General features: G+C 43.4%; 243 protein-coding genes, 1 tRNA gene and 1 pseudogene (1 of these 245 only partly in view). 144 read left to right on the forward strand and 101 right to left on the reverse strand.

The window, feature by feature from the left end; all coding sequences use genetic code 11:
* Positions 1–352: the end of a molecular chaperone DnaK gene (gene dnaK / locus LKX84_RS04045; protein WP_228235828.1), read on the forward strand. It extends 1,565 nt beyond the left edge of the window; only the last 352 of its 1,917 coding nucleotides appear in the window; its start codon lies beyond the left edge, outside the window; it ends in the stop codon at positions 350–352.
* Positions 353–425: 73 nt separating this feature from the next.
* Here dnaK and LKX84_RS04050 read toward each other — a convergent pair whose 3' ends face one another.
* A complete protein-coding gene (locus LKX84_RS04050; RefSeq protein WP_228235829.1) occupies positions 426–1,070 on the reverse strand; it encodes a response regulator transcription factor in 645 nt (214 codons plus the stop codon).
* Between the two features lie 688 nt (positions 1,071–1,758).
* Positions 1,759–2,598: a TolB family protein gene (locus LKX84_RS04055; protein ID WP_228235830.1), complete on the reverse strand. Its 840-nt coding sequence runs from the start codon at positions 2,596–2,598 to the stop codon at positions 1,759–1,761.
* Between the two features lie 377 nt (positions 2,599–2,975).
* On the opposite strand from LKX84_RS04055, the gene LKX84_RS04060 reads away from it, so the two are divergent.
* From LKX84_RS04060 to LKX84_RS04070, 3 genes are all read left to right on the forward strand, one after another.
* Positions 2,976–4,460 carry a potassium/proton antiporter gene (locus LKX84_RS04060; RefSeq protein ID WP_228235831.1) on the forward strand — a complete coding sequence of 495 codons (1,485 nt, stop codon included), beginning with the start codon at positions 2,976–2,978 and terminating at the stop codon, positions 4,458–4,460.
* 35 nt (positions 4,461–4,495) lie between these two features.
* Complete coding sequence (locus tag LKX84_RS04065) at positions 4,496–4,858, forward strand: hypothetical protein (protein WP_228235832.1); 363 nt, start codon at positions 4,496–4,498, stop codon at positions 4,856–4,858.
* Between the two features lie 97 nt (positions 4,859–4,955).
* Positions 4,956–5,441 (forward strand): hypothetical protein, encoded by a 486-nt coding sequence (locus LKX84_RS04070; protein WP_228235833.1) that lies wholly within the window; start codon positions 4,956–4,958, stop codon positions 5,439–5,441.
* Positions 5,442–5,503: 62 nt separating this feature from the next.
* On the opposite strand, the gene LKX84_RS04075 is transcribed toward LKX84_RS04070, so the two are convergent.
* A complete protein-coding gene (locus tag LKX84_RS04075) occupies positions 5,504–6,517 on the reverse strand; it encodes a DUF4421 family protein (protein ID WP_228235834.1) in 1,014 nt (337 codons plus the stop codon).
* Positions 6,518–6,583: 66 nt separating this feature from the next.
* Positions 6,584–6,967 (reverse strand): DoxX family protein, encoded by a 384-nt coding sequence (locus tag LKX84_RS04080; protein WP_228235835.1) that lies wholly within the window; start codon positions 6,965–6,967, stop codon positions 6,584–6,586.
* Positions 6,968–7,187: 220 nt separating this feature from the next.
* Between LKX84_RS04080 and LKX84_RS04085 the strand changes: the two genes are divergently transcribed.
* Positions 7,188–8,492 carry an OmpP1/FadL family transporter gene (locus LKX84_RS04085; RefSeq protein WP_228235836.1) on the forward strand — a complete coding sequence of 435 codons (1,305 nt, stop codon included), beginning with the start codon at positions 7,188–7,190 and terminating at the stop codon, positions 8,490–8,492.
* 60 nt (positions 8,493–8,552) lie between these two features.
* Here the strand turns inward: LKX84_RS04085 and LKX84_RS04090 are convergent, their stop codons facing one another.
* Entirely contained in the window at positions 8,553–9,317 is a 765-nt protein-coding gene (locus LKX84_RS04090) for an exodeoxyribonuclease III (RefSeq protein ID WP_228235837.1), read from the reverse strand.
* 162 nt (positions 9,318–9,479) lie between these two features.
* Between LKX84_RS04090 and LKX84_RS04095 the strand changes: the two genes are divergently transcribed.
* Positions 9,480–11,192: an adenosylcobalamin-dependent ribonucleoside-diphosphate reductase gene (locus LKX84_RS04095; RefSeq protein ID WP_228235838.1), complete on the forward strand. Its 1,713-nt coding sequence runs from the start codon at positions 9,480–9,482 to the stop codon at positions 11,190–11,192.
* A gap of 4 nt (positions 11,193–11,196) precedes the next feature.
* On the opposite strand, the gene deoD is transcribed toward LKX84_RS04095, so the two are convergent.
* The 4 genes from deoD to LKX84_RS04115 form a co-directional block, all read right to left on the reverse strand.
* A complete protein-coding gene (gene deoD, locus LKX84_RS04100; protein ID WP_228235839.1) occupies positions 11,197–11,901 on the reverse strand; it encodes a purine-nucleoside phosphorylase in 705 nt (234 codons plus the stop codon).
* Positions 11,902–11,910: 9 nt separating this feature from the next.
* Positions 11,911–12,549 carry a deoxyribose-phosphate aldolase gene (gene deoC / locus LKX84_RS04105; RefSeq protein WP_228235840.1) on the reverse strand — a complete coding sequence of 213 codons (639 nt, stop codon included), beginning with the start codon at positions 12,547–12,549 and terminating at the stop codon, positions 11,911–11,913.
* Position 12,550: 1 nt separating this feature from the next.
* Positions 12,551–12,955, reverse strand: a complete 405-nt coding sequence (locus LKX84_RS04110; protein ID WP_228235841.1) for a TerB family tellurite resistance protein — start codon at positions 12,953–12,955, stop codon at positions 12,551–12,553.
* Between the two features lie 88 nt (positions 12,956–13,043).
* The gene (locus LKX84_RS04115) at positions 13,044–13,424 is read right to left on the reverse strand and encodes a hypothetical protein (RefSeq protein WP_228235842.1); all 381 of its coding nucleotides are present in this window, start codon (positions 13,422–13,424) and stop codon (positions 13,044–13,046) included.
* A gap of 135 nt (positions 13,425–13,559) precedes the next feature.
* Here LKX84_RS04115 and LKX84_RS04120 point away from each other — a divergent pair, with 135 nt between their 5' ends.
* Genes LKX84_RS04120 through LKX84_RS04130 form a run of 3 tightly spaced genes read left to right on the forward strand, consistent with a single transcriptional unit; the run spans position 13,560 to position 16,110 of the window.
* Positions 13,560–14,342 carry an MlaE family ABC transporter permease gene (locus LKX84_RS04120; protein WP_228235843.1) on the forward strand — a complete coding sequence of 261 codons (783 nt, stop codon included), beginning with the start codon at positions 13,560–13,562 and terminating at the stop codon, positions 14,340–14,342.
* Between the two features lie 27 nt (positions 14,343–14,369).
* Positions 14,370–15,125 carry an ABC transporter ATP-binding protein gene (locus LKX84_RS04125; protein ID WP_228235844.1) on the forward strand — a complete coding sequence of 252 codons (756 nt, stop codon included), beginning with the start codon at positions 14,370–14,372 and terminating at the stop codon, positions 15,123–15,125.
* A gap of 1 nt (position 15,126) precedes the next feature.
* Positions 15,127–16,110, forward strand: a complete 984-nt coding sequence (locus LKX84_RS04130) for an MlaD family protein (RefSeq protein WP_228235845.1) — start codon at positions 15,127–15,129, stop codon at positions 16,108–16,110.
* Between the two features lie 13 nt (positions 16,111–16,123).
* On the opposite strand, the gene LKX84_RS04135 is transcribed toward LKX84_RS04130, so the two are convergent.
* From LKX84_RS04135 to LKX84_RS04145, 3 genes are read right to left on the reverse strand one after another with little or no spacing between them, the layout of a single operon-like run.
* Complete coding sequence (locus LKX84_RS04135) at positions 16,124–16,801, reverse strand: ABC transporter ATP-binding protein (RefSeq protein WP_228235846.1); 678 nt, start codon at positions 16,799–16,801, stop codon at positions 16,124–16,126.
* 7 nt (positions 16,802–16,808) lie between these two features.
* Positions 16,809–18,071: an ABC transporter permease gene (locus tag LKX84_RS04140; protein WP_228235847.1), complete on the reverse strand. Its 1,263-nt coding sequence runs from the start codon at positions 18,069–18,071 to the stop codon at positions 16,809–16,811.
* Complete coding sequence (locus tag LKX84_RS04145; protein ID WP_228235848.1) at positions 18,068–19,153, reverse strand: efflux RND transporter periplasmic adaptor subunit; 1,086 nt, start codon at positions 19,151–19,153, stop codon at positions 18,068–18,070. The genes LKX84_RS04140 and LKX84_RS04145 overlap by 4 nt, the downstream gene beginning before the upstream one ends.
* Before the next feature lie 185 nt (positions 19,154–19,338).
* Here LKX84_RS04145 and LKX84_RS04150 point away from each other — a divergent pair, with 185 nt between their 5' ends.
* From LKX84_RS04150 to LKX84_RS04165, 4 genes are all read left to right on the forward strand, one after another.
* Positions 19,339–19,830 carry a hypothetical protein gene (locus LKX84_RS04150; RefSeq protein WP_228235849.1) on the forward strand — a complete coding sequence of 164 codons (492 nt, stop codon included), beginning with the start codon at positions 19,339–19,341 and terminating at the stop codon, positions 19,828–19,830.
* Between the two features lie 16 nt (positions 19,831–19,846).
* A complete protein-coding gene (locus LKX84_RS04155; protein ID WP_228235850.1) occupies positions 19,847–20,218 on the forward strand; it encodes a GerW family sporulation protein in 372 nt (123 codons plus the stop codon).
* Positions 20,219–20,307: 89 nt separating this feature from the next.
* Positions 20,308–21,162, forward strand: coding sequence for a universal stress protein (locus LKX84_RS04160; RefSeq protein WP_228235851.1), 855 nt, complete (start codon positions 20,308–20,310; stop codon positions 21,160–21,162).
* Between the two features lie 62 nt (positions 21,163–21,224).
* Complete coding sequence (locus LKX84_RS04165) at positions 21,225–22,406, forward strand: TlpA family protein disulfide reductase (RefSeq protein ID WP_228235852.1); 1,182 nt, start codon at positions 21,225–21,227, stop codon at positions 22,404–22,406.
* Between the two features lie 35 nt (positions 22,407–22,441).
* Here LKX84_RS04165 and LKX84_RS04170 read toward each other — a convergent pair whose 3' ends face one another.
* The 5 genes from LKX84_RS04170 to LKX84_RS04190 all read right to left on the reverse strand — a co-directional run bounded on the left by LKX84_RS04170 (position 22,442) and on the right by LKX84_RS04190 (position 24,992).
* Positions 22,442–22,801, reverse strand: coding sequence for a cupin domain-containing protein (locus LKX84_RS04170; RefSeq protein WP_228235853.1), 360 nt, complete (start codon positions 22,799–22,801; stop codon positions 22,442–22,444).
* A gap of 85 nt (positions 22,802–22,886) precedes the next feature.
* Positions 22,887–23,675: an AraC family transcriptional regulator gene (locus tag LKX84_RS04175; RefSeq protein WP_228235854.1), complete on the reverse strand. Its 789-nt coding sequence runs from the start codon at positions 23,673–23,675 to the stop codon at positions 22,887–22,889.
* A gap of 110 nt (positions 23,676–23,785) precedes the next feature.
* Positions 23,786–24,175, reverse strand: a complete 390-nt coding sequence (locus tag LKX84_RS04180) for a VOC family protein (RefSeq protein WP_228235855.1) — start codon at positions 24,173–24,175, stop codon at positions 23,786–23,788.
* 65 nt (positions 24,176–24,240) lie between these two features.
* A complete protein-coding gene (locus LKX84_RS04185; RefSeq protein ID WP_228235856.1) occupies positions 24,241–24,615 on the reverse strand; it encodes a DoxX family protein in 375 nt (124 codons plus the stop codon).
* A 53-nt stretch (positions 24,616–24,668) separates the two neighbouring features.
* Complete coding sequence (locus LKX84_RS04190) at positions 24,669–24,992, reverse strand: hypothetical protein (protein ID WP_228235857.1); 324 nt, start codon at positions 24,990–24,992, stop codon at positions 24,669–24,671.
* A 60-nt stretch (positions 24,993–25,052) separates the two neighbouring features.
* Between LKX84_RS04190 and LKX84_RS04195 the strand changes: the two genes are divergently transcribed.
* The 8 genes from LKX84_RS04195 to LKX84_RS04230 all read left to right on the forward strand — a co-directional run bounded on the left by LKX84_RS04195 (position 25,053) and on the right by LKX84_RS04230 (position 35,281).
* The gene (locus LKX84_RS04195) at positions 25,053–26,036 is read left to right on the forward strand and encodes a GlxA family transcriptional regulator (protein ID WP_228235858.1); all 984 of its coding nucleotides are present in this window, start codon (positions 25,053–25,055) and stop codon (positions 26,034–26,036) included.
* A 239-nt stretch (positions 26,037–26,275) separates the two neighbouring features.
* Entirely contained in the window at positions 26,276–29,281 is a 3,006-nt protein-coding gene (locus LKX84_RS04200) for a two-component regulator propeller domain-containing protein (RefSeq protein ID WP_228235859.1), read from the forward strand.
* A gap of 70 nt (positions 29,282–29,351) precedes the next feature.
* Complete coding sequence (locus tag LKX84_RS04205) at positions 29,352–30,095, forward strand: LytR/AlgR family response regulator transcription factor (RefSeq protein ID WP_228235860.1); 744 nt, start codon at positions 29,352–29,354, stop codon at positions 30,093–30,095.
* A 194-nt stretch (positions 30,096–30,289) separates the two neighbouring features.
* Positions 30,290–30,919: a hypothetical protein gene (locus tag LKX84_RS04210; RefSeq protein WP_228235861.1), complete on the forward strand. Its 630-nt coding sequence runs from the start codon at positions 30,290–30,292 to the stop codon at positions 30,917–30,919.
* 5 nt (positions 30,920–30,924) lie between these two features.
* Positions 30,925–32,316, forward strand: a complete 1,392-nt coding sequence (locus LKX84_RS04215; protein WP_228235862.1) for a hypothetical protein — start codon at positions 30,925–30,927, stop codon at positions 32,314–32,316.
* On the forward strand, positions 32,313–32,768 hold the full coding sequence (locus tag LKX84_RS04220) for a hypothetical protein (protein WP_228235863.1): 456 nt from the start codon (positions 32,313–32,315) through the stop codon (positions 32,766–32,768). Before LKX84_RS04215 ends, LKX84_RS04220 begins: the two co-directional genes overlap by 4 nt.
* A gap of 9 nt (positions 32,769–32,777) precedes the next feature.
* Positions 32,778–34,601 carry an OmpA family protein gene (locus tag LKX84_RS04225; protein ID WP_228235864.1) on the forward strand — a complete coding sequence of 608 codons (1,824 nt, stop codon included), beginning with the start codon at positions 32,778–32,780 and terminating at the stop codon, positions 34,599–34,601.
* A gap of 47 nt (positions 34,602–34,648) precedes the next feature.
* Entirely contained in the window at positions 34,649–35,281 is a 633-nt protein-coding gene (locus LKX84_RS04230; protein ID WP_228235865.1) for a hypothetical protein, read from the forward strand.
* A 93-nt stretch (positions 35,282–35,374) separates the two neighbouring features.
* Here the strand turns inward: LKX84_RS04230 and LKX84_RS04235 are convergent, their stop codons facing one another.
* From LKX84_RS04235 to LKX84_RS04260, 6 genes are all read right to left on the reverse strand, one after another.
* Positions 35,375–36,496, reverse strand: a complete 1,122-nt coding sequence (locus LKX84_RS04235) for a DUF4932 domain-containing protein (protein WP_228235866.1) — start codon at positions 36,494–36,496, stop codon at positions 35,375–35,377.
* A gap of 87 nt (positions 36,497–36,583) precedes the next feature.
* Positions 36,584–37,660 (reverse strand): helix-turn-helix domain-containing protein, encoded by a 1,077-nt coding sequence (locus LKX84_RS04240; RefSeq protein ID WP_228235867.1) that lies wholly within the window; start codon positions 37,658–37,660, stop codon positions 36,584–36,586.
* A gap of 459 nt (positions 37,661–38,119) precedes the next feature.
* The gene (locus LKX84_RS04245; RefSeq protein ID WP_228235868.1) at positions 38,120–38,725 is read right to left on the reverse strand and encodes a DapH/DapD/GlmU-related protein; all 606 of its coding nucleotides are present in this window, start codon (positions 38,723–38,725) and stop codon (positions 38,120–38,122) included.
* The gene (locus LKX84_RS04250) at positions 38,722–39,108 is read right to left on the reverse strand and encodes a VOC family protein (protein WP_228235869.1); all 387 of its coding nucleotides are present in this window, start codon (positions 39,106–39,108) and stop codon (positions 38,722–38,724) included. Before LKX84_RS04250 ends, LKX84_RS04245 begins: the two co-directional genes overlap by 4 nt.
* Before the next feature lie 172 nt (positions 39,109–39,280).
* On the reverse strand, positions 39,281–40,339 hold the full coding sequence (locus LKX84_RS04255) for a YebY family protein (RefSeq protein ID WP_228235870.1): 1,059 nt from the start codon (positions 40,337–40,339) through the stop codon (positions 39,281–39,283).
* A 389-nt stretch (positions 40,340–40,728) separates the two neighbouring features.
* A tRNA-Ser gene (locus LKX84_RS04260) sits at positions 40,729–40,813 on the reverse strand.
* 175 nt (positions 40,814–40,988) lie between these two features.
* Here LKX84_RS04260 and LKX84_RS04265 point away from each other — a divergent pair.
* Positions 40,989–41,741: a sulfite exporter TauE/SafE family protein gene (locus LKX84_RS04265; protein ID WP_228235871.1), complete on the forward strand. Its 753-nt coding sequence runs from the start codon at positions 40,989–40,991 to the stop codon at positions 41,739–41,741.
* 25 nt (positions 41,742–41,766) lie between these two features.
* On the forward strand, positions 41,767–42,966 hold the full coding sequence (locus LKX84_RS04270; RefSeq protein WP_228235872.1) for a DegT/DnrJ/EryC1/StrS family aminotransferase: 1,200 nt from the start codon (positions 41,767–41,769) through the stop codon (positions 42,964–42,966).
* A gap of 165 nt (positions 42,967–43,131) precedes the next feature.
* On the opposite strand, the gene ribB is transcribed toward LKX84_RS04270, so the two are convergent.
* From ribB to LKX84_RS04310, 8 genes are all read right to left on the reverse strand, one after another.
* Complete coding sequence (gene ribB, locus LKX84_RS04275; RefSeq protein WP_410548867.1) at positions 43,132–44,271, reverse strand: 3,4-dihydroxy-2-butanone-4-phosphate synthase; 1,140 nt, start codon at positions 44,269–44,271, stop codon at positions 43,132–43,134.
* Positions 44,271–45,773, reverse strand: a complete 1,503-nt coding sequence (locus tag LKX84_RS04280) for an LptF/LptG family permease (protein ID WP_228235874.1) — start codon at positions 45,771–45,773, stop codon at positions 44,271–44,273. Before LKX84_RS04280 ends, ribB begins: the two co-directional genes overlap by 1 nt.
* A gap of 3 nt (positions 45,774–45,776) precedes the next feature.
* A complete protein-coding gene (locus LKX84_RS04285) occupies positions 45,777–46,421 on the reverse strand; it encodes a LolA family protein (protein WP_410548868.1) in 645 nt (214 codons plus the stop codon).
* A gap of 7 nt (positions 46,422–46,428) precedes the next feature.
* Complete coding sequence (locus tag LKX84_RS04290; protein WP_228235876.1) at positions 46,429–48,813, reverse strand: DNA translocase FtsK; 2,385 nt, start codon at positions 48,811–48,813, stop codon at positions 46,429–46,431.
* A 63-nt stretch (positions 48,814–48,876) separates the two neighbouring features.
* Entirely contained in the window at positions 48,877–49,242 is a 366-nt protein-coding gene (locus LKX84_RS04295) for a diacylglycerol kinase family protein (protein ID WP_228235877.1), read from the reverse strand.
* On the reverse strand, positions 49,235–49,741 hold the full coding sequence (gene tpx, locus LKX84_RS04300; RefSeq protein WP_228235878.1) for a thiol peroxidase: 507 nt from the start codon (positions 49,739–49,741) through the stop codon (positions 49,235–49,237). Before tpx ends, LKX84_RS04295 begins: the two co-directional genes overlap by 8 nt.
* A 95-nt stretch (positions 49,742–49,836) precedes the next feature.
* Positions 49,837–51,327, reverse strand: coding sequence for a Na+/H+ antiporter NhaC (gene nhaC, locus LKX84_RS04305; RefSeq protein ID WP_228235879.1), 1,491 nt, complete (start codon positions 51,325–51,327; stop codon positions 49,837–49,839).
* 70 nt (positions 51,328–51,397) lie between these two features.
* On the reverse strand, positions 51,398–52,618 hold the full coding sequence (locus LKX84_RS04310) for an aminotransferase class I/II-fold pyridoxal phosphate-dependent enzyme (protein ID WP_228235880.1): 1,221 nt from the start codon (positions 52,616–52,618) through the stop codon (positions 51,398–51,400).
* Between the two features lie 149 nt (positions 52,619–52,767).
* Here LKX84_RS04310 and LKX84_RS04315 point away from each other — a divergent pair, with 149 nt between their 5' ends.
* Complete coding sequence (locus LKX84_RS04315) at positions 52,768–53,226, forward strand: Lrp/AsnC family transcriptional regulator (RefSeq protein ID WP_228236084.1); 459 nt, start codon at positions 52,768–52,770, stop codon at positions 53,224–53,226.
* 143 nt (positions 53,227–53,369) lie between these two features.
* Positions 53,370–54,773 carry a dihydrolipoyl dehydrogenase gene (gene lpdA, locus LKX84_RS04320; RefSeq protein ID WP_228235881.1) on the forward strand — a complete coding sequence of 468 codons (1,404 nt, stop codon included), beginning with the start codon at positions 53,370–53,372 and terminating at the stop codon, positions 54,771–54,773.
* A 66-nt stretch (positions 54,774–54,839) separates the two neighbouring features.
* Here the strand turns inward: lpdA and LKX84_RS04325 are convergent, their stop codons facing one another.
* Complete coding sequence (locus tag LKX84_RS04325; protein ID WP_228235882.1) at positions 54,840–56,036, reverse strand: heparan-alpha-glucosaminide N-acetyltransferase domain-containing protein; 1,197 nt, start codon at positions 56,034–56,036, stop codon at positions 54,840–54,842.
* A gap of 130 nt (positions 56,037–56,166) precedes the next feature.
* Between LKX84_RS04325 and LKX84_RS04330 the strand changes: the two genes are divergently transcribed.
* From LKX84_RS04330 to LKX84_RS04360, 7 genes and pseudogenes are all read left to right on the forward strand, one after another.
* Entirely contained in the window at positions 56,167–56,700 is a 534-nt protein-coding gene (locus LKX84_RS04330) for an NADPH-dependent FMN reductase (protein WP_228235883.1), read from the forward strand.
* 6 nt (positions 56,701–56,706) lie between these two features.
* Complete coding sequence (locus LKX84_RS04335; RefSeq protein ID WP_228235884.1) at positions 56,707–57,993, forward strand: anthranilate synthase component I family protein; 1,287 nt, start codon at positions 56,707–56,709, stop codon at positions 57,991–57,993.
* 22 nt (positions 57,994–58,015) lie between these two features.
* The gene (gene tilS / locus LKX84_RS04340; RefSeq protein WP_228235885.1) at positions 58,016–59,320 is read left to right on the forward strand and encodes a tRNA lysidine(34) synthetase TilS; all 1,305 of its coding nucleotides are present in this window, start codon (positions 58,016–58,018) and stop codon (positions 59,318–59,320) included.
* Positions 59,317–61,296 carry a protein-disulfide reductase DsbD family protein gene (locus LKX84_RS04345; RefSeq protein WP_228235886.1) on the forward strand — a complete coding sequence of 660 codons (1,980 nt, stop codon included), beginning with the start codon at positions 59,317–59,319 and terminating at the stop codon, positions 61,294–61,296. Before tilS ends, LKX84_RS04345 begins: the two co-directional genes overlap by 4 nt.
* 69 nt (positions 61,297–61,365) lie before the next feature.
* The gene (locus LKX84_RS04350) at positions 61,366–63,759 is read left to right on the forward strand and encodes a penicillin acylase family protein (RefSeq protein ID WP_228235887.1); all 2,394 of its coding nucleotides are present in this window, start codon (positions 61,366–61,368) and stop codon (positions 63,757–63,759) included.
* A 120-nt stretch (positions 63,760–63,879) separates the two neighbouring features.
* Positions 63,880–64,713, forward strand: a pseudogene (locus LKX84_RS04355) (YifB family Mg chelatase-like AAA ATPase); the annotation flags it as partial.
* A 56-nt stretch (positions 64,714–64,769) separates the two neighbouring features.
* Positions 64,770–66,368, forward strand: coding sequence for a recombinase family protein (locus LKX84_RS04360; RefSeq protein WP_228235888.1), 1,599 nt, complete (start codon positions 64,770–64,772; stop codon positions 66,366–66,368).
* Between the two features lie 475 nt (positions 66,369–66,843).
* Here LKX84_RS04360 and LKX84_RS04365 read toward each other — a convergent pair whose 3' ends face one another.
* The 3 genes from LKX84_RS04365 to LKX84_RS04375 form a co-directional block, all read right to left on the reverse strand.
* Positions 66,844–67,632: a hypothetical protein gene (locus tag LKX84_RS04365; RefSeq protein WP_228235889.1), complete on the reverse strand. Its 789-nt coding sequence runs from the start codon at positions 67,630–67,632 to the stop codon at positions 66,844–66,846.
* Positions 67,633–67,708: 76 nt separating this feature from the next.
* Positions 67,709–67,963, reverse strand: coding sequence for a hypothetical protein (locus tag LKX84_RS04370; RefSeq protein ID WP_228235890.1), 255 nt, complete (start codon positions 67,961–67,963; stop codon positions 67,709–67,711).
* Complete coding sequence (locus tag LKX84_RS04375) at positions 67,960–68,490, reverse strand: hypothetical protein (RefSeq protein WP_228235891.1); 531 nt, start codon at positions 68,488–68,490, stop codon at positions 67,960–67,962. Before LKX84_RS04375 ends, LKX84_RS04370 begins: the two co-directional genes overlap by 4 nt.
* A gap of 217 nt (positions 68,491–68,707) precedes the next feature.
* On the opposite strand from LKX84_RS04375, the gene LKX84_RS04380 reads away from it, so the two are divergent.
* From LKX84_RS04380 to LKX84_RS04390, 3 genes are read left to right on the forward strand one after another with little or no spacing between them, the layout of a single operon-like run.
* Complete coding sequence (locus tag LKX84_RS04380) at positions 68,708–69,814, forward strand: AbiH family protein (protein ID WP_228235892.1); 1,107 nt, start codon at positions 68,708–68,710, stop codon at positions 69,812–69,814.
* Positions 69,811–70,413, forward strand: a complete 603-nt coding sequence (locus LKX84_RS04385; protein ID WP_228235893.1) for a hypothetical protein — start codon at positions 69,811–69,813, stop codon at positions 70,411–70,413. Before LKX84_RS04380 ends, LKX84_RS04385 begins: the two co-directional genes overlap by 4 nt.
* Positions 70,414–70,415: 2 nt before the next feature.
* Positions 70,416–70,763 carry a hypothetical protein gene (locus LKX84_RS04390; protein WP_228235894.1) on the forward strand — a complete coding sequence of 116 codons (348 nt, stop codon included), beginning with the start codon at positions 70,416–70,418 and terminating at the stop codon, positions 70,761–70,763.
* On the opposite strand, the gene LKX84_RS04395 is transcribed toward LKX84_RS04390, so the two are convergent.
* The 3 genes from LKX84_RS04395 to LKX84_RS04405 all read right to left on the reverse strand — a co-directional run bounded on the left by LKX84_RS04395 (position 70,747) and on the right by LKX84_RS04405 (position 73,422).
* Positions 70,747–71,124 carry a LexA family protein gene (locus LKX84_RS04395; RefSeq protein ID WP_228235895.1) on the reverse strand — a complete coding sequence of 126 codons (378 nt, stop codon included), beginning with the start codon at positions 71,122–71,124 and terminating at the stop codon, positions 70,747–70,749. The two genes, LKX84_RS04390 and LKX84_RS04395, sit on opposite strands and share 17 nt — an antisense overlap.
* Entirely contained in the window at positions 71,096–72,361 is a 1,266-nt protein-coding gene (locus LKX84_RS04400; protein WP_317206457.1) for a Y-family DNA polymerase, read from the reverse strand. The genes LKX84_RS04395 and LKX84_RS04400 overlap by 29 nt, the downstream gene beginning before the upstream one ends.
* A 545-nt stretch (positions 72,362–72,906) precedes the next feature.
* Positions 72,907–73,422 (reverse strand): helix-turn-helix transcriptional regulator, encoded by a 516-nt coding sequence (locus tag LKX84_RS04405; protein WP_228235896.1) that lies wholly within the window; start codon positions 73,420–73,422, stop codon positions 72,907–72,909.
* A 262-nt stretch (positions 73,423–73,684) separates the two neighbouring features.
* Between LKX84_RS04405 and LKX84_RS04410 the strand changes: the two genes are divergently transcribed.
* From LKX84_RS04410 to LKX84_RS04515, 24 genes are all read left to right on the forward strand, one after another.
* Complete coding sequence (locus tag LKX84_RS04410) at positions 73,685–73,882, forward strand: hypothetical protein (RefSeq protein WP_228235897.1); 198 nt, start codon at positions 73,685–73,687, stop codon at positions 73,880–73,882.
* 1 nt (position 73,883) lies between these two features.
* Complete coding sequence (locus LKX84_RS04415; protein WP_228235898.1) at positions 73,884–75,875, forward strand: hypothetical protein; 1,992 nt, start codon at positions 73,884–73,886, stop codon at positions 75,873–75,875.
* A gap of 12 nt (positions 75,876–75,887) precedes the next feature.
* The gene (locus LKX84_RS04420; RefSeq protein WP_228235899.1) at positions 75,888–76,769 is read left to right on the forward strand and encodes an AAA family ATPase; all 882 of its coding nucleotides are present in this window, start codon (positions 75,888–75,890) and stop codon (positions 76,767–76,769) included.
* Positions 76,770–76,826: 57 nt separating this feature from the next.
* Positions 76,827–77,426: an ATP-binding protein gene (locus tag LKX84_RS04425; RefSeq protein ID WP_228235900.1), complete on the forward strand. Its 600-nt coding sequence runs from the start codon at positions 76,827–76,829 to the stop codon at positions 77,424–77,426.
* Positions 77,427–77,437: 11 nt separating this feature from the next.
* Positions 77,438–77,641 (forward strand): hypothetical protein, encoded by a 204-nt coding sequence (locus LKX84_RS04430; protein WP_228235901.1) that lies wholly within the window; start codon positions 77,438–77,440, stop codon positions 77,639–77,641.
* Positions 77,642–77,643: 2 nt separating this feature from the next.
* Positions 77,644–78,045, forward strand: a complete 402-nt coding sequence (locus LKX84_RS04435; protein ID WP_228235902.1) for a hypothetical protein — start codon at positions 77,644–77,646, stop codon at positions 78,043–78,045.
* A 217-nt stretch (positions 78,046–78,262) separates the two neighbouring features.
* Complete coding sequence (locus tag LKX84_RS04440; protein WP_228235903.1) at positions 78,263–78,922, forward strand: DUF3164 family protein; 660 nt, start codon at positions 78,263–78,265, stop codon at positions 78,920–78,922.
* Position 78,923: 1 nt separating this feature from the next.
* Positions 78,924–79,211 carry a hypothetical protein gene (locus LKX84_RS04445; protein WP_228235904.1) on the forward strand — a complete coding sequence of 96 codons (288 nt, stop codon included), beginning with the start codon at positions 78,924–78,926 and terminating at the stop codon, positions 79,209–79,211.
* A complete protein-coding gene (locus LKX84_RS04450; RefSeq protein WP_228235905.1) occupies positions 79,201–79,365 on the forward strand; it encodes a hypothetical protein in 165 nt (54 codons plus the stop codon). Before LKX84_RS04445 ends, LKX84_RS04450 begins: the two co-directional genes overlap by 11 nt.
* Positions 79,358–79,519: a hypothetical protein gene (locus LKX84_RS04455; RefSeq protein ID WP_228235906.1), complete on the forward strand. Its 162-nt coding sequence runs from the start codon at positions 79,358–79,360 to the stop codon at positions 79,517–79,519. The genes LKX84_RS04450 and LKX84_RS04455 overlap by 8 nt, the downstream gene beginning before the upstream one ends.
* Positions 79,520–79,656: 137 nt before the next feature.
* Positions 79,657–79,794 (forward strand): hypothetical protein, encoded by a 138-nt coding sequence (locus LKX84_RS04460; protein ID WP_228235907.1) that lies wholly within the window; start codon positions 79,657–79,659, stop codon positions 79,792–79,794.
* Positions 79,795–79,976: 182 nt separating this feature from the next.
* The gene (locus LKX84_RS04465; protein WP_228235908.1) at positions 79,977–80,426 is read left to right on the forward strand and encodes a hypothetical protein; all 450 of its coding nucleotides are present in this window, start codon (positions 79,977–79,979) and stop codon (positions 80,424–80,426) included.
* A 7-nt stretch (positions 80,427–80,433) separates the two neighbouring features.
* On the forward strand, positions 80,434–80,577 hold the full coding sequence (locus LKX84_RS04470; protein ID WP_228235909.1) for a hypothetical protein: 144 nt from the start codon (positions 80,434–80,436) through the stop codon (positions 80,575–80,577).
* Positions 80,578–80,580: 3 nt separating this feature from the next.
* Positions 80,581–81,024 carry a hypothetical protein gene (locus tag LKX84_RS04475; RefSeq protein ID WP_228235910.1) on the forward strand — a complete coding sequence of 148 codons (444 nt, stop codon included), beginning with the start codon at positions 80,581–80,583 and terminating at the stop codon, positions 81,022–81,024.
* Complete coding sequence (locus LKX84_RS17935; protein WP_262909062.1) at positions 81,021–81,155, forward strand: hypothetical protein; 135 nt, start codon at positions 81,021–81,023, stop codon at positions 81,153–81,155. The genes LKX84_RS04475 and LKX84_RS17935 overlap by 4 nt, the downstream gene beginning before the upstream one ends.
* A complete protein-coding gene (locus LKX84_RS17940; protein WP_262909063.1) occupies positions 81,152–81,286 on the forward strand; it encodes a hypothetical protein in 135 nt (44 codons plus the stop codon). Before LKX84_RS17935 ends, LKX84_RS17940 begins: the two co-directional genes overlap by 4 nt.
* Positions 81,286–81,465, forward strand: a complete 180-nt coding sequence (locus LKX84_RS04480; RefSeq protein ID WP_228235911.1) for a hypothetical protein — start codon at positions 81,286–81,288, stop codon at positions 81,463–81,465. The genes LKX84_RS17940 and LKX84_RS04480 overlap by 1 nt, the downstream gene beginning before the upstream one ends.
* Positions 81,462–81,791 (forward strand): hypothetical protein, encoded by a 330-nt coding sequence (locus LKX84_RS04485; protein ID WP_228235912.1) that lies wholly within the window; start codon positions 81,462–81,464, stop codon positions 81,789–81,791. Before LKX84_RS04480 ends, LKX84_RS04485 begins: the two co-directional genes overlap by 4 nt.
* Positions 81,773–82,096 (forward strand): hypothetical protein, encoded by a 324-nt coding sequence (locus LKX84_RS04490; protein ID WP_228235913.1) that lies wholly within the window; start codon positions 81,773–81,775, stop codon positions 82,094–82,096. The genes LKX84_RS04485 and LKX84_RS04490 overlap by 19 nt, the downstream gene beginning before the upstream one ends.
* Before the next feature lie 204 nt (positions 82,097–82,300).
* Positions 82,301–82,816 carry a hypothetical protein gene (locus LKX84_RS04495; protein ID WP_228235914.1) on the forward strand — a complete coding sequence of 172 codons (516 nt, stop codon included), beginning with the start codon at positions 82,301–82,303 and terminating at the stop codon, positions 82,814–82,816.
* Between the two features lie 173 nt (positions 82,817–82,989).
* Positions 82,990–83,349 (forward strand): hypothetical protein, encoded by a 360-nt coding sequence (locus LKX84_RS04500; protein ID WP_228235915.1) that lies wholly within the window; start codon positions 82,990–82,992, stop codon positions 83,347–83,349.
* A gap of 191 nt (positions 83,350–83,540) precedes the next feature.
* Complete coding sequence (locus LKX84_RS04505; protein ID WP_228235916.1) at positions 83,541–83,732, forward strand: hypothetical protein; 192 nt, start codon at positions 83,541–83,543, stop codon at positions 83,730–83,732.
* A gap of 73 nt (positions 83,733–83,805) precedes the next feature.
* Entirely contained in the window at positions 83,806–84,240 is a 435-nt protein-coding gene (locus LKX84_RS04510; protein WP_228235917.1) for a tetratricopeptide repeat protein, read from the forward strand.
* Positions 84,241–84,249: 9 nt separating this feature from the next.
* Complete coding sequence (locus LKX84_RS04515; RefSeq protein ID WP_228235918.1) at positions 84,250–84,636, forward strand: hypothetical protein; 387 nt, start codon at positions 84,250–84,252, stop codon at positions 84,634–84,636.
* Between the two features lie 257 nt (positions 84,637–84,893).
* Here LKX84_RS04515 and LKX84_RS04520 read toward each other — a convergent pair whose 3' ends face one another.
* The 8 genes from LKX84_RS04520 to LKX84_RS04555 are packed head-to-tail and all read right to left on the reverse strand — an operon-like array spanning position 84,894 to position 90,792.
* Positions 84,894–85,448 carry a hypothetical protein gene (locus tag LKX84_RS04520; RefSeq protein ID WP_228235919.1) on the reverse strand — a complete coding sequence of 185 codons (555 nt, stop codon included), beginning with the start codon at positions 85,446–85,448 and terminating at the stop codon, positions 84,894–84,896.
* Positions 85,448–85,966, reverse strand: a complete 519-nt coding sequence (locus tag LKX84_RS04525; protein WP_228235920.1) for a phage virion morphogenesis protein — start codon at positions 85,964–85,966, stop codon at positions 85,448–85,450. Before LKX84_RS04525 ends, LKX84_RS04520 begins: the two co-directional genes overlap by 1 nt.
* Positions 85,950–86,756, reverse strand: coding sequence for a phage minor head protein (locus tag LKX84_RS04530; RefSeq protein WP_228235921.1), 807 nt, complete (start codon positions 86,754–86,756; stop codon positions 85,950–85,952). Before LKX84_RS04530 ends, LKX84_RS04525 begins: the two co-directional genes overlap by 17 nt.
* 8 nt (positions 86,757–86,764) lie before the next feature.
* Positions 86,765–88,048, reverse strand: a complete 1,284-nt coding sequence (locus LKX84_RS04535; protein ID WP_228235922.1) for a DUF935 family protein — start codon at positions 88,046–88,048, stop codon at positions 86,765–86,767.
* Positions 88,049–88,058: 10 nt separating this feature from the next.
* Positions 88,059–88,496 (reverse strand): phage protein Gp36 family protein, encoded by a 438-nt coding sequence (locus LKX84_RS04540; RefSeq protein WP_228235923.1) that lies wholly within the window; start codon positions 88,494–88,496, stop codon positions 88,059–88,061.
* Positions 88,496–90,013 carry a hypothetical protein gene (locus LKX84_RS04545; RefSeq protein ID WP_228235924.1) on the reverse strand — a complete coding sequence of 506 codons (1,518 nt, stop codon included), beginning with the start codon at positions 90,011–90,013 and terminating at the stop codon, positions 88,496–88,498. Before LKX84_RS04545 ends, LKX84_RS04540 begins: the two co-directional genes overlap by 1 nt.
* Entirely contained in the window at positions 90,010–90,297 is a 288-nt protein-coding gene (locus tag LKX84_RS04550) for a hypothetical protein (RefSeq protein ID WP_228235925.1), read from the reverse strand. Before LKX84_RS04550 ends, LKX84_RS04545 begins: the two co-directional genes overlap by 4 nt.
* The gene (locus LKX84_RS04555; RefSeq protein ID WP_228235926.1) at positions 90,298–90,792 is read right to left on the reverse strand and encodes a DUF1804 family protein; all 495 of its coding nucleotides are present in this window, start codon (positions 90,790–90,792) and stop codon (positions 90,298–90,300) included.
* Positions 90,793–90,939: 147 nt separating this feature from the next.
* Between LKX84_RS04555 and LKX84_RS04560 the strand changes: the two genes are divergently transcribed.
* The 27 genes from LKX84_RS04560 to LKX84_RS04690 all read left to right on the forward strand — a co-directional run bounded on the left by LKX84_RS04560 (position 90,940) and on the right by LKX84_RS04690 (position 110,416).
* Complete coding sequence (locus tag LKX84_RS04560) at positions 90,940–92,121, forward strand: Clp protease ClpP (RefSeq protein WP_228235927.1); 1,182 nt, start codon at positions 90,940–90,942, stop codon at positions 92,119–92,121.
* Positions 92,122–92,203: 82 nt separating this feature from the next.
* The gene (locus LKX84_RS04565) at positions 92,204–93,181 is read left to right on the forward strand and encodes a hypothetical protein (protein ID WP_228235928.1); all 978 of its coding nucleotides are present in this window, start codon (positions 92,204–92,206) and stop codon (positions 93,179–93,181) included.
* A gap of 66 nt (positions 93,182–93,247) precedes the next feature.
* The gene (locus LKX84_RS04570) at positions 93,248–93,673 is read left to right on the forward strand and encodes a TIGR02594 family protein (RefSeq protein ID WP_228235929.1); all 426 of its coding nucleotides are present in this window, start codon (positions 93,248–93,250) and stop codon (positions 93,671–93,673) included.
* Positions 93,667–93,978, forward strand: coding sequence for a hypothetical protein (locus tag LKX84_RS04575; protein WP_228235930.1), 312 nt, complete (start codon positions 93,667–93,669; stop codon positions 93,976–93,978). Before LKX84_RS04570 ends, LKX84_RS04575 begins: the two co-directional genes overlap by 7 nt.
* A gap of 13 nt (positions 93,979–93,991) precedes the next feature.
* On the forward strand, positions 93,992–94,366 hold the full coding sequence (locus LKX84_RS04580) for a hypothetical protein (protein ID WP_228235931.1): 375 nt from the start codon (positions 93,992–93,994) through the stop codon (positions 94,364–94,366).
* A gap of 11 nt (positions 94,367–94,377) precedes the next feature.
* On the forward strand, positions 94,378–95,595 hold the full coding sequence (locus LKX84_RS04585; protein WP_228235932.1) for a DUF2586 family protein: 1,218 nt from the start codon (positions 94,378–94,380) through the stop codon (positions 95,593–95,595).
* Positions 95,596–96,027 (forward strand): hypothetical protein, encoded by a 432-nt coding sequence (locus LKX84_RS04590; protein WP_228235933.1) that lies wholly within the window; start codon positions 95,596–95,598, stop codon positions 96,025–96,027. It abuts the gene before it with no gap.
* Positions 96,028–96,044: 17 nt separating this feature from the next.
* Positions 96,045–96,392: a hypothetical protein gene (locus tag LKX84_RS04595; protein WP_228235934.1), complete on the forward strand. Its 348-nt coding sequence runs from the start codon at positions 96,045–96,047 to the stop codon at positions 96,390–96,392.
* 50 nt (positions 96,393–96,442) lie between these two features.
* Entirely contained in the window at positions 96,443–96,622 is a 180-nt protein-coding gene (locus LKX84_RS04600; RefSeq protein ID WP_228235935.1) for a hypothetical protein, read from the forward strand.
* Positions 96,623–98,713 (forward strand): phage tail tape measure protein, encoded by a 2,091-nt coding sequence (locus LKX84_RS04605; protein ID WP_228235936.1) that lies wholly within the window; start codon positions 96,623–96,625, stop codon positions 98,711–98,713.
* A complete protein-coding gene (locus LKX84_RS04610; protein WP_228235937.1) occupies positions 98,713–99,351 on the forward strand; it encodes a DUF6046 domain-containing protein in 639 nt (212 codons plus the stop codon). Before LKX84_RS04605 ends, LKX84_RS04610 begins: the two co-directional genes overlap by 1 nt.
* Positions 99,352–99,362: 11 nt before the next feature.
* A complete protein-coding gene (locus LKX84_RS04615; protein ID WP_228235938.1) occupies positions 99,363–100,322 on the forward strand; it encodes a hypothetical protein in 960 nt (319 codons plus the stop codon).
* Complete coding sequence (locus LKX84_RS04620; RefSeq protein ID WP_228235939.1) at positions 100,322–100,792, forward strand: hypothetical protein; 471 nt, start codon at positions 100,322–100,324, stop codon at positions 100,790–100,792. The genes LKX84_RS04615 and LKX84_RS04620 overlap by 1 nt, the downstream gene beginning before the upstream one ends.
* 5 nt (positions 100,793–100,797) lie before the next feature.
* Positions 100,798–101,001, forward strand: coding sequence for a hypothetical protein (locus LKX84_RS04625; RefSeq protein WP_228235940.1), 204 nt, complete (start codon positions 100,798–100,800; stop codon positions 100,999–101,001).
* Positions 101,002–101,003: 2 nt separating this feature from the next.
* Positions 101,004–101,282 carry a hypothetical protein gene (locus tag LKX84_RS04630; protein ID WP_228235941.1) on the forward strand — a complete coding sequence of 93 codons (279 nt, stop codon included), beginning with the start codon at positions 101,004–101,006 and terminating at the stop codon, positions 101,280–101,282.
* On the forward strand, positions 101,275–101,562 hold the full coding sequence (locus LKX84_RS04635; protein WP_228235942.1) for a hypothetical protein: 288 nt from the start codon (positions 101,275–101,277) through the stop codon (positions 101,560–101,562). The genes LKX84_RS04630 and LKX84_RS04635 overlap by 8 nt, the downstream gene beginning before the upstream one ends.
* Positions 101,563–102,234, forward strand: a complete 672-nt coding sequence (locus tag LKX84_RS04640) for a hypothetical protein (RefSeq protein WP_228235943.1) — start codon at positions 101,563–101,565, stop codon at positions 102,232–102,234. It begins immediately after the preceding gene.
* Positions 102,234–102,506, forward strand: a complete 273-nt coding sequence (locus LKX84_RS04645; RefSeq protein WP_228235944.1) for a hypothetical protein — start codon at positions 102,234–102,236, stop codon at positions 102,504–102,506. Before LKX84_RS04640 ends, LKX84_RS04645 begins: the two co-directional genes overlap by 1 nt.
* Positions 102,503–103,936 (forward strand): hypothetical protein, encoded by a 1,434-nt coding sequence (locus LKX84_RS04650; protein WP_228235945.1) that lies wholly within the window; start codon positions 102,503–102,505, stop codon positions 103,934–103,936. The genes LKX84_RS04645 and LKX84_RS04650 overlap by 4 nt, the downstream gene beginning before the upstream one ends.
* Before the next feature lies 1 nt (position 103,937).
* The gene (locus LKX84_RS04655; protein WP_228235946.1) at positions 103,938–104,726 is read left to right on the forward strand and encodes a hypothetical protein; all 789 of its coding nucleotides are present in this window, start codon (positions 103,938–103,940) and stop codon (positions 104,724–104,726) included.
* Complete coding sequence (locus tag LKX84_RS04660) at positions 104,723–105,337, forward strand: hypothetical protein (RefSeq protein WP_228235947.1); 615 nt, start codon at positions 104,723–104,725, stop codon at positions 105,335–105,337. Before LKX84_RS04655 ends, LKX84_RS04660 begins: the two co-directional genes overlap by 4 nt.
* Positions 105,337–107,643 (forward strand): hypothetical protein, encoded by a 2,307-nt coding sequence (locus LKX84_RS04665; RefSeq protein ID WP_228235948.1) that lies wholly within the window; start codon positions 105,337–105,339, stop codon positions 107,641–107,643. The genes LKX84_RS04660 and LKX84_RS04665 overlap by 1 nt, the downstream gene beginning before the upstream one ends.
* Before the next feature lie 10 nt (positions 107,644–107,653).
* Complete coding sequence (locus LKX84_RS04670) at positions 107,654–107,944, forward strand: hypothetical protein (protein WP_228235949.1); 291 nt, start codon at positions 107,654–107,656, stop codon at positions 107,942–107,944.
* Positions 107,944–108,177, forward strand: a complete 234-nt coding sequence (locus tag LKX84_RS04675; protein WP_228235950.1) for a hypothetical protein — start codon at positions 107,944–107,946, stop codon at positions 108,175–108,177. The genes LKX84_RS04670 and LKX84_RS04675 overlap by 1 nt, the downstream gene beginning before the upstream one ends.
* A 10-nt stretch (positions 108,178–108,187) precedes the next feature.
* Positions 108,188–109,057, forward strand: a complete 870-nt coding sequence (locus LKX84_RS04680) for a hypothetical protein (protein ID WP_228235951.1) — start codon at positions 108,188–108,190, stop codon at positions 109,055–109,057.
* Positions 109,057–109,554, forward strand: coding sequence for a hypothetical protein (locus tag LKX84_RS04685; protein ID WP_228235952.1), 498 nt, complete (start codon positions 109,057–109,059; stop codon positions 109,552–109,554). Before LKX84_RS04680 ends, LKX84_RS04685 begins: the two co-directional genes overlap by 1 nt.
* A complete protein-coding gene (locus tag LKX84_RS04690) occupies positions 109,547–110,416 on the forward strand; it encodes a phage baseplate protein (RefSeq protein WP_228235953.1) in 870 nt (289 codons plus the stop codon). Before LKX84_RS04685 ends, LKX84_RS04690 begins: the two co-directional genes overlap by 8 nt.
* A gap of 242 nt (positions 110,417–110,658) precedes the next feature.
* On the opposite strand, the gene LKX84_RS04695 is transcribed toward LKX84_RS04690, so the two are convergent.
* On the reverse strand, positions 110,659–111,372 hold the full coding sequence (locus tag LKX84_RS04695) for an SOS response-associated peptidase (protein ID WP_228235954.1): 714 nt from the start codon (positions 111,370–111,372) through the stop codon (positions 110,659–110,661).
* Between the two features lie 123 nt (positions 111,373–111,495).
* Positions 111,496–111,744, reverse strand: coding sequence for a hypothetical protein (locus LKX84_RS04700; protein ID WP_228235955.1), 249 nt, complete (start codon positions 111,742–111,744; stop codon positions 111,496–111,498).
* Positions 111,745–111,923: 179 nt separating this feature from the next.
* Here LKX84_RS04700 and LKX84_RS04705 point away from each other — a divergent pair, with 179 nt between their 5' ends.
* The 23 genes from LKX84_RS04705 (at position 111,924) to LKX84_RS04815 (ending at position 130,423) form a co-directional block, all read left to right on the forward strand.
* The gene (locus LKX84_RS04705; RefSeq protein WP_228235956.1) at positions 111,924–112,145 is read left to right on the forward strand and encodes a hypothetical protein; all 222 of its coding nucleotides are present in this window, start codon (positions 111,924–111,926) and stop codon (positions 112,143–112,145) included.
* Positions 112,142–112,333: a hypothetical protein gene (locus LKX84_RS04710; protein ID WP_228235957.1), complete on the forward strand. Its 192-nt coding sequence runs from the start codon at positions 112,142–112,144 to the stop codon at positions 112,331–112,333. Before LKX84_RS04705 ends, LKX84_RS04710 begins: the two co-directional genes overlap by 4 nt.
* A 135-nt stretch (positions 112,334–112,468) precedes the next feature.
* Positions 112,469–113,350, forward strand: a complete 882-nt coding sequence (locus LKX84_RS04715; protein WP_228235958.1) for a hypothetical protein — start codon at positions 112,469–112,471, stop codon at positions 113,348–113,350.
* A 213-nt stretch (positions 113,351–113,563) separates the two neighbouring features.
* A complete protein-coding gene (locus tag LKX84_RS04720; RefSeq protein ID WP_228235959.1) occupies positions 113,564–114,073 on the forward strand; it encodes a YraN family protein in 510 nt (169 codons plus the stop codon).
* A gap of 3 nt (positions 114,074–114,076) precedes the next feature.
* Positions 114,077–114,511 carry a hypothetical protein gene (locus LKX84_RS04725; RefSeq protein ID WP_228235960.1) on the forward strand — a complete coding sequence of 145 codons (435 nt, stop codon included), beginning with the start codon at positions 114,077–114,079 and terminating at the stop codon, positions 114,509–114,511.
* Entirely contained in the window at positions 114,508–114,651 is a 144-nt protein-coding gene (locus LKX84_RS04730) for a hypothetical protein (RefSeq protein ID WP_228235961.1), read from the forward strand. The genes LKX84_RS04725 and LKX84_RS04730 overlap by 4 nt, the downstream gene beginning before the upstream one ends.
* Positions 114,652–114,757: 106 nt before the next feature.
* Positions 114,758–115,954 carry a Clp protease ClpP gene (locus LKX84_RS04735; RefSeq protein ID WP_228235962.1) on the forward strand — a complete coding sequence of 399 codons (1,197 nt, stop codon included), beginning with the start codon at positions 114,758–114,760 and terminating at the stop codon, positions 115,952–115,954.
* Positions 115,955–115,956: 2 nt separating this feature from the next.
* Positions 115,957–116,874, forward strand: a complete 918-nt coding sequence (locus LKX84_RS04740) for a hypothetical protein (RefSeq protein ID WP_228235963.1) — start codon at positions 115,957–115,959, stop codon at positions 116,872–116,874.
* 19 nt (positions 116,875–116,893) lie between these two features.
* On the forward strand, positions 116,894–117,466 hold the full coding sequence (locus LKX84_RS04745) for a hypothetical protein (protein ID WP_228235964.1): 573 nt from the start codon (positions 116,894–116,896) through the stop codon (positions 117,464–117,466).
* 63 nt (positions 117,467–117,529) lie between these two features.
* Positions 117,530–117,991, forward strand: a complete 462-nt coding sequence (locus tag LKX84_RS04750; RefSeq protein WP_228235965.1) for a hypothetical protein — start codon at positions 117,530–117,532, stop codon at positions 117,989–117,991.
* Entirely contained in the window at positions 117,988–119,076 is a 1,089-nt protein-coding gene (locus LKX84_RS04755) for a hypothetical protein (RefSeq protein ID WP_228235966.1), read from the forward strand. The genes LKX84_RS04750 and LKX84_RS04755 overlap by 4 nt, the downstream gene beginning before the upstream one ends.
* Positions 119,060–119,581, forward strand: a complete 522-nt coding sequence (locus tag LKX84_RS04760) for a hypothetical protein (RefSeq protein ID WP_228235967.1) — start codon at positions 119,060–119,062, stop codon at positions 119,579–119,581. Before LKX84_RS04755 ends, LKX84_RS04760 begins: the two co-directional genes overlap by 17 nt.
* A 3-nt stretch (positions 119,582–119,584) precedes the next feature.
* Positions 119,585–120,067 carry a phage holin family protein gene (locus LKX84_RS04765; protein WP_228235968.1) on the forward strand — a complete coding sequence of 161 codons (483 nt, stop codon included), beginning with the start codon at positions 119,585–119,587 and terminating at the stop codon, positions 120,065–120,067.
* Positions 120,051–121,295, forward strand: a complete 1,245-nt coding sequence (locus tag LKX84_RS04770) for a tail fiber domain-containing protein (protein WP_228235969.1) — start codon at positions 120,051–120,053, stop codon at positions 121,293–121,295. The genes LKX84_RS04765 and LKX84_RS04770 overlap by 17 nt, the downstream gene beginning before the upstream one ends.
* Positions 121,288–122,013, forward strand: a complete 726-nt coding sequence (locus LKX84_RS04775) for a BACON domain-containing protein (RefSeq protein ID WP_228235970.1) — start codon at positions 121,288–121,290, stop codon at positions 122,011–122,013. The genes LKX84_RS04770 and LKX84_RS04775 overlap by 8 nt, the downstream gene beginning before the upstream one ends.
* The gene (locus LKX84_RS04780) at positions 122,010–122,600 is read left to right on the forward strand and encodes a hypothetical protein (RefSeq protein WP_228235971.1); all 591 of its coding nucleotides are present in this window, start codon (positions 122,010–122,012) and stop codon (positions 122,598–122,600) included. Before LKX84_RS04775 ends, LKX84_RS04780 begins: the two co-directional genes overlap by 4 nt.
* Positions 122,601–122,607: 7 nt before the next feature.
* Complete coding sequence (locus LKX84_RS04785) at positions 122,608–123,690, forward strand: terminase large subunit (protein ID WP_262909067.1); 1,083 nt, start codon at positions 122,608–122,610, stop codon at positions 123,688–123,690.
* Positions 123,678–124,208 carry a hypothetical protein gene (locus tag LKX84_RS04790; protein ID WP_228235973.1) on the forward strand — a complete coding sequence of 177 codons (531 nt, stop codon included), beginning with the start codon at positions 123,678–123,680 and terminating at the stop codon, positions 124,206–124,208. The genes LKX84_RS04785 and LKX84_RS04790 overlap by 13 nt, the downstream gene beginning before the upstream one ends.
* A gap of 25 nt (positions 124,209–124,233) precedes the next feature.
* On the forward strand, positions 124,234–124,650 hold the full coding sequence (locus tag LKX84_RS04795; RefSeq protein ID WP_228235974.1) for a hypothetical protein: 417 nt from the start codon (positions 124,234–124,236) through the stop codon (positions 124,648–124,650).
* Positions 124,640–125,107: a hypothetical protein gene (locus LKX84_RS04800; protein ID WP_228235975.1), complete on the forward strand. Its 468-nt coding sequence runs from the start codon at positions 124,640–124,642 to the stop codon at positions 125,105–125,107. Before LKX84_RS04795 ends, LKX84_RS04800 begins: the two co-directional genes overlap by 11 nt.
* Positions 125,108–125,113: 6 nt before the next feature.
* The gene (locus LKX84_RS04805; RefSeq protein WP_228235976.1) at positions 125,114–126,226 is read left to right on the forward strand and encodes a hypothetical protein; all 1,113 of its coding nucleotides are present in this window, start codon (positions 125,114–125,116) and stop codon (positions 126,224–126,226) included.
* A gap of 4 nt (positions 126,227–126,230) precedes the next feature.
* Positions 126,231–128,084 (forward strand): hypothetical protein, encoded by a 1,854-nt coding sequence (locus tag LKX84_RS04810; RefSeq protein WP_228235977.1) that lies wholly within the window; start codon positions 126,231–126,233, stop codon positions 128,082–128,084.
* A 2-nt stretch (positions 128,085–128,086) separates the two neighbouring features.
* A complete protein-coding gene (locus tag LKX84_RS04815) occupies positions 128,087–130,423 on the forward strand; it encodes a hypothetical protein (protein ID WP_228235978.1) in 2,337 nt (778 codons plus the stop codon).
* Between the two features lies 1 nt (position 130,424).
* Here LKX84_RS04815 and LKX84_RS04820 read toward each other — a convergent pair whose 3' ends face one another.
* Positions 130,425–130,958 carry a hypothetical protein gene (locus LKX84_RS04820; RefSeq protein WP_228235979.1) on the reverse strand — a complete coding sequence of 178 codons (534 nt, stop codon included), beginning with the start codon at positions 130,956–130,958 and terminating at the stop codon, positions 130,425–130,427.
* Between the two features lie 43 nt (positions 130,959–131,001).
* Positions 131,002–131,355 (reverse strand): aspartyl protease family protein, encoded by a 354-nt coding sequence (locus LKX84_RS04825; protein WP_228235980.1) that lies wholly within the window; start codon positions 131,353–131,355, stop codon positions 131,002–131,004.
* 58 nt (positions 131,356–131,413) lie between these two features.
* Between LKX84_RS04825 and LKX84_RS04830 the strand changes: the two genes are divergently transcribed.
* Positions 131,414–132,160 carry a YifB family Mg chelatase-like AAA ATPase gene (locus LKX84_RS04830; RefSeq protein WP_317206458.1) on the forward strand — a complete coding sequence of 249 codons (747 nt, stop codon included), beginning with the start codon at positions 131,414–131,416 and terminating at the stop codon, positions 132,158–132,160.
* Between the two features lie 4 nt (positions 132,161–132,164).
* Here the strand turns inward: LKX84_RS04830 and LKX84_RS04835 are convergent, their stop codons facing one another.
* A complete protein-coding gene (locus LKX84_RS04835; protein ID WP_228235981.1) occupies positions 132,165–133,592 on the reverse strand; it encodes a M20 family peptidase in 1,428 nt (475 codons plus the stop codon).
* A gap of 272 nt (positions 133,593–133,864) precedes the next feature.
* Here LKX84_RS04835 and LKX84_RS04840 point away from each other — a divergent pair, with 272 nt between their 5' ends.
* Positions 133,865–134,275 (forward strand): hypothetical protein, encoded by a 411-nt coding sequence (locus tag LKX84_RS04840; RefSeq protein ID WP_228235982.1) that lies wholly within the window; start codon positions 133,865–133,867, stop codon positions 134,273–134,275.
* On the opposite strand, the gene LKX84_RS04845 is transcribed toward LKX84_RS04840, so the two are convergent.
* The gene (locus tag LKX84_RS04845) at positions 134,272–134,715 is read right to left on the reverse strand and encodes a hypothetical protein (RefSeq protein ID WP_228235983.1); all 444 of its coding nucleotides are present in this window, start codon (positions 134,713–134,715) and stop codon (positions 134,272–134,274) included. The two genes, LKX84_RS04840 and LKX84_RS04845, sit on opposite strands and share 4 nt — an antisense overlap.
* A gap of 181 nt (positions 134,716–134,896) precedes the next feature.
* Here LKX84_RS04845 and LKX84_RS04850 point away from each other — a divergent pair, with 181 nt between their 5' ends.
* The 10 genes from LKX84_RS04850 to LKX84_RS04895 all read left to right on the forward strand — a co-directional run bounded on the left by LKX84_RS04850 (position 134,897) and on the right by LKX84_RS04895 (position 147,375).
* The gene (locus tag LKX84_RS04850) at positions 134,897–136,093 is read left to right on the forward strand and encodes an Nramp family divalent metal transporter (protein ID WP_228235984.1); all 1,197 of its coding nucleotides are present in this window, start codon (positions 134,897–134,899) and stop codon (positions 136,091–136,093) included.
* A complete protein-coding gene (pxpA, locus tag LKX84_RS04855; protein ID WP_228235985.1) occupies positions 136,094–136,837 on the forward strand; it encodes a 5-oxoprolinase subunit PxpA in 744 nt (247 codons plus the stop codon). It abuts the gene before it with no gap.
* Positions 136,834–137,568, forward strand: a complete 735-nt coding sequence (gene pxpB / locus LKX84_RS04860; RefSeq protein WP_228235986.1) for a 5-oxoprolinase subunit PxpB — start codon at positions 136,834–136,836, stop codon at positions 137,566–137,568. The genes pxpA and pxpB overlap by 4 nt, the downstream gene beginning before the upstream one ends.
* Entirely contained in the window at positions 137,561–138,400 is an 840-nt protein-coding gene (locus tag LKX84_RS04865) for a biotin-dependent carboxyltransferase family protein (protein WP_228235987.1), read from the forward strand. Before pxpB ends, LKX84_RS04865 begins: the two co-directional genes overlap by 8 nt.
* Before the next feature lie 354 nt (positions 138,401–138,754).
* Positions 138,755–140,431, forward strand: a complete 1,677-nt coding sequence (gene ilvD, locus LKX84_RS04870) for a dihydroxy-acid dehydratase (RefSeq protein ID WP_228235988.1) — start codon at positions 138,755–138,757, stop codon at positions 140,429–140,431.
* Between the two features lie 52 nt (positions 140,432–140,483).
* Complete coding sequence (gene ilvB, locus LKX84_RS04875) at positions 140,484–142,217, forward strand: biosynthetic-type acetolactate synthase large subunit (protein ID WP_228235989.1); 1,734 nt, start codon at positions 140,484–140,486, stop codon at positions 142,215–142,217.
* A 95-nt stretch (positions 142,218–142,312) separates the two neighbouring features.
* Complete coding sequence (gene ilvN / locus LKX84_RS04880) at positions 142,313–142,840, forward strand: acetolactate synthase small subunit (protein WP_228235990.1); 528 nt, start codon at positions 142,313–142,315, stop codon at positions 142,838–142,840.
* A 24-nt stretch (positions 142,841–142,864) separates the two neighbouring features.
* Positions 142,865–144,337 (forward strand): ketol-acid reductoisomerase, encoded by a 1,473-nt coding sequence (gene ilvC, locus LKX84_RS04885; RefSeq protein ID WP_228235991.1) that lies wholly within the window; start codon positions 142,865–142,867, stop codon positions 144,335–144,337.
* A gap of 18 nt (positions 144,338–144,355) precedes the next feature.
* Complete coding sequence (gene ilvA, locus LKX84_RS04890) at positions 144,356–145,624, forward strand: threonine ammonia-lyase IlvA (protein ID WP_228235992.1); 1,269 nt, start codon at positions 144,356–144,358, stop codon at positions 145,622–145,624.
* A 158-nt stretch (positions 145,625–145,782) separates the two neighbouring features.
* Positions 145,783–147,375 carry an NADP-dependent glyceraldehyde-3-phosphate dehydrogenase gene (locus tag LKX84_RS04895; protein WP_228235993.1) on the forward strand — a complete coding sequence of 531 codons (1,593 nt, stop codon included), beginning with the start codon at positions 145,783–145,785 and terminating at the stop codon, positions 147,373–147,375.
* Positions 147,376–147,676: 301 nt separating this feature from the next.
* Here LKX84_RS04895 and leuB read toward each other — a convergent pair whose 3' ends face one another.
* From leuB to recG, 5 genes are all read right to left on the reverse strand, one after another.
* Positions 147,677–148,735 carry a 3-isopropylmalate dehydrogenase gene (gene leuB / locus LKX84_RS04900; protein ID WP_228235994.1) on the reverse strand — a complete coding sequence of 353 codons (1,059 nt, stop codon included), beginning with the start codon at positions 148,733–148,735 and terminating at the stop codon, positions 147,677–147,679.
* Between the two features lie 58 nt (positions 148,736–148,793).
* Entirely contained in the window at positions 148,794–150,311 is a 1,518-nt protein-coding gene (locus tag LKX84_RS04905; protein ID WP_228235995.1) for an alpha-isopropylmalate synthase regulatory domain-containing protein, read from the reverse strand.
* Positions 150,312–150,337: 26 nt separating this feature from the next.
* Positions 150,338–150,934, reverse strand: a complete 597-nt coding sequence (gene leuD, locus LKX84_RS04910) for a 3-isopropylmalate dehydratase small subunit (RefSeq protein ID WP_228235996.1) — start codon at positions 150,932–150,934, stop codon at positions 150,338–150,340.
* A 120-nt stretch (positions 150,935–151,054) separates the two neighbouring features.
* Positions 151,055–152,464, reverse strand: a complete 1,410-nt coding sequence (gene leuC / locus LKX84_RS04915; RefSeq protein WP_228235997.1) for a 3-isopropylmalate dehydratase large subunit — start codon at positions 152,462–152,464, stop codon at positions 151,055–151,057.
* 203 nt (positions 152,465–152,667) lie between these two features.
* Entirely contained in the window at positions 152,668–154,773 is a 2,106-nt protein-coding gene (gene recG, locus LKX84_RS04920; protein ID WP_228235998.1) for an ATP-dependent DNA helicase RecG, read from the reverse strand.
* A gap of 46 nt (positions 154,774–154,819) precedes the next feature.
* On the opposite strand from recG, the gene LKX84_RS04925 reads away from it, so the two are divergent.
* Positions 154,820–156,907: a M1 family metallopeptidase gene (locus LKX84_RS04925; RefSeq protein ID WP_228235999.1), complete on the forward strand. Its 2,088-nt coding sequence runs from the start codon at positions 154,820–154,822 to the stop codon at positions 156,905–156,907.
* Entirely contained in the window at positions 156,904–157,818 is a 915-nt protein-coding gene (locus LKX84_RS04930) for a patatin family protein (protein ID WP_228236000.1), read from the forward strand. The genes LKX84_RS04925 and LKX84_RS04930 overlap by 4 nt, the downstream gene beginning before the upstream one ends.
* 1 nt (position 157,819) lies before the next feature.
* Here LKX84_RS04930 and LKX84_RS04935 read toward each other — a convergent pair whose 3' ends face one another.
* From LKX84_RS04935 to LKX84_RS04955, 5 genes are all read right to left on the reverse strand, one after another.
* Positions 157,820–158,341, reverse strand: a complete 522-nt coding sequence (locus tag LKX84_RS04935) for a hypothetical protein (protein WP_228236001.1) — start codon at positions 158,339–158,341, stop codon at positions 157,820–157,822.
* A gap of 78 nt (positions 158,342–158,419) precedes the next feature.
* Positions 158,420–159,193, reverse strand: coding sequence for a hypothetical protein (locus LKX84_RS04940; protein ID WP_228236002.1), 774 nt, complete (start codon positions 159,191–159,193; stop codon positions 158,420–158,422).
* Positions 159,194–159,230: 37 nt separating this feature from the next.
* Positions 159,231–160,805 carry an FMN-binding glutamate synthase family protein gene (locus LKX84_RS04945; RefSeq protein ID WP_228236003.1) on the reverse strand — a complete coding sequence of 525 codons (1,575 nt, stop codon included), beginning with the start codon at positions 160,803–160,805 and terminating at the stop codon, positions 159,231–159,233.
* A gap of 97 nt (positions 160,806–160,902) precedes the next feature.
* Positions 160,903–162,186 (reverse strand): amidohydrolase, encoded by a 1,284-nt coding sequence (locus LKX84_RS04950; protein WP_228236086.1) that lies wholly within the window; start codon positions 162,184–162,186, stop codon positions 160,903–160,905.
* Positions 162,187–162,195: 9 nt separating this feature from the next.
* A complete protein-coding gene (locus LKX84_RS04955; RefSeq protein ID WP_228236004.1) occupies positions 162,196–162,735 on the reverse strand; it encodes a DsrE family protein in 540 nt (179 codons plus the stop codon).
* A gap of 140 nt (positions 162,736–162,875) precedes the next feature.
* On the opposite strand from LKX84_RS04955, the gene LKX84_RS04960 reads away from it, so the two are divergent.
* Both LKX84_RS04960 and LKX84_RS04965 read left to right on the forward strand, forming a co-directional pair.
* Positions 162,876–165,209 (forward strand): ATP-dependent helicase, encoded by a 2,334-nt coding sequence (locus LKX84_RS04960; protein ID WP_228236005.1) that lies wholly within the window; start codon positions 162,876–162,878, stop codon positions 165,207–165,209.
* 100 nt (positions 165,210–165,309) lie between these two features.
* Positions 165,310–167,577, forward strand: a complete 2,268-nt coding sequence (locus LKX84_RS04965; RefSeq protein ID WP_228236006.1) for a hypothetical protein — start codon at positions 165,310–165,312, stop codon at positions 167,575–167,577.
* A gap of 14 nt (positions 167,578–167,591) precedes the next feature.
* Here the strand turns inward: LKX84_RS04965 and LKX84_RS04970 are convergent, their stop codons facing one another.
* Positions 167,592–168,347, reverse strand: coding sequence for a hypothetical protein (locus LKX84_RS04970; protein ID WP_228236007.1), 756 nt, complete (start codon positions 168,345–168,347; stop codon positions 167,592–167,594).
* Between the two features lie 258 nt (positions 168,348–168,605).
* Between LKX84_RS04970 and LKX84_RS04975 the strand changes: the two genes are divergently transcribed.
* A complete protein-coding gene (locus LKX84_RS04975; protein WP_228236087.1) occupies positions 168,606–169,226 on the forward strand; it encodes an L-threonylcarbamoyladenylate synthase in 621 nt (206 codons plus the stop codon).
* A 51-nt stretch (positions 169,227–169,277) separates the two neighbouring features.
* On the opposite strand, the gene LKX84_RS04980 is transcribed toward LKX84_RS04975, so the two are convergent.
* From LKX84_RS04980 to LKX84_RS04990, 3 genes are all read right to left on the reverse strand, one after another.
* On the reverse strand, positions 169,278–170,150 hold the full coding sequence (locus LKX84_RS04980; RefSeq protein WP_228236008.1) for an OmpA family protein: 873 nt from the start codon (positions 170,148–170,150) through the stop codon (positions 169,278–169,280).
* 96 nt (positions 170,151–170,246) lie between these two features.
* On the reverse strand, positions 170,247–171,248 hold the full coding sequence (locus tag LKX84_RS04985; RefSeq protein ID WP_228236009.1) for a glycosyltransferase family 2 protein: 1,002 nt from the start codon (positions 171,246–171,248) through the stop codon (positions 170,247–170,249).
* A 12-nt stretch (positions 171,249–171,260) separates the two neighbouring features.
* Entirely contained in the window at positions 171,261–171,707 is a 447-nt protein-coding gene (locus LKX84_RS04990) for a type I restriction enzyme HsdR N-terminal domain-containing protein (protein WP_228236010.1), read from the reverse strand.
* 27 nt (positions 171,708–171,734) lie between these two features.
* Between LKX84_RS04990 and holA the strand changes: the two genes are divergently transcribed.
* Positions 171,735–172,736: a DNA polymerase III subunit delta gene (gene holA / locus LKX84_RS04995; protein WP_228236088.1), complete on the forward strand. Its 1,002-nt coding sequence runs from the start codon at positions 171,735–171,737 to the stop codon at positions 172,734–172,736.
* A 1-nt stretch (position 172,737) separates the two neighbouring features.
* Here the strand turns inward: holA and LKX84_RS05000 are convergent, their stop codons facing one another.
* The 5 genes from LKX84_RS05000 to uvrA form a co-directional block, all read right to left on the reverse strand.
* Positions 172,738–173,115 (reverse strand): DoxX family protein, encoded by a 378-nt coding sequence (locus LKX84_RS05000; protein ID WP_228236011.1) that lies wholly within the window; start codon positions 173,113–173,115, stop codon positions 172,738–172,740.
* A 98-nt stretch (positions 173,116–173,213) separates the two neighbouring features.
* Entirely contained in the window at positions 173,214–175,625 is a 2,412-nt protein-coding gene (locus tag LKX84_RS05005; protein WP_228236012.1) for a thiamine pyrophosphate-dependent enzyme, read from the reverse strand.
* 158 nt (positions 175,626–175,783) lie between these two features.
* Positions 175,784–178,585 (reverse strand): metalloprotease, encoded by a 2,802-nt coding sequence (locus LKX84_RS05010; protein WP_317206455.1) that lies wholly within the window; start codon positions 178,583–178,585, stop codon positions 175,784–175,786.
* 44 nt (positions 178,586–178,629) lie between these two features.
* The gene (locus tag LKX84_RS05015) at positions 178,630–179,316 is read right to left on the reverse strand and encodes a TIGR00730 family Rossman fold protein (RefSeq protein WP_228236089.1); all 687 of its coding nucleotides are present in this window, start codon (positions 179,314–179,316) and stop codon (positions 178,630–178,632) included.
* Between the two features lie 18 nt (positions 179,317–179,334).
* Complete coding sequence (gene uvrA, locus LKX84_RS05020; RefSeq protein ID WP_228236014.1) at positions 179,335–182,196, reverse strand: excinuclease ABC subunit UvrA; 2,862 nt, start codon at positions 182,194–182,196, stop codon at positions 179,335–179,337.
* 182 nt (positions 182,197–182,378) lie between these two features.
* Between uvrA and LKX84_RS05025 the strand changes: the two genes are divergently transcribed.
* Positions 182,379–182,900 carry a hypothetical protein gene (locus tag LKX84_RS05025; RefSeq protein WP_228236015.1) on the forward strand — a complete coding sequence of 174 codons (522 nt, stop codon included), beginning with the start codon at positions 182,379–182,381 and terminating at the stop codon, positions 182,898–182,900.
* A gap of 52 nt (positions 182,901–182,952) precedes the next feature.
* Here LKX84_RS05025 and LKX84_RS05030 read toward each other — a convergent pair whose 3' ends face one another.
* The 5 genes from LKX84_RS05030 to LKX84_RS05045 form a co-directional block, all read right to left on the reverse strand.
* Positions 182,953–183,255, reverse strand: coding sequence for a hypothetical protein (locus LKX84_RS05030; RefSeq protein ID WP_228236016.1), 303 nt, complete (start codon positions 183,253–183,255; stop codon positions 182,953–182,955).
* Positions 183,236–183,583, reverse strand: a complete 348-nt coding sequence (locus LKX84_RS18015; RefSeq protein WP_410548869.1) for an HNH endonuclease — start codon at positions 183,581–183,583, stop codon at positions 183,236–183,238. Before LKX84_RS18015 ends, LKX84_RS05030 begins: the two co-directional genes overlap by 20 nt.
* 6 nt (positions 183,584–183,589) lie before the next feature.
* On the reverse strand, positions 183,590–184,009 hold the full coding sequence (locus LKX84_RS05035) for a hypothetical protein (RefSeq protein WP_228236017.1): 420 nt from the start codon (positions 184,007–184,009) through the stop codon (positions 183,590–183,592).
* A gap of 309 nt (positions 184,010–184,318) precedes the next feature.
* The gene (locus LKX84_RS05040) at positions 184,319–185,092 is read right to left on the reverse strand and encodes a TIGR03915 family putative DNA repair protein (protein ID WP_228236018.1); all 774 of its coding nucleotides are present in this window, start codon (positions 185,090–185,092) and stop codon (positions 184,319–184,321) included.
* Between the two features lie 117 nt (positions 185,093–185,209).
* Entirely contained in the window at positions 185,210–186,472 is a 1,263-nt protein-coding gene (locus LKX84_RS05045) for a putative DNA modification/repair radical SAM protein (protein WP_228236019.1), read from the reverse strand.
* 190 nt (positions 186,473–186,662) lie between these two features.
* On the opposite strand from LKX84_RS05045, the gene LKX84_RS05050 reads away from it, so the two are divergent.
* Complete coding sequence (locus tag LKX84_RS05050; protein ID WP_228236020.1) at positions 186,663–187,415, forward strand: XRE family transcriptional regulator; 753 nt, start codon at positions 186,663–186,665, stop codon at positions 187,413–187,415.
* 4 nt (positions 187,416–187,419) lie between these two features.
* Here the strand turns inward: LKX84_RS05050 and LKX84_RS05055 are convergent, their stop codons facing one another.
* The 4 genes from LKX84_RS05055 to LKX84_RS05070 are packed head-to-tail and all read right to left on the reverse strand — an operon-like array spanning position 187,420 to position 191,652.
* Positions 187,420–188,415 (reverse strand): SMP-30/gluconolactonase/LRE family protein, encoded by a 996-nt coding sequence (locus LKX84_RS05055; RefSeq protein WP_228236021.1) that lies wholly within the window; start codon positions 188,413–188,415, stop codon positions 187,420–187,422.
* Between the two features lie 36 nt (positions 188,416–188,451).
* The gene (locus tag LKX84_RS05060) at positions 188,452–189,378 is read right to left on the reverse strand and encodes a RimK family alpha-L-glutamate ligase (protein WP_228236022.1); all 927 of its coding nucleotides are present in this window, start codon (positions 189,376–189,378) and stop codon (positions 188,452–188,454) included.
* 10 nt (positions 189,379–189,388) lie between these two features.
* Entirely contained in the window at positions 189,389–191,071 is a 1,683-nt protein-coding gene (gene ggt / locus LKX84_RS05065) for a gamma-glutamyltransferase (protein WP_228236023.1), read from the reverse strand.
* Positions 191,059–191,652: an ACP phosphodiesterase gene (locus LKX84_RS05070; protein ID WP_228236024.1), complete on the reverse strand. Its 594-nt coding sequence runs from the start codon at positions 191,650–191,652 to the stop codon at positions 191,059–191,061. Before LKX84_RS05070 ends, ggt begins: the two co-directional genes overlap by 13 nt.
* Positions 191,653–191,743: 91 nt before the next feature.
* Here LKX84_RS05070 and glmM point away from each other — a divergent pair, with 91 nt between their 5' ends.
* Entirely contained in the window at positions 191,744–193,135 is a 1,392-nt protein-coding gene (glmM, locus tag LKX84_RS05075; RefSeq protein WP_228236025.1) for a phosphoglucosamine mutase, read from the forward strand.
* Here glmM and LKX84_RS05080 read toward each other — a convergent pair.
* Together LKX84_RS05080 and LKX84_RS05085 are read right to left on the reverse strand one after the other, a co-directional pair.
* On the reverse strand, positions 193,132–193,662 hold the full coding sequence (locus LKX84_RS05080; RefSeq protein WP_228236026.1) for a nuclear transport factor 2 family protein: 531 nt from the start codon (positions 193,660–193,662) through the stop codon (positions 193,132–193,134). The genes glmM and LKX84_RS05080 overlap by 4 nt on opposite strands.
* A gap of 77 nt (positions 193,663–193,739) precedes the next feature.
* Positions 193,740–194,657 carry a lysophospholipid acyltransferase family protein gene (locus LKX84_RS05085; protein WP_228236027.1) on the reverse strand — a complete coding sequence of 306 codons (918 nt, stop codon included), beginning with the start codon at positions 194,655–194,657 and terminating at the stop codon, positions 193,740–193,742.
* 52 nt (positions 194,658–194,709) lie between these two features.
* Between LKX84_RS05085 and LKX84_RS05090 the strand changes: the two genes are divergently transcribed.
* Complete coding sequence (locus tag LKX84_RS05090) at positions 194,710–195,360, forward strand: rhomboid family intramembrane serine protease (protein WP_228236028.1); 651 nt, start codon at positions 194,710–194,712, stop codon at positions 195,358–195,360.
* A gap of 52 nt (positions 195,361–195,412) precedes the next feature.
* Here LKX84_RS05090 and LKX84_RS05095 read toward each other — a convergent pair whose 3' ends face one another.
* Both LKX84_RS05095 and LKX84_RS05100 read right to left on the reverse strand, forming a co-directional pair.
* On the reverse strand, positions 195,413–196,528 hold the full coding sequence (locus tag LKX84_RS05095) for a TlpA disulfide reductase family protein (protein WP_228236029.1): 1,116 nt from the start codon (positions 196,526–196,528) through the stop codon (positions 195,413–195,415).
* Between the two features lie 97 nt (positions 196,529–196,625).
* Positions 196,626–197,123: a hypothetical protein gene (locus tag LKX84_RS05100; protein ID WP_228236030.1), complete on the reverse strand. Its 498-nt coding sequence runs from the start codon at positions 197,121–197,123 to the stop codon at positions 196,626–196,628.
* An 89-nt stretch (positions 197,124–197,212) separates the two neighbouring features.
* On the opposite strand from LKX84_RS05100, the gene LKX84_RS05105 reads away from it, so the two are divergent.
* Positions 197,213–200,128 (forward strand): FAD-binding and (Fe-S)-binding domain-containing protein, encoded by a 2,916-nt coding sequence (locus LKX84_RS05105; RefSeq protein ID WP_228236031.1) that lies wholly within the window; start codon positions 197,213–197,215, stop codon positions 200,126–200,128.
* Here the strand turns inward: LKX84_RS05105 and LKX84_RS05110 are convergent.
* Positions 200,099–201,016 carry a UDP-2,3-diacylglucosamine diphosphatase gene (locus LKX84_RS05110; RefSeq protein ID WP_228236032.1) on the reverse strand — a complete coding sequence of 306 codons (918 nt, stop codon included), beginning with the start codon at positions 201,014–201,016 and terminating at the stop codon, positions 200,099–200,101. The two genes, LKX84_RS05105 and LKX84_RS05110, sit on opposite strands and share 30 nt — an antisense overlap.
* 196 nt (positions 201,017–201,212) lie before the next feature.
* Here LKX84_RS05110 and aroC point away from each other — a divergent pair, with 196 nt between their 5' ends.
* From aroC to LKX84_RS05125, 3 genes are all read left to right on the forward strand, one after another.
* Positions 201,213–202,277, forward strand: a complete 1,065-nt coding sequence (gene aroC, locus LKX84_RS05115; protein WP_228236033.1) for a chorismate synthase — start codon at positions 201,213–201,215, stop codon at positions 202,275–202,277.
* Positions 202,278–202,334: 57 nt separating this feature from the next.
* Entirely contained in the window at positions 202,335–203,642 is a 1,308-nt protein-coding gene (locus LKX84_RS05120; RefSeq protein ID WP_228236034.1) for a dicarboxylate/amino acid:cation symporter, read from the forward strand.
* A gap of 78 nt (positions 203,643–203,720) precedes the next feature.
* Positions 203,721–204,893 carry a flavohemoglobin expression-modulating QEGLA motif protein gene (locus LKX84_RS05125; protein WP_228236035.1) on the forward strand — a complete coding sequence of 391 codons (1,173 nt, stop codon included), beginning with the start codon at positions 203,721–203,723 and terminating at the stop codon, positions 204,891–204,893.
* On the opposite strand, the gene LKX84_RS05130 is transcribed toward LKX84_RS05125, so the two are convergent.
* The 3 genes from LKX84_RS05130 to LKX84_RS05140 form a co-directional block, all read right to left on the reverse strand.
* Positions 204,894–205,301: a thiol-disulfide oxidoreductase DCC family protein gene (locus LKX84_RS05130; protein WP_228236036.1), complete on the reverse strand. Its 408-nt coding sequence runs from the start codon at positions 205,299–205,301 to the stop codon at positions 204,894–204,896.
* Between the two features lie 87 nt (positions 205,302–205,388).
* Complete coding sequence (locus LKX84_RS05135) at positions 205,389–206,129, reverse strand: DUF2268 domain-containing putative Zn-dependent protease (RefSeq protein WP_228236037.1); 741 nt, start codon at positions 206,127–206,129, stop codon at positions 205,389–205,391.
* Between the two features lie 123 nt (positions 206,130–206,252).
* Positions 206,253–206,996: an SDR family oxidoreductase gene (locus LKX84_RS05140; RefSeq protein WP_228236038.1), complete on the reverse strand. Its 744-nt coding sequence runs from the start codon at positions 206,994–206,996 to the stop codon at positions 206,253–206,255.
* A gap of 122 nt (positions 206,997–207,118) precedes the next feature.
* On the opposite strand from LKX84_RS05140, the gene LKX84_RS05145 reads away from it, so the two are divergent.
* Positions 207,119–207,472, forward strand: coding sequence for a winged helix-turn-helix transcriptional regulator (locus LKX84_RS05145; RefSeq protein WP_228236039.1), 354 nt, complete (start codon positions 207,119–207,121; stop codon positions 207,470–207,472).
* Positions 207,473–207,571: 99 nt separating this feature from the next.
* On the opposite strand, the gene LKX84_RS05150 is transcribed toward LKX84_RS05145, so the two are convergent.
* The 7 genes from LKX84_RS05150 to LKX84_RS05180 all read right to left on the reverse strand — a co-directional run bounded on the left by LKX84_RS05150 (position 207,572) and on the right by LKX84_RS05180 (position 217,382).
* Positions 207,572–208,759: an NAD(P)-dependent alcohol dehydrogenase gene (locus LKX84_RS05150; RefSeq protein ID WP_228236040.1), complete on the reverse strand. Its 1,188-nt coding sequence runs from the start codon at positions 208,757–208,759 to the stop codon at positions 207,572–207,574.
* A 2-nt stretch (positions 208,760–208,761) separates the two neighbouring features.
* Positions 208,762–209,280, reverse strand: a complete 519-nt coding sequence (locus LKX84_RS05155; protein WP_228236041.1) for a cupin domain-containing protein — start codon at positions 209,278–209,280, stop codon at positions 208,762–208,764.
* 24 nt (positions 209,281–209,304) lie between these two features.
* Complete coding sequence (locus tag LKX84_RS05160) at positions 209,305–209,874, reverse strand: sugar O-acetyltransferase (RefSeq protein WP_228236042.1); 570 nt, start codon at positions 209,872–209,874, stop codon at positions 209,305–209,307.
* Positions 209,875–209,964: 90 nt separating this feature from the next.
* Positions 209,965–210,819, reverse strand: a complete 855-nt coding sequence (locus tag LKX84_RS05165) for a helix-turn-helix domain-containing protein (protein ID WP_228236043.1) — start codon at positions 210,817–210,819, stop codon at positions 209,965–209,967.
* Positions 210,820–211,515: 696 nt separating this feature from the next.
* The gene (locus LKX84_RS05170) at positions 211,516–212,973 is read right to left on the reverse strand and encodes a Gfo/Idh/MocA family protein (protein ID WP_228236044.1); all 1,458 of its coding nucleotides are present in this window, start codon (positions 212,971–212,973) and stop codon (positions 211,516–211,518) included.
* A 236-nt stretch (positions 212,974–213,209) separates the two neighbouring features.
* Positions 213,210–214,703 (reverse strand): alpha/beta fold hydrolase, encoded by a 1,494-nt coding sequence (locus LKX84_RS05175; protein ID WP_228236045.1) that lies wholly within the window; start codon positions 214,701–214,703, stop codon positions 213,210–213,212.
* 507 nt (positions 214,704–215,210) lie between these two features.
* Positions 215,211–217,382: an endonuclease MutS2 gene (locus LKX84_RS05180; protein ID WP_228236046.1), complete on the reverse strand. Its 2,172-nt coding sequence runs from the start codon at positions 217,380–217,382 to the stop codon at positions 215,211–215,213.
* A gap of 221 nt (positions 217,383–217,603) precedes the next feature.
* On the opposite strand from LKX84_RS05180, the gene LKX84_RS05185 reads away from it, so the two are divergent.
* The gene (locus tag LKX84_RS05185; RefSeq protein ID WP_228236047.1) at positions 217,604–218,269 is read left to right on the forward strand and encodes a uracil-DNA glycosylase; all 666 of its coding nucleotides are present in this window, start codon (positions 217,604–217,606) and stop codon (positions 218,267–218,269) included.
* Positions 218,270–218,419: 150 nt separating this feature from the next.
* Here the strand turns inward: LKX84_RS05185 and LKX84_RS05190 are convergent, their stop codons facing one another.
* The 5 genes from LKX84_RS05190 to LKX84_RS05210 form a co-directional block, all read right to left on the reverse strand.
* A complete protein-coding gene (locus LKX84_RS05190) occupies positions 218,420–219,268 on the reverse strand; it encodes a substrate-binding domain-containing protein (RefSeq protein WP_228236048.1) in 849 nt (282 codons plus the stop codon).
* Positions 219,269–219,339: 71 nt separating this feature from the next.
* Positions 219,340–220,224 (reverse strand): nucleoside phosphorylase, encoded by an 885-nt coding sequence (locus LKX84_RS05195; protein WP_228236049.1) that lies wholly within the window; start codon positions 220,222–220,224, stop codon positions 219,340–219,342.
* 3 nt (positions 220,225–220,227) lie between these two features.
* The gene (locus LKX84_RS05200; protein WP_228236050.1) at positions 220,228–221,160 is read right to left on the reverse strand and encodes a DUF1835 domain-containing protein; all 933 of its coding nucleotides are present in this window, start codon (positions 221,158–221,160) and stop codon (positions 220,228–220,230) included.
* Between the two features lie 143 nt (positions 221,161–221,303).
* Positions 221,304–221,633 (reverse strand): translation initiation factor, encoded by a 330-nt coding sequence (locus LKX84_RS05205; RefSeq protein WP_228236051.1) that lies wholly within the window; start codon positions 221,631–221,633, stop codon positions 221,304–221,306.
* A gap of 4 nt (positions 221,634–221,637) precedes the next feature.
* Entirely contained in the window at positions 221,638–222,588 is a 951-nt protein-coding gene (locus LKX84_RS05210) for an isopenicillin N synthase family dioxygenase (protein WP_228236052.1), read from the reverse strand.
* Positions 222,589–222,698: 110 nt separating this feature from the next.
* On the opposite strand from LKX84_RS05210, the gene LKX84_RS05215 reads away from it, so the two are divergent.
* From LKX84_RS05215 to LKX84_RS05245, 7 genes are all read left to right on the forward strand, one after another.
* A complete protein-coding gene (locus tag LKX84_RS05215) occupies positions 222,699–224,675 on the forward strand; it encodes a thiamine pyrophosphate-dependent enzyme (protein WP_228236053.1) in 1,977 nt (658 codons plus the stop codon).
* Between the two features lie 89 nt (positions 224,676–224,764).
* A complete protein-coding gene (locus LKX84_RS05220) occupies positions 224,765–225,250 on the forward strand; it encodes a lipocalin family protein (RefSeq protein ID WP_228236054.1) in 486 nt (161 codons plus the stop codon).
* A gap of 4 nt (positions 225,251–225,254) precedes the next feature.
* On the forward strand, positions 225,255–225,947 hold the full coding sequence (locus LKX84_RS05225) for an OmpA family protein (protein WP_228236055.1): 693 nt from the start codon (positions 225,255–225,257) through the stop codon (positions 225,945–225,947).
* Positions 225,948–226,114: 167 nt separating this feature from the next.
* Positions 226,115–226,447, forward strand: coding sequence for a hypothetical protein (locus LKX84_RS05230; protein WP_228236056.1), 333 nt, complete (start codon positions 226,115–226,117; stop codon positions 226,445–226,447).
* A 111-nt stretch (positions 226,448–226,558) separates the two neighbouring features.
* Complete coding sequence (locus LKX84_RS05235) at positions 226,559–227,476, forward strand: EamA family transporter (protein ID WP_228236057.1); 918 nt, start codon at positions 226,559–226,561, stop codon at positions 227,474–227,476.
* A 65-nt stretch (positions 227,477–227,541) separates the two neighbouring features.
* The gene (locus LKX84_RS05240; RefSeq protein WP_228236058.1) at positions 227,542–228,096 is read left to right on the forward strand and encodes a DUF4251 domain-containing protein; all 555 of its coding nucleotides are present in this window, start codon (positions 227,542–227,544) and stop codon (positions 228,094–228,096) included.
* A gap of 94 nt (positions 228,097–228,190) precedes the next feature.
* Positions 228,191–229,366, forward strand: a complete 1,176-nt coding sequence (locus LKX84_RS05245; protein WP_228236059.1) for a PQQ-dependent sugar dehydrogenase — start codon at positions 228,191–228,193, stop codon at positions 229,364–229,366.
* Between the two features lie 7 nt (positions 229,367–229,373).
* Here LKX84_RS05245 and LKX84_RS05250 read toward each other — a convergent pair whose 3' ends face one another.
* Positions 229,374–229,610, reverse strand: coding sequence for a hypothetical protein (locus tag LKX84_RS05250; RefSeq protein WP_228236060.1), 237 nt, complete (start codon positions 229,608–229,610; stop codon positions 229,374–229,376).
* Between the last annotated feature and the right edge of the window lie 746 nt (positions 229,611–230,356).

The following is a 230,356-nucleotide window of genomic DNA, read 5'->3' on the forward strand; positions in this document are numbered from 1 at the left end:
AGCCAAGGATACTGCCGATAAGTTGAACGAGGCCGATGGAATGATCTTCCAGACCGAAAAGCAGTTGAAGGAGTTTGGGGATAAATTGTCCGCAGACAAGAAAAAGCCAATTGAAGATGCTTTGGAAGAATTGAAAAAGGCTTATGAAAGCAAGGATGTGGCAGTAATTGAACCTGCTTTGAACAAAATCAACGAAGCTTGGAAAGTAGCTTCCGAGGAAATGTACAAAGCCCAGGCCGATGCCGCACAGGCCAACGGAGCCGATACTTCTGCTGGTGCTGATAGCGCCGCAGGTGGTTCAAAAGCCGAAGGTGACAATGTAGAAGATGTGGATTTCGAAGAAGTGAAATAATCCATATTTAGTATAATCAACAACAAAAAACCCTGACGCGAGTCAGGGTTTTTTCATTGGAGTTAATTAGTCATCAAGCCGCATTCAATTGCCGTATTTCCATTTCCTTCAACTTTTTTAAAGCCTCGGATTTGGAGTTCACGTTCAGTTTTACATAAATGTTCTGAATGTGGAAATTCACCGCACTGGCCGAAACACAGAGTTTATCCGCGATCATTTTGTAGGTAAAGCCTTGGGTGAACAGTTCAATGATCTCATTTTCCTTTCGTGAAAAAGAGTCGTAACCCTTCGTTTGGAACGAACTGATGATTTTTTTGGCCACATCCAGTTCCAAGGCCACACCATGTTGACCCAAAGCATCCAATGCGCTGAACAATCTTTCCTTGGTCAAAGGTTTGATCAGGAATCCGTTGGCTCCCTTCCGGAAAGCTTCCTTGATAAGCTTGAAATCGTTCTTTTGACTCATCATCAGTACTTTAAGGTCTTCATTCTTTTTGTAAAAATAGTCGAGACCATCAATACCTGAAATGCCGTTCAACTGGGCCTCGCAAAGGATAACGTCGGGAGTGCAACGTCCAAAATTGGACAACAGTTCGTGTACCGATTTGTAAACACCGTGCAGTTCGTAGGTTGCTTCATCATTAAAATAAAGTCGGTAAATGGGATCGAGTGCCTCATCATTATCGATGATGGCAATTTTTAATGTGTTAGTTTTCATGATAAGAAAGATTTGGGGGATGAATTCTTTTACATTATTAAAATTTAAAAGGTTAGCATTGGGCAAAACATGCCCATTCCACGGCTTTGGAAGGTTAAGTTTGGACAAAACCAATAGATTGCAAAGTGCTGATTAACAACAAAATACAAAAATTGAATTACCAAGGCTTAACCAAGTAAAACCAGGTACGATCCCAAAGGGATCTAATCAAAAATTGGGTGTAGTTGAGGTGTAGGTTTACCTCTTTGGAAAGCTATTCCAAATGGGACTTTGGAACGCCTTTTTTCCGAGTGTTGTAACTTTTTTTCATGACTAATAGATTTGGGATTGTATTATTTCATGAGTCAAATTAGAATTTTTTCCTCTATTATGGAATTTTTTGTAGTGTTTTTCGTTCAACTGCACTTTTGGAATATCGGTATAACGTGCATTTTATCCGATAAGTTACACATAACTTATTGATATGTAATGGTGTAAATAAAAAAATAGGGTGCCGTCCCATCAGCACCCTATTCTTAGTAAAATCGGTCAGATTGAAATAATACAACCCGCGTTCTATGATAGACTTTCAGTTCCCCCTGTCTTTCTTATCATGGTCATGAGTGTTTCGATACTCGGCTATGTGAAACAGCACCATTTTGACACTTCAGGTAGTTGACCGATTCCGTGTATTCCTATTATTTTATTCTTATTGGTCTTCGTAAGAGTTGGCCACATAATTGGAACCAGCGTTCAATACTGTTTGAAGACCTGCATCGCTATCCGCAACGTCGTTGTAATCAGCTTGCTTATTGGAACGTCCGTATGCTACGGTGTATTGTGATATAGTGTTATTAAATCCACGGTTAGACACTACGAATCCCATTTTCTTTTCAGGGCTCAATTGAATGGCGTACTCATCGCTTTTGCCATTAATGTGGCTTCCAAGGTTTACGGAAGTAGTTAATGTATTCTGAACCACTTGGGTGGCATACAGGTCAAGTCCACCGAATCCTTCCCTTCCTTCTGATGCAAAGAACAACAGGGTTCCATTATAGATGCTTGGATATAGCTCATCTTCTTTGGTATTTACCTTGGGACCTAAGTTTTTGGAGACACCTAAGCTTCCATCGGCTTTGATATCGGCAACATAAATGTCATATTTACCATAGCTGCCTTTCATGTTGGAAGCAAAGAACAATCTTTTTCCATCTTCGGAAACAGTAGGGTGTTTGGCTGAGTAATGCTCAGGACAAACGGCCATCTTGGTAATATTGGTCCATTCACCGTTGACTAATTTGGCACGGTAAATTTCATGGATCAATTCTTTTTTGGAGAAAACCCCATAAAGTGGTTTTTGGTAAGTGGCTTTGCTGAAGTAGGCAGTTTGGCCATCTTTGGTTATCGACATGGATGGAACGTATCCTTCTTCTGCGGATACCCCACCTTCGATGGTATAGAGCATTTCTTTTGCCATTTGGCCAAAAGTGTTTTGGCTTGCAAAAACTGTAACTGAAACTAGTAGGCTGTAAAAGATTGAACGTGTCATGGTGTACTGATTTGGGGGTTAATACATGACAAAGATCAAAAAGATTTTAAGGGAATACTTATGAATTTTTCATAGGTTTTTGATTTTAACGATAAAAAAGTGCAGTTTATCGAATATTTTTTACCGTTTTTTGATTTAAAAACACCTAATATGCTGATTAACGGGATTATTGAACGGATAAACGAACACATTAGCACGATTTTCCTTGTGACAGTATTATGCCGACAGCCCCGAATTGGAACGATGAATAGGGCATTTTGGTGTACCTTCGCTATCGCAGAATTCGGTAGATTTTTAAGTGATACTTTTAGCATTATGCTTATCAGAAGTCTTCAATTAATAAAATTGTCCCGTAATAAAAAGCACGGAAAAGAAGAATGGATATCACCATAGAAAACATCATCTTGATCGGTTCGGTTTTGTTGCTCATCAGCATTATTGCCGGTAAGACCAGCTACCGTTTTGGTGTCCCTACTTTATTATTGTTCTTGGTCATAGGAATGTTGGCCGGGTCGGATGGTATCGGAGGCATTTACTTTGATAACCCTAAGATTGCTCAGTTTGTTGGAGTGGTATCCCTTAATTTCATTTTGTTCTCTGGTGGATTGGATACGAGTTGGCAATCTGTAAAGCCGGTATTGAAGGAAGGTGTTGCTCTTTCCACCTTGGGAGTTTTGCTCACGGCGATCGGCTTGGGATATTTTGTTTATTGGATAACCGATTTTGGTCTATATGAAAGTTTATTGTTAGGTGCAATTGTATCTTCAACAGATGCAGCAGCAGTATTTTCCATATTAAGGGGCAAGAATTTGGCCCTTAAAAAGAACCTGAGACCCACTTTGGAGTTGGAGAGTGGGAGTAATGACCCCATGGCCTATGTGCTCACCATCGCTTTTTTGTCGTTGGTGCAACATCCTGAAAAAGGAATATGGTCTGTTCTACCTTTATTTTTCCTTCAAATGGCAATAGGTGGTATTTCCGGTTTTCTATTTGGTAAATTGAGTAAGATTGTCATCAATAGGATAAAATTGGACTTTGAAGGTCTATATCCCGTGCTAACTATTGCTTTAATGTTTATGACATTTTCGGCAACGGATAGGATAGGAGGGAACGGATTCCTAGCCATTTACATCTGTTCAGTCTATCTGGGGAACCAAAACCTGATCCATAAAAAGACCATCATGCGGATGTTCGATGGTTTGGCGTGGCTTATGCAAATCGTTTTGTTCCTTACGCTTGGTCTATTGGTGTTTCCTTCCCAAATAGTTCCATTTATTGGAATTGGGCTGTTGATTTCATTGTTTTTGATTTTTGTGGCCAGACCTATTGCGGTATTCCTTTCGTTGTTGCCGTTCAGGATGAAACTCCGAAGACGATTCTACATTTCATGGGTAGGATTGAGGGGAGCCGTGCCTATAGTGTTTGCGACCTATCCGCTTTTGGCGGGAATTGATAAGGCTGATACTATTTTCAATATTGTATTCTTCGTGTCGCTTACTTCGGTACTCATTCAAGGAAGTACGTTGCCCATTGTTGCAAAATGGCTGCGTGTTGGGCTACCGGAAAAGGCCAAACCTTTATCCCCAACAGATGAACTCCTTATCGAACATCCAAAGGCGGTTATGAGAGAAATCAAAATTAAGGATGATGCTCCATCTGTGGGGCTTAAAATAGTAAACCTTGACTTTCCAAAGAATGCCATTATCGCCATGATCGAACGCGAAGGCAATTATTTGACCCCTAATGGTTCAACGGTGATAGAGGCCAATGACAAGTTGGTAGTCCTTACAGATAAACCAGAGGTGCTTGATAAAGTGTACACCTCTCTTTCCTTGCCAAAGGATGAACAGCCAATTGATTAAATAAGTACTTTTGTGCTTGCTTAGAAAGATATGCATTGAAGGCAATCAAAAACATACTATCCGTTTTTTTGTTACTGGCCATAAATGTGTCAACTTCAGTGGGTTACCAACCTAAGGAAACGGGTTCTTTTAGCATCAAGGAAAACTCACAAGATTGGTTTCGACCCGATAATTCTAACAACCACTTTGATCATGGTCTGCCTTCGGACCACACGATTAGTGTTGAGGCCATTACCTTCCAACCTTCCAACGGGGATACCGATCATGTATGGGCCATTCAAGTGGCACATGTACTTCATTTTAAAAATCTACTCACCAATCAAGTTGATAGGAATCTCCATTTTTCCATTGCACAACGGAAAATAGACCTATTATATCCCTTTCATTTTTTTTGGTGACATTTCCATGGACAGGTATTTAAAATACCGCCCCACCTTTTAACGTGGTTATAGGTGGATTTTACCTATATCAATTATTTATTAAATATACGTTTCCATGGAATTAGGAACATCGATCATGGGGTTGTTTGCAATAGCCCTGTTCGTATTGCCAGTGGTAATATTGAGCAAAAGCAGAAAAAATAAAGAGAAAGAATTGTTGGTTGGATTGAACGCAATGGCGTCTTCAAGCAATAACGACATTGGAATAGCGGATTATGGGATGGAATTTGCCATTGGCCTTTCCAAATCAAAAACCCATGTGTTCTTTTATAAAAAAAGCAAAACACAAGAGATCAGAACAACCATCCTTTTGGATCAGGTTCAAAAATGTGTGCCGGAACTTACCAAGCGCAAGATCAGGACCAAAAATGGCACTGAATCCGTAATCGATAAAATAGAGCTGTTGTTCTTTTTCAAGGACAAAAGTTTGAATGTAAAACGATTGGAGCTTTTCAATTCAGATGAATACTCGCAGATCAATGGCGAAATAGAGCTTATTGAAAAATGGACTCCCTTAATAAATGGATCTTTGGCTGCGTAAGGCGGTAACGTCTAAATAATATAGGCCCTGGGGAATAGCCCGGGGCCTTATATAATTACACGTCAAGGATGGAATAGCTTTTTGACTGCTTTGGGCGGTTCTAGACGATACCCAACATAAAGCAAACCATAAAATTGGTCGGTCTCTACACTGGTTGAAGCATCTTCATTGTACCAATCTGCGCTTACATTTACATTGATGCCGAATATGACTTTTTCCGAACTGAACCCCAAGTTGATGCCTCCAGACAGTTGCTTGGTAAAATAGGTATTCCTTTCTGTTTCTGTAGCCGTGTCCGTTGGTGATTCATATTTTGAGGTTTTAATGCCTAACGACGGAGAGACATTACCGGACAGAAACCAGTTCTGGTGCAAAACCCATGTATAATAATAAGCAGGGGCCAAGCGCACATTGAAGAACTTTTCTTTGGCTTCCACACTTTCTTCATTCAATGTAAGAATGGAGTAATCATAAAATAGGGAAGCTACCAAACTACCACTACTTTTTCTTTGCCATTCATTTTGATACACAATGTTTCGGTATGAAAAATTGGGGTTGAACACATAGGAAGTAGACATGCCATAAATGGAATTGCTCAGGTCATTGAACTGAAGATAGGGGTCAATTCCCTGGGACCAGCCCGGGACAAAATCCGAAGTATTCCGAACATAATACCCATTGGTCCTGCTATAGGATATGCCTTGAACCCACTTGCCAAAAAAGAACCGGAAATTGTAATCGGTAAAACTAGTGGAACCTTTTAGGTCTTCATCGGCATTGGCACCTAAAAATTTCGGAACCAAACCTACACTCACCCCGATAAACTCATAATCCAAGGAAAGGAACATCCGATAACGACTATTGGGAACCAAATGGAGTTGGGACCCGTCTTCTCTGTTTTTGTACTTAAATGCATCCGTTCGGGTGTCCAAATTGGCTTTTAGAATAATTTTATCCGCATAATTGATGATGTATGTGGTGTCATTCTGAGCCTGTATGGAACCTATCCACAGACACATACCCCAAGTCCAACCCAAGAAAAGAGATTTTTTCCAAAAATTGATTACGGTTCTCATCGAACCACAAGATACACAGCAAATTCCAATCCCCGTGCTATTTCTTTTTATCGGGATTACATTTATTTACAACTTAAGAAAAGGAATTTCTTTTCTGTTTTTCCAAAGTAGAATCACACAGAACACAAAGGTAATCAAGGCCAGAATGAAAAGGGTGCCGCCATCATTTTGTACCACAATGCCTAATTTGGTAAGATGTGAAAATAGGGCACCGCTCATGATGCCAACACCTAATAGTGCACCCATCCAAGTAGTTTTAGGAATAAGGAGGAGTATGGCCACGATTAATTCCAATACGCCAAGTCCAATCCTCCCATAAGGCTCCAAACCCAAGGTGGAAAAAATATAAACGGACTCGGGTGCTGCTGAAAATTTGAAGTATAAGGTTTGTAACAGGATGACTGCGGGCACCGCACGCAAGGCCAAATTAAGGATGGATTTAAAATTCATGACGAAGGTTTTTACTTGATATGCTGTTTTAGTCGGAAGATTTTGGAAATGTTAACGCTTTCATCTTGAAGTCTTGTACCATTGTTAAGAGTGACATTTATCATACAATTTTGAGCCTTTTGTGCGTAGGTTTGTGACCAGTATCAACTTTACAGCAATTGGTGCTTGTTCACATTGGCAAAACAGGTGAAAAAGTCATTTACTGTCTAAATCTGTTCAAATGAAAAATTTCTTCTTTTTATTGTGCGCCTACTTCTTTTCAACAGCAATGTTCTCCCAGGCGGGGCACATTATGCAAGGGGTGGGTTCGGTGAATATGTCCATGGGTGGAGCGGCTACCGCTCAGCCCCTAGATATTTCGGGAGCATTACATTGGAACCCGGCCACCATTTCGACCTTTGACGACACGATCCTAAAATTGGATCTTGGCTTGTTCTTCTCCTCTCCGGAGTTGAGTTCCACTGTTCCTGAATTTGATGGTGAGGGACAACCCACCGGAAATTTTTATAGTGGCACTACTGAAGATGATCGAGGTGTTTCCCCAATGCCCGCATTGGCCATGGTTTGGGGCAAGCCAGAGAGTAAACATACCTTTGGCGCTTCCATTTTTGGAATTAGTGGATTTGGTGTGACATTCCCTGAAAGTATGACCAACCCTATCAACATGCCACAGAGCATGGGAGGTTTTGGCAGGGTGGAATCTGATTATATGTTGCTACAAATTGGATTGGCATGGGCCTACGAGTTGACCGATGAACTCTCTATCGGTATTCAGCCGACCCTTGATTATGCCGCATTGGAATTGATGCCCAACCCAACGGCAAATCCAACCCAAGCAGGATATCCTTCAACAGATAAAGCTTCTGCAATTGGGTTCGGTGGACAAGTAGGTATTTTCTATAATTCTTCATCAGGCATAAAAGCTGGGGTGTCCTATAAAACTACCCAGAGTTTTGGGGATTTTGAATTGGACAACACCTACTTGGATGGCACCACTAGCACCAACACCTTTAATATGGATTATCCTGCCATTTTATCATTTGGTTTGGGCTATTCGTTGGGTACCATTGATGTGGCCGTGGATTATAGGATCGTGGATTACGAGAACACTGATGGTTTTTCAACCGTGGGCTGGACCCAAACCGCTTCCGTTCAAGGTTTTGGATGGAAGAACATCAACATTGTTTCAGCAGGATTGCAATACAAAGGAATCAACAAGATGCCGATCAGGGTGGGCTATACCTATAGTTCCAACCCAATTGATAGTGATGTGGCCTTTTTCAACATTCCTGCCACTGCGATTATCAAAAACGCCTTTCAAGTGGGATTGAGTTATCAGTTCAGTGAAAAATTCACTTTGGATGCCCTTTATCATTATGGTACCAGCGGTGGTTCCACATCCGGACCTTTGTTGAATCCTCAATTCGCACAAGCGTATCCTCCTTATGGAGCCATTCCCGGTAGCGAGGTTTCCTATGATATGACCACTTCCATGATCGGAATTGGTGCCTCAATCAAATTATGAGATAACGGAAAATAACCGACCAACACAAGAAAGCCCCCAAATTTGGGGGCTTTTCATTTTTTATAGTTCAATGTCCAAAGCAATGGGGCAGTGGTCCGAACCCATTACATCCGGATAAATTTCTACGGATTTTACTTTTTCCATTAAAGAGGGACTGACCAGAAAATAATCGATACGCCAACCCACATTGCGCTCCCTTGATTTAAAACGGTAGCTCCAGTACGTGTAGGCCTCCTTGCCTGGATGCAATTGTCGGAACGAATCCACAAAACCGGAGTTCAAAAAATTATCCATTCCATCAATTTCGATTTGGGTATACCCCGCAGTCTTGTTGTAATTTGATTTATCATTTTTGAGGTCAATAGGGCGATGCGCTACATTGAAATCCCCACAAACGATTACCGGCTTGGTGGCTTCTAGATTTTTCAAATAGGCCAAAAAGTCGGCATCCCATATTTTTCTGTAATCCAAACGGTCCAATTGCTGCCCTGAGTTGGGCACATAAACGTTCACCAAATAAAAATGATCATACTCCGCACATTGGATCCTGCCTTCGGAGTCATGTTCGGACACACCCATGTCATTTTTAATGGAAAGAGGTTTTGCCTTACTGAGAATGGCGGTGCCGGAATATCCTTTTTTTTCAGCCGAGTTGAAATAGGAAGTATAGCTGTTCATGGTGGAAAGCTCATTTTCTACTTCATGGTCCTGTGCTTTCGTTTCTTGCAGACAAAGGATATCAGGGTTTAGACTCTTGATGTTTTCAAAAAAATCTTTTTTGACAACGGCCCTGATACCGTTCACGTTCCAAGTGATGATGCGCATGGTCTTCGTTTTAAACTTTCAGGATAAAGATAGCCAAATAGGATGTGATCGGAAAGTGCGGAACAGTTTCAAAAGTGAATAAAATAAGATATTGTACTGACTACGATCATAGCGTTAAAATGAAATACAGGGTACATTTAATTGGTTTTAGTTTGAAATAAAATGAAACTTTCCCAAAATGCTGTTCAATTGCTTGAAGCTCGGTATTTGTATCGAAATTCAGATGGGCAGATTGTGGAATCTCCCGAACAACTTTTTCAACGGGTAGCCAGTCACATTGCCAGTGTTGAAGAAGATCAAGGCAAATGGTCGAAGGTATTTTATGAGCTACTGACCAGACTTCATTTTTTGCCCAATTCGCCCACCTTGATGAATGCCGGCCTACCAAACGGACAGTTGAGCGCCTGTTTTGTGTTACCTGTGGAAGATAGTCTGGATAGCATTTTTTCAACCTTAAAGAATATGGCCTTGATCCATCAAAGTGGAGGGGGAACCGGTTATAACTTTTCAAAACTCCGGCCACAAGGAGATACGGTTTCTTCCTCAGGTGGAATTTCCCCTGGGCCTTTGGCCTTTATCAAAGTGTATGATGCGGCCACCGAGCAAGTGAGGCAAGGAGGAAAAAGACGGGGTGCAAACATGGGTATCTTGAATGTGGACCATCCGGATATTGAGGAATTCATTACCGCAAAAACGGAAGGGGATGAACTCCGAAATTTTAATCTTTCCGTTGGAATCTCGGATGCTTTTATGGAAGCAGTACAGGATGATGGTTTGTGGAATTTGATCAATCCACGGACACAAAAAGTGATGAAATCCATAAAGGCTCAGGAACTTTGGGATTTGATCGTATCCAGGGCGTGGGCCACGGGGGACCCGGGACTGATATTTTTAGATATCATCAACAAACACAACCCATTATTGAAGAAAGGGCCCATCTTGAGTACAAACCCTTGTGGGGAGGTTCCATTGTTCGAATATGAAAGTTGCAACCTTGGTTCCTTGAACTTTTCCAAAATGGTCAAGTTGGAAAACAACAAATGGCGAATGGATTGGGATACTTTGGAGCATGACTGTAACTTGGCCGTCCGATTTTTGGACAATGTCATTTCTGCTAACCATTATTTACTTCCTCAAATTGAAACTGAGACCAAAAACAACCGAAAAATTGGATTGGGCATAATGGGCTGGGCGGAATTATTGATTCTTTTGGATATTCCTTATGCATCCGATGAAGCTGTGGAACTGGCAGGGCGAATGATGCAGTTTATACAGACCAAAAGTTATCAGGCATCCCGAACATTGGCTTTAGAGAGAGGCAATTTTCCAAATTGGAAAGAGAGTAGTTTTTATCCTGATTCTCCCATGAGAAATGCCACCTGCAACAGTATAGCGCCCACTGGAAGTATCTCCGTGATTGCCGATACGTCCTATTCCATTGAACCGCTATATGCCTTGGCGTATCGTCGGGTAGGAATTTTGGATGACCAAACGCAAATGGAAGTGAACCCTATATTTGTAATGAAGATGAGGCAACTGGGTCTTTGGAATGAAAAATTGCAAACCGAAGTATTGACCACTGGTAGTATTCAACATTTAGATGCCATTCCAAAGGAAATGAGAAAATGCTTCAAGACCAGTTTGGAGATTCCATGGAAATATCATTTGCTGCATCAACAGGCATTTCAAAAGTATACGGACAATGCCGTGTCCAAAACTATCAATTTGCCCAATGATGTAGATACTTTGACCATTTCTGAAATTTACCGCACCGCTTGGGAATTCGGGTTAAAGGGAATCACGGTGTATCGTGATGGAAGTAAGACCAACCAAGTACTTCAGGCTTGCCACTTGAACAAAAGTGCCAATTGTTGACTTTTTAAGAAATGGCGGCAGCCAAGGCAATTTCCACCATATCCGTAAAAGAGGTCTCCCGTTCCTTTGGAGTCAATTTGTCTCCGGTGACCAACGAATCTGAAATGGTCAGAATGGTCAATGCCTTGATATTGTATTTGGCCGCGATGGTATAGAGTCCCGCAGTTTCCATTTCCACACAGAGAATGCCATATTGTGCCCAAAGCTTGTATTCCTCGGGATCGTCGCCATAGAATTCATCGGAAGAAAGAATGTTGCCCGCTTTTATGGGAATGTTGTTTTCCTCAGCATAGTTCACCGCTTTTTGGAACAGCTCAAAATCTGCTGTTGGGGAATAATCCGAATTAAGGAACCTAGAATTGTTCATGCCCGAAGTAGTGGAGGCCGCCATGGCCAAGACCACATCGTTCACTTTTACATCTGCCTGATATGAACCTGCCGAACCAACCCGAATGATGTTTTTTACCCCATAATCTTTGATGAGCTCATGAAAATAGATCATGGAGGAAGGCATGCCCATTCCGCTGCCCTGCACGGAAACAAGATGTCCTTTGTAGGTGCCTGTGTATCCCAACATTCCCCTGATCCGATTGTAACAGACGGGATTCTCCAAAAAGGTTTCGGCGATCCATTTGGCTCGAAGGGGATCGCCCGGCATCAGTACAGTTTCTGCAATTTCACCTTTTTCTGCTTCTATATGTATGCTCATCGTTTTGGTTTATTGCATTAATGTGGGGCCGGATGAGGTTCCTATCCTGGAAACACCCAATTCAATATATTGTAATGCAGTCTGCTTATCCTTGATGCCGCCAGACGCTTTTATTTTTGCATTGTTCCCGACTATTTTTTTCATCAAAATGACATCTTCCACCGTAGCACCACCACTGCCAAAACCTGTGGAGGTTTTTACAAAGTCGGCACCAGCTTTAACGGATAGGGTGCAGGCAATTTCCTTCTCAGCTTCCGTGAGGTAGCAGGTTTCCAGGATTACTTTTAGAACTTTGTCGCCAATGGCCATTTTAATGGCTTTGATCTCGTCTCGTACTGCATCCAACCTTCCTGATTTTAACCAACCCACATTTAGGACCATATCAATTTCATCCGCACCGTTTTTCACACAATCCTTGGCTTCAAAGACTTTGGATTGTGTGGACATGGCTCCCAAGGGAAATCCGATAACCGCGGCCAATTTTACGTTCGAGTTTTTCAAGGCTGATGTTGCCAATGGCACATGGCAACCATTGATGCAAACAGCATAAAAGCCATACATTTTGGCCTCTTCGCACAACTTTTGAATATCCTCGGTTGTGGCTGTCGGCTTTAGGTTGGTATGATCGATATAGTCAGCTACATTCATTTTAATGGGCGAACAACTTTTCAAGCTCTACCAGCATCAACATTTCAGAGCTGTTTTTACCCGCAAAGGAGCTAGCAATGGATTCAGCCGTTTCCATGATCAATTTTTTTAATGCTGGCGTAAATTTTTCAGGATGGTCCTTGTAAAATTCCTTGAACTGGTCAAAATATTCATTCCCGTCCATTTCCTCTTCTTCCAACCAATCAAAAACTGTTTCAATCTGGTAGGCAGCATCGGATTGAAATTCATCCTCCACTTGATCCACATCCAACCAATATTGTCTCACATATTTTCGGACCCTTTCGGTTTCAACGGCCCTTACCTGATTGTCGGCCATGGCCACAGCATAAAATAACTTACCAAGGTTCTGGTAAAATTCATTTCCTATTCTCTCTGAATTGAGCATCTTTTAAAATTTTGTATCCCATAAAAGTACAATCAATGCCGTATTTATGAATAGGACATTGGTCATTTTTTTGATTTAGGTTGCATTTCTAATTACTTCTTCGCGTTACTGTTTTGTTGCTACGCCCCCTGTTGGCGTTGTTTTCTTGGTGGTAACGTTGGATGTCATCCTCTGTATAATTGCGTACTCTTTCGTAGCGATAGCGGTTCAGGTCTTGACTGCGATATCGGCTGGGCAATTCCCGATGCCTTACCCAAATACCTCCATCCAAATAGATATAGGTTCTGGAGGACAGATCATAATATATACTGATATCTGGAAAGAAAACATAACGAACGGTTTCCACGCGATGTGGATAAAACCATGGAGGTGGTGGATCTCCCAAACGTGCGGAGACGAGGACAGGGCCACAAGCTTGCACAACTAGAAGAACAAACAAGACCAGCGGAAATAAAATGAACTTTTTCATGGCGAAACTATTTAACACAACAAGGTAGGGCAGCGGGGCTATTCGAGTAAATGATCTAGGTCATTCCAAGAAGTTTTGGTTTGGATTAGTTTTAATATCCTAATATGGGCCAGAGGATTCATATTAATGGCGATTATGGATGTCAAGTTCAACATGGTCCAAAAGACCAAGCATTTTTTTGAAGAGATCGGAGATCTTTCCTTTTTTGCGGCACGATTTTTTAAACAGGCCGTAAACCCACCGTTTGAGTTCAAAGAACTGTTGAGACAATGTTATCAGGTAGGAAACAGATCCTTATTATTGGTAATGACCACGGGATTTATCATCGGTTTGGTACTGACCTTGCAAACCCGGCCCACCTTGATCGAGTTCGGGGCGGTTTCTTGGATGCCGAATATGGTGGGTATCTCCATAGTCAGGGAAGTGGGACCCGTGATCACGGCCTTGATCTGTTCCGGTAAAATCGCTTCTGGTTTTGGAGCCGAATTGGGTTCCATGAAAGTAACCGAACAGATTGATGCCATGGAAGTATCCGGTACCAATCCCTTTAAATATTTGGTGGTCACCAGAATTCTGGCCGCAACGCTCATGTTGCCTTTATTGGTCATTTTTGGGGATTTGATTGCCTTGTATGGTTCTTCCTTGGTTGAATTCTTCAAGGGAAATGTTTCGTTCCGATTGTATTTCAACAAAGTTTTTGAAGCCCTGTCCTTTGGGGATTTGATCCCTGCCACTATCAAATCTTTCTTTTTTGGCTTTGTGATTGGTCTCACAGGCTGTTATAAAGGGTATAAAACGGGTAGGGGAACCGCAGGGGTTGGCATTGCCGCCAATACAGCGGTGGTCATGGCTTCGTTGTTGCTTTTTGTGGTGGATTTTGTAGCCGTATTCGTTTCTGATATTTTTTACGAACTGTAAATGGAGACTCAAAATAAAATAGCACAAATGAAAGAGGCCATGGCCTCGGAAGAAATCGTCATCAAGATTGAAAATCTTTGTAAACGCTTTGGAAACAATGAAGTTTTGAAGGGGTTCAATATGGTTTTGAAGAAAGGCGAAAATCTGGTGGTCATGGGAAAATCGGGTTCAGGAAAGTCGGTGATGATCAAATGTTTGGTAGGACTTATAGGGCCTGATAGTGGTATAATTGAGGTATTGGGGAAGGAAATTGACCAACTTGACCAAATGGAACTGGACGAGCTCCGTTCCGATATCGGTTTTCTATTTCAGGGAAGTGCCTTGTATGATTCCATGACGGTGCGTGAAAATCTGGAATTTCCCATGCGCAGGCATCGCAAAAAGTTTGAAGGCACCACAGATACCCTTCCTTTGGTTAGGGAAGCTTTGGAGAATGTTGGATTGGCCCATACCATGGATTTGATGCCCGCAGAACTTTCGGGAGGGATGAAAAGGAGAGTGGCCCTGGCACGTGCCATTATCCTAAAACCGAAATTGATCTTGTACGATGAACCCACCAGTGGTTTGGATCCCATTACGGCAAAGGAAATTATTGAGCTCATGCGGAGCATTCAAAAGAAATATGGCACTTCGGCATTGATCATTACCCACGATGTGGATTGTGCCAGGGTCATTTCTGAACGGATGATCTTATTGGTAGAAGGGGTCAATTATGCGGAAGGAACCTATGAAGAGCTGATTCGTTCCCAGGACCCAAAGGTAAATGCATTTTTTAAAAAGTGATATGGCAAACAAGACTTCCATACAGAACATGAAACTGGGCCTCTTTGTGGTGTTGGGCACCCTTTTGGTCTTAGTGGCGTCCTATCTCATCGGAAATAGGCAAAATATGTTCGTGCAAAACTTTTCGGTGAATGCCGTCTTCAAGAATGTGAACGGATTGCAAGTAGGGAACAATGTTCGGTTTTCAGGAATCAACATCGGAACAGTAGATAAAATTGATATGCTCAACGATACGACCATCGTGGTCCAAATGAAAGTGGAGAAAAAAATGAGGGAACATATCAGAAAAAATGCCATTGCCACCATTGGTTCCGACGGTTTGGTGGGCAGTATGCTCGTCAACATTGTGCCAGGGGTAGGGGAAGCGGTTTCAGTTGAGGATGGTGATCGATTGGAATCGTACAGTAGGATTTCATCCCAGAACATGTTGAACACCCTAAGTGTGACCAACGAGAATGCCGCTTTGCTCACTTCCGATCTATTGAGGGTTACCCAATCTTTGACCGAAGGTAAGGGAACTTTGGGTAAATTGTTGAATGATACCAAAATGGCAGATGATCTGGAGCAGACTATCATCAATCTGAAATACAGCAGTGAAAAGGTCAGTCAAACGTTGGATGATTTACAAATATTGATGAAAGGAGCACAATCCGATCAAACCATTACAGGCATGCTGCTTTCGGATAGTATATCGGCACAAAAACTCAAAAATATCCTCATCAACCTTGACAGTTCAAGTATTGAAATCAATAGAACGGCCCAAAACCTGAACCAATGGGTGGGTGAAATCAAGAATGGGCAAGGTGCCCTTCAACTGGTGACCCAGGATACCGTTTTGGCCAATCAACTCATGAGAACCATGCAGAACATTGAAGAAGGGACCGAAAAATTCAATGAAAACATGGAGGCCCTAAAACATAATTTTTTGACCCGAGGTTATTTTCGAAAATTGGAAAAAGAACAGAAAAAAGCCAACGAAAATTGAGATTGATCTTGATCTAGGGATTCAGGATCATCCCATCTTCCATTTGGATGATACGATCGGTACGTTTGGCAAAATCCTCGTCATGGGTCACCACCAAAAGGGATAATCCCTGTTGTTCCTTCAGATTTTTAAAAATATTGAATACGTTTTCCGAGTTGTGACTGTCCAGATTCCCCGTGGGTTCATCGCCCATCAAAATGGTGGGATTGTTGATCAATGCGCGTGCAATGGCTACTCGCTGTTTTTCTCCACCTGATATTCTGGATGCTCTTTGGTCCGCTAGATGTCCAATATGCAACATCTCCAACTTTTCATGCGCATCCTTTTCAATTTGTGCATTCGTTTTTTCTGCCAGTTTTTTGGCAGGAAGCATCACGTTTTCCAACACACTGAATTCGGAAAGTAAATAGTGGAACTGAAATACAAAACCGATATTTTTATTACGGATTCGCGATAACTGTTGCTGGGTCTTCCCGGTAATCAGTTCATTATTGAGGTACAACTCGCCCGAATAATCGGTATCCATAGTGGATAAAATGTAGAGCAAGGTAGATTTTCCCGAACCGGACTTTCCCATAATGGTGGCAAATTCCCCTTTCTTCACCCCAAACGTGATATCCCTTAGCACATGGAAATCCTTGGGCTTGTGAAAATGCTTGTCAATATTTCTCGCTTCGAGTACGTAGTCCATGACGTTTTTAGGTTCCCCTAATGATTTTTACCGGATCTATTTTTCTGGCCCTATTGGAGGGCAGGTATCCGGCAATAAAGGTTGATAAAAGGGCAAAGGTGATTCCGATCACATAGTATGCAGGGTTGTAATTTACAGGATATGTGGTGATGGTGGGCAAGGCTTCCGTTTCAAAAGGGGCATGGTCAATGGCACGGGAAAGTGCAAACCCGATCAACAATCCAAGTAATCCGCCTAGGAACCCGATAATCATGGCCTGCGCCATAAAGATGAGTTGTACATCCCTTCCAGAAAACCCGGTTGCCTTTAAAATGGCAATGTCCTTCATTTTTTCATAGATGAGCATGTTCAAAATGTTGTAAATGCCAAACCCGGCGACGATCAAAAGGGTAATGGAAACGGCATAGGTGATGAGGTTCCGGATGTTGGAGCCGGTTTCGAACTGTGCATTGGCTTCGTTTATGTCGATGGCCTTGGTTTTGAATTGGGTTTCCAACTGCCTTGCCATCGGTTCTGCCTGGACAATGTCCACCAATTTGATATTGATGTCCGTGACATAATTTTCGGCTTCGCCTAAAATCCGTTGTACGGTCTTTAAATTGGCAAAACTCTGTGAATCATCAATTTCCGCAATACCACTTTGATAAATACCTACAATCTTCAAGGGGAAAATGTTTCCGGACACGGTACTGATCTGAACCCGATCGCCTACGTGTAGCGACATTTTTTTGGCCAATCCGGCTCCCAATAAAATGCCATTGTCGTTATTTTTCAGTGCTTCGGGAGTACCTTCCACAATATTGTCCTGGATGTTGGAGAGACGGACTTCCTCCATAATGTCCACGCCCACCAAATTGCCGCCCAATTCAATGGAACCTGACAAATAGAATATCTGTGCCCGAAGTTGCGGCGTGGCCCCTCTTACATTGGGATGTTTTTTGAGGTAATCCAAGATGGGCAGGGCATTGTGAATCTTCTTTTGGTTCTGTTTAGGTTTTATGGAATGCACCATGTTGAATGCATCCTTGAATTCGCCATAAAGGGAAATGGGTTGATGGTCCGATGGACGTATTTCATTATAAACATGGATATGGGGCGTTTGGTTGAGCACCAGATCGTCAAGCATCCCGTTGAGTCCGGTCATGAAACTCACCAAAGTGATGTAGGCACCAATACCAAAGGTAACGCCCAAAGTTGCGGTGGCCGTAGACTTCATTTTGGTCAGCAAATGGGTCTTGGCAATCCCTAATATGACGCTCCAATTGGTCATGGTTCAGGTTTGTAGATGGCTGTTTTTTCGGTGATACCGCTCAGGATTTCAACCTTATCCAAGTTTTGCAATCCGAGGGTGACTTCGATTTCACCTTCATCGGTGATCACTTTGGAGCCATCAATGAGAAATTCTTTCGGGATGGTGAGCGTTTTTGCTTTCTCGGCGATGATGATGTTGCCTTCACCCGAAAGCCCGGGATATAAAGTGGTGGGCGGATCCACGAACCATGCTTCAACCTTAAAGGTTTGGGAACGTTCATCCTTTCGTGGATAGATTTTGTGCAAGGTGGCTTCAAACACTCTCGAATTATAGGAATCCAAGGTGATGAACACCCGTTGCCCCAATTTCAACTTTACAATATCCACCTCGTCCACCAACAGTTCCACAATAAAGGTATCGCTGCGGCCAACGGCAGCAACGGGCTCCACAGTGTTCACTATTTCACCAGGATTTTTGTAAATGGCATAGACCTTCCCATCTATTTTGCTGGTAATCGTAAAATCCTCGGTTGTGGTCAAAGAGGTTTGATAATTGTTCTGGGCCTGACGCAATTGGGTTTCCAACTCATTTTTGGATTGTTGGTATTTCTTTTTGAGCAGTTTTAAATTGTTTTGGGAAAGTTCAAAGGCCAACTTCCGGTTGTCGAACTCCACCTTGGAACCGATATTTTGGTCCCATAGATTTTTTTGACGGTAATAGTTGACGGAATCGTTTTGGAGTTTTAGTTCCGCTGCTTGGATTTCATCTGCAATACTGTGGAGCACAGCGGCATTCCCATTATAATTTTCCTTGGCCAATTGCAGGGCCAACTTGGCATTTTCAAGATTGAGTTCCGGGGAGGTGTTCGTGATTTGCAGTATTCGGTCCCCTTTGTGGACTTCATCACCTTCTTCTACCCAAACACGGTCCAAAATACCCATAACGATTGAGTAGGCTTGGTACAGGCTATCCGGCTGAACGGTGGCCGAGGCATAGACCGATTCGGTCAACGGCATGGATTGGGGATAGGTTTTTTCCCTTTTCTTGCCACAGGAGAACAAAACGGGGAAAATGAGCAAAAGCAGTATCGAATGTTTCATGATGAACATCGTGATTGAACCTTCAAATTACTAATAAAAAACACAACTAAAACATGAGATGGGTCAGGTTGCTTCTATCCTTTTCAAATAGCTTATTTACAAGGATTTTTTCATAAAAGGGACTGCCATGACGCAGATCATTGCATTTGGAAGCCTTTCCTTTTTCCTTTGCAACAAAAAAGCGAATGATACTATATGCTCTGATATTGTTCGTTGTGCTGCTCATCCTCGGGTTGCTCTTTGTGCCGATCCAAATTTATATCGATACGGATACTGCACGGTACTTTTTTAGGTTGAAAGGACTCTTAAAATTTAGTCTGGAACCTGACGAAAAGGAAATTATAAGGGCTCGTATGAGGTTTTTGTGGATAGACCGCAGTTTTTATCCTCTGACCAAACCTTTTAAAACAAAAAAGGACCCAACTAAGGAGAAAAAAAGAAGTGCAGGAAGAAGGTTGGGGTTCCGGAAAATATTCCGAGTCCTAAAATCTTTTGAGGTACGGGAATTTATCTGGGATTTGGATACAGGGGATTATATCACCAATGCCAAAATGTATCCCGCTTTTGCATTTCTGAATCGGTACCGAGGGCATTTCAACATCAACTTTCAGGACAGGAACCATTTACGGGTGGACTTGCGCAACAGGCCCATCTGGATCATAAAAGCAATTGTATAACAGTAAATTAAAGGTCATGGATTTACATTTTGAAGAATTATTGAACAAGGTCACGGACTTTATTAAAACAGAGGCCAAGACCGAAACTATTATCGGGGAGCCCTTCCAATTGGGAGAATTTAAGTGTGTTCCCGTAATCAAGGTAGGTATGGGATTTGGCTCCGGAGGAGGCGAGGGGGTCGAAGGTAAGATGAAAAAAGGCGAAGGAGTCGGGGCAGGAGCCGGTATCGGTATCCAGCCCATCGGGTTTTTGGTAACCAAGGGAGATGAGATTTCATTCTTGGAAGCAGGTAAAACACATGGTTTGGCCGCAGCATTTGAAAAAGTGCCCGATTTGATCGAACGCATTGTCAAGGAACGCAACAGAAAAGAAGAAGTTGTAGCATAATATTGGCGTTCTTGACACACCGGGTTGTTCTGTTGGGGGATAGGACAACCCGGCTTCCCATTGCTACAAACAACTAAAAGAACCTAATCATGAAAACGATTCTATTGCCCACTGATTTCTCAAGAAACGCATGGAATGCCATTGAGTATGCGCTTCATTTTTTTAAGGATGAAAAATGCAAATTTTATGTATTGAATACCTATACACCAGCCTTTTATAGGTTGGACTATCTTTTGGGTGGACCTGCCATGAGTGCCATTCCCGATTTTGGGTTGGATATTTCGTTGGAAGGATTGGAAAACACCCTAAAACGTATCGAAAAGGAATATAGCAACCCCAAGCACACCTTCGAAACAGTTTCATCGTTCAATACCCTATCCGAAGAAATAAAAGAATGCCCTGAACGTAAAAAAGTGGACATGGTGGTCATGGGAACCCAGGGAGCTTCAGGGGCAAAGGAGTTTTTTTTAGGATCGAATACCGTTCACGCGCTGCGCAAAAGTAAGGTGCCAATTTTGGTAGTACCCAATGTGTACAAGTTTGTGCCGATAAAGGATATTCTTTTATCAACAGGATATGAATCCAAATACAAACCTGAAGAATTGGAACCGTTGCTAGCCATCGTGGCAAGGTTCAAGGCAAAACTACATGTCTTGCACGCCTTGGAAGACTTTGAACTTACTCCATCACAAAAGGATAACAAGACTTATTTAAAACAAATATTCAATGTCTTAAAAGACATAATTTTTGTGGACAGTACCGAAGAATACATGCCCAATATTGTGCATGCATACATCGAAAAAAACCAAATCGGACTCGTTGTTATGATGAACAGGAAACATCATTTTTTAGATCAACTTTTGTTACGGCATCATGTGGATATGGTGGGATATCACTCTGATATTCCTTTTTTGGTCTTGCCAGACACCTCTGAAATTTCCTAATAATTTTTTATGACCATTTAGTTTTGCCAATTCAAGCCACTACAGTTACTTATTTTTGTGGAATGAAATACTTTTTTGGATTACTACTGATTCCATTTTTACTGTTCTCATGTTCAGAACAACCAATGATTTCTGGGGATTTAGATTTATCCCACGGCGAAGAATGGAAACCGATGGTGTATTTGATCCGGCCTGAAAATTTTACCCAATTGGGGCAAAGTTTTGTTGGAAAAATCTTGGATTCCTCTGAGGTTGATGACCAAGGCCATTTTCAATTTGCAACAGTTACCAATGTCGAAGGTCCCAATTTGCTGGAAGTGGTTGTTCAGAAAAAGGGTGAACAGTACGCCAATCGGTTGGAGAATGAAAATCCAGAAACGGACAATTATTTTCCAGTAGTCTGGAATCCGGGAGAAACCTTAAAATTGAATGCGGCTATAGATCGCTTCCAATCTTCAGTAATAATAGAAAATCCAACAACAGTCAATGCAACACTTCTTAAACTTCGAGATCTAAAAAAGAACGCTTTTTTAAAATATCAGACTACCCTTGGACAACTCCAAGGAGATGAACAATTGTTGGAACGCGAAAAAGCATTATACGAATACCAATCCGCTTTGATGCGTTTTGCAGATGCCACGAAAGAACTTTTCCCTGCCTTAATGACAATAAAATGGGTAAGCCCCGAAGGAAATTATGAGCGCATTCCTGAATTTTTGGTCGGCCAAAGTCGAAAATGGTCGGCAATATTTCCAAATGAATCTTGGGTTCAAGAATTGGCGGTACTAGCAGATAAAGAAAATCTTCCCATTTTGATCGGGGACCATATTCCTAATCTACAATTTCCGATGCTAGATGGTTCTGAATCCAATTTGAAAACCATATTGGAAGGACAAAAACTCCTTGTGCTGGATGTTTGGGCTTCTTGGTGCGCCCCTTGTAGGCTCGAAAACCGAAATGTGCTGTTGCCCCTTTGGAAAAGGTACCATGATCTAGGCTTTCAGGTGATTGCATATGGCCTGGAAAGTAACCGGGCAGCTTGGGAAAATGCCATCGAAAAAGATGGCGCAAGTCCATGGCTCCATACTTCCCATTTGGAAGGCGACCAAAACCCCGTCATGGATTCCTTGCGAATACACACCATTCCTGCCAATTTCATTTTGGATGGAAGCGGCAAAGTGCTGGCGAAAAATCTTCATGGAGAGGCTTTGGTCGACTTTGTGGCAAATTACTTGGGCAGCTAGCCATTCATAAGATCTCAATTTTAAAACTAAAGGCCTTATTCCCCATCATGTATCAGTATCACTTCTTCAGGTATAGAAAGAAACAAGACACATCCACTTTCTGACCTTACACTGTGTTTACCAGATGGGGGCGTGTACAGATAATCCCCTTGGGATAAGGTCTCATGGTGAATAATGCAACTGCCTTCCAAAACCAAAATTTCTTCCCCGGCCGGGTGTACATGGTACGGATAGGAAGCTCCTTCTTCAAACTTCAATAAAATGGCCTTGGACCGATTTGTGGTTTTGTCAAAATGCAGTGATTTTACAAACACACCGTTGTAATGGATTCCTTTTTCAATCAACGGTAGCCAAGCTAACTGCCCACTATTGGTAATATAGTTCCTAATGTTCATAGTTTTTGATTTTTACATTATGGAACAAAATTCAGCAAGACAACGTCGTTAGAAAATGGAAAATATTGGGTTTAAGATGGAAAATTTAGGATGAGATGCTTGCCACATAGGCCTTTGGCGACATGCCCACGTGATTTTTGAAGAATTTGGAAAAATAGTAGGGGTCTTGAAAACCCAAGGAAAAGGCAACTTCCTTCATATTCAAATTCTCATATTGTAAAATTCGCTTGGCTTCGGAAACTACAAGTCCATAGATGACATTTTGGGCAGTTTTGCCTGCGTGTTGTTTGGCCAACTCGTTCAGCTTTAACTCGGTGGTCTTCAGTTGTGGTGCAATTTCTTTCAAAGATAGATTTTGGTTGAAGTTGTTTCGGACGAACTCCAAAAACTGTAAAAACAACGCATCCGGCTTCCAGATTTCACCGCCGTTGGCAATTTTGGAGCGGTTGGTCTCGAACAGGATTAATTCGATACGGGAATGAACGGATTCTAAATATTGATACGGTTTATCCTGAAGTTCTTGCTCAATTTTTTGAAGCTCACGTGCCAAATCTTCAGTGTGGACAATGGGAATGACCTCGTTGTAATCAAAATGGCAAAAAAGGCTGTTCTGAAAAATCAGTTCAATGTCCTTTTCCGTTTTGCACATATAATCCAAGGTAAAGCTCAACAAATAGCCTTGGGCATTATCCATCTTTTTGAAACAATGGTATTGTCCAGAGGTAATGGTGAGTACCTGGCTTTTGTTTACTGTGATGGTTTTATGGTCAACCTCAATATCAATTTTTCCCTGTTTACACCAAATGAAGAGGTATTTTTTGATGCGTTTTGAGGTAAAATCAACAATGGTTTCAATTCGTTGTATATCAACCATATTAAAAACCTTAAATGGAAATCCCCCAAACTTATCAAATCAAAACTATGATAAGATGCATTTGGGGAATTAATTCATTATGGTGTGCTAAAGACAGCCTGATTAAAAAATTAATTCATGGAATGGATACCGAACATATTGCCTTCGGTATCCATGGCCAAAACGATAAAACCATATTGGCCGATAGATGTTTTGGGTCTAGAAATGGAACCACCTGCAGCTTCGATTTTAGCTTCTTGAATGCTACAATCTTTACTATAGAAATAGACCAAAGTACTGTTGTTTCCGGGTGATACTCCGTCCATTTTCACCAATGCCCCTGAAGCGCGGTTTTCAGAATGCATATCGCTCGGAAAAAAGTACATTTCCATATCGGAGGCTGAATCCGGCATGGGCAATTCTTGGAACTCGTAATCAAAAACGGATTCGTAGAATTTTTTGGCCCGATTGATATTGTCTACATAGATTTCAAACCAAATAACGGGATTTTCATTTTTCATGGATAAAGAATTTATTGGATTTATAGATTATGATGAATAACTGAGAACTAAACGGATGCAATGGATCAAACCAATTGCTTGTATTTGTCCTTGTTCTCGAAAAGAATCCAAAGCAATATGGCCCAAATGACCAAGGAAATAACAAGTCCGCTTGTATCAACCAAGGTGTTCGTTAAAAGTATGCCGACCATGACCGGAAAGATGACCACTGCGCCCAAGGCCCTTGTTTTTGGAATGATGATCAAAATGCCACCTACAATTTCGGCGATTCCGATCAGGGGCATCAACCACGATATTTCCATCAGGGCACCGAAATCCTTTATGATGGCTTCCGACAGGTTTTCCGGTTGTGGCATGTAGTTGAAAAATTTGCTAAATCCGCCGTTGAGCAATAATAATCCGAATAAGATGGATACTACATTGTAAACTTTATTTTTCATGGGTTTTATGGTTTTTAGTGGTTATAAATTAGTTGTAAGCAATCAGATAAGGGTTAATCCATAATGAGTTCAACCTTAAGGTTGAGATTGTTCAGGAATTGTTGTATTTCATGTAGCAAGAAGTTGCCGTCCAAACTCTCTACTCGAAGGATCCGATCGCAATCTTCCAAATCAAAGTTGGCACTCACATTTTTAAAATTTTCATGCAATGCGTTCACGGTCCTTACTGCCGTAGATTCATCTTCTACATTCGTCTTAAAGATTTCTATTGGGTTTGGCCTGTGCATGGTCAGTGTTTGAAAATAATGGTTGTAATTAAAGAACTGATAAGCAAGGTATTGGAGTTTGTTAAAAATCCAACTGTGTCTTTGCGACATTCCGAGGGGTTGATTGCGACAATCTGATTTCATATCTTTTCATCATCAAAAAATGATGTCATGAAACATGTTTCAATCTTGGTTCCGCAAGGGACCATCAGTGTGGTAAATGTGGCGGGGAGCTACCAAATGCTGTCTTGGGTCAATGAATTCTTGCAGCAATCTGGTGGTAAACCATTGTTCGATATTCACCTTGTAGGAATGGATGATAGGAAGGGCTCGCATAAAGGCTTATTCTCCGTACATCATAACCTTACTATCGAGAAAGTCCAAAAAACAGATCTCATCATTATTCCGGCCATTCATGAAAGTTATATGAAATCCTTGGAAGACAACCAGCCATTTATTCCCTGGTTACTCGATAGGTATGGGGAAGGCTCGGAAATTGCGAGCCTTTGTATTTCTTCCTTTTTTTTGGCCTCCACCGGACTTTTGGATGGAAAACCTTGCTCTACCCATTGGCAATCCGCACCCATGTTTCGGGAACTTTTTCCAAATGTGATAATGACGGATGAATGCATAGTGACAGATTCAGGAGGAATTTATACCAGTGGTGGTGCGTATGCGTTCACCAATCTCATTATTTACTTGATCGAAAAATTTGCGGGTAGGGAACTGGCCATTTTGGCCGCCAAAGGATTTATGATAGACATAGACCGGAATAGCCAGACACCGTTCATGATCTTCAAAGGTCAGAAAACTCATCAAGATACCTGCATTTTGAAGGCCCAGGAATTGATCGAACAAAATTATGCTGATAAGATATCGGTAGAAGAGTTGAGCAATGCCGTAGCCTTGAACAGAAGGACTTTTGAACGCAGGTTCAAGAAGGCAACTTCAAATACAGTGCTGGAATACCATCAACGGGTAAAAATTGAAGCCGCCAAAAAAGAATTTGAAAAAGGATATAAAACGGTGAACGAGGTCATGTTCGATGCTGGGTATACAGATCCCAAGGCTTTCAGGGAGGTCTTCAAAAAATACACTGAAATGACTCCCTTTGATTATATGGTCAAATACAAAAGAGAGGCGTTTAGTGCCTAAATCACCATATTTTTACGGTTTGCATGTCACAGCACAGAGACGCACAATTAGTATAGGCAGGGGAGTGGCATGATTATACTACGAATTACTTGCAAGCCACTTGGTCATTATTTCCAACTAACCATTGAATCATGCCAATTACTCATTGTTATGTGGTAAGGCTGGAAAAACCAATACCTTAGTGCCATTGTCTATAGGTAAATGGACAACTTCTGCCATAACTTTCTTATTTTGGATATATGCCAAAACCATCGGAACAACGTATTATTCCACTTCGGGCGCTTTTGATGTGCGTCCTGTTCTTGGGCATTCCCCGTTTATCGGCACAGAGGGTTTTAATGGAAAATTATACCATGGAAAATGGATTGGCTACCAATGTGGTATATGACATTTATCAAGACTCCAAAGGCTTTATGTGGTTTATGACCCGTTTTGGTCTAAGCAGATATGACGGTGCTCGATTCACCAATTTTACCACCAAGGATGGATTGCATTCCAATTTTGTTTCAGCAATGTTCGAGGACTCTAATGGTATACTTCACGTGGCATCAGGTGATAAGTTGCAAACCATCAAAAATGGGAAGGTCGGTCCTAATATATTAACGGAACCTTTGGCCATTGAGGCATTTTTTAAACAACCTGACGGCACCAATATCCTGACTACAGACAATTCTGGGTTGGTTAAATATTCAGAAGGAAAAATCAGTCCGATTACTTCACCCTACCCGGGGCCGAACAGTTCATTGGTGGTGACGCAAAGCGGAAAACTATTGACAGGGGGACATTTTGTGGATAGTGCCCAATATGTATCATCGCTTAAACTTTTCAATTCCAGTGGCAAATTATTGGATTTTGCCCCACCCGGAGCGCCAAACGATGTACAGCAACTATTTTTGGACATACAGGGCAATATTTGGGTTTGTGCCGTTAATGGGTTGAACATACTTTCCCTTGATGATGTAGATGAAGGCCATATTCGGTTTTGCAACCTGCCCATACCCTTTGACCATGCCATTTTAAAAGGAAACGTACAGGATATGCTACAAGATCGGTATGGCAACTATTGGATTGCCACCAATGAAGGGTTGGTGCGTATCGGTGCAAGTGGCCAACTTACCGTTTTTACGGAAACGGATGGCTTGGCCTCCAATAAGGTGCTGAAATTATATGAAGATCAAGGCAACAACCTTTGGGTAGGTACCTTAAAAGGCGTTACTAAAATTTCGTTAGGAGGTCAGTTACAATATTTTACTACTCAAGATGGTTTGGCGGACAATGAGATCCAAAGTGTTTTGGTTTTGAGTGAGGAAGAAATCTTTTTAACGACGACCAATGGCCATCTTCAAAAGTTCAATCCACTGACCATGGCGGTCACCACTTTGGCAACCGTGGCACCTAATAGTTTTTTTAAAATATTGACTACTAACACTGGAGAGCATTTTGTTGCCTTGAACGAGGACTACAGATGGACAGCCAAAAAGCTTTTCAAATTTGACCCAAAAAAGGGTTTCAAGGATGAAGGAATTGCCTTTGACCATGCTTTTTTTAATATGGAAACCGATGGAAGGGGACATTATTTGTTGGCAGGTAATAACGGTCTATTTTCCTATAATCCCAATACGAACGAACAGAAAAATATAGCAGGGATTACCGATAGGGTCAACCAAATTGTATTTGACAAGGAGGGTAACCTATGGGCAGGAATGTGGGATGGCAAGCTGTATCGCGTGGAACTTTTTTATGAGGGAGATGCCATCGAGGCCAAAAAAGACGATTTGACCCATTTGATGAACGGTGCCCGGACCAGTTTGGTGTATGTGGATGCAAAAGGCGATGTTTGGGCGGGATCACGGGATCGGGGTGTGGCCAAGATTTTTAAGAACGTTAAGGGAGAATATCAAAGCTTGCACATGACCCCGGAAGATGGCATAATGGCCCCGTCATGTTATGTTACCGCAGAAGACGGTCAGGGTAGTATTTTTATTGCTTCTCAATTGGGTCTTGATAAACTCTTGCCTGTAGGGGATTCCTATAAAGTATTGAATTTCAGCAAAGAAAATAACTTTTATGATGAGATATGGGATGTAAAGAGAACTGATGACGGTATCTTTTGGGTAGCCACAGCTTCTGGATTGGTACGTTTTGTAGATCAGTTTACAGAGACATTGCCACCTCCTAAGGTACACATCACCCAAATCATCAATAAAGCCGAAAGCGAATCCATCAACCTAAACCCAACCAGTTCAGAAACAGTTATTTTGTCGCACGACCGGGGCAATCTTCAATTCTATTTTGCGGCACTGTATTTTGTGAACGAGAGTGCTGTCAGGTATAGTTATCGGTTGTTGGGAGCTTCGGACGAGAACTGGAACAACCTTACCAATGGTACCACGGTTTCCTACGCTGGTTTACGTCCAGGAAAATATCGATTTGAAGTACGGACTCTTAACTGGAACGATATTCCAGGAACATCGGATGTTTTTGATTTTGAGATCACACACCCATGGTGGACCACTTGGTGGTTTCTAGCCATATCATTTTTGATCATTGTGGGAGTGGTCTATTATTTCATGAAACGGCGGATAGACCATATCAGGTTCAAGGCCCAAATGGAGCAAAGGATCACAGAAACGGAAATGAAGGCATTGCGGGCACAAATGAACCCCCACTTTATCTTTAATTGCATCAACAATATTGATGCTTTGGTTCAAAGCAACGATCGCCACAATGCCACCGTATATTTGAACAAATTTGCCAAATTGCTTCGCAATGTATTGGACAGTTCACAGCAGCGGACTGTTTCGTTGAGCAAGGATATGGAGACTTTGGAACTCTATGTTTCCCTTGAACAATTACGCGACAAAGGCAAGTATGAAGTTTCCATCCATGTGGATAAGAACCTGTTAAACGGTGATTTTCAAGTACCACCATTGATTATACAGCCACTGGTGGAGAATGCCATTGTACATGGCCTTAGGAAAAAAAGGGAATCTGACGGAAAACTGGAAATTTTGGTATCAGGACAGCATCCTTTTGTAAAGTATGTAATCGAGGATAATGGTGTGGGCCGAAATGCCCCAATTGTAAATCAGAACAAAGGCCATAGATCCTATGGCACCCAAATGAGCAGTGATAGAATACGCTTTTTCAATGATGAGGACAATGCTTCCATTGTCATAATAGACAAAGAGGAAAACGGCATTGCTACAGGCACAAAGGTTGAAGTATTATTGAAAGTGGAATAGGTTATTTAAAACAGAATCAATTTATTGTAATGATTTTTAATGTTGTTTATGAAAATTAAATTGAAGGAGAATGCTTAAGGCTGTAATTATTGATGACGAGGAAATGGGACGCATTGCCCTAAGGGAGAAATTGACCCATTATTGTCCTGGTGTGGAGATTGTTGGTTACGCCGAAGATGGCACAACAGGATTACAATTGATTGAAAACAGCAATCCGGAAATCGTATTCCTTGATATTGAAATGCCCATTATGGGCGGATTTGAAATGCTATCGCAATTAAAGGATCAATCGTTTCATTTGATCTTTACAACGGCCTATGACCAATATGCTATAAAGGCCATTCGGTTCGCCGCATTTGATTATTTGTTGAAACCAATAGACATTGAAGAACTGAAACAGGCAGTAAGCCGCATACAAAAGGAAACGATCAAGGATACCCGTAAAAAACTGGAAGTCCTTCAGCATAATCTGCAATCGGAAAGTATAACGGATAAAATTGCCGTTCCAACCTTGGAGGGTTTGTTATTCCTGACCATTGAAAATATGGTTCACTTGGAGGCCGATAGCAACTACACCACCATATACCTATCCAATGGCACAAAGGAAGTGACCAGTCGCACCTTGAAGGATTATGAGGATCTTTTGCCCAAATCCTTGTTTTTTAGGTGTCACCATTCGCATTTGGTCAACTTGAAAACCATAAAACGCTACATTAAGGGAGATGGCGGTCAAATCGAACTTGAAAACGGTCGCTATGTTGCCGTTTCCCGAAGGAAAAAGGACGATTTCCTATCCAAATTCAAATCCTTATAGCCCTTTTTATTGTCATCGGTCAGTATTGAATTTGGCCAATTTACCTAAAAGTTGAATTTCCTTCGGCCCATTTTGTACGCCAATTACAGGATCAAATCAACCAACCGCTCATTCCTATATACATACAATAGGTTTCCATTTTAGATTTGGAGGTGTTCCCTAAAAATTGACCATTAACACCATAAAATTTATACATGATGAAACCATTCTTTTTAACTTTTTTGATCATGGCCATCCTGATTTTTACAGGTTGCGGCGAATCGAAGAAAACAGAAAACACCGAACAGGAACCTGTTGAAGAGGTTGCGGTTACTACACCAACCCAAGACGGCATCGACCTAAAGCAAAATGGAGATTATTCCGCCTTGTTCAACGCCACACAAGAAAATTGTCCTTTAATGACCCCGGCGGAGTTGGAAGCAGCTCTTTCGCTTGCATCAGGTAGCGTTGAAACTGAAGGCTTCGCTTGTTCTAGCAGTATAACTCAAGCCGATGGAAGCAAAGGCCGTTTGGTCATCAATACCGGCAAATTGACGAGTTTGCAAGATGTTAAAAATGAAATTTCCAATTATTTAAAGGACAACTCAGGACTCCTTTCGGCACAAATCAGTGAATCGGGCGATACTTATCTGTGTATCCAAAAGGCAAGGGGTTCGCTATTTATGTTCAATCCCACCAATGAACGGTACGTAAGTATTGGCTATGGATCTAGAGCTGCTGCCATAGTGAACAAAAAGAAGGGCATTGAAACCACACCCGAGGCAACCATGAGAGATCAAGCGATCATCATTGCGAATAAACTTCTGGAAAAATATAAAAAGTAGGCTTTATGGGATCATTCAGACATTTAATACTAGTGGTTATAGGCGTAATGGTCAGTCATGGAGCCTTGGCCCAACCCTATACTTTGGATAAAAAACTCACCCCAATAGAGTTAAAACTGCAAAAAGATACCCGCAAAGGGCACGAAGAAGAAAAGGGCATAGTGTTCTATAACAAGATGGACAGCCTTGTCACGTATCATTATGTAACGGGACATGGCATGTTCCAGATGGTGGACGTACTGGTTTCTAGCATTGATGGGGAGCCTTTAAAGGTAACCTTGGTAAAAGACAATTGGGAAGATGTTCAAGAGCAGCAAAGCACTTCATCGTCTTCTGATGACATCGTCAATTTTAAAGTGAGGTCCTATGGGTCGTTCGGGGTAAAGGTTGAGGCAAAAGAGGAGGGAGCCCTTTATAATATTACCGTTTTGGCCAGTAAACCCATCAAAGCCTATCTAGGAAGTCCTTTCAGAAAAATAAAGGACAGTGAAATGGAGGCTGGCAAAACCACTGAAGTAAGTGGTAGCTCAACTGAAGGTAGTGATAATAAATGGTTGTATATCGCCTTGGGTGTCGCTTTGTTGGTCATTGGCCTTCTGGCTGGAAAATTACTGGGGAAAAATAAAGGCTCAGCAACTTTGATTTTGGTGTTGCTTGGATTTTCATCCATGTCGTTCGTTCAGTCGGGTCCAGAAGGGGCATTCATGACCGTAAAGGAATTTGAGGAATATGTAAAGGACACTAATGCCCAAATGAAAAATTTTGAGGCCTTGCTCAAAATCATAAACGAAAAGGTTCCGGCCAACTGGGATGCCGCCAAGTTTAAGAAAACCACGGAAAGCATCAATAAAAATATTTCAGGAATCATGAAGGCCTGGAGTTCTGCGGCCAAGGTTTTTGATCTCTACCATGGTTTAGGGGAATGTATGAGTGCTACGCCGATACCAGGAGAGCCTAATATTCCATCATTCTGTGATGATGAGCTGGTTGAAGGAGCTGCTGGTTTTGGAGATAACTTGGGAAGTTGCTCCGAATGCTATTATCAGGCACGAACCGAATTCAACAATGTTCGGTATAACCTGGAAGAGTTGGCCACCATATACAGCTGTACCAAGAAATTTACCGATGCAGCCCTGGCTTTTGGTGACAATGCGTCGGGCCTGCATGCCGTAACGGGTTTGGCTTGGCAGAACGAAAGGCGCGGAATTGAAAAATCCATTACCGATTTGGAAAGTGCCTATGATAAAAAATATGCCGAATTCATGCAACGGTTGGCCGATGCCATGCAGCAACTCAATATATGCGAGGCCAAATTTGGTGTAGAGGATTGGTATGACCGTTTTGGATTTATCTATTATGAATTCATGAAGGATAAATACAAGCGGAAAAAATCATGATAAAACCCTTTTTCCTGTTTGGTGGATGCTTTGTAGCGTTGCTTGGTTGTGTTGGAAGAGGAGATTCCCAATTTGCTACTAACCTTACATTTGATGAGGTACAGGGCATTGTTTTTATCGAAAGGCAAGATGGCAATTTGGACAGTCTCCATAATCCTGCTCCTGACGAAGGGGAATTGGATTTAGTGGAACTTTCCCCGGATAACCGCATGGTCCTGCTCACCGTTACCACCGGAGACGGAGGTAGGGCATGGGTTTATCAGGTTGGGAACTCGGAATGGCACGAAATTGAAGGTGGCTTTGGACTTGGTGAAATGGGTTGGCTAAATGACGGCCGAATTGTATTGCACCAAGGATGTGTTTTGGCAACCCAATGCAAAAAGCTGGAGTCAAAAAGTGCCGATGCTCCATGGGTCATGGAGGTAGTGGAAGATTTAGGAAAAAACGAATAAAAAATAACCATGTCAAAATCCCTATCCAAACTTCTTGTACCATGCTTATGCTGTCTGGTATTCAGTTGCTCCCAAGGGAAAAAGGAAGAAAATAAAGAAGAGGTTACAACGGTATCCCCCAACAAGGAAACGGTCCCAAAACCACAAAGTGATATTTTGGATTCCAAACCACCTGGAGATGGCGTCCTTGATGTGAACCTTAGTGACCCAAACCAAATGGAGGTATTTTTCAGGGCACTTCAAACCGATGATGCCGTACTCGGTCTTTTTGAGGAGAAACTTAAAAAAGGAGGGTTTTCCGAGGTGGAACTTCTCGAATTGAAGCATCGAATATCAACCTCCGATGTGGTAGTGGAATCAAAACAGATATCGGGTAATAATTCTGGGGATGCCGTAAAAAGAACGGCGCAAAACCTGTTCAAGACCGTTGCCAAAGGTACCGACCAGGTAATGCAGCGGGCCAACCCGAATGCCAGAAAGGTGGAAGATCTGATCAATGAACGGCTGGCACTCATCAACCAGAAAACTGTTTACAATGCCAATGCCACGGAAGACTTGGCAAAAGCCAAAATGCTTGATTTGATGGGCAGCGATGAAAGCCTTCTCTATGAAAAGATGACCCAAGCGGGAATTTATAACGCTTATGGGTTAAGGGAAGCTCAGGAAATCATTGCTAGGACAGAGAATCCAGATAGTATGGCAACGGCGATGGCCAGTTATTTGAAAATGACGGAAAAGGAAATTCAATTGCTGGAAAAGGTGCCTTCCTTTGAGCGCTATTTGAACGAACGGGAAGCACGGGATAACCAAGCTGCAAAGTTGGACTCAGAAGTTGAAAACCATCTTAAAAGTGGCAAAGCATCGGAAGCCTTCACCAAAATGTTGAATCATCATACCAAAATAGCAAGCTTGAATGCCAAATCCGTATTGAATAAATCAAAAAAGGCCCGTGCAGAGTTCCAAAAGCTCAATCCAACCTGGGATAGCAAGGATGAAGCCGTGGGCAATACCTATTTGGACGAAAAGGGAAATGTAGTGTTTCTCCCTTTGGGAAAAATCTCGTTTGCCGACCGCGTGGTGAGTCATAATCCCGGATTTCCAAAAGGGGGATTTTCCCAGGGATCTCTTGGTGAACCCGATCTCCCCAAGGATTTGGGCAAGTTCGATGCTCGATTTTGCAGTATAGGTATTGGCGGGGTACTGGTACTTGAATTTACCGATAATGCCCTGACCGATGTTAATGGTCCCGATCTTTTCATTTTTGAAATTGGCAAGGTGGAACCCACAGTATTGGAAATTTCCAAAGATGGTACCGAGTGGATCCATGTTGGGGAGATTGAAGGAGGAACGGCCATGGTGGATATCCATGAATTTGTAAAACAAGGTGAGACCTTCACCTTTGTTCGGTTGACCGATTTAATGACCGAAAGTGGTATTCCTGGTGCCGATGTGGATGCCGTTGCCGCAATAGGGGGTGCCATTCGTTTGCAATTGGACAGTTCGGTTTTGTTCGAGTTTGGAAAATTTGAGCTGAAACCTGAAGCCGAAGCATTGCTATCGGAGCTTATCCCTCAAATTGAACAACTGGGAAAAGGGACTATAGTGGTGGAAGGGCACACTGACAATATTGGTAATGCAGCTTCGAACAAAAAACTGTCGGAACAAAGGGCCCAAAGTGTCAGCAACGTACTAAAATCCTTAATGAAGGAATCAGCGAGTAACTTTTCCTGGCAAACCAAAGGTTTTGGGGATTCACAGCCCGTTGCCCCAAACAATACGGAGGAAAATCGGCAAAGAAACCGAAGAGTGGAACTGTTGATTTTGCCTAAATAACGAGAAGATTGATTAAAATGTAAACAATTGATAATTAATAGGATAAAATGAAAAAATCAAACCTCATAATTTGTTTGGCCTCACTTCTGATTTGGATATCCTGTAAGAACAATCCTGAAGCTCAAAATATTGAAAAGGATAATCCGAAGGCGGAAAGTGCAACCAAAACATCCATTCCAACAGAAACCATGATGGGGACGGTTAATGATATAAAGGTAAATGCAGAGGCCCTAAGAAATACAAAACCGATTTCCAAGGAAGTGTTTAAGGCATGGCTGCCGGATGAATTATTGGGTATGCGGCGCACTGGCTATACCTTGGGGGCCATGGTGATGGGTGAAATAGCTTCAGTGGAAGCAAATTATGTATCGGCGGACAATGTTCGTAAACTGAAAGTGGAAGTGATGGATTGTGCAGGGGAGATGGGAGCATCAGTAGCTATGGCGGCCCAAGTAACCTTGGCTTCGGATTACGAGGAGGAAAGCGAGACCAAAAGGAAACGTACCCTTACCAAAAATGGAGTACGTGCCGTTGAGGAATACCAAAAAAAGAAAGGGAATACCATTTTGGAATGCCTTGTAGAAAGTCGTTTTTATGTAAAAATTACAGGTGAAAAAATGGAGCCTGATGATGTTTGGGAAGCCCTTGCGGCCCTAAAGGCAGAAAGTCTGATTGAATAAGGTGACCAAAAATTTATTAAAGCATCAATAAGAAAATCCAAACAGATTGTATGCTTCGTGAAAACCATTAAACTGGCTCGGCTCCGGATGCATTTACATTTTTGAAAGAATCAACAATACATTTGCAACAACGTCATCGTATTTTTCGTATTCGCCACGATCGTATCGGTATAATTCATCCAGAATAACAGGAATGTATTTAAAATTCCTTTTGGTGATGTATTCAATTTTTAATCGTTCGGCACTTTCCGGATTGCTAATTTTTTCCGCGATGAAGATTTCTCCCGCCCGTACAAAATGTTCATATAAGCAAACTCTCCAGGTATTATAGCCTTGATCATTCATTGCCTGTTTTAAGGTGGGAAACAAGTGTTCCGACGCTTGGAACAAAGCCTCAGGTTGTTTTGCGACAATAGGGTTTATGAAGGAATGGCCAAATTCATGTATGGTCAACTCGTTTAGTTTTTCCTTGTGGGTGAAACCCATGTTGAGATTACTCTCATTCTCAAAATCTTGAAAATCCACTGCGCCGAACACACTATAAATGTTATCCTTTATTTTGATGCCAAATCCCATGCCCTTCGGAATGGTCAAACTGGGCACCAAGTGGTAGGATGAAAAAGCGTGTTTATAGAATTTTTCCATCGTTTCCACAAATCCTTTGTTGGATACATTGATAAAGACCTCCTCCTTTGCCCTTTCATAAAAGGGATTGGACGTTTTCATGTACAAATCCAAATTGATTTCCTCCGAAAAAGCATTTAATCCATCAAGAAAAATCCGGGCATTTCTTAAAGCTTCTTCCTTGTTTTTTTCCTTTGAGAAATTGATATAGTATCCCACATCAAGGGAATCGGTGATCTTGGCATTGGGCACATCAGCCAGTTGCAATAAAAAGGCGGATAGATAATCCAACCATAAATGGTCCGCCACCCCGAACGCTTTGTTCAAATGTTCACTTTGGGCAAAATGCCCAAATTTCTTGTAGATATCATAACCGTAGCTGTGCCATTCCATTTTTGGTATGGTCCTGCCATCTACCACCACCGTTTTGTTTTCAATATCTACACCTTCAAACCCGATAAAGTACCCTATTCCGAGTAGTTCTATGTTTTTGTTTATTTCAATTTGTATTTCATGGTCATTGCCTGATTGTGCCATCGAGGCAAGAGGTAATAGGAAAACTGTAAAAAGGATTGCGAATCGTTTCATCATTTTTTTTTTGACAAATCAAAGGCGATTTTAGGACAATATCGCCTACATGAATGTTTTAGGACGTCCAGAAACGTGTTTTCGCACGCATTATTTTTTAAGAAAGTCCGAAGGATTTTTCCCGGTTTGGGCCTTAAAGGATTGGTTAAAAGTTGATTTGGAACTGAAACCCACATCCATCGCTATCCCCAATAGGCTCTTATGTGCTTGTTTCGGGTCCTGGATCTGATCAATGGCCTCCTTTACCCTGAATTGGTTCACAAAATGTCTAAAAGTTGTTTTGTGATAGGAGTTGATCAGTTCTGAAAGATATCGTTCAGGAAGATGCAATTGTTCCGCTACTTGCTCCAAGGTCAATTTCGGTTGAAGGAATAACTTATCCACTTCGAACAAGTGGTTCAGTCGTTCCAGTTCCTTTGCATCATCAAGGTTTGGATAGCTGTTTCTCTTATTTTGAGATTTCACAAATTCCGGAACATCAAAAAATTTGGGCTGAAAGTACCCTAAGTATCCTAAAATGAAAATGAATAAAAGTATCAAGGTTTTGATGACTTCAAACACTTCTATCTTGAAAAAGGATTGAAGGATCCATAACAGCGTCAGTAAAGAAAAAACTCCAAAGAACAGATACAATTTAATGAGCGGACGGGAGCCAGTTCTTCCCGGATGACCCTTTAATTGAAGGGTCAGGCCAAATAGAGTCAAGGCGAAATACACCAACACTGAGACCATCCCGATTACGGGAAGAATTTCCGTCAAGAAGAACCAAAAGGGGTTTTTGATCAAATGAATGTCGGTTCCCCAAATCTTATTGGAGTAAAAGGCGAAGGCGGCCAGCAAAATCTCTACGCATGCGGGCACAAAATACAGCACATGCTTCTTGCTGAACCGAAAAGATGCCTTTGTGCTGGCCTTCAGAAAAAAGAGAATGGCAGGTGGCAAGATCAAATAGGAACCCAAGATCCAAAAGGGAAACAGATGTTTTGTGCCATGGTAACCAATGGTCATGGCCCAGGCGTTCAACATTTCCAAAGTCAAAACCAGGATTATCCATCCCAAAAAGAAATTGGACCATCTTTTTTTGACAATGGTAGAAATTAAGCCCAAACTTAAAAGGATTCCCTGGCCTGAAATCAACAAAAGGACGATCTGTTCAAAATTTTTCAACGAAGGGCTTGTTTATGATTGACTTAGGTTGCCTTTTAAAATGTCAATGTTTTTATGTAATGGTGAGGTTCCATGGAGCATTTATGGTAATTTAAACATATTTCCATGCAATCACTAATGTTAATGGGGCTTTTACCTACCAAAGATTTCAGATTGGTAAAATGTGATGACCGGAGAGTGTTTAAGGGTTATGAATTGTCATCTTCATTACAGGGGCTATATTGGAAAACAATATTAATACCAATTTGTACTAACCATTTTCCGGAAATTTAAGGACTTACACCCTTAAGCGGACATGAAAAGAAGATTTTTTTGGCGCTAACGGTACAGCTATGAGTAGTGCGGGATTTTAAGCCCTAACTATTCGGTTTGGTACCGACCTTTGTTTTTGTGTTTATACTTTCATTTTATCACTTTCGCACCAATTGTTCATGGCCATTGTTGTGCGTTTAGCTTTTGTCATTGTATTTGTTCAATTAATTCAAGTCGTTTTACAATGCTGTTTTTTTCTAAAATTGTTCCTGGTGATAAAACTGCATTTGCTCCAATTTTGGAATTGTCGCCAACCAACGAACCAAATTTTTCAGTTTTGGTGTCAATGAGTCGATTGTTGTGTTTTATAAAAATTCGCTTGTTATGTCTTTCGTTGTAGTGATTTGCACACAATGAACCTGCCTCAAAATTTATGTTTTGTCCAAGAATGCTGTTTCCAATGTAGTTGAAATGGGCAACAGCCGTTCGGTCAAAAAGCATGGACTGTTTTATTTCAGAACCTGGTCCAATCGTTACGGAGTTGCTCAAAAAAATCGGTCCTCGCAAATAGGCGTGAGCACCGATAAAACAGTTTTCGGAAATGATGATTGTTCCCTTTAATGTTACACCTTGTTCAATGGTTGCTGTCTTGTGAATAGCAATGTTGTTTTCTATTTTGTAGTCACTGTCTAATGTTTTTATGTATTGTAGCAATATGTTGTCTAAGTTGTCAATGATTTGCCAAGGTTGCAAATTGTTGCCTTGTAATAATGCAAGTTTCGGATTTTCTATGTATTGTTTTAAGTCTATCATAGTTCGTAAAACTCAACTGGTAAATTGTCTGGGTCGGAAAAAAACGTGAATTTTTTGTTTGTGTATTCGTCTATGCGAATTGGCTCTGTTATGATGTTTTTTGATGTCAAAAATAAAATTGCTTTTTCAATGTCTTTCACTCCAAAAGCAATATGTCTTAATCCTGTTGCTTCGGGTCTTGTCGGTCTTTGTGGTGGATTAGGAAAAGAAAAAAGTTCAATTATGTATTGTCCGTTAAGCGAAAGGTCAAGTTTATAAGATTGTCTTTCTTGTCTGTAAACTTCATTGTCAATTTTAAAACCTAAAATGTCCGTATAAAACTGTTTTGATTTTTGGTAGTCAGTACAGATTATTGCGATATGATGTAATTTTTCTATTTGCATTTTGTCAGTGTAGCGATACCTTTTTAAGCTGACGTACAACGGTCTTGTATAACCGTCAGTTACGCGTTTGTATGCGTTAATTTTCGGTTTGGCACAGACTTTAACAATTCCGAGTGGATTCTAGCCTGCCCTGAGCGCAGTCGAAGGGTGGTCGAATCCGCCGTAATTGCGGTTATATATTGTTGTGCTTAGTGCTTTTTTCATTTCCTAATTCCAGAGCCATTTGTATAAAATCAGAGATGCTTTTTCCTAAAATAGCCATTCCTGCATCGTGAGGGTTTTCTAATTTATACCGTCCTTTTGCTGAACCATTTAGTGCATAGTCAAATCCGTCTATTGTAACAATACACCAATGATTTTGTCTACACTCTATAATAACTTCGTCAACATAAAAAGGCCAATCTCCATTATATTCTGATTTTAAGATTTTCTTTGATATGTATTCAGGATTCACATTCCGTTGAATCTCGTCTAACATTGTTCTTTTGTGAACTTTTTTTGGTGCTTCCTTATATTTTGTGGTTTGACTTCGATAATCCTTCTTTCCAAAATCTTTTTCATATAACATTCCAAAATCGAAAAACGTAGAAGCCGATAGTTGCAAGCCTTGTTGCCCTAAACATTTAAAAATAAATTGTCTTGAAATTGCAGAAATGAACTTTTCAAATACAATGATTATATAGGTAGATATTTTTTGATAAACTTCGTGACTCAAATTAAAATCCATTAATTTTTCATAATCTTTTAAGTCAAGTACTTTGTTTTCAAACTCTTCCCATAACTTTTTCGTATTTACTCCAATTTGTGCATTATCGGTAATCAAATCGAAATTATGATATCTTGCTAATTTACCGAACTCGGAAAGTATAAAAAGAAGCTCTTTTAAATCCGAGTTCGCTTGTATAAATTCATTGTCTAAATCAAACTGAGGTCTATTGAAATCAAAATAATAATTGTCGATAATTTCCTTTAGCAGTTTTTCTAAATCGTGTCCTAAGTTTTTGAGATACCTAAAGTTTGGAAGTTCTTGGTGTTTATGGAAATAACCCAAGCAAATGTAGGCTTTCATGAATCTCTCAAACCCTTGTGATAAAAGTTGAAAAGGAAGAAAGTAAAAATCGTTATTGAGATTGATATTCTGAAGTTCACCAAAACCTAATTTAATCAACTTGTCAGAGGTTTCAAATTCCTCCAAAAGTGCAAAATATTTTATGTTCTCAATTTCTGACATTCTGTTTTTTCTGCATTAAGCACAACTTGTTTATAGAAACGTAAAATACATCTCTATACACCCAAAATAGAAATAAAACCGATGATTTGGGTTGTTTTCTATATTAAATCTCAAACTCATCAAATGGATTTTTTATTTTGTCTAGACTTGTGGTGCTAACATGAGTCGCGGGCCATGTATTTATTCAGTAAATCAATCATCCGAATTGGAACATACCTGTCCTTGGGGCCTTCGGTGGATTTATGTGCATAAACAGTTGGCTGGGAAAGTAAAATAGGGAAGAATTTTAAATAACAATTTCTAGCTTGAAATAAAATGACCAGTTCTGTCAACTAGATTGTCAACCAAAAAATAAAAGCCCCTAAAAAGGGGCTTTTCACGTCATTAAGCGGAGAAAGAGGGATTCGAACCCCCGGAGGTGTGACCCTCAACAGTTTTCAAGACTGCCGCATTCGACCACTCTGCCATTTCTCCAGTAAAAAAGAAGGTCTGTTTTCAAGATTGCCGCTCCCGATAGCTATCGAGACGACCACTCTGCCAATCCTCCTAAGCGGGTGCAAATATATAAAGCTTTTTCCTTCTGTGAAAAACCAAAGCATTTTATTTTTTATGGACCACAAAATTCAACTATTGCCTGTACTTTTGCGCCATGTTGGAATGGTACCATTATTTGCTCCTCGTTGCAGTCGGTTTTGCGGTTGGTTTTATCAACACAGTTGCAGGAGGTGGCTCGCTCCTTTCATTGCCAACCCTTATTTTTTTGGGACTCCCGGCCGCCGTAGCCAATGGTACCAATAGGGTGGCCATAGTGATCCAAACTGCCATGGCCACAGCAGGATTCAAAAGCAAGGGCATCTCCACTTTTCCTTTTAATGTGTATTTGGGTATTGCCGCCTTTTTAGGTTCCTTGATCGGGGCATGGATTGCAGTGGACATCAATGGGGAGACATTTAATCGGATTTTGGCCATGGTGATGGTGGCGGTGGTGCTCATCATCATTTTTAAGCCCAAAATGCGGTTGGAGGACATGCAGGAACGCCTCACTGGTAAATATCTGTGGATAAGCCTGATCGTTTTTTTTGGTTTTGGCATCTATGGAGGATTCATCAACGCCGGACTTGGCTTTCTGATGATGCTGTTCACACATTACATCAACCGGATGAATCTAGTACGGTCCAATGCCACCAAGGTAACGGTGGTATTTATCTATATGTTGGCAGCATTGGCAGTATTTGCCTTTCATGATAAGGTCAATTGGAAAATCGGGTTAATTTTGGCCATAGGCAACGGATCGGGCGCTTGGGTGGCAAGTCGGTTTTCAGTGCAAAGAGGCGATGGGTTCATCAAGACTTTTCTGGTTGTCGCTGTGGTAATCATGGCCATAAAACTTTGGTTTTTTTAAGTCGAATTAAAATTGAATAACAAGAATGCCGGGATTTGAACTGTTTGGGGATAAGGAACGAAAAGAAGTGCAGGATGTATTGGATTCGGGAGTGCTCATGCGCTACGGATTTGATGGTATGCGAAATGGTCATTGGAAAGCCAAGGAATTGGAAGCGGCCCTTGCCAAACGCATGCAGACCCAACACGTACATTTGGTGAGCAGTGGAACCGCGGCCTTGACCGTGGCCTTGGCCAGTGCAGGAGTTGGAGCAGGGGATGAGGTCATCATGCCCACCTTTACTTTTGTGGCCAGTTTCGAGTCCATTTTGGCATTGGGAGCCATTCCTGTCCTTGTTGATATTGATGACACCCTTACCCTGGATCCTTCGGCAGTTGTAAAGGCCATCGGCCCGAAAACCAAAGTGGTAATGCCCGTGCATATGTGCGGTTCCATGGCCAATTTACAGGCGTTGAAAGCCATTTGCGACAAACACAACTTATTGCTTTTGGAAGATGCTTGTCAGGCTATCGGGGGAACCTACCAAGGCAAGCCGTTGGGAAGTTATGGCGACCTTGGCTGTTTTTCCTTCGATTATGTGAAAACGATTACTTGTGGGGAAGGTGGCGCCATCATTACCAATAACGAAGCATATTACGAAAATGCCCATCAATATTCCGATCACGGTCATGACCACATTGGGAACGACCGCGGAGCGGAGCAGCATCCTTTTTTGGGATACAATTTTAGGATCTCCGAATTGAATGCCGCTGTTGGTTTGGCGCAACTTTCCCGATTGGATGAATTTCTTTCTATCCAAAAAAGAAACTATACCCTTTTAAGGGAGGCGTTGTCCCAAATTCCAGAAGTGTCTTTTAGAAGAGTACCAGAAGGTGGAGAGGAAAACTATTCCTTTCTGAGTTTCTTCCTTCCTTCGGAAGAGCTAACACAAAAAGTCCATAAAGCTTTGGGAACAAATGGAGTGGATGGTTGTTTTTATTGGTATTCCAACAATTGGCATTATTATAAAAAATGGGAGCATCTAACCCAATTGAAATCACTGGGGAATTTACCGCAAGAAGTTAAAAATGCACTTCCGGATTATTCAAAAGCAGATTTTTCGGCTTCTGATCATTGGATGGGCCGAACGATTTCTTGTCTTATCAAATTAAGTTGGTCCGAAAAGGAAATGGAGGAGCGAGCCTCGAAAATGGTTTCTGTTATCCAAGAGTCACTTTTCAATTGACAATAACCAATAAACAATTTTCAATTGTCATGCTGAACGCAGTGAAGCATCCCAATGAATCCCTGTTTTTAATCAAACGGATTTACCTGTCATGCTGAACGCAGTGAAGCATCCCAATGGTTTCATTGCATTTTGCTGTCATGCTGAACGCAGCAAAGCATCTCATCAATAATTCACATACTCCACAATCTCCAGACCATATCCCACCATCCCAACACGGCGGGTGTGGGCAGAATTGCTCAAAAGTCGGATTTTGGAAATATTGATGTCATGGAGAATTTGGGCACCAATGCCAAAATCCTTACTGTCCATATCAATTTTAGGGGCACTGGTCACCCCTTGAGCCTGCAGTTTTTTGAATTCGGACAATCGGTTCAGCAGGTTCATGGATTGGTTACCTTGGTTGATAAAGATGATGGCACTGTTTTCTTCAGCATTCAAGACTTTGAACATGCGCTGAAGGGCTTCATCAGGGTTATTGGTCAAGGTTCCCAACATATCGTTGTTCACCAAGGTAGAATTGATGCGGGTCAACACGGGTTCACCGGTTTTCCAATTTCCTTTTAAAAGGGCAATATGCACTTGATCATTGGTGGTTTGTTGATAGGCCCTCAAACGAAATTCCCCAAAACGGGTTTTAATGGTAAAGGCTTCCTTAAGTTCAATGAGGCTATCATGTTCCATTCGATAGGCAATCAAATCCTCAATGGAAACAATTTTCAGGTCAAATTTTTTGGCAACCTCCATCAATTGGGGCAATCGTGCCATGGTGCCATCTTCGTTCATGATCTCTACAATGACCCCGGCGGGTTCCAAACCGGCCAATCGAGCAAAATCTATGGCAGCTTCGGTATGCCCAGTCCTTCTCAACACGCCACCTTCTTTCGCAATTAAAGGAAAAATGTGTCCAGGTCTACCCAAATCATGTGCTTTGGTAATAGGATCGGTCAATGCCAACACAGTCTTGGCCCTATCAGCAGCGGAAATACCCGTGGTAACACCATTACCCCTTAAATCCACAGAAACGGTAAAGGCCGTTTCCAATGGATCGGAATTGTGGGCAACCATTTTATGAAGACCGAGTTCCTTGCATCTTCCTTCCGTTAAAGGGGCACAGATAAGACCACGCCCATGGGTAGCCATAAAATTGATGGTCTCTGGGGTGATCAACTCAGCAGCGGCGAGAAAATCACCTTCATTTTCCCGATTTTCATCATCCACCACAATGATCACCTTGCCCTGACGGATGTCTGCTATGGCTTCTTCTATGGCATTCAGTTGAATTTTTTTGTCTTTGGTGGCCATCATTCCTCTGAATCTTTTTTCTTTCTTTTAAAAATGGATTTTATTCCATCCAATATATTTCCGAACCCGAACAATCCTTTATCCGCAGTGGCCCTTTTGGTCAAAGAAACACCCAAGGGTAACATGATCAAAGTGGAAAGCCAGGCTCCCAGAGCTGGGTGAATATTGCCTTCCTTGGCATAATTACCGGCAAATACCCCAATAAAATAATAGGTCAAAAATAAGACAATGGCTATTACCATGGGCAAACCAAGTCCACCCTTACGGATTATGGCCCCTAATGGCGCCCCAACGAAGAACAGAATGATACACGAAAGTGCCAGGGCATATTTTTGGTGCAGGGATAGGATGTGGCTGTTGTAGAACTTAAATCTGGTCTGTAGCTCGTCCTTTTTTGCGATTACAGTGCTGAGAATACCGGCAACATCGTTCTGCGCTTTTTTCATGACCTGCAATTGTTCCCACACCTCGAGGTTTTTCACCAAATCCTCAGTACTTTTTATGGAATCCTTATTGATTTTTTTTTCTTTTTCTGAAACGATTAGCTCTGGACCATTCTTTTGTTCCGTGCTGTCCGCCTTGGCAAGAATTGGGAAGGCACCCATTCGGTTTACGATATTTTTAGAAAAAGCTTCCACTTTTTCCAGGTTGTTTTCACGAAGCGAGTCGATATCCTTGATCAATCGGCTCACATTCTTCATCTTATTGGTGGTGATGTTCTGATCTTCTTCCAGATCTTGGTCGTTGAGTTCAGATATATCGATATTGATGGTATAGGTTTCAAAATCCGATTTGGCAAAAGGTTGCTTTCTGCGTTCTTTGGCATCTTTTGGGACCAATTCTTCGTAATAATTTCCATCCTTAAGAACGAGTTGGATAATGTCCGAAGTCTCGCTACTGATAAGTTCCCCGGATTTCGCCTTGATCACCGTGGTGTTGATGCCTTGGTTCGATTTTTTATGAATGATCACATTTTCCAAAAAACGATCCTGTTCCCCATGTTTTCGGTCCACTTTAATGTTCATCCCCTGTGCGGTGCCTTCAAAATCACTGAAAACCCCTTCGGTAATGGCGGCTGCGGGTTTTACCTTGGCAATGTTCCGCCTGAGGTTGAACATTTTTTGCTCCGATTTCGGTATGACATTATTGGCGAAGAAAAAGGTGACCACGCCCAAAAAGAGCACGAATACGATCAAACTTCGCATACCTCGTTGCAATGAAATACCCGAAGCCTTCATGGCAGCAAACTCGTAGTTTTCTGCAAAGGTTCCAAAAGTCAGAATCGACGAAAGCAGTACCGTGAGGGGTAAAACCTTGTCGATCAGGGTGGGGATAAAATAAAAGATGAATTTGGCAATGATCACTATACCCAGACCTTTCCCGGCCAAATCATCAATGAACAGCCATATTCCTTGAAAAATGAATATGACGATCAAGATGAAAAAGGAACTGAAGAAATTATAAAGGAACCTCCTTAATATATACTGGTCTAGTATTTTCAATGCCTAGTTCGTTGTAATGTAATACCCTTTGTCCTCGTATTTTTTCTTGTTAAAGGTAAAAAGAGTGCTGGAAAGGGGTTGATTGGTTTTGAAAGAATTAACGGTAATGGTGGTCTTGGTGCCATTGTTACCGGTTTGGATCAATTTGTAGATGTGCTTGGTTTCCGTATCGATACCTAACAACACGGATTTGATCTCCGAATTGGAATCGATAGGGGTGAGCTTCACATATTGAATTTTTCTTCCCCCAACATTTTGAAGGATATCCCATTTGTAATTATGACCCGTTTTGTAGAATGTCAACATTTTAGATGGGCTTACATTGTCCTCTTCCTCGTTAACATCCTCAATGGTTACTTCCTCGTTTTCGGGCACAATGGTATACACCTTTTTACCATCGAACAATTGTTCGGCTCCGAGGTAGTTCAATACATATTTTTCACCTTTTAAGGTCACATTGCCATTGGTTTCCTGCTTCAGGTTGGCCTCTGTGTTTTCCAATGAAGACTGAAATTCAATATAAATATTGTCATAGGACTTTACCTTGTTGTAGACATCATCCAAAAGGGCTTTTGCCTTAGCGGCATCCTGTCCGTAGGTTAAAAGTCCGACTGTGGATAAAGCGATAAAAAGAATATATTTTTTAATCATGGTATTATTTTGTTTCGTTTTCCAAATGTTGTTCCAAAGAATAAATATCGGGGATCAGTACCTGTCTGGCCTTGCTCCCTTCAAATGGGCCAACGATTCCGGCGGCTTCCAATTGATCAATGATCCTTCCGGCCCTGTTGTAACCCAATTTCAATTTACGTTGGATCAAGGAAGCAGAACCTTGTTGTGCCGTTACAATAACTTCGGCGGCTTCACGGAACATGCTATCCCTTTCCGAGATATCATAATCAATACTTGTGCCAGAATCCTCACCAATATATTCTGGAAGCAAATGGGCTTCTGGATAGGCTCTTTGAGAGCCAATATAGTCTACTATCTTGCCTACTTCGGGGGTATCCACAAAAGCACACTGCAAACGTGTCATATCATTGCCTTGCGTATAAAGCATATCTCCACGACCAATGAGTTGATCTGCACCTTGTGCGTCCAAAATGGTACGGGAATCGATTTTTGAAGTAACCCTAAAAGCAATACGCGCCGGGAAGTTGGCTTTGATGATACCCGTGATCACATTCACCGAAGGTCTTTGGGTGGCGATGATCAGGTGGATTCCAATCGCCCTAGCCAGCTGTGCCAACCTAGCAATAGGCGTTTCCACTTCCTTACCTGCGGTCATGATCAGATCCGCAAACTCATCGATGACCAAAACGATATAAGGCAAAAATTTATGTCCGTCGTTAGGATTCAGTTTTCTGGCCTTGAACTTGGCATTGTATTCCTTTATGTTCCGCACCATGGCCACTTTTAATAGCTCATAGCGGTTATCCATTTCAATACAAAGGGAATTCAAGGTGTTGATTACCTTGGTAGTATCGGTGATGATGGCCTCGTCCGAATCCGGAAGTTTGGCCAAGAAATGGCGTTCAATTTTATTGTAAAGGGTCAGTTCCACCTTTTTGGGATCCACAAAGATGAACTTCACCTCAGCAGGGTGTTTTTTATAAAGTAGGGAGGTGATGACCGCATTAAGCCCTACCGATTTACCTTGACCTGTTGCACCTGCCATGAGCAAGTGGGGCATTTTGGCCAGATCCACTACAAAAGTTTCGTTGCTGATGGTCTTCCCAAATGCTATTGGAAGCTCCATTTCCGCCTTTTGGAATTTGTTGGAGGCAATTACGGAGCGCATGGAAACCACTGTGGCATTTTTGTTCGGCACCTCAATACCTACAGTCCCTTTGCCGGGAATAGGGGCAATGATCCTGATTCCCAATGCAGCCAATGATAAAGCAATATCGTCCTCTAGGTTTTTGATTTTGGAAATTCGAATACCTGCTTCAGGAACTATTTCATAAAGGGTCACTGTTGGACCGATCGTTGCCTTGATCTGGGCAATACCAATCTTATAATTTTTGAGGGTACTTACGATTCGGTTTTTGTTTTCCTCCAGTTCTTCCTGGTTAATCGTAATACCTCCGGAAGCCCCATGGGCATCCAAAAGGTCCAATTGAGGGAACTTGTAATTGCCCAATTCCAATTTTGGATTGAACTCCCCAAAATCCTTCACTAATCGGGCAGCTTTAACATCGCTTTCCTCTTCTTCCTTGGTTTCTTCCACCGTCAAGTCAATATCAGATTCTTCTTCCTCAGGTAGGTTTACATCCAATCCTGCCTCATTAACAAGTGGGGGAATGTCCTTTTTATGGGTATAGGTGTCTATTTTTTCTTGGACCTTGTCGTCCATTTTGAGTTCAATGCTACTCTCATCATCATCTTCAGCTTCATTCACCGCAACAATTTGTTCATCGGTGTCATTGAAATCCGATTTGATCTTTGCTTTTTGCGAACGGAAGAAATTGGCAAATCCTTCCGGAGTAAAGTTGAACAATCGAACCAAAATGACCATCAATACAAAGACCAAAATGAGGAACACCCCAATTTTACCGGCGTAATCCTGAAGGAAATCATTCACTTCGTACCCGATCAAGCCACCCAAAAGAGGAAGGTCAGCAGCAAAAAAGCCCAAGGCAACAGAAACCCAAATGATTCCGGTCAGCCCCCAAACCCATTTACCGATGAGACCTTTTCCGTCCAAACCTAAAAAGAGATACAATCCGGTGATGGCCAGCAAAAAGGGAAAGGCAAACGATGCCAATCCGAAGCCTTTGTACATAAAAAAATGGCTAACAGCGGCACCAAACTTGTTTAAAAGGTTGCTTGCCTCAGCATTCCGATTGGCAAATTCCGTAAGCATGCTCTGATCTTCCTGCCATGTAAAATAATAGGACATGAAGGAGAAAAATAGTGCGATGCTGAGAACGATCAAAAGACTTCCGAAAATAATCTTGTTCTGCTTTGAAGGTTTAAGCGAAAACTTCTTTTTGGAGGTCGTAGGTTGAGATTTTGATTTTGTCCTTTTTTTTGCCATTAATCGTGTTTAATGCGGGGCTAAGTTACAAATTTACGAGGCTACAATTGTCCTTGGATGCCGTTACATGAATTTGGGTATGTAAATGATCAGTCCAATAATACTGGCAATAATGGACACTATCATTACGGCACCAGCGGAAATATCTTTAATGAACCCGATTTTGGGGTCGATGTCGGGTTGAATATAGTCACAAACCTTTTCTATGGCCGTGTTCAATCCTTCAATACCCATCACCATACCGATGGCGAACAATTGAAGGATCCATTCCGTTTTGGAAATTTCAAAATAGAACCCTGCTACCGTCATTACAAGAGCGATACCAAACTGAATCTGTATGCTACTTTCTGTGCGCAATAGAAGGAACATGCCCTTTAGGGCATATCCCACTCCGCGAATTCTATTGGTTATGAAAGATTCCTTAGGCATTTTTCAGTGCGTCCAACGCTGCCTCATAATTAGGCTCGTCGGCGGTTTCGGCCACTTGTTCCGTATAGACTACTTTTCCATTTCCATCCAAAACCACTACACTTCTGGATAAAAGACTTTTCAATGCACTGTCGGCAAATGTCAGACCATAATCCGCCCCAAACTTCCCTGTTTTGAAATCCGATAGCATAATCACATTTTCAATGCCTTCGGCACCACAAAATCTTTTTTGGGCAAAGGGCAAGTCCTTGGAAATGCAAAGCACCTTGGTGTTTTTCAATTCTGATGCATCCTTGTTAAAATGACGAACCGATTGTGCACAAGTGCCCGTGTCGATGCTTGGGAAGATGTTCAAAACCAGTTTTTGTCCTTTGAAATCGGAAAGGGATGCTTCGGAAAGATCCAATTTTGTCAATGTAAAATCAGGTGCAATTGAGCCAACTTTAGGGAGTTCCCCAACTGTATTGACAGGGCTTCCGCCCAATGTGATTGATGCCATGTTTGACGAGTTTTTATTTTGGTGTGAAGGTAAAAAGATTAATGCTGAAAGGCACACATCCTTCCAGTGATTTTAGAAAAAATTACAGAACTGCCCTATTCTGAAATGCTGGTGGTGAGCTGCTTGATCTTAATTTTGAAGGCAGCGAACATCAGTGTCATGATGGGGCTCAACCAATTGAAAACAGCAAAAATGCCATATTCGGCAACACTGACACCCAAAACCCCGCTATGATAAGCACCACAGGTGTTCCAAGGCACCAAAACAGAAGTTACGGTACCGGAATCCTCCAAAGAGCGACTTAAATTTTCAGGGGCCAATCCACGGTCCTTGTATGCTTTGGAAAACATTTTACCGGGCACCACAATGGCCAGATATTGGTCGGATGCCGTTACGTTGAGGGCCAAACAACTTCCAACGGTGCTAGCAAAGAGTCCAAAAGTGGTTTTGGCCATTTTCAACAGGGATTCGGTGATACGCTCCAAAGCTCCAATGCCGTCCATGATGCCTCCAAAAACCATGGCGCATACAATGAGCCAAATAGTTCCGAGCATTCCCGACATACCACCAGAGGAGAACAGGTCGTTCAATGCGGGATCATCTGTTGCAATATTGGTGTCTACAGTGATGGCGTTCAAAATGCCTTTATAAGCAGCTTCAAAAGTCAGTTGGGTACCACCGCCTATTTGGGCCACAATGTCCGGTTGAAAAATCAAGGCGAACACTCCGCCCAAAAGTGTGCCGATCAACAAGGCCATCAGAGGAGGTGCTTTTTTTACGATCAATACGATTACCGCAATCGGCACCAAAAACAGCCATCCATTAATATTGAAGGTTTTACTGATATTCGTTAAAATGGAACCCGTATCTGCAACCCCTGAAGTATCAATGGTGAAGCCCATGATAATGAAAAATATTAAGGTAATGATGATGGTCGGGGTAGTGGTCAAGGCCATATACCGAATATGGGAGAACAAATCCCCTCCAGCCATGGCAGGTGCTAAATTGGTGGTATCGCTTAAGGGAGACATTTTATCCCCAAAATAGGCACCTGAAAGCACAGCGCCAGCGGTCATTCCTAAAGGAATGCCCAAAGCATCACCAATACCTACCAAGGCAATACCCACGGTGGCAGAGGTGGTCCAGCTACTACCGGTGGCCACCGAAATGATGGAACAAATGATCACACAGGCCGCTAAAAATATGGTCGGGTTCAAAATCTGAAGCCCATAATAGATCATGGCAGGAATGATACCGCTCACCAACCAGGTTCCGGAAAGCGCACCCACCATGAGTAGGATAAGCAAGGCTCCTGTAGTGGAGCGAACATTTTCGGCCACCTCATCAATCATTTGTTGATACGAAACCTTGTTGAAAAAACCAACAATCGCGGCTACGGCACCGCCCAACAAAAGAATAAACTGGTTGGAACCGCTCAGCGCATCATCACCAAAGACAAAAACGTTGTAAGCCAACATGCCTACCAAAGCAATCACGGGGATGAGCGCTTCGGCAATGCTTAGATTTTTGTTCTCAACAATATGTTCGTCTTCCCTAAAATGTGGTTTTTCCTCTGGATTAGCCATGTGGTCTGAGTTTGTTAAGAGGTAATATTACAACTTTGCCCCTTGTTCTGCAAACAGGATTGCGATACGATCACACCAAAGCGGTATCCGGTGAAAGGATTCCCAAAGTTTCCATACAGCTACGCATGGAAAGATAAGTTTTGTGGATATCATTGTCCAAACCGATGGAAAAACGGATAAGTCCCTGGGAAAGACCCAATTGCTTTTGTTCCTCTTCGGGGATTTCAGAAGAGGTGGAGGTTCCGGAAGCGCTGAACAAAGTTTTGTAAAAGCCTAAACTTACTGCCAGGTACCCCAGTTTTTCTTTTTGCATGAGTTCCATCAAAGCATTGGCTTGATCCAAAGAACCAACATCCAAAGTCAACATACCGCCGAAGCCATATTCTGGATTCATCTGTTTTTTCATCAATTCATGGCCGGGATGACTTTCCAAGCCGGGATACACCACTTTTAATCCGTCCTTCTCAAATTGCTTGGCCAAATAGTGGGCATTTTCACTATGCTTTTTGATGCGGATATGCAGCGTACGCATATTTTTTAGGATGGATGCCGCCCGAAGACTGTCCAAGGTACTTCCGAACAACATACCGGCACCATTATTCACATCCTTTAAACCAAGACAAAAATCTTTGGTACCACAAACGGCCCCTGCTACACAGTCGCTACTGCCGTTGATGAACTTGGTTAGACTGTGCACCACGATATCCGCTCCCAATTGGGCCGCGCCAATGTTCAAAGGGGAAAAGGTATTGTCCACTACTAAAGGAATATTGTTCTTTTTGGCAATTTTGGACAAGGAAGCGATGTCGGCAACTTCCAGTAGAGGATTGCTGATGGCTTCACAATAGATCATTTTGGTCTTTGGGGTGATGGCGTTTGCAACGGCATCCAAATCCGTAATGTCCAAAAATGAGGTGGTTATGTTGAACTTTTTCAAGAAATTCTTTAAGAAGGCATAAGTGCCTCCGTAAATGGTTCTGCTGCATACAATATGATCACCACTATCGCACAATTGCATGATCACGGCACTGATAGCACCCATGCCACTCGCAAATACGTTGGCGGACTCGGTGCCTTCCAATTGGGCCATGGCCTCTCCCAAATATAGATTGGAAGGGGAGGAGTGCCTGCTGTACAAGTAACAACCTTCTGTGTTGCCCTCGAAAGTATCGAACATCGTCTTCGCAGTCAAGAAGGTGTAGGTAGATGAATCTGATATGGAAGGGTTTACACCACCAAATTCGCCAAAATATTGAAGGTCTTGAATGCGATCTGCAGCTTTGTTATCCATGATTATGATTTTTTGTAAATCTACTTATATATAGATTTAAAGTCAATAAATATTATTTTATATAGGAAATAGAACTAATATTTAATAAATAATAGAATATTGTTCTAATTTTGATGCTATATATTGGTTTCAATAGAAAAATCTTCACCATGGAATTGGATGCTTTGGACAAACAATTGGTTGCACTTCTTCAGGATGACTGTAAAAAGACCACAAAACAATATGCGGATGCCCTGCAATTGTCCAAAACTGCGGTGTACGAACGCATTCGTCGATTGGAACGGACCGGAGTTATTACTGGATATACTGCTTTGCTCAATAAATCCAAGATCAAGCGTGACTTTACCGTATTGTGTCACATCCGTCTTGTGCAGCATACCAAAGAAAATGTCTTACGTTTTGAACGCGAGATTCTCAAATTGGAAGAAGTGTCGGAATGTTTCCATGTCGGGGGTGATTACGACTATATTCTAAAAATCAACGTGGAGGACATGAAAAGTTATCGGGAGTTCATGATCACCAAGCTCACGGCCATCAACAATATTGGCAACACCCAGAGTTCCTTTGTGATCAATGAAGTGAAGAACAGTCCTTCCGTTCATATTTAACAGGGGACATTGGATTTGTCATATCTTCGAAATTGATGTATTTCAGAATCAATTGATGGGACGATCCCGAAAAACATTCGTATTTTTACAGCTGTTTTTTATGAACAGATCAGTTACAAAAATATCCTTACAAATAATTCCATATGAATCAATATGATGTAGCTATCATCGGCTCCGGACCTGGAGGCTATGTAGCGGCCATTCGATGTGCCCAATTGGGAATGAAAACTGCCTTAATTGAAAAATATGCCACCTTGGGCGGAACCTGTCTCAATGTGGGTTGTATTCCATCCAAAGCCCTTTTGGACTCGTCCCACCATTACGAGGATGCCGTAAAACACTTTGAAGAGCATGGGATCGATATTCCTGGTGAGATCAAGGTGAATTTGGAACAAATGATTGCCCGCAAACAAGGGGTGGTGGACCAAACTACCAAGGGTATCGAATTTTTGATGGATAAGAACAAAATTGATGTGTACCATGGTGTAGGTAGCTTTAAGGATGCCACACACATCAACATTGCCAAGGAAGATGGGCAAGAAACCATTGAGGCCAAGAATATCATCATTGCCACGGGATCAAAACCATCTACCCTTCCTTTTATCAAAATTGATAAGGAAAGGGTGATAACTTCTACTGAAGCTTTAAAACTAAAAGAAGTACCCAAACACTTGATTGTAATCGGAGGTGGGGTAATTGGTCTGGAATTGGGCCAAGTGTACAAACGTCTTGGCGCCGAAGTTACCGTGGTGGAATTTATGGACCGAATCATTCCAGGAATGGACGGAGCACTTTCCAAAGAGCTTACCAAGGTGATGAAGAAGCAAAAAGTACAGTTCAACCTTTCGCACAAAGTAAAATCAGTCGAGCGTAAAGGGGATGAAGTCATTGTGAAGGCTGATGATAAAAAAGGACAGGAAGTAGTCATGACCGGCGATTACTGCTTGGTGTGTGTGGGCCGTAGACCTTATACCGATGGATTGAACCTTGAAGCCGCCGGCGTGAAAATGGATGATAGGGGCAGAGTGGAAGTAAACGCTCACTTGCAGACCAACGTTTCCAACATTTATGCTATTGGCGATGTGATCAAGGGAGCCATGTTGGCGCATAAAGCGGAAGAAGAAGGTACTTTGGTGGCCGAATTATTGGCAGGCCAAAAACCACATATCGATTATAACCTGATTCCTGGAGTGGTCTATACTTGGCCAGAAGTTGCGGCTGTTGGTAAGACCGAAGAGCAATTGAAGGAAGAAGGGGTAGAGTACAAAGTGGGACAATTCCCGATGCGTGCCTTGGGTAGATCCCGTGCAAGCATGGATTTGGATGGCTTCGTTAAGATTTTGGCTGACAAAAAAACCGATGAAGTTTTAGGCGTTCACATGATCGGTGCCCGTTGTGCCGATTTGATCACGGAAGGGGTCACTGCCATGGAATTTAGGGCATCCGCAGAAGATATTTCACGCATGAGCCATGCACATCCAACATTTGCCGAAGCCGTAAAAGAAGCGGCGTTGGCAGCAACTGCGGATAGAGCTTTGCACATTTAAGAAATACAAAAACTAAAAGGATTACAAAGCATTCAGTTTTCGGACTGGATGCTTTTTTTGTGGATGTTAACTGCGTACGGTGCGTAAAAATCGTCTAAGGAAAAGTCTAGCCCTCATAGAAAGTTCACGGATTACTGGAATGGAGGCTTCTTTCAAATCCATAAGTTGAGAAACAACCGTGGCATAGCCCAAACTGATTTGGAATTTGATGCGTTCTTCGTACTGGTTGTATTTCAAAGCCAAAAAAGTACAGGCAACCATAAAGGCGAACGCCCCTGGAATGGCCACTTGTGGGGCCAAGGCGTGGTTGAAGAATCGGTATAGTCCCAATCCCGTAAAACTTCCGTACAGGATGATGAAATGAATCACATAGATGGAAAGCGTACTGGCTCCAATACTCAAAACCGTTTTGTTGGTCATAAACTGACGAAGCACCATGAATACCGCAAAAACGATAAAAACATTGCCCAATCGGATGAAAAGGTAGTTGTTGGCCAAAATCATTTTGAACAAATCCAATCCGGTTACATCATAAAGCCCATCGAACATCCGGGAGGATTGATAGATCAATAGGTAGCCGACTGTTATGGCGATGGAAATAGCAACAGGAAACAAATATTTGGCATCTCGATATCTAGTGAACAAAACGGAGATAAAAGCGCCCAAGCTCGCATATCCAAACCAAGGAATAATGGTAAAAACCGATCCATTGGTTTTGGTGAAATAGTTGGCGATCAAATCTGGCAGGAACGAAAACGTCCATTGCTTGTACACCGGTTCAAAAAGAAATAGGAGCAATGTAATTCCGACCAGAACCGATGGAAAAACATATTTTTTCTTGTTGGCGGTTAGCAAATACAGACCGATGATTCCCAAAATGGAAAGACCGATACAATGAAGCACATCAACCAAATAAAAGGAATTGTACAACTGACCCTTAAAAAGTCCTAAAAGGTTCAATCGCAACAAATAGCCGATCAACATCAATTGAAGTCCTCGGCGAATTCCTTTGACAACCCTAGGGTTTTCCATTCCCATTTGGGGCACCCTGATAAGCAAATACGTAAATATAAATCCGGAGACCGTAAAGAAAACAGGGGCGGTAATCCCTCTAAAATACAGCCAAACATTGTAAACAGGATTTGTGGTATCCCTAAAAACAGGGTCAAGCAAACCATCGATGAAATGCCCTTGCAGCATCATCAAAATGGCCCATGCTCGCATGGCATCGATAAAAAATAACCTGTTATTCTTGGCTGTCATTCGGTTAACTGTTACCCTATATACTTGTTTAGCAGTAGGTTTGGATGCTTTGCAGGGCAAAAATATGCAAAATACTCGCTACTGATCTTCAATTAGGGTATTTTAGCGAAACAATCAATGAATCTTGGCTATGGCTGCAATATTGGCATTCGCTGGAAGCAATTCTTCCACTTCTATTAATTTCAGATTGGTAAAACTAACGGTTTCCTTAGTGCAAGACCATGAGGTTCAGGTGATAGACATGGCCAAATGCCCTTTCCCAATGTTCAGTGAAGATGAGGAAAAGCAGAAAGGGTACTCCAATTCGTTGGTAGAATTGCGTGACGATATCCAAAAAAGTGAAGGCCTCATTTTGTCCGTGAATGAACACAATGGAAATCCCTCCGCATATTTTAAAAATGTATTGGATTGGCTATCCCGTTTGGACCGTAATTTTCTGGAAAATACCAAAATCTTGCTGATGTCGACTTCCGGAGGAAAAAGAGGGGCCAAGGGATCTTTGTCGGTCATTGAAAACATGCTCCCTCGATTTGGTGGTGAGGTGGTCACTACCTTTTCCTTGCCTTCTTTTTATGAAACGTTTTCGGATGAAGGAATTCTCGACGCCGACCTAAAAATGGCTCATGAAGCTGCTTTGCAAACCTTTCTGGATTCTTTAAAATAATCAACGTTGCGGACCTGTTGCTCCTTTAAGGTCAAATCGATTCCGAAGGCCAAAAAAGCCTTGCTTCAATGGTCCAAAGCCTTTGAAAAGGTGATTTGGTTGGATAGCAATAACCATCAAGATCCTTACAGTTCGTTTGAAGCCTGTCTCGCAATTGGCGAAGCACAGCGATTAATTTCCTTGGATGAAATTGAATCTTTCATAAATAGGCAACCCGATTGGCTTTTTGGATATTTTTCCTATGATTTGAAGAATGAATTGGAAGATTTGGTGTCCAATAATGTGGATGAATTGAAATTTCCCTTGATGTATTTCTTTCAGCCCAAAAAAGTCATTGTGTTGAAAGGGGCTGAACTACATTTCCAATATTTAAATGCTTATCAAGATGAGATTGAGGAGGATTTTGTGCATGTATCTGAATTGGAGGACATTGAAGAGATTTCACTGCTAAGATCAAATCCTATAAAAATCAAGATGCGTATCCACAAGGACGCCTATTTTGAAAAAGCAAACCGATTTTTGGGGCACATTCATCGCGGTGATATTTACGAGGCCAATTTTTGTCAAGAATTTTATGCCGAAGGGATTCAACTTGACCCTTTGGAGATCTACAAAAAACTCAACGCTATTTCCGAGCCGCCCTTCGCAACTTTTATGCGTTTGGATGACCACTATTTGATGTGTGCCTCACCCGAAAGGTTCCTGAAAAAAGTAGGGAGGAAAATCATATCCCAGCCCATCAAGGGTACTGCTCCCCGTGGAAAGAACAAATCAGAGGACCTGAAATTCAAAACCGAATTGGAACATGACGAAAAGGAAAGGGCCGAAAACATTATGATCGTCGATTTGGTCCGCAATGATTTGTCCAAGAGTGCATTACAAGGAAGTGTTGTAGTTGAGGATTTATGCAAAGTGCACAGCTACAAGCAAGTACATCAAATGATCTCGACAGTTATTTCAACGGTTTCTAAAAAGAAAAATCCGGTTGAATTGATCAAAGAAACCTTTCCCATGGGCAGTATGACAGGTGCTCCAAAGCTTTCTGCCATGCAGATTATTGAAAATTTGGAAGAAACCAAACGAGGACTATATAGTGGTGCCGTGGGCTATTTTGATCCAAACGGGGATTTCGATTTTAATGTGGTCATTCGCAGTATTCTGTACAACGTATCAAGTAGGTATGTCTCCTTTTCTGTGGGCAGTGCCATCACTTCAAAATCGGACCCTGAGAAAGAATATCGGGAATGTTTACTAAAGGCAAAGGCCATGCGTAAAGTATTGGAAAAAGGCTGATGTTTATTCGTAATTTTGTGACATGTTGTCCAAATTCAAAAACCACATCAATACCAAACTTCCTTTCCTAAAAGGAAAAAAACTATTGCTGGCCTGCAGCGGAGGATTGGACAGTGTGGTGCTTACCCATCTTTGCAAGGCAATCGAGTTGGATATTACCTTGGCGCATTGCAATTTTAAGTTGCGTGGAGCTGAAAGTGATGGTGATGAGTCATTTGTTAGGGATCTGGCCAATGCATTGGATTTGAAGATCTTGGTAAAGGAATTCAATACCATGGACTACGCTCAAAACCATCGAGGTTCAGTGCAAATGGCTGCCAGGGAGTTACGCTATGAATGGTTCAATGAACTTTTGGAGAACGACTTCGATTACTTGCTCACGGCCCATCACTTGGATGATGATTTGGAGACGTTTCTCATCAACTTTTCCCGAGGCACTGGTTTGGAGGGACTTTTGGGCATTCCGGAACAAAACGACAAAATCATTCGACCGTTGTTGCTCTTCACCAGGGAAGAGATTGCTGCTTATGCCGAAGAACAAAGCATTCAATGGCGGGAGGATAGCAGCAATTCAGAAACCAAATACCTTCGGAACAAGATTAGGCATGAAATTGTTCCCAAACTGAAGGAACTGCATCCAACATTTGTGCAGAATTTTGTGCAGACACAAGTCCATTTGCATCAAAGTAGTGTTTTGGTCAACAACCATCTTCAAGAAATCAAAAACAGATTATTTCAATTTGAAGATGATTCAATCAAAATTGAAATGTCAGATTTACAAAAATTGGAGCCCTTGGACGCCTATCTCTATGGCCTTTTTCACGAATTTGGTTTTTCGGATTGGGAAGCGATACATGCACTATTAAAGGCAATGAGCGGTAAGGAAGTGTTTTCAAAAACCCATCGCTTATTGAAAGATCGCGATCAATTGATTCTTTCCGAATTAAAAACTAGGGTAAATGCCCATTATCCTGTCTTTGATAAGGACACGCTGTTGGAACATCCTATCCTGTTGACTATGGAAAATGTAGATGCCGTAACAAAACCCTTAACCAACGCCATATTTTTGGATAAGGAAAAGTTAAACTTCCCGATGGTGTTAAGAAATTGGGAGAAAGGCGACTATTTTTATCCCTTCGGGATGAAAGGCAAAAAAAAGTTGTCCAAGTTTTTCAAGGATGAGAGGATAGATGTCGTTTCCAAGGAAAACCAATGGTTGCTGTGCTCAGACGATGAGATTGTCTGGGTAGTGGGCAAAAGGGCCGATGAACGATTTCGGGTTGATGATACCACCCGGCAAATAGTAAAGATTACATGGATTTCATGAGAGTATTGAAAGTTTTTTTAGGTTTTTTCCTTTTTAGTTGGGTCATTTCGGCCCAAACAGATGCCAATCCCGCAGTTTGGAGTCATGAAGTACACAAATTATCCGACACGGAATATGAGCTGGTCTTTACCGGAAAAATCATGGATGGCTGGCACGTATATTCCCAATTTACGGCCGAAGGGGGTTCTTTGCCCAGCGAATTCACTTTTGAAAAGGCGGGAGAGGACTACGAATTGATAGGTTCTACTGCCGAAAGTGAAACCATCAAGGAATATAGCGATGTGTTTGAAGTGGAGGAGACTTTCTTTAAAAAAGAAGCCATCTTCACCCAAAAAATAAAACTCCTGAAACCGGATGTTCGCCAGATTTCCGTCAACCTTTTTTATCAGATCTGTAAGGAAGTCTGTATCCCAAAAGATGAAGTTTTTGAGATTTCTTTGGATGGAAGTGCCTTTGTTGGCGACACCAAAACCTTGGACGACCGTAGTGTGGCCCTTGGGGAATCGCTTAAGCTCGATTTAAAGAACAAAGAACTGCTCAATCAAGGTGGATTGGTGGATTCCGAAGGTAAATCCAATCTCTGGATGATTTTTGGTCTTGGCTTTTTGGGAGGATTGATTGCGTTATTGACACCTTGTGTCTTCCCGATGATCCCGTTGACCGTCTCGTTCTTTACCAAGCAATCCCAGAATAAATCCAAGGGAATTGCCAATGCGGTACTCTATGGGTTCTTTATTGTTTTGATCTATTTCTTGCTGAGTTTACCTTTCCATTTGTTCAATTCGGTGGACTCCCAGATTTTGAACACCATTGCCACCAACATCTGGCTCAACGTGTTCTTCTTTGTCATTTTTGTCTTTTTTGCCTTTTCGTTCTTTGGGTATTACGAACTCACGTTGCCAAGTTCTTGGGCCAATAGGATGGATTCAGCTTCATCCAAAGTAGGAGGGGGCTTGGGCATCTTTTTTATGGCGTTGACCTTGGCTATTGTATCGTTTTCCTGTACTGGGCCCATTTTGGGTGGACTTTTGGGAAGTACCACCTTGGCTGAAGGAAATGTAGCCACCAACCTGACCATGGGTATGGTAGGTTTTGGCTTGGCTCTGGCTTTGCCTTTTGCGCTGTTTGCCATGTTCCCAGCTTGGTTACACTCCTTGCCAAAATCTGGCGGTTGGATGACCACCGTGAAAGTGGTGTTGGGCTTCTTGGAGTTGGCATTAGCATTCAAATTTTTGTCCAATGCGGATTTGGTCGGGAATTGGGGATTGTTCAAACGGGAAATCTTCATCGGTATCTGGGTGATATTGTTTGTGTTGATGACGCTCTACCTTTTTGGGGTGTTCCGTTTTCCACATGATGGTCCAAAGAAAAAATTGTCCCCGACCAGATTGATCGTGGGAGTTGTGAGCATGGCTTTCTCCATTTATTTGATACTTGGCATGTTCCAGGTTTCTAACTTAAAATTGTTGAGCGGATTCCCGCCGCCGAGTTTCTACAGCGTTGTTGAAGCCGAAAGCGATTGTCCGTTGGGATTGGATTGTTTCAAGGATTTTGAAGAAGGGGTGGCCTACGCCAAAGAGAAGAACAAACCTATTCTGTTGGACTTTACAGGTTGGGCCTGCGTGAATTGCAGAAAGATGGAAGAGCAAGTTTGGAGCGATGCCAGTGTCTATCCTATCCTTAAGGATGAATACGTGTTGATCTCGCTTTATGTGGATGATAGAAAAGAACTGCCCGAAGAAGAAAAATTCGATTTTAAGTTCGATTCAGGAAGAATAAAATCCATCGAAAATGTCGGACAAAAATGGGGTACGTTCCAGACCGTAAATTTCAATGCGGCATCCCAACCGTATTATGTTTTAATGACGCCTGATATGGAAATCCTGAACGATGCCGTCCAGTATGTGGATGTGGAAACCTATCAAAAATGGTTGAAATCCGGTCTGGAAAAGCATCAGCTCTCCATGAACAAATAACGATTATTTTTCATGGGAGTTGGAAATTAGTTATACCTTAGAGTGACTAATTGACTTAACCATAACTTCGTGAAAAAGTTAAAAAAGGTACTTCTGATACTTGGGGGACTACTTCTGCTTTTGGCTATTGCCATTGCCATTTTCATCAATTCATTAAAACCGGATTATAGCGGTAAAAAATTATTGGAAGGCCTTCAAAGTGAGGTCAATGTGTATTTTGACGCCTATGGAATCCCCCATATTTATGCCGACAATGAAAAAGACGCCCTCAAAGCTTTGGGTTACGTGCATGCACAGGACAGGCTATGGCAAATGGAGTTGTTGCGAAGGGTTGCCAAGGGCAGAATAGCGGAAGTTTTCGGCAAGGATTTTATCAAGACGGATAAGTTCTTTCTTTCCATGGGTATTGATGACCAATCGGCACAAACGGTGGCCAACCTCGACAAGAATAGTGAGACAGCCATGATGGCCCGGGCCTATTTGGATGGCATCAACGAATTCATCAAAAATGGTCCCACACCCATAGAATTTTATTTGACCGGAATTGACAAGGAACCTTTCTCCATAGAGGATGTGTACAATGCTGTGGGGTATATGGCATTTAGTTTTGCCATGGCCCATAAAACGGACCCACTGCTAACCAGTATGCGGGATAAGTTGGGTGAGGAATACATGAGGGAGCTTGCCATCAATTCCGATACTTCAACCGTTTGGATCAAAAATTATCACGGCATTAGGACAGATTCTTTGGGAACCGATATAACCGCTAGTGTTACTGCGGCCCTTAAAAATTTACCTGTCCCACTTTTTGAGGGCAGTAATAGTTGGGTCGTTTCCCCCGAAAAGACTAAAAATGGTAAAGTCATTTTTGCGAATGACCCCCATATTGGGTTTGCCCAACCTTCGGTTTGGTATGAGGCGCATGTAGTAACACCCACCTATGAAAAATACGGTTACCATTTGGCGGGCGTTCCCTTTCCTTTGTTGGGACACGATAGAAATCTGGCGTATGGACTGACCATGTTCGAGAACGATGATATCGATTTCTATTATGAGGAAACCAATCCTTCGGATTCAACCCAATACAAAACAGTGGACGGTTGGAAAACCTATGAATACGTCACGAAGAACATCAAGGTAAAAGATGGTGAAGACGTCTCTTTTACCTTTAAAAAATCGCAACACGGTCCGATAATGAACGATATTGCCGATCAAATTTCAGGTGAAAGACCTGTTGCCATGTCGTGGATCTATACAAAACCTAAAAATGAAGTCTTGGATGCCTTGTACGGGTTGAGCCATGCCACTAATTTGGAAGAATTCAAGAGTGCCCTTCCCAAAATCCATGCACCAGGGCTTAACGTTATGTACGGTGATGCCAAGGGCAATGTAGGGTGGTGGGCCACGGCCAAATTGTATCAAATGCCGGATAGTGTCTCCACCAAATTTATTTTGGACGGTACTTCGGGCAAGGAGGAGCCATTGCGTTACCTCGACTTTTCAGAAAACCCGAGTGCGGTGAATCCGCCTTGGCATTACGTCTATTCCGCGAACAACCAACCGGATTCCATCTCTGGCATGTTGTATCCCGGTTATTATCTACCAGAGAACAGGGCGAAACGAATCGAGCAGTTGCTGGATGCCAAGGATGATTGGGACAAGGAATCGTTCTCCGAAATGATTTTGGATGTGACCTCTCCAGTGAACACCGATTTGGTAACCGAGTTGATCAAGTTGTTCGATGTGTCTCATTTGACCAAGGAACAATTGGTTTTGGTGGATTCCCTTAAAAATTGGAACGGGGAATACACATTGAACAGCACCAGCCCCACTTTGTACCACCGTAGCGAGTATTTTATGGTGAAAAATACCATGGAAGACGAATTGGGCACGGAAATGTTCAATGCGTTTTTGGATACCCACGTCTTCAAAAGACAGATTGCCTGGGGAGCCAAAATGGATGCTGGGAAATGGTGGGATAACGTGAACACCAAAGATGTGGTGGAAACCCGCAAGGACATCGTCATGAAGTCCTTTGCCGATGCATGGCAATCCTTGGTAGAAGATTTGGGTCCGGATCCAAGCCAGTGGACCTGGGACAAAGTACATACCTTGGAGCATCAGCATCCCTTTGGACAAGTGGAATCCTTGAGAAAATATTTCAATGTGGGGCCATTTCCGGTGGAAGGCACCCGTGAAGTCATCAACAACCTTTCCTTTCCCTACGACAGTACAGGATATTACAAAGTAAGTTCTGGCCCATCCACACGCCGAATCGTGGATTTTTCGGATGTGGAAAACAGCATTAGTATTTTGCCCACAGGTCAATCTGGGAACCCCTTCAGCAAGCATTACAAAGACCAAGCGGAAATGTACGTTCAGGGCAAATTCCGCAAGATGATGATGAACAAACAGGAAATTCAGGAAACTGCGGAATCGGTGCTCACCTTTACCAAAAAGTGAGCTATCCGCTAATTCAAAAAGTACCTGTATCAATCCAAAATAGGGCATTCGTCAATCTGCCCTCTCTTGCCAATTTGTAAAAGTTAATTTTTGGGGACACAAATCTTCAAGAATTTCTGAATGCTCATAAAAGTATATGGCAGTGCCGTTTTTGGCATTGAGGCTACTACCATCGTTGTAGAGGTCAATATTGATAAAGGTGTAGGGTATCATTTGGTCGGACTGCCGGATAACGCCATCAAAGAGAGTAACTTCCGAATAGCGGCAGCCCTCCAAAACAATGGGTATCGCATTCCCGGCAAAAAAATCACCATCAACATGGCCCCTGCCGATTTACGGAAGGAAGGCTCTGCCTATGACCTTACCTTGGCTTTGGGCATCTTGGCTGCTTCGGAACAGATCAGATCCGAAGACATCCACAACTATTTGATTATGGGGGAACTTTCTCTGGACGGCAGCTTGCAGCCCATAAAAGGAGCATTGCCCATCGCCATAAAAGCAAACCATGAAGGGTTTAAAGGATTCATACTTCCGAAGGAAAATGCCAACGAAGCTGCCATTGTGGATGGACTTAAAGTATATGGAGTGGAAAACATCAAAGAAGTAATCGACTTTTTCGATCAAGGAATTCCTTTGGAAGAAACCATTGTGAATACGCGTCAAGAATTCTACGACCATTTGGATCTGCCTGAATTTGATTTTGCCGATGTGAAGGGGCAGGAAAGTATTAAACGCTGTATGGAGATTGCAGCCGCGGGAGGACACAACATTATTTTGATCGGACCGCCTGGAGCGGGGAAGACCATGTTGGCCAAACGATTGCCTTCCATCTTACCACCTATGACCCTGCATGAAGCCTTGGAAACTACCAAAATCCATAGTGTGGTGGGCAAGGTAAAGAATAAGGGTTTGATGAGCCAGCGACCGTTCCGTAGTCCACACCATACAATTAGCAGTTTTATAGTTTATAATGTGCAATATTACTATATTTGGGGCAAATAAACAATTCTATGTTAGGGATTTATTGCCGTATCAGTGTAGACAGGGAAAACGAAAAGAGTATCAAGGAGCAGCAGCTTTTGGGCCAAGAGTTCGCCAAAAAGAACGGGTTCCAGTTCAAGGATTACATAGATAAAGGGATAAGTGGGGGAGGTGATCCAACCAAACGTCCTGCTTTCTCTGAAATGTTGGCCGACATTGAAAGCGGCAAGATAAAGGCACTATTTGTTTGGAACCTTGACAGAACCGCAAGGGAAGAAGCAACGTGGTTCAACTTGGCCAATCTTATCGTTGAGAAGGATATTACACTGTATGAGGATGGTAAACTCTTAGACCTATCTGACCCCTCCACATATTTCACGGCTGGTATAATGTCCCAAATGAACGCCCTTTACCGCCGCACCACCTCCAAGAAAATTAAGGCTGTTCTTGACCGTAACGCCAAAGAGGGAAAGGTACACGGCAGGATTCACCCATTCGGCTATACAAAGGATGAGAACGGTTATCTGGTCATTGATGAGCAAGAGGCCGAGATCGTTAAGAAAGTCTATCAGATGAGCCTTAACGGTATAGGAAGCAGTACCATTCGAAACTGGTTGGTGGAGAACAACATCCCCACCCGTTACAACAAAATGGAAGGCACCCTGACCGTCACCGATAAATATACGGGGGTGAAAAAAACAATCCAGAAAAAGGATATTACCTGGAGCGATAAAACCGTGCAGGATATGCTAAGGAACCCCATATACAAGGGCAAAAGGAAGTGGGGCGAAAAGTTCTATGACTGTCCAGCAATTTTCGATGCCTCCTATTGGCAAAAGGTGAACGACCACCTGCCCAAGAACCGCCTGAACTCAGGAAAGAAAGTTGATCATGAATACCTTTTAAAGGGGCTTCTTATCTGTGGAAAGTGCGGCAGGAACCTGTACGGCAGGAAACGGGCGGACAAAAAGGATAATGTCTATATCTGCTCTTCCCGGAGGTACAAGGAACTTAACTGTGGCAGCAGAGGTATAAACATAGATAAGTTCGAGGCATTTGTTTGGAACAGGTTCTTTAAAGGGGATGAACTCTTGACACTGTTGCAGGAGGAACTGAAAAAGGGCGGGCAGACCAAAAAAATGGACGAGATAAAAAGTAGCATTGAAAAACTGGAGAACCAAAACAGGTCATTGGAAGGGGAGAGGCAAAAGGCCGTTCAACTTGCCATAAAGGGGCTGCTCAAGGAAAGCGATATACAGCCCGAAATGGAAAGGATAGAGAACCAGATCAACAACATAGGGAAACGTATCGACAACCTCAAGGAAGAACTCTCCGATGTTTCCGCCGCCGCAGAAAGAAAAAGCCAGCTACAAACAGATATAAAATCCATAAAGGGCAAAACATCCTTCAACCGTAAAAAGGAACTCATAGACAAGTACATCAAAAACATAAGGGTGTTCTGGTTCGATGATCCCAGGCTCTACCTTTTGGCCGTAAACTTCAACCTGCCCATGCAGAGGGAACAGTACATAGTTACACTTGACAATGCGGGAAGGATAGACGAGTTCATCAACTTTACGGGGACCACCTTGGAAAAAACCTTGATAGAGGGAATCACTTATATGTAGGTCAAATAATATTTGACTTAGTAGGGTTCTTAAAGAGTACCCAAAACATGGATTGGGGGGCTATATAAAAGTAAATATCCTATTTACAATAGGTTTCACATACATTTTCGACTATACCCAACCCCCCAAGCGTTATTTTAGGAACTTCCAACGACATTTTTGAAAACAAACAGAAATTTCTTACATTTATAATCATGCTTTAGAAAACTGGTAATTTACTTTATGCATGTGGCCCCTCAATTACGAGGGGTTTTTTATACCAAATAGGTTCTTATATGAAACAATATGTTTTTAGGCAGTCGGCAGGGTAGCAAGGCTGCCTTTTTTTGTAGGTTTCACCCTTGAACCATAAAATTTATTATGTAAAATAGAAACCTAAACTACTGTTTACCAGTGTAGAATGATTGGGGTAGGAGGACCAATGTGAAGGAATGATGTTAAAATCGGGGATCTGGTTACAGATTGGAAGGTTGGATTAGTAATATTCAGGGGGGTAAATTTTATTATAAAGATTTTGAGATTTTAAAACCTGATTTGTAGATTTAATTTGAGAGGGGGATTGTTTAGCAAACATATTCATTCCGTTCTTTGGCATATCCAATATGTCATAAGTTTGTTCTCTGTATATTTTTTTGGTTACATCATCACGGTATATAATCGCAGTTACTAGTACAAGTTTTTTATTATTCTGAGACAATAAATTTTTATCAAAAGCTCCGGTATGAACAGTAAAGCCAATACCGTTGGCAATTTGAAAACTTGTTAGATTATCGTCTATAGCAGAATCATTTAAAAAAATAGCTAGGTTCTTCCAAGATTCATCAGTCAAGAAAAAAATAACATCTGAATAAAGCAAAGTCGCCTTTCTACCACTATTGAGATACTTGCCTTGTATCCTTACTTTTGAGCTATCCTGATCATAGTCTACAATCCTCAAATCACCAAATGTCATCTCGGCACGTTTTGACTCAAAATCCAGACTGTCCAATCTTATCAACTCTTTTGACTTGCCAATTGCTTCATCCAATAAATCCACTTGGCCCTCAATATCAGTTTTTACATCACCTAATACGCTATCAACTTTTCCTATTTGTACGGCAGCACTTTCAATTGTCTTCAGTGAGTTTTTTGCGGTTTCTATCAAGTCGCTGTTATCTTTCCAGGCATTGTAAATATTTATGATATTTAAAAATAAGATAAGCCCCGCCACACCAAATTGGAGTATTTTTTTCAACGGTTGTTTTAGGTCGAGGATTTTTGGCATGAAATCCTTTAAAATGAGAAAGGAAGTTAGGAATGCTAAAACTATTGATACGGTCATTGGGTTTCAATTTTTTACCTCAATAATAACTAGTACCAAACAAGGTTTCCCACAACAATAGAATAACATAACCAACAACGTTGAGGGCTATTATAACTATCCCTATAATCAACATGACACGGAAATCCTTCTGCATCTTGGATTGGGTGGCCGCTTGTTGTTGTTGAAGATATAGGCTTGCCTTGGCCAGTTCTTCCATGGTGGCATCTTTGTACTGCTCATCGAACAGTTTCTTTTGTTTGACCTCGGAAAGGTAATTTTCGGTCTTGCTCATTGTTTAGGCCAAATAGAGCTTCTGATTTCAATCCCTGATTTATCAAAATAATTGTCGAACCAATTTTCTATTCCATAGGCAATTGAAGAAAATGTTTTAATTAATTCATAATACTTTTTGGGAACTGTAATTATTCCTTTCTCATCATTATCGGGAAATGGAATTGGACAACTTTTGTCTACTACACAATATAGAGTTCTAAAAACCAATGCGTTGTTATAGAAGATGTCTAGAAAATGTTGTATCCCAGGTTCTCCGTATTCACTAGTGGCCCAAGGTCTATCAACTTTATCATCTTCATCCCCAATATTGATTCCCCATGCCATAGTAATCGATAAATCATGTTTAAATGACGCTACATTAGAATGTTCCCGATGTAGTAATATATTATCCATTCCATTGTATTTATCATAGAATGAAAATTGATCTCGATAAGATGGGCCAGAGCCATAACCCCAACATGCAATTTTATACCAATCCTTTGATGAAGAATTGATAAATGTATCTAGTAATTCGTCAAGTGTCATATAATGTTATTTAGAAATTTAGAGGGGAAGTCCAATAAATATAATAGATCCCCAGCAAACTCCGTTGCACGAAGACCCTAGTTTGTGTAGGTTTTTTTCCATTGCCTTTCAATGATTTTTACCCAACTGTTTATAAAAGTGTTCAGAACCTCCATAAAATTGCTATAATGCAATTTGATATTCATTATATCTTGCTGAATTGAAATGATTTAAGATAATGGAAGAGGGTCAACAAAAATATGGATACAACAGGATTGTGATAGTCGGCAACGGTATGGATTTGGCAATGGGATTGAAATCTAGTTATTCAGATTTTCTAGCCAATTATTTATTTAACTGTGCTGAACAAGCACAGCAAGGAAGTTATCAGGATATGTTGTTCAAGATTGATTGGGTTCCAAAATTGTATCCAACAGAAGCGAATTCACTTTCCTCGATGCAGGATTGGAATGAACTCCTAAAGCATAATACATATTGGAATTATAAATATTTGGGTTTTCTGGAGAATGTAATGAACAATCTTTCAATTGAAAACTGGGTTGATGTCGAATCACTTTACTTCGATACAATGATACCAATGATTGATAATGTAAAAAAGGGAAAATTAAACAGTAGAAATTATCAACATATAACAACCTTGAACGATTCATTTAGGGAATTGACCAGATTACTGGACATCTACATTAAGAAAATTGATAATGTACAATTTTTTGAAAATACAGCATTCCAATATTTTCTGGAAGGTTGTTTTGAGAAACAAATTTTAAAAGAAGTATGTCTTAATCATCCTGACCATATTGGTTATGATAATCTACCTGACCCAAGAAATGTAATGTTTCTCAATTTCAATTATACTAGTACACTTACCAAATTATTGAATTATGTTGGTAAGAGAAATCGCCAAACAATCAATATCCATGGTGTTGCTGGGAATATTGCCAACCCAATAATTTTTGGTTATGGAGATGATACCCACCCTTATTATGCCAGAATAGAGGAGGAACGCTCTGATGTGCCCTTGGAATTCATAAAATCATTTTACTATAACCGAACGACTGCCTATCATAAGATGTTGGGGTTTATGGATTCAGGCCCATATGAAGTTTATATTGTAGGTCATTCTTGTGGTCTGTCCGATAGGACATTGTTGAAATCAATCTTTGAGCATAAGGATTGTATTTCAATCAAAATTTTCCATCGAGGTACGATAGATGAACACATCAGAAAGAACATGGCAATTTCACGGCACTTTGACGATAAGCAATTATTGAGAAAAAGAGTACTTCCATTTGATCAACATGCAATAATACCTCAAGCTATATGAACAGTGTTTACTTAAAAGCGATGGAAATTGGATATTCCCACCCATATGGAATAAAATATTTCGACTTGAAGAAAAAAATAGAGGAGGAGACCAACATTGTGTTTAATCCTACCATGGAGCCCACTTTTATGAAATGGGTAGGTGATTATTTTGATTCAACTTACTACTCAAAGGAAGATTTGAACCAAGACATTGAATATTCCATTTCGTTTTTCAGGGATGTTCTAAAGGTTAACAAAAAATATGAACAGGCATATAATTCCTTTTCATTTAGGGCTTGGGTAATCAAGGGGGAGACGGTCAAACATTATCTTGATTATTTAGAACTACAAGAATCCCGCAAAACTGCCATTGAAGCTAAAAGGCAGGCGAATGTTTCGACTTGGTTGGCCTTGGGTGCAATTATTATAAGTATTGTGTTGGGATTGGTTTCCTTGTTATATACGCAAGATGTCAGGATTGTTGAGAACAATCCAAGAGTGGAGCAACTGGAAAAGGAGAACGTCCGGTTAAAGGATGAACTTTATAAGGCCGAATTGATGCTGGATGCCTATGAGTCCGATACTTTGAAAAATATTAAGCCGGTGAAAAGAATTTAATCATGTCAAAACCTATAATTCCAATTAAAATGGCTATAGAATCTATTGGGAAGGACAAGCTTAAACTAATGGGTTTATCTTTTTCAAAAGATAATGCCCAAAAGGTAATAGATGTTTGTCTAGACATCAAAAATAAAATAGCTGGTTTGAATCTTGTGGACGATCATGATGTTTATCTCTTGAATAAATATTTGAATCAATTCATTGATGATTTTGCCGATTTAATTTCGGATGATGTTGAGCTTGATGATACCCCTAAATATTGGGAGGAAACCATCAAAAGATTAAAAGATGACATTGAATCATTTTTACTTTGCCTAAAATCAAAAAAAATCAACTTATCCGTTTGACAGCATAGGTAACAACCCCCCAAACAAACAGCTCCGAACCCTCATTTACTTCTATGGTCCTGCTGCCCACCAACTGTACCCTGTCACCTTTTTTAACTACGCGCTTCACCGTAAACTCATTATCTACGTAGCATACGGCCACACAGCCATTGAACGGCTCTATGCTACGGTCCACTATAAGAAGGTCACCATCACTAATCCCGTCCTGCTCCATGCTATGGCCGTTTGCCCTGACAAAGAAAGTTGCCTCCCTGTCCTTGATGAGGTTTTCGTCAAGGGAGATCCGCAGCTCCGTGAAATCCTCCGCTGGGGAGGGAAAGCCACAGTTTATACTAGGAAGTTGCTTTGATAATATCTTCAATCCTTGTGGTGTAATTAGGTGATAGGTGGTTGCGGTTCATTTTCCACTTCCTTTTGAGGTCCATCCCCCCGAACCTTACTAGGTCGTGACCGTTCATTATGTTCAATCTATCAATGGCCTTCATCAGTGGCCCCTGTCTGTGGTCAAGTGGAAGGAACATGTTGAGCTGCCTTTGCGTGTCGGGGCTTATGCCCATGACTATGACCCCAGCCTTTTTGTATTTGTAGCCCTTCCTGTAGATCCTGTCCAGCCCTATGATTGCCGCCTTGGTCAGGTGGATGGTGGAACTGGTGGGATAGGGGAGCCTTACCGATATACTGTTGTAATATTGGGGTAGATCCTCCCTGAAGGGGTTGGAACTCACGAACACATTGACCAGTTCGCAGTTGCTTTTCTGGTTCCTGAGTTTTCGCCCACAGACGGAGGCAAAGGTGCTGACCCTCTCCCTTAGCTGTTCTAGGTCGGTATACATCTCATCAAAGGAACGGGTGCAGGCTATGGCCTTTTTTTCCTTAGCCTCTTCCGGCTGTATAGTTTCCCTCCCTTCAAGGTCACGTTTCAGCCTTAATCCCACCACGCTCATCCTGTCCCTGACAAACTCATTGGGAAGGTTGGTGAAGTCCAGGGCGGTGTTGACCTTGTTCTCCCTCAACATCCTTGCATATTGCCTGCCAATGCCCCAAACATCCTCTATCTGTAGCCATTTCAATGCTTTTACACGTTTGCCCTCGTTCTCCATGGTATAGACCCCACCCGTCTGTTCAGGGTACTTTTTGGCTATTCGGTTCGCCAGTTTTGCCAGTGCCTTGGTGGGGGCGAAGCCCAAGCTGATAGGAAGCCCTGTTGAGCGTTCCACGGCCCTCTTGATGTCCAGCCCATATTTTTGGAGATCGTACCGCTCAAAGCCCCTGAACCTTAAAAACGCTTCATCTATGCTATACACTTCTATATCGGGGCTGAACCTTGACAGTATGGCCATGACACGGGCGGACATATCACCATAAAGGGCATAGTTGCTCGATACTACTTTTACATTGTGTTTTTTAAAAAGTTCCTTGTGGTGGAAGTATGGTGCGCCCATGGCAACACCCAAGGCCTTGGCCTCATTCGAGCGGGCAATAACGCAACCATCATTGTTTGAGAGAACCACTACTGGTCTGCCATTTAGGGAAGGGTCAAAAACCCTTTCACATAGGGCTAAGAAATCAAATAATACATCATAAATAAGTTCAAAAATCGTTCAAATCCTGCATTATATCTGGGCTTGTGTGCATTTTGCGCTGTCACCCCAACTTCAAACGAATTATACATAAACTACAATCGGACACCATCCGACTACAATTCTTCAAAAAGGTTTTACCATATCTTTTCCACACAACACTATGAATACCTAACAAACGGTGTAAAACCACTATTTAAAAGGGTTTTAATAGGTGTCTGGATGTTTCTGATTCAGCGGAATGATTGCCGGATAATAGGCTAAAATCGTAGAAATGAAATGGCCTAAAAATGCCTATTTTTTAGTTGGGGTTAGGGTTGGGGTTAGAGTTGGGGTTAGAAAAAACCGATTTCAGAACACTTATAAATGCCCTTTTTCGGACAATCAATGTTAAAATTTACATGAAAACGGGGGTGATTGCACCAAAATGAAGTTATAATTTACGCCTATACTGCACCTAAATGCACTATAAATACGTTATAATATGATGTAAACAACTGAAATTCAAGTAAAAACAAGATTCTTTAACATTTAAACGCACTTTTAGAAGTGTACAATCCGTTTTACTTCATGGCATTGATACGTACACTGGCCTTGACCATGGCCAAGGCTCTGATCCTATCCTTACGGACATCCCTTGGCTGATGATGGGCGTTCTGACTTACAAGTTTGATATAGTCGTCACCTATCTCACTTTTCTGGATATACTTTACGCTTATATATTCATCACCATCAACATCAATAGCCACCAGATACATTTCACCCCAAAAGAGACCATCATCTACATTGTGTACCTGTTTGTAAACAACGATGTCGCCCGACTTCAGTAATGGATACATACTATCACCGGTCACGAACACCGCCCCATCACATTTTGGGAGGTTTGGAATGCTTAAAAAGTCTATAGGCTTGTTTTCGTCATAGTGTTGAAAAAGTTCGACCAATCCCGCAGCAGCCTCTAAATTGTATAGTGGAATTGCTTGTAATTCGTGTGTATTGTCAGTCCTTAAAAGATATTTTCCTGTTGGTTCATGTAGTAATTCATCGGAACTTTTTAACACTTCACCCTTTCCTGTCATTAACCATTCGATGTTTAAATCGGGATAATTTTCAACTATTTTTTCAAGGACATTGGAACCAATATTCTTCCCATGTTTAACGGCTCTTGAAATACTACCCCTGCTAGCGTTAACGCTATTTTCTAGCTGGTAATAGCTTATGTTTTTTAACTGTAAAAATTCATCTAACCGTTGAAGAATCATAATTTTTTTGATTGAAAATTTGCATACATTGAAAATTATCAAGTATATTCGCTTTAGATAAATGAAAATACAAAATGATATGATACCAGAATTCACACAGGCAGAAAAAGACCTTTTGAAAGGCAAGGTATCGGCCATTGCAAGGAAATACGGCTGTAGTCACACCTACATAAACTTGATGTTGAACGGTGAGATTGAACTGAAGACTAATAAATCTAAGAAAATCCACCAAGGGGTCAGGGAAACCATTGAATTTTTTCAACCAGTAGCTCAATAGCATGTACGAAACCTACCAAAATAGACTGGCCATCCCTGCTGCGATTCTATACGACGACTTGAACTTGTTGACGTACACTAATTACAAGCAGTATTGTTATACCGGAAAAATTAAGAAAATAAGAACGGGAGGAAACGGAAGACAGGCGTTGATTGAGTTCGCCAGTTTGCCCCAGATGTTCAGGGAGGCCGTTAAGAACGCATTCGGTGATCCGTACAGCCAAGACGATGTAAAGCGTTTCACCGACCGATTGGAGAACAACGTAGAGGCTTCTAGGTTCTTCGAGGATTACACCGATGACGATGGCCGTGGCCTGTTGCCCGAACGCATTTCCCAATACTACGCAGAGGCCCAGATACTGGAACTGTACGACAAGCTTGTGTACGACATCAAGGTGAAGCAGCACAACGGTATGCGCATCAAGATGGGTCCAGCCAAAAAAGAAATCTGTGAGGTCATCCAAAAGGTCGGTTCGATGACCCGGCCCAACTCCACTATAAGACCATATCCGCACAACCTGCCCAAGAACTACAGGGCATTGGACAACAAACTTAAGAAGTACAAGGAAGAAGGTTTCGGTTCATTGATCCACAGTGCAATCGGGAACACGAACAGCCAAAAGATAAAGGGCGAGGTCGCCGAATGGATTCTGGCCTTCTACATGCTCCCCAACAAACCTGTTATTCCTGTACTTCACACCGAATACATGAGGGAAAGGACATCTAGGGGATGGCCCGTACTTTCGGAATCCGCTATAAGCAAATGGTTGTCCCAGCCCAAGCAGGAAAAGGTATGGCATTTGAGCCGACACGGCCTTGCCTCATGGCGTAACAAGTTCGGCCATAAGCTTAAGCGTGACAAGTCGCTTTGGTTCCCCAATTGCTATTGGGCCATCGATGGAACCAAATTGGATTGGGTTCACTTCAAGGACGACAGCAACGGCATGGGTGCCAATATCAAGATAGATGTGGTATTTGATGTCCACAGTGAAAAGATAATCGGTTACAGCTTCAGTGAGAGCGAGACGCACGCCGACCACTTCACCGCCCTTAAGATGGCGGCCAATAACACGGGAAGACACCCATACCTTTTGACCTATGACGGCCAATCTGGCCACACCACAAGCGTCATGCAGGAACTTTACGACAATCTGGTGGCCCGTGATGGTGGAACCCATTACAAGCACGCAGCCCGTCAGCACGGAAGCCCCGTGGAACAACTTTTCTCACGGTTCCAACAGCAGGTATTGAACACCAAATGGTTTTCGGACAAGCAAGGTGTAAGGACCAAAAAGCCGGACAGTAGGCCGAACATTGATTTTATCACGGAGTACAAGCACCTATTGAGGAAACTCCCCAACCTACAGGCCGCCTTTGAACAGTGCGTGGACGAATGGAACAATGCAAAACATCCAAAGTTCCCGGAATCACGGAACGATGTTGCGGAGAACCACCCGCAGCCATACAGTGAGGAAATCAGCATGGGAAGGATGATGGAAATGTTCTGGGTCACCACCAAGGAGGCAAGGAACTACGATACGGATGGCATCAAGCCCATCATCAGCGGCACACAGTACCACTTCGAGGTATATGATGTAGATGGCGAAGTGGACATCGATTTCAGGGACAGATACACCCACTGCAAGTTCTTCGTGCAGTACGACCCCAGCCAAATGGACAACTATGTCCGACTCCACTTGGAACTTCCCAACGGAAACCGACAGTTCATCGCTGATGCACAGCCCAAGCGAATGACAGAGACCATACCCTTCCTGTCCACCCCGGAAAAGACCGCCCGGATGAGGAAAGACCTTAAGGTCAGGGAAACCGAACTGGAAAGGACAAGGAAAAGGATACGGGAGATACAGAACAATACCGGAATTACCCCTGAAGCCCTTATAGAGCAACAGGAACTTGAAATAAAGATGGGTGGAAGCCTACCTAAAGAAAGGCGCAGTGAAATTGAGGCACTGGATTTCCTCAACAGAATGTAATACCGTAAGAAAATGAATATGTCAGTACAACAAATGCACCGTGTTGCCGCAGAGGTCAGAAGGCTTGCAAACAAAACTTCACAGGTAAAGGTGGCCAACCAAGCAGGTGTGTCGACAGCTGTCATCAGCCAGATCGTGAACAACAAATGGGCCACCATCAGCAGTGATATGTTCAGGGCCATAGAAGTGAACCTGAAACTGGATTTTTCTTGGAAGTCCGCAGAGATAAAAAACTACCAAATCCTATACCTGTTGTTGTCCAATGCCCAGAATAACGGGATCAGCATCGCCATAAGTGAACAGGCCGGACGTGGCAAGACCCATACTTACCGGAAATACATGAACGACAACGATAACGTCATCCATTTGGAATGTGCCAATTCATGGAGCAAGAAAAGCTATTTAAAGCATCTTTTGGCCGCCGCCGGGATGTCGCAACAGGGAACTACGGAGGATATGGTGGAACGCTTCGTGAAGAAGCTTAAAACGATGAACAGGCCACTTATAATCATTGACCAGTTCGACAAGCTTAGGGATTCCCAGATGGATTTGTTCATGGACTTCTACAATGAACTTGACGGGTATTGTGGTTTCGTTCTAAGCGGTGTCCGGGCCTTGGAAAAAAGGGTGATGAACGGTGTCAATAGGGACAAGATTGGATATGCGGAACTATACAGCCGTATCGGGAGGAAGTTCATCCGTCTGGAACCTGTATCAAAACCAGATGTGAAGAGGATATGCGTGGCCAACGGCATATTGGAACCCGACCTTATCGATTACATATACGGCAATTCGGACGGCGATCTGAGACGTGTAAAAAGGGACATTGAGATTTACCAACAAAAGAACGCAGTAAACCTAGAGGTGACCGATCACGAAGAGGTAGTGGCATAACGCATAACGTAGGACACTATGCGAAAAATGAAACGCAGGGCCATAAGCCCGCAGAAAATGAAAAACAGGAAAGTGGAGACCATACCATTGACAGGAGACTTCAAAAAGCTTATAGGTAGCCCGGAATGTAGGGGCAGTTGGTTCCTTATGGGGGATTCCGGTATGGGTAAATCCACTTTTCTGATGCAACTGGCCAAAGAGTTGACCAAGTACCATAAAGTCGATTACAACGCACTGGAAGAAGAGGACAGGGGCAGTATGGGCGAATTGATGGCCGAAAATAGGATGACCGAATGCCGTAAAGGGTCTTTCATGCTATTGACAGGGTGGCCCATTGAGGATCACGTCGAAAGGCTTCGCCAGAAAAGAAGTGCCAGGATCGTGATTTTCGATTCCGTCCAGTACCTGAAGATGACCATTTCGGACTATAAGGCACTATTGGCCGAATTCCATAACAAGCTGTTCATTTTCAACAGCCACGCCGAAGGAAGGCAGCCTGTAGGTGCATTGGCCAAAAAAATACGGTTCGATGCGGACGTGAAACTGTTCGCCGAAGGCTTCAAGGTGACCGGAAGGAGCCGAATGAGCCGTGGAAAACTTCCCGATGACTACATCGTTTGGCAGGAAGGTGCTGACAAGTATTGGAACAAGATTTAAAGTAAAACAACATGGCAAAAACATTGGAAAAAATCAACAACAGAACGATCAGGGAATTTAAGTCAGGTTCCGAAGTGAGGGAATGGATCAATGAAATGGAACCGGGACTGAACATTAAGACCATGAATGCATGCAAGATTTACCAAATCTTGGAGCAGGTGAAATATGGGGTTACCTCCATGGAAGAAGCTGAAGAACAAATCAAAAAACTGTAGCGATGACAGTGGACAGGAAAATACTGATGGTACTAGGGTACGATGCTGCCCAGATGGAGAACCGCATCATGGAGGACTGGATGCGATGGTGCCAATCCAACAGCTATAGCATTTCAGTCGTACAGACCATGCACAACGGGTTTCTGGAATTTAGGAAACGTGATGACAAAGACCTTCAGAACCTCATGGCCGATGCCTCGCTTTTCAGGTTCTGGATGGATGTGTATCTGGACTGTCTCTTGGACTTTGTTGACTTCGTTCAAGGCATGAACCCCAGTCCGACCCATGAGGAAGCAAGGCAGATACTTAACAGGTCGGTAATCGACACGCACCGCCTTTTCAGCAAGCAGCTGTTGAACAATGCACGATCCAAAAAAATAGACCTATGTGCCAAGCAGAACTGATACAGCGGCACGCATCGGCCAAGAACTTCGTCAACAACTTCGTGGGCGAATTGCCGCAAGGCGTGAGTGAGTACTACAAGAGATTAACCCAATTAGTATATCCAGATGAAAACGGAACACAGAAATGAACCCTTTCCAGAGTTGGGCATTAGCAGGGAGGCCCTGATGGAAATCGAAGTCATAGACCCTGAAACAGTAGAACCCTAAAATGAGAACAATGAGTGAAAAAACAGCACCCGTAAGGTCAATCGAGGATATGACCCCGGATGAGATCGAACAGTATTTGGCCAAAAAGAGAAAAGCCGAAAAAGCAGCAGCAGAAAAGGAACGCAAGGCTTATGAAGCGGAAACCGATTATCGTGTGAACACCATTTTTGCACTGGTGGAACAGGCGCATGATTTCCTTTCGAGCCTCCACAAGACCTGCCATGTCGAAATGGTGAAACAGGAAGAACAACTGGCCAAGTATGGCAAAATCAACAAATCCAGCAAAGGCGGATTCAGTATCGACAATTCCGATAAGTCCCTTCGCATCACCCGGACAAGGGCCACCAAGCCCTATTGGGACGAACGCAGCAAAAAGGGCGTGGAGATATTGAAGGAATTCTTGTCAACGACCGCCAAGAAACGTGACCTGAAGCTTTACAAAATGCTTATGGGGTTTTTGGAAAGGAATAAGGCCGGGGAACTGGAATATAGCCGTGTAATGGAACTTATTAAGAATGAAGGTGAATTCAATGAGCCTGAATGGGTGGAAGGTATCAGATTGCTAAAAGAGGGCTACAGCAACTACTTTGAGGGCTATGGTTACCAGTTCAAGAAAAAGAACGCTTCCGGGAAGTGGGAAACTGTATTGTTGAACTTTAGCGGACTGTAGGATGGGTGTTAAACTTTCAAAACGGGATCAAAAGATACTTGAATACCAAAGCAAAATCCTTGGTCAAATAGATGACATATTCAACAATCCTGAAAGTGAAAACTATGTAGGCTTGGAAGAGTTGTCCGAAGGTGAGAACATGACATTTTTCCTTCATGCAATGGCTAACTGTGCGCCTAACCTGATTTATCAAAATTTCACAGGTGAATCAACCGACAATCTTGGCTTCAACCATCTGGCTAATCGCTTGTGTGTGCAATACGCAATTAAGGAAGGTGATGGCAATTGAGATAACACGGACAGCGGAGGACAAGATTTGGATCAATGGAAAAATCGTTGTCCGGGACATGAACAACCATTGGGTATCACAGTCGGAACTGATGCCCATGGAGGAAGCGAAACTAAGGGATTACCTGAATGAAAACGGACTTATCCATGAGTGAACACAATCAACAGATCGCCAACAATCCCAAATTCCTGAAAAGACAGGCACAGGAGGCATTGAAGGCGGCAAAGATGCTGGAAAGGCAACACATGGCCAACGGTGCCGTGTGGGTTACTGGCCCCAATAGGAGCCGGGTACTTTCCAAACAGTAAAAGCGAGGGAAATAGCTATAACGGCCTCGGATTTCTTCGGGCAAAAAGCTGTGTTTTGAAGCCCTTTTCACGGCCCTAACGGCTCTGGTTCTCGACAGAGTGAGTATAAACGGAAAAGCGGATAAACGGGGTGCTATTTGGAGACCATATTTGCCCCAAAGCACAGAAAGAATGACAGCCCGGAAAGACGGGCAAAACGGGAAGGTGGCGGAATTGGCAGACGCATCATCGTAGATACTGGCTGGCCCATACAGTTCGGTTGGCAGGAGGCCTAACCATAGAGATGTGGAAATGGGATTTAAAGGTCAATCTGAAGCTAACAGTATCGTGCAGGTTCAAATCCTGCCCTTCCCACATACACTAGGAGGGTTTCCTGTGAGGTTGCGAAAAAGTGGTACAGGATGACGGCCCGGAAAGACGGACATTTTTAAGCAAGTATTAATTAAAATTAAATATCATGGCAAAAATCTATGTCGCAAGTAGTTGGAAGAACCAACACGGGGTTGAAATGTTAACCGCTGAACTTCGGAAAAATGGCCACGAGGTGGTCAGTTGGATTGAAAACAATTTTGGTGAGAACCATAATCATGTTACAAAGAAGTTTGATTTTGAAACTTGGGTCAATTCACCTGAATCGGATCAAAGCTTTGAGTTTGACGTAAATGGTGCGGCCACTTGTAACATCTTTATTTATTACGCACCATCCGGTAAGGATGCCGCTGCGGAATGTGGTATATGTTACGGCCAAAGATTTCATTCCAAAACCATTCCAATGATTGCACTATGGTCAAAGGGTGAAGATTTTGGGTTACTTCGGAAGATGTTCGATTTCTTCTGCGAAAGACACTACGAGGTTGTTCCATTAGTGAAGGAAATTGAAAGTAATTTTCTGAAGACAGCAAAATAGGCCACCCATGAACCACATCAAACGAATCAAGATATTCTTTAAGTACATGGGAAGTACACTGGTGACCATTATAGTGATGTTCATTATCGGCGCATGTTTGGCCATGTTGATAGAGACCATCAGGAACCCCCATATCTGGGATAAATTCTAAGCCATGGAGAACAAGGCGACAAAAGCGCAAAAGCAGTTCATCCACGTCAATGCACCCACACGTGACATCAAAGAGGAATATGTACAGTGGGCCACTGGTGACGTTGAAAAGATAAGCTGCAACGATCTGACCTTTGAACAGGCCAACATGATAATCGAACAGCTGGGCGGAACACCCCACAAGAACGAAGCCTATGGATGGGCCAAGTTTGACAGGAACAACCATCAGCACAAGACCATACTTGCCCTTTGCATGAACTACGGTTGGAAGAAGCGGAACCCAAAAACGGGCCGTGACATTGCCGACTTGGGTTCCCTAGGCAATTGGCTGAAGAACGACCCAAGATGTCCTGTAAGGAAACCATTGGACGAAATGGACACTATTGAAACGAGTAAGATAATATCCGCCTTGGAGAACATGGTGGGCAGTAAATACAAGCAACGATGAACCTATATAAAGTCTGGAACGGCGGCAACGTTGAAATGGTTGTGGCCAATAGCATGAAGGAGGTTTTGGAAACCTTTCCCATGGAACCCACTAAAATTGAAAAGGAGAACCATAAAGTGAAAGTGATATGAAGAAAGCGATCGTATCCATTTGGGTGGTTCTGGCCAGTATAATCACCTCTCCCATTTGGTTGGGAATATTCATTTTTATGGCTGCCGACCTTTTTTCCAATGATTACCATAACTACAAAAAACGACCCTGATGCAAGTAATCCATATCCATCCCTCGCCCATCCCATGGTATCTGTTGATGTGGAGGGAAATGTGTCCGCACGACAACACTGTGATGTACACCATTGAAACCGCCGCCACTTGTGAGACCGTCCAATGTTATTGCGTGGACTGCGACAGCCCCGTGGCCGAAATCACCGACTGCGTATGAAGTACAGGTATAAACTATTGGAATTGATACGCAACAGGGACAATCTGATGCGTTTTCTGGAACTATGTGACATTGAGCCCAAGGAAGCCTATGACAATCCACAAAACTTCCTAAGAATGGACGAAAAGCTGTCATTGTGTGCTGAATTGACCCGGATACAGAAGCGGATAGACGAAATTTTGGATATGCCGCACGGTAAGGTCGATGAAGATTGCGGCGAATTCCCAATATCCATCCCTTCAAAAATGAACGGGGATACTGGAATACGAAGGAAAAAGCAGAAACCCATACCCTACAGCTTCAGCACATGGCACCCATTAAAATAGAACTGAACTTGGAACGGCTTCGACCCATCAACCATTGCCTGTCAAGCTTGACCTATGAGCCGACAAATGAGCGAATGGCCAACGTGAACCGTTCCATCCTTGACCAGTTGGGCAAAAAGCTGCTGAAAAAGCAGATTGATGTGTATCCTAGCCAGAAAACCTTCAAGTTCAAGATGGCCTATTACGAGGCCGATGCACTGGAAAGGTTCATCAGGGATACATCGCCGGACATTGCAGGTCTGGAAGGAATGCACCATCATTCCATGCGGATGGTGGCAGATGAAATAAACCAAAAACTAGCATAGAAATGGAAGAATTAATTGATTTGATCCAGTTTACAAATATCTATATTATCCTTTTGGGATATATGATGGCGGTAGTGTCAATGATATTTTTTACTGTTTGGGTTATCCGTAACGTAGTTTCCCTTTTTAAGGGAATATCAGGTTCAAAACATCCTGTATCACCGAAGGATGATGAATTCGGATCACTCCCAAAGTGTTCTTGTAATGATGTCACGCAATGCGATACATGGTGTCGGGCAAAGGCAAGATTCACCAGAGACCATCAATAGTATGGAACAGTTGACGACATACACCATAAAGGCCAAGAACCGACCCGATGTATGGGTGTTCAAATACCATTTAAACGGCTTTTTGAAGTCGTTTGATGTGTTGGATGGCATCTTGGGCGAACAACAGGTGGTTTGGCTGTTCAGGAAGGGGAATTTCCCCTATCTGGAATCACAGGCAAAGAGTTTCCGGGACAACCCAGACCTAAAACCATACTTCGAGGTGTCCATAGGGTTGCCGGATACCAGTTTTGAAGCTTTTTGGGAGGCTTTCGGGAAGAAACAGAAGCGTATCGACAGCGAAAAGCTGTGGGACAAGATGCCAATTGCCGAACGTATCAAGGCAATGGAAGGAATCAGGAGGTATGACAATTGGTTAAGGTTGCACAACGGCATCGCAAAATGCCTTCCTGATAGTTATTTGAGAAAAAAAAGATGGTTGGATGAATTTTAAAAGAAAAAGGATTATCTGTAAAATATTCGGCCATAAAACGGAATGGGTTATGTGGAAATCTGAAGAAATTCCATACTATAACAAACCAAGAAGTATTCAAGAATTAGTTAGAAGAAAGTGTCGTAGATGCGGTGAATTGATGCCAAAGAATAGATAACCAAATGAGCAAAAAAATGAAATTTTTAACAGTCGATGGGTCTTTGGCAGTGATGGGTCAGATTGAATTTGATCCCAAAGAGTTTTTTGGTCTTCCAATTGGTTCAATGGTAAAGCAGATTGGTGATGGCCGGGAAACCGGAAGTATCAGAACGGATGTATTTAGGGAGCCGTTCAAGTATTGTGGAAGCTTCAAGGCTTCACCGCTTGGGGTAGAAAATGAATTCTTTGCTTTTCAGGTTCCAGATGCCATCTATGAATCAAAGGAACCCCTATATCTGCTATATGGTTCCACTGGATGCGAAGTTGTAAGGGAAACAAAGGGGTATTATCGATTTTTAAAACCACAATTTAAGATACATGAACCTATTTTCTGAACTGACGTATTGCGATTATTGCAAAACTGCCCCAAAGCCAAGAAACCCTGTTTTGTTCGATGGTTTCAGAGATATGGATACAGGGCATTTGGTTTGTTGGAATTGTAGGGAAACCCACTATAAAATGAAAAATCAAAGTGAACACAAGGGCAAACATTCTGAAATGCCCGAACTGATAAGCTAGAATAAAAATGGCCAAGGACAACGAGAACACAAAAAGGAAATACGAAGACATCCGTGCAGCCTACAAGGAATGGACGGAAAAGACATATAAAGGTGTCAGGATTTACACTGATGAACATATTTACCTAAAACTGGAAGAACAGTTCTATCTGAAGCCCAAGACCATCGAGAACATACTTTATTACCGGACAACGTATTAAGGTGCAATTGACCCTGAATTACTAAGCATTGGCCTAGAATTTGATACATTTATCAAAACCAAAACCATATACAATGAAACATTTTATACTCTGTTTCCTGTTCCTGACTGGGGCATTGTCCTATTCACAAACTGCGGACGAATATCTTGAAATGGCATTGAAGCAATACTCAATTAATCCTATGGTGTCAAGTGTTAGGACTAATTTCAATAACGCATTGAAGCTAGAGCCAAAAAACGAGAAAGTACTTTACGAGTTTGCAAAATACGATATTGAAAAAGGGGCTTATTACGAGGCGCAGGATTTACTTACAACCCTTTTGGAGATTGTTGATAATAACCCGGAATATTACTGGCAGCGTGTTCGGGTTTTGGTAAGACGAAACTCATTGAAAAAAGAACTTCTGATGGCTCGTGACGATCTTGAAAAAGCCATTGAATTGGGATTCAATGACACCTTGAAGATTAAAAAGGCCAATGAACTTATCGATGAATATTTAAAACTATAGCATTATTCGATGGATATTGAACAATTCAAGAAATATAGAACTGAAAACAATGTCGTCCATCTTCCTATAAAAATGGATGATGAAGAACTGATTAAACTGGTTCCGAATGAATTGCCCCCTTTACCGAAAATCGATTTTAACATTGACCCTAACTATGTTTTTAGGGAGCATTTTTTAAAACTAGCATTTGAGGCGGAAGAAAGTTTAGTTAAACTGGTATTAAAGGAATATCTGAAAAGGGAACCCGTATTGACGGATGCACAAAGATGTACAAAGATTGAGCATGTGGATTTTCCCGGAAGGTACATTTTAGCATACGATCACGTCCAATTGGGAATGATACGACAGGAAATGAATGGATTTGTGTTCCAAGGTGGGGAAACCACCTTTTATTGAAATTTACTTAACATTACAGAAACCCGCAATGTTCCTTGGATGTTGCGGGTTATTTTTGTCCAAAACTTAAGCCATGGGATATTTGCCAGAAGTGTACAAGGGTCAAAAATACCTCGTTGAAGGGGAGGTGTTCAGGGTCACCAGTGTCAGGGCCACTAATGTCTGTTCTCCCTTTGATTATATCATATCGGTATCCTTCAAGAGCCGGAACCGACATTTTGAGGAAAGGATACAGAATGTGATCGAAAACCCAGATTTTAAGTTGTTGAGGGAATCACGAAGGGCCTTTCTATTTCGACATCTGGGCCACCACCTTGTTCGATTGAGACATCGCCCGGTATCATACCTACAAAGTCTGGCGAGGCACTTGCATCTTCCACCAACATGGTAAATGTCTGTCTGTACAGGTTCCCTGCGCTGCCTGTGTCAACTGGCCCGAACCCGACCCTTTTGCATTCACTGTAATTAATCCCGCTGCTCCCATGCAGAAGGGCATGGATGTCCGTTATGGTGTTCAGGTAGGTCAGGGCACCCTCTTGGTTATATCCTCCGTCGAAGGTGTCCAAAAACGTTTCATAGAAAAAGTACACGTCCAACTGCACTACAATGCGCTGTGCATTTATCCCTAGGTCTTGTGGTTCCCCAAGTATCCTGAAGGCAAGGAATGCCGCAGGGGTCGGGAAAGGATGTTCATCTTCCAAGAACCCCACTTGGTTGTGCCAAAGGTCTATCCATTCAATGGATTGGAGTTGTGCCACGAACAGTTCACATATTTCCTTGTAGAGCAAAGCCCATAATTTCAATTCGTCCATCAGAGTGTTTTAAATCGTTTATCAAGTTCCCGGACAAGCCAATCGTTCAGTTGTTCCATAAAGACCTCACTATGGCCAATGAACTGGCGTTTTGGCATGTTCACGGTTATCTTTTGTTTTTTGGTCAGCGCAAGCCCCTTCCACATTTCCTTGCCAGTGGCCCGGTACATGAACCAAAAGTATTTACGGCTCTTTGCTGTCAAGGGGATCGATATGGTTCCGCCGTTGTTGTGGATTTCGGCATGTGCCTCCCTGCTCCCGAACTCAATCCTTTCCATACTGGAACTGAAGACCTCGATGCTGTTCATCAGAACGGATGACTTTATCAGTATTTTTCTCCCAGGATCAACATCTCCTTTTCTTTCCACCCAAGCTTCATATACGGCATCGGTGAAACCTTGGTCAAGGAAGCTGTCCTGAAAGAAGTTCACCCCGGCCCTACTGGCATACCGGACTGCATCCTTCTTCAGTTTGTCCACCATGGCGCCAAAGTCGGGTATGTCATTTGTCCTTGCCATCCAAATAGTCTTGATAAGCCTTTTTGGCCGCTTTGTCCATTGTGAAATAGGGATGCCCCTTTTCGTTGAACACTACCCCTGTCTTGCCCACATTGCCCTTGAATGCCGGATGGATGTCAACCTTCGGCCTCCTTCCATTGGTATTTTTGTCCGTTGGCCTTGCGCCGCACCTGCACCTATATCCGTTAGGTGGGTAGTTCTCGTCCCAGAACACATCTTCAATGGGCAATATGATGCCCCCAAGCTTTTCGTGTTCCTCCCTTACCCTGTCATCGCCCACTATGATATATTCAAGGTTCGGGAACAGGTCTTTATCGGCCTCGAATTCCGCCCACTGTTTCGCTGCTTGACTGGAACGCTTGACCGTTTGGTGTTCCGACTGTAGATAGGTTCGGTTGAAGGTCTCATGTACCTCCATGACCTTCTTTTCAAACTTGGAGTAACTGACCAGCTTCCCTTCTTCATCCACCAGAAAGCTGTGCATCTGTTCCAACTGCTGGTAGGTCTTGGCCACGGAGAACCGGAAAAGATGGTTTTGAATCTTTATCCCTGTCCCGTCAGTGGTGAACTTGGCCCCGAACCCGGCCTTTGCAGCTGTTTCCAGTTCCTTGTAGGTATTGTCGATAAGACCTTTGTGGAGGTCTGTGGGCTTCAGTTTGTTATCAAAAAGGTCTTTCGCAATCTTGGTTATCATTGCAAGCCATGGCTTCAAATCTATTGCCTCTATGGTCGGTTCGGGGCTGTCATGGCCACACCCCTTGCCACCTGTGTAGAACAGGTCAATGGCCATAGAGGCTTTTACTTTGACGGCGGTTCCTTTCCGGGTTCCTTCGTCGGTTCCGTTGGCGGTGTGGTCTGGTTGTACCCTGTTATCGGGATTCCCGTCTTCTGTGCCACGGCCTCATGGTCTATGGTATATCCGGCCTGTGTCAAGGAAACCACCTTATCGATGTATTCCGAATTTGGCATGTCGTAACTTTCGTCCCATTCCAAACGATGCCCGGAAAGCCCTCCATAGTAGCTGCTCAACCCTATCAACATTGGAATCAGGTGCTTGTTCACGATGGCCTGTGCAAAAAGCTTATCGCTTTCGTGCCTGTCATTGGCCACTTCCGCCAATACCTTCAAGCTTCCATAGGTTCCCGGACTTTCCTTGTGGTCCGTGGTTCCATCCTGTCCCAATACAAGTTTGGAAATCTCACTGTTGATGACACTGATAAGTTCGGAAAAGGTCTTGTGTGCATCGGTCTTGGGCAGTTCCCCAAGGGTTATCTTTTCATTGCCACGCAATACCCCGACATGGTTGCTTATCATCTGAAGGCCCATGGCCAAAAGTTCCTCGGCACGCTCCTGTGTCATGTTGTCCGTGGTGATCCACACACCGGGTATCCCATACTTTTCGATATAGTCCAACCAACTACCCATGGCCAGCTTCTTTGCCAATATCAGCGGGGTCAATTGGTTCAAAAGACCCAAGCTGTTGTCGTCACCTACTTGAAGGTAGTATTTTGAAAGGTTTCCCTCTTTGTATGGCCATCCTGTTTCATCGCCCGGTTCCTTCAGGATGATGCCCTTTCTTGGGTTGGTGTGTTCCATGGGGATAAGGGTCGCCTTTTTGACTTCCAAGAGGTCGTCCAGTTCAAACAGTTCGATGACCTTCGGCCCGGTGAACATCGACCATAGTGCATAGCGCATGAACTGCTCGAACCAAGGGCTTTCAAAAAGCACCTTCAGTTCCTCGTTTTCGTCACCGGATTCGTTCACTATCTTGTATTTGGAGCGCAAGACCCTGTAAATCCTAGTTTCGATGGTGTTGTACGTATGTGCGTCAAGCAATAGGTTTTCGTACAGCTGCGCCAAGAACAACAGGCTGGAATTTTCGGGGTCTGTGGCCACGGCCACGGCATCCTTCCAATCCTTCAGGGTCTTTACCTCGAACGTCTTTGGCTGCCTTTTTATCTCGGTGGGACTTTTCTTGGAACCACCTTTGCGGGAATTGTCGTTCTTGGCCATCTGAATCCTTATCTTGTCCTCTGGAATCCATCCCAAAATCTTATCCTGAAATTTGTCTTTAAAGCTCATTTAAAAGGGGTTAAATGTAGTAATCCGTATTCTTTCTGTTGGCAATGATGGGTTTTACGACCACATCGCCGTTTCCGTCCGTGGGTTTTGGAAGACCGGGCGGCACTTCCTTTCCTGCCTGAATCTTTTCCAAGGTCTTCATCACTTCTTCATACCCTTCCTTGTAGTCGGATGGCACCTTTCTGGCAGCGTTCCTTTTTACAAAAAGGTATATGGCTATGGTGACCACAAAATGGATTATCAGGTAATGTCTTTCAATGCCTTCTGTCCCGAAAATCGCATCCGTGTCAAAACGCCCGCTCAACTTGCTCTTTACCATTTCCACGGCAATGGCCTCCTTTTGTTCCAGTATGGCGATCACGTCATTTTCTTCGCTGTTCCTTTCGGTCAACAGCTGTTTGAGTATCGAAGCCTCAAAATCTTCCTGTTCTAAAAAAATATAGGCCATTAGAATCTTCTTTTTCGTTTGTATTTGCCCACGGTGGGCTTGGTGTTTCCGTTTCCGGTATAGATGTACTTACTGCACTCCGAAATGGCGGACTGGTCGGCATCGGGGCCGTCATCATGGGTCGAATATCCGGGTTCTATCCCGTAAAGCTGCGTCAGTCCCTCCGCTGTGTCCGCATTTGACTTCAGTTTGTCGTTGTAGTAGATGCGCCCGTTCTGGTAATAGGGCTGTAGGGTCAGTATCCTGTCATACTTTTTGGTCTTCGGGGTGTCCACTTCAACAAGGTTAAGATGTAGCCCGAAATCGTTCTCCACTTCCTCTATTGTCCTCCTCACTTCGTCGTTCCAGAACTGCGATTCAAAGCCCCAATGGACTATGACACTTTGGGGCAGGCCCATCTGAAAATCGGCCATCCATTCCAACGGCGCACGCATCTTGCACCTTCGGACAAAGTTTGCCACGTTCCAGAAATTACGGCCATGAAGCCCCCAGACCTTTACCGCATTGAAGTCGCTGGTGGGTGTCCCTGCATAGGCAACGTCCCACCGCCCTATGATGATCTTGAAATGGTTCAGTGACGGCATGCTGCCCCACTGTATCTGGTCTTCCTTGAAAATCTCCCCTTCCACGTGCGGTTCCCCGTTGTATTCGGCCTTTGCCGCCAATATCCCTATTTCCTGCTCGACCTCTTTGTAGTACCATCTTGGATACTTCTGGGGCCAAGCTGGTTCGTATGTTACGGGGTTGTAAGCCTTTACATGGAACACCTTCCAGTCCGGGTGCCTTTCCTGAAGGATGGTCTGTATCATGGTGGGCGCAAACCTGTTGTTCGCATACAGGAACCTTCTGATGGGGCCGTCCATAGTAGGTAGTAAATCTTCCTCGATCCACTTGGCCAGTTTCTTCTGGCGTTTGGTATTGGCGATCGTTGCCTTGGTCTCCAAGTCGTCCACGGTGATAAGGTCGGGACGTTGGTCTTTCACCCTAAGACCCCTGACGGGCTGTCCTGCCCCAAGGGCCTTGCAGATGAATCCGCTTTTAGTGATATAGAACCCGCTTTCCCATTGGCCCGTTCCCTTCTGTTCGCCAAAGTCGTTTATGATCCTGGGATTTCCTTCCCATTCCGCCTTCAGGTCGTCGGCCAGTTCACAGGCCCTATCAAAGCTGGTGGTGACGATGACATGGTAATGGCATTCATCGTTCATCCAGAGCCAGAACGGTTTTATGACATCGTCCCATACGGACTTGGCAAGTCCACGGCCCCATTCATCGAACTGTTTGCCAGTCCTGTGTTTCTTTGTCCAGTTGGCCGATTTTATCTGGAAATCCGAACATTCCGATGTTGCATAGTGTGGAAAATAATATTCCACGCAAAACTTGACATCCTTCTTTGCACGTTCTATCCGGGCCTGCTTTTCGTCCTTGGATTCATCGGGATTGATGGCGGCACCGGAAGACCTGACAAATTCAAGCTTCTTCCTGTATTTTTCAACTGCTATTTTGTCAGCCTTGGTCATGCGGCCTTTTCGGTTTTACTCTCCATGAAGCGTTCGGAATGACCCTTTATCGGTGTCTTGGACAGTTTATGGGTCACAGTGTTCAACTTGAAGTTGTAGTAAAGGTTCTCCACGAACATTAGGTGTTTTGGCCTTTTTTCGGTCGCCCTGAACTTGATGGGCTGCCCTACCTGAACCCCTGCCCCCCGTTTGAGGTAAAAGGCACCGATACGGAGCCTTAATTTGTCCTTGGTCTCTTTTTTTCTTGCAAAGGCAAGCCAAATAAGTAATAGTTGTACGGGCATTTATCCTAGTTTAAGTGAAATATCTGTGAGGTGTTCCTCTTGGAAGTCCAACAAGTCCATGTACAGTTTGGGGCTATGGTTCCTGACGGCCTCGAAAATCTGTTCCATGACCTGTATGTACGTGGCCAACGAAACCTTGTTTTCCTTGGCGATGGCCTCAAATTGTTTGTTCCATTTACTGGCGGCATCGGTGACCCTGTTCAGTTCGGTCTGAAGCTGAAGGAACTTGTCGGTATTGTTCTGGTTTCTGGCCAGTTCCATTTCCGATTCTATACGAAGGGCCTTTTCCGCAAGGTCGCTTATAAGCTTGCGTAGGTTTTCCTCCTGTGTGCGCCTTCCGATGAAGCGGGCCTCACGTTCCTGTTTCCATCCGAACCGGGTCACCCAATTGCTGATGGTCTTTTCCTGTACATTGACGAGTTTGGCGATGTCCTTCTGGCTCTTACCGCTCATGTACAGCTGCTTTGCTGTTGCTCTTTCGCTTGTTTTTCCCATAGTGATGGTACAAAATTGTACTATTTATCCATGCTCTTTGAATGCATTTTTTAAAATAGAATCGTACAGACACTATGACAGTTTGTATATGACACTATGACAGAATCACTATTTTTTGCACTTTGATTTTTCACGCACATTTGCTGCATGAACGTCACAAAAAGCATGGTTATCATAGGTGCTGGTTCGACAAAGGTCGTCCCACTGAAAGTACGTGTGGAGGCTAAGGGAACCGAAGCCCTTATCATTATAACCGGACATATTTCCGAATGGTCGAAGGCCAGCAGCGGTGCCATCCTGAAGGACATAAAGATGGCAAAGGATGCCGGGGCCACCAAGGCCAAGATATATGTGAACACACAGGGCGGTAACGTTATCGAGGCCAATGAGATATTGAACCTAATCGAGGACAACTTCGACAATATAACGGTGCAATGCGGGGCTTTGTGCGCTTCCGCAGGAACCATCTTCCCTGCCAAGTACAAGGCCACCGGAAAACCGAATTCCCAATTTATGATACACAAACCATCAATGTACGTTGGTGGCAATGAATCGGAAATCGAATCGAGCCTTAAGCTGCTCAAAAACCTTACTGCCGAGTACAAGGCGATGTATGCCAAAAAGTTCGGAAAGACCGAGGAAGAAATCGAGGCACTTTGGGAAAAGGGAGATTATTGGATGAACGCCAAGGAAGCCCTTAAAATGGGTCTTATAGATGAAATCGAGGGCAACGAGGAAAAAATCGATGCCGAAACCAGATTGCAGCTAGTGGCCTGTGGTGCACCGAACATCCCAGACCTGCCCACATCCGGGCAACAACAACCACAAAATCAAAATCAAAATCAAATACCACGTATGGAGTTATCAGTATTAGCAGTACAGTTGGGGCTACCATCTACTGCAACGCAAGAACAGGTGGACGCCAAACTGAAGGAACTTCAGGGAAAGGCTGCTAAAGCGGATGCCTTGCAAAAGGCCGCCGAAGACAAGGAAAAAGCGGAAAAGGAAGGGAAGATAAAGGCCCTTTTGGATCAGGCTGAAAAGGACAAGAAAATCGAGCCTACCATGCGCAGCAACTACGAGGCCATCGGTGAGAACAACTTGGAGCAGTTGGAGGCCATCCTTAAGAACTCCAAGCCCATTGAAGCTGTATCCAACCAATTGAACACTGGCGGCAAAGGAGGTTCCAACCCCACAGGCGAAGACCGCAGCAAGTGGACGTATCAGGATTATCAGGAAAAAGCCCCTGAAGCCCTTATCGAAATGAACGAAAAGGAACCTGAAAAGTTTTCAGCACTTGTAAATGCCCACTACAAGGAAGACCAATAAAAACCAATACATAAACAGAAACGTCCCAAATCCTGATCAGGGCTTGACCCCAAGGAGCATTAAAAACAAAACAGATTCACTAATGAAAGCAAAAACAATCTTAAGGTCGATTATGGCATTGATTGCCATCGTGGTCACTGCGTTCGCATACTCACATGACACACCGGAAGTATCCGTTGCCATGGCAGTTGCCATGAACGAACTGGCGGAAAAGGAACTTATCAAGCATTTTAGGCACAAGGGAACTTGGTTGGAGCGTGTGCCGTCCAAGAACAAGTGGGTAAACAACGATGTCATCAAGTTGACCGAGATCGGTGCCGACCCAGCGGTATTGATAAATAACAATACCTACCCTATTCCGGTAAGTAGCAGAACGGACGACAGTGTTGCCATTTCCCTGTACAAATACGATACCGAGAATACCAAGATCACCGATGATGAAGTGTATGCCCTTCCATACGATAAGCCCGGAAGTGTGCAGGAACAGCACCGTGAGACCTTGGAGGAAGTAACGGAGGATCATGCCCTGCACTCCTTGGCCCCTGCCGGAAACACTGCCAATACTCCCATCATAGAGACTACCGGGGAGGATGACGGAACCGGAAGGAAGAGACTTATCACCAAAGACCTTATCAACTACAAAAAGACCTTGGATGACCTGAAGATACCAAAGAAAGGAAGGGTTCTGGTATTGAGTTCTCAACACGTCGCAGACCTTCTTATCGAGGACAAGGCTCTTCAAGTGCAGTATCAAAATCATAAAGAGGGTTCGATTTCGGAAAATTACTATGGATTTGAGATTTACGAAAGTCTTTATAGTCCAGTATATGATGGCACTTTGGATAAGATTGCCTTTTCCAGCGTGACACCCGGAAGACAGGCATCTGTACTTTTCCATGTCAAAGCAACCGGAAAGGCAAGGGGAACCGTGAAAAGGTATTTAGCGGAATCCAGTGGAGACCCGCAGAACCGTGAGACCGTTGTAGGTTTCAGGCTCTACTTCATCGCAATCCCATTGCGTGCCAAGGGGCAGGGTGCCATTGTTTCAGGAACCGTATAATAATATTATAAAAGGGCGGGCCAGCACCCTTTTGCAAAAAACGGTGCGGCCTGCAACCCCAAGGGGATGAAAAAAGAGATAATCGACATAGCACTGGATGAGTTCGGCACACGGGAGATCGTTGGCCAACAGGACAACCCAGAGGTACTGAAGTACTTCGATGGAACCGGGTTCGACGGAAGGACACTTAAGGATGAGACCGCATGGTGTGCGGCCTTTGTGAATTGGGTGCTTCAGAAGGCAGGGTTTCAGGGTTCCGGCAAACTCAATGCCCGTAGCTTTTTGGAAGTCGGGGAGGCCACGGAAAGCCCTGAAAAAGGTGACATCGTGGTGCTTTGGAGGAACAGCCCGGATGATTGGCGTGGCCATGTCGGTTTTTATGTCAGGGAATCCCAGGATCATATCTATGTCCTTGGTGGGAACCAAGGCAATGAGGTGAGTATCAAAAAATATCCGAAATCAAGGTTGTTGCAATACCGAATGCCATGTTGAACTGGAAGAACATAGTGGAGAACACCATTTATATCGCCCTTATCATAGCCGGGATGACCATCAACAACAAGGTGACCATATCGGAGTTCGAGGGAATGGTGCAATCCGCCATCCAAAAGGAAACCACAAAGATTGAGAACACCTTCCAGACGGAGATCAAAAAACTGAAGTCAAGGGACGGTGGAACCATCGACCTGAAGGTGAACCCGGAAATCGACAACAAGGCCCAGACCATTGTAACGAAGGATTCAGTCCCGGAAAAAGAAGGGTTTTTTAAACGCCTGTTCGGCAAGAAAAAAAAGTAAAAATCATACCACGATGAAAAAACAAGAATTGGACAAAATCGCAAGTGACACTTTCAAGTCATTTCCAGATGCGGAAAAATGTTTTGTGACCACTGATGGTCAGGCATTTTTGAGCAACAACGCCGCCAGCCTGCACAAGAACACCAATAAGAAGGCCAAAGACCTGAAGGTGGTGGAATATTCCAATCCGTCCATCGGTGAAAAGCAGGAGGGCGGCAAAGGCGGTTCCAATACCGAAGTGGAATTCCCATTGACCGAAAAGGCGGTAAAGGCCATGAAGCTGACCGACTTGCAGAAGATGGCCGAAGACCTCAAAATCGACATCAAGGAATTGGACACCAAGGCCAAGATTGCCGATGCGATCAATGAACTGAAATCAAAATCTTAAACAGGGTCTAAATGGGATTTAAAGGCGCAACGGTCAGCAGGCTACAAGGTGGTCTGGGCCGTACAAACCCTACAAATGACGGGGTATGTTTACTGGTAATCGGCGGTGCCGTTGCTGCTACTGGACTGGCATTGAAAACGGCAATGGAGTTCCTGACAGTTGAGAACGCCGAGGCCGTGGGCATAGACCCATCCTATGACGATACCAATTCTATCTTGGCACACCACCATATCGATGAATTCTTCAGGCTGTCACCGAACGGGAACCTTTTTGTGGTTCTTGATGACGACACCTTGACCAACACTGAACTTAAGGACATCCTTAAGGCCAACAGCCGTATCAAAATGGTCGGCTTTGTCAGGAACAATGCCGTGGCCATCGTGGACTTCCCTGCGTACATGGCCCAAAAACAGGCCATCGTGGACGAACTTAGGGCGGAGAACCGAAACGTGAGTTCCATACTTGTGGAGGGCAATGTCTTTGATGATGAGACCTTGGTCGCCGCTTATCCCGATAACAGGACGGAGGAAGTTGACAATGTCAGCGTTGTGATAGCGCAAGACCCTGTCATCGCCGCCCTGAAGGTCGCTTATACAAACTATGCGGCCATTGGAACCGCATTGGGCGCACTTTCCGTGCGTGGGGTGCATGAGAACTTGGGTTCCGTTGACATAGAGAACAAGCCAAGCCCGTACAAGGGCAATAGGGACTATCCTTTGACGGATACCGCCCGTGGCCGTTGGTTAAGTGCCAACCTTCAGAACGGAAACCCGTTCAGTGGCCTTTCCGCTACGGAGATACAGGCCCTGAACGACAAGGCTTACATCTTTGTGGGCAACTACAATGGATATGCCGGACTTTTCTTCAGTGATTCACATACTGCCACTGAAGCTGCAAGCGACTATGGCCGCATCGAACTGAACCGTATTTGGGACAAGGGTGCCGATTTGGTGAGAACCACGCTGCTGCCCCGTGTCAAGTCCAATTTGGGTACAAACCCGGACACTGGTGCGATTTCAGCCGTGGAGGCTGCGGAACTTCAAAGATTGGCCCTTGATGCATTGACCACCATGGTCACAGCTGGGGAGTTGAGCGGTGCGGATGTCTATATCGACCCCTCACAGGTTCTGGCCAATGATGATCCTTTGAAGGTCAAGATTCAACTTGTAGTGAACAATATCATCCACGAAATCGATGTGGAACTAGGTCTGACCAAAAAACTATCATAGATGAACAACACTAGGATCATAAACCACTTTGGAAAGGTTGCCGGATGGAATTCAACCACCGTAAGATTGCTTGGGCGTGATGTTATCGGCATTACGGAACTCATGTACAATGACAATCAGGAGATAGAGGGCGTAAAGGGCGCAGGTGCATTTGATGTCGGCGTTGGTGAAGGGAACTATCAGGCCACGGCCTCGATAACCTTGACGCAGGAGGAACGCCTTGCACTGCTGAATTCATTGCCTCCGGGCATCAGAATCCAACAGATCGATGCATTCCCCATCATTGTGGCCTATGACTACAATGGAACCATCTACACGGACGTGATCCGTGCCTGTAGGTTCAAGAACAACGGGGTGGAGGTCAAACAGGGCGATAAGTCCATTGCATTCAAGTTTGAACTGTACACGCCTGCAATTGACTGGAACGTATAACAAATCATAAAACAACCATGGCAGAGAAAAAAAGGAAGTTCAAGGAAATCACCAAAGAGGATATTTCCGGATGGAAAAAGACCAAGGGAAAGCTGAAGGAAGTAAGCATTCCCTTGGATGATGAAGACATTGATGGCGAATGCGCAAGGTTCGTCATCTGCAAACCAACCAAAAACCTGCTCCCGGCAATCACGGAATATGGTAAACAAGAAAACATCGATGCCCTTAATAATTTGCTTATTACCAACTGTGTGTTGGGCGGGGATATGGACTATCTCGATTCCGATGTTGATGTTTACCTAGCGGTTATCGAGGAAGTGGGAAAGCTTATGCAAGCAAGGCGGGTGACCTCAAAAACCTTATAGACCGCTTTGCGCTAGAGGTCAATGACGACGACCATGGCAGCGAGCAATGGGTGGAACAGGTAAACGCCATCATCAGAAGGTACTATAACCTTGACCCAGACAAGCTGTCCGACGAGCAATGGGCCAGAATCTATAACGAATTCCTGTATACCGAAGAAATACGATTGACAAACCTTAAAAACGTCTTCACGGCGGCTTTGACCAAAGTCCTGAACGAAGCATTTGGATAGATGAGTACCACCACCACATCATGGGTTCTGGAACTGATAGACAAGGTAAGTGCGCCTTTGAGGTCTATCCAAAAATCAGGTACGTCAACGTATGACACCATCGACAAGATAAACGACCGCATCAAGGTACTTGATACTAGGTCATCACAACTATCCAAAAACTTAAAGCGGATGACCGTTGCCGCAGGTGCCATCGCACTTTTGGGAGCGGGTGCCGTACAGTTCGAGGACGGTATGGCCCGTGCCAATACCATGGCACAGGTGGGCGAACGCCAATTGGCGGGGTACACCTCCCAGATAAAGGAGATCGCCACGGTCGTACCCATTGCCAAACAGCAACTTTCGGAAGGTCTTTACAATACCATAAGTGCCGGGGTTCCCAAGGACAATTGGATCACTTTTCTTAGGGACAGTTCCAAGGCCGCCATTGCCGGAAATGCGGACTTGGGATTGGTAGTCGATGCCACGGCATCATCAATCAAGGCCTATGGCGATTCTTGGGAAAATGCCTCACTGGTTCAGGACAGGTTCCAGAAGACCGTTGAATTGGGGCAGATACCATCATTGCAGGCATTGGCCACGGCGTTGCCAAGGGTGACGGCCGTAGGTGCGAAGCTGAAGGTGAGCCAACAGGAACTTTTGGGTGTGTTCGCCACGGCTTCCGGTGTGATGGGTGCGCCCGCAGAGGTGGCCACACAGTTCAGTGCGGTGCTTTCGGCATTGTTGAAGCCCGGTTCGGAGGCCATAGAAATGGCCAAGAACTTGGGCATTGCATTTGACGCCAAGAGCATTGGGCGGGCAGGTGGTCTTCAGAACTACATCAACCAGCTTATGCCCCGCATTCAGGCATTCGCCGATAAGACCGGAACCACACAGGAGGAAATCATCGGGAAGCTTTTCGGGAGCCAAGAGGCCATTAAACTGGTCATAGGTCTTGGCGGGGAACTGGCGCAGTCTTGGACTACCAATACTGCCCAGATCGGAAATGCGGCCGGGTCTGTTCAGAAGGCCTTTGAGATAATGAAAAAGACAACAAAGTCGCAAATGATCCTGATGAAGAATGCATGGAGCAATGTGGTAGGCTCCATTTTTACCATTCTTGCCCCTTTTATAAAGCTTATTTCACAGGCAACCGGGGAGGTCGCCCAATGGATCGTGAGGTTCATGGAGGCCAACCCTGTTTTTTCCAGATTCGTGGTCATCGGTGCCGGGTCAATATTCATTTTGACAGGATTGTTGACGGCCATAACCTTGGTCAGTGTCAGGCTCAACCTGATGCACATGAAACTGCTTCGTGCCGCATTGTCGTCCAACGTGTTCACATCGAGCATGGCCAAGGCGACCTTGGCGATCTGGAACTTTGTCAGGGCAGGTGCAAGACAATTGGTGCTTTTGGCCGGACAGGCGACCGGATACCTTCTTTCGGGTGCCTACCTGTTGGGTTCGTTCATTGTCGGACTGATAAGTGCCACAGCTGCACAATGGGGATTGAACGTGGCCATGAACGCCAACCCGATAGGGCTTATCGTTCTGGGCATTGCGGCGGTCATAGCCATCATCGTGGTGATGGTGAAGTATTGGGACAATATCAAGGCTGCCATCGCCAAGTTTACGGCATGGGCCGTCAAGAACAATCCCTTTGAGTGGCTGGTCACTATTATCGACAAGGTCTTTCCGGGATTCAGGGAAAAGATTGAAAGGTTGAAGGAATGGGTAAAGAACCTATTGCTTGGCGTGTGGGAGAGCATCAAGAAGGTATGGCAGAGCATTAAGGAATTCTTTGGCTTTGGCGATGACAGCACCGAGGTAGAGATAAAGGTCACCAATAAGACAAACCCGGAGGACATCGATGTACCGAACCCAACGGCCACCGTGACCAATTTGGGCAATGGCGGTGCAGACCCGTCCAATGAACAGCCAGTGGTGAGCGGCGACGGAAAAGGGGCAAAGATACTCACCATGAACCTTGACATCGTGAACAACTTCAATCTAAGTCCCGGAAACTGGAAGGGCAAGGTTGATGAGTTGGCCGATGAGATAGTGGGCAGGATAAATGACCGTCTTCGTGACGGTGCAATAGCGTTGAACTGATGAAACAGTATGATGTTGCCACGCTCTTTGAAATAGCTTTCGGAATAAAGAACTACGCTCTTTACCGACCTGAAGGTGTTGGCACCCCACCAAATCCGCCCGGATTCAATTTCAGTGGGATAAAGGTGCTTGAAGATGTCCAAGAGGCTTCCCGGTTGAGTTACATGGGAACTCCCATTGTGTTTCCTATCAAGTTTCGTGGCGGAAACTATAATACGTACAAAGTAACAGGTGAAATTGAAAGATTTCCGATTGAGGACTTTGAACTACCTGCCGCCACCTTGGTCAACTTTAGGAGGGCCAAGATTTTAAGTACCACCAATGCCTTGGCCAATAGCGGAACAGTGAAGGAAATGTATGGATTCGATGATTGGACGGTTGACATCCGTGGCCTATGTCTTCGTGATCCTGGGCATCCTACTGCAAAGACAGCCTACGAACAACATGAAAAGCTTCTGGATTTTGAAAAAATAGCGGACAGCGTGGTAGTTGTGGGCGACTTGTTTGCAAGCAAGAACATCCACCACTTGGTCATCAAGGAAATCGACTTCAAACAGGTTCAGGGCAAGCCGGGTGTGATACCATTTTATTTAAGATGTGTAAGTGATAGTTCAACCGAATTAATTGGGGCATTATAATGATTCTAGCGATGATAGCACGGATAACGTTCCCTGCCACTGAAATTCGGAAGCAGGCAATTGTCATAAAAAAGCCCACTTCAGTAACGGTGGAAAGCAGCTGGAAGACCCTGACGGACATCGCCGCGATCACATTGGCCCGGAATGTCCGGGACTTTGACAAGCAGAAGGTGTCGGAGATATTCAGGAAAGACGACCCGGTGACCATAGAGCTGGGGTACAACGGGGAATACCAAATGGAGTTCCAAGGGTATATCAGTAAGGTTTCCGCCGACATCCCCATCAAGATTGAATGTGAGGACGAAATGCGGATGGTCATCCGAAGACCCGTCAATGCAAGCTTCCAGAAGACCACATTGAAGGGCCTTTTTGAAAAGCTGTTGCCGGACTACGAAGTGGATGCCCTTGAAGTGGAGATCGGAGCGGTTCGGTTCGCAAAGACAAACATGGGAAAAGTGTTGGAGTTCCTGAAGGACAATTACAGCCTGCACAGCTATATGAAGGGAAAGACCTTGGTGTGCGGGAAGATATATTCCGATGATTCCGAAAGAGACCCGATACTGTTGCACCTCGAAAAGAACGTGGTCAACAATGCCCTGAACTACAAAAGGCGGGAAGATGTCAGGATTCGCATCAATGCGGTGAGTACACTGACCAACGGCCAGAAGATAGAGGTTTCAGTGGGCGATGATGACGGGGATGAACGCCAGCTGACCTATTATGGCATCGAGGTGCGTGCCGAATTGGAAAAATTGGCCAATGAGGATTTGAAAAAATACAAAGTGGACGGTTTTGATGGCAACATCACAACGTTCGGGATACCATACATCCAACATGGGGACAAGGTGACCGTGAAAAGCTTCATCTACCCGGACAGGGAGGGAACCTATTATGTGGAGCGGACAAAAGTGGTGTTCGATGATTCACCACAGTACAGAAGGACGAATGAATTGGGTGATAAAGTGGCATAATGGGGGCATTTGATGAGTTCGTAAGGCTGCTGAAGGAAAAGCAGAAAAGTGAAATACAGCCGCAGATGGTCTGGGCCACCGTGAAATCGGTGGATTGGGAAAAAAGGACAATGGTGGCCACGGGCCTCGTTGACGATCTTGAATATTATGATGTGTTGCTGGGATTGGGGAATACCTATAAAAAGCCAAAACAGGGAAGTAAATGCCTTTTAGGGGTCATAGGGAACCATTCCGCCTTCACCTTTCTGATCGAAGCGGAGAGCGTGGAAGAAATGCTTGTCGTTTCCGGGGAATCGGAAATGACGGTGAAGGAAGAAGGCTTCATCATCAAAAGGGCGGATCAAAGCCTTACCCAAGTATTGAACGACTTCATTGACGAAGTGAACAAGATAGTGGTCATCAACGGAACTACGATAAACGTTGCGGCGGTGAACCTGATTAAACAACGGTTAAATACCATTTTAAAGTGATTTGAATGCCGGATACCAAGGAACAACTGAAACAGAAGATAGAAGATGCCTTCGATGACGAGGCCGACAAAGAGGTGACCGTTTCCGAGGCAAGGGAGCGTATCGCCCAGAAGATCGCCGATGCGGTCGAGGGATATGTAGTGGGAAGACAGGTTCAGGTGACAGGTGTTCAGAACGGGGGCGGAACGGCAACAGGAACAATACAATAACGATGGCCAAGGACTTTTTACTTGATGATGATGGCGACCTTCTGATACAGAACGGTGATTTTGTCATTGGTGACAGCCTTGACCAAGAGGTGCAGGCCGTTTTGGAAATGGCCCAAGGGGAACTAAAGGAAGACCCGGTACTTGGTGCCGACCTTTTCCGAATGGTGCATTCCAATGCGACCGAGGCCGACCTGAAGCAGCGTGTAAAATTACAGCTGGCAAGGGACGGAAAGAATTATGACGAAATAAAGGAACGAATGAGGCTAAGAACGAATGGATAGGGCAATTGTCATACAGAACCAGTCATTATTGGACTTGGCCATACAGGGATATGGAACGATCGCCACGGTAGTTCAATTGGCCTTTGATAATGGTCTTTCGGTGACCGATGAACTGCCTTCCGGGTTCGTTCTGGACTTGCCCATATACGATGGAGCGGATACGGAGGTGGCCGATTATTTCAAGAAAAAAGGGATTGTCCCGGCCACGGAAATCAACCAAGATGTGGAGGATATTCTGGACAATGTTGACCCATGTGATTTGTGTAAATGTTTTTTATAGATGGTAACAGCACTCAACATACTACTTAGCTATTTGACCTGCACCGACCCGGTCATGGTCAACAAATGGAACAACATCTTAGCCAGCTTCTGGCATAAGGATGACGGTCAGGTCATCACCGAAATTTCCACAACACAGACCGAGTTCACGGTCAAGACAAAGGCATCGGATGGAACCGTGACCACTAACACCGTATCCCTCTACCAAGAACCCGACCAATTTCCCATATCCAAGATTACAGACCTTCAAAGTATTTTGGATGCAAAGGTGGATGAAGTGGTAGGAAAGGGGCTTAGCGAGGAAGATTTCACCACGGCCCTGAAGGACAAACTGGACACGCTTCAGAACTATGTCCACCCGGATTCGCACACCATTGGCGAAGTGGATGGGCTACAGGACATCATCGACGATATTCAGGCTTCCCTCAATACGATCAACGACATCTTGACCACCCTTCCAACGAACCAATATAGGCTATGGAACGGCTATAGGCTTTTCAAGATTGCCGGGAACACCGAACTGTTCCCACAGACCGGGGAGGAAGTGCAGGGTCGTGGCGATGGAAGGTACAAAGGTGGGGAGTGGGTACACTTTGAGGCCAAACGTGACCTACCGGATGCACAGGCCCCGGACGATATACTTGATATGAACCTTTTTACATCATACCCATAATGGAAAACTTTTTCACAATAGACCTTGGCGATGTGCTGCTTTTGGCGGCATTGGTTTGGGCCGTTGCCCATTTCAGGAAGGAACTGTCCCAGACCGATGACAACGCCCTTGATGACTATGAGGAATTGAGCGGACGCATAAAGGAACTGGACGAAACTGCCCTAAAAGGGGAAATGAACAAGGATGGTGACCTTGAAGTCCGCACCAAGAGCGGGATATGGCTCACGTCCTTCCAATTGGATTCAAAAGAGAACAAAAAAACGAAACAATGAAAAGAATTGCAGTATTAGCGGTCTTGATGTTGACCTCTTTCTTGGCCATGGGCCAAGCCTCTTTCCAATATCAAAGGCACGGAAAGAAGACCAGTGCGGAAATAGCGTTGATCGATGTGAGCAATACCAATTATGTCTATACGGCCACCGACATCGATTTGGGCATCGAGGTCATCAATTGGTCGGACGGAAATGGATGGATTCCACGGAACGCAGGCGGAGGCGGCATCTATACCGCAGGGAACGGATTGAACCTTTCGGGTTCCGAGTTCAGTGTGGACAGCACAAGGGTCATTTTATTGGACGTGGACAGCCCCTTGACCGGGCCTGCACAAGTTGCGTTCGGAACCAATGCGGCCTTGGATTTGCTTCCAGCCCCTGACGGATATAAGAGATATGAATTTGCTACTGACGGGGTCATTTCGGGCGGTGGTTCCGGGGTCACCGACCATGGACTGCTCACCGGGTTGCTCGATGATGACCACACTCAATATCACAACGATGCCCGTGCATTGGCATGGCTCAATGCACTTTATCCCAATTTGGATACCGATGCCACGGATGACTTCGATGGTAGCTGGGCCAATATTACCGGAAAGCCTGTCAATCTGGATGTGGATTCCACGGATGACTTTGACGGTGTCTTTTCAAGCCTTTCGGGAATTCCTGCCGGGCTTGACGATGGTGATGACGATACCATTGCTGACGGTTCGGAGACCAAGGTCAATGCAGGTTCCAATGTCAATATTACGGGTCTTGGAACTGCCGCAAGCCCTTATGTCATCAATGCAACAGATACCAATACACAGCTAACCAGCGATCAGGTCAAGGATATTGTTTCTCTCATGGTCAACGGGAACACTGAAACGGGTATTTCGGTGACCTACCAAACTTCTGATAAAACCATCGATTTTGTATTGAGTACAGAATACCTGCAAGACTTGGTCGGGGCCATGATATCCGGGAACACGGAGAACAACATCACGGTGACTTACAATGATACCACCGGAAAGCTGGATTTTAATGTCCCGGAAGTCCCTATCAATGTTCCTTCCACTCCATTTGTCCCAACATTGACAGGTTCCGGCGGGGATACCTTTTCCTATACTGTTTATGACGCCAACTATACACGGTCTGGTGATATTGTGACAGTCAACATGTGGCTGACCAATATCACCGGAACCGCAACATCATCCACTAGGATAGGTAACCTCCCATATACATCGGATGGTTATAACGTAATCGGCGACATCCTTGTCGGGGATATTGATGTCAATTTCTATTCCGTTCATGGGATCATGACCGATAATACATCCTACATAACCTTAGGCCTCCAGTCCGCTTATGATGGATCAAACGACACCACACAATCGAACCTTACGTTTTCCAACGGTGACATACGTTTAACCGCAACCTATATAGCCAACTAAGATGAAAAAGTACATCATTCTAATATCGTTATTGATCACGGCATTGACCCATGGACAAGAAGTCCATAGGTGGGGAAATGTTGCTGGTGGAGGGGTTACCAACCTTACCTATGACCCATTGACCCGGACTGTGGAGAGCGACACCGGAACCGATGCGGTTCTTCCATTGGCCACTACTTCCGATCCTGGACTTTTACCAGCTGCCGATAAGGAGAAACTTGACAACCTAACGGTCAGCAATCCGTATGATTTGGACAGCTGGGCCTTTGAAATTTCTGGAATATCATTGCGGGAACTTTTGAGCAATAAGGCGACAAACCTTGTTACTCCTGATAACACAAAGTATCCGACCACTTTGGCCGTATCAAATGAACTGGTCGAAAAGGTTAGTTCAGCGACTGGCCCGCCTACAGGATGGGAGAAAATCGACGGTGTCTATTACAATGATTTTGATAATGAACCATCACCCGCCACACTTCCATCGGGGTACAAGGGCTTTAGGGCAAACCTGCCGCCTGCCAATGCAGGAACCGGGGCATCCGATATACCGTTGGATGGCATCTACTATGGAGATATGTCCGTTGCCAATGCCGCTACCGCATATACCACTGATGCCGCAAAAAGAAAAACAGGGGGGTATGCCAGAATCCTTATAAACGCCCCAAGTCTTCCATCCGTCGATGGAAATTCGACCTATGAAGCTGGGGCCACCTTTGCCGCCAACACTGATATGTATTTGATAATCTGGTTCAGTGGCGTTGAAGTGAAAAAATTCCTATTGGCTAAATGATGAGGATACTGCTGTACATAACATTCCTGTTCACTTCCGTGGCTTTCGGGCAATCATTGGCGGATTTGCAGCTTTTGGCCCAGCAACAGGCGGGTATTGGAAGCGGTCTTTTGCCTCCTCCATTGGAATCCAATGCCAACCCTGAACTGATAACGGACAATGCCGCCGCTTTCCCGCCAGATGAACTTAACGAGGTCGATGGAACTACAGGAAATCTTATCACCCCACAAGTGGCCAGTCTTTCGAGTGTATTCTTGGATGATGGCTACGAAGGGGATTATATGGTTCGTGTTACTTCCACATCGAATAGCGGATACAACCGTGCGGAGCATGTGGCCATTCCGGTAACTTCGAGTACCGTTTATGAATTTGTTCTTGTCTACAAGCACAATGGATTGGGTGCAAGTGGACGATTCAGGGTCAGTGATGGAACAACGATCTTTGAGAACAACGCACTTTCGTCCACATCAATAGTTGAACTATCCGGTGAATTCACTACAGGGGCAAGTGCGACCAACATCACGGTTAGTGTTTGGTGTCAACGACCATTTGCAAGTGCTACCGGGAATGAGGTTCTGGACTACAAATTAACCATAAAGCAGAAGGAATAATGAAAGGCCTTTTTACCCTATTTTGTTTGATTCCAATGATGGCCATGGCCCAAGAGACCATCGACCTGAACAGGATGCGGATTGTAAATGCCCCGGCTTCGCCAACTTGTAGTGATGGCATCCAAAATGGTGACGAAACGGGGGTTGATTGCGGGGGCAGCTGTGCGCCCTGTTCTTCGCTTCCCGAAGTGGATTTGACGTTGGTGACGGCAACGGCCTACGAATTCGATCTGTCAAGCGGCCAAATTGATTTCTGTCTGGATGCGGTTAACACTACGGGCGCAGGAATAACGATCAGCTATTTGGTGAGCGGCACAGGTTCGCCGGGCGTCAACTTTGTGGCCCTTTTAGGAACCATCACCATTCCTGACGGTTCCCAATGTGCATCCTTGATGGTGACCCCTATAAATGATGTTGATGCGATCAACCAGACGGTGACCATAACCATAGGTGATGACGAAGCCTACACTATCGGTGTAAACGATGAGGAAACGGTTACCATAGTGGATGATGATGCGGTTGTATCATCATGCAGTCCCGATCCGTCACCGATCGATGTGGCAAACATTTCACAGCTTTTGGCCCTTTCTCCCGGAGATACTTTCAACCTGACCAATTCCATTGACCTGACCGGGCAGACAATTCCGGCCAATTTGATTTATACAAATTCGGGTGGTGGTCTGTTTTCGGGTTCCAACATTGATTTGAACGGCATGTGCGTGGCCGATGACTTCACCCAGAAGTTTTTGCCATCCACTACCTTTGCCACCGTTAATGAAGAATCCCGTGTAAGTCCGCAGGCTTTTGGTGCCGTTGGCAACGGTTTAGTTGCTGATGACATACCCATCAATACCCTTATAAATTACTTCAGGTACGGTATTGGGGAACCATCATCGGTCTATGTCAAGAACAGCCCTTCCACCTATACAAGAACTGGCGAAATAGACTTTGACTGGAACGGTTCGGAAATGATCGTGACCTCTACCTCAAACTTTCCTATGACGACAGTGTCAACGGGGTATGTGATGACATTCGACAATATCAACGTGATATTCTCCAATGGCAATTTTTCCGGCGGTGACGTTTATGGCAGGGCCTTCAGGTTCAATGGCCAGAACAAGATTCACTTTATCAACAACAATGTCTATGATTGGTATTCCCCGGTCACCATCAGGTGCGTGGCCTTCTATATGGATTTTGACAACTTTGATGTAACTGGCGGTGGGGTTCAGGATATACTCTTTGATGGAAACAACGTGCATGATATTGTGGCCCAAGGTGATGGTAACTATAACAATTCCCCGGCAGGAGTATCCAAAGGATGGTGGTATTCGATTGGAAATGGAACGATGTCGGACACTTCAACATTCTCCATAATCCACCGGAACAATATAGTTTACAATGTGATAGGTGACGATGCCGAAGCTTGGTATGCCATAGGAGGAACGGAGGCTGTTAACCCTAATGGAACATGGCTCATAGAGAATGAGTATTTCTATAACAATACCCGGAGGAACATCAAGGCCAATATTAGCAATTTGACCATCCAGAACAGCACTTTTGAGGAAATTGACAATTCCCTTTTCAATGATGCCCAGCAAATGGGTTCCAATGTGGACATTTTCAGGACACCGTCCGCGAAGGTCAGGAACATCGTTGTACACAACAATGTATTCAAGGCAAGGCCCGGACAGGATTATCACTACCATATGCTTAGTATAACGGAAGCGATCGGTGTCACGATAACCGATAATGAATTCAGCATGACCAAAGTCGAAAACTATGCAGGGCTTCGGTTGGGTTCAGGTACTTCCACCTATACAGGTTATTTGGAGGACATCATGGCATCCGGGAACGATTTTTACAATTGTGGTATCCAGATGCTTACCTATTATGCCCCGGTTGACCAGATTGACATTGGTTACGGTACGATGACCTATGACCCTTCATCCAATGATTGGGGCGCACACCAAGCTGCCATCAGAACCACAAATAGCACCGGGACGGTCGGAAACATAGATTTCCATGATTATACAGTGAACATTTCAGGTGGATCGGCCAGCCTTTTCCATGGATTGATTTATTCACAGGGTGCGAATATGACCAATTTGAACATTACGGATGTCCAGCTGAACTATTCCGGCACGAGCCTGACCAATTCTGTGGGATGGCTCGTGGGCGACTTTGGGGCCAGCAATAGCATCATAAACTTGACTACAACCGGTGATGCTACCCCGACATTGAACATAGACGGGGCAGGTTCTCCTACTATATCAGGTGATTCACCAACAATAATCTTTAACTAAAAAAAGTACAATGACACAAGAAATCAAAAAACCTTTTCAGAAACCATCAGACAAATCCAATGGGGAATGGCGATGGATCATTGGATTCCGGGCATTGGGGGCCTTAATGTTCATCATTGCAGTTTACCTTCCTGCCAAAAGCCTTTTGGTGGAAAGTATGGAGACCATCAAGATAGAAAGTACTAGGGCTTGGTTCTTGGGCATAGGCTTTTTCTTGGTTTGGGGAGGTGGCATTTTTGGCTTGGTAGCCAATAATTTAGGTAAACTCTTCAACTCATATATTGAAAAATTCACCAAGTAATGGAAGCCTCAATGACCAAATCTTTTATCGTAACACTTATCTGGGCGGCAACTGCCCCGGCCTTCTTTAGCATCATGGTGAGCATCGCAGCATTCATGTACTTTGTATCGATGCTCTACTACAATGTAGTGCAAAAGCACCACAATGGGTCTTGGAAGACATATTTCAGGGCCATTGCCTGCGCCATGGGCAAATCATTAAAATCAATTTTAAGGCGATTTAAACGCCGATAACAGCAAAGCGATGGAAATACCTACCATAGATGAGATAAAGCAGCAAATTTTGGCGGAAAAGGCCAAATACAGTAGTTTGGACGAAGCGGACAGCACGAGCAAAACGGCTTTGTTCAATCTATGGGCCTATGTGGTCGCTGTGGTGCATTATGTGCTTTATCAGTTCTTCCAGCTGTTCGTCAGCGAAGTGGACGAAAAGATACGGACACAGAAAGCGTTCAATGAGTACTGGTACAGGGAAAAGGCTTTGGAATTCCGTTATGGCCATCCATTGGTCAAAAACGGTTACATCGCCGAGTATTTGGATGATGGCTATACCGAACAGGAGATAGCCGATTCCAAGGTGGTCAAGCGTGCAGCTGTCATAGAAAGGGAGGTGAATTCAAGAACCATCCTGTTCATCAAGATGGCCACAGAGAACGGTGATGGTGAACTTGAACCATTGAACGATGACCAATTGACATCATTGGAAAGTTATTACAGAACGATCAAGACAGCCGGGACAAAGGTTGTCATACAGAGCGACCAACCTGATGACCTTCGTTTGACAGTGGACTTTTATTATGATCCCTTGGTACTTACCGAATCCGGTGCAAGGATTGACGGAACCGATAACACTCCTGTGCAGTCCGCCATCAGGAACTATCTGAAGAACCTGCCATTTAACGGGGAGTTCAGTGTGAGCGAATTGGAGGACATCCTACAGGGCCTTGAAGGCTGTTCGGAAAGGGAGGCCATCATCAAATCAGCGGAATCAAGCTTTGGTGTGGTAATTAATTGGCAGCCCATTGAAAGTTTTGTGATCGCGGAAAGCGGTTACATGACCATATCCGATGCGAACCTGACCATCAACTTCATTGCAAAAACCGTGACCACCTGATGTACGAAAGCATCTTCAATATCGACTTCAACAGATTGATCGGCCTTTTGGTTCCGATCAGGCGCAGAAAGCCCAAGATGCTGCATTGGCTCATGGCATTGAACGCACCTGTGATTGAACTTTATAACAGGTTTTTGCAGTACAGGGCCTCAACGCTCTACAAATTGAACTACACCCCGCAGGTGTTTTCGATTGAGAACGTGCTGAACGATGCTTTTGACCGCACACAACGAAGGATTTACATCGAGGACGGTGAATATACCTTTCCGGTCTATTTCTACGACAGGAACGATGACAGGCCTGTGCGTTTCCCTGATAGGGGCGAAGATGGTGCAGTGAGGTTCTACGACCGAAGCAGCCTTTTGGTCAGTGATGTGGATTTTACTGTTGTACTCCCACAGGGCCTTGGTCTTTCCAATGCCGAAATGATACGGTTGAACGCACTTATTGACTTTTACAAACTACCTGACAGAACACATACAGTTACCTATGGATAAGTATATAGCACAAGGGGCGGGATTCCCTGCTGACAACGAATTTTTGATGATGATACAATCCATCATCGGCGAAATCGCACAATTGTCCTCGATTGGAGGCGAAAACTTCATCCTAAAGGGATGCGAACTGGTAGGCGGAAATGTGTCCGATGGCTGGATGGTTCTTAGAGGCGAGGTCGTCAGGTTCACAGGTGGGCCGTTGGGCGCAGAGGTGCATATCACGGAACAGGTCGATACCGCAAGCTACTTGGAGGACATCAACCCGGTGGATGGTCAAGGGGATGAAAAGGACGCTTATTTCACCAGAACGGCCAGTTTTGGCAATACAGGTGAATCTGTGACCGATTGGGCTGACCTGAAGCGCATAAAGCCATTGATTGAGATTCAGAACGCCATAACACCAGTGGGGGCCATAGTGATGTGGGCAGGCACCATAGGTTCCATACCAGATGGATGGGCCTTGTGCAACGGTGCCAACGGAACGCCAAACCTTTCGGGAAGGTTCATAGTTGGATATGATGCAGGGGATTCCGATTATGATGCATTGGGTAAGACAGGCGGCGCAAAGAATGTAGTCTTGACCGAGGCCCAAATGCCGCAGCACAACCATCCGGGAAGTACCAATGCTGCTGGTGCGCACACGCATGGATTCCAACTAAGGGAGGATGGGCAAGGCGTAGGTTCTGGGCCATCATTGACCAAGGACACAGAGGGCAATGATGAGGGCTATAGGCAATTTGTCACTGCATCATCAGGTTCCCATAGCCACTCTATTTCAACAAACAATAAAGGTGGGAACCAACCCCACGAGAACAGGCCACCATACTTTACTTTGGCCTATATACAGTATAAGGGGGTTTAAACCTATTTTAAACACCATTAAAACCTTCCTTTTTGCCATGGAAGTTTGCCTCTCTAAGGGCAGTCCGAAAGGGCTGTCTTTAGTTTTTTGTGTACAATTTGTTTTACTTTTATGTATTATTTGATTTCCCGATTATACACATGAGGCGTAAAAGTTATTGCAGTCTATTAGTGCGTACATGGAGTTGGAATTAATCCCAAAATTAGGAAATAATCCAATATCCATAAATGGCTGTTGATAACTTAGAAAAGGGTCTGTAACTCTGGATAGTCCACCCTGTCAATGGCAATACTGTTGTTGGTGTCTATTCCCCGCTTGTAAAGATCCCGTGAAACTGGATAGGCTTCTATTTCTTTTGTGGTAAAGCCCACTTTCATAAGTTCCTTTATCCCCAGCTCGTGGAGGTCGGGCGAAAGCCAATCATTTTCCCAATGCTCGTCCAATACCAACGGTTGCCTTTTCTTCTGGTTGTGTATGAACTCAAATTGTTCATTGGCCGGCATAGTCAATATGGTGCAGCTATAAAGGTCTTCGTCAAGTTCAGAATAGATCCCGGCAAAGGCGAACAGGGCATCGTCAAAGTAATGGCAAAAGTATGGATAGGATATGTTGTTATGGAAATGCGGCTCGAAGAGGCCATCCGCTATGATAAGGCACCGTTTGTCGTGGATGGAATGTTTGAAGGTGTTGGAGGTGAAAACCGTTTCGCTCCGGGCGTTCAACGTGTTGTACTGCTTTAGGAAGCCGTCTGGGTCATCCATACCGAAAGGAGGGACATAGCCCCACATTGCTGGCAGGATCTCGTCAGGGGAATCCATGGGGATGATGTAAAGGTTGCCATGGGTAAAGCCGTTGAGGTGGTGGTAGGGGGTGAACTCAATTTGATCTTGAACTTCGGCCCCAAATCTTTTTTCCAACTCTTCGGGCTTCTTTCTAAGGGAGGTCGAGAAGCACATAAAAGTATAGTTTGTCGGTGACCTAAAGATAACGAATTACAGCGTTTTTGGGGAGGTTTCTTTTTCGGGTGGCTGTCTTGACCGTGTCGGGGTAAATTGATTGTTCAGGACGCTGTATTACGCTTACGTATTCCATATTGGGTTTGTTTGTGGAGGCAATTTTAATATATCGTAGTTGGAATAACCAAATATTTTAAGTTCTTTACCTGTGCCGACACGATATCCGTTATTATCATAGTCAACAATTTCAATTACCACATTGTCATCTACTACAGCTTTTACACTTGCTAGAATTTTGGATGACACTAAACCAATATATATAGTATCACCTTGTTTTAATGTTAGCTTTTTCTTTTTAAAGACTTGATCCATTTTCTTCTGTTTTAGTTTACCTCCAAGATACTCAATCCCATAATACCACTATTACGGATTCCCGTAAAAAAATGGGGTCGGGGTGGGGGCATGGTTGGGCGATATGTATATATATAGCACTTAATGTCACCCTGCGCAATTTTGTATTGTGTTGAAAGCGTGTTTGTTACTGTTTTGTGGTGTTTTTGGTGGAAAACGCCCAAAATGGAGTGGAACGGAGTGAAGTGCAGCCGTTAGGCGAAACGCAACGAAGCGGAACGGAATGGGCGTTGATCAGTTTTATTCCACCACTTTTTTCAAGGTCCGGTCTCTCTCTTTATACCCTATTCTACCATTGGCCAAGCAGACGAACGGAACGGAATGGGAACGGAGCGGAGCGAAGTGGGAATGAAGTGCAGTGAAGGCAGCGACCCCTCCCAGTGGAATTGGGGACTTGGAGCCGTCAGGCGGAAAGGACACTGTGGAACGACCAGGAGGGGGACAAAACAATGAACTAAAAAAGGGTATAGCCATTGCTTACTCGGACGCAGAGCCGTTTGCCGTGATTGGGTTGGATGGTCTCTGGCTCCGCCACCTGCATCCCACTTGATGATATAGAAAACTTCTATCAAAACTATAGCTCCCATAGATTAAACTCATGATTACTATAGGAAATAACCAATTTGGATTGGTTATACATAGTGATTATATTTGTAAACACAAAAAAAATTAACTAATATTTAACATGGAAAAGTGGTGGGTGCTTAGCCCAGAAGAAGAAATCGTCTTGCAGGCGAAACTAAGGGAAGTCTCAGAAAAGTATAGGGATCATCGTAGGAACCATAGGAAAAGGATCAAATCACATGAGATGGTAGTTGAAGAGATTGGCGAGCGTATTAAGGGCTTCTATGCAGGTAAGGAGACCGTTAGGATAGAAAACCTGTCATCCGACTTAAGAGTGAACTGGGCCGCGGCGTTCGATGGGGTTGGTGTCCTACCTGTAAAGGTTACTATCCACAAGCAAAGGAAGACGGTGATAAATTACGGTTCCCTTCCCTTCCGTATGGATAACTTGGAGGAAGTTACTTCACGACTGTACCACCAGTTCAACGGCGAACCCTTGATTAAAGGCAGTTTTGAAGTTATGCAGGTCAAGGTTCCCAAACATCAGAAGGGCTATTACCATATACTTCCCATGTTGAAGCGGACGGGCCTACAGCTCCGATACCTTAACCCTGATATTACTTTAAATGAACTGGATGACTACCTATCCCACCTAATGTCTTGTTATGCACTTTACTTGCCCGCTGAGTGGCATGTACACAAAACCCATTTATTGACAGAGGTAATGCAGATACCTTTTGGCGAAATAGAGCCTATGACCACCAAGATCAATACACTGTGGAACCCTGATTATGATTTGACCGTTTCGGAAAGGAGGTCGATACTCCTAGAGTTAAGGCAGAAGGCCAAGGGCAACAAAACACTTCAAGACCTTCAACAACTTTATATAACTATGGAAGGCCCGACCCAAAAACAAATGGCAGAAGTAAGCGGAAAAAATATAAGAACCATTAAACGGTACTGGGGCCAAATCGTGGAAAACCAAACACTTCTAGCGGCATAATGGATAGTGAACCCCTCGACCTTTCGAATTGGGATGACTGGTTCTATATATTGGCCAAGTTCCCAAAAAGGCTACCACTTAAAAGAAGGCTGAACATACCACTCCCCATCAGACCCATCCCTACCGAACAAAGACTGAAAATAATAGACCTGATAAGATCATCAGATTTGGTGATTGGGGTCGATGCCAAATTACTAACTAACCAAAAATAAAATGATTGACTACACGCAGACCAACACACTAAAGAAAGGAACCATAGGAGAAAAGCTTTGCAAAGAATGGCTTGAGAGCGAACATGGTTACGCCGTATTCAGCACGGACACCAAATGTCCACATGACATCGACCTCATAGCAACCAAGAAAGGTGAGGATTATATTTTTTGCGAGGTGAAGACGAAATGCGCCCGCGAGCATTACCCTGACACGGGCTTTGATAAAAACGATTTCGACCATTATGTGCAGCTTTCCGAAAAGCACAATGTAAAGATCTTCCTGTTTTTCACGGATGAATGTGGGTGCACCATTTATGGCCAATGGCTATCCGAACTTCAAAAAGAAGTAACAATTACCCATGGTCACAAAACTCTGTCCTATCCTTGGTTCCAGTCATCAAGTTGGGGAGATATAGTTTACTTCCCCATGGAGGCCATGAAGACCATAACCGATATTGAGGAAGAAACCTGTTTCGAACTACAACAGCTTACCAAATCTAACTATCACTAAACAATGACCGACCTAATCAAAAAAATTGCCGCAAAGTTCCCCAAGACCTACAGGGAAGACATAGAGCAGGAGCTTTTCATTGAGTCTTGCGAATGTGAAAAACGCTTTGACCCCACAAGAGGGACCACTTTATTCTCCTTTTGCTATCCCTCACTCTTTTACAAGGCCTTGCACTGGGTAGAGGAGCAAAGGAACTATTTGGCCGTTGGGGATGAATCTTATAGGCTTGACCGTCCCGAAACTACGGAACAGGATATGGACCCCGTTGCACGGTGGAAGAAACTTGACCCAGTGGAACAATTGATTTACCGTCTCAAACATTGGCGGGGGATGTCATTGGAGGAAATCGTACAAGAGTTTTCCGATGTCATAGGTATAAAGTCCCGCAAGACATTGTCCAAAAAGCTTATCCAAATCAACCAAAAACTGGACCTATGACCACAAGCAAACAGTATTATATAGCAATTGCCATTTTATTCTTGGGTGTCTATGTAAACCATTGGTTTTTCACCGTTCCCTTTGTCTTGATAGGGTTGGGGTGGTTTATTTCGGTTGTGAGGGTACTTTTCAAAAAGTAACTTATTACCCATTCCTTCCCATTTTTCCGCATATAACTATGCAACCCTTTCCTATGTAGTTGGGGGTAGGTTTTCCCATAATTTTCCTGCCCCCTTCCTTTTTAGAATGAACAAAGCAACCATTTACATCTCTGGAGTTATCGGGCATGATACGACCCTATTGGATGTCATCCGCCAGTTTAAGTCCTACAAGGAAGCCGATGAGGTAGAGGTTTTGATCAACAGCCCAGGCGGGAACGTTGACCAAGGCCAAAGTATTTATTCATACCTCAGAAACCTTGGTCTTCCCATTACCACATTTGCAGAGAAAGCCTATTCGATAGCAGCTTCAATTTTCATGGCTGGTGACAGGCGGATTGTAAAAGAAGGTGAGAAGGTATTAATGGCCCATATGCCATTTGCCGATAAAGTGAGCGGTGGAAGTTCGGTACTTGAAGCGTACAGCAAACAGCTAAAGGAGATTGAAAAGAGCTTTGTGGACTTCTACAGCATCTATCTGGAACTAGACAAGAACACTATAAGGAACCTTTTGGAATCCGAAATCTTCCTTTCCTCAAAGGAGGCCATTGAATTGGGTTTTGCACACGAGGAAACGGCCCCACTAAAGGCGGTGGCCTTCTACGAAACCGAAAAAACAGTAAAAAACAATATGACCATAACAGATACACTGGCAGCCATTGCCAAAAAACTGAACATAAAAACAGATGCCCAAATAGTCGCTTTGGTAATCCAAGACGTGGCAGGCGTCGAAATCAATTTCCCTGACCTAGCCGATAGTGATAAACCAGAAGTTGGAAGCAAAGGCGAGATTGACGGTAGCCCTGCAAGCGGAGAGTTTGTAATGTCCGAAGGTGAAACCTACATATTCGAAGCGGGGGAGCTTATCGAGATCAAAGAACCCGTGACCGAGGAAGAAATTGTTGCCGAGGCCCAGATTGCCGAAGTCTCAAAATGGGAGTTCTCAATTGTCGAAGAAGCATTTGAACTGGGAACACAACTGCACTATAAACCTGAAGAAGGCGAAGACCCTGTTACGGTCCAAGCTGGGGAATATGAGTTGGAGGATGGCCGCAAGGTATTGACAGATTCCGACGGTATTATCAGATTCATCAAAGAAAAAGAAGGTGAAGAGGCACCAAGTCAAATTGATGCCCTCATGGAGAAAGTCGAAGCCCTCTACGGTAAAAAACTTGCAGACCAAGAGGCCGAGATAGTGGCTTTGAAAAAACTTATCGGGACCGCCGATATTGAAATTACCGAACAGGTACAACAAAAAACAAAAACAGCTAATTACTTAAGATAAAAATGAGTTATAACGTATCATCATTCAACGATTATATAGGCCGTGAGGCCAAGCCCTTGACCAAAGCCCTTTTCATGGGCGACAATACAGCCCTATTCTCTAGGGTAATGACCAACGTTAAAGGGTCTGTTTCCGTTCCCCATATCGGTGGGGAGGCAACCCTTCAAAAAGGAACCTGTCCAGCTTCCTCTGGAACTACCCCTATAACTGAAGTTATTCTTGCAGTTACCCCTTTGGTCTTCCAAGAGGAGATTTGTAGCGACGACCTACAGGATAAATTCCCAAATACTGTGTTGATGGCAGGAAGCCATACAGAAGGCGACCAACCAAAGGAATTTGAAGAAATCTATATCGACCAAAAGGTGTCTTCTATAGGCAAGACCTTGGCCATGACCTACTGGCAGGGAGACGTTTCAACTGGTTCCTATCAGTTGTTCGACGGTTTCATCAAGAAAATCGATGCGGGAAGCCCTATTGACGGTAACACATCTACAGCGACCACATTGACCAAGGCGAATGTTTTGGGATTGGTCGAGGATATGATCACAGAGGCACCTGTTGATGTTCAAGAATCCGACAGGTTTGTGGTCTATGTAGGGATTGACACTTTCAAAAAGTATATCAGCGCATTGAAGGCAGCCAATCTTTACCACTTTGACCCAGCCAACAAAAAGAACGTCTACCCAATTGAGGAATTCAACGCCACTTTGGTAGGTGTTAGGGGATTGAACGGAACCAACAGGATGTTTGCCGGAGATGCCTCAAACTTCATTTTGGGCAATGACCTGCCAGAGGATGAGAACGTGATGAAGGTCATCTATGACGAGCCTAGCGATAAAACCGTGTTCCGTAGTAAGATGAAGGCGGGTACTACCATGGCCAACATTGATGAGATAGTTGAATTTACCCTTTCTGCCTAACCCTTAACCTACTTAGAAAATGGCATGTACCAGTAAATTGACCACCGACCTTTTAAATGATTGCGCCACCGTCCCAAAAACGGGTTTGGCCGCAAGTTCAAAGGCGGTCCTGATCAATCAGGAAGATATAGACCTTACCAGTTCAACATCAACTGGGGCACAGATTACCGATTTGGTGCTCAACAGTGGTACAACTGGTTATAAGTTGGAGTACGTCAAACAACTTGCTTCGACCAATTCCGAGTATGCACCTTCCACAGATGCAGTAAGTGGCTTTAAACACAACTTCCTAGGCCGTCTACTTGTTGCAACAAACGATAATGCCGAGAGGTCACAAGAGCTGGCCAATGGCAGATATGTTGTTGTGGTTGCTACCCCATATGGTGGTGAGGATAAGTATAAGGTCTATGGATGGGAGAACGGTTTGGAAGCCTCCGAGATGATCTACAATGTGGATGAGAACAGTGGGGCAATAACCTTTACCCTGACCACTCCAGAGAATGCCGTGGAGCCATATTTATATATGACCTTCTACGAAACTGATGACGCGACCAGCAAAACGGCCTTTGACAGCCTTTTTGCCTCTGTATAATTTTTGGTTTTTTATAGTTATTGATTGGGGCAGGCGGGTTTTTCCTGTCTGCCTTTTTTTATTATGAACGACTTTCTATCCAAACCCTCCGATAAGTTAACAAAGCAGGACATCAAACAGCTCCTAGAACTGCACCAAAAAGAGTTTGGTTCACAGTTTTGCACCTCATGCCAAGGGGAGATTCTTGAAGCCTTCAAAAAAGTAAAATCCATTTATATGATAACAGATTTTGAGTTAGTGGGGTTGAACCCATATTACCGAATCAAAATAGGCGAAGCAGGCACCATTTCAAACAGTCAGATGACTAACGACCTGGCTATTAAATTTTTAAAGGTTGCCCCTAGCAGGATAAAACTTTTTTCCAGATACCCCGATAATTGGGAGGAATTATTGGGCCAAGGGAAACACAAAGTTTCAAGGGAAGAACTGGAGGCCAAAAAGTATAATGAACTGGCAAAGGAGTACCCCGATCATTTTAAGATAGGAATGAAGAAAAAGGAACTCATTGATAAAATCCTTGGATGAAGCTCACTTACACAGAATATAAGAACCCCATAACCGAGATACAGGAAGACAAGCGCAATGATATTTGGACATTCGGGCTTGACAATCAATTGCCCAAGCTTATCCATGACCTCATTACACAATCACCCACGGCCTCGACCGCTTCCAGATTGGCGGCAAAGGCAATATTAGGGGGTGGTACTGGTCAAGAGGTACAGTTAAACAAAGAGCGAAGCATTGATGATGTACTTAGCATAGCGGCCGATCAGATGGTGGATATGGGCAATATCTATTTCAGGCTGGGATTCAATGGCGAACTCAAAGTAAACAGTATCAAGGTCATTCCACAGGGCAAGATCAGAAAAGGTAAAAGTGATGATCTTGGTTTTTCGGGTTTCTACCACTTTGATAACAAAGAATTCAATGGAAAGAAAGGCGAGGCGGTCAAGATCCATGCCTACAACAGTTCCAAAGAGGCAATTGAAAAGCAGATCGAGAGCGTTGGGGGAATCCAAAAATGGAATGGCCAGATTTTGCACGTCAAACTTGACCATGGCAACCATTACGCGCTCCCGATGTGCTACCCTGTCCTTCAGGATATGCTCACAGAAGCAAACAGCGCATTATTTAGGGCCAACAACACCCAAAAGGGCTTTCTCAACAACAACCTTTTGATACTGCCGCAACTATCCAATGATGAGGCAAACGAAAAATTTATAGGCCAGTTCAAAAAACTTGAAGGTGCCCAAGGATCAGGCCATAATCTACTGTTCCAAAGTGATGCAGGAGTCGAGGATATAGCCAAGCAGTTCCTACTGGCCCCCTTGAACAGCCAACCCAACGATAAACTATTTGAATATAGTGACAGAAAGGCCGAATCCAACATTGCCAAGGCATTCCGCATCCCACAAATACTGATAAACCCACAAGAAAGTGGCCTTTTTGGCTCTTCCGGTGAACTTCTCAAGGCAGCAAAGCAATTTCTTTTTGAAAGCTACACCGAAGAGCGAAGCCTTTTGATATCAAAACTTAACATGGTCCTTAAGAACTGGCACGAGCCTTTAGAACCCATCAAAATAATCAATCCTTATGTTAATAACAGTTGAGGAGTTCATCCTTTACGAAAAATTGCCCTTCGATAACAGGGTAGACATCATCCAGAAGCAGGAAAAGGCAATAGAGGGCGGGCAAATGGACTTTCAGAAAGTGGCAGGAAATAGCCTGTATTTTGACCTGCTTTCAAACAAGAACGCCCCAGAGTTCATTTATTTGATGATTGGCTCCAATTTCATTGTGGATGGTATCCAGTATACCCACCCAGGAGTAAAAAAGGTGGTATCAAAATTTGCCTTTTCAAGATATGTGTACGACATCAACACAAATCACACGGCTTTTGGGATACAGGAACGAGTAGGGGAGAACAGCCAAGCTGTCCACTACGCCAAAATAAAGGAGATAAGCCGACAGGCCCAAGTTGATGCCAGCGATATGTGGGAGCTTGTTGAACTATACCTAAAACACCTGCCGGAAGATACCGAGACCAAGAACATTACCACCAGACCACAGTATAAGGATGCAGTGTTTGGCAATTTCAAATACCGCATACTGTAAACAATGACCTCGGATACTAGTATCAAATATTATTTCTTTAAAGTTTTCGCCTCTGTGGAGAGTTTCATTTTGCCCTTGGTGGCGTTTTTTGCGCCTGTACAAGGCATTTTATTAACTGTGGGGGCATTCATCTTAGCGGACACATTAACAGGTATCTGGAAGGCCAGAAAACAGGGTCAAAAAATCACATCCAAAGGGCTTAGTGCCATCATTTCAAAGGTGCTGCTCTATGAGGCTGCCGTGCTGCTCTCTTTTTGTCTTGACGTGTTCATTTTAGGGGATATCCTGCACGGGATTATCGGGGTCGAACAGTTAATAGTTAAGGTCACAAGCCTTGTACTTGTCTACATCGAGATAAAGAGCATAAACGAAAATTACCATGCTGTTAAAGGAGTTGACCTGTGGAAAGAATTCAAACGATTGTTGAGCCGCACAAAGGAGATTAAGGATGAAATAACCAATATTACCAATGGCAACAATAATTAATACGGTCTCAGATACCAAATTCAGCCTTAACGGAACAACTTACGGCAAGATTTACCAACCGCTTGCCCAAGGTACTGAACATCTAAGCATTGTAAATGTCTATGATACCAGCCAAAAACTGCTTAACTCCACCCATTACAGTGAGTTTACGGTTAATGGCTCTTCATACCTTTCTCAGGATACATTGATCAGTGCCTTGATCCTTGTAATTTTCTCCATAGCTGAGGTTGGAGGCTCTGGTGGAGGTTCTTGGGGTGAGATCACTGGAACATTGAGCGATCAGGGGGATCTTCAAAGTGCTTTGGATGGAAAGGCCAGTACTTCCCACTCCCACACATTTACAAGCATCACAAGTAAACCAACCACATTAAGCGGGTACGGGATTACAAATGCCTATACCAAAACAGAAAGCGATGGGAGGTATTTACAGAATGAAACCTACGATACTCCTAATGAACTATTAACTGCAATTAAAACAGTTGACGGCACAGGCTCTGGTCTTGATGCCGACCTTTTAGGCGGTATAGCGAATGCAAACTATGCAAGAACTGATATTGATGAAACATTTGATGGACAGATAGATGTCAATAATATAAGATTCTCACCTAGTTCTTCTTTTGCAAATGCCAATGATTTTTCAACCTTTATGACAGGGGATCAATCATTGGTCGCAATAAGCCATACCACTGGGTCTACAAATTATCCTACCGAATTTGGACATGCGCTGATAGTTAGGGGAACTACTGATAATAGATCTTTTTCTTTATGGAAAGCAAACGGGGACAATTCTATTTTCTATGTAGGTAATTATAATGAATCACTATCTGATTGGCAATGGAATAAATTATGGCATGAAGGAAGTGATGGTACAGGTTCTGGTCTTGACGCAGATCTTTTGGACGGGTTCAACAGTTCCACGTCAGGAACTGCCAATACAGTGGCGATTAGGAATGCTAGCGGTCAATTATATGCAACAGCTTTTTATGAAAGTTCCGACAAGAGCCTAAAAGAGAACATTGAGTATTTGACCCCTGACTTTGTAAAATTCAACTTTAAGGAGTCCCCTGACCAACTTAGGTATGGGGTGATAGCCCAAGAAATTGAAAAATCCTATCCAGAACTGGTAAATACTAATGCTGAAGGTCTAAAATCAGTTAATTATATCGACCTTTTGGTTTTGAAGGTTGCCGAATTGCAAAAAGAGATAAACCAACTAAAAAATGGCTAGATCGACCAACGCAATGATAACCTTCAACGACCTCAAATACATGGTCGATAATGAAGGTTACAGGGCCAAAACAACAATCCCCACAAGTACAAAGTGTTTGACCAAATCAGCACTAGAAACCTATAGCTATATTTATACTACAGGGTTTCCTGTATATGTAAGTAACAGGCTAGTACCCTATAACCATATACATAGGGGCCTCTATGTTAGTGCCCCTGCGGAAATAGAAACCTTCTCCCCAGCTCAATCATTTCCCTTTGACCTTGAAGTTGAAGGGAATTGGTCAATAAGTGATGATAGCAGTTGGATAAGTGTATCCCCGTCAAGTGGTGAGGATAACCAAAGCGGGATAACTGTTAGTTTGACCTCAAATGGAGGCAGCGCAAGGATTGGTACCATTACCGTATATGCAGTAGATGCCGACCAGTACTATTATATTGAAATAACACAGCTTGCCTCAACAGGTGTAACAGTTGACCCAATAACCTTGGGTTATTCAAATGTTGACAGTCAAGATGCATGTTTGGATTATGCTTCTGCCCCCTCGACTTTTTATATTCAGGATGGCAGGACATTCTACACAACCAACTATATATATGTGAACAGCCCAGGCACTACCCATATGCCTGCTGGTTGGGTTTCTAATGGTACCGATGCAAGATATTGGACTGGTTCCAACTTCACTGCCCAAACCCCATGTGTGCCTGAAGAACTATGAGAAAAGGAAAGATTTGGCTTGAAAAGATGAAGGAGGTTTTGAGTGATATTAATACTTCCTTATTGACTGATCTCGATCTCTTCTATCTGGTCAATGATAGCCTAGAGCCTAATCACCGGATTTCTAAATCTTATTGGGAATTTCTCAAGTCCCCCAACCAAGAACACGAAAAGAGCATTAGCCAACTTGAATACCTGACTGAAGAGGAAAAAGAGGAGTTTCTAAGGGTTCTCAACGTTGGCAGGGTCAAGCAAAAGGTAGAACTCACCAAACGGGCCTTTGACGACAAAAAGAAAAATGCATACCCATACCTCTGGGGGCTTGAGAGGAAAAACTCCCATCTCCAGTTAAAACAAAACCTCTCCATAAGCCACAGCCCAACAATCAATATACAGGCTTCTAATGCCATTGACAAGGATATAATAGAACAACTATTGAATGGCAACACTACCATAGACCTTAACCCCAAAGATTACGAAGTAATTGACCAACAAATACCAACATACAACGGCCTTTCGGAAGATAGCCACCTTGAAGAACCGCCTACGGATCATACAGGGGGGCAAGGGAGCGGGCAAGACAATTAGCATCCTGTTGATATTCATATATCTGGCCATGTCCAAGCGGGACAACCTCATTTTATCTGTAATTGGCCAGTCATACCCAAACCTCAAGAGTGGGGCCATTCGGGATTTTGAGAATATCCTGAAGGATATGGGAATAATGGACCAATGGAAGATAAACCGAACAGATAAAACCTATCAGTTCGGGTCCAATGTAGTGGAGTTCTTTGCCGTGGAAGGCGAGGATAGTCGATTAGGAAGCCGTAGAACCCACTTATATATCAATGAGCTTGATAATATCAGGATTGAAACGTTCATTGAGCTTGAAGGCCGTACCGCAGAATTTACCATTACCGATTATAACCCTCGTAGAAAATTCTGGGTGCATGATGAATACATAGGGCAGGATTGGGTCGATTTTTTGATTTTGACCTACAAGGATAATGAGTACATCCCTGCCAACGAATTGAGATCAATCCTTTGGTACAAAGAAAAGGCCGAGACCGAGGGCAAACCGTTCTGGTTGAACAAATGGAGGGTATTGGGCCTTGGTGAACTTGGAATAGTCGAAGGGCAGGTATTCGAAAACTGGCAAAAGCTCGCGGCTGTTCCAGAAGAAGCCAAATACTTGGGGGCAGGGCTTGATTTTGGATTTTCCAACGACCCCACAGCCTTGACCAAGATTTGGTCATATGATAACAAGATTATACTTGAGGAAAGCCTTTACCGAAAGGGCATGCTCAATAGCTCCATAGCCAAACATATAAACCAAGACAAGGATATTTCCAAAGGGCTTACCGTCTGTGATTCTTCAGAACCGAAGACCATTGCCGAGTTGAGAGGCTACGGGATACCTGTAAAAGGAGCTAAAAAGGTACATGGGTCAATATTGTCAGGTATAGGCATTATGCAGGAATATGAATTTTTGGTGGTAGGTGAGAACCTTCAAAAAGAATTTGAAAACTACAGCTATCAAAAGGATAACACAGGGAACAGCTTGGGGGTGCCAATTGATGACTGGAACCATGGAATAGACGGGATTAGATACTTCTTCCTTGAGAGGATGGGTAGTAGGTTCAACGCAGAAAGAATGCCGTTTAAATGGGTAGCATAATCAAAAACTACAGGCTGGGGCAGTTCTTAAGACAACCACAGGAAACCATTGACGAGTACACCTATTTACTACGCCATTTAAAATCTGTTGACACCGTTACTCCGTTGATGCAGTTGCCCCTAATCGAAGTGGACAATATTAAGACCAATCTTGAGGCCGACCTATTAAAGATAGTCGCCACTGTCCAAGGCACCACGGAAAAGCAAGTGCTGAAAATGAAGATCCTTGACTTTTTTGGGATTGTAAACAGCATAAGGAACCAGATCGAAACAATCATCAGGGCCGAGCAGAAATTACAAAGCCAGTACCCAGATCCTAAATGGGAAATGGTTGGGGGCAGCGAGAAGATGGCAAGGTTTGGCATATACAATACCACCATAGCATTGGCCGAGCAGTTCAACACCACCCCGCAAGAGATTGAGCAATGGCAATATGGCCATGTGTTCACGATCCTTTTGCACAATGTCACCCGGCATGACCTACAGTACCAAATGAGCAAGATCAAAACATTGAAATAAGAAAGCAAAAAACAAGTCTTTGCCCATGAAACAATTTTTAGAAGAACTATGTACCGCCCAAGATTGGATCTTTGATTACGGATTTGCAGCCTTTCAGAATTTAAGGAACGCGAACAACACCAGTACAAAGGTGCATCTCTTCTGCGATTCCGTCCAAAGCAATGAGAGCATCAACGAATACGGCCAGACCATAGGTAGTACTTATACGGTTTCATTGATGCTGGTCCTTCCTTCAAATCTTAGTGAGGATTATTGTATTAGGTACGCCAACTATATAGAACCTATCAAGACCATCCATTATCCAGCTTTGAAAACAGCTTTTTATTGTTCCAATTTCGTCCTTCAATCCATTGGCTACACCGAGATAGTCAACAGCCGAGCCTTAGACCTGAACTGTGACGGTCTCCTTATCAATTTAACCGCTACCACCTATGACCAGTAACGAAATCATAATGGAGGAACTGGAGGAAATCAAAAAGGAGCTGATAGCGAAGCACAAGGCTTTGGGGATGGAATCAAGCGGTAACTGGATAGATAGCCTAGAAACTCAAAAAACCGAGCTTGGGGGCGTTCTATTGGGCGCAAAATATACTGAGCAACTGGTTTATGGAAGAAACCCAGGGAAATCCCCACCAATAAAAGCAATTGAACAATGGATCTTTCAAAAGGGGATAAGGGCCACGGGCGAAATGATAAGCCTTTCAAGCCTTGCCTTTTTAATAGCACGCAGCATTGCGAAGAACGGAACCAAATACTACCAAAAAGGAGGCACTGACCTTGTGGATTCAGTTATCACTCCCCAACGGATTCAGAAGATACTTGACAGGGTGAGCGTTTTCAACACCTCTCTTTTTGTCGGGGAGGTGACCCAAACACTAAAAGCACTTGGACAAGAATAGCAAACAATGGCCATAACAATAAACAAACAACCTTCAGGGGTATACCCAGCCTATAACGACAGCTTTATACAGTTTGAATCCAGCCTGTCCGCAAACAACAGGGCCGAGGTAATAATTGCAGGCTTTACAGACCCTTTTACCATCTTCCCAGATTTGGACGGGATCTATACCTTCAACTTCAAGGAGGCTGTAAAGGTTCTGTTTTCACAGTACAGTTTCAAGGATGAGCATGGGGAGGCCATTACAACGGAATGGGGGCAAAGCCTTTTGGGGCATTATCTCAGCCTTTCCAGCACCCTAAAGGTTTATAATAACAGCACTAGCGAAACTCAGGCTGTAAGCCATAATTTTTACAGGGCCGTTAAACAGGCTGGACAGTCCAATTATACGAACAACTGTCAAATACTGAACATCTCCACCAAAAACGGCGTTGACTATGATCTGACCTATTTTGAGGGCTTTCCGTTCTCCTTTGAACTCCAAAGGCTTGTTTATTCCCCCACTAAGCGCATCAACGTTAAAAACCTGAACACAGGGGTTACCTGTGATGACATAAATCCCCAAGTTAGTGGGGCTTTCAAGATCATTGTGGACAAGGCGACCACCAACTGGACAACTTCCACCTTCCTGCCTTTGCCCGATTTAGTCAACCGTTTGGAAATCTATGAGGATGACAGTTTCAAAACCAATCTTACCCTTAAGAAAGTTCCAAGAAAATGCGGCATTTATCTAAAATGGCTCAACACCGAGGGAGGCTACAGCTTTTGGCTGTTCGACCAATTCTACAGGGATACCCTTAACACTCAGGATCTACAGGAATTGGCCACCAACCACTTCAAGAATGTTGGGGAGGGCTTCTTTGCCGACACCCAGACCATGGGAAAGGCTGCAAATGAAGGGATGAGGTTAAGAACGACCCTTGACCAAAAGGAACGTTTGCACCTTCTGAGCCTTTTCACCTCGCCCTACGTTGAGATGTACACCAGCCAAGATCCATATATAGTTGCTGATTGGGTGCCTGTCACCGTTTCGGGAAATTACCAGTTTGACAATAAACCAAAGCAGTCGGTTGCCGTGGTCAACATATCTCTGCCGGAGATAAAAACCATCACTTATTAGGTCAATGAACGATAGGCTAATCATAAACGGCGAAGACCTCGACCTGTACAGCAACACTAATATTAACCTCAATTTGCAGGTGGGCACAGTTGCGGACATAAGTACAAGGAACTCCACTTTTTCCAACACAGTGGACCTGCCAAGAACGGCCAAGAATGAAAGGCTGATGGGCATGGTGGGAACGTTGGGGAACACCTCAAGGGTGCCATATGAAAGGATAGGCTGCAACTATCTCAAGGGCAACATTTCGCTAATCAATGAGGGGTATGTCCATTTGAGCCAAACACAACCCGACAGATATAAACTGAACCTGTTCGACGGGCTTATAAATTTTTCCGAGGCAATGGGTGAAAAGAGCATCAGCGATTTGGACTTGGTTGACCTAAACCACAACCTTACCGAATCTGTTTATGAAGGTTCTTTTGCCAATACGGAGGGCTATATCTATGCCCTTGGTGATTTTGGGCACAGACCAGCAAATACAACCCCATACAACATAGAGTATCAAGCCCCATCCCTTTTTGTTTCCACCGTGATGGACCGTATTTTGACCCAAAACGGTTTTACCTATGAAGGGCTTCCAAGTTTCACGGATGAGGTTATTGCACCAACAAACGGCTATCCAATTGAGGAAGGCAGTATTTCCACTGACCCAATAGGTGAGGTAAGTGAGGTTATCGCATGGGATGAGATCGATCCTGTGGAAACCTACCATACATATGACCACTTTTGGACAGAGGATGTTGATATTGACCCTGATTTGAGCCTAGCGGACAGTAACAAGGCCATTCGGTCAAATTTGACGGGAAGGCTAAAGCTTGATATAGAGGTCGATCACGGTTTTCAATCAGCATCCCCAGGAAGCATAAAAATTTCATTCCGAAAAAATGCTAGCTATATAACCATAATCAATGTACCTGTAGGAAGTGGGGGAACCATAAACAAAACCGTTTTTGTAGAGGTTGTCAATGGGGATGACATAACGGCCACCGTTACGGCAATCAGCGTAAACGATACTATAGATTATGAGCTTCAGTTAAACTATACCCTTACTGTAACCATATCGGAGCAGACAGGTGGGCAATACCAAGATTTTGCCCTTATGTACCAAGACTACAAACAAAAGGATCTGGTAAAGGATGTAATGCAACGGTATTGCCTGATTCCTTATTTGAAGGGCAACCATATCAGGTTTATTCAAATGGAGGATCTTCTTTCCGATATGTCAAATGCCATGGACTGGACCCAAAAACTGGTTGAGGTGAAGAGTGAAAGTTACAGCCCTCCCAACTATGCCCAGAACAATCTATTTGAATACAAATACAACAGGGATTTAACTGAACAACTCTATAATGGTAGCCTTCAGGTGGATAATGAAACCCTCGACCTTGAAAAAACCATTGTAACCAGTGTAAACACGATTTCCAAATCAGAGGTAAAAAAAATCCTCACCCCATTATATCAAATGGTTCTGTGGGAGGAGGACAGCGAAAGTAATGTGGTGGAGAAAGCTCACACCAACACCTTCTACAAGATAAAAAAGGTAAATGGTAGCATTACCTACAGGCTCTTTGATTCAGGTAGTAACGAAAACTTTAACGGTGATGTACCATACCTATCCTACGAAAATGTCTCCTACCAGTACTATCTGGACAACTATTATACCCGCTTTAACTGGCTTCTCGACAGTTACAAGGAAATTGAGGTGGAGCTGAGCCTTAGCCCCATTGACCTAACCACGGTTGACTTCTTCAAACTTGTTTTCCTAAAACAAACAGGGCGGTATTACCTCTTGGACAGCATACGAACGAGTACGACCACCACCGCAAAACTCATTGAAATAACCCGCTTTAACTGATTATGGCAGAGAAGATTAAAATAGCCGAACTTCAAATAGACACCAAAGCCCTCTTAACTGAATTATCAGGCACAAAGAAGGCCATTGATGATCTTGTGGTTTCCCAAAAGGAAAGCCAAAAGCAGGGGGATACAAGTAGTAAAACCTATGTTGAGAACGAGGCCAAGCTGAAAACCCTTAGAAAGGAATACCAGAACCAGATTAAGGCGGTCCAAGCTGTGAGCGGGGCAAATGAAAAGCTCAACCAAGAACTGGCAAGGGAGATAAAGAGCAATGACGAGGCCAAGGAATCCAACGCCGAGCTTAGAAAAATCCGAAATCAGGTAAACGAATCCACCGAAGAGGGGGCAAAGGCCATTGCCGAGATCAACAAAAAGATTGATGAAAACACCAAATTCATCAACAAGAACAGTGATAGCCAAGAAAAGCAAAAACAGAACGTTGGGGGATATACCAAGGCCATCAATGCCGCCAAGATAGGCACACAGGCATTCGGGGCAGCTCTAAAGGCTTTGGGTGTCGGTCTTATTGTTGCAGCAGTGGCAAAACTTTCCGAAGCCTTCACAAGGAACCAAAAGGTGATGGACTTTGTAAATACCACTTTCAACACCGTGGCCATAATCTTTGACAAGGTTGTGGGCAGTATTGTTGATGGGGTAGAGGCTGCCTATGATGCAACAGGCGGTTTTGATGCCCTTTTCAGGGTAATGCAGAACCTTCTCACATTGGCACTCACACCCATTCAGGTTACATTCTACGGGCTTAAATTGGGAATCCAAGAAACACAGCTTGCCTGGGAAAAATCGTTTTTAGGCGGGAAGGATGCAAACCGTATAAAGGAGCTTGAGACTGGAATCAAGTCAACCACTGACAAACTTAAGGAGTTGGGGGCCGAGGCCGTCATTGCCAGCCAAAATATCGTTGTTGATTTTAATGAGGCCGTTGATGAAATTGCCACCATAGGCAACAAAGTTGCAGAAAGTACGGCAGAAGCCATTAGGTCCATCGACCTTAAAGAAGTAGTTCAACAGGCCAAAGGCTTGACCGATGCAAGAAACAACACCGAGGCCCTAATAATAGCACAAGAAAGGTTGATGCTCCAATACCAGATGCAGGCCGAGCAGTTGAGGCAACTTAGGGATGATGAGAGCAAGAGTTTAGAAGAAAGAAAGACGGCCAACGAAGAGCTTGGCCAGTTGCTTTTAAAACAAGCTGACGCAGAAAGGGCCATTATAAATTTAAAGATCCGTGCGGCCCAGAACGAGCTTAGCCTTAACCGAGGGAACATAGAACTACAGAACGAGGTGCTACGGCTTCGTAATGAACTGCTGGAGGTCGAGGAACGCATCACAGGGCAGCAGTCCGAACAGTTGGCGAACCAGAACAGTCTTAGAAATGAGGAGCTGGCCGCAATACAGGAATTCGAGAAGAAAAAGAAGGAACTCAGGGACCAGATAGACCTTGCAAATATCGAGGATGAAAGATTAAAAGCGGAGGCCAAACTTCAAAGGGATTTTGAGGCACAACAGTTGGAACTGGAAAACCTCCAGCTAAATGAACAACAGAAAGGGGAATTGTTGGCACTCTTGGAAGAATCAAAACAGCAACAACTTGCCGAGATACAAGATGCATACAGGCAGGAGAACCTAAAGAAGGATATCCAAGCGGAAAAATCCAAGGTGGCTGCACGGGAGGAAACACTTGAAGCAATAATTGGACTAGCTGGGCAGGAGTCCGCAATAGGTAAGGCTGCACTCATTGCCAAACAGGTATTGGCCCTAAAGGAGCATGCCCTTAACTTAGGTCTGTTCACCTCAAAAGCTGCCATAGCTACTGCCGAAGCCACAACCGATATTGCAAAGGGTACGGCTAAATCGGCCTCAGCAGCCCCGTTCCCCGCAAACTTGCCTTTGATAGCTGGGTTTGTTGCTTCAGTCGCTGGTATCATAGCGACCATAAAAGGGGCGGTTTCAAAAGGTAAATCCGTAGCACCCCCGAAAGCCGAAAGAGGTATGTTGTTGCGTGGCCCGCGTCATTCAGGTGGTGGTATCCTTATCGAGGCAGAAGGAGGGGAGGCTATAATGAACAGAAAGGCCACGAGCCGCTATCTTCCCTTGTTATCGGCATTGAACACTTCCACTGGAGGAGTTCCTTTCATGGAACAGGGCGGTATTGCTGGCAGTACATCCTATAATGGCGGTAATATTATAGACTATGAGAGGTTGGGTTATGAAGTGGCAAAAGCCAATATGAGCCTGCCCAATCCCGTGGTATCGGTTGAGGAAATCAACAGTACAAATTCTAGGGTATCGGCAGTAGAATCAATCGCCAGTTTTTAAATTACTTCCACCATTCATAATAAATACGATTTCTTAGGTAAGCCCACAAAATCAAAACCGTGAGAATGGAAAGGAAAATTCTTGCATTTGGGAGTGGGCAAAAAGAATCGGGGATGACGAAATAAACAACAATGCCAACAATAAAGATTGCTCCAACTAGAATATGTCGCCAAGTTTTACACTTAACAAGGCAATCATTTCCCCAAGGTCCACACCAGTGGCCAAATGAAGCCGAAAGAAATAAAATCGAAGTGTACCACCCCATATGGTCCGAATTCGATTCAACAGCTATCGAATATGCAATTATGGCCGCAGCATGAAAATAATCGAATGGATGCCCCCTTCCTTCATCATACTTTTTGTAGGTATAGGTGACATATACCCCCAATGCAATCAAGGCAGCAAACCTAAAAATTGCAGATTGTGGATTTTCAACGTTTTTGACCAAAACAGAAAAAACACTCCAAATAATATTTCCCGCCAGTGCTGGCCAAACTAAATCTTGATAGATTTCCTTGTAACTTTTCGCAGCCATTTTATAAAGATGTTGGTTAACTGGGGGAGTCAATTAAATATAGTCAATTTACCAATTCCATCCTCTCAAAATCAATCACCCACCCATCTTTGAAGAAGTCGGTACCGATAATGCCTACTACACCATTTAGTTTTCTAACGTTGGACAGGTCAATGGAATACTCGAAAAGTCCAGTTAGATCCTCCCCTGATACTTCAATTACAATATCCTTTAATTTGTGGGGTACCTGCTGCCCCCCAATACCGCCTATGGTCTGATATTTGGGATCATCCTTGACCTCATAAGTGGTAAAGTTCCAGTTCTTGGCCGCCTTCTTATCAATAAGGCTAATGCTTGCGCCCGTGTCCAACAATAGGTATGCGGGCTTTTTGTTTACATAGCATTCTATAACTGGCATCCCTTTAATAATTTTGAAAGGCAAAGTTCTTTGACCCCATGAAACAAGGGGGAATAGCATAAAAACCACCAATAATTTTAATGACACATTATACACAATAACAAGTGCCGCCTTGGTGGGTGGCGGTGGCTATCCGCAACCAGGGGAAATTTCGCTTTCGCATAATGGCGTATTGTTCTTGGACGAACTCCCAGAATTTGAACGTAGGGTTTTGGAAGTGATGCGGCAACCCATGGAAGATCGGGAGGTGACCATCGCAAGGGCGCAATATACGGTAACCTATCCGAGTAGTTTTATGCTGGTGGCCAGTATGAATCCCAGTCCGGGTGGGTATTTCAATGATCCAGATGCTCCGGTCACTTCTTCTCCTGCAGAAATGCAGCGGTATTTGGGCAAAATTTCCGGTCCCTTGTTGGATCGCATCGATATACATATTGAAGTGACCCCGGTTCCTTTTGAAAAACTTTCTGATGATAGGAAAGGGGAAAGCAGTGTGGAAATTCGTAGGCGGGTAGAGGCCGCCAGAGACCTTCAGACCGAAAGGTTCAAGGACATCAAAGATTTGCACTATAATGCCCAGATGGGTACAAAACACATCCGGGAGTTCTGTAAACTCAATGCATCATCAAAAAACCTCTTAAAAAACGCAATGCAACGTTTGAACCTTTCCGCAAGGGCCTATGATCGTATTTTAAAAGTGGCCCGAACCATTGCCGATTTGGAAGGTTTGGAACATTTAAATGAAAATCATATCTCTGAAGCCATCCAATACCGGAGCTTAGATCGTGAAGGTTGGTTGGGTTAACAGATTAATGAAACCTTTTGATCATTTGATAGGAAAACTCCACCATCTCCCTATAGTTTTCCTTGCTGATTTTTTCATCGATACCATGGAAACGGGAAAAACTCTCTGGACTGATGCGAATGGGATAAAAGCGATACACATCGTCCGAAACGTCGTAAAAATAACGGGCATCGGTGCCGCCTCCAATCAAACCGGGAACTACCACCACATCTGGAAAAACAGAACGGATAGTCGTTTCCAAATTTTTGAAAGCATCTGAATCTATTCCCGAAACAGGGGAAGGGTCAACAGCAAATCCTGAAAGTTCTACTTTGATCTTGTCACCAACGGTTTTTTCAATATGCTCTTTTACTGAGGCGACCGTTTCCCCGGGCAAAATCCTAAAATTGATGGTAGCCTTTCCCACTGTCGGGATTACATTGTCCTTTACACCGCCTTCCACAATTGTTGGGGCCGTTGTGGTATGGGCATTCAAGGCCTTTAAAACAGGTCCTTTAAACAACCATGGATTGGCGAATGCCATCTTTTTGAAAAAAGGCATTTCTGAGCCCATATACTCAAATTGGTAATCAATAGGTTTTACGAGTTTGTATGGGAGTTGGTTGTTTTCCAAATCTACAATGGCTTGGGCCAACATACCCAAAGTATTGTCTTTTGGAGGCGAGGAACTGTGTCCGCCCTTGGTTTCCACGATCAGGTTAAAGGAGGCATACCCTTTTTCTGCCAAGTTCAGCATGGCGATGGTCTTATCGAAGCCCGGCACCATGTTCTCCGCCAAAAGTCCGCCTTCATCCAAAGTCATTGCCGCATGGATACCTTTCTCTTTTAGATAAGCCGCAATTTTTTTAGCTCCATTGGAGCCACCAAGTTCCTCATCATGACCGAAGGCCAAATAAATGGTCTGGGAAGGTGTGAAGGATTCCGTCAACAAAGTTTCTATGGATTCCATTAGTGCCATCAATGAGCTTTTATCATCCAAAGTACCCCTGCCAATGATATGGGTATCGGTGATTTTTCCAGCAAAGGGCGGGGCTTCCCAATCGGTTAGGGTAGGTTGGTCCACAGGAACCACATCTTGGTGGGACATCAGGATGATGGGCTTTTTTGAAGTATCCGAACCTTCCCATTTAAAAAGCAGGCTGTATTCGCTTATTTTTTCAAGCGATAAGTTTTCATGGATCAACGGATAGGTTTCCTTCAAAAATTGATGGAATCCATTAAAAGCCGTAGAATCAGGAATGACATCCTCTCCAAAAGAAATAGTCTCAAACTGTATGGCCTCGGACAGGTTCTGATAGGCATTGGCCGGAAAGTTCATTTTTTCCAACGGTTCCGGTGTTACTTGTTTGGAAGAGAGTGAAAGGGTATTGAAAGTCAGGACAGCGGCCAACACAATAATAAGGGCAACTAGTACAAAAAGGAATTTTTTCATCAGGGATTGGTTTAGTTGGTTTTGAGTTGAATTCAGTCAAATTCGATAAGGGAATGCAACTTATCGCTACAAATTATTGAAAAAAATAAGACAGAGGCTTGAGTTGATGCTTGTTTTTTGAAAAGGCAAAAATTTAAGGTTTTCAAGACCAAATTGGTAATTCTAACTCATTTTTGGATAACAAGTGTAAAAAATACGTTAAATGGATGCAGTGATCTGTATTTGAATGGGTTATGGATTACTTTTGCCGCTATTTTTGAAATTTTAGAGGAATGCAATGTGTGGAATTGAACCCAGTGGGCAACTTTGACCCATGGGAACAGGAGAAGATCGATGAGTTGCTGCATCAAGAAATAACAGAGTCTTTAAGCAATAGACTGGTGTTTGAAAACGAAAGTGTCAAACTTTGGGACCTATATCTCTCGCCTGGTGAGCGGATTCCTTTCAGAAGGCATAATACAAACTATGGTTGGGTATGCCCAACAGGGGGTTTGGTGATCACCCGGTATGGAAACGGAAAAATCGATATGTTCAAAATAGATCCGGGGGATACCGAATACTTTGAAAATAGGGGTAAAGACTATGTGAACGATTTGGAGAACATAGGGGAGCATCCTGTTTGCATCAGTATTTTGGAATACAAGGAAACCAAAAAGAGCAACAAGCCTCAACTGTGCAATTAAATTGCCTTGATGTTCGCTTTGAGTCCTGAGATGATTCCCAATATATTCTGAACCGTTTCCTCCAAATAGTATTTTATGGCCAAATGGGGGATCCTAATGGTGGTGAACCCATTTTTGAAGGAATGCATGGCATCTTCCAGATCACTGATCGCCTGTTCATGGGTGATCATGTTGTAATCCTTATCAATCTCTATGTTGAGTTTTACACGTGATATGGCAATGTCCACGGAGCGTTTTCCGTCCCACCATTCCAGCATGGGATGCGCCCCCGCTTCCTTTAAGGCATAGAAGAGGTGTATCGCCTCAATGGGAGTGTTGTTATCTAAAATTACTTTTTTAATGAGCCGTGCATGACGGTCGCATAAGTGAATTCCCAAAGACTCCAAAGAAGTCTGATACTGATGGGAATCAATACTCTTTTCACAATCCTTACATGTCATAAGTATTTGTCAAGTTTAAGGTCAAAGTTCGATTTGGGACTATTATAACTTCGCCATTTTTAAAATCGTATAAAGTGTCGATGTAAAACACCCCACTTTTAGACGAAATGCATTTTTTTTGATGAAATACATGGTTTGTCCTAATATCCTGTTAAATTCAACACCCTAAACCAACCTGTTTATGTTGAAAAAAGTAGGCCCTGGGGTATTGGTCGCGGCAGCCTTTGTTGGGCCGGGTACCATTGCCATGTGTACCTTGGCCGGAGCCCGTTTCGGGTATGCACTGATCTGGGCCCTGTTGATATCCATTATTGCTACGATTGTGCTACAGGGAATGGCGGGAAGAATTGGATTGGTGACCCAAAAAGGTCTTGTGGATGTGGTTCGAGAACAATTACAGACCTCATGGATACGGAATATCGTTCTTGTAGTGGTTTTGGGAGCAATCCTTGTTGGCAACGCAGCCTATGAAGGTGGAAACATCGGAGGGGCTACCTTGGGGCTGGAACAGATTTTCCCCAATCCCCAATTAAGACCATTTTTTCCGGCTTTGATCGGATTGGGAATTTTTCTACTGTTGTGGTTCAGCAACTATAAAATATTGGAAAGGATTTTCGTTGGCTTAGTAGCCTTAATGGGAGTGAGTTTTATCATTTGTGCGGTCATGACCAAACCTTCCGTGACCGGTATTTTGGAAGGGATGTTCATTCCTACTTTGCCCGAAGACAGTTTATTGACGGTTGTTGCCTTGGTAGGGACTACAGTGGTGCCTTATAACCTGTTCTTGCATGCATCATTGGTCCGTGAAAAATGGAAGTCACAAAGTGACTTGAAAATAGTCAAATGGGACACCATCATTTCCATTGCTTTGGGAGGACTGGTTTCCATGGCCATTTTGATTACGGCTTCTGCGGCACCCATTTCCGATATTAACAATGCCATGGATATGGCCAAAGGCCTAGAACCGCTTTTTGGAAAAATGGCACTCTATTTTATGGCCATCGGGCTTTTGGCTGCTGGGGTAACCTCTGCCATTACAGCTCCGTTGGCAGCAGCTTATGTGGCCAGTAGTTGTTTTGGATGGGAAGGCGGCATGCAAAACAAAAAATTCAAATTTACCTGGACTTTCGTGTTGCTCTGCGGAGTGATTTTCCTCTCGTTTGACATCAAGCCCATTCAAGTCATCCAATTTGCACAGATTGCCAATGGCGTATTATTACCTATTATGGCATTGTTGTTATTGTGGGTGGTGAACAAAAAATCGGTTATGGGAGAAAACAAGAACACTATTTTGCAGAATGTATTGGGAATGGCCATCGTGGCCTTTTCCATTTTCTTGGGATTTAAAAGTATCTTGAAAGTTTTGGGCACTATTTAAATGGGAACATTTTCTATCGATATCAATTGTGATGTAGGGGAAGGGATAGGCAACGAGGCCCAGATTTTCCCCTTCATTAGTTCGTGCAACATTGCCTGTGGCGGTCATGCCGGGACCGAAGAAAGCATGTCGGAGGTGGTAGATTTGGCAATGGAAAATGGAGTGAAAATAGGCGCACATCCATCGTACCCTGATAAAGAGAACTTTGGAAGAGAGGTATTGGATATTTCAAAACAGGCGTTGATACAAAGTATCAAAGAACAAATGTTCACCTTCCAGACCATTCTAAATCAAAAAGATGCACAGCTCCATCACATTAAGGCTCATGGCGCTTTGTACAATCAAACGGCTAAGGATGGGGAATTGGCAAAAACCTATTTGGAAGCTATTTCAACTTACAAAGGGGAAGCCATTCTTTACGTGCCATTTGGGTCCGTTGTGGCAGAATTGGCCATGGAGATGGGTTTTCAAATATGGTACGAAGCCTTCGCGGACCGAAACTACAACGCGGACCTGAGTTTGGTCTCACGAAAATTACCCAATTCCCTTATTGAAAACCCCAGTTTGGTTGTGGAACACATTCTTCCCATTATCAAGAATCATAAAGTGAAGGCTGTAAATAATGAATTTGTCAAAATTGAGGCAAAAACCCTCTGTGTGCATGGCGACACCGCTTCGGCATTGGAAATATTAATGTATCTTTCACAGGAATTGCCTAATCAACAGGTGCAAATACAAAAGTGAAAAGTTACCCCATCAGCATCAAACCCTTTGGAGAACGAGCCGTTCTTGTGGAATGGCCCAGCGAGGTAAAGGAATCCATTTTAGCGGACATCCTCGATTTTATGGAAGCCTTCAAAGCGCTCAAAATCCCAGGTTGGGAAATGTCAGTTGCCTATAATTCCCTGACCATGGTCTACAACAACGACCACTTGGACTTTGAGGAAACCCAAAAAATGATTTTGGAATGTCATGCCGAACAGGCAAAAACGGCATCTACACGAGTGCAGCACCTCTGGACCATTCCGGTATGTTACGATCTGGAATTTGGAATCGATATTCAAGAAGTAGCCAAAACATTGAATCTCTCCGTAGAAGAGTTGATCAAACAACACACCTCCCATCAATATGTGGTCTATGGCATAGGCTTTTTGCCCGGGTTTATGTATTTGGGAGGTCTTCCACAGTCTCTGGAAATCCCCAGACGTGCCGAACCGCGTTTGCAAGTGGCCAGGGGCTCTGTTGGATTGGCAGGAAAACAAACGGGTATTTATCCACAGGAATCCCCAGGAGGATGGAACATCATTGGCAATTGCCCGGTACCGTTGTTCAATCCAAGTATAAAAGAACCTTGTTTTGTCAAAGTAGGGGACAAAATCCAATTCCATAAAATTTCAAAGGCCGAATACGAGCTCCATAAAATAGAGGCCGAGGTAGGTATTTACAAACCCGAAAAAGAGGTACTACATGCTTAAGGTGCTCAAATCAGGATTTTTTGTGACCATTCAGGACCTAGGCAGGTATGGTTATCGCGATATTGGCGTACCGGTTTCAGGTGCCATGGATGTGGATTCTGTAAAAAAGGCCAATCTATTGTTGGCGAACGCCCCCAATGCGGCTGTTATGGAAATTACCATGACAGGCCCAACGTTACTTTTTGAAGAACCTTCCTTTATCTGTTTGTCCGGGGCACATATCCATGCTACCTTGAACAACAAGCCCATAGAAAATTACCAAGTGGTGCAAGTTACCAAAGGAGACATTGTTTCCTACGGACGTTTGGAGAATGGGTTTCGTGCCTATTTGGCCATAAAAGGCGGATTCCAGACTGAAAAGGTTTTGGGAAGCCGCTCCCAGTTTGTTCCCGTCACCAAAACGAAAAGACTTAAGGATGGAGATGAGGTGCTTTACGACAAGAACATCTCTTTTAAACCCCTAATTTCTGAAGTAAAGATTGACGATCATTTTCTAAAGGATTATTTGGAAGTGTACAAAGGCCCGGAATTTGAATTGCTGAACGATTCTCAGCTCTCTGAAATATTCACCAAAACATTTACCGTTTCCAAAGAAAATAATAGGATGGCATACCAATTATCCGAATTGATAGAAGGCCATGCCCATTCCATGCTTACCTCGGGTACTTTACCGGGGACTGTACAATTGACTCCCGCAGGCCGTTTGATCATTTTGATGAAAGACGGGCAGACCACGGGTGGTTACCCAAGGATTCTTCAACTTTCCGAGGAATCCATTTGCACTTTGGCTCAAAAGAAATCGGGAGACATTTTTACTATCAAATTGCTTTAGAAATTTTTTCTATCTGAATCCAGAAGAATTTTTCGTAACATTGAAGCATGAAAAGAAATAACCTGGTCAACAAAGTGGTCATTATTATTCCAAATTTGGAGTGATACAGACTTGCTATTGACTAAGAAGGGCCTGTATCTAAATGGATGCAGGCCCTTTTTCTTTCTAAAGAAAAATAATTGAATATTGGAATTTGAATTGATGTAAATAACTGAATTACAGAATTTTGTATATTTTATGTTTCAAATGGATTTAAACAGGCCATAACTGTTAAAAATCTAAGGGGTTTTAAACATCTATCTTTGATTCTCTGTATAAATTCAGCGGAATTCTGTATTTGAATGAAATTTGACAATGGAACTGAACAAGTTTAGTAAAAGTGTGACCCAAGACCCAACACTTCCAGCCGCTCAGGCTATGTTGCATGCGTTAGGGCTCAATGACGACGATTTAAAAAAACCATTTATTGGAATAGCCAGTACAGGTTATGAGGGTAATCCCTGTAACATGCACCTGAACGGATTGGCCAAAGAGGTAAAAAGTGGAGTGGAGGCTTCCAATATGGTCGGACTCATCTTCAATACCATTGGTGTTAGTGATGGAATTTCCAACGGAACTCCAGGGATGAGATATTCCTTGGCATCAAGGGACATTATTGCAGATTCCATCGAGACCGTAATGCAGGCCATGTATTATGATGGATTGGTGACCGTTGTAGGTTGTGATAAAAATATGCCAGGTGCGCTAATGGCCCAATTACGATTGAACAGACCTTCTATATTGGTATATGGAGGTACAATAGCCCCTGGTTGCCATAATGATAAGAAATTGGATATCATTTCTGCATTTGAGGCTTATGGCCAAAAAGTAGCGGGAACAATTGATGAAACTGAATTTAAAGCGGTGATCCACAAGGCTTGTCCCGGTGCGGGTGCCTGTGGAGGTATGTATACGGCCAATACCATGGCATCTGCAATTGAGGCCATGGGAATGTCATTGCCCCACAATTCCTCCATTCCTGCTATGAACGCGGCAAAAGGCGCTGATTGCGAAGCTGCAGGGGAAGCCATTCTGAATCTATTGGAAATGGATTTGAAGCCTAAAGATATCGTAACCAAAAAAGCGTTGGAAAACGCCTTTAGATTAGTGACGGTTTTAGGTGGATCCACAAATGCCGTATTGCACTTTATGGCCATTGCCCACGCTGCGGAGGTTGATTTTACTTTGGAAGATATTACTCGTATCAGCGAATCCACTCCATTGCTGGCCGATTTGAAGCCCAGTGGAAAATATTTGATGGAAGACCTTCATAAAATTGGCGGTGTTCCGGCTGTGTTGAAATACATGTTGAAGAAAGGGATGCTCCATGGCGATTGTATGACCGTTACGGGTAGGACGTTGGCTGAAAACCTGTTGGATGTTCCCGATTTGGCCGAAGATCAGGATATTATCAGGCCTTTGGACCAGCCGATTAAGGAAACAGGACACATCCGTATTCTGTATGGCAACTTGGCAACCGAAGGTGCTGTGGCCAAGATTACGGGCAAGGAAGGATTGAGTTTCACGGGAACTGCAAGAGTTTTCAACGGTGAAATTGAGGTGAACGAAGGTATTCATACAGGAAAGGTCAAAAAAGGCGATGTGGTGGTCATTCGTTATGAAGGACCAAAAGGAGCTCCCGGTATGCCCGAAATGTTGAAACCTACATCCGCCATCATGGGTGCCGGATTGGGTAAGGATGTTGCTTTGATCACGGATGGACGATTCTCAGGAGGATCGCACGGTTTCGTAGTAGGACACGTTTCCCCAGAAGCCCAAGTAGGTGGAGGTATCGCCTTGGTGAAAGACGGGGATGAAATCACCATCGATGCCGTGAAGAACACCATCAACATGAATATTTCTGACGAAGAATTGGAACAACGAAGAAAGGCTTGGGTGCAACCAGAGCTGAAAGTGAAATCGGGCAGTTTGTACAAATATGCCAAAATGGTTTCTTCGGCATCAAAAGGATGTGTAACCGATACATTCTAACCATTCAAATTGAATAAAAAGTAAAAGGGAAGTTCCCGAAAAAGATAAGCTTATGGAAACATTGAAAGCGGAAAAGAAGGAGAAAAAACAGGAAACCACCATGCGCATCACGGGTGCAGAGGCCCTCATCCATTGTTTGTTGGCCGAAGGGGTGGATTTGATCTATGGTTATCCCGGTGGAGCCATTATGCCTGTTTATGACGAGTTGTATAAGTTTCAGGACAAGCTGACGCACATCCTTACCCGTCACGAGCAAGGTGCGGCTCACGCTGCGCAAGGCTATGCAAGGGTTACCGGAAGAGTAGGAGTTGCCATGGCCACTTCAGGTCCTGGTGCCACCAATTTGGTTACGGGTATTGCCGATGCACAAATCGATTCAACCCCGATGGTTTGCATCACTGGTCAGGTGACCAGAAGTCTTTTGGGTTCCGATGCGTTCCAAGAAACGGATATTGTGGGTATTTCCACACCGGTAACCAAATGGAACTATCAAATTACACGGGTTGAAGAGATTCCAGAGATCATGGCAAAGGCATTTTATATTGCAAGATCTGGAAGACCGGGCCCCGTTTTGGTAGATATCACCAAAAATGCCCAGTTTGATGAACTGGATTTCAAATACGAAAAATGCACTGGAGTGAGAAGTTACAAGCCGGTCCCAGCGCCCGATTCTTTAGCTATTGAAAAAGCCGCTGAACTCATCAACAATGCCAAAAAACCGTACATCATTTTTGGTCAAGGGGTGATTTTGGGCGAAGCTGAAGCTGAATTGAAAGCATTGGTGGAAAAAGGAGGAATTCCTGCCGCCTGGACCATTTTGGGCCTTTCCGCAATGGAAACAGACCATCCGTTGAACGTAGGTATGGTTGGTATGCACGGGAATTATGGTCCAAATGTTTTGACCAATGAATGCGATGTTCTCATCGCTATCGGTATGCGATTTGACGACCGTGTTACCGGTAATTTGGCCACGTATGCCAAACAAGCCAAAATCATCCATTTTGAAATCGACCCAGCTGAGGTCAACAAAAATGTAAAGGTTGATGTTGCTGTTATGGGCAATGCAAAGGAAACATTGGGTATGTTGTTGCCATTGATCAACAAGAACGAACACAAGGATTGGCTTGCTGAATTTGATAAAAAACATCAAATTGAGTTTGAGACCGTTATCCAAAAAGATATTCACCCTACCAAAGAAGGATTGACCATGGGTGAGGTCATGGAACAGATAAACATCGCTACGGGCAATAATGCTGTAATTGTTTCCGACGTGGGGCAACACCAAATGATAGCCTGTAGATATGCCAAGTTCAAAGAGACGAAAAGCAATATCACTTCTGGCGGCTTGGGCACCATGGGATTTGGACTTCCAGCGGCCATTGGGGCCAAAATGGGTGCCATGGACCGTGAGGTTGTTGCCATTATCGGGGATGGTGGTTATCAGATGACCATCCAGGAAATGGGTGTAATTTTTCAACACAACGTACCGGTAAAAATTGTGGTGCTCAACAATGATCACTTGGGAATGGTTCGCCAATGGCAGGAGCTTTTCTTTGAAAGTCGATATGCATCAACCGTAATGACCAATCCTGATTTTGTAAAAATTGCCGAAGGATATCACATCAAAGCCAGAAGGGTAGTACAACGTTCCGAATTGAAGGATGCTGTGGAAGAAATGATTGCTTCCAAGGACCCTTACTTTTTGGAGGTAAAAGTGGAAAAAGAGGACAACGTTTTCCCGATGATTCCAACAGGTGCCTCGGTAGCCGACATCAGATTAAAATAATTCAATCAACAAAAGAGGTTCTCGGATTATTTTGGTCAACCTGTCAAAGCAGGTTTTCATAAGAGTAATCTGATTCAGATACAATATTAGACACTATGGAAAAACAATGGTATACCATATCGGTGTATTCCGAAAATAACGTGGGATTACTGAATAGAATATCAGGAATATTCTTGAAGAGACACATCAATATAGAAGGCTTAAATGTCTCAAAATCAGAAATTGAAGGTGTTTCTAAATTTACGATTGTCATTTTCACTACGGAAGATTGGACGCGTAAGATCGTACACCAGATTGAAAAGCAGATAGAGGTCATCAAGGCGTTTTACCATACCGATGACGACATCATTTATCAGGAATCCGCCCTGTTCAAGATCGCTTCGCATTTGTTGTTCGATGAACGTCAGATCCAGAACATCATCAAAGAGAGCAATTCGCAAATCGTAACGGTGAACCGTGAATTTTTTGTGCTGGCCAAAACAGGTCGCAGACATGAAATAGACGAGATGCACAATGCATTGGAGCCTTACGGAATCATGCAGTTTGTGCGTTCTGGCCGTATTGCGGTGACCAAGGCGGCCATGCCGATATCCGAACTTTTGACAGAATTTCAAGAAAACTAAATAGCATAAAATCAAATCATTAAAATGGCAAATTACTTTAATACACTATCGCTTCGTGAGCAATTGACCCAATTGGGAAAATGTAGGTTTATGGACCCCAGCGAGTTTGCTGATGGTGTTTCGGCTTTAAAAGGAAAGAAAATTGTGATCATAGGCTGTGGGGCCCAAGGTTTGAACCAAGGTCTTAACATGCGCGACTCCGGTTTGGATGTATCCTACACCCTTCGTGAAGCCGCCATCAAAGAAAAAAGACAGTCCTTCAAGAATGCTTCCGAAAACAACTTCGTTGTAGGAACTTATGAGGAATTGATTCCAACGGCCGATTTGGTCATCAACCTAACTCCGGACAAGCAACACACAAAAGTGGTTGGTGCCGTAATGCCTTTGATGAAAAAAGGAGCTACTTTGTCCTACTCTCACGGATTCAACATCGTGGAAGAGGGTATGCAAGTGCGTAAGGATTTGACCGTTATTATGGTAGCGCCAAAAAGCCCAGGTTCAGAGGTTCGTGAAGAGTACAAAAGAGGCTTCGGGGTACCTACCCTGATCGCCGTACATCCAGAGAACGATCCAGAAGGAAAAGGACTGGAGCAAGCCAAAGCTTATGCCGCTGCAACTGGTGGTGATAAGGCCGGGGTATTGGAATCTTCTTTCGTGGCCGAGGTAAAATCGGATTTGATGGGAGAGCAGACCATTCTTTGTGGTTTGTTGCAGACCGGTTCCATTCTTTCCTTCAACAAAATGGTGGAAAAAGGAATCGATAAAGGATATGCTTCCAAATTGATCCAATATGGATGGGAAACCATCACCGAAGGTTTGAAACAAGGGGGTATCACCAATATGATGGACCGTTTGTCCAACCCTGCTAAGATCAAGGCTTTTGATTTGGCTGAAGAATTGAAGGTGATCATGCGTCCGCTGTTCCAAAAGCACATGGATGACATCATGAGCGGACATTTCTCCAAAACCATGATGGAAGATTGGGCCAATGGTGATAAAAATCTATTGGATTGGAGAGCCGAAACCGGAGAAACAGCCTTCGAAAAGACACCTGCTGGTAATGTATCTATCTCAGAACAAGAATACTACGATAATGGTGTATTGATGGTGGCCATGGTAAAATCTGGAGTGGAATTGGCTTTTGAAACGATGACCGAATCCGGAATCATCGGTGAGTCTGCATATTACGAATCCTTGCACGAAACGCCTCTGATCGCCAACACCATCGCCAGAAAGAAATTGTTCGAGATGAACCGTGTAATTTCCGATACCGCTGAGTATGGTTGTTATTTGTTCGATCATGCCTGTAAACCTTTATTGACCGATTTCATGAAGAAAATCGATACCGATGTGATTGGAAAACATTTCGGTGAAGGCAAGGACAATGGCGTGGACAATATTAAATTGATTAAGGTCAACAAAGCCATCAGAACACACAATGTTGAGGTTGTAGGTGCCAGGTTACGTGCATCCATGACCGCAATGAAGCCAATATAATCCTAGCGTATTGGCCCCATGAACAACGAAACCGTGGAGACATACTTTCCGCAATTGGCGGACATTCAACAAGCGGCAGAGGCTATTTCACAAGTTGTGGAAAAGACGTCTTTGCAGCAAAGTATCCGCTATTCCAAAAAATATGGGGCCAATATTCTTTTTAAGCGTGAAGATCTACAACGGGTCCGAAGCTATAAGATCAGGGGTGCTTTTAATAAAATCGCTTCGCTTTCCAAAACTCAGTTGGAACAAGGCGTGGTCTGTGCCAGTGCCGGTAACCATGCCCAAGGGGTCGCCTTTGCCTGTAGTCATTTGGAGGTGAAGGGGACCATCTTTATGCCCGTAGTTACCCCAAAACAGAAAATCGACCAGACCAAAATGTTCGGTGGGGATTGGGTCGAAGTGATTTTGGAAGGAGATACATTCGATGATGCCAATAAGGCGGCCCAATTGTTCTGCAGCCAAAACAACAAGACATTTGTGCATCCATTTGATGATGAAAAAATCATTGAAGGGCAAGGTACCGTCGGGTTGGAAATTCTTGAACAATCACAGGAACCCATTGATTATCTTTTTGTTCCAGTAGGCGGGGGCGGATTAGTCTCGGGATTGTGTGGCGCTTTCAAGGCCTTGTCGCCATCAACCAAAATCATCGGTGTTGAGCCTCTTGGAGCTCCATCCATGAAACGTTCCATAGAATCAGGAAGGTTGACCCTGTTGAATGAAATCGATAAGTTTATCGATGGGGCAGCAGTGCAGAAAGTAGGGTCATTAACGTATCCTATTTGTAGTGATTGTTTAAGTGAAATGGTCTTGGTTGCAGAAGGTAAAGTGTGCCAAACTATTTTGGACCTGTACAACCGTGATGCCATTGTTGTGGAACCTGCTGGAGCTTTGACGATTGCCGTGTTGGATGATTTTGCCGAGGAAATCAAAGGCAAGAATGTGGTCTGCATTGTAAGTGGCAGCAACAATGACATTACCAGAACGGCAGAAATAAAGGAACGAGCTTTGCTCTATGCCAATCTGAAACATTATTTTATCGTCCGTTTTCCCCAAAGACCTGGAGCGCTCAAAGAATTTGTGGCCGAGATCTTGGGTCCAAATGACGACATTACCCATTTTGAATATTCCAAAAAGTCGAGTAGGGAAAATGCACCTGCTGTAGTAGGTATCGAACTGAAATCCTCGGACGATTTGGAACCCTTGATCCAACGGATGAAAGCCAGGCATTTTTTTGGGGATTACTTGAATGACAAGCCCGATCTTTTTCAATACCTGATCTGATTTTAACAACAAACCCTTATCTTGTTTTAATTGCTGATAACCTGCTTGTTTCACCATAATGCCATTGAAATCAAGTAGTTTTCATACGCTTTTTAATTAGCTTTGTATAGCATGGACGACCATTTTCAAGAACACTAATTCTATAAACAACAACATATATGTCTAAAACAACCAACGTTATTCCTGAAGCTTTTCAGATTACCGAAGAAATACACCAAAAAACGTATTTGGTAAATGGAGAGCTGCGCAAATGGGATGGCGCAACCAGCCAAGTAATTTCGACCATTTCTTCCACCAAGGAATATGCCCCGACTGTTTTGGGCAGTATTCCCGATATGGGTGAAACCGAGGCCTTGCAAGCCCTTGATGCCGCAATGTCTGCTTATGACAGGGGCCAGGGGGTTTGGCCTATCATGAAAGTGAAGGATCGTATCCAGTGCATGGAATCCTTCGTGAAAAAAATGGAGAAAAAACGTGAGGAAGTGGTAAAGCTCCTCATGTGGGAAATCGGGAAATCCAAACCCGACTCTTACAAGGAATTTGATCGTACCGTTGAGTATATTTATGATACCATTGAAGAGTACAAGCAACTGGACCGTGGGTGTGCCAAATTCGATAAGCACGATGGTGTATATGCCCATATCCGAAGAGGTCCTTTGGGTGTTGTGCTGTGTTTGGGTCCGTACAACTATCCTTTGAACGAGACCTTTGCATTGTTGATTCCCGCCATCATCATGGGGAATACAACCATATTTAAACCTGCAAAGCACGGTGTTCTTTTGATTACGCCGCTTTTAGAGGCTTTTCAGAGCAGTTTCCCCAAAGGAGTGGTCAATATACTTTTTGGTAGAGGTAGAGCTGTAGCGGCGCCTATAATGAAAACTGGTAAGGTGGATGTACTGGCTTTGATTGGGAATAGTAAATCGGCCAATGCCTTGCAGGACCAACACCCAAAAAGCAATAGGCTAAGGTTGGTGTTGGGCTTGGAAGCCAAGAATCCAGCGATTGTTTTACCCGATGCAGATTTGGACCTTACTATCAACGAGTGCATTTCTGGAACCTTATCTTTTAACGGACAGCGTTGTACTGCTCTTAAAGTAGTATATGTGCACGAGGATGTCAAGGATGAGTTTTTAAAACGATTCTCCGAAAAGGTAGATGCCTTGAAATTTGGCAATCCATGGGATGATGGTGTGCAATTGACCCCTCTTCCTGAGCCTGAAAAGCCGGCTTATATTCAGGAATTGTTGGACGATGCAAAAGCAAAAGGCGCCAAGATTTTGAACAAAAAAGGAGGGAAGCATTTTGATAATTACATCTGGCCTGCTGTGGTTTATCCAGTTAAAAAGGATATGAGAGTGTATGAAGAGGAACAGTTTGGACCGATCATCCCAGTACTTTCCTTTAAAGATATTGAAGAGCCGTTGGAAGATATGGCAGAATCCAATTACGGTCAACAGGTAAGTCTCTTTGGAAAAGATGTGTATACACTTTCCCCATTGATCGATACCTTGGCCAACTTGGTCTGTAGGGTAAATCTGAACAGTTCCTGTCAACGTGGACCGGACGTGTATCCGTTTACGGGAAGAAAAGACTCCGCTCAATCCACCTTGAGCGTGCATGATGCCCTTCGATCGTTCTCCATCCGAACGTTTGTGGCGTTCAAGGACAATGAATTGAACAACCAAACCATCGAGCAATTGCTAGAAGCGAAAGTGAGCAACTTCTTGAGTACGGATTATATTTTGTAAACAACTGGTTTACAATTTGAAATCACTTTGTCGGCAGTATGATTTAGATTTCTCACATTCGTTCGAAATGACTAATTCACAGCAAAGAGGTGTCATTTCGTGGAGTGGGATGGACACGACGAGAAATCTAAGAAAACAAAAAAAGCCCCGATTCTTCGGGGCTTTTTTTATTACTATTATTTAGGAAAAACCGTCAACCTGAACTTGTTTCGGGTTCTCATTAAAAGAAAAATAACAAGATGAGATTCTGAAATAAATTCAGAATGACGTATCCCTGTATTTTTGCGATAGATTAAAAGTTTTAAACGTTTTTAGCCAACCAATCGCCAACTTCGCTGGTTTTGAAGGCTTTTCCACCATCGGCCAAATCTTCAGTAACCACACCTTCGGTCAGTGATTTGTTTACCACTTCTCTAATGGCTTCGGCTTCATCTTTCAATCCAAATGCTGTTTCGAACATCATGGCTGCGGACAACACTGTCGCCAATGGGTTGGCGATGTCTTTTCCTGCGGCTTGTGGGTAAGAACCGTGGATCGGCTCGAACAATGAAGTCTTTTCACCCAAAGAAGCTGATGGCATCAATCCCATAGATCCTGAAATAACGGAAGCTTCATCGGTCAAGATATCGCCAAAAAGGTTTTCGGTGATCAAAACATCATAGGAACTTGGCCATTGCACCAAACGCATGGCCACGGCATCCACAAATTCGTAAGAAACCTGAACTTCAGGATATTCCTTTTCCAATTTTTGTACGGTTTCCCTCCACAAACGGGAAGTTTCCAATACATTGGCTTTATCCACGCAACATAGTTTTTTGGAACGTTGTAAGGCCATTTCAAAGCCTTTGCGTGCCAAACGCTCTACTTCTTCGCGGGTGTAGGTACAGGTATCGTATGCGGTATTGTCGTTATCCTCTCGACCTCTTTTCCCAAAGTAAATACCTCCGGTCAATTCGCGCAAGAACACTAAATCGGTTCCTTCAATACGTTCTCTTTTCAAAGGTGACTTATCAATCAAGGATGGAAAGGTGAACGTGGGTCGCACATTGGCGAAAAGTCCCAATTTTTGGCGCATTTTCAACAAGCCTTGCTCGGGCCTTACTTTGGCGGATGGGTCGTTGTCAAACCTTGGGTGGCCAATGGCGCCAAAAAGAACGGCATCCGCAGCTACACAGATGTCGTGAGTAGTATCTGGATAAGGTTCTCCAACAGCATCAATAGCAGCGGCACCAGTCAAAGCTGGGGTCCACTCGATTTCATGACCGAATTTTTCAGCTACGGCATTGGATACTTTTACGGCTTGGTCAATTACTTCTGGGCCAATTCCATCCCCGGCCAAAAGGGCTATGTTTAGTTTCATTTTTATCGTTCTTCGTTAATCGTTATTGGTTTATGGTAGAATTTTTGTCTATGCCTCATTATACGAGATTTAGCATTTTTTCGGTGGCCTTAATTGCCGATACCGTTTGGTCGGAATCGAGTCCACGGGTGGTGAAATCCTTGTCCTTGGTCTGCCATGTGATCACGGTTTCGCATAGGGCGTCGGAAGTACTGCCAGGGGGTATCCGAACGGCATAATCCACCAATTTGGGAAGCTCGCGGTTTTCTTTTTTGTAGACCTTTTTCAAAGCGTTGATGAAGGCATCAAACTGTCCATCTCCTTGTGAGCTTTCCTCGTACAATTTCCCTTCAATTTCAATGGAAAGGGTAGTGGAAGGCTTTAATCCTTTGGAATGCGTGAGCACATACGATTTCACGAACACTTTTTGCTGATGCAGGTTGCTGTCCAGGACATCCGAAATGATATAAGGAAGATCGTCCTTGGTAACACGTTCCTTCTTGTCTCCAAGTTCGATGATGCGTTCCGTAACTTTTTTCAGCTCGTCATCGTTGAGGGTCAATCCAAGTTCCTGTAAATTCTTCTGGATGTTCGCCTTACCTGAAGTTTTTCCTAGGGCATATTTGCGCTTCCTGCCGAAACGTTCCGGTAATAAATCATTAAAGTAAAGATTCTTTTTACTATCTCCATCTGCATGTATTCCAGCAGTTTGGGTAAAGACATTGTCGCCTACAATTGGTTTATTGTCAGGTATGCCAAAACCGGTAAAGGCGGATACCAATTTACTCACTTTATATAGCGAGGACTCCTTTACCCCAATGGTGATTTCAGGTAAAAAATCGTTGATTACCGCGACCACACTGGCCAGTGGAGCGTTCCCCGCACGTTCACCCATTCCATTTACGGTAAGGTGAAGACCATTGGCTCCGGCTTGTAAGGCTTCCATAACATTGGCCACACTCAAGTCGTAATCGTTATGACCATGAAAGTCAAAATGGGTATTCGGATAACGTTCAATAATTTCCTTGAAAAATGCTCCTGTTTCTGCTGGTGTCAACACACCAAGGGTATCAGGCAACAAAATGCGTTTGATGGGTTGCTTCGTCAAAAAATCCAAGAATTGCATCACGTACTCCTTGGAGTTGCGCATGCCGTTGCTCCAATCCTCCAAGTACACATTGGTATCGATTCCCAATGCTTTTCCTTTGGAAACCACCTCAGCAATTTCATTGAAATGTTGTTCTGGAGTTTTTTTGAGCTGGTGAGTTAGATGGTTCAACGAACCTTTGGTCAGCAAGTTCTGCACCTTGGCACCTGCTTCTTGCATCCATTTTAATGACACACCACCATCCACAAACGTCAACACTTCTACTTTGGATAATAATCCTTCGGACGCGGCCCACTCGGTAATGCTCTGCACCGCTTTCATTTCTCCTTCGGAAACACGTGCAGAGGCTACCTCAATGCGGTCAACCTTGAGTTCTTCCAAAAGGAGTTTTGCCAAGGTGAGCTTCTCCGATGCGGAAAAGGATACCCCAGAGGTTTGTTCACCATCCCGAAGGGTGGTGTCCATGATTTCAACGGTGCGTGTTTTCATTCTCGTGCCTTGTTCTGAAGGTCAGATTAAAGTGGTGTGTTCTCGGCAAAGGTTTGGATGCCTTCCTTGATGTTCAACAGATAATCGATATCGTCAAATCCGTTGAGCATGTTGCCTTTTTTGTAATCGTTGATGTCGAAGCTTTCCTTTTCTCCAGTAGCCAAAATGGTAATGGTCTGCTCGGGAAGGTTCACTTCCAATTCCGTGTTGGGATCTGCTTCGATGGCCTTGAAGATTTTGTCCAAAAACTCGGGACTCACCTGAACCGGCAATACCCCAATGTTCAAACAGTTATTTCTAAAAATATCAGCAAAAAAGCTGGAAACCACACATCGGAACCCGTAATCGTACACGGCCCAAGCGGCATGCTCGCGTGAAGACCCAGAACCAAAGTTTTTACCACCAACCAGAATTTTTCCACTGTAAATGGGGTTGTTCAATACAAAATGCTCCTTAGGAGTGCCATCGGAGTTGTAGCGCCAATCGCGAAACAGGTTGTCTCCAAAACCTTTTCTTTCCGTTGCTTTAAGGAAACGAGCTGGAATGATCTGGTCGGTATCCACATTCTCTATCGGCATGGGAACCGCTGAACTTTTTAATATGCTGAATTTATCGTATGCCATGTTGTTTCAATTTTCAGTTATCAATTCTTCAATTAACAATTAGCAATGACCAATTATCTACTTCAAATGATCACATTGTAAAATGTTAATTGATTATTGTTGATTGTACATTGTTTATTGTTACGCGTAGACTTCTTCCATGAGTTCCCTTGGGTCGGTCACCTTTCCGGTCACGGCTGCAGCGGCAGCAACCAATGGACTGGCCAACAACGTTCTGGCACCTGGTCCTTGTCTACCTTCAAAGTTTCGGTTGGAAGTGCTCACCGCATATTTCCCTGCAGGAACCTTGTCGTCGTTCATGGCCAAACAGGCAGAACAACCCGGTTCACGCAGTTCAAATCCGGCATCTTGCAAAATATCCAAAATACCTTCTTCTTTGATAGCTGCTTCCACTTGATGTGATCCTGGAACCAACCAAGCGGTTACGTTGTCTGCTTTTTTCCTTCCTTTTACGATAGAGGCAAAAGCCCTAAAATCTTCGATTCTACCATTGGTACAGCTTCCCAAAAACACAAAGTCGATGGGCTTGCCTATCATGGCATCACCTTCATTGAACGCCATGTATTCCAATGATTTTTTATAGGTGGCTACGCCGCCTTCAACAGCTTCGGCCAATGGAATATCATTTTTGATGCCCATACCCATACCAGGGTTGGTACCATAGGTAATCATGGGTTCAATTTCGCTGGCAGGGAAGGTCAATTCTTTGTCAAATACAGCATCGCTGTCCGAATACAAGGTTTTCCAGAATTCCATTGCTTTGTCCCAATCGGCACCTTTAGGTGTGTATTCACGGCCTTTGATGTACTCAAATGTTTTCTCATCTGGAGCAACCATTCCACCTCTTGCACCCATTTCGATACTAAGGTTACAAACGGTCATCCTTCCTTCCATGGACATATTCTTGAACACATCGCCTGCATATTCCACAAAATATCCGGTAGCACCAGAAGTGGTCAATTTGGAAATGATGAACAACGCCACATCTTTTGGGGTTACAGCCTTGTTCAGGCTCCCGTTGATGTTGATGCGCATTTTCTTGGGTTTCGGTTGCATGATGCATTGGGTGGACAAAACCATTTCTACCTCGCTGGTACCGATACCGAAGGCGATGGCGCCAAATGCACCATGGGTTGAAGTGTGGGAATCTCCACATACAATGGTTGCTCCGGGAACGGTGATGCCATTCTCTGGACCGATCACGTGTACGATTCCATTTTTCTTATGTCCAAGACCCCAATAAGGGATATCGTATGCCGTTGCATTCTCCTCCAAAGCTTTCAATTGGTTGGCGGACAATGGATCTTGAACGGGCAAATGTTGATTTATGGTTGGGGTGTTGTGATCCGCAGTGGCGAAAGTGCGTTCTGGGTACAATACCTTAATGCCTCGGTTCTTCAACCCGAGAAAAGCCACGGGACTCGTAACTTCGTGGACCAAATGCCTGTCTATGAACAGTACATCCGGGCCATTATCAATATGCTGAACTACATGGGAATCCCATACTTTATCAAAAAGTGTTTTGCTCATGGTAACAATCAAATTATGTAAGCTTACAAAGTTAAAATTTGAATGAAAATGTGTTTAATGGAACAGGATAAAATTACGATGTTCAACGATGGTTTTAATGAAAAAAAGGGAATGATAACAAATGAAGGTGTTTGATTTTCAAATTATAACATGAAATCAAACTCAAAGAAATAACAAAATCCAAACTGACCAGATACTTGACTTCAACTTATATAATTCCAGATGGTTTTGTTGGTCATGATTCTGGTAAATGCCCTCAGAACAGGTGCATTTTCCTCTTTTTCCAATCTGGGGTCGTTTTTCAACAATTGCATGGCATGATACCGAGCGGTCTGTAAAATTTGGTTGTCCTTTACAATGTCGGCAATCTTCAACGCCAACAGGCCACTTTGTTGGGTACCCATCAAATCGCCCGGTCCACGTAGTTTTAGGTCCACTTCGGCAATTTCAAAACCGTCGTTGGTTCTGGTCATGGTCTGCAAACGGGTTTTGGCATCTTCGGACAATTTGTGGCCCGTCATTAAAATACAAAAGCTCTGCTCGGCTCCTCGGCCTACACGCCCACGAAGCTGGTGCAATTGGGAAAGCCCAAAGCGTTCCGCGCTTTCAATGATCATCACCGAGGCATTGGGAACGTTTACCCCGACTTCAATTACCGTTGTGGCCACCATAATTTGGGTCTCACCCTTTACGAAGCGTTCCATTTCGTAGTCTTTGTCTGCCGGTTTCATCTGTCCGTGAATGATGGAAATTTGATATTCCGGTTGCGGAAAATCCCTGGCGATGCTCTCATATCCGTCCATCAAATCTTTGTAATCCATGGCTTCCGATTCTTGGATCAAGGGATACACGATATACACCTGTCGACCTTTCTTGATTTCATCCTTGAGAAACCCAAAAACTTTTAATCGATTGTTGTCAAAGCGATGGACTGTGGTCACGGGTTTACGACCAGGTGGAAGCTCGTCGATCACGGAAACATCCAAATCGCCATACAGACTCATGGCCAGCGTACGGGGAATCGGTGTTGCCGTCATCACCAAAATATGGGGCGGAGTATCATTTTTATGCCATAGCTTCGACCGTTGCGCCACACCAAATCGGTGCTGTTCATCAACAATGGCCAACGCCAAGTTTTTGAACTGTACTTTATCCTCCAAAACGGCATGGGTACCCACCAAAATGTTCAGGTTCCCATTTTCCAATTGATTGTGCAACAAGGTCCGCTCTGATTTTTTAGTGGAACCCGTCAACAGAGCAATTTTGAGGTCCATATTCACCAATAGTTCCTTGAGTCCATTGTAATGCTGAGTGGCCAGGATTTCCGTGGGAGCCATCAAACAGGCCTGAAACCCATTATCAATGGCCAACAGCATGCACATCAGGGCCACGATGGTCTTCCCGGATCCCACATCTCCCTGCAGCAAACGGTTCATCTGTGCATTGCTGCCCAAATCGTTGCGGATTTCCTTGATAACGCGTTTTTGGGCTTCGGTAAGGTTAAAAGGAAGGTGGTTTTCAAAAAAAGTGGTGAAATTCTCGCCCACATTTTCAAAGGGTAGCCCCTTGATCTTTTGTTTCCGGAGCATTTTTTTGGAAATCAATTGCATCTGCACAAAAAACAGTTCCTCAAATTTCAATCGGAATTGAGCACGCGCTAACAACTCCTGATTTTTCGGAAAATGGATGTTCAGTATTGCTTCGGTTTTTGAAATGAGTCGAAGTTCATCCAAAATAGAAACAGGCAAGGGTTCTGCAAACAATCCCTTTGATTCCAATATCAGTTGCTGCACCATTTTGGAAACAACCCTGTTCGTAATGCCCTTCGCACTCAATTTTTCTGTGGAAGGGTAGATGGGCTGCATGGCTACTTTCAATCCTTGTTGATGCTGGTGCAACAGTTCCATCTCGGGGTGGGGTATGGAAAAAGTGCTTCCGTATTGGGAAACGCGACCGAACACTACGTAGGGTTCATTGATCTTTAAACTTTCCTTGATCCATTTGTGCCCACGGAACCAAACCAGTTCCATTTGTCCGGTTTCATCCACAAAAGTGGCCACCAAGCGCTTCCCCCGTTTTTGTTCCACCATTTTTAGGTGGATGATTTTCCCAACCACCTGCACATCGGCACCACTGGGTTGCAATTGGTTGATCTTGTAATAACTGGTGCGGTCCAAATAACGATTGGGGAAGAGATGGAGCAGGTCCCGATAGGTTTCTATACCCAGTTCGGCCTTTAGGATATCGGCCCGGTTGGGACCGACACCTTTGAGATAGGCAATGGGAGTTTGTAGAAAATTGGGATTCATCGAACTAAAATATGTAATTTGGAAGGACTTTTGATGGGATGATCGTATGAAGCTGAACCCGATTCTTATTTTTTTCCTATTTGTGCACCTCTTGAACGCCCAGGTTCAGGACAAGGTGGATTTTACACAAGCCAAACCATTTTTTTATGTGGATGTTGATAGTCTGAAAATAAAGGGGTCAGTAGAATATACATTTGATGTCATTTCACAACTTGACACTTTTTTTCTGGATGCACAAAATATGAAAATCTTTAATGTAGAACTGAATGGAAAAAAGGTGCGTCATTTTTATGACAATAAAAAGCTGGTAGTTCACAAAAAACTAAAACCTTCCAGGAACAATAAGCTATATATCTACTATGAAACTTCACCCAAACAGACAGTTTATTTTTTGGGATGTAATGACAATATTAAAGGAAACGAGCAAATCTGGACCCAAGGGCAAGGAAAATATACCAGCCATTGGTTGCCCAGCTTGGATGATATGACTGAAAAAGTAGAATTTGATCTTACCATTGTTGCTCCTGAGCAATACAAAGTAATTTCGAATGGAAAGCTAGATAGAAGTTTTAATAGCATTCAAAATACTAAACATTGGTTTTTTGACATGCAAAAACCCATGAGCAGTTACTTAGTGGGGTTTGCCATTGGGGATTTTGATAAAAAAGAGCTCAAATCTTCATCCGGAGTACCCATTGAACTGTATTACGAACCCAAGGACAGTTTAAAAGTAGAGCCTACTTACCGCTACACCCAACATATTTTTGATTTTTTGGAGAAGGAAATTGGCGTGCCCTATCCTTGGCAGAACTATAAGCAGGTACCCGTTCAGGATTTTCTGTATGCGGGTATGGAAAACACTACCTGCACCATTTTTTCCAACCAATACGTAATTGATTCCACGGCTTTTGTGGATAAAAACTACGTGAATGTGAATGCCCATGAACTGGCCCATCAATGGTTTGGGGATTTTGTTACCGAAACCAGCAGCGAACACCATTGGTTGCACGAAGGTTTTGCCACCTTTTATGCCTATTTGGCGGAAAAGGATATTTTCGGGGACGATTATTTTTATTGGCATTTGTTGGAAACAGCGAACGCTTTGGAGAATTTTTCGGAGGACGATCAAGGAGAAGCTTTGAGGAATTCAGGCGCCGGAAGTCTGACCTTTTATGAGAAAGGCGCTTGGGCCTTGGTGATGCTTCAGGATAAATTGGGAGAGGCCAATTTTAAGAAAGGAATCCAGAACTACCTGAAAAAATACGCATATGAAAATGTGACCATTCCCGATTTTATGGCGGAGATGGAGGCTGTTTCCGGCATGGGACTTTCCGATTTTGAATCAACTTGGTTACACGATTCTAATTTTCCGTTTGAAAGTGTCCAAGCCTTTCTGATGGAGAAAAATGCTTCCATCAGACAGTATTTTGAAATCAAAAGCAAAATTGAAGACAATCCAGAAGCCTCGGAATCTATATTGTCAAACGCTTGGGACTCCTTCACCTCATCCCAACTGAAACAAAACCTCATATTGGATTATGGCAAGAGCCTATCGCCCTTGTTTTTAGAAAATGTATTAAAAGAAGGCGACCTAAAAGTCAGACAAGCAGTCATTTTAGCGTTGGATAAAATTCCCCAAGAACTACAAAATTTAACAGAAGCGTTGTTGACCGATGCCAGCTATACTACTGTGGAATCGGCCTTGTACAAACTTTGGTCAGGATTTCCAGAAGGTAGGGGCCATTATCTTGATAAAACGCAGTCCGTCATTGGGTTTCCCAACAAAAATATTCGATTGCTATGGCTGACTTTGGCCCTCGTAACTCCAGAATACCGTTCTGATCTAAAACCTGCTTATTTAGAGGAATTGAGTAATTATACGGGAGCAGAATTCCATTTTGAAACACGTTTGCTGGCTTTTGAATATTTAAAGAGTATTGGCGGGTTCAATGACGAGTCGCTCAAAAATTTAATCGAGGCCTGTAGTCATCATGTTTGGCATTTTAAAAAATCGGCACGCAATATTTTGAACGATTTTTTGAAAAAAGAAGGCAGTTTGGCAAAGGTCAAGTCCATATATCCTTTGTTAAATCAAGAAGAAAAGCAATATTTGGACAAAACTTTGGGTGAATGAGGGCATTGGTCATTTCTGGTGGGGGCAGTAAAGGAGCTTTTGCAGGTGGCGTGGCCCAATTCCTGATCCAGGAGGCCAAACACAAGTACGATCTTTTTGTGGGTACCTCAACCGGGAGTCTCCTGATTTCCCATCTAGCGTTGAACAAACTGGACAAAATCAAGGAAATTTATTCTTCGGTAGATCAAGACAGTATTTTTAACAACTGTCCCTTCATCATCAAGAAAAAACATGGGGTAGAGATCATTGCCATCAACCACTGGAATGTGGTGAAAAACTTCATCCGTGGCAAAAAGACCTTTGGGGAAAGCGAGAATCTTCGAAAACTGATCCGGGATTCCATCACCATAGAAGAATTTGAGGAATTGAAAGAAGGCGACATGGATGTGGTGGTCACGGTGTCCAATCTCTCCCTGAACCAAGTGGAGTATAAGTCCATCAACGATTGTACCTATGATGAATTTTGTGATTGGATCTGGATTTCTTCCAACTACACTCCCTTTATGAGTTTGGTTAAAAAGGACGGATGCGAATATGCCGATGGCGGTCTTGGAAGTCTAGTACCTATTGAGGAAGCCTTACAACGAGGAGCAACCGAAATAGATGTGGTGGTACTCCATACCGAAGTAAACCATTTGAACCGCATGTCTTCCAAAAACCCTTTCGACCTGATCACCACTATATTCAGCTTTATGTTGGATCGAATTGAAAACCAGAATGTCCGAATAGGAAAATTAGTGGCCAACCAAAAGGACGCCATCATTAACTTCTACTACACACCTACAGTTTTGACTACAAATTCACTGATTTTCAATAAAGAACGTATGACATTGTGGTGGAAAAGAGGCTATCTTTACGCCAAAAATAAGAACGAGGAAACCAGCCCGATCAATCCCGAAATGCAGGAGTAAATCAATCCCAAAGATCGCTCACCTCTTTTTTCACGAAGGCCAAGGCCGTTTGCGAAGGCGATTGTTTTTCCATGGTTTGGTTCAGGATGTCTTCCCTCAATTTATCCGGGGAATCCGTTTGGCTCATCCCTGCACTGCGGATGATCTGAATCGTGGCATTTTTAGCCGTTTTGATGATGTTCCAGCATTCATCCGACATATAGATCTGTTGGGACAGGTTGTGCTCAAATTCCGTTTCTATCTGTTGAATGAGTAGATTCTCATAATCATTCTTGCTCTTGGTTTTGGGAGCAACGCGTACCACAAGGCTGTTTAATGCAATTCGTTCCAAGAAAAGGGCCATACGCTCATAAGCTTGCAGACGCACCGGAAGCGTATCCTTTTGGGAATCTTTGTGCAATAGAAAACGGCGTCTTCCATCTTCATTACGGGTGTGCAACCTGAAAAAATAAAAGGCAACCGCTCCGGTAACCACCGCAGGCATTAAATAGGCAAATAGCTGAAGGATTTGATCTCCACTCATAGGATAGTTTGGTTTTTGTTTTGATTTTACTTTACCAAGAACGAACCAAAATCCTAAAAAGTATGCACAACCAATGGGTTATTGGCTTGCTTTGGCACTTTCCTTGGCCTTGGCGTAAAATCCTTTGTAATCGGGCTGTAATTTAACATTGATGCCTTCCTTGAAATTACCGTCCCTAGCTGTAATGGCAATTCGGGTAGTCTGAACTTCCAAGGTTTCCACCAATTCTTTTGCCACAGCAGCAGCTTGGTCATAAGTTGGGCCAAATTCTCCTGTCATGTTCAATCCTTCCACTTCGGTCTTGAAGTTAGGGTTGGATTTGATCACTTTGGCAACGTTGGCCAACCACGCTTTTCCTTCCTCGGTTAATTTGGAAGAAGAATCAGATCCAAAAAGGTTGTTCAAACTGTTCGAAATGGAAATAACTCCTTCACCAACCGCTACATTGGCATTTTCGCCCAAGGTTTGCTTAATTCGGGTCAAGGATACAATGGCCGTGGAATCATTGGCAGAGATCATATCATTTACACCACTCAATTGTTTTTCCTTACGGGCAAGTGCTGCCATAGCTCGGTTCACATTCTCGGAGTTTTGTTTGGACAGTTCTGAGAAGTTGCTCAAGTTGCTCAACAGGGTAGCATTGGCATCGCGAAGACCAGCATTTTCGGTATCCAAGGTTTCCGCTTTGGCATTGGCAGAGGAAATTTCGCGCTTGGCTTTGGCCAAATCTTGTTCCACTTCGGAAATTTTGGTCTTTAAACTTTCAATTTCCGCAATCAAGTCGCTTTTCTTCTGGGAGAAAGCAGAGGTGACCAAGGCCAGGAACAGTATAAGGGGTAAATGTTTTTTCATAAGTAAGGAATTGTTCGTTAAAATATTCGGGGCTAAATTATAATGTTTTTTCTAATGATGGGCGTCCCCCTAAGTGAACACAATCATAAAGTTTTTGCATGGAGGCGAAATCCACCTTTTCTTTTTGGTATTTGAATACGGATCGCAAATTACTGCTAAGGTAGTCATCATCCACATTTACTTGGATGTCTTCCATATGAAATTGGCAGGGATGCTCATATCCGGCAGCATGCGTAATCTCCAGTAATTCTTTTCGATATGTTTTGAAATATTGGGCCAACCTGTCGGATTTTAGGGGCACATTGATGCCCTTTTGCAACCATTTGTTCTGAGTGGCCACGCCCGAAGGACATCTGTTGGTATGGCAAACCTGCGCTTGGATACACCCGATACTCATCATGGCCTCCCTTGCCACATTGATGCAATCAGCGCCCATCGCAAAAGCCATGGCCCCTTTGGCGGGAAAACCCAATTTGCCACTTCCAATAAATACAATGCGATCTGTTAGACCACGGTCCAAAAAGAGTTTGTATACGGATGAGAAGCCATAGGTCCACGGGAGGGAAACGTGATCCGCAAAGCTGGGAGGTGCTGCACCAGTTCCACCTTCACCACCGTCAATGGTGATGAAATCGGGTCCTTTGCCTGTTTTGATCATCAAATCCGCGAGTTCTTCCCATTGGTCCAACTTACCGATGGCACCTTTAATGCCTACGGGCAATCCGGTTTCATTGGCGATGGACTCGATAAGTTCCATGAGCTCCGGAATATTTTTGAAGGCTTTGTGGGTAGGAGGGGAAATGACATCTTTTCCAACCTCAACACCACGAATTTCTGCTAATTCATGGGTTATTTTCGACCCCGGAAGAACACCACCCTTGCCGGGTTTCGCTCCTTGTGATAATTTGATTTCGATGGCTTTGATGCACGGATTTTCATCCACCAAGATTTTCATTTTTTCCATGGAAAAATTACCATCCTTGCTACGTACCCCAAAATAACCAGTGCCGAAGTGAAAAATAACATCACCTCCTCGCTTGTGGTAGGGGGAAAGGCCTCCTTCACCCGTATTATGGTAGGCATGACATTTTTCCACTCCTTGGTTGAGCGATTCAATGGCCGCAGCGGACAAAGATCCAAAACTCATCGCTGAAACATTGATGATGGATCCTGGTCGGTACGGTTTCTTCCGTTTGTTATAGGCACCCATGACTTTGGCACAAGGCACAAAATAGGGGTCTTTTACGTTTGGGTGTTGCTCCGGCACCTGAAATCCGATCATGGCATTCTTAACAAAAATGTGTTGGTGTTTGTAAATGTCCCGATCGGTCCCGAATCCCTCATAGTTGTTTTCTTTTTTGGCAGAAGCGTAGATCCAGCTTCTTTCAATTCGGTTAAAAGGAAGTTCTTCACGGTTGTTGGCCACAAAATATTGGCGCATTTCCGGGCCGATACTTTCCAGCCAGTAGCGCAAATGCCCCACAATGGGAAAATTATGGCTGATGGTATGGGCTTTTTGGAAAAAAATATCACGAATGGCAACGATTAAAAGAAAGATGAGAATCCATCCCCACCATGAAATGTCGCCTAAAAAATCTAGAATTGCGTCCATGTTTTAAAGTTCAGGTACGTTGCAAATATCAAGCCCCAATGTCCAAATTCCAAATTATGGAAGACATTGGGGCCGGATTTAGAGTTTGAGTTAGGTTTTATTTGCTTCTGTCCAAATAATCCAAAGCAATTTCTGTCATGGCCTTAACACCTAGCGATAACCCGCTGTCATCAATTTTGAAATCAGGGGTATGGTGAGGAAAATACTCATCTGCACCAGCTTTTGGATCTTTCCCACCAAGGATGAAAAAGAAACCTGGGATTTTTTCTTGATAAAATGAAAAATCCTCAGCTCCGGTAATGGCTTTGATCATATGAACATTTTCGGCACCAGCCATTTGTTGCAGGCTGGGTAGGGATTTTTCGGTTAGATCTACGTCATTATACGTAATCGGCACACCTTTGGCAATTTCCACGGTTGCCTCAGCACGGTAGGCTTTGGCTATATCTTGCGCCATTTCTATCATACGCTGGTTCACCTGCTTTTGCATGTCGTAATCCAAAGTTCGGATGGTTCCCACAAGTTCGGCACTTTCGGGGATGATGTTGTTTCTAACCCCACCGCTGATCTTGCCCACGGTAATCACAGCGGCTTCTTTGGTCAATTCCAGTTCGCGGCTGATGATGGACTGATAACCATCCACAATTTTGGAAGCCACATAAATAGGATCTACCCCGGACCATGGAGCGGAACCATGGGATTGTTTTCCTTTGATGGTCACCACAAAACGTTGTGCAGCGGCCAAAGCTCCTCCTGGTTTATAGGCAATCTGTCCCACAGGAAGGTAAGATCCAATGTGTAGTCCGTAAATGGCATCTACTTTTGGGTTGTCCAGTACGCCTTCTTTCACCATCAGTTCGGCACCACCTTCTTCACCGGGAGGCGCACCTTCTTCCGCAGGTTGGAAGATAAATTTCACGGTTCCTCGAATTTTATCCGTGTTCTTGGCAAGTACTTCGGCAACACCCATCAAAATGGCGATATGCGTATCATGTCCACAAGCGTGCATCACACCAACTTCCTGACCCAAATACTCAGATTTCACGTTCGATTTGAAAGAAAGATCATTTCGCTCGGTAACGGGCAAGGCATCAATATCCGCACGAAGCGCAACAACTTTTCCTGGTTTTTTTCCTTTCAACAACCCGACTACACCGGTATGGGCAACACCGGTCTGCACTTCAATGCCTAAAGATTTTAAGTGTGCGGCAATTTTTTCTGCCGTTTGGAACTCCCTGTTGCTCAATTCAGGGTGTTCGTGAATGTCGCGTCTCCATTCAATTACCTTGGATTCTACGGCGGCAATGTCTTTTTCCAACCCGTGTTGGGCATAGATCGTTAAGCTTGCGGAAAATAGGGCAAGCGATAAAATGTTCTTCATCATGTTGGTTTATAATTTAATTGGACGGTATCCTTCGTTTTGCAATTGGATGTTGGCTGTCATGGCTGACAGGGCAATTTTTACCCCTGGGATCAAATCTTCCTTTGGAAAATTCCTTGCCATTGAAGATTGCCCACAATAAATGATTTCCACTCCGGCATCGAGCAAAGCTTGCACCATACCAGCATTTGGGTTGGCAACCCCAAAACGTGTCTTGTATGCTTCGTCGTGAGTGATGTCCTTGGATGCCGCATTGTGAACGATCACCGCAACTTTAAGTTGAGAAACGGGTATGCCTGCTTGGGCATGAAGATTTAAAAACCGGGCAGCGGTCTCCAATTTCTGGTTAAGGACCGTATGGGATTCCGGGCTGTCCATAACATCGAACACCACCTTGAATTCTTGGATCATGTCCGTTTTAAAATCGGGGTTTTCAATTTTGAAAACAGGGCCGTAATCTGCAACGACAGGGCCGGTAGTTTTTTCTTGTGAAATTCCAAAAAAGCCAATAAGAAAAATAAGGAATAGGGGAAAACGGTGAAAATTCATCAGCGATATAAGTTGAGGTCTTAAATATATTTAAAAATGATATGAAATCCGACCCTAGTGTTTATAAAAATTGAAAGTATGATTTTAGCAGGTCTCCATTATTGGCTAATTTCACCCCTACTTTTTAAAGAGCAGACCTTTTGAGCACTTTTTTGGATGAATTGAACGATGCGCAACGTGCCCCTGTACTGCACAAGGATGGTCCATTGATGGTAATTGCAGGAGCGGGCTCGGGCAAGACCCGGGTATTGACCTACCGTATTGCCCATTTGATGGAACAGGGGGTCGACTCCTTTAACATTCTAGCCCTGACCTTTACCAACAAGGCAGCACGAGAAATGAAGAAGCGGATTGCCACCATTGTGGGGAATTCAGAGGCCAAAAATCTTTGGATGGGTACTTTTCACTCCGTATTTGCCAAATTGCTCCGTTTTGATGGTGACAAACTCGGTTTCCCGAGCAATTTTACCATTTATGACACCCAAGATTCCCAACGTTTGATAGCTTCCATCATCAAGGAGATGGGACTCGACAAGGACATCTATAAATACAAACAGATCCAAAGCCGTATATCATCCTATAAAAACAGCCTGATCACGGTTAAAGCCTATTTCCAAAACCCTGAACTGGTAGAGGCGGATGCCATGGCCAAGCGTCCACGGATGGGGGAAATCTATCAAAATTATGTAGATCGTTGCTTTAAAGCCGGTGCCATGGATTTTGATGATCTTTTGCTTCGTACCAACGAGCTTTTAACGCGCTTCCCGGAAGTTTTGATGAAGTACCAAGATCGGTTCCGTTATATTTTGGTGGATGAGTACCAAGATACCAACCATTCCCAATATTTGATCGTAAAGGCATTGAGCGACCGTTATCAGAACATTTGTGTGGTGGGGGACGATGCCCAGAGTATCTATTCCTTCCGTGGGGCGAACATCAGTAATATCCTCAATTTTCAAAGGGATTATGATGATGTGGCCGTATATCGTTTGGAGCAGAACTATCGCTCTACCAAGAATATCGTGAATGCCGCCAATTCCATCATCGCGAACAATAAAAACCAGCTAGAGAAAAACGTCTGGACTTCCAATGATGATGGTGGATTGATCAAAATTCACCGCAGTCCGACCGATGCAGAGGAAGGCAGGTATGTGGCAGGTTCCATTTTTGAGAACAAGATGCAATATCAGATGCAAAACGGTGATTTTGCCGTGTTGTACCGTACCAACTCCCAATCCAGGGCCATTGAGGACGCTTTGCGTAAACGGGATATTCCCTATCGTATTTATGGAGGACTTTCTTTTTATCAACGAAAGGAGATCAAGGATGTACTGGCCTATCTGCGAATGGTCATCAATCCAAAAGATGAAGAAGCCTTAAAGCGGATCATTAATTTTCCGGCAAGGGGAATTGGGCAGAGTACCATAGATAAGTTGGTCGTTGCAGCCAATCAATATGGACGGTCCATTTTTGAAGTGATGGAGCATTTGGACAAGCTCAACCTGGGCATGAATTCCGGCACCAAACGCAAGTTGGACGATTTTGTGACCATGATCAAGAGCTTCCAGATCATGAATGAAAGTTCGGATGCATTTACCCTAGCGGAACATGTGGCCAAAAAGACCGGGGTGTTGCTCGAATTCAAAAAAGACGGAACTCCCGAAGGCATTGCCCGCATGGAGAACATTGAGGAACTTTTGAATGGGATCAAGGATTTTGTGGAAGGGCAGAAAGAATTGGCCGATGCCACAGGCAGTCTAACCGAATTTTTGGAAGATGTTGCTTTGGCCACCGATATGGACAAAGAGGTTGGGGATGATGACCGTGTTGCCCTAATGACCATCCACTTGGCTAAGGGATTGGAATTTCCGTTTGTTTATGTTGTGGGTATGGAAGAAGATCTCTTTCCATCGGCAATGAGCATGAATACCCGCAGTGAACTGGAAGAAGAACGTAGGCTGTTCTATGTGGCCTTGACCCGGGCTGAAAAGCAGGCCTATCTCACCTATACCCAAAATAGATATCGATGGGGGAAACTCATTGATGCTGAGCCTAGTAGGTTTTTAGAAGAAATCGATGAGAAGTATGTGGACAACCTGGTTCCCGTTAATGATGGGTATCGATACAAATCCATGATCAATGCCGATATCTTTGGCGATGTGGACAAGAGTAAACTCCGTCAAATAAAACCCGTCAATGGCACTCCGCCTAGCATACAGGCCCCAAATGAGAACCAACTCCGAAAATTGCGAAAATTGAAACCCGATCTGGGTTCCCCTGCAGAAAATACCAATACAGTCGACCCAGGATTGGTTGTGGGCGCCAGGGTAAACCACAGCCGTTTTGGCAGGGGAAGGGTGTTGAGCATTGAAGGTGCCGGAAACGATAAAAAGGCCGAAATCCATTTTGATAACGGAGGCATCAAAAAACTGTTGCTACGTTTTGCCAAATTGGATGTGCTTGATAATGCATAAATCAATTTAGGGGGTATTTCAACTTCGTTCCCATGATCATTTCCTGTTTGCATTGTCAAAGTCCAAAAACCATCCAGTGCAAATCATAAGGTGGTAAAAAATGTTTAAATTCAAAGCTACTTTGCATTTGAACCAACTGACCGACCTTATGAAAAAACTGTTCCTCCAACCCTTGTTCCTATCCGTGGCACTTGTGGTATTGCTTCTTTTCGGTATATCCGGATATTATTTTGAAATTGGTTTCCCTGCATGGGCCACTCTTTTAATGGGGCTGCTCATCGGAATACTGCTCTTATTTCTTCTGAGAATTATATTTTCCAAATTAATACCGTTGTTGGGTAAGATTCCAGCATCGGTTTATGCCACCTTGTTGACAGGATTCACGGCCTTATACCTCATGCGGATGTATGCCTTTAGGTGGCCTGCTTCCTTGTTTTATCCGCTTGCCATTTTCGCATTGATCTGTTGTGGATTGTTGATTTGGGGTATTTGGAAAATTCTTGCGAAGACCAATACCAAGTGGGGTGCCATTATGATAGTTGGCGCCTTGGTTTTGGCTGCCACCGGGGTATTTGGTTTTTCAGCTTTGGAAGGAGATCCTTTCAGCAAAGATACCGATGAAGAAATGTCTGAAGTAGCAGTGACTACTTTGAAGGAGAAAGGATTTGATGATCCATCTTCCCCTGGTGCTTTTGAGGTGGAAACCTTTACTTATGGTAGTGGAACGGACCAACAACGACCCGAATATGCGGAAGGTGTAAAAATAAAGACCCCAACAGTGGATGCTTCATTATTACTTCCGGATTGGAAGGATAAAAAGAAAAAATGGCGCGAAAAATTCTGGGGATTCGGAGTGAAAGATTTCCCGTTGAATGGCAGGGTGTATATGCCCAAGGGAGAAGGCCCCTTTCCACTGGTTTTGGTAGTGCATGGCAATCACAGTATGATCGATTTTTCGGATGCCGGGTATGTCTATTTGGGTGAATTGTTGGCAAGTCGGGGTACTATTGTTGTCTCTGTGGATGAAAATTTCATCAACTCGCACTGGTCTGGCGATTTTAGGGGTAAGGAAATGCCGGTTCGCGGTTGGTTGCTCCTAAAGCATTTGGAACTTTGGAACCAATGGAACACAGGCGCCAACCCAGATTTGAAGAAAAAAGTGGATATGGACAATATTGTCTTGATTGGGCATTCCCGCGGAGGTGAAGCCGTTTCCATTGCTGCGGCTTTCAATAAATTGAACCGTTTTCCGGACAATGCGAACGAAAAATTTGATTTCGGATTTGGGATTAAAGGTGTCATCACCGTAGCTCCGACCGATTATCGATATGACAGGGAAATGGAGTTGGAAGACATCAACTATTTGTCGCTTCAAGGTGCCTGGGATTCTGATGAAACCAGTTTTTGGGGTATGCGGCCCTACCACCGATTAAAATTCTCCGAAGATTTTACCGGATTCAAAGCAGGTTTGTATATGAACCATGCCAATCATGGTCAGTTCAATACAACTTGGGGCAGGTCCGATTTTGGTGCGCCCACGGAATGGCTGTTGAATTTGAAGCCATTGGTTACCGGTGAGGAGCAACAACATGTGGCCAAAGTATATGTAAGTGCCTTTGTGGAAGCCGTTTTGAAAGGAAACCAATCCTACCTTCCCATTTTTAAAAATGCGGAATTGGCAGGGGACTGGCTGCCTAAAGAAGATTATTTTTCTCAATACGAAGATACTTCCAAAAAGATTTTATTGGATTTTGAGGAAGATATGGATGTGGCTTCCTCAAAAATGGGAATCCAGATCAAGGCGGAAAATTTTAAAGTTTGGCGGGAAGAACAACTGAAGGCTAGGGATGGTGGAAGCCAACAAAACAGTGCCTTGGTATTGGGATGGAAATATGGAAAAAGTGCAAATACCGATTCATTGCCCCGCTATACCATCATGTTACCAGATACCTTGAAGCATTTTGAAAATGCGGATACCTTGGCCCTTTCATTGGCGTTGGGTAATCTTTCCGAGTTGAAAATCAAATCGGATAAAAAGAAAAAGGAAAAATTGCCCGATCAAGGTTTTAACTTTAGTGTGGTGCTCACCGATAGTTTGGGTAGAAAGGCTACGGCAGATGTTGCAACCTCCAATGTGCTACCGAAAACAATCAAATCCAAGTTTACCAAATTCAAGTTTATGGACAAGGAAATGATGGGTCAGGAATCTGAAATCCAGTTAAAGAGCTGCTATGTACCTATTTCACTTTTCAAACAAAAGAATGACAGTATTGAGTTGGATAAGCTAAGAGAAATTCAACTGGTTTTTGATAAAGATTCGCTTGGCGTGATGGTTTTGGACGACTTTGGCTTTTATATTCGACCTTAAAGAGATCAGTTCAATTAGTTGTCGTAAACGTACTTCTTTCCGTCAAAGCTGAGGGTATTTTGTGCTAAAGAACTGTCCAATGGGTTCTGCACTTGTATCTTAAGTCCCTTCATAGCTATTTTGATGCTACAAGAAGGGCCCATTTTGGAGGAACTGGCATAACCATTCGTGGCAATGAATGTTTCATTATTGGGAAAGGCTGGGGTTTCTTCCAAATACCCGTTTTTGAGCAAATAGGCATTCACCCGGTAGAACATTTTCTGTTGAAGACTGTCCTGACCTTGTAACAGGTATAGAGTGGTGCCGTCATAGGTTTCGATTTGATGGATGCCATTGTAGATGATCGGGGTACCATACAAAGAGGTGGGTACCATTTTATCATTGGATTGGTACAAGGCAATGTTCTTGATCCGATTTCCGGAATTTTCCAAACGGGTAACCCATGAAAACACTGCAATCTTTTTATCTGCAGAAAAAGTAAATGAAAAAGCATGCTTTTTTGCCTTATAATTGGTTTCGATTTCTGCCAACAATTTTTCCGAACCGATATGCTCAATGGTCCGCCTAATTTTTTCGTTGATTTCTACTATGGCTTCCGAATTGGGATTCGGTCTTGAGCTGATAGTTTCAAGCTTGGTGAACAAGCTGTCCAAGGAAGTGATGATTTCTTCACCATTGGTAAACTCCCGTATGTTGCTTTTACGGGTGCAAGAAGTAGAAAGTAATACCAGGCTACAAATAGAAAGAATGGGGAATTGGCTAAGTCTCATTTGATTGATGTCTAATTATGGACTGTGTTGCAAAATTGTAAGTTTTACAAATACATGTTGTATAGCAATCTACCAATCGGCCATTTGAGTTGACCAATCGGCTTTTTTAATGCATAGATGCCGAGTCAACATCAAGGTTGCAGCATTAAGAAAAAATTGGGAGTCCATCATGGTTTTGTGCCCGTTTATGCACTTGTCCGATGAATCTTTAGTAACTTGGTATGTTGGAAAGTAGATAATCTTTCCCTTGAGAAGGAAATGGCAGAATTGATCAAATTATACGAAGAGAACCCTAATCCCCGTCAGGTGGAGAAGGTAGTGAATGTACTACGAAAAGGCGGGTTGGTCATATATCCAACGGATACCGTTTACGGTTTAGGGTGCGATATCACCAATACCAAGGCATTGGAACGCTTGGCCAGGATTAAGGGCATCAAATTGGAGAAGGCGAACTGGTCCTTCGTTTGTGCGGACCTCAGCAATTTATCGGATTATGTGCGCCAAATCGATTCTTCCACCTTTAAGATTTTAAAGAGAACCCTTCCAGGTCCGTACACTTTTATTTTACCTGGGAACAACAACCTTCCCAAGGATTTCAAGAAAAAGAAAACAGTAGGTATCCGGGTGCCTGACAACAATATAGCCAGGGCCTTGGTGGCCGGACTCGGCAATCCGATCGTTTCCACTTCCATACATGATGAGGATGATATAATTGAATATACCACCGATCCCGAGCTGATTTATGAAAAATGGCAGAACTTGGTGGATGTGGTGATAGACGGGGGTTATGGAGATAATGTGGCCTCCACGGTCATAGACCTTTCCGAAGGAGAACCGATTGTGGTTCGGGAAGGCAAGGGAAGTCTCGATATTTTATAAAATAAAAAAAGCGGCCTGAAAAGGCCGCTTCTTATTTTTTGAACCGATTTCTTATTTACCAGTACCACCGATAGCAGGATCTTTCATTCCTTCTTCGATCATGTTATAGAACTGATCGATTTTTGGAAGCACCACGATACGGGTTCTTCTGTTTTTGGCCCTGTTGGCAGAAGTGTCGTTGCTCACAAGAGGAATGTAGTAGCTACGTCCGGCAGCAGTCATTCTAGCAGGATCTACACCAAAATCATTTTGAAGGATCCTAACAACTGAAGTGGCACGTTTTGCACTCAAATCCCAGTTGTCCAAAAGAACTCCGCTCTTGTAAGGTACGTTGTCTGTGTGACCTTCTACCATGAATTCGAAGTCAGGTTTGTTGTTCACCACTTTGGCAACTTTGCCCAATACTTCTTTGGCAGCTGCGGTTACGTTGTAGCTTCCGCTTCTGAACAACAATTTGTCAGAGATGGAAACGAATACCACACCTTTTTCAACACTTACCTCGATGTCCTCGTCATCCAAGTTTCCAAGTACACCTTTCAAGCTCTGCACCAAAGAAAGGTTAACAGAGTCCCTACGGGTAACCGCATCTTGAAGTTTTCTGATGGTAAGGTCTTTTTCTTTAAGGCTTTCCAAAGATTTTTCAAGGTTTTCAGCACCTTTTGTGGTAAGGGTTGTCAAGTTGCCCATATTGTTGATAAGCTCTTGGTTGTTGGCTTTCAAGAAGGCATTTTGATCTTCGAGGGTTTTTAATTTGGCGTCTGCAGTGGCTTTGTCTTCCAAACAATCGTTCAGTTTAACGGTTGCAGAGTTCAATAAATCTTGGGTTTCTTTTTGTTTGGCCTCCAGTTCTGCATATTTCTTCTGTGATACACAAGAGGTTAATAGAACTGACATTGCCAATGTTCCTAGAAAAATTTTTTTCATAGTTCAGAATATAATTTAAGGATTGTTAGATTAATCAATGTTACAAAAACTAAACCAAAATTATAGAAAAACCAAAGTTCCGCTATTTCGGTATCGTTAATCTTTTACTAAAATGTTAAAATTCTTTATATGATGTACGAAGTAAGACCAAACTATGGACGTCACCGGGTAGTACTTTAATAAAAAATTAGCTTTTTCACGCTTTTTGTACATTTTGCTAAAATTAGCATAAAAACTCAGATGTGCCTTGAGAATGGCCAAACAATGGTCGAATTTGAGTTGGAAAATAAATCGCGCAGCGGCAATCCCATCCATCAACAATCGTAACAGTACAATTGGCCAAGCTTTTTTGCGAGGCAAATTTTTGGTGATGGAAAACAGGGAATTCCTAAAATTGAGAAAGGTTTTCTTTGGGTTCATGTTGGATAGGGTAGAGCCTCCCAAATGATAAATATGGCTGTGGCCCACATAAAATACCTTATGCCCAGCGTTTTTGGCCCGCCAACAAAGGTCGATTTCTTCTTGATGGGCAAAATAGTCCTCATCAAAACCGTTCAATGATCGAAATACCTCACTTTTGATGAACATACACGCCCCGGTGGCCCAGAAAACTTCTTTTATATCATTGTATTGGCCTTCGTCCTTTTCAATGGACTGAAAAATTCGTCCCCTACAAAAAGGGTATCCCAACATATCAATAAAACCACCTGCGGCACCGGCGTATTCAAAATGATCCTTTTGTTTCAGGTCCAATATTTTAGGTTGAATGATGGCCGCTTCCGGAATTTTATCAAAGGCCTTTATGATGGGTCCCAACCAGTTTTCGGTCACCTCCACATCGGAATTCAAAAGACAGAATAGATCGGCATCAATACACTTTAACCCATCATTATAGCCTTTGGCAAAACCACCGTTAACGTCGTTTTGTACTATGCCAACTGAAGGGTAGTGTTGTTTTAAAAACTCCACGGAACCATCGGTACTGGCATTGTCCACCACATAGATGTCGGCGCCTTTGGAATGCTCCATGACCGAAGGTAGGAACCGCTCCAAAAGGGCTTCCCCATTCCAATTGAGTATGACGACGGCGATTTTCAAAACGGAGGCAAATTAACGGCTAAAATCAGGAATATCCTCTAAAAACCTGTATTTTTCATGCTCGTGGTCCATTTCACAACAATAATGTTCCAAACCGTTGGTTACCAAAAGAAAATTGGCCTTTAATTGATAGTTGTAGCGTGCAATCTGATCAAAAGTACTTTGGTCAATCTTCACTTCGGGGGCTTTACATTCCACCAATAAAAAAATAGATCCATCTGGGTTGAAGACCACCACATCATACCTTTTTTTCAAGGAATTCACGGTCAATTGTTTCTCCACATTGATCAAACTTTTGGGGAAATTTTTGGTGAAGATCAAAAAATGGAGCAAGTGTTGGCGTACCCATTCTTCGGGTTGCAGTACCACAAATTTTTTACGGATGCCGTCAAAGATGTACTGCCTATTTTGGCTATTTTTGATTCGGAACTCATATTTGGGAAAGTTCAATGGCTGCATTGGGCAAAAATGACGATTTTTTTTGGAATGGAAAGAGTTAAGGAAATTGTAGCGGAAATCAATAAGGGCAACCCTAAACCTATTTATTTTTTAATGGGAGAGGAACCTTATTATATTGATAAGATATCACAATACATTGCGGACAATGTCCTGACCGAAGAGGAAAAGGGTTTCAACCAAATGGTACTTTATGGAAAAGACACCACTTTAGAAAGTGTAGTGGCCAATGCAAAACGTTTTCCTATGATGGCGAAGTATCAGGTCGTCATTGTTAAGGAGGCGCAGCACCTTTCCAGAACCATTGAAAACTTGATTTCCTATGTGGAAAATCCCCAACCGACCACAATTCTTGTCATCTGTTTTAAATATAAAAAGCTCGATAAGCGGAAGAAGCTATACAAGGCCATTCAGAAGAACGGTGAACTTTTTGAGAGCAACAAACTGTATGAAAACCAAGTTGCCGATTGGATCCGAAGGACTCTGAGTGGCAAGGGTTATAAAATTTCTCCCAAATCCTGTGTGCTCTTAGTGGAATTTTTGGGAACCGACCTAAGTAAAATCAGTAATGAACTGGATAAGCTTGCATTGGTCGTTCCTCAAGAAACAGAAATCACGGCGGAAATCATTGAACAACATATCGGAATCAGTAAGGATTTCAACAATTTTGAATTGAAGAAGGCCATTGGCGAACGCGATGTAAAAAAGGCATCGCGAATCATCGATTATTTTGCGCAGAATCCGAAGGACAATCCTTTTGTGGTCACCATCACTTTGCTGAACACTTTCTTCACCCAGTTGCTACAATATCACGGATTGAACGATCACTCGCCCGGCAATGTAGCCAAGGCATTGGGTGTAAACCCCTATTTTGTGAGTGAGTTTACCGTGGCCGCGAAAAACTATCCCATGAAAAGGGTGAGCGGTATCATTTCCAATCTTAGGGACTTGGACCTTAAAAGCAAAGGAGTAGGGGCCAATAACATGGCACAGGCGGACCTGCTAAAAGAATTATTGATTCAGATTGTTTGACCTATTTTTTATCTACGCTGTATTTACCAGGACCCAATAACATGATCACCACAAAAACGGTCAGGTAAAGCAATGCCATTTCCTTTGTTCCAAATGGATCGCCGCCATGGATCATAAATCCGGCAACGAACATAGTGATAGCGGTCGGGATAGCGGCCCAACGGGTCTTGAAGCCAACAATCATTAAAATAGGACAGATAAATTCACCCACAACGGCCAAAAACAAAGTAGGTGCCTGGCCAATACCGAAAGGGTTGGCAAATTCGGTATTGCCGTTAATCAAGTTCATAAGTTTGGGATAACCATGGGTCATCATGAATGCGGAAGGAACGATTCGCAATAATGCCAGACCAAGGTGTATAAGCGTGTTATTTTTCATTCATGGGGGATTTAGTTACCGTGAAATTATTAATAATGTTTCAAAAAACGCAACATTACTTCATGAAAAGCGATTTTGGGTTGACGCATTTTTTAAAGTCATCTCAGTTTTGGATATGATTTCGGGTCCACTTCGTGCATGATGGCATAAACCTTCTCGAAAATATCCTCAGCATTCGGTTTTGAAAAATAATCCCCATCTGTGGCATATGCTGGGCGATGCGCCTTTGATGCCAGCGTTTGTGGCGCGCTATCCAAATATTTGTAACCTTCCTGTTTTTCTACAATTTCTTGCATCAAATACGCAGAACACCCGCCGGGAACATCCTCATCAATAACCAAAAGGCGGTTCGTTTTTTGAAGACTTTTCACTACATCATGATCCAAATCGAATGGCAATAAAGTTTGCGCATCGATGACTTCGGCATCAATGCCCACTTCAAGAAGTTCCTGGGCTACTTTCTCAACGATCCGCAAAGTGGAACCGTAGGAAACCAAGGTAATGTCCGAACCTTGTTTTAAGGTTTCAACCTTTCCTATTGGGGTGCAGAACTCGCCCAAATTGGAAGGTAATTTCTCTTTCAATCGGTACCCGTTAAGACTTTCAATGATCAAGGCAGGTTCATCACTCTTCAAAAGGGTGTTGTAAAAACCAGCTGCCTGTGTCATGTTCCTTGGAGCGAGAATGTACATGCCCCTAAGCAGATGAATCAAGCCTCCCATGGGTGATCCGGAATGCCAAATGCCTTCCAGCCGGTGTCCTCTGGTACGCACAATGAGTGGCGCTTTTTGCTTGCCCACGGTTCGGTACATTAAGGTAGCAAGGTCGTCACTCAATGTTTGGATGGCATACAGGATATAATCCAAATATTGAATTTCGGCTATTGGTCGCAGTCCACGTAGCGCCATCCCGATACCTTGACCAATGATGCTTGTTTCACGGATTCCTGTATCGGCAACCCTAAGTTCACCGAATTTCTTTTGAAGCCCTTCAAGGCCTTGGTTCACATCTCCAATATTTCCGGTATCCTCGCCAAAAACCAAGGCCTCAGGATATTTTTCGAACAAAGCTTCAAAATTATCCCTGAGAATGATCCTTCCATCTACTTCTTCGGTATTGTTGGAGTAGGTGGGGACTACAGCCGGTATATTGGTGGCCCTATTTTCCAATTCGCTATATAAATGGGAACTGTATTTGGGCTCGTTGGTGTCTAAAAAGTTGGACACCCAATTTTGTAATTGATTTTTTTCTGAGCTGTTTTCTCCCAATAGAAAACGAAGGGCATGTCGGGATTTGCTTGCCAAATCCTTTTTCAATGGCTCTTCAATGGCAATCAAGTCATTCTTTATTTTGGTGATAAAGGCCCTGTTCGGACTTTTGCTTGCCGCTTGATCCAATAATTGCACCAATTGCTTTTTGGCTTCCAAATGAGGTTTAAGGAACTCGGACCATGCTTCTTTTTTAGCAGTCCTTACCTTGTGCTTAATGTCACGTTCCAATTTTTTGAGATCTTCCTCGGAGCTGATACCGTTCTCCAGAATCCATTCCCTGAACTGTTTGTTGCAATCGTGTTCCTTTTCCCATTCCAATCTTTCGGCAGATTTGTACCGTTCATGTGAACCAGAGGTGGAATGCCCTTGTGGTTGGGTCAGTTCGGTAACATGTATCATTACGGGGACGTGTTCCTCCCTTGCAATATCAGAAGCATTTTCAAACGCATGGATCAGGGCGGTATAGTCCCATCCTTTTACTTTTAGGATTTCATACCCCTTGGTTTCCTCATCTCGCTGCAATCCACTTAATGCTTCGGAAATGTCACCTTTGGTGGTATGGAATTCCGATGGTACCGAAATGCCGTATTCATCATCCCAAATGCAGATGACCATGGGGACCTGCATTACCCCGGCGGCATTGATCACCTCAAAAAAGTGACCTTCACTGGTGCTGGCATTGCCAATGGTGCCCCAAGCCACTTCGTTTCCATTGTTGGAAAAGTTGGTCTGGTCTATTTCCTTTACGTTTCTATATATTTTGGAGGCCTGCGCAAGACCCAATAGTCGAGGCATTTGCCCTGCGGTACAGGAAATGTCCGCGCTACTGTTCTTTTGTTTGGTGAGATCTTTCCAGGTGCCGTCCTCATTTAGGCTATGGGTAACAAAATGACCGCCCATTTGCCTTCCGGCACTCATGGGGTCTTTGTTGATGTCGGTAGTGGCGTATAGTCCGTGAAAAAACTGTTTTGGGCTCAAGTAGTCCAAGGCCATCATAAAAGTCTGGTCCCTGTAGTAGCCACTTCTAAAATCCCCATCTTGAAAAGCCCTGGCCATGGCAAGCTGTGGAAGTTCCTTTCCATCCCCAAAAATCCCGAATTTGGCCTTTCCGGAGAGTACTTCACGGCGACCCAACAAACTACATTCCCTACTGGTAACGGCTATTTCATAATCCTGAAGAATCTGTGATCGAAAGTCTTCGAAGGAAATATCGCTGCTGGTACTCGGGTCAGGTTTCATGGGCTAATATCGATTTCTGCGAAATTACTAAAATACGTACAATTCGGCAATATCAGCTCATGTTAATAAAATATCAATTCAATAACATTATTGTGATTTTGGAACAAAAAATTTAAAAAATTGCTATTTCGAAACTTTCAATTTATCAAAATGATAAATCAGAACCATTTTCGCGTAAATAGGCCCACCAAGGTTTTGGGGCTGATAGTGACAATAAACCGGATGCGTTGGCCATAATCATCTTGGCCGATTTCCCATCCGCGATTGGAGTAAACAGGGAAGTACAATTCAAAGTAATCGGTGACCAAATTCAATCGCACCCCCGAATCATAGACAAAACGGGAGTCGCCCCCCTTGCTTTTTAAGAAGCCAATATCGCCATATGCTTCAATCCATCTCCAAATGTTGGCACTGGCATTGGTGGTAGCCATCCAATCGTTGGCAAACGGATTTTCCAATTTGGATTTAAATCCACCTTCGGCAATGATGATCTGTTGACTGTACAATCCAGAACTTTCGGACCTTCCTAAATAAGCCAGATCGAACATGTAATCCGTTGGACGGTCCAATGCAAAACTGAAGAAATCGGATGCCGTATTATTCCGTAAAAACTTACCTGCATAAAATCGTAGGTTCAATTGCCTGTTGCTTTGGAATAGTTTTCTGTATTCCATTTCAAAGGCCAGTTTTGAAAAATCATTGGAATGCTGGGCATCCAATGACCACGAAAGATAGTTCAGGATATTGTTGTCCACATCCGTAAACCGGGCATTCATTACCCCGTAATTGGGATCAGTGTCAATTTGGTCCTCTAATGCGGCATCCACACTTCGGAAAACGTTGCGATAGCGGAACATCAAATATTGCCTACGGTTGGACAATAAATCATTGGGTCGCCAACCAAAGGTTACGGCAGGGGTCAAAGTAGAGAAACGCGAATTTTCCTGAAAGTGTGAGGTGGAACCAGCAAACGAAAAATCTGTTACGTACAATCCCGTTTTCTTATGGTATTTCCGGTATCGGAAACCTGCCTTGCCCACCAAAGTATGTTCCAGGAAGGAATAGGTTGGGGAAATGTCATACAAAAACTGCCGCTCCAAAAAGGTTTTGTTGTACAGCCTTAACCCTGGCGTAATACCATCGTAAATGTTGAAATTGGCTACCGGAACATAAAAAACCTGGTTGTAGTAAGGATCTTCCGTATCCTTGAAAAACTGGAATTTAAGTTTCTTGTTGCTCGATAGGAAACCATTCAATGTCTTCCAGTTGTCCCGTTGATTGAATTCCGGGATTTTTTGATCGTAATTCAATACCATTCGGTCTTCACCGTTTCTGGGAAGGGTAACCGTTTTGGTAGAATCTATGCCTGTGAACCAATAGTGGGAAATGACCGAATCTTTCTGAAGCCCGAAAAGGGAGATAGGAACATTGGTGCCCCGTTTGTTCTTTATGACCAAGGAAATGGAATCATCGGTCTTGGTAATTTTCTTGATCTTGAAATCTATCTTCTTGTCCGTGGAAACATATTCGTCAAAAAACCAATCGATGTCCTTTTCAGAACGAGCCTTGATCGTGTTTTCAAAATCCAACGAGGAAACATGCTGTCTTAGCTTGAAGTTTTTATAAAAGTCGATGATGCTACTATCTATTTTATGTTCCCCCAGATAATTGGAAAGGTAGGACATGCCCAAACCAGCCTTATAGCCATTTGCGATTTTTTCGTTGAACTTGATTAGGGAATCGTTGCTGGTTGTCAAGGCCTGATCAATATTTTTTCTCGCTGAAACCATACTGAACAAGGCATACTGTTCATTAAAGTCCATTTGGGCAAAATGAAAATTTTTAATCCCCCAAATTTTGGAGAGTTTACCAGCCAGTTTTTGATCGGGATAATGATCTTCCACATAGTGGATCATCAGGTAATAACCGATGGCATCGTTAACCCAGCGCTCTTGGCGCGGATCCAGAAAAAGGGTTTCCCTCAAATAGCTGCGAATGGCAGTTTTCAGGAATTTCATCTCAAATTGGAACTGTTCTTCGTATGGTCTAATGAAGGAGGGTAGTTGCCCGATTCCATATAGCGGGGATTTGTTGTAGTCATATTCGCTGACCAACAAATTTTCATGGGGATATCTGCCCAAATTCTCTTCCAAGAAATCTACAACCCGGTTGATGGAAATCCCTTGGGATATCTCATCATATTTGTTCGACTCAATATCAGTGGTTACCGTCATTGGTCCCATGACATGTTTGGTGAACGTTTTTTGGGTGGAAAGTAGGATTTCACAGTTTTTTCTCTTGTCACCAAAGAGTTGAATATGCTGTCCGCCTGGAAATTGTGAAACTATGGATTGCCTGTAATTGGAAGCCAAATAAAGCCGTTCAGGAAAGGTCAGATTGATGGAGGTTTCCGTAACGTCGGTGTACAGGTCATCCAGGTTCTTGTTGTCGTAAAGGCGCCAATACCCATCAAAAACGGCAGGAGAGAGGTACCAATCCTTTAGGTTATATCCTCCACCGTCCACGGCACCATAACCCGTAAATTTGGCATTGGGCAATTTGATGGTATAGGTAAGGAAAAGTTCCACCGATTCCCCGGGACGTAAAATGTCGTTCAGGGTTATGGCAATCAAATCGCGGTTGCCGACCCTTTCCCAATTGAGCCCGGTATAGTTCTGGTCCACGATGGACATGATTGTGGTCTGTCCTCTTTCACGATCCTTGGCCAAATGGAGCCCTCGGTTGAATTCTTCGGCAAAACGTTTGGCCAAAGCGGTGTTCTTATTGGAATAAGCATGGTTCCAATCATTGAAATAAAGAGAAGATAGCCCACTGGTGGAATGGTTCACATAAGTGAACTTCTGTTTAATCCTAATTTGATTGCTGGGGCCATCTATGGTTGCCACAATTTCATTCTTATGCTGACCCCAAAGTGAGGAGAACACAAGAAAAAAAAGCAAAACAACCTGATATGGAACGCGGCGAAACATCAAAATAGACTCGATTAAAAGTTCGGACTAAGCGTTCTGCCCTTGTAAAAAGCGTCTATGATTTCAACGACCTCGTCTTCAGTGTCCACCACTTTGACCAGGTCTAGATCTCTAGGACTGATGTTGCCGGCTTCCAACATGGTATTTTTCACCCAATCAATGAGTCCTTGCCAAAAATCGGTTCCGACCAAAATAATCGGGAACGTATGGATCTTATGGGTTTGGATCAAAGTAATGGCCTCAAAAAGCTCGTCCAAGGTTCCAAAACCGCCCGGCATCACCACAAATCCTTGGGAATATTTTACGAACATCACTTTCCTGACGAAGAAATAATCAAAGTCAAGGCTTTTGTCATCGTCAATATAGGGATTGTCATGCTGTTCAAACGGAAGGTCAATGTTCAGTCCCACGGAAGTCCCTCCTGCAAGATTGGCACCTCTATTCCCCGCTTCCATGATTCCGGGGCCGCCACCGGTGATGATACCGTAGCCCGCTTCCGCAATCCGCTTGGAAATGTTCACAGCTAATTCATAGTATTTGTTACCGGGCCTAACCCTTGCCGATCCAAAAATGGATACACATGGACCAATGGCGCTCATTTTTTCAAACCCGTTCACAAATTCGCCCATGATCTTGAAAATGGCCCAAGAGTCATTGGTTTTTATCTCATTCCATTCTTTGGAATGTTGTTCTTTTCGCATTTGCATTGTTCAGTATTTTTATATGGCCCTTGCAATTTTTTGCTTGGCGTTCTCTAATTCTTTCTTCAAAAACTTGGCCGTGTAACTTTTCTTGTCCTTGGCTACTTCTTCCGGGGTTCCGGTTGCCACGACCATTCCTCCACCTCTTCCTCCTTCGTACCCGATGTCGATGATGTAATCCACCATTTTTATGACATCCAAGTTGTGTTCGATCACCAAAATGGTGTTGCCTTTGTCCACCAGTTGATTGAGCACTTCCATAAGTACCCGAATGTCTTCAAAATGTAGCCCAGTGGTCGGTTCGTCGAGGATATAAAATGTGTTTCCGGTATCGCGCTTGGATAATTCGGTTGCCAGTTTTACCCGTTGCGCCTCGCCCCCGGAAAGGGTGGTGGACTGTTGCCCCAATGATATATAACCCAATCCCACATCTTTTATTGTTTTCAGCTTTCTGTGGATCTTCGGAATGTTCTCGAAAAAGTCTACGGCTTCGTTAATGGTCATTTCCAGCACATCCGAAATGGATTTTCCTTTGTATCGGATTTCTAAGGTTTCCCTATTGAAACGTTTCCCGTTACAGGTTTCACATTCCACATACACATCGGGCAAAAAGTTCATTTCGATGACTTTAAGACCACCACCTTGGCAAGTTTCGCATCGTCCGCCTGCCACATTGAAACTGAACCGTCCCGGTTTATATCCACGGATGGTTGCCTCGGTGGTCTTAGCGAAAAGATTTCGTATTTCACTAAAAACTCCGGTGTATGTAGCTGGATTTGATCTTGGCGTTCGGCCGATGGGGGATTGGTTGATGTCGATGACTTTATCAATATTTTCTAACCCCTTGATTTTTTTGTACGGCATGGGTTTTTTTACCCCGTTGAAGTAGTGCGCGTTCATGATGGGGTAGAGGGTCTCGTTCACCAAAGTGGATTTGCCACTTCCGGATACACCCGTTACTCCGATAAGTTTTCCCAATGGGAATTCAACGGTCACATCTTTCAAATTGTTACCCGTACAGCCGGAAAGGACGATTTTTTTACCGGTACCTTTTCTTCGTTCATTTGGAACAGGAATTTCCAACTCTCCCGTGATGTATTGTGCGGTTAGGGTATGATGGTCTTTCAATTCTTGTGGACTTCCTTCGGAAATGATCTCACCCCCATGTTTTCCGGCCCTTGGACCGATATCGATGACGTGGTCGGCACGTTCGATCATATCGCGGTCGTGTTCCACCACAATCACGGAGTTGCCAATATCCCGAAGTGATTCCAATGAATGGATCAAGCGTTCATTGTCGCGTTGATGCAAACCAATGCTGGGCTCGTCCAAAATGTAGAGAACTCCAACTAATTGGGAACCAATTTGGGTCGCCAATCGGATGCGTTGCGCCTCACCGCCAGAAAGGGATTTGGAGCTTCTGTCCAAGGACAGATAATCCAATCCTACATCCAACAAAAAGCCGATTCGAGCTTTGATTTCCTTGATGATTTCTTCAGCTATGATCTTTTGATCTCCCTCCAACGTATCTTCAAGCTGTTGAAAGAAAGAAGCCAACTCGGTAATGTCCATATGGGCCAGTTCGGCAATGTTCTTTTCCCCGATCTTAAAATACAAGGATTCTTGCCGCAACCTAGCTCCATGGCAAGATGGGCATTTCACTTTGTCCATAAAATCCTTTGCCCACCTTTGGATGGATGTGGATTCTGCCTGCTCGAACTGGGTTTTTATGAAATTGGCAATGCCTTCATATTCAATCTTATACTGCCGTTTTACCCCAAGGGATTTGGAATCGACCTCAAAGCTTTCCTTGCCACCGTATAGAATAACTTCCATAGCTTCCTCTGGGATTTTTTCAATGGCGTCAGAAAGGTCAAAATTATACCGCTGTGCAATGGTCTCCAGCTGCTTGAAGGCCCAAGATTTTTTGTATTCGCCTAAAGGTGCCAAACCACCTGCCTTGATGGAGATTTTGGGGTTGGGCATGATTTTTTGCACGTTCACTTCGTACACATGCCCTAATCCGCTACACTCTGGGCACATGCCTTTTGGTGAGTTGAAGGAAAACGTATTGGGTTCTGGAGTGGGATAGGAGATACCTGTTGAAGGACACATCAAATCCCGACTGAAATAACGTGGTACCGACTCGCCTTCTTCCAATACCATCAGTACGTTTTCACCGCTGTACATGGCGGTATTGATCGTTTCGGTCAGGCGTTTGTGGAAATCCTCGGTATCCGAAACTTTTAAACGGTCTATAACTATTTCAATATCGTGGGTCTTGTAACGGTCCACCTTCATGCCCTTGGTAATGTCCATGATCTCACCATCAACCCGAACTTTCACAAAACCTTGCTTGGCAATTTGCTCGAACAGTTCCCGATAGTGCCCTTTTCTGGATTTGATGATCGGGGCCAACACATTTATTTTTTTATCGAGGTAGGATGAAATGATCAATTTCTTGATTTGTTCATCACTGTAGCTTATCATCTTTTCTCCCGTATTGTAACTGTAGGCATCCCCGGCACGAGCAAACAACAGTCGAAGAAAATCGTAGACTTCGGTGATGGTGCCTACTGTAGATCTTGGGGATTTGGAGGTGGTTTTTTGTTCTATGGCGATAACTGGAGATAATCCATCGATCTTGTCCACATCGGGTCGTTCCAAACCACCCAAAAATTGCCGTGCGTAGGCAGAAAAGGTTTCAATGTAACGGCGTTGGCCTTCGGCATAGATCGTATCAAACGCCAAAGAGGACTTTCCACTGCCTGATAGTCCAGTGATCACTACGAGTTTTTCACGTGGAATGGTGACATCAATATTTTTCAGGTTGTGTACCCGGGCACCCTTGACCTCAATATGTTCTTCGTAGTTGACCATAAATCATAGCAAAGCTTCAAAAGTAGGGATTTGACACGTAAAAAAGAAGGAGGTTTGCTTTTCGTTATTTTAAACGATAGCTTATTTTTGGTGCTATATCATCTATCACTTCGAGCGCAGGAGAGAGGTGCATTTACCATGGATCCCAACTGCACTTGATTTGACCATACAAACAGAAAATTATGAAACTATTGGGCATTGGCTCCCGCATTGACCACCCTGAATATGGTAAAGGTGTGGTAACGAACGTATCATCAAAGCATTATTGGGTAACTTTTTTGGAAAACGGATTGGAGACCATTGATTTGGACTCCGAATTTGAAGTCATCGAAGGGGTAGAGGGCGAAGTGGATTCCGTGAGCTTTTTTGATATTGAGCGTTCTTTGGTGCAGATTTTGGAAAAGTGGAGCGACACTCATGAAAAAGTGGCCATTGCGGATAAATGGAAGGGCGGCAAACTGATTTTGGACCCCGGGGATGCCACCCAGAACAAGGAAATGCCCATCGAAACCTTTTTTCATAAGATTGTGATGGTGCGCGACCGTATCCGTGTGATGGAACAAAAGATCAACAGCAGCAATCTGGACGATCAGGATAAAATTGATCTACAACAATACATTACCCGCATTTATGGCAGTTTGACCAGTTTTAATGTACTCTTTAAAAACAAGAGCGATTATTTTGTGGGGGAGAAGGGGAAGTGATTTTTAAGTCTTAAAATAGGATGTTCAATTTTTTGCTTTTTAGCATAGAGCATTAAAAATTTGAAATAAAAGTTTCAATACTTATGCTTTCGGTTAGGTTTTGATTTGTCAAGGAAAATCTGCTGAATTCATACCATTCTGAATCAAATTCAAAGTCACTTTGGTCAAATTTCGGAACACCAACTTGAGATGGATAAAAATATTCTTTATCTATAAGTTTAGCTCTTAATTTCAAATCTGCTTCTTCTGCACTTAGATTATTTGGATTGCTGAAAACCAATTCCCCAAACTGTTTGTAATTCCCTGCATCTCGATATAGATACTCAAATTTCAGATTATTTTTTGAAGCGTACATTGTTATGATATATTAGGAAGTTTACATCTGGAAGGAACTTTGAAGGTAAAAAAATCTCCTTGCCATCATATCTTATGAAGAAATTTTCGATGGCACTTTGGTCTTTCTCTTTCAAAAGTTGCTCCGAAACTTTGATTTTATAGTCCGGGGTTATCGTCATCAATCCATTCTCAAAAGCTTTATCGTGTAAACCATTAATAGCAATTCCATTACGAGGATTGAGCCTGTTTTTCTCATCTTCGCTCCATGGTTTAATATGACCGGCAATTAAAAGTTCTGGATTTTTTAAACCAGTAATACAACAAGTGTAATTGTATGAAGCTAATATTGAGCTTCAGAAAAATGATTGATTAATCCTAGCTTTTATCACCCGTTCTCTGGTTATTCCTGCTTTTGGTAAGAGTACTTCACTTATGTTATTGAGCCGTTCAATGGGTTTGTTTTCTATTTTGGACCGAAGTTTCTCACTCTCATAGGGTAGTTCTTCCCAATTGGTGTAATACTCATTCCAAACTTCCCTATCAAGTTTGCTTGTATTTGAGGCTCCTTTAATTCCTCTTGCCTTTAAACTTGGATCAAGACTTGCAAAATTTACTAATTTATAAGCTATGGAACTAGGTGTCCTATTTATCAAATTAGCAAGATGTATGACTTCGGGGTTGGTTTTATGTAATCTGCCAAATGGTAATTTGCAATACAGATTTATTGCTAAAATCAATTCATTTCGTGTCCAAAGTCTTTGCCCTTCTTTCATTCATTGTCTTTTTGGGTGACAAATTTGTTTTGATACGTGGAAGATAGACATTTACGAAGTCGAATTTGATATTTAGCAAAAACAATCTTTTCACTATTTCAACGATTTGGACAAGTTATAGGGTTGTTAATTACCATTTTTTGTTTGATTAAAAATCGAGCTTAAAAGATTAACTCAAGAAATGATTCTTAACAACTTTGTTAACTATATATCTAAACCGCCTCCTTTTTCTCGCTCACCCTTCGACTTCGCTCAGGGCGCCCTGTTGTACACCTGGGCTAAATCTTAGCCACATCGGGATTACGTTGCCTAACCTGCTTTTTTTTCTGAAAGGTACTTCCAATAGCGTTTGGGCACATGTTGCGTATGTAATTTGGGGTTGATCCGGGATAGGATTCCGGTACTTTTAAAATAATCGTTCCACAGGGTCTGGTATTCGTATTCCCCATTTACAAAGGCATCACTTTTATGGGTTTTGTTGTGGTGGATGTCCTTTAGGTTGAGGGACACCATTTCCACATGATCCAAGTTGTAATAGATGCCATACTTGCGCTTTACATCATAAATCAGCCATTGCTGGTCGGTGTAGCGGTCCCGAAAATGCTTGGAAATAAGGGGCAGTACATCAAAATCGGGTTCAATGTTGGCAAAATAGATATCATCCTTGGTCAACTGGAACCGCACAAAAGCCTCCATGCGGTGTTTTTCACGCCCCACCTTTCGCGCCAATTGACTGATGTGCAAAACCGTGCTATCCGAATAATCCAGATACTTGCCGTTTTGGACGCGCATCAATTTTTGGATGTAATCAAAAAGCAACATTTCCACACCTTCTGTTTCACTCAAAAAAGCAAAATACACATTGGAAATGGCATTGTGGCTCTTGTTACGGATACCGTTCCAAACGCGTTTGGCTTTTTCCACATGGGTGAAAATGGTCTCCGTTTCAGAAAACAGTCCATTTTGGCAACGACCATTCTTTTGGATATCGGCCACGGATATCTTTTCATCAAAAGCAACGAATACGGCCGTGAGAAAACCGTTGAAGCTGCCATCGTACATTAAGGTTGTTGAAGCATTCATAACGCTTGTGTTTTAGTTTTTGATGTCATTTCGAAGGAGTGCGACTGAGAAATCTAGATTTCTCACATTCGTTCGAAATGACACAGTTGTTCATTGCTAATTGCTCATTGTTTATTGTTAATTGAACAATGATAATTGTGCACTGTATTGGTTCCGAAACTTGCCAGACGAAGTCTGCAAGATCATCCCCTTGATTTTCTCCGCATCCAAGTCGCGACGCTCCCAATGACGGGAATCGCACACCATAAAATATTGGGCACGGTTGAGGGCCACCCCGATTTTCTTGAGATGGTCCCAGTTCAATCTTCTAAATTTTCGGGAGTCCATGATTTTTTGAACGGACTGCATCCCTATCCCCGGAATACGAGCCAAAAGACGTTTGTCCGCCGTGTTCACATCCACTGGAAAATGGTGTAGGTTGCGCAATGCCCATGAAAGTTTGGGGTCCACCTCCATATCCAGGTTGGGATGCTCATGGTTCAAAATTTCGTTCACGGCAAAACCATAAAAGCGCAACAACCAATCGGTTTGGTACAATCGATTTTCCCGTAACATGGGAACCTGCGAGCCAATGGCCGGCAAACGGGCATCATCAGCAACAGGCACGTAACCAGAATAATACACCCTTCGCATTTGGTAGGTTTTATAATAATAGGTGGCGGAGTACATGATATCCTTGTCCGTTTCCCCGGAAGCGCCCACGATCATTTGGGTGCTTTGTCCGGCAGGGGCATATTTAGGTGTGCTCTTGATGATTTTTCGTTCCGCCTGGTACCGCACGATTTCATTTTTCACCTTCAACATGGGTTTGGTAAAGTCCTCGTGCTTTTTCTCGGGAGCTAATAGTTTCAGTCCGGATATAGTGGGTACCTCAATGTTCACGGAAAGTCGGTCTGCGTATAATCCGGCTTCAAACATGAGTTCGTCACTTGCCCCTGGAATGGATTTCAAATGAATGTACCCGTTGAAATTTTCCTCTTCCCTTAGTTTCTTCGCGACGGCAACCAAGCGTTCCATGGTGTAATCCGCATTTTTAAAGATGCCGGAACTCAAAAACAATCCTTCAATATAATTTCTTCTGTAAAAGTTGATGGTCAAATCTACCACCTCCTGAATCTTAAAAGCGGCCCTTTGAATATCATTGCTCTTGCGGGTAACACAATACGCACAATCATAAATACAATGATTGGTCAACAGGATTTTCAACAGGGAGATACAGCGCCCGTCCTCGGTGTAGCTATGGCAAATACCCATTTTGGAAGCATTGCCCAACCCCTTTGTTTTGTTGGTTCGGTCACTTCCGCTACTGGCGCAGGAAACATCGTATTTTGCCGCATCGGCCAGTATGTTCAATTTTTCGCGTACTCTATCAAAGTCCATAACTCGGAAATATTCCAATCAAAAATATGGAAATAATCCAATAAATGGAAATAATCCATAAAAAGTTTTGGAAATAATCCAAATTGGTTATATTTGGAAAGCGATGTCAGGTCGAGCACAGTCGAGACCTAATGTAAGATGAAGGTCAATAACTTCTCGACTGCGCTCGAAGTGACACAAAAATGCAGAAATGGAAAATGAACTGACATTAAAACGCTTTACCGATATCCGACGCGAGTTGGGCTATACCCAAGCGGAGTTTGCCGATTTGTTGGGGGTGAAGAACACCACCGCCGATATTGAACGGGGTAGAACCAAACTTTCTGGAAAAGTGGTCTCCGAACTTTTAAAACAATTCAAAATCAATCCGCTGTGGTTGTTCGGGGAAAGTGATCAAAAACATTTGGATACGTCCAAGACCAGTGTAATCCCCAAAGTGGTCACCGTGGACAATTCCGATAATGACAACATGGTCTTGGTGAATGCCAAGGCAGCTGCAGGGTATCCCCAAAATATTTCAGATACCAGTTGGTACCGACAACTTCCGGCCTTTGATCTTCCCATTCCAGAATTCCGCAATGCGACATACCGAGGTTTTCAAGTGGAAGGAGACAGTATGCTGCCCAATTTAAGACCCAATGATTGGGTGTTGGCCCGGGCCGTTGAGCATATTGACCATGTGAGCCCCAATAAAATGTATGTAGTGGTTTTACAGGATTCCGTTATGGTGAAAAAGATTGAGCGGAAGCCCAATTCCAACAACATTACGTTGGTGTCCTTGAATGAGATTTATCCTCCTTACGAGATCAAGCCCTTCCAGATTCAGGAAATTTGGGAAGTGAGCAGCAAGCTTACTTTTAATATTGATGCAACCACTGAAACTGGTTTGTTGAAACAGTTGCAACAATCCATGGAGGAATTGAAACGGCAGATTACTGGATAACGATTCAAAATCCGTTCCCCACTGTTTTGGTCTGGATTCGCATCAAGAAATTGTGGGCGGTCAGATAAAGGACTGAACCATCATTACCCCAAGCGCAGTTGGCCGTCCGTTGTCCTGTTTCAATTCGTCCCAAAAGCTTTCCTTTGGGGGTAATGATCAGAAGGCCACCGGGTCCCGTGGAAAAAATGGTCCCATCCTTGGCGACCTTAATGCCATCCAAAGAACCTACCAAACCTTCTTTTCGCAGTGCAGAGGCATCAAAGAATATAGTGCCTGCATCTAATGAACCATCATCTTTAATGTTGTAAGCCATGATATAGGGAGCATTGTTGTCGGATTGATTCACATAGAGTATTTTTTCGTCAGGGGACAGCGCAAGTCCATTTGGACGTGAAAGATTGCCTACAACCAAATCAACCTTGCCATCAACATTTATTTTATAGACGCCAAATACATCCATTTCGCGCGTTTCGGAATTTTCAAGCTCTGGAAGGCCATAAGGTGGATCTGTAAAATAATACACCCCGTTGGAGGCCTGTACAATATCGTTGGGACTATTGAAACGCTTGCCGTTCCATGTATCTGCAATAGTCATTTTTCCGCCGATGGAAAGCGGCATCCGCGATATTCTTCGGTCACCGTGTTCACAGGCCACCAGTTCCCCGTTGTTATTGATGATAAGGCCATTGCTGCCGGGTTCCTTACTGTATGGGAGTATTCCTGTGTAGCCGGAAGGTTTTAAAAATGGTGTGACCCATTCGTTTTCTGCCCATTTAAAAATAGTATTTTGCGGAGCGTCCGAAAATAGGAGGAACCCACCTTCTTTCACCCAAACGGGACCTTCGGACCATATAAAACCTTCGGCGAGCAATTCTATTTTGGCATCTTTATCCATGTAGTCATAAAATGCATCATCCAAAGCCACTAGCTTACCCGTTGTTTTCTGTTGGGCGGTACATGCTAAGCCAATACTTAATAATAGAAGGGTTAATTTTTTCATTTTGAATCAGTTATAATTTTAGAGACACTCAAACGACTAGATTTGATTAGACAAACAAGTATCCTTTATGGCTCTGGCCAGCTTTTTCGCGGCTGACGGATTACGTCGGAACCACAGCTCAGGCTCAAAAATCTCCAATTCGGCCAAGGCCCAATTCCCATCGTTGTCCTTGAACATATCCACTCGTGCATAAACCGGAAGTTCCGGAGCAGCATTTACCACTTTTTGGGCAAACGCAATCTGATCTTCTGAAGGGTGGTATTCATGTACACTGCCCCCAAAATCATCCTGCACCCGAAAATCCCCTGGCTTGGCAATTTTAAGCACGGCATGGGTGAATTCCCCATTGAACAACATCATCGAAATTTCCCCTTCGGAAACAATGTTTTCCTGAAACTCTTGGAGTATCATGGCCTCTTGGGAAATCAATTGTTGAAAGATTGTTTCATGATCAGCAATCGCCTCCTTTTTGATTTTGTAGGTGTGTCTAGCTGCACCGGACACACATGGTTTTACCACGAAAGTATCTTTTCTAAATCCAAAACGGTCCGTGGCTTCGGAGAAAGCGTTATGTAAAGTTGTTTGGGTTCCTTTTTCCACAAAAAAGGTCTTGGGAATGGTCACGCCCGCTTCCGAGAGATCTTTTAGATAGTGCTTGTCAATGTTCCAATCAATCAACTTTTTGGAATTGATAAATTGAGTCTGTTGACTTGCGGTTCTGAACCATTTTGAAAATTCTTCGAACCGATCAAAATAATCCCAAGTGGTTCGGAACACGGCCAATTTGGTACTGGACCAATCAAATGCTGCATCGTCCCAAGAAACACGGGTCACCTTCAATCCTTCTTCTTGCAAGGCTTCAACAACTAAGCGGTCTTCCAATAGTACATTTTCCACGTAGGGTGTGCGTTTTTCTGGGGCTACGTACCTGTGGTCCGTCAGTACAACAACATCAAACTGCATTCAATGGAATTTAAAATCCGACCGCTTTGTCATCACCTCGTTTGTCCGCGCCACCTTCCAGTTTACCATCGGGCAATACGCGGATGGCATCCACTTTACCAATAATAGGGGTGCGTTCCTCGTTGATGATGTATCCTTTGGATTTCAACTCATTGATCAATTCCTCGGAAAAACCTTCGGGTTCAAAAATGACCATGTCGGGCAACCATTGGTGATGGAACCTTGGTGCATTGACCGCCTCCTGCATACTCAAATTGAATTCATACACATTCATAATGGTCTGGGCTACAGCAGTGATGATAGTGGAACCGCCTGGAGTACCCACAACCATATACAATTTACCATCTTTTTCCACAATGGTGGGTGTCATACTGCTCAACATTCGTTTTTCAGGAGCGATGCTGTTGGCTTCGGCCCCTACTAATCCGAACATGTTGGGGACACCGGGTTTGGAGCTAAAATCGTCCATTTCATTGTTCAAAAAGAAGCCAAGTTCATCGCAGTACAACTTGGAACCATAACCACCATTCAGTGTGGTTGTGGCCGAAATGGCATTGCCTTCACTATCCACAATGGAGTAGTGGGTAGTTTCGGAACTTTCGATGATTTCCACTTCACCGTGACTTACATCAGAAGACAACGTGGCTTTATCAAAAGAGAAATTGGCCATGCGTTCCTTTAAATAATCATCGCTTAGAAGCACATCGTAGGGAATGTCGACAAAGTCGGGGTCTCCCAAAAAGTAATTCCGATCCGCATAGGCACGACGGGAAGCTTCCGTGAACAATTGAATGGTTTGGGCTGAATTATGTCCAAATTTGGACACCTTGTAAGGCTCCATCATCTTGAAAATTTGGTTGATGGTGACCCCGCCACTACTGGGAGGACTCATGGAAATCACATGAAGGTCCCTATAATCGAATTCAACAGGATCCCGCCATTTGGCCTCATATTTGGCCAGGTCTTCTTCGGTGATGAAACCTCCTTTTTCCTGCACAAAGGCGGCCAGTTTTTGGGCCACTTCACCTTTATAAAAACCATCACGACCTTTTTCCATGATGATTTCCAAGGTTTTGGCCAGTTCAGGATATTTAATGGTGTCACCTGCCTTAAACGGTTGTGCGAATTTGGTGCTATCACCATTGGCCTCAATAAAACGCTCACGGGTACCTTCCAATCGTTGGGCCTGTTTTTCAGTGACCACGACGCCTCGTTTGGCCAAGGCAATAATGGGTTTCATGATTTCGGAAAGGGGAAGGGAACCAAATTTTTTGTGCACTTCCATAACTCCGGCCACGGTACCGGGGACTCCCGCAGAAGTGGCACCTGATGTGCTCATTCCGGGAATAACATTACCCAAGGAATCCAGGTACATGTCTTTATGGGCCGCCAATGGAGCTTTTTCCCTATAATCGATTCCTCCAACTTCTCCATTGTTTTTACGGTAGACCATAAATCCACCTCCGCCTAAATTCCCGGCAAAGGGGTAGGCCACGGCCAAGGCGAGTTCGGTAGCCACCATGGCATCAAATACATTGCCACCTTTTTCCATGATCTCCACTCCAATTTTGGAGGCTTCTTCACGGGCCGAAACCACCATTGCCTTTTCGGCGACCAGTCCGGTTGGGGTTGCCGGTTGTTGTTTGCAATTGATAAAAAAGATGAGGGGGAGCAGGAGTATCAGTCTTCGCATAGGGAAATAAATTTTTGTCGGGAAAAGGTAATCAATTCTTCAAAAAAAGCGGTGAATTCGTTTTCAAAATCCGAGTAATGCTCTTCGAGGTCCAAAATGGCAAAATTCATCTTGGATTTGTTCTGTGTACGGCGGTTCATACCGTTCAGTACTCGGTCAATACCCGTTAAATTGGCATAATTGAGCAGCCAGTTATCCGTAATCATATAGGGCATCATCCGCTTGGTGGGCAAGGGGAGAATATCATAGTTGTCCTCTAGTAGGTCATAAAAGCTTTCCACATACCCATCCAAGGGAACATTGGAATAGTCGGTCCAATTTTTGGCCAGGAAATGGTCATAAAAGATATCTACAATTACCCGACTGTAATGACTGTAATTTTTATGGAGCCGTTTACTACTTTGTCTTGCAATGGGATGTGCATCGGTAAAGGTGTCTATTTCACGGTGGAGCAAGATGCCTTTCTGGATTTTTTCAGGGAAATGTTTGTACTTGTTGCCACGGATATGATCAGCAAAAAAGTTGCCCAAGGTAATTTCCTTGTCATCGAAAGACAGATAGATATGGGCCAAGAAATTCATCGGGGCAAAAATCTTTTATGTCGAAATTTACAAATTCAAAACTAGGGTTAAGGCATAGCCTTTTATATTTGCAAAAACTTTTTTAACAATTATGACACTGATAAAATCAATTTCTGGAATACGAGGAACCATAGGAGGTAAGACCAATGACAACCTGACACCGTTGGATGCCGTTAAGTTTGCGGCCGCTTATGGCTCTTGGTTGAAGGACTATTCCAAAAAGGAGAAATTGATGGTCGTCATTGGAAGGGATGCCCGGCTTTCGGGTGAAATGATCCAAAATTTGGTGGTTTCTACCTTGGTTGGATTGGGTATCGATGTCATTGATTTGGGATTGTCCACCACCCCGACCGTTGAAATTGCCGTTCCTTTGGAAAAAGCGGACGGCGGTATCATTTTAACGGCCAGTCATAACCCCAAACAATGGAATGCCCTGAAATTGTTGAATGAGAAAGGTGAATTCTTGGATGCTGAACAAGGTGCCAAAATTTTGGAATTGGCTGAAAAAGAGGGTTTTGAGTTTGCCGAAGTGGATGATTTGGGAGAGATCATTAAGAACGACTCCTATATCGATATCCATATTGATGAAGTATTGGAATTGCCATTGGTAGATGCTGAAACCATCAAAAAAGCTGGTTTTAAAGTAGTTGTGGACGGAGTGAATTCCACAGGAGGTATTGCCATCCCGAAATTGCTTCATGAACTGGGTGTGGAAGTGGTGAAATTGTACTGTGAACCCAACGGGCATTTTCCACATAACCCAGAACCGTTGAAAGAACATTTGGGGGATATCTGTAAAAAAGTGGTTGAGGAAGAGGCCGATTTTGGAATCGTTGTCGATCCCGATGTAGACCGATTGGCCTTTATCAGTAATGATGGGGAAATGTTCGGCGAGGAATATACGTTGGTAGCTTGTGCCGATTATGTTTTGGGCAAGACCAAGGGCAATACAGTATCCAACTTATCATCATCCAGAGCGTTAAGGGATGTTACCCAAAAACACGGTGGAACATATGAAGCTGCAGCCGTTGGAGAAGTGAACGTAGTGACCAAAATGAAGGTCAACAATGCTATCATCGGTGGTGAGGGTAATGGAGGTATCATTTATCCTGAAAGCCATTATGGTAGGGATGCTTTGGTAGGTACCGCTTTGTTTTTGATGTTGATGGCAGAAAGGGGAGGGACCGTTGCGGAACTACGGGCCAGTTACCCAAGCTATTTCATGAGCAAAAAGAAAATTGAGCTCACTCCCGAGCTTGATGTGGATGCCTTGCTAGAGGCCATGTACCATAAATACAAGGATGAAGAGGTTTCAACCATTGACGGGGTAAAAATCGACTTTGCTGAAAACTGGGTACATTTGAGGAAATCCAATACGGAACCTATTATCCGGATTTATACTGAGGCAAAATCCCAAAAGGAGGCCGATGCCCTTGCAGATAGGATTATATTGGAAATCAAGGAAGTAGCAGGATTGGCTTAAAGCTTATAAATGATTTCGCACTTGTTGAAATCATCTTTGGAAATATCGGTGCGTTTGTCAGAATCCATCCAAATTCTCCACGTGCCGTTTTCTTTTCGTAAGCCAACATTAAAGTATCCATACCCGCGAACAACAAGCGAGGTATCACCCTTGTTTTGGGAGCTCAACTGGTAATAACCTGATTGGAAAGCAACATCTTCCGTTTCGTTGATGGCTGTGTTTAGAATCGCAAAGGCAATTCCTAATGTATTGCCTCGGTCTCTTACCGACTCCAAGAATCCACCAAAATTTTCAAGGTAATCTTTCCCTGTTTCAATTTTGTTTTGATCCACCATGTGCCGAACAATATCTATCGTGTGAATGGATTTTATTTTTTCGGAATCCAGTTGGTCGTATGCTTCCATAAAAGGAGTCCAAACATCCTTTTTAATGTTTTCCAAAACTTCATTAGATACTGTTACATGACTTTCCTGTGCAGAGCAAATCCCAAGGCAGAGGAAAAATAGGAATACTAAGGAATTTTTCATGGTTTCATGGGTTGATGAGCACCAATATTATTAAAGTCTTTGGAACTAACGGCCTTGTTTAGGAAAGAATTGGGATATCAGTCAGCCAACCGTCCAATAACCTCCTTGCTGAACTCCGCTGGCACCTTGTTCTTGTGCTTCCAGCGTTTGTGGGTCCAGAAGTAATATTCGGGCGCTTCGTAAATGGATGCTTCCGTTTCCTTTAAAAAGGCATCCGTGATTTTATAGTCTTCGACCTCGGAGGGGTTTTCGGAAAGAATTTTGAAGGTGCCTTCATAATACCCTCTTTTCTTTTTGCGGATTCTAAGATATACCGGGATAATATTATTTGCTTTGCAGATTTCTTCCCCGCCAACGTGCACAGGAACCGTTATACCCATAAATTCAGTCCAATATTTGGCCCTTCCCAACATAGGGGATTGATCACTTATGATGCCCACCATTAATAGTTCATTACTTTCTTTAGCGGCCTTAAGGATTTTTCTGGATTCTTTGGTGGAAATCAATTGAGTGTTGAATTTGCCTCGTATTTTTCGTATCAATCTATCAAAATACTTGTTCTGTATCTTTTGATAGATGCCGTAACCCTTGGATTTTATCTGAAGGTTCAAAGATAGTACCCATTCCCAGCTGGCATAATGGGGTAGCATGAGCATGGTATTTATGCCCTGGTCTTCGAGGTTGTTCAATATTTCGATGTTGGTGACGGTAAATCGTTTCTGGATTTCTTTTTTACTTATCCCCATTGTCTTGATCATCTCCAAGAACATATCGCACATATGTCGATAGAACTTTTTCTCAATGGCAAGTCGTTCTTCTTCTGATTTATTTGGAAAAACAAGTGCCAAGTTGTTGCGAACCACTTTTTTACGATACCCGACCACATGGTATAGCAATACATAGATGCCGTCCGACAAAAAATAAATGATTTTGAACGGAAGTCGGGATACTAGCCAAAGCAGGGGATAAGCGAGGATATAAACTAACAGTTGCATGCACTTTTCTTGTGTGCAAATATAGCTATATTTGAAACCAAACGTTTATGTAATGGTCAATTTGCACATCGCTACCATAGCCATCATGGCTGCCAATGTCCTCGTCTCGATAAGGGGATTCAGTGATTCAGGATTTTTTGATAGGTACAAGTTCCAAATCAACGCTATCAGGGCCGGTCAAAAGGAACGTATGGCAACTTCTGGGTTTTTACATGTGGATATCTCCCATTTGTTTTTCAATATGTTCACCCTATATTTTTTTGCCAATGTGGTGATAAGCTGGTTCGGGCCTGCTAAATTCTTGATCATTTATTTTGTGAGTTTGATAGGAGGGAGTTTATTGGCCCTTTTCTTTCATAAAGATGAACCATATTACAGCGCAGTTGGGGCAAGTGGTGCGGTCACCGGGATTTTGTATGCAGCCATTTTGTTGAATCCTGACATGCAATTGGGCATCATGTTCATCCCAATACCGTTGCCGGCCTATGTTTTGGGTATTGCGTATTTGCTTTATTCCATTTATGGAATGAAAAGCAGATTAGGAAACATTGGGCATACCGCTCACTTTGGTGGGGCCATTGGCGGTTTTGCCACCACATTATTGTTCAAACCAGAACTGTTGGTGACGGATACCTGGATCGTGATCTTGTTGGCCATTCCCATCATCATATTGTTCGTGCTCGAAAAATTGGGCAAGATCTAAACAAAAAAAGCCTGGGCAGTACCCAGGCTTTTTTTGTAAAGTTGTTTTGTGCTTAGTTGAGCATTTCCGCTACTTTTTCCTCAAGAGCGGAACCTCTAAGGTCGCGAGCTACAATAACCCCTTTTTCATCCAATAGAAAAGCGGCTGGAATAGCGTTGATATTATACATTTGGGCAATAGGATCGTTGAACCTCTGTAGGTTGGAAATATGGTTCCAAGCCAAACCATCGGATTCAATGGCACCTTTCCAAGCGTCTGCTTGGGTGTCCAAAGAAACACCGATCACATTAAAACCTTTGTCGTGGTATTTGTTGTATACCGCTACGATATTTGGATTTTCGGCACGGCAAGGTCTGCACCAAGCGGCCCAAAAGTCAACCAAGGTCAGTTTGGAATTTCCGGTTACGTCGCTTAAAGCCAATTGATCACCATTGGGAGTTGGGGCCGAAAAGTCAGGGGCAACATCCCCAACCTCGGTGGATTTCATTTTATCCAACTGCTCCTGTATCTTTTTACCGGGTTCGGTCGCCTTGATTTCTGGAGTTAGGTTGTCAAAGATCTCCCTAACCTCGTTCAACGGAATTGCTTTAGTGCCCATCAAATTGCCAACAATCAATACAGAGATTAATGCACCTGGATTTTCTTTGGCATAATTTACGTTGAAGTTTTTGGCTTCTTCCTGAAATTCAATGAATTCCTCACGAAGTGCGGTAACGGTGGCAGTATCTTGCTTTTGTGCAGCCATGCGCATATCGTTTTGCATGGACATGGCCCTTTCCGACAGTTTTCTGGATTCGGTTAAAAAATCCATGAACATATCGTTTTGCTCCGTTCCTTTAATTTTGGCGAATGCGATACTGTCTTTTTGGAATTCCACTTCAATATCTCCATTTTCAAGCACTACGGGTACATTGCCACGAACCTGATCTACAAAAATGTAGTGTAGTTTAGGTTCGGATTGTGCGCCTGTAAAGGTGAATACCCCATTTTCAACAGTGGTTGTGTCAATGTCAATCAACTGGTTAAGGGAGTCGGTGGTTTTCAAGAATATTTTAAGTCCGTTCTCCGGTTCACCGGATATGGTTCCACTTACTGTGTACCCATCGGATTTTGAACTGCATGATGCCAATACTAAAACGCCAAGTACTATGGCAACTATTTTTTTCATTTCACAAAGTTTAAGGTGCTAAGGTATTGATTCCATATGGCATAAAAAAACCCTTGGCTCACTAAGAACCAAGGGTTATGATCTTTTAAGTCTTTATTTAGAATTGGTATCTGATGCCCAGGGCAATATCAAAATCAAAGTCATTGTCGAAGCCGTCATACCCGATTAGACCAATTTCTGGCCTGAAATCCAAGGATATCAACAATGGAATGTCGAAGTTGTATTCTACACCGATATCACCGGCGGCAAAAACAAAAAGACCATCATTGTCATCGTCAAAATTGGGGTTGGGTTCAAAATCAACACTTCCCAATCCACCACCAACACCGTAGAACCAATTGAAATTGCCATCCAACGGACGCACCCATTGGTACACGCCGGTCAATTTGAAGGCGTCAAAATCGCGGCTATCGCGCCATCCAAGGTCGAACTCAACGCGATTGGAACTACCAACGGATTTTTGATATGAGATTTCTGCTCCAAATCCATCGCTGTCGCCCAAACGGAGACCAAGTGCATGTTCGGAAATTTCCTGTGCGCTAAGGCTAGCTGTTACAAACAAAAAAAGCGCTGCAAATAATGTGGTAAACTTCATGTGTTTCTCTTTTAAGTTAAAAATTAGAGATAGTTTTGTCATAGATTTACGTTACAAAAACCATTTTGGTTCCCAAAAAGTATTCCAAATTGAATAAAAAGTTGTTAAACCAGCTAGCTGAAAGTCTTGCAGGCGAACTTTTGGTGGACGATTTGAGCAGGGCTCTTTATGCCACCGATGCCTCTGTTTATCGCAAATTGCCTTTGGGAGTTTGCTATCCCAAGAACAAAGATGACATTAAAAAATTGATTGGTTTTGCCAACGAACATAAAATTGGATTGATCCCAAGAACCGCGGGAACCTCATTGGCAGGTCAATGCGTGGGTGAGGGTCTGGTGGTGGATGTAAGTCGGGAGTTCACCCAGATTTTAGCCTTGGATAAGGACAAAAAACAGATCACGGTTCAGCCTGGAGTGGTTCGGGATGAACTCAACCTGTATTTAAAACCTTTCGGTCTCTTTTTTGGACCGAACACGTCTACGTCCAACAGATGTATGATCGGAGGAATGGTGGGGAACAATTCTTCGGGCACCACTTCCATTCAATATGGGGTAACCCGTGACAAAGTGGTTTCCATGAGCTGTATTTTGGCTGATGGGAATGAAGCCTTTTTCACTTCCATTTCCAAGGAAGAATTTGAAGAAAAGAAGCAAGGTAATTCTCTTGAGGCCAAAATTTACAACACCCTTTTTGAAGAGCTTTCCAACAAGGAAACACAGGAAACTATTCTAAAAGAGTTTCCAAAACCCAGCATCCACAGAAGAAATACGGGATATGCCGTGGACGAACTTCTCAACAATAATTTGTTTGGGGATTATGAGGCCGATTTCAACCTGTGTAAATTATTATCGGGAAGCGAGGGAACCTTAGCTTTTACTACAGAAATCACCTTGCAATTGGACGATTTGCCACCTGCATATTCTGCTATGGTGGCCACCCATTACAAAACTTTGGAGGATTGTTTAAAGGACGTTGCACCAGTGATGGGTCACAATCTCCATACCTGCGAAATGATGGACAAGGTAATCTTGGATTGTACCAAAAATAACAGGGCGCAGCTTGTAAATCGTTTTTTTGTGGAAGGTGACCCTGCCGGTATTTTGATGCTGGAAGTGCGATCACATTCCGAAGAAAATTTACAACAACAACTGGATGGACTTTTAAAAACTATTGAAAAATCCGGGTTGAGCTATGCCAGTCCGGTATTGTATGGAGATGACATCAACAAAGCCGTTGAACTGCGAAAAGCTGGTCTTGGATTGTTGGGAAATATGGTAGGGGACCGCAAGGCAGTTGCCTGTATTGAAGATACGGCCGTTGCTTTGGAAGATCTTAAGGATTTTATCGGAGAGTTTTCCAAGATTATGGAAGAATACGGTCAAGATGCGGTGTATTATGCCCATGCAGGGGCTGGGGAACTGCATTTAAGACCTATTCTCAACCTAAAAAAAGCAGAGGATGTGGTATTGTTCCGTTCCATTACCACGGATGTAGCCAAACTGACCAAAAAGTACCAAGGAAGTTTCAGTGGGGAGCATGGCGATGGTATTGTGAGGGCCGAATTTATCCCCTTGATGATAGGGGAGCAGAACTACGAGTTGTTGAAACGGGTAAAATCCCTTTTTGACCCGAACTTGATCTTCAATCCGGGTAAAATAGTGGATGCCTACCCCATGGATGAGTCCCTTCGTTATCAAATTGACAGAGAAGAACCCAAGATCAATACCTTAATGGACTTCAGGGACAGTGAAGGCATTTTAAGGGCTGCTGAAAAATGTAATGGGAGTGGAGACTGTAGGAAGAGCCATAACATGAGTGGGGGGATGTGTCCCAGTTATCAAGCCACTAAAAATGAAAAGGATACTACTCGGGGCAGGGCCAATACCCTTCGGGAGTTTTTGACCCATTCCGAAAAAACCAATCGGTTTGACCATAAAGAAGTAAAGGAGGCCTTCGACCTGTGTTTGAGTTGTAAGGCATGTGCAAGTGAATGTCCCAGTAATGTGGATATCGCCACCTTAAAAGCTGAGTTTCTGTACCATTACCAAGAAGCGAACGGGTATCCGCTAAGAAGCAAACTGTTTGCCTATAACACCCAGCTCAATGCTTTGGGAAGCAAAATCCCAGGAATTACTAATGCTATTTACAAGTCAAAATCCTTGGGAGGACTGTTGAAAAAAGTCTCAGGAGTAGCTCAGGAACGTTATCTGCCCAGTGTGCATCGGTTTAATTTTGAAAAACATCTCCAGGAATACCGAACCAAACACATCGACCTTTCCAAAAAAAGGGTAGTGCTCTATGTGGATGAGTTTGTGAAGTATTTGGATATAGAAGTAGGTAAAGACGCCATTGAATTGCTTTGTTCTTTGGGGTATGATGTGCAACTTTTTTATGCAGAAAGCGGCAGGACTTATTTATCCAAAGGGTTTTTGAAGCAGGCCAAGAAATTGGTGGCCAAGAACATGGAAAGTCTTAAACCTTATCTTGATGACAATTTAGTGATTGTAGGTCTGGAACCTTCCGCGATCCTTTCTTTTAGGGATGAATACCAGCGGCTACATGAGGATAAAGAGGTGTTGGACAAATTGGCAGGCAAATCCTTTTTGATCGAAGAATTCTTGGCTTCTGAGATAGCTGCAGGACAAATCAACTCTGATAGCTTTACGGACGAGGAACGTACGATCAAAATTCATAGCCATTGCCATCAAAAAGCGTTGAGCAACCAAAAAGTGACTTTTGACGTGTTGAATCTGCCAAAAAATTATAAGGTATCCATTATAGCCTCAGGTTGTTGTGGAATGGCGGGCTCCTTCGGATATGAAAAGGAACATTATGAAACCAGTATGAAAGTAGGAGGTCTAAAATTGTTCCCAGCTATCAGCAAAAGCGGTAAAGAGGTCATTATTGCCGCAAATGGAACAAGTTGTAGACACCAGATCAAGGATGGCACGGAAAGGGAAGCGGAGCATCCTGTCTCAATCTTGAGGAAAGCTTTGGTCGTCTAGGCTTTTGGGTTTGATGTTTTCCTCTTCTTCCTCAAAAAAATCATTTGTAACATCCTCAATGTCAATATCCTTATCGGTGATGGAAGCAATGAGTTCGTTCATGTCCATTTCTTTCAGGTCTTCGTCCACAAAGAAAGGAGAAAGCTTGTCGTGGTTATAATGATAGATTTTCCAACGCTTGAAGGAATATTCCAAGGCGGTCAGGTTTTCAACCCAATCCCCTGAATTCAGGTAAATACAACTACCGTTTTTGTTCTCGTACACTTCCTTTTTGGGTTGATGGATGTGTCCGCAGATCACGTAGTCGTATTCATTTTCTATAGCCAACTCGGCCGCTGTTTTTTCAAAATTATTGATGTACTTAACTGCACTTTTCACGCTGTTCTTGATGCGTTTGGATAGGGAATATTTCTCTCGCCCCATCTTTACTAAACACCAATTGATGATGCTGTTGATCAAAATTAGAAGGTCGTAACCGTACCCGCCCAGTTTAGCCAGCCATTTGGCATTTTGGATGGAAACATCGAATACATCACCATGAAAAATCCAAGCCTTTTTGCCATCTAGGTTCAAGACCAGTTTGTTCATGATCTTAAAATTGCCCATTGAAGTATCACTGAACTTACGGAGCATTTCATCATGATTTCCAGTGATATAGTAAATCTCGGTACCTTTGGAGGCCATCCCGATGATTTTGCGAAGGACCTTTAAATGGGAGGGGGGGAAATACCGTTTGCTAAATTGCCAAATATCAATAATGTCCCCGTTTAAAATCAGCTTTTTGGGCTGTATGCTATTGAGATAAGCGATCAGTTCATCGGCATGGCAACCGTAGGTTCCCAAATGCACATCTGAAATGACGGCCAATTCTATCTTCCTTTTTTTCAATCGTTGAGGGTTTAAATGCAAAATAAACTGGTAGGAATAAATTGAAAATCAATTTCAAATCATTAATACATGACATTATTGTTAAAAAATCATCATCGCCAATTCCATTATGTTACAATAACATTAAGTGGTTCAGGGGTTTTTCAGTTTGCTTTATAACATCTACCTTTGGAGGTATCTAAAATTTTTATACCGAATGGCAGGAAATTCTTTTGGACAGCTTTTTAGGTTGACCACCTTTGGTGAATCGCATGGAAAGGCTTTGGGAGGTGTGATTGATGGTTGTCCTGCCGGATTGGAACTTGATTTGGATTTCATTCAACAGGAATTAGATCGAAGAAAACCAGGGCAGTCCGCCATTGTTACCCAAAGAAAGGAACCTGACACGGTTGAATTTTATTCAGGTCTTTTCGAAGGCAAGACCACAGGAACGCCGATCGGATTTGCCATCCACAATACCAACCAAAAGTCCCACGACTATTCGCATATCAAAGATTCCTACCGTCCATCCCATGCGGATTATGTGTACGATCAAAAATACGGGTTCAGGGATTATCGCGGTGGTGGACGCAGTTCTGCCCGCGAAACAGCAAGCAGGGTAGTGGCAGGTGCCATTGCCAAGCAGTTTTTAAAAGATGTCAAGATCAGCGCCTTTGTTTCCCAGGTCGGCGAATTGAAATTGGAAAAACCCTATCAAGAACTCGATTTTTCCAATATTGAATCCAACGCAGTCAGGTGCCCGGATACCGAAATGGCCCAAAAGATGGAAGACTACATCAAGGCCATTAAAAAGGAAGGGGATACCATTGGCGGTGTGGTGACCTGTGTAATTCAAAATGTACCAATCGGTCTAGGAGAACCGGTTTTTGATAAGCTCCATGCTCGAATGGGTGAGGCCATGTTGTCCATCAATGCCGTTAAGGGTTTTGAATATGGGAGTGGTTTTGCCGGAGTGGTCATGAAAGGTAGCCAACACAACGACGCCTACAATACTGACGGTACCACCCAAACCAACCGTAGCGGTGGAGTTCAGGGGGGAATCAGCAATGGTATGGATATTTACTTCAATGTGGCCTTTAAACCGGTGGCCACCGTTTTACAGTCCTATGAAACCATCAACAAGGAGGGAGAAAAAGTGACCGCCCAAGGTAAGGGTAGGCATGATCCCTGTGTGGTGCCGAGAGCGGTTCCCATCGTGGAAGCCATGGCAGCACTGGTTTTAGCGGACTTTTCCCTTTTGGCACGCACCAACAAAATCTAAGTTGGCATTAGGTGGTTTCCTAGCAAAAAAGTAACTTACTGCCATTAAAACCAACTTATGAAAAAACTGGAATTACACTGGCGCATCCTTATTGGTATGGCCTTGGGTGTTTTGTTTGCGTTGTTAATGGTTCAATTTGAATGGGGTCCCAAACTCGTTGCGGATTGGATCAAGCCTTTTGGCAATATTTTCATCAACTCCTTAAAACTTATTGCAGTTCCCTTGATTTTGGCCTCCTTGATCAAAGGGGTCTCTGATTTGAAGGATATTTCCAAACTATCCAAAATGGGAGGTAGGACCATTGGAATCTACATCCTTACCACGGTTATTGCCGTTTCCATTGGTTTGATGGTTGTAAACATTGTAAAACCTGGTAATTCCATCACAGAGGAAACCCGTAATGAACTGGTTGAAAATTATAAAGGTGATGCGGATTCCATCAAATCCAAAGCAGATAAACAAAAGGAAGCCGGACCTTTACAGGCATTGGAGGATTTGGTTCCCAGTAATATTTTTATGGCTGCTAGCGATAACGGTAACATGCTCCAAGTTATCTTCTTTGCCATATTTTTCGGTATTGGATTGATCTTGATTCCAGAAGAACAGGCCACCCCTGTCAAAAAATTCTTTGACGGGTTCAACGAGGTCATCTTAAAGCTCATCGATATCATTATGCTGGCAGCACCTTATGGCGTTTTTGCCTTGTTGGCGGCATTGGTGGTGGAATCACCAAGTTTGGACCTTTTCAAAGCTTTGGCCTGGTATGCTTTCTGCGTTGTACTTGGACTTATTTTGATGATCAACGTCTACTTCTTGATCGTTTGGGTGTTTACCAAGAAAACTCCAGCCTTCTTCTTAAAAGGGATGTCTCCTGCCCAATTGTTGGCATTTTCAACCAGTTCCAGTGCCGCAACCTTGCCGGTGACCATGGAAAGGGTGGAAGAGCATTTAGGTGTTGAAGAGGAAGTGACCAGTTTTGTGTTGCCGATCGGGGCGACGATCAATATGGATGGAACTAGTTTGTACCAAGCCGTTGCAGCTGTATTTATTGCCCAGGCTTTTGGTATGGATTTGAGTCTTTCTGCCCAATTGGGAATCATTGTAACGGCTACCTTGGCCTCCATAGGCAGTGCTGCCGTACCTGGAGCAGGAATGGTCATGTTGGTCATCGTTTTGGCACAAGCAGGCATTCCAGAAGCGGGATTGGCCCTTATTTTTGCCGTGGATAGACCGTTGGATATGTGCCGGACTGTAGTCAATGTAACCGGAGACGCAACCGTATCCATGGTGGTGGCCAAATCAGTCGGTAAATTGGGAGAGCCCAAGGTGAAGCATTGGGACGACAATTACCATAAGGAGGCTTAAATTTCTTCAGTTTGCATGACAATAAACCTAGGTGTTTTCGTTTTTAGGAAATACTAGTGTATTTCAATTTATGTGGATATGATAGGGGAAAAGGAAAAACAGGAGTTGGCCAAAGAGCATGCCGAATTGTTCGAAATTGATGCCCAACTTGATCGTTTGGTGGGAAAGATCGAGCTATTGAGTTATATCAACCCGATCAATATTGAAAAAGAGAAGAATCGGTTTTTTGCCTCTAAATACACCGTTGATCCCGATTTTAAGTATCCCAAACTAAAATTCGACCCCTACGAATTGCACCGGTTGTTCTTTTCGCAACAATTGGAACGCATTCAGGATGACCGAATCCGCAAGTTGTACCAAGAAGTGATCTATTACTATTCCAACATGGTGCAGTGTATCGAAACCATCGGTAAGGGCAAGAATTTTTACTATAATTCCCTTAGGGTTTACGGAACTCCCACTGAAAAGGATGTTCAAAATGCACGGTTCATTCTTCATTTTGCTGATGAACCGATTTCATCAGAAATGGAAAAAGTGTTTTCCGCAGATGAGGCCAAGCGTTATTTTGAGGATTTTGTAAAGCAATACGATTTTCCGCTGAACATTAAATATTCGACCCACATTGCTGCAGAGGCTATGGTGAGCAACAGCACGCAATCGCTGTTGATCAAAAAAAATAACAAGTTCAGCAAAAATCAATTGTTGACGTTGGCCAATCATGAAATTGGGGTCCATTTGGTCACCACTTACAACGGTTTGCTGCAGCCTTTAAAGATTTTTTCCAACGGTTTGCCCAAAAATGTGGAAACCCAAGAAGGTTTGGCGGTGTTCAGCGAATATATGGGTGGTGCCCTTACGTTAAAACGTTTGAAAGAATTGGCCTATCGGGTTTTGGCTGCCGATAGTTTGATCAAGGGATATTCCTTTGCCGATACGTTTGATTTGATCCATGGACAATACAAACTGAATCGGGACGATGCCTTCACCATAACCCTTCGAGCGCATAGAGGGGGAGGGTTTACCAAAGACCGATTGTATTTGAGCGGATTGCGAAAGATATACAAGCGTTACCAAAAGGAGGAGAGCATGGATAATTTGCTTACTGGAAAAGTATCCTTGGATCATGAGGAGACCATCAAATATCTAAAAAGCTTGGGACTTGCACAGCCGATTACCCATCAAAGCTATTCGTTCAACACCAAATTGAACACGAACAAGACCTTGGATTTCATCTTGAATAATTTGAAATAGTCAGCTCAAAAACTTGCCCTTTAACTCTGGGGTTGGAATCATACAAGACTCTTGTTTGCCAAACCATTTATAACGGTTGCGAGCTACAAAGTCATAGATGACATCGCGGATGGATTTGGGAATCCACTTAAATACAGAGGTCAATTTCCACAAACCACCTAATTCACCAGCAATTTCCAATGCAGCATCGGATTTGGTAAAATAAGCTACCCCAGGTTCTATCAGGATAATGGAATCTACTTGGCTTGTATCAATGCGTCGGTCCTTGATCAATTGTTGACCAACTTCACTTTGAATAGCCGCATACCTAAAAACATCCTTTTTGTCCCGTTTTATTACAAACTGGACGCTTCCGCTGCAGAGGTCACAGACCCCATCGAACAAAATGATTTTTTTGTTTTCTTCCATACCATTATTACCGCAAAAGCGCAGCATCTCATTTTTTACAAAGATACTGCGCTTTGGATAGAAAGTCTATTGAGTGAACGGAAAGGTTTATCGCTGATACCCTGCCAATTTCCATAGTTCATCAGGGGTATTCTTGCTCAATTCGAGAACATTTTTGCCGGAGATTTTCATGGCCTTTCTGATGATAAAATTTCCCGTTCGATAACCGATGGATTGCCTGCCATCCGGATGCTCGAACATCCAATGTTGGTAGTTGGCGTCTGTGGGCAATGTCAGGATTTCATTGGCCCATTGTTCAGCAATTTGTTCTTGTGGCGGACTGTCGGTTTCCAAGTATTGATGGGTGTATTCCTCAGAAAATACAACCGCTAAACCCTCATTTATGGCAGCAATGTTAATTCCAGGGCCATACTTGTTGTCCTGAATGGCCCATCCTCTGGATAAATGATGAAATTCGTGAAAAATAGTATGCTTCAATGCTGTTTGAGCAGCTACCGTAATACCACCCGGGTATTTCTCCGAGATTTGAATGGCCACGAAAGGAGGGGAATTGGTTTCGGTGCGCCCTGTAACGCCACCTACCACTTCCAGGTCCCAATCCACAATTTCAACGGCAACCGTAATACTGTCAGGTAATTGCGGTAAAAGTGCTCGTATTTCATCTTCCGAGTTGATGATGATTTCTTGGATCAATTCCTTTTGTTCTGTTGTAAATGGTTTCTCTTCCTCCAAAAAAGTTATAGTGGCACCTACTGGCTGGGATGGATTTTTGCAACCGTTGATAAATAGAAGTCCGAGGCTAAGAATAATGATTTTGATTGATTTCATTTTAGATATATGCTTTCTTTGGAGACTTCTCAAAACAGAAATTGTTACATGGAGGTAAAAAAGTAAACCACGGATGTGCAAAATATCCGTGGTTTACTTTATCTCAATGACAGCTATTTTCAATTACTTTAATGCATAATTGATATATCCACCATCTACCAACAATTCTGTTCCTGTAATAAAACTTGCATCGTCAGAAGCCAAGAACAAGACTGTTTTTGCAATCTCCTCGGACCTTCCCATTCTTTGTAAAGCTGTGGCTGCGGCAAAGAAGTCTTTGGCCGCACCTTGTGTTGCCTTGTCAAATCCAGGTGTTTCCGTAGGTCCTGGACTAACAATGTTTACTCTGATCTGTCTTTCTGCCAATTCATTTGCAGCGATTTGTGCAATTTTGTTCAATGCCCCCTTGGTGGCAGAATATATGCTGGTGCCAGGGCTTGTTGCCGTAGCTACTGTTGAGGACGTGAATAGCACTGATGAGCCATCAGCCAAATGCGGAAGCAACTTTTGCAACGTAAAGAAGGAACCCTTTACGTTCGTGTTGAATTGCGCATCAAAGTCTTCTTCCGTTACTTGACCGATGGGTGCAAATACTGCTATGCCCGCGTTAAGGAAGAGCACGTCGATTTTGTTTCCACTTTCTTCAACCGCTTTTTTCAAAGATGAGATACCTATTAAGGTTGAAGTATCCGAAACCACGGTTTTCAATTTTGGACTGTTGATTTCCGCCGCTGCTTTTTCAAGGTTGGCAGAACTTCTACTTGTGATGAGCACATTGGCACCATTTTCTATAAAAGCTTTTGCCGTAGCCAATCCAATACCGGTACTTCCTCCGGTAATAACTACGCTTTTGTCTGTAAAACTCATTTTAATATTTTTTTTGTTTGAGCCACAAAGGTAGAACCCGTTAATTTATTTTAGTAACTTTGTTACGAAAAGTAACTGTAACTTCGAAGTAACGAAGTAACCTTTTGGTAACAAGAAGTAGTATGGAATGTAAAGAAATCCGCGCAGATGCGCATAAAAAAGAAATGTTGGCCGTGCAGGATGCCATGGATGTGTTGAGTGGAAAGTGGAAAATATCCATTATCTCTTCCATCTGCTATTACAACAAGAGGAGGTTTTCCGATATTTTAAATGATGTTAAAGGTATTTCCAACAAAATGCTGAGCAAGGAATTGAAGGAGCTAGAAATAAACAAGTTGATCAAGCGGATTGTTCTAGATACACAACCCGTTACCGTACAATATCAACTTACAGAGCATGGGAAAACGTTACAGACCATTATCAATAATTTGACGGACTGGGGGAAAGCGCACCGAAAAAAAATCATTGGGCAATAAAATAAACATCGATGCGTATTTATTTCTGGTTTAAAAAAGGGTGGTCCAAGCCAAGGCTTGGACCGTTCCCATAAATGATAATTTTTTCTTTTTCAGATATTAAAACGTTGCCGCATCAATCACATAACGATAACGCGCTTCCTTGTTCACCACTTTTTCCCAAGCATCGTTGATTTGTTCGGCGGAAATCATCTCAATGGTCGGTCGTATTCCGTTGTCTGCGCAGTAATGCACAACCTCTTGGGTTTCTGGTATTCCGCCGATTAGTGATGCATTGAAATTGACCCGTGTGGCTGCCAAATTGATATTGCTAAAGGTCAATTCGAACCCATTGGGCATTCCAACATAGGTAAAATGGCCATAAGGTTTAACACAGGCAATGTATGGTGCCGAGTTGAACTGATATGGAATGGTGCAGATCATATAGTCCAGTTTTTTAGCATAAGCACTCATGCTGCCAAATGACTCATCCACAACAATCACTTCTTTTGTCCCCCATGATTTTATATCATCCACTTTTTCGGGGGAGGTTGTAAAAGCATACACTTCCGCTCCTTTGGACACTGCCAATTTTACAGCCAAATGCCCAAGTCCGCCAATTCCTGCAACCCCTACTTTGTCGCCAATTTTAAATTGGGCATTCATCAATGGGGAGTAGGTGGTGATCCCAGCACATAACAACGGGGCGGCTTCTTCCAAACTAATGTGTTCTGGAATATGGACCGCAAAATGGTCCCTGACTACAATGTTGGAGGCATACCCTCCCTGTGATATTCCGGTCGGCGAAGATGCTTCTGGGTACCCATAAGTGAAAACCGTTTCGCCTTTTTCACAAAAATGTTCCTCACCATGGGTGCAGCTATCACATTCCATACAACTGTCCACCATACAACCAACCCCCGCATGGTCACCTATTTTAAACTTGGTCACATTTTTACCTACTTCAGCAACAATGCCCACAATCTCGTGTCCGGGAATTTGTGGATACTGTTGTGGACCCCAGTGTCCCTTCATTTGATGAATGTCGGAATGACAAATGCTGGCGAATTTAATATCGATCAAGATGTCATTATCCCCTACAGGACGTCGTTCAAACTCCCATGGCTTTAATGTTCCAGATGTGTCAAAGGCTGCATAACCTTTTGATTTTATATTTTCCTTCATAATGATTTTGTTATTATTGTAATTATTGGACAGCAATGGTGCAGTTCCTGCAAGTATAACTCCTGTGCCCGCCAAGGTGGTTTGCTGCACGAATTCCCTTCTTGAATACTTTGGATGTTCCACGTTTATTGGTTGATATTATTGTATTGCATGTCAGTCACGGCTTCCATCCAGGCTACAATGCCCTTTTCGGTATTTGGAACAATGTAAAGTTGTTGCAGGCCTGTATCAGGACTGGCACCATGCCAATGTTTGGTATTGGGCGGGCATTTGATCACGTCTCCTTTTTTGATAACTTGAATAGGCTGCCCTTCAATTTGATGATAGCCAACGCCATCCGTAATGACCAAAATTTGTCCTGATGGGTGTGTGTGCCAATTGCTTCTTGCCCCAGGTTCAAAATAAACGTTGCCCACCGCAGTGGTGTACACATCATCAATATCCACAAGGCCTATGTTATATGCATTTCCTGTAAACAGCTCCTTAGGACCAAGGTTTCCCTTTGGGAAAATAAAGTCCAAATCTTCTTCATTCGAGTTCATATCTGTCGCTTTTTCATTTTTAATAGTATCATTACATGCCAGAAAGGAAAATACGATTCCTGCGAGCCCAGCAAGCAACATGATTTTGACGCCTCTTTTCATTTGAATGTTTTTATTCGATTTAATTTAATCAATATGCTTCAGGATTTTAGCCGGCACTCCACCAACAACCACATTGTCTGGCACGTCTTTGTTCACTAGGGAGCCAGCTGCAACAATGGAATTTTCTCCGATGGTGACTCCTTTTAAAATGGTGCTATTGGCGCCTATCCATGTATTCTTTTTTATCAAAATTGGTGCTGTGGACAATGACTGTCTTTGGTTCGGATCAATGGGGTGTCCTTCTGTGAGCACGCTTACTTTTGGACCAATGAGCACATAATCTTCAATGGTTATACCGCCTAGGTCCAGAAACGTACAGTCAAAATTGATAAAGACGTTCTTCCCCAGTTTTAAGTTTTTTCCATGGTTGATGTAGATGGGAGTAAACACGCCAACACTTTCATCAATCTTGGTTCCTGTAATTTGACCCAATAAATACCTGATTTCAATTGGGTCAATGGTTCGGTTCAGTTGGTAAACCAATTTTCTGGTAATCAATGAAGCTTCCCTAATCTTGAAATAGTCCGGGTCATTAAAAGGAATCGTTTCCCCATTCAGTAATCTTTGGAATATGTCTTTTGTATCGTTGGACATCTTCGTGAACGTTTATACATGCAAAATTACCTTCAACCCAAAGATTTGGGTTAATGAGATTCAAACCAATGATTATAATTTTCAAACCAATTAAGCTCTAAGGAAAGATGGGGCGGTTCCTGTTTGCTTTTTAATGAAGTGGTTAAAATAAGTGGGGTATTCAAACCCTAGGGCATAGGCTATTTCTGCAATGTTCCAGTTGGTGTGCTGTAATATGGACTTGGCCTCGTGGGTGATCCTGTCCGATATATGTGCCGATGTGGGTTTTCCGGTGACTTGTTTCACGGCACGGTTCAAGTAGTTGGTATGTACCGAAAGTTGTTGGGCGTAGTCTTTTGGGCTTTTCATTTGAAGTGGTCTTTCGGGGCTTTCAATGGGAAATTGTCTTTCCAACAATTCCATGAAAACGGAAGTCAACCGTTCAGCGGCGTTTTTGTTTTGGTTGTATTTCTCCGAGGGTTTTAATTTTAATGATTCGTGTAAAATCAGGTTGATGTAATTCCGAATAAGGTCATCTTTAAATTCATAATCAGATTGTTGCTCGGAAATCATCCTTTGAAAGATTCCGTTCAAAAAATCCCTCTGCTCGGTCGAAATATCCAAAATGGGCGTGCCTCCCAGTTTGAACAATGGCGATTGCTGCAAACTTTCCGATCGGTTCCCGGGTAGTAGAAAATCATCCGAAAACAAACAGGTATAACCCACATAGGTAGACGATAAGGTTTCCCAGGAATACGGGATGTGTGGATTTCCAAAAAACAGGATGGTTCCTTCGGCTTCGAAAGTCCTATCCGCATAATGGATCTTACTCTTTCCCGTGGTCAGGCAAATTTTATAGAACTCCTTCCTGCTGTAAACCCGAGTGGCATTCCCATCTTCCTCAATTTGAAAAACGTTGAAGCCTTTCAACTTTAGTTCATTGTTATATGTGGACAGCGATCGCATATAACAAAACTAAGAAATTCAAACTTTATAATACATTATATCGCAATCAAAAACTGTTAAGCTCCGTAATTGATCCGGGTCATTTTGAATACTGAAAAATTGGTATACCTTAATGCTAGGATCTAAAATTGAAGGTGATGAAAACTAAGGGGTTCAAATGGGTTTTGTTGCTATTGTTCTCCATGGTATTGAGCACTTGTGAAGATGCTTTTGTAGAGGACATCGACATAAAATTTTGTGGGGATGGGTGTCCTACAAGTAGCCCATGGCGTGTTGAAAGCTTGAATTTGGGACTTCCATGTTTTGAAACGAAAACAGCATGTTTAAACTGGGCTGCAATGCATGGTTACAGTGATAAGCCTTGTGTTCAATGTGATTGAAAAGGTCATGCTGAACGTAGCGAAGAACCTACTTAATTTAAGATTATATCAGATTTCTCAATCGTCCCTTCGTTCCTCATTTCGAAATGACGTTTTGATATTTTTTTTGCAGTCCACCCAAGCGTGTTGCATGTCATTCTGAGCGGAGCGAAGAATCTACATAAATCAAGAATATATCGGAATTCTCAATCGTCGTTGTAGACTTGATGTCAAATAACAACTATTGAATCCTTTCTCCCACAGGAATGCCATTTATCACAGTTAAAACAAAAGGGCCGCTTTTAGCGGCCCTTAGTTGATTATAGTTTTTGCTTGATTACATTTCCCAACCTTCGCGGTAAGTACGGGTCACAAATTGGTTTGCATCCTCAAAGTTGGTGATCTTCATGTTGTCACCATCCCAGATCAGTTTTCTACGACCATAAAATTCCATCTGGCCTTCAGGGTTTTCCCTTCTCAACATAAAACTACGGATGGCCAAGTTACCCATCAACACGGTTTCTGTCATTGGTCCGGCGTAATCGAATGAAGAGGTAAGGCCCAAATGTTCCTCACTTCCAAATCCTGCTTTACAGGCGTCTACCCATTTGCGCTGGTGTCCGTATTCCGGTTCTGGCATTTCTTCAACCTCTGGACCAAATTCAGTGGTGCCATCGTTCAAATATAGTTTTGGCGTCAATGGTGAACTGTCGTTGATATTGGTAGAAATCACTCCGTTTTCTCCATGGATTAACACCCCGTTGAAACTTCCTGGACCGCCTATATCGCTGTCCGCAGGAATGATTTCTGGGTGTGATGGACGGATACCGCCATCGCTCCAGGTCATGATCAATGGTGATCCAGTTTTCTCGGTAGCTTCATACGTCAAAGTAATGAATGATGAAGCCGGACAACCTTCTGGATGGTAATCTGGGGTCCACATTTGGGAGAATACGGTTCCCACGCTGCATTCTGCAGAGGTAGGATATCCCAATTTGAGGGTTCTGTAAGGTATATCAACCAAGTGACAACCTACATCTCCTAATGCGCCGGTTCCATAATCCCACCAACCTCTCCAGTTGAAAGGGTGTAGGTTAGGCGTATAAGGTTTCATCGATGCAGGGCCCAACCAAAGGTTCCAGTCCAGGTCCGCTGGCTTGCTTGCTGGGTCTGGAGCAGGCATGGCATAACCTTGTGGCCAAACCGGTCTATTGGTCCAAATTTCCACTTTGGTGATTTTTCCCAAAGATCCAGAATCTACCCATTTTTGGACCATTCCCAACAATGGATTGGATCCACCCTGGTTACCCATTTGGGTCACTACTTTTTTATCACGGGCCATTTGGGTCAAAATCCTGGCCTCACGAATGTTATGGGTCAATGGTTTTTGCACATAAACGTGTTTGCCCAATCCCATGGCATAGGCTGCTGCTGGTCCGTGTACGTGGTCCGGGGTACTAATGGTCACGGCGTCAATATCCTTGACCTTGTCCAGCATTTCCCTGTAATCGTTGAATAATTTTGCCTTTGGAAAAAGTTCAACCGTCTTTTTGGCCGAACCTGAAAAATCCACATCGCAGAGCGCCACTACACGTTCCCTGCCATTTACGGATGCATTGGCAATATCGCTGGCACCTTTACCGCCCGAGCCGATGGCCGCCAAATGTAAGCGGTCACTGGGAGCTAAAAATCCAGGACCACCCAAAACATGGCGTGGTACAATGAAAATACTAGAGGCCATTGCGGTGTTTTTAATGAAGTTTCTTCTAGTTGTAGAAGCTGGTTTTTCTTTCATTTTAAATGTGATTGTCTTAGAAGTTGGACAACAAGGTAAAAAAATAATATCGAGATTGTTGTTGATTTTTCAAGGATAATGTGAAAATTCATGAATGATATAATCGATAGATAGATATCGGCTGAAAAATTGGCATCACTGTAGATATAAATAGGAAACCATTCTTAAAATCGGTATTTAGGTGTACTACCGACATTTAAGCCACACTATTTATAAAATCACTTTGAATTCTATATTTATTTATCCCCTGTAATTTTATCCATTTCGGTTTTTAAATCGGAAATGGCGAATTTCAGTTTTTCAATACGGTTCACGCAATCGGTATTCAAGCTGGCATTTGGAATGTCAAAAAAATCTTTCACCATACCCATAGTGCAATCATTGTAAGTTGCTGCCGAATGGGATGCATTGGGGACAATGACGAATTTGGCATTCGTCATTTTTTCTATGGTGCTATAACCATAGGAAACTGGTGTGCCAGGATCAAATTCTCCTGACATCACCAAAGTTGGCAGGTTCGTTTTTATGGGTTCATAGAATTCAGAATCGGGAAATTCGGGTCTGAACGTACTGCAAATATCCATATAGTCCTTTTCGGCCAAAGTCGCCAAGTAAGGAAATTTCCTTGCTAATGCCAAGGGTGTTTGATCATAGGTTCTGGGTTTGCATTCGTAACAATAAACAGCAAGGTTGTGGAAATCGTTTTCCTTGCCATACTCAACTTTGGAGTACAAGGAGTTTACCCATTTGGATAGTAATTCATCATTACCGCTTGCGAATTCCTTAAGTGCTAGCGGAATCAAAGGCACCAATTTCGTCTTGTAAAATGTCATTAACATGATGTTGGCAAAATCATCTCCAGACAACACGGAACCTTCCATTTGAAGCGGTTTTTTGTTTAATCGTTCCGATGCTGTGGCGAAATCATTGATAATATCAGGAAAGGCCTTGGCCGTGTTAATATCCATATCGATGACAGTTTGCAGATGATTCAGTGTTTCATTCAAAGTGCTGACAAAACTGAAGCTCTTTGCATTTGGAGGAAACGGTGAATCCAATATCACTTGGTTGATGCTTTCTTCAAAATGGCGCATGTACGACATGGCTACCGAAGTACCATAGGAAACACTGTAAACGTTCCATTTGACAATGCCCAATAACTTGCGTATTTCATCCACATCCGCCGAAATCTGAAAAGTTGAAAAGGTATTGATGGGAATCTGCTTCGATTCCAAGGAATCCCTGCAATCCATGTACAATTTATTTGTTTTCTCTTTTTGCTCCAATTCGGACAAATCGGAGGCGTAAACTGCTGCCACCGCTTCCTCCAAATCTTGACATAGATAGGGCCCTGAAAATCCATTTCCGGGATAGTCCAACATGATTATGTCATGTTTTTCCCTTAATTTTTTCCAAAAGGGATTGCTGAGATATTTTTGGGCTACGTCCAAAGTGGCATTTCCTGGTCCGCCATGTAGATAAAGGATAGGATCTAAATTGGTTTTTTCACTGCTTTTTGCTTTTATGAACGCAATTTCCTTTGTCCCCTTGTCAGGGTCGTTGTAAATCATGTTGATGGGAGCCTTGTAGCAACTTACATTATTTTCTTTTGCCCAGCTACCATCGATTCCAATGGTGGAGCAGTCACATTCTTTAACATTTTGAGCATTTATTTGGTAGTAGGACAACACACAAATCACACTGAAAAACAGTTGGTTTTCGATTCTCATGTTTAGCTGTATTCGGTTAAAGGATGAAGTTTAGTGGGCCAATAATTCAAAGCTAAAAATTGTTTCGTCCACTTTTACCGACCGATACCAATTTCGAAGAAATATTTTGGATTGCGATACAAGCAATTAGGTATTTTCAATGTACTTCGGGAAATTGTCATTCTGAGCGCAGCGAAGAGTCTCCAACATCAAGAATGCATTAGATTTCTCAATTGTCACTTTGTTCCTCATTTCAAAATGACATGCAATTTGAACTTACCCACTTACGCATTAATGAAGTAAAATGTCATTCTGAGCGGAGCGAAGAATCTCCAACATCAAGAATGCATTAGATTTCTCAATCGTCACTTTGTTCCTCATTTCGAAATGACATGCGATTTGAACTTACCCACTTACGCATTAATGAAGTAAAATGTCATTCTGAGCGAAGCGAAGAATCTCAGCATCAATAATGCATCAGATTTCTCAATCGTCCCTCCGTTCCTCATGTGGAAATGACAACGGTAATTATTTCTTGGCCTCTACCAACTCCAATTGGTCCACACTTACATTGGTGGTGAAAAGACCATAATTTACAACGGCTTTGCCTTTTTCGAGTGTATCGATACTGCCAACGGCCTTTCCATCCATCATGCGCACTCGGTCACCAATCTTGAATACGGGTCGTGGTTTGTTCTTTTCAGCCTGGACTTCCTTTTTCTTTTTAACGATTTTCTCCACCCGAACCTGTTTGATCTCATGCTCCAGTTCTTGGGCCACTTGTTTTTGCTGCTCTTGTTTTTCCTTGGCCTTTTTGGCAGAAGTTTTTTTCCGTTTGCTGTTCTCGGTTTCCACAATGCGCAGCAATTCAGAAATAAGGGGTCTTTTTTTGTTGTCGATGAAATATCGCTCGGAAATGGTGTTCACCTTGTTGCCCAATTGGATCATGCGCTGGTTGTGGTCGTACATTTCCTGATAGCTCTCCAGTTTGTTTTTGATTTTGGAATTGAGTTGTTCCAATCGGTCCGCTTCTTCACGGGCCTTGGATTCCTCTTCTTGTAGGCGTGTCCCGGTTTCCACCATTTTGCTGCGTTCCTTTTGCAGTTTGGCAATGGTCTCATCAAAACGCACTTTTCCGCGTTCAATTTTCTTTTTGGCCTTGTTGATCAAGGAGTAGGGGATTCCATTTTTTTGGGCCACCTCAAAAGTGAACGAACTTCCCGCTTCACCCAAAACCAATTGAAAAGTGGGCTCCAATGTTTTTGAGTTGAAGAGCATATTCGCATTGGTGGCGTAAGGCAGTTCGTTGGCAAGGGCCTTCAAATTGGCGTAATGGGTGGTGATAACACCATAAGCTTCCCGTTCGTAAAAAACCTCTAGGAAAGCTTCGGCCAAAGCTCCTCCCAATTCGGGATCACTCCCGGTACCGAACTCATCGATCAAGAACAAGGTTTCATGATTGCACTTCTTTAAGAAGTAGTTCATGTTCTTGAGTCGATAACTATACGTACTTAGATGATTTTCAATGGATTGATTGTCCCCGATATCGGTCAAAATCTTATCGAAAAGAATCACGGAACTGCGTTCGTGAACTGGGATGAGCATACCACTTTGCAGCATGACCTGCAATAGTCCGATGGTCTTTAAAGTGATACTTTTTCCACCGGCATTGGGCCCGGAAATCACAATAATGCGGTTTTCAGGATGCAGTTTTATGGTCTGCGGCCAGGTTTTTTGATGCTTTCGTTTGTTGGATAGATAGAGTAGTGGATGAAAGGCATCCCGAAGGTTGAGCTCTCTGTTTTCATTGAACTCCGGGAGCACGCCGTTCATTTCACTGGCATATTTTGCCTTGGCAGCCGTTATATCGATATCCGTCAAATACCCTTGATATTCCTTCAACAATCCGGCAAACGGACGAATCTGGTTCGTCAATTGGTTCAGAATACGCTGGATTTCTTCTTTCTCCTCAAACTCCAGATTATTGAGTTCCCTGGCATAGCTTAAAGTGGTTTCGGGAACAATGTATACAATGCTTCCGGTCTTGGATGTGCCCATCACGGTGCCTTTCACCTTTTTTCTGTGCATGGCCTTAACGGCCAAGACCCTTCGGTTTTCCACTACGGATTCCCGAATCTCATCCAAAAAGTCCAAGGATTGGTAGCGACCCAATGCTGCCCCAAAACTTTGGTTGATTTTGCCTCGCACTTCATTGATCTGCACCCGAATACTCCTTAGTTCATCCGAAGCAGTGTCCTTGATTTCCCCAAACTTGTCGATGACATGGTCAATGGCTTCGGGAACAAAGGAATTGGATTCCAGTGCCTCAGATTTCCCGAATAAAAGGGGATAGTAATCCTTGAATTTTTTGAGGAATTTTTGATGGATGCCAACAGTTTTGCAAATGCTGCCAACTTTTCGAAATCCAGCGACCTCCAAAGTGCTGTTCTCGATCTTTAAAAGTCCCAATTCAGGATTGATTTGATCAAATCCGTGATTGGGTATTCGGTTGTCATTGGAAAACGAAGCTAAATATTCAGAGGTCTGTCCCAAACTTTCCAACAATTCCTCCCGGTTTGGAATAGGTGCAACATCCAAAGCAAGCTCCTTGCCCAATTCTGTATTGCATCGGGCGGCAAGTTGTTGTAATACCGTCGGGAATTCGAGGTCTTGAAGTGTTTTGGGGTGAATATTATGCATCTTTTTTCACTAGCAGCGCAAAGATAGGATTTTGTGCGGAGTGGTCATGCAAAACGCTACGCAATGCTTAATTTTGGACTTTTCCACTTCACCTTAAGGATAAGCATATGAAGAACGACCATACACTGATCTATATAATTGCTGGCATTATCTTGTTGCATTTTGTGGCGGGAATTGGATATTTGATCTACAAACTGACCAAAAAGAAGTAAGTTTCTGCCATGAATGTGAACATTGAACCTAGCTGGAAGGCTCATTTGAATCCCGAATTCGACAAACCCTATTTTCAACAACTGATCCAATTTGTAAAACAGGAATATCAACAAAATACCTGTTACCCAAAGGGTAAGGATATATTTTCCGCTTTTGACCATTGTCCGTTTCAAGAGACCAAGGTGGTCATTATTGGCCAAGATCCGTATCATGGCCCAGGTCAGGCCAATGGACTTTGTTTTTCGGTGAAGGATGGTATTCCGCACCCGCCTTCCTTGGTCAATATTTTCAAGGAAATTAAAACGGATGTGGCCAAGCCCTATCCCCAAAGCGGCAATTTGGAACGATGGGCGGACCAAGGGGTATTGTTATTGAATGCGACGTTAACGGTCAGGGCCCATCAAGCGGGCAGCCACCAGAACAAAGGGTGGGAAACCTTTACCGATGCCGTGATCAAAACGGTTTCCAGTGAATTGGAAGGAGTTGTATTTCTGCTGTGGGGCGGATTTGCCAAAAAGAAATCTGCTTTGATCGATAAATCCAAACACCATATCCTAACCTCAGGGCACCCTTCGCCTTTAAGTGCCAACCGCGGACTTTGGTTTGGGAACAATCACTTTAGCAAGACCAATATGTTGTTACAACAGATGGGAAAACCGGCCATTGATTGGTAGGTGGTTCAGATAGTTGGATTGTTCGATTGTTCGATGATTGGATCAAGGTGGCTGAGCGGAGTCGAGAATAAAGGTGGCTGAGCGGAGTCGAGAATAAAGGTGGCCATGCGGAGTCAAGAATAAAGGTGGCTGAGCGGAGTCGAAGCCACATTATTCCCAAAAGAATGCGGATGCATTCTTAACTTCTTCAATAAGTTTTAAATCGAATAGTCTTTTCTGTACTTCGTTCAAGGTTTCCTTTGGAAGTGGATCCTGTCCCCATCGGGTTTTGGACAACCAGGATTGAATGTCCTCTAATTTTTGGTCGTATCTATTGCCCAAGGTTCTATCAATACTGGGTATGAATTTGAATTCTTCGGTATACAGATTGATGACGTCCAGTACATGTTTCATCAAACCTGAATTATTTTTTAGGAAAGTATCGGTGGCAGCAATCACGAAGCATGGCCATGGAGTAGGGCAGTCCCCAACGCGTTTAAAAATGCCTTTGTCCACCAACGGTTTTGTGGTGAAATATTCCCACATAAAATACGCATTGGAACCTCCAGTGAGATTTTCCACGGCACCATCCAAATTGTTGATGATTTCAAATTGAAGCTTTTTGGTGTCCCAACCTTGATTTTGGGCGTTGATATAGGACATTAAATGACTACCACTACCCAAGCGACTTATGGCCACTTTATCATGTTCAATATCCTTGATGGTGTTGCGGGTACTGCTGGCGTCCACATGAATGCCCCACAAAAGGGGAGAAGCCACAAAAACTTGAACAATTTTGGAAGGATTGCCCTGCGAAATACTTTTCACCATGCCCTCTGTCAAAATGATGGCCAGATCGGTTTCCCCTTCTTGAAGCATCTGCGCCATCTTACCAGTGCCCTCAGGAACATCTGTCCATTCCAAATCAATACCCCGTTCTTCAAAAGCACCATCCTCCATGGCCAAATGCCAAGGCAGGTTAAAATGTTCGGGAACTCCAATGATTCTGACTTTCTTCATTTGTATGATTCAACTTAAGGTCTAAAATTAGGATTCCAATTGGTATTTTTTCAAAATGAGGTTTAAAAAAATTATACCAGTGGATTTTGTGCAATGGTATCCAAAGTGTATTTGATCAAGCCATCTATGGACAACCTTCCTTTTTTGGAAAATTCCATAGTTGCCCGGTTGGCCAGGATTACATTTAACGAAATAGTCCTGTGTCCAAGCATTTTTGCCAAACCATACATGGCTGCGGTCTCCATTTCAAGATTGGTTATGCGTTGATTTTGACAGGAAAAAGCTGCTAGTTTTTCATTAAAATCAGGAATCTTGGTCTGGAGTCGAAGCGACCTTCCTTGCGGACCATAAAAACCTGAATTAGTTCCCGTTACACCATATCGTATACGATTTGATGAAAAAAATTCAATCAATTCAGGGTCGCCATCCACTACATAAGGATGGATGTTATGTTTATCCCAGCACAAATAATCATTCAGTGCTTTTTCAAAAGGTTGGTTTCTTACGTGTCCAGACTCATAAAAGTGCAACAGTCCATCAAATCCTATACCCGAAGTGCTCATCAAAAAGGAATCCACGGGAATGTCTGCTTGGATGGAGCCTGATGTACCGACCCGTATAATATTCAGTTGTGTTTTTTGATCTTTGACCTTGCGTGTTTGGAAATCGATATTGGCCAAAGCATCCAATTCGTTAAAAACGATGTCAATATTGTCCGTTCCAATGCCTGTGGAAAGCGCAGTGATTCGTTTTCCGGAATAAAAACCAGTATGGGTTACGAATTCCCTTTTTGTTTTTTGAACTTCGATGGAATCAAAGCATTGGGAAACCTGTGAAACACGACTTGGGTCCCCAACCGTAATGATGATGGGGGAGATGTCCTCCGGTAAAAGATTTAGATGGTAGATACTGCCATCAGGGTTCAGAATAAGTTCTGAGCTGCCCAAACTGGCCATTCACTAGAGTTTAAGGATGCGATTGGTGTCAGTATTGTATAAGAAGTTATACTTTAAAGAACCGCCCAAATACATTTGATTATCACGTATTTGAGAATAATAGTTGGTTTCTTGTTTCAATACTTCCATACCTTTTTTTGTCAATTTGACAGGGCTAAAAGAATTGAAAAGTGGTTTTAAAGTGGTCACGATACGCTCGTACTGTGAATCGCCAAAACCATAGAATCCTTGGTTGGTAATCAATTCGTGCATCAACTCCGCTTTGGATTTCGGTTTCATCTCGGCAGCCACTTGCAAAACATGGTTCTCCAAATCGTTCAATCCATTTTTAATGGTAGGGAAACGTTTCAAATGTGTTTTGAGGGCATCGGAAAGGTATTCGAACTGAAAATCGTTATTGGCAATTTGGTTTTCCAAACGGATGGGATTGTCGCTGCAGTACAATTGCCAAATGTAGTCGGCGTATTCAATATCGTCTTGGGAAAGAATGGTCCTGTTTTCATAAAGTTGAAGCAATTTCTCATCGCTTAACTCATTGAGGCCATATAATTTTTCAGAATCGTCTTCCTTGCCACTGCAGACCAATGAAATTTCTGCATCTCTCCTGTAGGTCTTCAACCAACTCAATACGGCCAACATGTTGATTTGACAAAAAAGGTCGTACTCGAACCATAAAACAATATGGTCCTGTTGTTTGTGGTTACAGAGGGAACGGTACTCTTTCAGCGTTTTTTCTACGAACCAGGACTTGCTGATCTTGTAGTTTTTGTTGAGAAATTCGAAGCGGGTCTTCCAGAATGACTCACTTCCGACGGAACAAAGTGTCTTGCCTTCGCAAAGCATTTCCCTCCATGTAATAATGTCTCCTTTTAGCTGTAAAGACTGCAGTCTAGACGTGAAACTGTCCCCGTTGGTAATGTGCAACAGTGATTTCATTTTCAGCTTAGTTTTTTGTTGGTTAGGAAGAATAAAAGTAAGACTTAAACGATGAACTCAAAAATTTTTTCACAAAACATTGGTAATCAACCCCCGTTTTTTAACATCGGTCAAGTTTGCGGAGGGCTTTGCAAAGATTTCTGTCAGCCCCCAACCCTTTTTACGGAAAATCCATTTTCCTTTAGGAATTGCATAATCTTATCGCGGTAATCCCCTTGGATAATGATGGTTTCGTTTTTGAAACTACCTCCAACGCCCAAGTAGGATTTCAGATCTTTGGCCAATTTCTTGAAATCGCTGTCCGCACCGTTGTAACCTTCCAAGATGGTTATCGGTTTTCCCTTTCGCTTTTCATATTTGCAGATGATGGGATCGTCCTGAAGCCAATAGGAAGGTTCCTTGCTTTCCAGTTCCGGTTCCTCTTGGGGCACATGGTCAGGGAAGAGGTTTTTGAGTTGGTCCTTCAAGTCCATAACCTTATTTTTTGATTAATCCCAGTTCGATCAATCGCTCGTGGAGGAATTCTCCGGCGGTGATGTCCTCAAACCCTTTTGGGTGTTCTGCATCAACACAATTTTCCAAACAGTTCAGTGGCATTTCACTTATGGGATGCATAAAAAATGGAATGGAATATCGAGATGTTCCCCACAATTCTCTTGGTGGATTCACTACTTGGTGTATGGTGGACTTTAATTTGTTGTTGGACAATCGCGAAAGCATATCGCCTACATTGATCATCAATTGGTCGGGTCTGGCAATGGCATCTACCCACTCTCCTTCGTGGTTTTGTACTTGCAATCCTTTTCCATGGGCGCCCATGAGTAAAGTGATCAGGTTAATATCGCCATGGGCCGCCGCACGAACGGCATTTTTGGGTTCCGTGGTAATGGGAGGGTAGTGGATGGGCCTTAAAATGGAATTCCCGTTCTTAATGTACTCGTCAAAATAAGTTTCTTCCAAATCCAAATGAAGGGCCAACGCTCGCAACACATATTGCGCGGTCTTCTCCAGCATTTTGTAGGTTTCCTTGCCTACTTCGTTAAAATCAGGAAGTTCGGTCACTTCCACATTGGCAGGATATTCCTTTTCCAATTTGGGATTGTCCTCTACATACTGGCCAAAATGCCAGAATTCCTTCAAATCGCCTTCCTTTTTGCCTTTGGCATGCTCCTTTCCAAATGAGGTATAGCCTCGTTGCCCCCCAATACCTTCTATTTCGTATTTGTCCTTCACTTCTTGGGGCAGTTGGAAAAACTTTTTGATTTCCGAATAAAGCTGGTCCACCAGTTCGTCGGACAAAAAGTGTCCGCTCAGGGCCACGAATCCGATATCCTCGAAAGCAGCACCAATTTCTTTGACAAATTTCTCTTTTCTGGCTGGGTCCCCGGAGACAAAATCCCCAAGGTTTACACTAGGTATAGCACTCATTGTGTCAATTTTGAAATAATGCCAAAAGTAATGAATAATGCCGAACGTTTTGGAATTTTGAAGGAAGATGGAACCCTTTTTACTACTTTTATCCTGTTGAATTTTTATCTATGAGGTATCATATTGGCGACCTGGACGAGCAAAGGCTGCTGGATTTGTACACTGGGATGTTAAAGCCCAGATTGATAGAGGAAAAAATGCTTATCCTGTTGCGGCAGGGCAAGGTTTCCAAGTGGTTCAGTGGTATTGGTCAGGAGGCTATTTCGGTTGGGGTTACCCAGGCTCTTAAGGAGACCGAGTACATTTTGCCCATGCACCGTAACCTGGGCGTGTTTACCTCTCGCAATATTCCTTTATACCGACTTTTTGCCCAATGGCAGGGAAAACAGAGCGGTTTTACCCAAGGTCGGGACCGCAGTTTTCATTTTGGGACCCAAGAATACAGGATCGTGGGGATGATCTCCCATTTAGGTCCGCAATTGGGTGTAGCCGATGGCATTGCCTTGGCGGACATGCTCCGAAGGAAAAAACGTGTAACTGCAGTTTTTACAGGAGAAGGCGCCACCAGTGAAGGCGATTTTCATGAAGCTTTGAACGTGGCTTCCGTTTGGAACCTTCCCGTTTTGTTCTGCATTGAAAACAATGGATACGGACTTTCTACGCCCACCAATGAACAATACAATTGCGAAAACTTGGCGGAACGTGCCAAAGGATATGGCATGGAATCCCGGATTATTGACGGGAACAATATTTTGGAAGTCTACACCAAAATCGATGAATTGTGCAAGGCCATTCGCAGAAGACCAAGGCCGGTTCTGGTGGAATTCAAGACGTTTCGCATGCGCGGACATGAAGAGGCCAGTGGCACTAAATACGTTCCGGAAAAATTGATGAAGGAGTGGGGCAAAAAAGATCCCATTGCAAATTATGAGGCTTTTTTGTTGGAAGAAGGCGTGTTGACCCCGGAAAAAATAGAACAGTTAAAAGCGGATATTTCGGAGGAAATCAATGAAAATTTGGATAAGGCTTTTGAAGAATCTCCAGTTTCTTTTAATGAAACTAAAGAATTAAATGAGGTTTATCATCCATTTGAATATCAAGAAGTAAATCCAAATTCAGAAACAAAGAACACCCGCTTTGTAGATGCCATTTCTGAAGGTTTGGAGCAATCCATGTACCGGCATAACGAACTCATCATCATGGGTCAGGATATTGCGGATTATGGTGGTGTCTTCAAAATTACCGAAGGATTCGTGCCCAAGTTTGGAAAAAGTCGGGTGCGGAATACCCCTATTTGTGAGTCCGGCATCGTTTCCGCGGCCATGGGTCTTTCCATCAACGGGATGAAAGCCGTGGTGGAAATGCAGTTTGCCGACTTTGTAAGCTCTGGATTCAACCCCATCGTAAATTATTTGGCCAAGGTACATTATCGTTGGAACGAAAAAGCGGATGTAGTGGTGCGCATGCCCTGTGGTGGTGGAGTAGGGGCCGGACCCTTCCATTCCCAGACCAATGAAGCATGGTTCACCAAAACCCCAGGACTCAAAGTGGTGTATCCATCCTCGCCCTATGATGCCAAAGGATTGTTGAACACCGCGATCAACGACCCCAATCCCGTGCTGTTTTTTGAACACAAAGGATTGTATCGTAGTGTGTACGGCGATGTGCCCACGGATTATTACACGTTACCCTTCGGGAAGGCCCATGTGGTCAAGGAAGGCAAGTCCATCAGTATTGTCACCTTTGGTGCAGGCGTACATTGGGCGTTGGAAACTTTGCAAAAACACCCTGAAATTGATGCCGATCTCATAGATTTGCGTACCCTTCAACCTTTGGATATCGAAGCCGTTTTTGCTTCGGTCAAAAAAACAGGCAAGCTCATTATTTTACAGGAAGACACATTGTTCGGGGGTATCGCTAGCGATATTTCTGCCATGGTGATGGAGGAATGTTTCCAATATTTGGACGCCCCGGTCAAGCGGGTGGGCAGTTTGGAAACACCGGTTCCTTTCGCCAAGGCCTTGGAGGAAAATTATCTCCCAAAAAAGCGTTTTGAGCAAGTTTTGTTAGACCTTTACGCCTATTAAAATAGGTTGATTTACCGATTTTCACATTTTGATAACAACTATAATTGCGCCCCAATTCGTATCTTTTATTGAACATTAACTTTAATCTTATGATCAAAAAATCAATTCTACTATTAGCTGTGATGGGAATTTTTATCTCATCATGTTCCGTTTCCAAGAGTGCAAGGGACCAAAGAAACCTTCTTAGCGGCACCTGGAACTTGGACAACGTTCACTACGAGAACAATTCCGGTAATTTTAAATCCGTCATTTTTAACGATGCAGAGGATATCTGCTTTGAGGACAGCGAGTGGTTCTTCCGCGACAACAACAGTACAGGACGATATACCATTAAACAAGGTAGTCTTTGTCAAGGTGGCGATCGCTTTTTCAGATGGTCCGTTGTGGAGCCTTCCCAAAACTACAGCAGTCAATTGCAGTTCAAGTTTATCGACGATAAGCGCAAGGACATTTCTGGAGGGTACGGCTACCGCTTGAACATTGTGAGCCTTACACCTCAGAACATGACCCTAAAATCCAACGTATCGGTTAACGGACAACCTGTTACCATTGTTTACGAATTCTCAAAAAAATAATCACATGAAAAAAATACTTTTAAAAGGAACCACAGCCGTTTTGGCCTTGAGCCTTATCCTGAGCTGTGACGCGGTCAAAAATGCAAACAATACCCAAAAAGGTGCCGTGATCGGTGCTGGAGGTGGCGCGGTTATCGGTGGAGTTATCGGTAACAACGTTGGAAAAGGAAATACGGCCCTTGGAGCCATCATCGGTGCCGTAGTGGGTGGTGCTGCAGGTGGTTATATCGGTAACCGTATGGACAGACAGGCCGAACGTATCGAGGAAGAAATTCCAGGTGCGGAAGTACAACGTGTGGGTGAGGGGATCAACGTAACCTTCAATGAAGATGCAGGGGTGTATTTTGACACCAACAAATCTGATGTAAAAGGAACATCTGCTACTACTTTGGACAAAATGGCCGGCATTTTTAAGGAATACCCAAAAACCAACATTTTGGTTGAAGGACATACGGACAGCGCAGGTAGCGATGAGTACAACTGGAAGTTGTCCCAACAAAGAGCGGAATCCGTTACAAATTATTTGATTTCGAAAGGGGTTTCAAGTAGCAGGTTTACCACCAAATGGTATGGGGAGACACAACCTCGTGAAAGCAATGAAACTGCAGAGGGTAAAGCCAAGAACAGACGCGTGGAGTTGGCCATTATTGCCAGCGATGAATTGAAACAAGAAGCTTACGAAAAAACCGACAACTAACATTCGGTTTTCAAATATTCCAAAAAGGTCCGATGTTCTGTACACCGGGCCTTTTTTGTTGATAATTGTTAACTAAACCATTAAATGAAAGTTAATTAAGGTACAACTCTGTAAGATATTACCTAACTTAATGGTCATAAAGCATCTATCCCCAAAAAACGATAGTCATGGCCCATATTGCAGAAAACAGCATTCACACCAAACAAGAGCTCTTGGTTCGAATGGAGCGGAACAATGCTACCATACAACGGCTTTTTAATAAGCTGGGTTCCTATACCAATGAGCCCAAATGTCCTTCCGACTTTGAAAAGTTCAATGCCCTAAAAAACAGTTTCAAGATTTTTACGAAACACCAAAAAGAAATCGCTGACCTTATCAAAAAGCAAAAGGATGGTATCAGCGCAGTCTTGGAATTTGAAATACGGGAACAAATGGGCAGGTTCCGCAAGCTGGAAAGCGATTTTGCAGCCTATCTCTTAAATATGGGCAAGTCGTTTTAAACCTACTTACCACTAACACATGGAAGCCATTTTGTGGTAAAAGATGGCTTCCATCTGTTTTATACTCTTTTAAACATCCGTAATATTGCAGGGCAAACAACTTGTCTTGGAATGGGAAGATCCTCAAACTCCGCACTGGTATTATTAGCCTTTTTTGCCATTTACTTCATCTGGGGATCCACCTATCTGTTGAACAAGGTTGCGGTTATGGAATTGCCGCCCTTCATGCTGGCTTCGTGCCGATTTGTTACCGCGGGACTCTTGATCTTTGTGATCGCCAAGTTCATGAAGATTCCGTTGACCATCACCAAAAAACAATTGCTCAACACCTTTTTGGCAGGCATATTCTTTCTCAGTTTTGGGAATGGGGTAGTGGTATGGGCCCTCAAGTATGTGGATAGTGGCTTTGCCGCCCTTGAGATCTCTGCCCAGCCCCTCCTTATTTTATTGTTGATGTGGATGCTTCAGGGTAAAAAGATACAACCCATGTCCTTTATCGGGGTGATTTTGGGCATCATTGGGATTTATTTATTGGTGAGCCAAAAACAGATTGTCGCCAATGAAGATTCCGTCATCGGAATGATTATGATCTTCTTCTGCTTGCTCAGTTGGGCCTATGGAAGCCTTTTTGTGGCCCGTGCCGATTTGCCAACCAATTACTTTGTAAACACCGGCTACCAAATGTTCACGGCCGGTATTACCTTGGCCTTGATGAGTTTGGCTTTTGGTGAAGAATGGTCCTCACCCATGGATTGGAGTGGCAAGGTACAATGGTCCATGATCCTGTTAGTGATTTTTGGCAGTATCGTCGCTTTTACCTCCTTCAATTTTTTGTTGAAAACCGTTTCCCCGGAAAAAGTGGCGACCTCTACTTATGTGAACCCCATTGTGGCCATGCTCTTGGGGTGGTATTTTTTGAAAGAACAGATTACGGTGCAATCCATCTTCGCTGCCACCATTTTGCTCACAGGGGTTTATTTCATCAATACCAAAAAGACCTTGGCCATTTTTGAACGCTTCAAACGTTAACACGGCGTTATTTATCTCGGAAATCCCGTCATTTTTTGTACTTTATAGGGTCAATTCCTTTCGCTATGAAAACCCTGTTCCATTCCGTATTTGCCGTTGCCTTGTTCATTTTGGCAGGGTGTTCCGCTACCTATCAGGCTACACCCGAAGAAGTGGCGGCTTTGGACCAAATGGTCCGTGACCAACGTTTCGAAATTCAGGCCACTTGGGCACAACCTATGGCCAGCCAAAGTTTGAACAGCATTGCCAACGCAGGACTTTTACCTCAGGGCAGCACCGCTAGCCGTATCGATATTTCAGGATCCCGTGGATATTTTCGAATGGTGGGGGATAGCGTCAAGGCCGACCTTCCCTATTTTGGGGAACGCCGGATGGGTGGCACCTACAATCCCCAACAAACCGGTGTCAAGTTCGAAGGTATTCCAAAGGAATACTCGTTGGAGCCCGCTACCAAGGGTACAGGTTATATCATCAAATTCAACGTGAACCAAGGCACGGAAGCCTATCAGGTAGTAGCCCAATTGTACGCCAACCGCACGGCACGGATTGCCATGTCCAGCAGCCATCGCACCAATATTTGGTATCAGGGTACCTTGGCCCCTTATGGGGAAAAAGAGTAGGATTATCACAAAAGTACGCCCACTTGTATTCCACATTTCCATCATTTTGTTTTAGCTTAGGGGGATCAGAAACTAAAACACCTAAAAACGCAACATGAAAATTTACGATTTGACCTTTAGGTCCATAACCCTTTGTGCACTTTCCCTGGCCGTGCTTTCCTGTAACGGAAAAAAGGAAGAAGCCACCGAGGAGGCCGAAGTGGAGCAAACTTATCAGGGCAGTTTGCCTTTGGACCGATTGCATTTGCCGGAAGGCTTTAAAATTGATGTGTATGCCGAAGGCTTGGACGGTGCCCGTTCCATGGCTATGGGCGATGACGGCACCCTCTTCGTAGGAACACGCAACGAAGGCGTGGTCTATGCCGTAAAAGATACCGATGGGGATTTCAGGGGCGATACCACCTATATTATCGCCAAGGATTTGGAGCAACCCAATGGAGTGGCCTTTAAAAATGGCGCCCTGTACGTGGGGGCCGTAAGCCGACTCTTCAAATTCCAGAATATTGAGCAGCAGTTGGAAAACCCTCAGGAACCCGAATTGATCTATGACGATTACCCGGGCAATTTCCACCACGGTTGGAAATACATCGCCTTTGGACCCGATGACAAACTATACGTGCCTGTAGGCGCACCTTGTAATATTTGCGACAGTACTTCGGTGGACGAACGCTTTGCGTCCATTACCCGTATGGATGCCGATGGTGGCAACCGCGAGATCATTGCACGTGGGGTGCGCAACACGGTTGGGTTTACCTGGCACCCAGAAACAAAGGAACTGTGGTTTACCGATAACAATAGGGACATGATGGGCGATGACACCCCTCCAGGCGAATTGAACCGTTTGACCGAGGTGGGTCAACATTTTGGTTTTCCATTTTGTCATGGAGGCACGGTTCCCGATCCTGATTTTGGTTCCCAGCGTCCCTGTTCCGATTTTGTACCTCCGGTACAGCCTTTGGGTGCTCACGTAGCGGCCTTGGGTGTCAAGTTTGATACAGGCAGTATGTTCCCCGAAAGTTATAAGGGCCACGCCTTTTTGGCCGAGCACGGCTCTTGGAACCGTTCCTCCAAAGTGGGGTACCGCATTTCCTTGGTGAAATTGGACGGCAACCAACCTGTGGGCTACGAACCTTTTATCTATGGTTGGTTGGATGAGGAATCTCAAGAAGCCTTTGGAAGGCCGGTTGACCTATTGTTCTTAAAAGATGGATCGTTGTTGATCTCTGATGATGTGGGCGACGCTATCTACCGCGTGACCTACAAAGGTTAGGGTCCGATCATAAAAAATTACCTAAGTACTTGGGCAATGGCATTTCTTCCATTTTCCAGGTACTTTTTTTTTGCTCCTGGTCCGTGACTTCCAAAAAGATCAAAGGAACGGTAAAAGTGCCAGGGGGTACGATCTTTTCCAAGGAAAAACACCAGCCCTTATGCCTAAAATGGTATTCCGTTTTGTCTTTTTTGGGAGAATTGAGGGAGGAACCACCAGTCACAATCAAACTCGATTCTTCCAACAACGTTTTTGGTTTGTGCCAACAGGCGTATTGCAGGGCACCGTTCCAGAGTTCACTTATGGCAATAATGTAGTGTTGGTTCTGGCAGAGGACCAGAATGCGTCTGATAAGGGGGTCTTGTGTAAAAATGGCTCAAGTAGGTTTTGGTTGGGACAGCATTTTAAACGTCCGAAACGGTAGGGTATTGTGTTAGATCCGGTTTCTTTTCCCCCAGTGGGCACCATGTAGCCATCCGGCAAGGTAGAGAATAACGCCCGCGGCGATCAAACAAATTTTCTGTAAGAGGTTTATCGTTTCTAATGTGGTCATATTCTTATTTTTTTGACCAAACTAACCTATGCGCAAAAATGTTGCACATGTAAATGACGGTTACAAGGTTTGGGTTGAGGAATCATGGGTTTGCGTTGATGTTATTTTGGTTCGATAGGTCATTCATCTGACCCCATTTTTTGTCCATTAAGGGATAATCATCCAAAGAGAATATCGTCATTCTGAATTTATTTCAGAATCCCATCCCATTGATGGACAAATGATGGTGAGAACCTGAAACGAGTTCAGGTTGACGGAAACCAATTTTTTGAGCAGATTCTTTTTTATTGATAAGTAGTCGGTCAATCCCCATAACGGAGAACAATCCATAGAGGACGTCGTCATTCTGAATGTATTTCAGAATCCCATCCCATTGATGGACAAATCATGGTGAGAACCTGAAACGAGTTCAGGTTGACGGAAACCAACTATTTGGA

This window comes from Allomuricauda sp. M10 (assembly GCF_020782875.1).
GTDB lineage: Bacteria > Bacteroidota > Bacteroidia > Flavobacteriales > Flavobacteriaceae > Flagellimonas.

Excerpts from the sequence above, each read along its gene's own strand:
- LKX84_RS04050 (WP_228235829.1), bottom strand. The coding sequence starts at position 1,070 with ATGAAAACTAACACATTAAAAATTGCCATCATCGATAATGATGAGGCA.
- LKX84_RS04055 (WP_228235830.1), bottom strand. The coding sequence starts at position 2,598 with ATGACACGTTCAATCTTTTACAGCCTACTAGTTTCAGTTACAGTTTTT.
- LKX84_RS04060 (WP_228235831.1), top strand. The coding sequence starts at position 2,976 with ATGGATATCACCATAGAAAACATCATCTTGATCGGTTCGGTTTTGTTG.
- LKX84_RS04070 (WP_228235833.1), top strand. The coding sequence starts at position 4,956 with ATGGAATTAGGAACATCGATCATGGGGTTGTTTGCAATAGCCCTGTTC.
- LKX84_RS04075 (WP_228235834.1), bottom strand. The coding sequence starts at position 6,517 with ATGAGAACCGTAATCAATTTTTGGAAAAAATCTCTTTTCTTGGGTTGG.
- LKX84_RS04080 (WP_228235835.1), bottom strand. The coding sequence starts at position 6,967 with ATGAATTTTAAATCCATCCTTAATTTGGCCTTGCGTGCGGTGCCCGCA.
- LKX84_RS04085 (WP_228235836.1), top strand. The coding sequence starts at position 7,188 with ATGAAAAATTTCTTCTTTTTATTGTGCGCCTACTTCTTTTCAACAGCA.
- LKX84_RS04090 (WP_228235837.1), bottom strand. The coding sequence starts at position 9,317 with ATGCGCATCATCACTTGGAACGTGAACGGTATCAGGGCCGTTGTCAAA.
- LKX84_RS04095 (WP_228235838.1), top strand. The coding sequence starts at position 9,480 with ATGAAACTTTCCCAAAATGCTGTTCAATTGCTTGAAGCTCGGTATTTG.
- deoD (WP_228235839.1), bottom strand. The coding sequence starts at position 11,901 with ATGAGCATACATATAGAAGCAGAAAAAGGTGAAATTGCAGAAACTGTA.
- deoC (WP_228235840.1), bottom strand. The coding sequence starts at position 12,549 with ATGAATGTAGCTGACTATATCGATCATACCAACCTAAAGCCGACAGCC.
- LKX84_RS04110 (WP_228235841.1), bottom strand. The coding sequence starts at position 12,955 with ATGCTCAATTCAGAGAGAATAGGAAATGAATTTTACCAGAACCTTGGT.
- LKX84_RS04115 (WP_228235842.1), bottom strand. The coding sequence starts at position 13,424 with ATGAAAAAGTTCATTTTATTTCCGCTGGTCTTGTTTGTTCTTCTAGTT.
- LKX84_RS04120 (WP_228235843.1), top strand. The coding sequence starts at position 13,560 with ATGGATGTCAAGTTCAACATGGTCCAAAAGACCAAGCATTTTTTTGAA.
- LKX84_RS04125 (WP_228235844.1), top strand. The coding sequence starts at position 14,370 with ATGAAAGAGGCCATGGCCTCGGAAGAAATCGTCATCAAGATTGAAAAT.
- LKX84_RS04130 (WP_228235845.1), top strand. The coding sequence starts at position 15,127 with ATGGCAAACAAGACTTCCATACAGAACATGAAACTGGGCCTCTTTGTG.
- LKX84_RS04135 (WP_228235846.1), bottom strand. The coding sequence starts at position 16,801 with ATGGACTACGTACTCGAAGCGAGAAATATTGACAAGCATTTTCACAAG.
- LKX84_RS04140 (WP_228235847.1), bottom strand. The coding sequence starts at position 18,071 with ATGACCAATTGGAGCGTCATATTAGGGATTGCCAAGACCCATTTGCTG.
- LKX84_RS04145 (WP_228235848.1), bottom strand. The coding sequence starts at position 19,153 with ATGAAACATTCGATACTGCTTTTGCTCATTTTCCCCGTTTTGTTCTCC.
- LKX84_RS04150 (WP_228235849.1), top strand. The coding sequence starts at position 19,339 with ATGATACTATATGCTCTGATATTGTTCGTTGTGCTGCTCATCCTCGGG.
- LKX84_RS04155 (WP_228235850.1), top strand. The coding sequence starts at position 19,847 with ATGGATTTACATTTTGAAGAATTATTGAACAAGGTCACGGACTTTATT.
- LKX84_RS04160 (WP_228235851.1), top strand. The coding sequence starts at position 20,308 with ATGAAAACGATTCTATTGCCCACTGATTTCTCAAGAAACGCATGGAAT.
- LKX84_RS04165 (WP_228235852.1), top strand. The coding sequence starts at position 21,225 with ATGAAATACTTTTTTGGATTACTACTGATTCCATTTTTACTGTTCTCA.
- LKX84_RS04170 (WP_228235853.1), bottom strand. The coding sequence starts at position 22,801 with ATGAACATTAGGAACTATATTACCAATAGTGGGCAGTTAGCTTGGCTA.
- LKX84_RS04175 (WP_228235854.1), bottom strand. The coding sequence starts at position 23,675 with ATGGTTGATATACAACGAATTGAAACCATTGTTGATTTTACCTCAAAA.
- LKX84_RS04180 (WP_228235855.1), bottom strand. The coding sequence starts at position 24,175 with ATGAAAAATGAAAATCCCGTTATTTGGTTTGAAATCTATGTAGACAAT.
- LKX84_RS04185 (WP_228235856.1), bottom strand. The coding sequence starts at position 24,615 with ATGAAAAATAAAGTTTACAATGTAGTATCCATCTTATTCGGATTATTA.
- LKX84_RS04190 (WP_228235857.1), bottom strand. The coding sequence starts at position 24,992 with ATGTCGCAAAGACACAGTTGGATTTTTAACAAACTCCAATACCTTGCT.
- LKX84_RS04195 (WP_228235858.1), top strand. The coding sequence starts at position 25,053 with ATGAAACATGTTTCAATCTTGGTTCCGCAAGGGACCATCAGTGTGGTA.
- LKX84_RS04200 (WP_228235859.1), top strand. The coding sequence starts at position 26,276 with ATGCCAAAACCATCGGAACAACGTATTATTCCACTTCGGGCGCTTTTG.
- LKX84_RS04205 (WP_228235860.1), top strand. The coding sequence starts at position 29,352 with ATGCTTAAGGCTGTAATTATTGATGACGAGGAAATGGGACGCATTGCC.
- LKX84_RS04210 (WP_228235861.1), top strand. The coding sequence starts at position 30,290 with ATGATGAAACCATTCTTTTTAACTTTTTTGATCATGGCCATCCTGATT.
- LKX84_RS04215 (WP_228235862.1), top strand. The coding sequence starts at position 30,925 with ATGGGATCATTCAGACATTTAATACTAGTGGTTATAGGCGTAATGGTC.
- LKX84_RS04220 (WP_228235863.1), top strand. The coding sequence starts at position 32,313 with ATGATAAAACCCTTTTTCCTGTTTGGTGGATGCTTTGTAGCGTTGCTT.
- LKX84_RS04225 (WP_228235864.1), top strand. The coding sequence starts at position 32,778 with ATGTCAAAATCCCTATCCAAACTTCTTGTACCATGCTTATGCTGTCTG.
- LKX84_RS04230 (WP_228235865.1), top strand. The coding sequence starts at position 34,649 with ATGAAAAAATCAAACCTCATAATTTGTTTGGCCTCACTTCTGATTTGG.
- LKX84_RS04235 (WP_228235866.1), bottom strand. The coding sequence starts at position 36,496 with ATGATGAAACGATTCGCAATCCTTTTTACAGTTTTCCTATTACCTCTT.
- LKX84_RS04245 (WP_228235868.1), bottom strand. The coding sequence starts at position 38,725 with ATGATAGACTTAAAACAATACATAGAAAATCCGAAACTTGCATTATTA.
- LKX84_RS04250 (WP_228235869.1), bottom strand. The coding sequence starts at position 39,108 with ATGCAAATAGAAAAATTACATCATATCGCAATAATCTGTACTGACTAC.
- LKX84_RS04255 (WP_228235870.1), bottom strand. The coding sequence starts at position 40,339 with ATGTCAGAAATTGAGAACATAAAATATTTTGCACTTTTGGAGGAATTT.
- LKX84_RS04265 (WP_228235871.1), top strand. The coding sequence starts at position 40,989 with ATGTTGGAATGGTACCATTATTTGCTCCTCGTTGCAGTCGGTTTTGCG.
- LKX84_RS04270 (WP_228235872.1), top strand. The coding sequence starts at position 41,767 with ATGCCGGGATTTGAACTGTTTGGGGATAAGGAACGAAAAGAAGTGCAG.
- ribB (WP_410548867.1), bottom strand. The coding sequence starts at position 44,271 with ATGGCCACCAAAGACAAAAAAATTCAACTGAATGCCATAGAAGAAGCC.
- LKX84_RS04290 (WP_228235876.1), bottom strand. The coding sequence starts at position 48,813 with ATGGCAAAAAAAAGGACAAAATCAAAATCTCAACCTACGACCTCCAAA.
- LKX84_RS04295 (WP_228235877.1), bottom strand. The coding sequence starts at position 49,242 with ATGCCTAAGGAATCTTTCATAACCAATAGAATTCGCGGAGTGGGATAT.
- tpx (WP_228235878.1), bottom strand. The coding sequence starts at position 49,741 with ATGGCATCAATCACATTGGGCGGAAGCCCTGTCAATACAGTTGGGGAA.
- nhaC (WP_228235879.1), bottom strand. The coding sequence starts at position 51,327 with ATGGCTAATCCAGAGGAAAAACCACATTTTAGGGAAGACGAACATATT.
- LKX84_RS04310 (WP_228235880.1), bottom strand. The coding sequence starts at position 52,618 with ATGGATAACAAAGCTGCAGATCGCATTCAAGACCTTCAATATTTTGGC.
- LKX84_RS04315 (WP_228236084.1), top strand. The coding sequence starts at position 52,768 with ATGGAATTGGATGCTTTGGACAAACAATTGGTTGCACTTCTTCAGGAT.
- lpdA (WP_228235881.1), top strand. The coding sequence starts at position 53,370 with ATGAATCAATATGATGTAGCTATCATCGGCTCCGGACCTGGAGGCTAT.
- LKX84_RS04325 (WP_228235882.1), bottom strand. The coding sequence starts at position 56,036 with ATGACAGCCAAGAATAACAGGTTATTTTTTATCGATGCCATGCGAGCA.
- LKX84_RS04330 (WP_228235883.1), top strand. The coding sequence starts at position 56,167 with ATGGCTGCAATATTGGCATTCGCTGGAAGCAATTCTTCCACTTCTATT.
- tilS (WP_228235885.1), top strand. The coding sequence starts at position 58,016 with ATGTTGTCCAAATTCAAAAACCACATCAATACCAAACTTCCTTTCCTA.
- LKX84_RS04345 (WP_228235886.1), top strand. The coding sequence starts at position 59,317 with ATGAGAGTATTGAAAGTTTTTTTAGGTTTTTTCCTTTTTAGTTGGGTC.
- LKX84_RS04360 (WP_228235888.1), top strand. The coding sequence starts at position 64,770 with ATGTTAGGGATTTATTGCCGTATCAGTGTAGACAGGGAAAACGAAAAG.
- LKX84_RS04365 (WP_228235889.1), bottom strand. The coding sequence starts at position 67,632 with ATGCCAAAAATCCTCGACCTAAAACAACCGTTGAAAAAAATACTCCAA.
- LKX84_RS04370 (WP_228235890.1), bottom strand. The coding sequence starts at position 67,963 with ATGAGCAAGACCGAAAATTACCTTTCCGAGGTCAAACAAAAGAAACTG.
- LKX84_RS04375 (WP_228235891.1), bottom strand. The coding sequence starts at position 68,490 with ATGACACTTGACGAATTACTAGATACATTTATCAATTCTTCATCAAAG.
- LKX84_RS04380 (WP_228235892.1), top strand. The coding sequence starts at position 68,708 with ATGGAAGAGGGTCAACAAAAATATGGATACAACAGGATTGTGATAGTC.
- LKX84_RS04385 (WP_228235893.1), top strand. The coding sequence starts at position 69,811 with ATGAACAGTGTTTACTTAAAAGCGATGGAAATTGGATATTCCCACCCA.
- LKX84_RS04390 (WP_228235894.1), top strand. The coding sequence starts at position 70,416 with ATGTCAAAACCTATAATTCCAATTAAAATGGCTATAGAATCTATTGGG.
- LKX84_RS04405 (WP_228235896.1), bottom strand. The coding sequence starts at position 73,422 with ATGACAGGAAAGGGTGAAGTGTTAAAAAGTTCCGATGAATTACTACAT.
- LKX84_RS04410 (WP_228235897.1), top strand. The coding sequence starts at position 73,685 with ATGATACCAGAATTCACACAGGCAGAAAAAGACCTTTTGAAAGGCAAG.
- LKX84_RS04415 (WP_228235898.1), top strand. The coding sequence starts at position 73,884 with ATGTACGAAACCTACCAAAATAGACTGGCCATCCCTGCTGCGATTCTA.
- LKX84_RS04420 (WP_228235899.1), top strand. The coding sequence starts at position 75,888 with ATGAATATGTCAGTACAACAAATGCACCGTGTTGCCGCAGAGGTCAGA.
- LKX84_RS04425 (WP_228235900.1), top strand. The coding sequence starts at position 76,827 with ATGAAAAACAGGAAAGTGGAGACCATACCATTGACAGGAGACTTCAAA.
- LKX84_RS04430 (WP_228235901.1), top strand. The coding sequence starts at position 77,438 with ATGGCAAAAACATTGGAAAAAATCAACAACAGAACGATCAGGGAATTT.
- LKX84_RS04435 (WP_228235902.1), top strand. The coding sequence starts at position 77,644 with ATGACAGTGGACAGGAAAATACTGATGGTACTAGGGTACGATGCTGCC.
- LKX84_RS04440 (WP_228235903.1), top strand. The coding sequence starts at position 78,263 with ATGAGTGAAAAAACAGCACCCGTAAGGTCAATCGAGGATATGACCCCG.
- LKX84_RS04445 (WP_228235904.1), top strand. The coding sequence starts at position 78,924 with ATGGGTGTTAAACTTTCAAAACGGGATCAAAAGATACTTGAATACCAA.
- LKX84_RS04450 (WP_228235905.1), top strand. The coding sequence starts at position 79,201 with ATGGCAATTGAGATAACACGGACAGCGGAGGACAAGATTTGGATCAAT.
- LKX84_RS04455 (WP_228235906.1), top strand. The coding sequence starts at position 79,358 with ATGAGTGAACACAATCAACAGATCGCCAACAATCCCAAATTCCTGAAA.
- LKX84_RS04465 (WP_228235908.1), top strand. The coding sequence starts at position 79,977 with ATGGCAAAAATCTATGTCGCAAGTAGTTGGAAGAACCAACACGGGGTT.
- LKX84_RS04470 (WP_228235909.1), top strand. The coding sequence starts at position 80,434 with ATGAACCACATCAAACGAATCAAGATATTCTTTAAGTACATGGGAAGT.
- LKX84_RS04475 (WP_228235910.1), top strand. The coding sequence starts at position 80,581 with ATGGAGAACAAGGCGACAAAAGCGCAAAAGCAGTTCATCCACGTCAAT.
- LKX84_RS17935 (WP_262909062.1), top strand. The coding sequence starts at position 81,021 with ATGAACCTATATAAAGTCTGGAACGGCGGCAACGTTGAAATGGTTGTG.
- LKX84_RS17940 (WP_262909063.1), top strand. The coding sequence starts at position 81,152 with ATGAAGAAAGCGATCGTATCCATTTGGGTGGTTCTGGCCAGTATAATC.
- LKX84_RS04480 (WP_228235911.1), top strand. The coding sequence starts at position 81,286 with ATGCAAGTAATCCATATCCATCCCTCGCCCATCCCATGGTATCTGTTG.
- LKX84_RS04485 (WP_228235912.1), top strand. The coding sequence starts at position 81,462 with ATGAAGTACAGGTATAAACTATTGGAATTGATACGCAACAGGGACAAT.
- LKX84_RS04490 (WP_228235913.1), top strand. The coding sequence starts at position 81,773 with ATGGCACCCATTAAAATAGAACTGAACTTGGAACGGCTTCGACCCATC.
- LKX84_RS04495 (WP_228235914.1), top strand. The coding sequence starts at position 82,301 with ATGATGTCACGCAATGCGATACATGGTGTCGGGCAAAGGCAAGATTCA.
- LKX84_RS04500 (WP_228235915.1), top strand. The coding sequence starts at position 82,990 with ATGAAATTTTTAACAGTCGATGGGTCTTTGGCAGTGATGGGTCAGATT.
- LKX84_RS04505 (WP_228235916.1), top strand. The coding sequence starts at position 83,541 with ATGGCCAAGGACAACGAGAACACAAAAAGGAAATACGAAGACATCCGT.
- LKX84_RS04510 (WP_228235917.1), top strand. The coding sequence starts at position 83,806 with ATGAAACATTTTATACTCTGTTTCCTGTTCCTGACTGGGGCATTGTCC.
- LKX84_RS04515 (WP_228235918.1), top strand. The coding sequence starts at position 84,250 with ATGGATATTGAACAATTCAAGAAATATAGAACTGAAAACAATGTCGTC.
- LKX84_RS04520 (WP_228235919.1), bottom strand. The coding sequence starts at position 85,448 with ATGGACGAATTGAAATTATGGGCTTTGCTCTACAAGGAAATATGTGAA.
- LKX84_RS04525 (WP_228235920.1), bottom strand. The coding sequence starts at position 85,966 with ATGGCAAGGACAAATGACATACCCGACTTTGGCGCCATGGTGGACAAA.
- LKX84_RS04530 (WP_228235921.1), bottom strand. The coding sequence starts at position 86,756 with ATGGCCATTGACCTGTTCTACACAGGTGGCAAGGGGTGTGGCCATGAC.
- LKX84_RS04535 (WP_228235922.1), bottom strand. The coding sequence starts at position 88,048 with ATGAGCTTTAAAGACAAATTTCAGGATAAGATTTTGGGATGGATTCCA.
- LKX84_RS04540 (WP_228235923.1), bottom strand. The coding sequence starts at position 88,496 with ATGGCCTATATTTTTTTAGAACAGGAAGATTTTGAGGCTTCGATACTC.
- LKX84_RS04545 (WP_228235924.1), bottom strand. The coding sequence starts at position 90,013 with ATGACCAAGGCTGACAAAATAGCAGTTGAAAAATACAGGAAGAAGCTT.
- LKX84_RS04550 (WP_228235925.1), bottom strand. The coding sequence starts at position 90,297 with ATGCCCGTACAACTATTACTTATTTGGCTTGCCTTTGCAAGAAAAAAA.
- LKX84_RS04555 (WP_228235926.1), bottom strand. The coding sequence starts at position 90,792 with ATGGGAAAAACAAGCGAAAGAGCAACAGCAAAGCAGCTGTACATGAGC.
- LKX84_RS04560 (WP_228235927.1), top strand. The coding sequence starts at position 90,940 with ATGAACGTCACAAAAAGCATGGTTATCATAGGTGCTGGTTCGACAAAG.
- LKX84_RS04565 (WP_228235928.1), top strand. The coding sequence starts at position 92,204 with ATGAAAGCAAAAACAATCTTAAGGTCGATTATGGCATTGATTGCCATC.
- LKX84_RS04570 (WP_228235929.1), top strand. The coding sequence starts at position 93,248 with ATGAAAAAAGAGATAATCGACATAGCACTGGATGAGTTCGGCACACGG.
- LKX84_RS04575 (WP_228235930.1), top strand. The coding sequence starts at position 93,667 with ATGTTGAACTGGAAGAACATAGTGGAGAACACCATTTATATCGCCCTT.
- LKX84_RS04580 (WP_228235931.1), top strand. The coding sequence starts at position 93,992 with ATGAAAAAACAAGAATTGGACAAAATCGCAAGTGACACTTTCAAGTCA.
- LKX84_RS04585 (WP_228235932.1), top strand. The coding sequence starts at position 94,378 with ATGGGATTTAAAGGCGCAACGGTCAGCAGGCTACAAGGTGGTCTGGGC.
- LKX84_RS04590 (WP_228235933.1), top strand. The coding sequence starts at position 95,596 with ATGAACAACACTAGGATCATAAACCACTTTGGAAAGGTTGCCGGATGG.
- LKX84_RS04595 (WP_228235934.1), top strand. The coding sequence starts at position 96,045 with ATGGCAGAGAAAAAAAGGAAGTTCAAGGAAATCACCAAAGAGGATATT.
- LKX84_RS04605 (WP_228235936.1), top strand. The coding sequence starts at position 96,623 with ATGAGTACCACCACCACATCATGGGTTCTGGAACTGATAGACAAGGTA.
- LKX84_RS04610 (WP_228235937.1), top strand. The coding sequence starts at position 98,713 with ATGAAACAGTATGATGTTGCCACGCTCTTTGAAATAGCTTTCGGAATA.
- LKX84_RS04615 (WP_228235938.1), top strand. The coding sequence starts at position 99,363 with ATGATAGCACGGATAACGTTCCCTGCCACTGAAATTCGGAAGCAGGCA.
- LKX84_RS04620 (WP_228235939.1), top strand. The coding sequence starts at position 100,322 with ATGGGGGCATTTGATGAGTTCGTAAGGCTGCTGAAGGAAAAGCAGAAA.
- LKX84_RS04625 (WP_228235940.1), top strand. The coding sequence starts at position 100,798 with ATGCCGGATACCAAGGAACAACTGAAACAGAAGATAGAAGATGCCTTC.
- LKX84_RS04630 (WP_228235941.1), top strand. The coding sequence starts at position 101,004 with ATGGCCAAGGACTTTTTACTTGATGATGATGGCGACCTTCTGATACAG.
- LKX84_RS04635 (WP_228235942.1), top strand. The coding sequence starts at position 101,275 with ATGGATAGGGCAATTGTCATACAGAACCAGTCATTATTGGACTTGGCC.
- LKX84_RS04640 (WP_228235943.1), top strand. The coding sequence starts at position 101,563 with ATGGTAACAGCACTCAACATACTACTTAGCTATTTGACCTGCACCGAC.
- LKX84_RS04645 (WP_228235944.1), top strand. The coding sequence starts at position 102,234 with ATGGAAAACTTTTTCACAATAGACCTTGGCGATGTGCTGCTTTTGGCG.
- LKX84_RS04650 (WP_228235945.1), top strand. The coding sequence starts at position 102,503 with ATGAAAAGAATTGCAGTATTAGCGGTCTTGATGTTGACCTCTTTCTTG.
- LKX84_RS04655 (WP_228235946.1), top strand. The coding sequence starts at position 103,938 with ATGAAAAAGTACATCATTCTAATATCGTTATTGATCACGGCATTGACC.
- LKX84_RS04660 (WP_228235947.1), top strand. The coding sequence starts at position 104,723 with ATGATGAGGATACTGCTGTACATAACATTCCTGTTCACTTCCGTGGCT.
- LKX84_RS04665 (WP_228235948.1), top strand. The coding sequence starts at position 105,337 with ATGAAAGGCCTTTTTACCCTATTTTGTTTGATTCCAATGATGGCCATG.
- LKX84_RS04670 (WP_228235949.1), top strand. The coding sequence starts at position 107,654 with ATGACACAAGAAATCAAAAAACCTTTTCAGAAACCATCAGACAAATCC.
- LKX84_RS04675 (WP_228235950.1), top strand. The coding sequence starts at position 107,944 with ATGGAAGCCTCAATGACCAAATCTTTTATCGTAACACTTATCTGGGCG.
- LKX84_RS04680 (WP_228235951.1), top strand. The coding sequence starts at position 108,188 with ATGGAAATACCTACCATAGATGAGATAAAGCAGCAAATTTTGGCGGAA.
- LKX84_RS04685 (WP_228235952.1), top strand. The coding sequence starts at position 109,057 with ATGTACGAAAGCATCTTCAATATCGACTTCAACAGATTGATCGGCCTT.
- LKX84_RS04690 (WP_228235953.1), top strand. The coding sequence starts at position 109,547 with ATGGATAAGTATATAGCACAAGGGGCGGGATTCCCTGCTGACAACGAA.
- LKX84_RS04695 (WP_228235954.1), bottom strand. The coding sequence starts at position 111,372 with ATGTGCTTCTCGACCTCCCTTAGAAAGAAGCCCGAAGAGTTGGAAAAA.
- LKX84_RS04700 (WP_228235955.1), bottom strand. The coding sequence starts at position 111,744 with ATGGATCAAGTCTTTAAAAAGAAAAAGCTAACATTAAAACAAGGTGAT.
- LKX84_RS04715 (WP_228235958.1), top strand. The coding sequence starts at position 112,469 with ATGGAAAAGTGGTGGGTGCTTAGCCCAGAAGAAGAAATCGTCTTGCAG.
- LKX84_RS04720 (WP_228235959.1), top strand. The coding sequence starts at position 113,564 with ATGATTGACTACACGCAGACCAACACACTAAAGAAAGGAACCATAGGA.
- LKX84_RS04725 (WP_228235960.1), top strand. The coding sequence starts at position 114,077 with ATGACCGACCTAATCAAAAAAATTGCCGCAAAGTTCCCCAAGACCTAC.
- LKX84_RS04730 (WP_228235961.1), top strand. The coding sequence starts at position 114,508 with ATGACCACAAGCAAACAGTATTATATAGCAATTGCCATTTTATTCTTG.
- LKX84_RS04735 (WP_228235962.1), top strand. The coding sequence starts at position 114,758 with ATGAACAAAGCAACCATTTACATCTCTGGAGTTATCGGGCATGATACG.
- LKX84_RS04740 (WP_228235963.1), top strand. The coding sequence starts at position 115,957 with ATGAGTTATAACGTATCATCATTCAACGATTATATAGGCCGTGAGGCC.
- LKX84_RS04745 (WP_228235964.1), top strand. The coding sequence starts at position 116,894 with ATGGCATGTACCAGTAAATTGACCACCGACCTTTTAAATGATTGCGCC.
- LKX84_RS04750 (WP_228235965.1), top strand. The coding sequence starts at position 117,530 with ATGAACGACTTTCTATCCAAACCCTCCGATAAGTTAACAAAGCAGGAC.
- LKX84_RS04755 (WP_228235966.1), top strand. The coding sequence starts at position 117,988 with ATGAAGCTCACTTACACAGAATATAAGAACCCCATAACCGAGATACAG.
- LKX84_RS04760 (WP_228235967.1), top strand. The coding sequence starts at position 119,060 with ATGTTAATAACAGTTGAGGAGTTCATCCTTTACGAAAAATTGCCCTTC.
- LKX84_RS04765 (WP_228235968.1), top strand. The coding sequence starts at position 119,585 with ATGACCTCGGATACTAGTATCAAATATTATTTCTTTAAAGTTTTCGCC.
- LKX84_RS04770 (WP_228235969.1), top strand. The coding sequence starts at position 120,051 with ATGGCAACAATAATTAATACGGTCTCAGATACCAAATTCAGCCTTAAC.
- LKX84_RS04775 (WP_228235970.1), top strand. The coding sequence starts at position 121,288 with ATGGCTAGATCGACCAACGCAATGATAACCTTCAACGACCTCAAATAC.
- LKX84_RS04780 (WP_228235971.1), top strand. The coding sequence starts at position 122,010 with ATGAGAAAAGGAAAGATTTGGCTTGAAAAGATGAAGGAGGTTTTGAGT.
- LKX84_RS04790 (WP_228235973.1), top strand. The coding sequence starts at position 123,678 with ATGGGTAGCATAATCAAAAACTACAGGCTGGGGCAGTTCTTAAGACAA.
- LKX84_RS04795 (WP_228235974.1), top strand. The coding sequence starts at position 124,234 with ATGAAACAATTTTTAGAAGAACTATGTACCGCCCAAGATTGGATCTTT.
- LKX84_RS04800 (WP_228235975.1), top strand. The coding sequence starts at position 124,640 with ATGACCAGTAACGAAATCATAATGGAGGAACTGGAGGAAATCAAAAAG.
- LKX84_RS04805 (WP_228235976.1), top strand. The coding sequence starts at position 125,114 with ATGGCCATAACAATAAACAAACAACCTTCAGGGGTATACCCAGCCTAT.
- LKX84_RS04810 (WP_228235977.1), top strand. The coding sequence starts at position 126,231 with ATGAACGATAGGCTAATCATAAACGGCGAAGACCTCGACCTGTACAGC.
- LKX84_RS04815 (WP_228235978.1), top strand. The coding sequence starts at position 128,087 with ATGGCAGAGAAGATTAAAATAGCCGAACTTCAAATAGACACCAAAGCC.
- LKX84_RS04820 (WP_228235979.1), bottom strand. The coding sequence starts at position 130,958 with ATGGCTGCGAAAAGTTACAAGGAAATCTATCAAGATTTAGTTTGGCCA.
- LKX84_RS04825 (WP_228235980.1), bottom strand. The coding sequence starts at position 131,355 with ATGCCAGTTATAGAATGCTATGTAAACAAAAAGCCCGCATACCTATTG.
- LKX84_RS04835 (WP_228235981.1), bottom strand. The coding sequence starts at position 133,592 with ATGAAAAAATTCCTTTTTGTACTAGTTGCCCTTATTATTGTGTTGGCC.
- LKX84_RS04840 (WP_228235982.1), top strand. The coding sequence starts at position 133,865 with ATGCAATGTGTGGAATTGAACCCAGTGGGCAACTTTGACCCATGGGAA.
- LKX84_RS04845 (WP_228235983.1), bottom strand. The coding sequence starts at position 134,715 with ATGACATGTAAGGATTGTGAAAAGAGTATTGATTCCCATCAGTATCAG.
- LKX84_RS04850 (WP_228235984.1), top strand. The coding sequence starts at position 134,897 with ATGTTGAAAAAAGTAGGCCCTGGGGTATTGGTCGCGGCAGCCTTTGTT.
- pxpA (WP_228235985.1), top strand. The coding sequence starts at position 136,094 with ATGGGAACATTTTCTATCGATATCAATTGTGATGTAGGGGAAGGGATA.
- LKX84_RS04865 (WP_228235987.1), top strand. The coding sequence starts at position 137,561 with ATGCTTAAGGTGCTCAAATCAGGATTTTTTGTGACCATTCAGGACCTA.
- ilvD (WP_228235988.1), top strand. The coding sequence starts at position 138,755 with ATGGAACTGAACAAGTTTAGTAAAAGTGTGACCCAAGACCCAACACTT.
- ilvB (WP_228235989.1), top strand. The coding sequence starts at position 140,484 with ATGGAAACATTGAAAGCGGAAAAGAAGGAGAAAAAACAGGAAACCACC.
- ilvN (WP_228235990.1), top strand. The coding sequence starts at position 142,313 with ATGGAAAAACAATGGTATACCATATCGGTGTATTCCGAAAATAACGTG.
- ilvC (WP_228235991.1), top strand. The coding sequence starts at position 142,865 with ATGGCAAATTACTTTAATACACTATCGCTTCGTGAGCAATTGACCCAA.
- ilvA (WP_228235992.1), top strand. The coding sequence starts at position 144,356 with ATGAACAACGAAACCGTGGAGACATACTTTCCGCAATTGGCGGACATT.
- LKX84_RS04895 (WP_228235993.1), top strand. The coding sequence starts at position 145,783 with ATGTCTAAAACAACCAACGTTATTCCTGAAGCTTTTCAGATTACCGAA.
- leuB (WP_228235994.1), bottom strand. The coding sequence starts at position 148,735 with ATGAAACTAAACATAGCCCTTTTGGCCGGGGATGGAATTGGCCCAGAA.
- LKX84_RS04905 (WP_228235995.1), bottom strand. The coding sequence starts at position 150,311 with ATGAAAACACGCACCGTTGAAATCATGGACACCACCCTTCGGGATGGT.
- leuD (WP_228235996.1), bottom strand. The coding sequence starts at position 150,934 with ATGGCATACGATAAATTCAGCATATTAAAAAGTTCAGCGGTTCCCATG.
- leuC (WP_228235997.1), bottom strand. The coding sequence starts at position 152,464 with ATGAGCAAAACACTTTTTGATAAAGTATGGGATTCCCATGTAGTTCAG.
- recG (WP_228235998.1), bottom strand. The coding sequence starts at position 154,773 with ATGAATCCCAATTTTCTACAAACTCCCATTGCCTATCTCAAAGGTGTC.
- LKX84_RS04925 (WP_228235999.1), top strand. The coding sequence starts at position 154,820 with ATGAAGCTGAACCCGATTCTTATTTTTTTCCTATTTGTGCACCTCTTG.
- LKX84_RS04930 (WP_228236000.1), top strand. The coding sequence starts at position 156,904 with ATGAGGGCATTGGTCATTTCTGGTGGGGGCAGTAAAGGAGCTTTTGCA.
- LKX84_RS04935 (WP_228236001.1), bottom strand. The coding sequence starts at position 158,341 with ATGAGTGGAGATCAAATCCTTCAGCTATTTGCCTATTTAATGCCTGCG.
- LKX84_RS04940 (WP_228236002.1), bottom strand. The coding sequence starts at position 159,193 with ATGAAAAAACATTTACCCCTTATACTGTTCCTGGCCTTGGTCACCTCT.
- LKX84_RS04945 (WP_228236003.1), bottom strand. The coding sequence starts at position 160,805 with ATGGACGCAATTCTAGATTTTTTAGGCGACATTTCATGGTGGGGATGG.
- LKX84_RS04950 (WP_228236086.1), bottom strand. The coding sequence starts at position 162,186 with ATGAAGAACATTTTATCGCTTGCCCTATTTTCCGCAAGCTTAACGATC.
- LKX84_RS04955 (WP_228236004.1), bottom strand. The coding sequence starts at position 162,735 with ATGAATTTTCACCGTTTTCCCCTATTCCTTATTTTTCTTATTGGCTTT.
- LKX84_RS04965 (WP_228236006.1), top strand. The coding sequence starts at position 165,310 with ATGTTTAAATTCAAAGCTACTTTGCATTTGAACCAACTGACCGACCTT.
- LKX84_RS04970 (WP_228236007.1), bottom strand. The coding sequence starts at position 168,347 with ATGAGACTTAGCCAATTCCCCATTCTTTCTATTTGTAGCCTGGTATTA.
- LKX84_RS04975 (WP_228236087.1), top strand. The coding sequence starts at position 168,606 with ATGGCAGAATTGATCAAATTATACGAAGAGAACCCTAATCCCCGTCAG.
- LKX84_RS04980 (WP_228236008.1), bottom strand. The coding sequence starts at position 170,150 with ATGAAAAAAATTTTTCTAGGAACATTGGCAATGTCAGTTCTATTAACC.
- LKX84_RS04990 (WP_228236010.1), bottom strand. The coding sequence starts at position 171,707 with ATGCAGCCATTGAACTTTCCCAAATATGAGTTCCGAATCAAAAATAGC.
- holA (WP_228236088.1), top strand. The coding sequence starts at position 171,735 with ATGGAAAGAGTTAAGGAAATTGTAGCGGAAATCAATAAGGGCAACCCT.
- LKX84_RS05000 (WP_228236011.1), bottom strand. The coding sequence starts at position 173,115 with ATGAAAAATAACACGCTTATACACCTTGGTCTGGCATTATTGCGAATC.
- LKX84_RS05005 (WP_228236012.1), bottom strand. The coding sequence starts at position 175,625 with ATGAAACCTGACCCGAGTACCAGCAGCGATATTTCCTTCGAAGACTTT.
- LKX84_RS05015 (WP_228236089.1), bottom strand. The coding sequence starts at position 179,316 with ATGCGAAAAGAACAACATTCCAAAGAATGGAATGAGATAAAAACCAAT.
- uvrA (WP_228236014.1), bottom strand. The coding sequence starts at position 182,196 with ATGGTCAACTACGAAGAACATATTGAGGTCAAGGGTGCCCGGGTACAC.
- LKX84_RS05025 (WP_228236015.1), top strand. The coding sequence starts at position 182,379 with ATGAAACTATTGGGCATTGGCTCCCGCATTGACCACCCTGAATATGGT.
- LKX84_RS05030 (WP_228236016.1), bottom strand. The coding sequence starts at position 183,255 with ATGTACGCTTCAAAAAATAATCTGAAATTTGAGTATCTATATCGAGAT.
- LKX84_RS05035 (WP_228236017.1), bottom strand. The coding sequence starts at position 184,009 with ATGAAAGAAGGGCAAAGACTTTGGACACGAAATGAATTGATTTTAGCA.
- LKX84_RS05040 (WP_228236018.1), bottom strand. The coding sequence starts at position 185,092 with ATGAATGCTTCAACAACCTTAATGTACGATGGCAGCTTCAACGGTTTT.
- LKX84_RS05045 (WP_228236019.1), bottom strand. The coding sequence starts at position 186,472 with ATGGACTTTGATAGAGTACGCGAAAAATTGAACATACTGGCCGATGCG.
- LKX84_RS05050 (WP_228236020.1), top strand. The coding sequence starts at position 186,663 with ATGGAAAATGAACTGACATTAAAACGCTTTACCGATATCCGACGCGAG.
- LKX84_RS05055 (WP_228236021.1), bottom strand. The coding sequence starts at position 188,415 with ATGAAAAAATTAACCCTTCTATTATTAAGTATTGGCTTAGCATGTACC.
- LKX84_RS05060 (WP_228236022.1), bottom strand. The coding sequence starts at position 189,378 with ATGCAGTTTGATGTTGTTGTACTGACGGACCACAGGTACGTAGCCCCA.
- ggt (WP_228236023.1), bottom strand. The coding sequence starts at position 191,071 with ATGCGAAGACTGATACTCCTGCTCCCCCTCATCTTTTTTATCAATTGC.
- LKX84_RS05070 (WP_228236024.1), bottom strand. The coding sequence starts at position 191,652 with ATGAATTTCTTGGCCCATATCTATCTGTCTTTCGATGACAAGGAAATT.
- glmM (WP_228236025.1), top strand. The coding sequence starts at position 191,744 with ATGACACTGATAAAATCAATTTCTGGAATACGAGGAACCATAGGAGGT.
- LKX84_RS05080 (WP_228236026.1), bottom strand. The coding sequence starts at position 193,662 with ATGAAAAATTCCTTAGTATTCCTATTTTTCCTCTGCCTTGGGATTTGC.
- LKX84_RS05085 (WP_228236027.1), bottom strand. The coding sequence starts at position 194,657 with ATGCAACTGTTAGTTTATATCCTCGCTTATCCCCTGCTTTGGCTAGTA.
- LKX84_RS05090 (WP_228236028.1), top strand. The coding sequence starts at position 194,710 with ATGGTCAATTTGCACATCGCTACCATAGCCATCATGGCTGCCAATGTC.
- LKX84_RS05095 (WP_228236029.1), bottom strand. The coding sequence starts at position 196,528 with ATGAAAAAAATAGTTGCCATAGTACTTGGCGTTTTAGTATTGGCATCA.
- LKX84_RS05100 (WP_228236030.1), bottom strand. The coding sequence starts at position 197,123 with ATGAAGTTTACCACATTATTTGCAGCGCTTTTTTTGTTTGTAACAGCT.
- aroC (WP_228236033.1), top strand. The coding sequence starts at position 201,213 with ATGGCAGGAAATTCTTTTGGACAGCTTTTTAGGTTGACCACCTTTGGT.
- LKX84_RS05120 (WP_228236034.1), top strand. The coding sequence starts at position 202,335 with ATGAAAAAACTGGAATTACACTGGCGCATCCTTATTGGTATGGCCTTG.
- LKX84_RS05125 (WP_228236035.1), top strand. The coding sequence starts at position 203,721 with ATGATAGGGGAAAAGGAAAAACAGGAGTTGGCCAAAGAGCATGCCGAA.
- LKX84_RS05130 (WP_228236036.1), bottom strand. The coding sequence starts at position 205,301 with ATGGAAGAAAACAAAAAAATCATTTTGTTCGATGGGGTCTGTGACCTC.
- LKX84_RS05135 (WP_228236037.1), bottom strand. The coding sequence starts at position 206,129 with ATGAAATCAATCAAAATCATTATTCTTAGCCTCGGACTTCTATTTATC.
- LKX84_RS05140 (WP_228236038.1), bottom strand. The coding sequence starts at position 206,996 with ATGAGTTTTACAGACAAAAGCGTAGTTATTACCGGAGGAAGTACCGGT.
- LKX84_RS05145 (WP_228236039.1), top strand. The coding sequence starts at position 207,119 with ATGGAATGTAAAGAAATCCGCGCAGATGCGCATAAAAAAGAAATGTTG.
- LKX84_RS05155 (WP_228236041.1), bottom strand. The coding sequence starts at position 209,280 with ATGAAAAGAGGCGTCAAAATCATGTTGCTTGCTGGGCTCGCAGGAATC.
- LKX84_RS05160 (WP_228236042.1), bottom strand. The coding sequence starts at position 209,874 with ATGTCCAACGATACAAAAGACATATTCCAAAGATTACTGAATGGGGAA.
- LKX84_RS05165 (WP_228236043.1), bottom strand. The coding sequence starts at position 210,819 with ATGCGATCGCTGTCCACATATAACAATGAACTAAAGTTGAAAGGCTTC.
- LKX84_RS05170 (WP_228236044.1), bottom strand. The coding sequence starts at position 212,973 with ATGAAAGAAAAACCAGCTTCTACAACTAGAAGAAACTTCATTAAAAAC.
- LKX84_RS05175 (WP_228236045.1), bottom strand. The coding sequence starts at position 214,703 with ATGAGAATCGAAAACCAACTGTTTTTCAGTGTGATTTGTGTGTTGTCC.
- LKX84_RS05180 (WP_228236046.1), bottom strand. The coding sequence starts at position 217,382 with ATGCATAATATTCACCCCAAAACACTTCAAGACCTCGAATTCCCGACG.
- LKX84_RS05185 (WP_228236047.1), top strand. The coding sequence starts at position 217,604 with ATGAATGTGAACATTGAACCTAGCTGGAAGGCTCATTTGAATCCCGAA.
- LKX84_RS05190 (WP_228236048.1), bottom strand. The coding sequence starts at position 219,268 with ATGAAGAAAGTCAGAATCATTGGAGTTCCCGAACATTTTAACCTGCCT.
- LKX84_RS05195 (WP_228236049.1), bottom strand. The coding sequence starts at position 220,224 with ATGGCCAGTTTGGGCAGCTCAGAACTTATTCTGAACCCTGATGGCAGT.
- LKX84_RS05200 (WP_228236050.1), bottom strand. The coding sequence starts at position 221,160 with ATGAAATCACTGTTGCACATTACCAACGGGGACAGTTTCACGTCTAGA.
- LKX84_RS05205 (WP_228236051.1), bottom strand. The coding sequence starts at position 221,633 with ATGGACTTGAAGGACCAACTCAAAAACCTCTTCCCTGACCATGTGCCC.
- LKX84_RS05210 (WP_228236052.1), bottom strand. The coding sequence starts at position 222,588 with ATGAGTGCTATACCTAGTGTAAACCTTGGGGATTTTGTCTCCGGGGAC.
- LKX84_RS05215 (WP_228236053.1), top strand. The coding sequence starts at position 222,699 with ATGAGGTATCATATTGGCGACCTGGACGAGCAAAGGCTGCTGGATTTG.
- LKX84_RS05220 (WP_228236054.1), top strand. The coding sequence starts at position 224,765 with ATGATCAAAAAATCAATTCTACTATTAGCTGTGATGGGAATTTTTATC.
- LKX84_RS05225 (WP_228236055.1), top strand. The coding sequence starts at position 225,255 with ATGAAAAAAATACTTTTAAAAGGAACCACAGCCGTTTTGGCCTTGAGC.
- LKX84_RS05230 (WP_228236056.1), top strand. The coding sequence starts at position 226,115 with ATGGCCCATATTGCAGAAAACAGCATTCACACCAAACAAGAGCTCTTG.
- LKX84_RS05235 (WP_228236057.1), top strand. The coding sequence starts at position 226,559 with ATGGGAAGATCCTCAAACTCCGCACTGGTATTATTAGCCTTTTTTGCC.
- LKX84_RS05240 (WP_228236058.1), top strand. The coding sequence starts at position 227,542 with ATGAAAACCCTGTTCCATTCCGTATTTGCCGTTGCCTTGTTCATTTTG.
- LKX84_RS05245 (WP_228236059.1), top strand. The coding sequence starts at position 228,191 with ATGAAAATTTACGATTTGACCTTTAGGTCCATAACCCTTTGTGCACTT.